Here is a 230,686-nt window from a genome sequence, read left to right on the forward strand (position 1 = left end):
TACTCATCGAGTGCTGTGCCTCCAACGTCATTGGTGGACGCGTCGAGCCTGCAGAGAGCTTCGATGTACCTCAGCCCGGGCTCGACGGGATCCTGAACCGACTTGACTCAGACTCTAAACCTATGTGAAACCGGGAACTAATCAGATGCGGGATTCGTACGCGTACCAAACTCTTTGTAAGGTTTGCCTTTCCAATCTCGCCGAGACGGTTTCGGCGTGGTTTCTGCATCCATTCAGTCGGCGTGATTGGATAACGAACCATGGGTGACATCGACTGGAAGTTGTTGCGGCACAACGCGCAAGTGGTCATGCGGCAAGCTTATGCACCGTACTCGGGCTATGCAGTGGGTGCAGCTGCCCTGGTAGACGATGGTCGGATCGTCTCAGGATGCAATGTGGAAAATGTCTCATACGGTTTGAGCCTGTGTGCCGAATGTGGACTCGTCGGTAACTTGGCCGCCACCGGGGGCGGGCGGCTGATTGCCTTCACGTGCTGCGACGCGAAGGGCTCGATTCTGATGCCATGCGGCAGGTGCAGACAGCTTCTTCTCGAGCACGGCGGGGGTGAGATGCTTGTCGACACGAGCAGTGGGTTCAAGCCGCTGAGCGAGCTGTTGCCTGATGCTTTCGGGCCGGAACAAGCAGAGGGGCTCCGCCATGTTTGACGCAGTTTCCATCATCGGCGCCAAGCGTGACGGCCGCGAGCTGTCGGGAACCGAGATCGACTGGATAGTTCAGGCGTTCACACAGGGGATCGTCGGTGACGAGCAGATGTCGGCGCTCGCGATGGCGATCTACTTCCGCGGAATGTCGCGAGCAGAGACCGGTCGATGGACCGAGGCGATGATCGAATCCGGCGGGAGGATGGACTTTTCGGACTTGCCGCTGCCCACCGTCGACAAGCATTCGACCGGTGGAGTGGGGGACAAGATCACCCTTCCGCTTGCACCCCTCGTCGCTGCCTGTGGTCTTGCAGTCCCGCAGTTGTCGGGCCGCGGACTCGGCCACACCGGTGGAACTCTCGACAAGCTCGAGGCCATTCCAGGTTGGCGAGCCGAGCTCACGGCGACGGAGATGGTCGACATTCTCTCGGATCCGAAAATCGGCGCGGTGATCTGCGCTGCCGGAGCGAATCTGGCCCCCGCGGACAAGAAGCTCTACGCGCTGCGCGACGTGACCGGAACGGTGGAATCCATTCCGCTGATCGCAAGTTCGATCATGAGCAAGAAGATTGCCGAGGGAACCGGCGCCCTGGTGCTCGACGTCAAGGTCGGTTCCGGAGCGTTCATGAAGGACCTCGGCGACGCGCGAGAGTTGGCACGCACGATGGTCGAGCTTGGCAACGACGCCGGCGTGCGTACAAGCGCTCTCATCACCGGGATGGACACCCCGCTCGGATTGACGGCGGGCAACGCCCTCGAGGTACGTGAATCCGTCGAGGTGCTGGCAGGCGGCGGGCCGTCGGACGTCGTCGAGCTGACCCTGGTCCTGGCTCGGGAGATGCTGTCAGCGGCCGGGATCGACGGTATCGACCCCGCCGACAAACTGGCCGACGGCACGGCAATGGACCGGTGGCGCGCGATGATCGCCGCACAAGGTGGGGACCCACACGCGACGCTGCCGGTGGCCCGGCACAGCGACGTCGTCACCGCGGACCGAGACGGCGTACTGACCCGACTCGACGCCATGGCGGTGGGCATCGCGGCCTGGAAACTGGGAGCCGGACGCGAACGGCAGGGCGAAGCCGTTCAGGCCGGTGCCGGCATCGAGATGCATGCAAAGCCTGGCGACGTGGTCCGTGCCGGGCAGAAGCTGATGACATTGCACACCGACACTCCCGAGAGATTTGATGCAGCGCGACGAAGCCTCGGCGGTGGATGGTCGATCGGGACCGATTCCGACACCGTTTCGCGACCGTTGCTCATCGAGCGAATTGTGGGTGATTCGCGTTAGCGTTGGCGAATGAACGCACCGGAGTTGACCACGATCCGCAGCGCACCCAAAGTTCTTCTCCACGATCATCTCGACGGAGGACTCCGACCCGAGACCGTTCTCGAACTGGCCGAGCAATGTGGCTACGACGAGCTGCCGGCGAATACGGCATCCGAACTGGCGCAATGGTTCCGAACTGCCGCTGACAGTGGATCGCTCGAGCTCTACCTCGAAACGTTCGCGCACACAGTCGCCGTGATGCAGACCCCCGAAGGGCTCGCACGGGTGGCACGTGAGTGTGCCGAGGATCTGGCCGACGACAACGTCGTCTATGCCGAGATCCGTTTTGCGCCCGAGCAGCACCTGGAACAAGGCCTGAGTTTGGACGAGGTCGTCGAGCACGTTCTCGAAGGTTTCCGGGCCGGCGAATCCGCTGCCAGGGTCGCGGGACGGGAGATCCGCATCGGCTGTCTTCTCACGGCGATGAGGCATGCCGCGCGGTCGCGGGAGATCGCCGAACTCGCTGTGCGATTCCGGGACCGCGGGGTTGTCGGTTTCGACATCGCCGGCGCCGAGGCCGGAAACCCACCGAGCCGGCACCTCGACGCGTTCGAGTACATGCGTGACGCGAACGCCCACTTCACGATTCACGCGGGTGAGGCTTTCGGGTTGCCGTCGATCCACGAAGCCATCGCCTTCTGCGGAGCGGATCGGTTGGGCCACGGCGTGCGGATCGTTGACGACATCGACGTAGGCGTGCCAGGTGGGGCAGAGTTGGGTCGGCTCGCGAACTACGTCCGTGACATGCGCATTCCCCTGGAACTGTGCCCGAGTTCGAACGTGCAGACCGGAGCCGTAGCCGCCCTGGCGGACCATCCGTTCGGACTCTTGGCGGACTTGCGCTTCCGAGTGACCGTCAACACCGACAACAGGCTGATGAGCGACACCACCATGAGCCGGGAAATGGCCGCGTTGGTCGAGACCTTCGGTTACGGATGGACCGATCTCGAACGCTTCACCATCAACGCGATGAAGTCGGCCTTCATCCCGTTCGACGAGCGCCTCGCGTTGATCGACGACGTCATCAAGCCGGGCTACGCCGTGCTCATCGGCTAGATGACGTGCGCCCGACTACTCAGATCGAAGCCGGGCCTCGAACTCGCGTTCGAGTTCGCGCCAGGCCTCGGATTCCTTGGTGAACGGCGCACTCGGAGCCATCCGCGACGGATCGGGGTTGAGGAGGTACGAGACGTACCAACCCAGCTCGTTCGACGCGGACAGAGCCTCCTCGGTGGAGTCGTCGTCGGCGAAATCTGCTGCATCGGTGAACAATTCGACTGCGAGTTCCAGCTGCTCGGCATCTACGACGTCCGGGCCCTGGGCGAGGTCGTCGGCGATACCGGGCAGAACGTAGACGTTCTCGTCCGTGACCTCGATTTCGAGTGAACCGTCGACGGCCGCATTCTGAATTTCGCCGTACGTACTGACCTGCGAGAGATCGTGTTCGTGGTTGTCGGCGAGGTAGCGAGCGAGTGCGCGCTCGCTACGGAAGACGGTGATCAGTCCGTCCTTGCCGAGGAAGATCGCCTGATCTCCCATGTAGCAGCGCAGAGTGTAGAACGTCTCGGCCGAGGTGATGATGCGGATCGGGTCGACACCGACCTCGCCCCAGAAGGTCTCGACTTCGTCTTCGTCCTCTTCGAGGTCGTCTTCGTCGAATTCCTCGTCCTCGCCCTCCTCGGCGACATCGTCGGCGTCGACGGTGTTCTCGGCGGCAGCGAGCAGTTCAGCTTCGGCGACCGCGACGGCGGCTGCATCGACCTTCGGGGAGGTGACCACCTTGTCGATGGCGTCGAGAACGGCGTCCCAGTCCTTGACGATCGCAGCGCCGACCTGGTCCCACAGCTCCAGGCCTTCGCGGCCTTCGAAGGTGCCGGCGCCGGTGGCAAGCGCGCCGAGTACCGGATGGCCGCTGAAGAAGCGGATGACCGCGTCGAGTTCGCACACCTCACCGATGTTGCGAGCCATGTTCAGGGTGTCTTCGAGTTCCGAGACCACCAGTGCCTCAGGGTCACCTGCGGCCAGTTCCGGCACGCCGACGAAGTCGAACGTGAAGTTCTCTTCCGGTTCCAACTCGGCTGCCGACAGTCCGGAGACGACGGCCCACGCCGGATGCTCGACCAGGTCGTTGTCGGAGTCCGTTCGGATGAAGGCCGCGAGTTCCGCGACGGAGGAGAACCCGTAGAGGTCTTCCTCATGGCCGAGAAACGCTTCCCACTCGTCGTCGCCCTCGCGCCAGCGAGGTGCCCACAAAGTGACGAGGTCTCCGTCGGTGAGTCCGATTTCGATAGGGACGATGTCTCCAGCCATGGGCGGAAGCCTATCCACCGCAGCGCGAAAGGCATAGCGGGGGTTCGTCACGTTTGTTTCAGGGCTACTCGGAGCTCACTGACCAGTCGCTCGCGTTCGTCGTTGGACTGTTGAACTGCCTGGTGAATCGTGGCCACCGTCAATGCGGCCACCGTCTGAGAATTCATCGCGGTGATTGCGTCGGTGATCCGTAGGTCGACCAGAGCGCCCAGCCCGTCGACAGTCGCCGTGACTATCCCACCCTCGCTCGAGACGACTACCCGAAGAGCGCCGACCCCGTCGACGGCGTCCTGCAAGAGTCCCGTCCGGTGTTTCGCCAGCTCCATGATTCGATCAATCTCGCTCATATCGAACGCATCCAGCTCGACGGAAGGTTCTGGCCCTCGGCGGCGTCGACATCGGCCAGTTCGTCTCGGGTCGGGAGACCGAGCCGATCGAGGATCGCTGCCGGGACTCCGGTCTCCTCGAGCTCCACACGATGGCGGGCGCCGGCTTCGATTGCTGCATGTGAGCACAGCGTGAGTATCTGCTGTGCCAACCGCTGCCCGCCGTACCGCAGTTCGTCCTGGCTGATCCTCAGGTCCACGGGCACGGCGTGCTCCGTGGCGCGGACCGCGATGGTTCCGTTGCGGTTGACGGCTACGGCTGTGATGATCGGCGGTGATTCGCGCTTGTTCTCGGGCATGATTCCCTGTCATTCCGTCGGACGGTAGAAGCCGTGAAAGCCCATGCCGCTGTTCGTGGTTCGGATGGCGCTGATCTCGACAGGATCGCCGGCTTCGACCATCTGACCGTTGCCGATCACCATGGCGACGTGTCCGTCCCAGACCGCGAGGTCGCCCGGCATCAGATTGTTCTGATCGACCTGGTTCCCGATTCCCTGTTCCTGAGCCAACCTCGGAATATCGACTCCGGCCTGGCCGTACGCCCATTGCGTCAGACCACTGCAGTCCAGACCGACTCCGGGTGTCGTGCCTCCCCAGGCGTACGGGACACCCTGTTGAGTGAGCGCGTTGCGTACGGCAGCAGCGGCCTCGGCGTTCGGTGCGGTGGCAATCGAGCCGTCGGGAAGTTCGACCTCAACGCCACCGACGGAACCGGAACCACTTGCGGAACCGGAACCACTTGCGGAACCGGAACCACTTGCGGAACCGGAACCACCCGCCGACTCGGAGACCCCAGGTGCGGGATCGGGTATCGGGACGGACGGGACGAGTGCGGACATCTTGTCGGTCGACCCGGCCAGCTCACCGCGTACCCGCTCGATAACCGATACCGCGCGTCCGAGGTGCTCCAACGCGGCCGACAACAACATCAATTGGCCCGTCGGTGTCATCAGCGTCGGCCCGGCCTTGATCGCGAGTGTCAGAAACGACTGGAGAATCTCACCGAGTTCGGTCATTCCCGCGTACACGGACGTTGTCGCTTCGTCCACGACGCCGGCGATGTCGTTTCCGCGATCGGCGAGGTTTCGCGTCGACGTCTGCGTCTGCTCGGTTTTGGTCACCGCAGCAGTGAGAGCAGTCGACGAACTCTGAGAGGACGCCAGTTCGCTCAGTGCCGCGCTTCCCAGTTGGTAGGCGATCTCGAGGGCGTCCGTGGCGATTCGGATGCCGACGTCGGGTCCACTTGCGCTGGGGACACCAGTCCCGACAGTGTCGACCAGGTCGATGATCGGTCGTGCGAGTGCGTCGACGTCGATCATGAGCGTGCGGCTTCAGCGAGAGTCCTTCGTACCGATTCCTCGGAGTCGAGATAGACGGCGTGAGCGTCGCGGGTGGCTGACTGGACGCTGGAGATCACAGCGGACAGTCGATCGATGTCGTCGATGTGCGCTTGCTGTGCTCGGCTCGCGACATCGACGAAGTCGCCGCCGATCAGCCCCAGCACAGTGGACAGAGCCAAGTGATCGCCACCCGCCGCGTCCTGTCGAGCTTGCGCGACGTTGTCGGCAACAGTGCCCAACCGCGTGGCGAACTCCGCGATGCTTTCAGTGTCCAGATCCAGATTTGTCAACTTGTCTTCCCCCCGTTGCGCTTACTCCCTCTTGGACGCCGCGCGGGGTGCTCCGGTTCCCGAGGAACTATTCTGATGGTCATGCAAACGCACGTAGTCGACCATCCGCTCGCGGCGGCCCTCTTGACGACAATGCGTGATGCACGCAGTGAGAACGCGACTTTTCGTTCCGCACTTCGCAGGCTCACGCACATGCTGGTCTACGAGGCCATGCGTGACGCGGAGGTCGAGGAATTTCCGGTCGACACCCCGGTAGCAGCGACGACGGGCATCCGGCTCGCGAAGCCGCCGTTGTTGGTACCGGTGCTGCGGGCCGGTCTGGGCATGGTCGAACAGGCGAGTGCGCTGATTCCGTCGGCCGGCGTCGGCTTTGTCGGAATGGCACGTGACGAAGAGACTCATCAGCCGGTTCCGTACCTCGAATCCCTGCCGGCGGATCTGTCCGGGATCCCGGTGTTCGTGCTCGATCCGATGCTCGCCACCGGTGGTTCGATGGTGCACACCATCGACTTGCTGGTTGCGCGTGGCGCGACGGATGTCACGGCAGTGTGCGTCGTGGCCGCTCCGGCCGGCGTCGACGCGCTGGCAGCGTCCGGCCACCCGGTTCGTCTGGTCATCGCGAGCATCGACGACGGACTCGACGAGAACGCTTTCATCGTCCCCGGTCTCGGTGACGCCGGCGATCGGCAGTTCGGACCCCGCTAGAGCGAAAGGGCGAAGGTTCGGAGTTCGGCCAGCCGGGCCTTCGCCTGCTCTACTGCGTTCGCGAGGTCGGCGCGGTTCGCCACCGGGACGACAACTTCGAGATAGCACTTGAGCTTGGGCTCGGTTCCGGACGGTCGAACAACCACGCGGATCGACGGCCCGTCGAATATCACTGCGTCGGTGCGCATACCACCGCGAACCAGGGACAAGTCCTCGGTCGTGACCGGCTCGCCCGCGAGTTGGCTTGGCGGATCGGCGCGTAGCCGTTTCATCATTTCCGCGATGTCACTCGAGTCCTCGACGCGGCGGGATACTTGGTCCCCGCAATGCAGTCCGAATTCGACGGCATAGTCGCCTAGAACGTCCAACAGGGTTCTGTTGCTGCCCGCGAGGGTGGCAGCCAAGTCAGCCACCAGAACGGCAGCTGAGATTCCGTCCTTGTCCCGCACCACATCCGGATCGACGCAGTGCCCGATCGCTTCCTCGTAGGCGTAGACGAGTCCGTCGCCGGCGCGCGTGAGCCACTTGAATCCGGTGAGTGTCTGCGCAAACCTGGCTCCGCGGGCTTTCGCCAACTTCGAGAGCAGGGTCGAGGAGACGATCGTCGTCGCCACCAACGAATCTTCGGGCGCCGTGCTCAGTACGTGGTCGGCCAGGAGCACCCCGGTTTCGTCGCCGCGCAACATGCGCCACTGATCACCGTCGCGAACTCCGACGGCGCAGCGGTCGGCATCCGGGTCGAGTGCGATCGCCAGATCCGCGTCGACACTTCGGGCAAGGGCGAGCAGGCGGTCTGCGGCGCCGGGCTCTTCGGGATTGGGGAACTCGACGGTCGGAAACGTGGGGTCGGGATCGAACTGCTCCGCCACGACGTGCAGGTCCTCGAATCCTGCTGCTCGCAGAGCCGCGGTCGCAGTCTCACCCCCGACGCCGTGCATTGCCGTGAGCGCAATCCGGATCGAGCGGGCGTCGCCGTGCGGGAGGGTCGCGATGCGGGCGATGTACTCCTCGACCAGAGAATCGTCGGCCGGAATCACCGATGCTCGCGCGACGTCGGCGGCACTACCGATGCGAGCGATCTCGCTCTCGATTTCACGATCGGCGGGGGAGACGAGTTGCGCTCCGCCCGAGAGATACACCTTGTAACCGTTGTCGGCGGCAGGATTGTGGGAGGCGGTGATCTGGATACCTGCCGCTGCCCCGAGCCTGCGCACCGCGAACGCCACCAGCGGTGTCGGCAGTGGGCGGGGGAGCAGGGTCACCTCGAACCCGGCCGCTGCCATGACCTCGGCGGCGGCCAGAGCAAATGCCTCTGAACCGAGCCGGGCGTCGCGGCCGACCACAACGCGGGACCCGCCCTGGCAGCGAGCTGTCAGCCAGGCCGCCAGACCGGCCGTGGTCCGGATGACGACCGCGAGGTTCATGCCGTTGGGTCCGCCGCGTACCGGCCCGCGAAGCCCAGCAGTGCCGAACGTCAGTGGTGCGGAAAAGCGTTCGGTCAGTTCATGTTCCGAAAGGGCTGCTAATTCTGCGCGGGTAACTGGGTCCGGATCGGCGTCGATCCACTCGGTGACGTTCAGTGGTGTCACAGCTGCTCGACCAGTTGACGCAGCAGCACTCCCATCCGGGCCGCCGAGGCTTTGCCTGCCGCCAGCACTTCCTGATGGTCGAGCGGGGCTCCCGTGATTCCGGCGGCCAGATTGGTGACCATGGAGATGCCGAGAACGCGAGCGCCGAGCGCGCGAGCCGCGATGGTCTCGTGAACCGTCGACATGCCGACCAGATCGGCGCCGAGTGTACGAAGCATTCGAATCTCGGCCGGAGTCTCGTAATGCGGACCGGGAAGCCCGGCGTAAACACCCTCGGCAAGGTCCGGGTCGATCGAGCGAGCCAGCGCACGCAGTTCCGGCGAGTAGGCGTCGACCAGGTCGACGAACTCTGCGCCGACGAGGGGAGAGCGGGCCGTCAGGTTCAGGTGGTCACTGATCAGCACCGGTTGACCGACTGTGTAGTTTTCAGCAATACCGCCGGCCGCATTGGTGAGGATGACCGTTTGGGCACCGGCAGCAATGGCTGTCCGGACCGGGTGGACGACGGTACCGAGATCGTGGCCCTCGTATGCGTGCGCGCGCCCGAGCAGCAGCAGGACTTCGGTGTTTCCGACGCGCACCGAACGAATGGTGCCCGCATGGCCGAGAGCGGACGGTGGGGCGAAGCCAGGAAGATCCGCCATCGAGACTTCGGCTGTCACGTCCGCACCGGCGTCGCCGAACACGTCTGCGGCATCGGTCCACCCCGACCCGAGCACGATGGCGACTGACGGTGACGAAGAGCCAGTCATGGCGGACAGAGCAGCGGCGGCGGCCTCGGCGATCGTTCCCATGTGAGCAACCCTACTGAGGAGTCGGGTCGGTTCGCCGGGTGAGTTGGCGGGCGTTACTCTCCCATCCATGCCTTATCTCGAACGCGACGGCGACGTATTCATCCTGTACCTCGGCAACGAGGGCGAAACGGACAACGAGAACCGCTTCGGCCCTGAGTGGATCGACGCTGTTCACAGCAAGTTGGACGAGGTCGAAGCGCACGAGGGGCCCGCAGCCCTGGTGACGACGGCGACGGGCAAGTTCTACACGAACGGCCTGGACACGACGTGGATCTTCGGCAATCTCGACGGTCTCCCCGGCTACCTGGACAAGGTCCACACCATCTACAGCCGTTTGCTGACCTTCCCGATGGCCACGGTCGCGGCCGTGCAGGGGCACGCGTTCGGCGCCGGCGCCATGCTCGCGTCCTCGCACGATTTCCAGATCATGCGCGCGGACCGCGGCTTCTACTGCCTGCCCGAGGTGGGACTGAACATGCCGTTCACTGTCGGGATGTCTGCACTGCTGAACAGTCGTCTGCCCAAGCAGACGGCAGTCGATGCCATGACGACGGGGCGTCGCTTCGGCGGCGCCGACGCACTCGCTGCGGGCATCGTGCAGGAAACGGTCGACGGCGACGGAGTGCTCGCCGCTGCTGTGGCCAAGGCGTCGGCACTGACGTCGACTCACGGCAAGAACTTGGCGGGAATCAAGGCAGGCATCCACCGCGATGCTCTTGCAGACCTCGCTCAGGTGACTGACAAGAGCAACTTCTCCTTCGGGTGAGACAATGATCGCGTGAACCAGAATGTCGACAGCGCAGTCAGGTCCGTAGAGGCCGATCTGATTGCGCTGTCGCATTCGATTCACAGCGACCCGGAACTCGCCTTCGAGGAGTTCCGCAGCGCTGCCAAAGTGTCGGACCTGCTGGCGCAGCACGGTTTCGCGGTCACTCACGGGATCGTCGATCTGCCGACGGCTTTCGATGCCACCTACGGCAGCGGAGAGTTGGTCATCGCGATCTGCGCCGAGTACGACGCGCTGCCCGAGATCGGCCATGCCTGTGGGCACAACATCATTGCCGCCGCCGCGGTCGGGGCCGGCATCGCGTTGGCTACCGTGGCCGACGAACTGGGGATCACAGTCCGAGTGATCGGTACTCCCGCGGAGGAAACCGGTGGCGGCAAAGTTCTGATGCTCGAGCGTGGTGCATTCGACGGCGTCGGCGCGGCCATGATGGTTCATCCAGGGCCGATCGACATCATCGGTGCGACCTCGCTGGCCTTGGCGGACATCGCCGTGAGTTATCACGGTCGCGAGGCGCATGCGTCTGCTGCGCCGGAGTTCGGTCGTAACGCCGCCGACGCAGCGACTCTCGCTCAGGTGGCGGTCGGACTGTTGCGTCAGCACCTGCAGCCAGGTCAGCAGATTCACGGAATCGTCAGTGACGGCGGCACGGCTCCCAACATCGTTCCGGCTCGGTCCGAATTGCTCTACTACCTGCGTGCCGAAACGGCCGCGTCGTTGGCCAATCTGTCCGAGCGTGCCGACGCGTGCTTCGCCTCGGGTGCACTCGGCACCGGGTGCACCCACGAAATCCGCACGGTATCGCCTACTTACACCGAGTTGACCCCCGATCCGTGGCTGGCGGCGGCGTACCGTGAACAGATCGTCGATCTCGGGCGGGTGCCACTGGCAGCGGAATGGGAGCGCTCCCGTCCACTGGGTAGTACGGATATGGGTAATGTGACCAATGTGATTCCGGGAATTCACCCGGTCATAGGCTTGGATTCATCGGGGGCAGTGACACATCAGCCGGAGTTCGCGGCTGCGTGTATCACCACCTCCGCAGATCGAGCGGTAGTCGACGGTGCAATTGCGTTGGCCCGCACTGCTGTCCGGGTAGCGTCCGATCCAGAACAACGCGCCCGTCTGTTGGAAGGGGTAGATCGCCGGTGAACGCGGCAATCGACACGTGGATTCACGCGCACACCGACGACCTCGTCGCGTGGCGTCGACACATCCATGCCAACCCGGAGTTGGCTCGCCGCGAATACGCGACCACCGAATTCGTCGCCACCCGCCTCACTGCCGCTGGATTGTCGCCGAAGATCCTTCCCGGTGGCACCGGTCTCACGTGCGATATCGGACCGGAGGGTCCACGAATCGCACTGCGCGCCGACATGGACGCTTTGCCGATGCAGGAAGCGACCGGGGCGACGTACTCGTCCACGGTCCCCGGTGTGTCCCATGCATGCGGGCACGACGCCCACACCACCATCTTGCTCGGCGCCGGACTGGCTCTGGCCACGCTGCCCGAACTTCCCGTCGGGGTTCGGCTGATATTCCAGCCCGCCGAGGAAGTCATGCCTGGCGGAGCACTCGACGTCATCGCCGCGGGCGCGCTCGACGGTGTGTCCAGAATCTTTGCTCTGCACTGCGATCCGCGACTCGAGGCAGGCCAGGTGGGAATGCGCCTGGGTGCGATCACCTCTGCTGCCGACACGATCGAGGTCGTCCTCGACTCTCCGGGTGGGCACACGTCGCGGCCGCATTTGACCACGGATCTGATCTACGCGCTCGGCACCGTCGTGACCGGGCTGCCGGGAATGCTCAGCCGTCGTATCGATCCGCGTACCGGAACCGTCATGGTGTGGGGCGCGGTCAGCGCAGGTCAGGCGCCCAACGCGATTCCGCAGACCGGCATGATGACGGGCACGGTACGTACCGGCGATCACGACACCTGGGAGTTGCTCGAACCGCTCGTGGAAGAAATCGTCCACGGACTGCTCGCACCCACCGGAGTTCGCTACCAACTCAACTATCGTCGCGGAGTGCCTCCGGTCGTCAACGACGAGGTGTCCACTCGGATGTTCGAGGACGCCATCGCGACCGTCGGACAAGATGCTTTGGCGGACACCCCGCAATCCGGTGGTGGCGAAGACTTTTCGTGGTACCTCGAAACCGTGCCGGGTGCCATGGCGCGGCTCGGCGTGTGGTCGGGTGAGGGCGATCAGCTCGACATCCACCAACCCACTTTCGATCTCGACGAGCGAGCACTCGGCGTCGGTGTGAAGGTTCTGACGAGCCTGGTTCTGGGATAGTTCCGGTTCCCGTCGGGGGTACCGTTTTTCGTGTCGTTCGAGTGAAGGTACGGGCATGTCCATAGGTGTGGGAGTGCGAATCGGCACATTGGTGTCGACGGCTGTCGTTGCGTCGAACGATCCGGGTTCGGCCGATCCGGTGGTATTGGTTCGGGACACGATCCTCAATCAACGCAAGGACGGAACGACGGTGCTCGGTGGCACCGAGCAACTGGGTGCCGGCCGTGAGTTCGCCGAGAGCTGGTCGGGCTTTGTCGGTCGCGTCGGGGACCCGAGTGGCGTCGCGGGAACTGCCGATACTCGTTACCGCGCCGAGGATTTGGTGGCGACCTCGATTCGCTGTCTGTTGCAGGAATGCGAGCCGCTGCCCGATCGTGGTGGTCGAAGCGGGGGAGCGCCCGACATCGTCGCGACCTACCCGTCACGCTGGGACTCGTCGACAGCGGCCCTCATGCAGGATTCGCTGGTCTACGCGGGCCTCGAACGGGTCACACTCGTCTCGGATGCCGAGGCCGTGTCGGCGTGGTTCGAGTCGGAAATCGCGGCACTCGCCGGCACGCTCATCGGCATCTATCACGTGGACGACACCGGGGCAGCGGTCACCCTCGTGCGTTCTGGTGTCGCGGCCGGCCGTGCATTCGGCTTTGCCGGCGACGGGAGTTCGCCGAGTTCACGCCTCGCGACGGCTCTGGGTGCGTTCGGTTGGATGCCGGAGAACCTGGACGCCGTAGTCGTCACCGGTGACGGCGAACCGGCGACAGACAAAGCGGCCATGATGTCCATAGCGGCCGGGATTGCCGAAAAGCTCGGTGTCAGATGTGAACTCGGTCCCGGACCTGAGCAGTCGGCTGCGCTGGGAGCCGCAATTCTGGCTGCCGGATTCACCTCGACGTCGCACACTATCGTGCCGATCGGATTGCCGCCTTCACACGACGTGACCGAGGTATTCGACACCCTGGGACGCGAGAAGGTGGCGGCAGAAACCGCTGCCGGGGTGGCGACCGCCGAGCCGGAAACTGCAGTTGTCGCAGGCGAATCGGAGTCGCGCGGTTCCAAGCGTGTGCTCATCGGCGTGACGGTTGTGGTGGTGCTCGCAGCACTGGCAGTGCTCGCGTATTTCCTGCTGCTTTGAGCAGGACAGCTATCTAATCGGTAACACCGTTACCCGGACCGACATTGCGGCTGTTTCTCGTCCGCAACTCTCGTACGTACTCGGCCGGCGCTCCGGCAATCTCGGCAGCGTCGGCCATCACACCGATGTAGCGGGCCGACGGCAGCCCGCCTTCGTACGCATCCATGACGTAGAGCCACGCAAGTACCGCGTCGCCGGCGGTGTCGACCCGCACGCGGATCTTGCGGTGCAGACCCAGTTCGGCACCTTCCCAGCGGTCCAGACTCACTTCGTCCTCTTCCGGGACGTCGTAGAGCACCACGAAAACACTGGAATCGGGATCTTCGACCACGGTGGCGAGAGCACCCTCCCAGCCGAGGTCCTCGCCGCTGAAGGTCAGGCGCCAGCCTCGCAGCCACCCTGTCCCGGACATGGGGGAGTGTGGGCAGCGCAACAACATCTGCTCGGGATGCATGTTGGAACCGTAGGCGGCATAAATCGACACGGGCGCAAGCCTAAACCGTGGTCCGAGGGTGTGGCGAAGCGGACCACCGGACGCAAGTAATCTGGTACAAGCACTGCGCGACACGTGGTGCTCGAATAGCGTGACACTGGTCGACGGGAGACCCCTGCCGGCCACGCGAGGACTTGGAGGACACATGACCCGGATCGTGATCATCGGTGGCGGACCCGCCGGCTACGAGGCGGCACTGGTAGCCGCGCAGCACGGGGCCACGGTCACCCTGGTCGATTCGGACGGCGTCGGCGGTGCGTGTGTGCTGTTCGACTGTGTCCCGTCGAAGACGTTCATCGCGTCCACCGGAATCCGCACCGACATGCGTCGTGCATCCGACCTCGGCATCACTCTGGATCCGGAGCAGGCTTCGGTGTCACTGCCGAAGATCCACTCCCGAGTCAAGAGTCTCGCGTTGTCCCAGTCCTCGGACATTCGCGCACGGTTGCAGACGGTAGGCGTCGAGGTTCTCTCCGGCACCGCCGAACTGACCGATCCACTCCTCGGCATGGCAGCACACCAGGTTCGCGCGACGCTCGGAAGCGGCGAGCAGAAGACCATCGACGCAGACGTCGTGTTGATCGCCACCGGCGCCAGCCCCCGCATCATCCCGGGAGCCGAGCCCGACGGTGAGCGAATCATGACGTGGCGCCAGCTCTACGACTTGGACGAGCTTCCCGAGCACCTGGTCGTGGTCGGTTCCGGTGTCACCGGTGCCGAGTTCGTCTCCGCGTACACCGAGATGGGCGTCAAGGTCACGCTCGTGTCCAGTCGCGACCGTGTTCTGCCCGGCGAGGATGCCGATGCGGCGCTCGTGCTCGAGGACGCCCTCGCCGAGCGCGGTGTCACCCTCGTCAAGCATGCCCGCGCGGACGCCGTCGAGCGCACCGAGAAGGGCATCGTCGTCAAGCTCTCCGACGGCCGCACGGTCGAAGGAAGCCACGCTCTGATGACCGTCGGTTCCGTCCCCAACACCAACGGTCTCGGCCTGGAGCGGGTCGGCATCGAGTTGGACAAGGGTGGATACCTGCGTGTCGACCGGGTCTCGCGCACCACGGTTTCCGGTATCTACGCTGCCGGTGACTGCACCGGACTGCTCCCGCTCGCGTCGGTGGCTGCGATGCAGGGACGTATCGCGATGTACCACGCACTGGGTGAAGGCGTCAGCCCGATCAAGTTGAAGACCGTCGCGTCGGCCGTCTTCACACGCCCCGAAATTGCAACGGTGGGTGTTTCGCAGGCAGCGATCGACAACGGAGAGGTGCCTGCGCGCACCGTCATGTTGCCGCTCAACACCAACCCGCGCGCCAAGATGTCCGGTTTGCGTCGCGGATTCGTGAAGATTTTCTGCCGCCCGGCTACCGGCGTGGTCATCGGCGGTGTTGTGGTCGCACCCACTGCTTCGGAATTGATCCTGCCGATCGCGATCGCCGTACAGAACAACCTGACGGTCAACGACCTGGCGCAGACGTTCTCGGTGTACCCGTCGCTGACCGGATCGATCACCGAGGCTGCTCGTCAGCTCATGCGTCACGACGACCTGGACTGACAACCGACCAGAGTCTTCTTACAATGTGGGAACTCTGTTTCACATACTGAAGTATTGGTGGGATAGTCGAGATACCGACCGAATCAAGGGTCGGTATCTCGGCGCTCTCCCGCCCCGTTGACCCAGGACGGCTCAGGGTGTTTTTCCTCTGACCTTCATTCTGCGTGCCTGGGAGCTTCATATGACACACGCCGCGCTGTCCGCTCGCATGGACGGACTCCGTAGTTCTGCAATTCGCGATCTGCTCACCCTGACTGCCCGGCCCGACGTCATCAGCTTGGCCGGCGGACTGCCCGATCCCGATTTCATTCCGCGGGAGCGAATCTCGAAGGCAGCCCACGACGCACTCGGTGACCCATCGTGCGTTCAGTACGGCGAGACCTCCGGCCTGCTGCGCCTCCGTGAGGTGATCGCCGAGCGCGAATCATCCAAGATCGGGCGGACGCTCGACGTGTCCGAAGTCGTGATCACCCACGGTTCTCAGCAAGGTTTGAGCTTGCTCGCGCAGGTCCTCCTCGACGCCGGTGACGTCGTGGTCGTGGAGGAACCGGCATATACCGGTGCGCTGCAGGTCTTTCGAACGGCGCAGGCCCGTCTCGTTCCCGTCCAGCTCGACGAGGACGGAATGGACACCGACGCGCTCGAAGCGAAACTCGACGCCGGTCTTCGGCCCAAAGTTGTTCACACCGTGAGCAATTTCCACAACCCGCGCGGCGCGGTGCTTTCGGCGCAGCGGCGAGCGCACATGGCGGCACTGGCGGACCGATACGGGTTCTGGGTTCTCGAGGACGACCCGTACGGCGAACTGTACTTCGGCGAGAAACCGCCCGCACCGCTGGCGGCGTTGTCGGACAGGGTGATTCGGCTGTCCAGTGCGTCCAAGGTGCTGGCACCGGCGCTGCGCGTCGGCTGGCTGCACGGCGACCGAAAGGTCTGCGAGGCGGTCGAACTGATCAAGCAAGGCGCTGACCTGTGCGGGTCTTCGCTCACCCAGCAGATCGCCGCAGACCTCTTCTCCGACGTCGAATGGTTCGACGCGCATCTCGACGTGCTTCGAGCGGGGTACGGCGCGAGGGCGAAGGCGTTGGTCACGGCCGCCGAGACGGAATTGAGTGGGCGTGCACGCTTTTCCGAGGTCCGCGGCGGGATGTTCTGTTGGATGGATTTCCTCGACGACGTCGACACCACCGAACTCCTGGGTGCCGCGCTCGCGCATGGCGTGGCATTTGTCCCAGGTTCGGCCTTCGCGGTCGAAGCGGACCTTGGTCGAAGCGCTCGACTGTGTTTCGCGACGTATCCCGAAGCCGTGCTGGTCGACGCCGTCGGCAGGCTCCAGGACAGTGTCACCGCAGGTACAGCCTGACTTTGTCGATAGTGTTGCGGAGCAGATCGATCTCCGTACCGGACGGCGGGGTGGTGACGGTGACGTGGTCGGCGACGGCCAGATCCCATCCCGTCGCCTCTCGCACCTGATCGACCGAGATGCCTTCGTGGACACTGGTCAGCTCCAACTCGCCGCCGGGGCCCTGGTGTGTCAGGACACCGAGGTTGGTGAACACCTTTGTCACCCCTGCACCTGCCGGCATGATGCCCTTTCCGCTGGCGTGGGCGCGGGCGGGGCTGGGTGAGGTGCAGAAGTCGAGCTCGGCCGGAAAGGAACTGAGGTCGTGGCGACGCATCACGACGAAGATCTCGGCGGCGTTCGCGATGATCTCGACGGCCCCGCCTGCGCCGGGCAGTCTGACCGTCGGGTTCTTCCAGTCACCGATGAAACTTGTGTTCAGGCTTCCCGTTCGATCGATTTGAGCGGCCCCGAGAAATCCGACGTCGACGTTGCCACCTTGCAGGACATAACCGAAGAGCGCGGCCATACTGAGCACGGATTCGGCCCCGGAGACCACGACGGAGTCGGCGATACCTTCGGCCATCGCCGCCGGATGCGCGCCGCACACTCCGGATTCGTAGATCAGTTCTGCGTCCGGATTCGACGTGTGGCGCGCGAGATCGACTGCGAGCGTGGGGAGCCCGACTCCGGCGAAAACCCGGCGCTTACCCGCCAACTCGCGTGCCGCGACGGCGACGATCGTTTCGGTGGAGGTGGTGTTACCGCTGACAATCGTGGTGGTCACAGTCTGCTCCCGTAGTCGACAGGTGTGGAGAGTTTTGATCCGACCTCGAGATCCGACCAGTAGTCAGCTCCGAGCTTGGCGAGATACTCGCCGTGACTGTCGAGTGCGTACACCCATTCGTCGAGCCAATTTCTCAGCAACGAAGGGTCTTTGGAAATCTCGGTCCAGCGTCGGTAGAAGCCGCAATCGCGGTCGTAGTATCCCTGCGCGTACGACGGGTGCGCGCCGCGCGGGCAGACGACAACCGCGTCGACGGCGTGCGAGGGAATCAGAGTTCGGCTCGGATCTGACCTGATGACCTCGTCGTCGACAAGCTCTTCCACAACGACGATCGCCTTCTTCGCGGCGTACACGGCCTCTTGCTGCACCCCGGCGATGCCCCAGATCTGCGCGTTCCCGGACGTGTCCGCTCGCTGTGCGCCGATGATCGTCACATCCGGATTCAACGGCGGCACAACGTAGACGCTCCCGCCTCCGTACGGATCCTCGACGAGTCTCAGTTGTGGGTTGAGTGCGGGTAGATCACTACCGGCGTACGACCGCAGCGGGAAGAAGGGAAGCCTGGCCGCTCCCGCCTGATACCGGCACACCATGCCGTAATGACTGTATTCCTCGACTTCGAGGGGGAGCGGGTCCTGGTTCTCGATGCGTCTGCGTAACTCGTACAGAGAACCTGCGGAGCCGCTGGCGAAGAACGAGGCAACCAGCTTTCGGACGCAGCCGGCGGCGACGAGTTGATCGGAAACGATGTCCGGCGTCATCCGGCAGAGCGTGAGGTCCTTTCTGCCCTGCCGGATGATCTCGTGTGCCGCGGCAAAAGGAATGAGATGTGAAAATCCCTCCAGCGCAACGGTCATCCCGTCTTCGACGTATCGGCCGACGGCCTCTTTCATCGAGAGGGTCTTGTCCACGTGTGTACCTCTTCTTGTTCTTTCGCGCACTCGGTCGGTTTCGGAACTTGACATGTTCGGCCGGTGTGGCGCAACAATGTCGGGTGGAAATTCATCAGATCAACGCATTTCTCGCGGTGGCTGAGGAGCTACATTTCGGCCGTGCGGCGCAGCGGCTTCGGATTGCGCAACCGCCGCTGAGTCGAACGATCAGGCAATTCGAGAAACAGCTCGGTTCGCCGTTGTTCGATCGGAGCACTCGAACTGTGCGGCTCACTGCTGCCGGTGAAGCGCTGCTGCTTCCGGCGCGCGAGATTCTGGACGCGTGCCGGATGGCCGAGATCGCGGTGTCTGCGGCAGGCAAGGGAACGACAGGTCGCGTTCGCCTGGGTTTCGCGGGGACTTCTTCGCATCTGCTCGTCGGGCGGTGGGCGAAATTGGTGAGAAAGACCAATCCCGGTATCGAATTCGTGCTCGACAGTTCTGCTTTCGCGAACGAGGCGTTGTTGATGCTGCTCGATCGACGACTCGACATCGGGATGGTGCGGTGGACCGTACCGCCGCTCGGGATCACGTCGAGATTGATCGCCGAGGAGAACTTTCTGGTGGCCATGTCCAAAGACCACCCGTTGGCGTCGAGGGACTCGGTTCGGTTGATCGAATTGGAGTCCGAGAATTGGGTGACGCTTCCGGCGGAGCCAGGTTCGATTCTGCGGGAGTCTCTGCTCACTGCCTCGAAGACCGCAGGGTTCCTGGCTCGCATCGTGCAGACGGCACCGGATTCGATGTCGTTGATCGCGCTGGTGTCCGCGGAAATCGGATGCTCGTTGACCATTTCCTCGGTGGCCCAGAGCATCGTGAATCCTGATGTTGTCTTTGTTCCGGTCATGGACCCACCTCCTCCTCTTCAACTGCGTATCGCCTGGCGAGAGGGAGACGACAGACCTGCACTTCTCGAAGTGTTGAAATTGTCCGAGCAGGCGCTGCCGTCCCTGGCCTAGACGGTTGCCCGACCGGTAGGAATCTCACCCGCTTCGGACTTCGGCGAGTTCGCAATATCGACAAGAGTGTTTTCGAGTTCGAGTTCGTCGTAGTCCGCTTGTTCGGCCGTCGAGAGTTCGCCCGCGTTGTAGCCGGTACGTCGGAGCAGGAGCAGGGTGCAGATCAGCGAGACAAGGGCGTACAGCCCGGATACGATCGCGACCCCGACGATATTGCCTGACGTGTTGAGCATCCACTGCGCCAGTACGGGAGTTCCGCCGCCGACGACAAGGGAACACAATTGGTACGCCGTCGACAGACCGGTATAACGGATGTTGGCGGGGAAGGCCCGAGCGAGAACGCCGGCGATGGCGCCGTAGAACATCGAGTGCGGGATCGTGGCCAGACACATCGCGACGACTGCGATGGTGAAGTTCCCGGTTCGGATCGCGAAGAACATGGCGGGCATGAGGACGAACTCCGGTATCACCATCAGGCACATGGCTTTTCGCATGTCGATCTTGGAGACCAGGACGGCACCGAAAGGTTGGACGATGAACTGCACGACGAGCGCGATCGCGATGGCGGCCAGGAAGGTTCCTCGATCGTATCCGAGTTCTTTTGTAGCCCAGGACAATGCGAAGGTGTTCTTGAAATAGGTGACCTGGGCGAGGGGAAGTGCGCCGGCGCCGAGGAGAACCAGTACCCAATGCTTGCGCAAGACTTCGGCGAGCGGAAGCTTGACGACCTTCTTGCGTGCGAGAACGGCCTTCATCTCGTCCGACTCTTCGAGTTTGAGGCGAATGATCATCCCGAGAATGACCAGCACCGCCGAGATGATGAACGGGATGCGCCATCCGTACAGGAGGAACGACGGCGTCGGCATCGAGGACAGAAGGAAGAACGCGATGGTGGCCAACAGATTTCCGGCGGGTGAGCCCTGTTGGGCGAACGCGGAGTAGAGGATGCTCTTGCCCTTCGGTGCATTCTCGCTGGCAATGAGCACTGCGCCGCCCCACTCGCCACCGACCGCGACTCCTTGGATGACGCGAAGGGTGACCAGACCGATCGGCGCCCAGATCCCGACCTGTGCGTAGGTGGGGAGGAGTCCGATGCCGACCGTGGCGACACCCATCATCATCAAGGTGATGACGAGAGTGTTCTTGCGTCCGATCCGGTCGCCGAGGTGTCCGAAGATGATCCCGCCGATCGGCCTGGCGAGGAAGCCTGCCCAGAGCGTGATGAAGGCGAGGAGAGTTCCGACTCCGTTCGGGAGAGTGTCGGAGAAGAAGATGTCGCCGAATACCAGGGCAGCGGCAGTGCCGTAGATGTAGAAGTCGTACCACTCGATAGTGGTTCCGATGAACGAAGCGATACCGGCTCTTCGCGCCTTGGCGTTGATCTCCTCGGAACTGCGAGTGGGTGAACTCATGCGTGGCGACCTTTCTCTGCAACATTCGCGGCGCCGAAACGTGGCGTGCCTGAATGAGATTCGCAGAGTGGTGTAGGTCACGTCCAATACCAACTTGGTCGCCTATTGATACCTCAGGAGTATCAATAGGCGACCATGATCAGCTCTTCCGGTATGGAAGGATCGGGGTGATTACTCGGACCAGTTGTACGTCCGCTCGACGGCCTTGTTCCACTCCGCGTACAGCCGTGACCTTTCGGACTCGTCCATCGCCGGTTCCCACGTCTTGCCGACGGCCCAGTTGTTGCGGATGTCTTCGGTGTCGGCCCAATAACCGATGGCGAGGCCCGCTGCGTATGCAGCACCGAGAGCTGTCGTTTCGTTGACCACCGGGCGGATGACGGGAACTCCGAGGATGTCCGACTGGAACTGCATCAGGGTTTCGTTGACCACCATGCCGCCGTCGACCTTCAGTGCGGACAGTTCGACTCCCGAATCCGCTCGCATGGCGTCGATGACCTCGCGGGTCTGGTATGCCGTCGCCTCGAGCGCTGCGCGGGCCAGGTGTCCCTTGTTGACGAAGCGCGTCAGACCGACGATGACACCCCGGGTATCCGGTCGCCACCGAGGTGCGAACAGCCCGGAGAACGCGGGCACGAAGTAGGCGCCGCCGTTGTCGTCGACACTTGCGGCGAGCGGCTCGATGTCCTTGGCGTTCTGAATGATTCCGAGATTGTCTCGAAGCCACTGGACCAAGGAACCCGTCACGGCGACGGAACCTTCGAGTGCGTACACGGCAGGGGCTTCGCCGAGTTTGTAGCAGACGGTCGTCAGTAGTCCGTGCTTGCTGTGCACCGGCTTCGTGCCAGTATTGAGAAGCATGAAATTGCCGGTGCCGTAGGTGTTCTTGGCTTCACCCTCGGAGAGGCAGGCCTGGCCGAATGTGGCTGCCTGCTGGTCACCGAGGATTCCGGCGACCGGCACACCGGCGAGATTGCCGCGTGGACGTCCTGTGCCGTAGACCTCTGAGGAACTACGGATTTCCGGGAGCATCGACATCGGGATTCCGAAGTCCGCACAGATCGATTCGTCCCACTGGAGGGTCTCGAGATCCATCAGCATCGTGCGTGACGCATTGGTGACATCTGTCACGTGGACGCCCTCGGTCAGGTTCCACACGATCCACGTGTCGACAGTGCCGAAGCACAATTCGCCGGCCTCCGCTTTTGCTTTCGCACCGTCGACGTTGTCGAGAATCCAGCGGATCTTCGGCCCGGCGAAGTAGGTCGAGAGTGGTAGTCCGGTCTTGTCTCGATACTTGTCCGGACCCTCGTCGCCGCCCAGTTCGACACACAGCTGATCCGTGCGCGTGTCCTGCCACACGATCGCGTTGTAGATCGGCTTACCCGTCGAACGTTCCCAAACGACGGTCGTCTCACGCTGATTCGTGATTCCGACGGCAGCGATGTCGGCCCGCGTGAGATCGACCTTCGCGAGAGCGCCGGCCACCACCTCCCGAGTGTTGATCCACAGCGCCACCGGATCGTGCTCGACCCAACCTGCTCGCGGGAAAATCTGCTCGTGTTCTTTCTGCGCAACGCTCACCACGGCGCCGTCGTGATCGAAGATCATGCAGCGGCTCGACGTCGTGCCCTGGTCGATGGCGGCGATGTATTGATTCACTGTGCTCCTAGGTTCGGGCGTGTTCGCAGTAATCCGTGCGCTGTCGCAGTATGTGGATCAAGCTACTAGCCTGTAAACGGATTCGTCGTCGACTTACAGGAGACCGGGTTGAGTAAGCAGCAAGGTGCGCAGTTTCTCGGCCCGCAGCAGCGCGAAGCTGCTTGGGAACAACTTCAGACCGAGCAATTCGACGTCGTCGTGGTGGGCGGTGGTGTCGTCGGTGTCGGAGCGGCCCTCGATGCGGCCACCCGCGGGCTGAAGGTTGCGTTGGTCGAGGCCCGTGACTACGCATCCGGTACGTCCAGTCGCTCGTCGAAGATGTTCCACGGCGGTCTCCGCTATCTCGAGCAACTAGAATTCGGCCTCGTTCGTGAGGCGTTGCGTGAGCGCGAACTCTCGCTGACCACGCTCGCTCCGCACCTGGTCAAGCCGCTGAAGTTTCTGTTCCCCTTGGCTCACCGAGTGTGGGAACGCCCGTACATGGCCGCGGGAATCTTCCTCTACGACCGGATGGGCGGCGCCAAATCGGTCCCCTCCCAGAAGCACTTGACGCGGGCGGGCGCACTGCGCATGTCGCCGAGCCTCAAGCGCAGTTCACTGACCGGTGGCATCCAGTACTACGACACCGTCGTCGACGACGCTCGGCACACCATGACCGTTGCACGGACCGCCGCCCACTACGGCGCGGTTGTCCGAACGTCGACGCAGGTCGTGGGATTTCTGCGTGAAGCGGACCGGGTCTCGGGAGTTCGTGTTCGCGACTGCGAAGACGGCCGTACCGCGGAGGTCAAGGGTCACGTCGTCATCAATGCAACCGGTGTCTGGACGGACGAAATCCAGGCCCTCTCACGTCAGCGCGGACGGTTCCGGGTGCGAGCGTCGAAGGGCGTACACATCGTCGTCCCGCGCGATCGCATCGTCAGTGAAGCCGCCATCATCCTGCGTACCGAGAAATCGGTGCTGTTCGTCATTCCGTGGGGCAGTCACTGGATCATCGGCACCACGGACACCGACTGGAACTTGGATCTCGCTCACCCAGCGGCAACCAAAGCAGATATCGACTACATCCTCGGCCACGTGAACTCCGTTCTGGTCACGCCGCTGACGCACGCCGACATCGACGGTGTCTACGCTGGCCTGCGTCCGCTGCTTGCCGGTGAGAGCGACGAGACGTCGAAGCTCTCGCGCGAGCACGCCGTTGCCCGTGTGGCTCCAGGCCTGGTCGCCATCGCCGGTGGAAAGTACACGACGTATCGGGTCATGGCGGAAGACGCCGTCGATGTCGCAGCAGAAGACATTCCGGCGCGAGTGGCGTCGTCGATCACGGAGAAGGTGCCGCTCGTCGGCGCCGACGGATACTTCGCGTTGATCAATCAGACTGTGCAACTGGGCGAGCAGTACGGCTTGCATCCGTATCGCGTCAAGCACTTGCTCGACCGCTACGGTTCACTCATCACGGAGGTCCTCGAACTCGGCCGACAGACGCGGGAGTTGTTGCAGCCCATCACAGATGCCCCCGATTACCTTCAGGTCGAGGCTGTGTACGCCGCCGCGGCCGAGGGTGCATTGCACCTCGACGACATCCTGGCTCGCCGCATGCGCATCGCAATCGAGTACCCGCATCGTGGTGTCAACTGTGCGCAACAGGTTGCCGGATTGGTTGCCCCGATTCTCGGTTGGGATGCCGCCACCGTCGAGCGCGAGGTCGACACGTACCGAGCGCGCGTCGAAGCGGAGATCGAGTCGCAGACCCAGCCGGACGACGAGTCGGCCGACGCCTTGCGCGCCGCAGCGCCGGAGTCTCGGGCCGAGATCCTCGAACCCGTCGTCGTGGTGCCGGATCGGGTCTGAGTCGCCCGTCGTTTGTTCTCGGTCTGTCGCGGGTAGGCGGATGTCGAATCACCACCCGTGTCAGCACAGACCGGTCGAGCGTCGCCCAGGAGGATCCCAATGTTCGGTAGTCGGTCGAGATCTGCTGAGGAACACATAGCCACTGCTTATCTGGTCACTCACCTGTGCGGAGCGATGGTAGGGCTGCAACTCTCGCGGTCACTCTCGGACTCGTACGGCGCGTGGGCCGACGGTGAGCTGGACTCGTTGCCGGGTGAGCTCGAGTACGAGATCGAGCAGCTGCTGCAACTGATCGAGGACACCCAGGGCATATCTCTGCCGCGGTACTCCAAGATCGACGCGACGGTCAATCGGATCAGGCGCCTCGTCCATGTCGACGCCATCTGGCGCAACCGTCTCGTGAAGCTGGCAACTCTCGAGATCATGCGGACGGCTCTGTGCGGCAAGAGTGCGATGTGGGAGGTCCTGAGAGACATTCCGGCCGGGGAGACGGAGGAGCAGTACCGCGAGCTCAACGACCTGGTGGCCAAGCAGATCACCACCGTCACGGCTCTGCATCACCGCGCGGCTACGGAAGCTTTTCAGGGGACGGACGGGCGGGAATCGGCGAGCGGCGGCGACCCCATCCGCTCGAGTAAGTAAGGTTTGTACCGTTCGGTGAAGAATTCGATGAACGGTAGACCCCGAGGTGTATGGAGATGGCTGAGCGCGACCAAGCACTGACAGAACCCACGGCAGTGTTCGCGGCGTTGGCGGAGATCCTCTACTCCGCCGCAGACAGCGCCGAGGTGTACTCCGCGATCTGTTCGGCGGCTGTCGAGTTGATTCCCGGTTGCGATCACGCAAGCCTGATGCTGCGACGGGGAAACACCAACGTCACGGTAGCGGCAAGCGACGAGATCGCCGAGCATGCAGACGATCTCGAACGTGCGACTGGTGAGGGGCCGTGCATCGACGCCCTCGACACGGAGGCGCCGCAGCTCGAGTCAGATCTTCGCACTCCGAATCAGTGGCCCGAGTTCGCTCGGAAAGTAGTGGCAGAGACACCCATTCGTGGCTCGATGGGGTTCCGACTGATGGTCGATCGTCAGAAGTTCGGTGCCCTCAACCTCTTCTCCGACACTCCGGGAGCATTCACGGAAACTGTTGCCGACCACGCGATCATGTTGGCATCGTTTGCATCCGTGGCCGTCACCGCACTGAACCGAGGAGAGGATGCCGACTCGCTGCGGCGAGGCCTGGCGAGCAGTCGCGAAATCGGTCAGGCCGTCGGTCTGCTGATGGCATTGCATCGGGTGTCCGACGACGAGGCCTTCGACATTCTGGTGCGAACCTCGCAGAACATGAACGTCAAGATCGCCGAGTTGGCGCGCAAGGTCATCGTCCAGCATCGTTCGACTCTGGACTGAGCGCTTCGTTCGCCCCGGGAGAGCCGAGGAGTTGAGATCGCTTGCGATCCACCGTCTCTCGAAGAGCTGTCACCACCGCTGCGACTTCCGGGCGGCGCAAGGATTCAGAACGAGCCACCAACCAGTACGAAAGTCTGACTTCGATGTGAGCGGGCAGCACGCGAATCAGATCGTCGTGCTGCTCAGCCATGAAGCAGGGGAGCAGGCCGATGCCGGCACCCGCGCGCGTTGCCTCGATGTGGACGAACACGTTGGTGGACGTGACGGCCTCGCGCATGGAAACCGTGAGCTTGCGGGCCAGATCGAGTTCGTCGACCTGCAGCATCGAGTCGATGAAATACACGAGCGAGTGTTCGGCCAGATCTTCGGCACTTTCGGGAACTGCATTCTGACGTAGATACTCTCGGGAGGCGTACAAACCCAGCGCGTAGTCGGCCAGATGGACGGCCTCGGCGCGGTGAACTTGAGGTTTGCCGACAACAACCTCGATGTCGAGCCCCGAGCGTATCTGCGACGCCTTTCTGGTCGCGACGACTATCTCCACGCTCACGCGAGGATGGCGTCTGCGAACCGCTGCGCCGGCGGGGGCCGCGATGTATGCGCTGAAGCCGTCGGTGGCCGAGACCCGCACGACGCCGTCGAGTTGCTGCTGACCGGTGGAGTCGAGTGCCAGTTCGTTCACCGCGGCCTCGATGCGCTCGGCCGCGCTGAGGGCTTGTCTGCCCAGGTCGGTCAACTCCCAGCCGCCGGACGAGCGGACCAGTACACGGCCGCCGAGGTTCTTCTCGAGCGAGGCGATGCGGCGCGAAATGGTGGTGTGGTTGAGGCCCAGGTCGTCGGCGGCGGTGTTGAAGCGGCCGGTGCGACCGACCGCGAGAAGCACCAGTAGGTCGTCCGGGCTCAGTCCGAGTGTCATATCTGCATTTTTGCACCTGTATGGTGCGAGATTTGTCATTGTCGTGCCAAGAATCTGCACCGATACTCATCGAGTCACAAAAAATGTGCGAGCGGTCACATTCCTGATCGTGAAGAGCAGGCGAATCGCGAACTGAAGACGAGGGAGTCCACGATGAGCGTCGACAACATGCCGAAACCCGAGAGCCAAGCCCCACCATCGGGGCTGAAGAAGGTGGTCGGCGCCTCGATGGCGGGCACCGTGGTCGAGTGGTACGAGTTCTTTCTGTACGGCACGGCGGCCACGCTGGTCTTCAGCAAAGTCTTCTTTCCTGGCGGCGGCAACGAGCTGGATGCGATCATCGCGGCTTTCATCACCTACGCCGTCGGATTCGCCGCCCGGCCACTCGGCGGAATCGTCTTCGGATATTTCGGAGACAAGTTCGGCCGGAAGCAGTTGTTGCAGTTCAGTTTGCTGCTGGTCGGTGCCGCGACCTTCCTGATGGGCTGCCTACCGACCTACGGTCAGATCGGCTACTGGGCGCCGGCACTGCTGGTCACGCTGCGCTTCATCCAAGGATTTGCTGTCGGCGGCGAATGGGGTGGGGCGGTACTCCTTGTCGCCGAACACAGCCCGAATCGATCTCGCGGGTTCTGGTCGTCCTGGCCTCAGGCCGGCGTGCCGATGGGCAACCTGGTGGCCACTGTCGTGCTGTTGATCCTGACGTCGACGCTCTCGGACGAATCCTTCATGAGTTGGGGCTGGCGCGTTGCCTTCTGGCTCTCCGCGGTGATCGTTCTGGTCGGGTGCTACGTTCGGACCAAGGTCACCGACGCTCCCATTTTCATTGCGGCGCAGAAGGAAGCAGAACTGGTCAAGGCAACCTCGTACAGCGTTTTCGAGGTGGTCAAGCGTTACCCGCGCGGAGTGTTGACCGCGATGGGCCTGCGTTTCGCCGAAAACGTCATGTACTACCTCGTGGTGACCTTCTCGATCACCTACCTCAAGGTCGTCGTTCATGCGGACACGGCGCACATCCTCTGGTGGATGCTGATGGCACATGCCGTGCACTTCGCAGTGATTCCGTTGGTAGGCAAACTGTCCGACACGATCGGTCGACGCCCGGTGTACATGATCGGCGCCGTCACCGCTGGAACATGGGGATTCTTCGCCTTTCCGATGATGAACAGCGGGCACAATGCAGTCATCTTGTCGGCAATCATCATCGGGCTTGTGTTCCACGCGTTCATGTACGCCGGCCAACCCGCGATCATGGCCGAGATGTTCCCGACCCGGATGCGCTATTCCGGTGTCTCCCTGGGATATCAGGTCACGTCGATCGTGGCAGGTTCACTGGCTCCGATCATCGCGACCGGACTGCTGAGCAAGTTCGACTCCTCGGTTCCTATCGCGATCTATCTCCTGTTGGCATCCCTGGTCACCATCGTCGCAGTCGTTTTCGCGCGGGAGACCAAGGGAATCTCGCTCGAGTCCGTCGATGCTGCCGACGCACGAGTGCTCGCCGACGAGCGGGCCGGTGTTTCCGCATGACGCTCTCCGGCAAAACGGCACTGGTCACCGGTGGTGCCAGCGGTATCGGCGAGGCGTGTGCTCGACTCCTTGCCGCCCGCGGCGCCCACGTCACCGTCGCTGATCTCGACGACGTCGCCGCGAAGGCGCTGGCCGACGAGATCGACGGCACTGCGTGGGCCGTCGATCTCCTCGACACCGACCAACTCGTGGATCTGGCACTCGAGACGGACGTACTTGTCAACAACGCCGGCATTCAACGGGTCAGTCCCATCGAGGATTTCGACGTCGAGGACTTCCGGAAGATTCAACGCCTCATGGTCGAAGCGCCGTTCCTCCTGGTCAGAGCGGCCCTGCCGTACATGTACCGCAAAGGATTCGGGCGCATCGTCAACATTTCCTCGGTCCACGGGCTCCGCGCTTCGGCATTCAAGAGTGCGTACGTCACGGCAAAGCACGGACTCGAAGGCCTGTCGAAAGTTGTTGCGCTCGAGGGTGCCCCACACGGTGTCACCAGTAACTGTGTCAATCCGGGCTACGTCCTGACACCACTCGTGCGATCCCAGATCTCCGACCAGGCAAAGGTTCACGGAATCAGTGAATCCGAGGTTGTCGAGAAGGTGATGCTCACTGAGAGCGCGATCAAACGGATGGTCGAGCCCGCGGAAGTGGCATCGCTGGTGGGGTGGCTGGCATCGACCGAGGCGTCGATGGTGACGGGGGCTTCGTACACCATCGACGGCGGGTGGAGCGCCAGCTAGATCACTGGGGCTGCTGTGTTGTTCAAGCTGCCGGGTTCAGGCTTCGGGAATCTCGATTCCGAACTTCTCGCGGGTGATGACCTCGGGTTCGGGACCGCCGCGAACTCCGGTGTCGAGTGCGTCGATTGCGGAGAGTTCTTCGGCGGTGAGTTCGAAGTCGAACACGTCGAAGTTCTCCGCGATCCGCGAGGGAGTCACCGACTTGGGGATCACCTGGCGGCCCTGCTGGAGGTGCCAGCGCAGCATCACCTGTGCAGGCGACTTGCCGTGAGCGGTCGCGATGGCGCCGATGGTGGCGTCCTCGAGGGTCGAGCCGTGGGAGCCGTCGCGGTAGAACGTGATTCCGCCGATCGGTGACCATGCCTGAGACAGAATCCCGTGATCGGCGTCGGCCTCGAGCAAAGTCGACTGCCTGAAGTACGGATGAACCTCGATCTGGTTGACCGCCGGCACCACGGACGTTGCGTCCAGGAGTCGGGTGAGGTGATCCGGCATGAAGTTACTGACTCCGATGGCGCGGACCTTGCCGTCGGCCAGAAGCGTTTCCAATGCCCTGTACGCGTCGATCGTGCGCTCGAACTCGCTCGGCAACGCCTGATGGAGGATCAGGAGGTCGAGTTGTTCGACACCGAGTTTGCCTGCGCTCTTGTCGAAGGCATGCAGAGTCTCGTCGTATCCGTAGTCGGTGATCCAGACCTTCGACTCGACGAAGATGTCCGCGCGATCGAGTCCGGATCGCCGGATCGCCTCACCGACGCCCTTCTCGTTGCCGTAGGCCGCGGCAGTGTCGATATGGCGATAACCCGTCGACAGCGCAGACTCGACGGCGGCGAGTGTTTCGTCCGGCGGCGTCTGGTACACGCCGAAGCCAAGCGCGGGGATGTCGACGCCGTTGTTCAGTTTCAGGCTCGGGATGCTCATGTCGTCCACGGTAGCGGCGGCCGGGGGTTCGGCGGGAGTGACTGCTCAGCCGGGTAACGGCAGTACCTCCCTCGACCGGCAGTACTTCAGCTCGGTTGGCAGGTGCCGCCGATGGGTAAAGCCTGCGCTCGTTCGCCTACCCAGCGGCCGATGTCGCTGAGCATCGCAGTACCGTCGGCGAAAGTGCCCGAGTCCGGCTTGGCTGCGATGGCGACAGCGAGTTGTCCGGTGCCGCTGCTGATGATCCCGAATTGGCGGACCAGATAGCCGCCGTCGTCGTCCGGCCCCCACCCACCTTTGAATCGAGCGGCTGGGATCACTCCCAGGCCCCACTGTTGGTCGGGGCTGATGCTGCCCATGAGCCCGAAGACTTCGGTGGCGTCGCTCCGGCATGGCAGGGTGGCGGCGAATTGCGCTTGGACGGCAAGTGGCCATTGTGTTTGACCGAACGAGCTGAATTCTGGTCGTAGCGTGCGTGATTCCACGGTGGTGGACATATCGCCGGAGGCCACGAGGACTGACTCGACCTTCGCTGCGGCAGTGGTCGGATCGCCGAGGCCTCGCCACAGTTCTTCGGCTGATTCGTTGTCGGAGGTGGTGATCGCCTGCTTGACCGTTGTGAGTTCTGTGTTGTCGGGTTCGTGGAGGGCTGCGATGGACAGTGGGACTTTGATGGTGGACCAGGCGACTCCGTTCTGCCACTCGCCGGCAACGAGTGACTGACCTCCGCCGACGGGCACGAGTGCGATACCCACGGCGCCGCCGAGGGTGTTGCCCAGGGCCTCGAATCCGGCGAGCGGGCCGACACCGTTGCCCGGGGCGGCAGGAGTCTCTGTCGGCTCCGGTGGAACGACGACGATTTCGGTGATCGTCTCGACCTTCTCCGACGACTCGTCTCGCGTCGGAATCGTGCAGCCCGCGAGGGCTGCTGCAGAAGCAGTGGCGAGTGCAACCGCCAGGAGTCGTCGGCGCGTCCCGCTACGAGCCTCGACGCACTGCTCAATAGACATAGACCACCGCGTTGTTTCCGCCGGTACACGTGACGACTTTGTTGCCGGCGCAGTTCATCGAGTACCGAGTTCCCGTGACCGGACTGACCGCGCTGATGGAGACCGGGCCGCCGCGTCGACCCTGGCTCACGTACTGGTAGCGCACTTCTTCGGCGAACTCACAAGACGTCACGCTGGTGCCGACGGCGGACGTCGTGAATTCGTTGTTCGAGAACACCGATCCACAACGCGCTGCGCTGGCAGGGACCGACTCGTTGGGCGCGGGTGTGACGACGCCGTTCTGCGGCGCGGCCGCAGGTGAGGTGATCACCACGGTTTCCGTGCGTGCGGTGTTCTCGTCGGAATTGTCGTTCAAGACGAGAGGGAGAACCCATACGTAGACCACGACGGCGACGAGTGCGACTGTGACAACTCCCAGTAGGACCCACAGCCATGCATACGATTTCGGCGGGCGGGGAGGCATCGGCGAATATCCAGTGCCTTGACCGTATGGGGGCCGGGGCGGGGTGTAAGCAGGCTGATGTCCCGAGTACGGAGCCTGACCGGGTGTGATGCCCGGCGGCGGAGGAGGGGGCGGAGGGAGAGGTGTCGTGTGGTTGGGGTCGTTGTTCCAGGGATACGGCGACTGTGGTGTTGTCATTGCGGGTTGCTCCTCTGCCTACTTGATAGAAGTGGGCCGAGTTAGTCGTCGATCACCGCACATCGAAATTACCGATTGTTAGGTTTCTGCGAATTGCCCGTCTTAGTTATATACGACCGGTCTGACTTCTTTTGCACTTGTGGCTCGTCAATGAGTGAGCACTATCTTCAAGCCGACTATGAGGGTGGCGACGGCAGCGAGGCCGAAGGCTGCCAGATGTGTGTTCGTACTGACTTTCTCGCCGTGCAGTCGGCTGATCACGTAACTGGTGGAACCGATCCGCAGGATCAAGACGATTTCCGCGATCAACTGCGCCGTCCGTGGCTCCAGGAAGTTGAACCACGCCGTCGCGAGAATGACGACAGGAACAACCGCAGAGGTGAGGATCGGGACGGAATCGCGAAGAGAGTCGATTCTCTCCGCGGTCGTCAGTCGGCGATCGTTGCGAATGCTCTCGCCGACTCCCTCGGCAAATGTGTGGGCGATGTATGTCGACAATGCCGTGCCGACCACAATCGCGGCGCCGAGCGATTCCTGAGATTTCGTCACCGGTATGAGTGCGGCGAGGACAAGAATGTTGCCGTAGATGTACGCGGTGGTCCTCGCCGCCACACGTTCTTGTCCCAGCGGCGCACCGTGAGACGTGATCGGACGGTTCAGCAGGGTTCGCAGGTCCCACTCCATGTTCAGAGCATGGCAGATCAGACCCTGGGGCTGTAGTGCATCGGGTTATCTCGCTGCTCGAGCGGGGGCAGGTTGCGCGCCGGTGTGTGGACCAGTGGTGCATCGGCGGGGATTCGGCCGTCAGCTCGATCCCATCCCGCGCGAGCACGTGGCTGATACCGGTATCGCCACGGCACCAGACGGAAGACGGCGTTGACGGTGCGGCCGACAGCGTTGTGAATTTTCTGATCGCGACTGGTCCACGAGTAGCCGAGTAGGTCTCGAACCGGTTGGTCGTACATTCCGACCGTCAGCCACACGAATCCGCGGGCGAGGGGGATTCGGGCGAGCCGCCACAACGGATCGGGTAGCCACGTCATGTACGGGGGCTTGCCGAGCCCCGACAGGTCGAGGACGTCGCGGGTCGCCTTGTTGTCTTCGAGTACGTTGCGGCACATGTGGTCCCAGTACTCCTGAAATGCTTCCCAGGTCTCGGGAACAGGGCGCATGCTCATCCCGTACAGGCGGTACCACTGAATGTGCTCGGTGAAGAGCTGACGTTTTTGGGCCTCGGTCAAGCCACCGGAGAAGTTCTCGGCAGTGACGATGGTGCCCATGAAGAATGTTGCGTGCGCCCAGTAGAAAGTGTCGGGATCAAGTGCGTGATACCGACGCCCCAACTTGTCGACGCCCTTGATTCGTGTGTGATAGCCGCGGACTTCTTCGGCTGTCTGCTGCGCGCGATCGCCGTCGAAGACCACGCCTGCAATGGGATACAGCGAGCGGTACAGCCGTTCCCACCGCTCGTCGAAGAATTGTGAATGCTCCTCGACTCCGGCGCCGAGGCCGGGGTGCATGTTCTGCATCGAACCGGCCCAGACGCCTTGCAGCATCCCGCGCCAGTCGCCGAAATACTTCCACGTCAGGGAATCCGGACCGAGGGGAACCGGGGTGCTGCTGTCGTCAAGTTGACTACGCATGTTGTCAGATTAGGATCGACAACAGCGGTAGTCAAGGATCGAATACCGGGTGCATTGAAGATCAAGTGTCGGCGAAGTGGGGAAGTTGTGAGCATCGAAGAACGCAGGGCCACTCGAAAGGCGACGTTGTTCGACGTCGGAGTGACACTGCTCGGTGCGGTCGACGGTCCGGCCGTCAACGTGCGTGCGGTCTGCAAGGCCGCCGGTTTGACCGAGCGGTACTTCTACGAAAGCTTCACCGATCGCGATCAGTACGTTGTCGCGGTCCACACGTTTGTCGCCGAGCGCGCGCAGTCGGCGCTTGCGTCGGCAGTGGAGTCGGAGACGACATCCGAGGCCGTCGCCACCGCTGCGGTCGACGCTTTCGTCAAGCTCATGGTCGACGATCCGGCGATGGGGAGAGTGCTCCTGATCGCCCCGCTCTCGGAACCCGTCCTGAGCGGCCGCGGTATCGAATCGATGCCGGCGTTCGTCGACCTGGTGTACGACCAGTTGTCCGAGATCGCTGATCCCGTGGACAAGCAACTGGTGGCAGTCGGACTGGTCGGGGCGTTGTTCACACTGTTCATCGGTTATCTGGACGGCACGATCGTCGTGGACCGTGATCGATTTGTCCGCCACTGCGTCAGGCTGCTGATCAACGCTAACCAGGCGTGAAGGGCTGGCAGGCCGGGCAGAAGAAGATATTTCGCTCGGTGAGCTGATCCGGTCCGAGGGTGTCTTCTCTGATGCGAGTCCCGCAACGGCGGCATGGTTTTCCGCGTCTGCCGTACACCCATGTCTGCCTACCGGGGCGGGTGTCGCCGGTGGTGACCCGGATGCGACGTGACTTGTTGACGTTGATGGTGCGAAAAGACAGATCCACTATCGCGTCGAGATTCCCCGCGAGATGTGTCGGCGTTTTCGGGTGAATACCTCGTAGGAAGCAGATCTCGTTTCGGTACACGTTGCCCAGTCCGGCCATCACCCGCTGATCCAGGAGCGCGATTCCGATCGGTACGGAGTCGGCGGCCCGTAGATTTCGGGCGGCCACGGAACTGTCCCAATCGGTCCCGAGCAGATCCGGTCCGAGATGTCCGACGGCCTCCTGTTCCTGCCCGAGTTCGAGGATCTCGGTGATTCCCAGTGAAAAGCCAACTGCTACAGAGTCTTCGGTGGCCAAGATGATGCGCGCTTGATGGGCGGGTCGGCGCCAGCGCTCGCCGGGGCGATAAATCTGCCACTGACCTTCCATCTTCAGATGCGTGTGAATGGACGCTTCGCCCACTCGGATCAGGAGATGTTTTCCGCGGCTGGCGACGGAATCCACGCGGTGGCCCGAGAGATCAACCGTGGCGTAACGAGGAACGCGGACGTCGCAGGTGGTGAGTACCTTCTCGGCCAGGGCAGCGCGCAGTTCATTGGCGGCCCGCCACACGGTATCGCCCTCAGGCATGGTCGCCGCACCCACACTTCAGGATCTCAACTTCCACGATCTCAATCATCATGACCCCAATCCTCATGACCGCAACCGGAATCCGCGAGGGGTGGCCGCGAAGCCGGCTTCGACCAGGACCGGAGCAAAATCGTTGCCGTGGATGGTCTCTCCGTCGACCTTCTCCACTACCAACTTGTCGATGGCGCGAGACGTCACCTTCTGAGCAAGTGACAGTGCTGCCAGGCGCAACGTTCCGCCGTCGTCGGTGAATGTCAGGATCGTGCGACCGCCGCGCTCGACGAACAGAACCAACTCACCCTCCACCAGAACTACCAATGCGCCGGCTTTCCGCCCGGGTCGGTGTCCTGGTGACTCTTCGCCCCCCGACGCCGGCCACGGCAGCGCCGCGCCGTACGGGTTTGCCGGATCGCACGCCGCGAGAGTGACTGCAGCCGAGGAGGTGTGGCGCCCCTCGATGGAATCACCGAACGTCCGCAAGCGGTCCACCACGGGAGGCGTCGAGAATTGAGCGCCGCCCAGGGTGTCCACGAAGTATCCGCGTCGAGCGCGCCCGTTGTCCTCGAACGTGCTCAGTACCTTGTAGATCAACGCGAAACCGCCCGGCACGTTCTCGCTCATCACCGAACCGCGGGTGACGACGCCGTATCGTTCGAGCAGCAGATCAGCCGTGGCGTGCGCCCGGATAGTGGGGTCAGGTTCGATACCTGGCAGCTGGAACCACCGACCGGAGGCGGTTGCCGGTCCCGTGCGCGCGGGCGTGGAAGCGCGGGCCATTCCGCGGTACGGACGGGCCCGCGGAACACGGCGAGGTGATCGGTGACTGGTTGTTGTTCTGGTGGTGTCGGAGAGAAGTGCGCGCAGCGGCGCAACGGTGTCGTTACCGATGTGTCCGAGCCACACCAACTCCCACAGTGCCGTTGTCACCGCACTGTCGACCGTGTCCGCAGCCGACTCCGTAGTTCGCAACGCGTCGACCAACTGGCGGAAGAAGTAGGCACCGCCGCCGGACAGCAGGTCGAGGATGCGCTTCTGCAATTCCGAGACGTCGGTGTCGGCGGGCGAATTGAGCGTGATCGGTGCCAGGTCGGCGGGGTGCAGCACTACCCACCCGTCTTTGCCCGAGATAGCTCCCGATCCGGACCACAGGACTTCACCCGTCGACGTGAGTTCGTCCAACATCGCGGGAGAGTAGTCGGCAACTCGGCTCGGCAGGATCAACGATTCGAGAGCGGACGCCGGAATCGGAACGCCGGCAAGTTGATCGACCACCGTTGCAACACCGTCGATTCCTCGCAGCGTGCCGCCCACGTGCTGCCAACTGGGAAGGAATCGCCCGAGCGTCGCGGTGCTGACCGGCTCGACCTCCTGCCGTGCCGCGGCGAGCGAGCGACGCCGCAAGCGACGCAGGACCTCGGCGTCGCACCATTCGCTCCCGGTTGCAGACGGGCGGAATTCACCTTCCAGCACCCGCTTTTCGAGCGCGAGCCGACCGAGAACGTCACGCGCGACTGATACTCCGAGACCGAAGCGTGCAGCCGCGTCGGCGAGAGTGAAGGGACCGTGGGTGCGGGCGTACCGGCTCAGGAGGTCGTCGAGTGGTTGATCGACCGGCTCGATGAACGCGGCCGGAACGCCGATGGGTAGGGGAACGCCGAGTCCATCGCGAAGCCGCGCTGCATCTTCGACGACGGTCCACCAGCTCTCGCCCGCATACGAGACGTGGAGGGCGCGTTTGTCCGTAACCAACTTCTCGAGCCATGAGACCGGGTCCTCGAGACAGCGTTCGGTGACTTCTTCGGTGGTCAGCGGGCCGAGCATGCGGAGGAGGTCGGCAACACCCTCGAGGTCTTTGGCCTTTCGGTCAGGGACGAGCCGTTGCAGTTCACGTTCGGCCTGCTCGATCACTCCGGCGTCGAGGAGCTCGCGTAGTTCGACGCGGCCGAGGAGTTCGGCCAACAGCGTGGAGTCCAAGGACAAAGCGGCGGCGCGTCGCTCGGCGAGGGGGCTGTCGCCCTCGTACATGAACGCACCCACGTAGTTGAACAGGAGCGCACTGGCGAACGGAGACGGAGAGGCCGTCTCCACCTCGACGATTCGAATCTGCCTTTTCTCGATCTTGCCGAACAATTCCTTCAGTGCAGGCAGGTCGTAAACGTCCTGCAAGCACTCGCGTACGGTCTCGAGCAGGATCGGGAAGGTCGGGAACTTGCGGGCGACGTCCAGCAGTTGCGCCGACCGCTGACGCTGCTGCCACAGTGGTGCACGTTTTCCGGGATTGCGGCGGGGGAGAAGCAGTGCGCGGGCGGCACATTCGCGAAATCGGGAAGCGAAGAGCGCGGAGCCGCCCACCTCTTGGGTGACCAGATCTTCGATGTCCTCGACGTCGAAGGTGAACAGTTCGGCGCCGGGAGGTTCGTTCTCGGTGTCGGGGAGTCGGATGATGATGCCGTCGTCGGAGGCCGTCGGGCTGGAATCGACGCCGTATCGTTCCTGCAGGCGCGCCCCGATGGCGAGGGCCCACGGTGCGTGAACCCGTTGGCCGTACGGGGAATGCAGCACCAGACGCCAGTCACCGAGTTCGTCGCGGAAGCGTTCGACCACCAGGGTTCGATCCGACGGCACCTGCCCGGTGGCATTCTTCTGCTCACCGACGAGTTGGATCAGGTTGGTAGTCGCGTTGTGATCGAGCCCGCCCACGCGGCAACGCTCGACGACGTCGGCTTCGTTGCCGAGAGCCGTTTCGCGGACGAACTGCCCCAACGCCTGTCCGAGTTCGGCGGGGCGACCGAGTCCGTCGCCGTGCCAGAAGGGCAAACGACCCGGCATGCCGTAGGCGGGGCTGACCAGAACCCGATCGAAGGTGATCTCCTCGATCCGCCAACTGGTGGCGCCGAGCGCAAAGACGTCGCCGACCCGGGATTCGTAGACCATTTCCTCGTCGAGTTCGCCGACGCGGGACGCTTTCTCGCCAACCATGTAGACGGTGAAGAGGCCGCGGTCGGGGATTGCGCCGCCGGAAGTGACGGCCAAACGCTGCGAACCCGGGCGGCCCGTGAGCGTGTTGGACTCACGATCCCAGACAAGGCGAGGACGTAACTCGGCGAACTCGTCCGAGGGGTACCGCCCCGCCAGCAAGTCCAGAGTCGATTCGTACGCCGAACGGGGAAGCGTTGCAAAGGAACCGCTTCGGCGCACCGTCTCGAACCAGTCGTCGACGTCGATCGGTTCGAGAGCGGTGGCCGCAACAGTTTGCTGAGCGAGGATGTCGAGGGGATTGGCCGGAACGGCCATCGCTTCGATCTTGCCTTCGACCATGCGCTCGACGGTCACCGCGCAATGAATCAGGTCGGTGCGATGCTTGGGGAAGACGACGCCTCGCGATATCTCGCCGACCTGGTGGCCGGCGCGGCCGACACGTTGCAGGCCGCTGGCAACAGAAGGCGGTGCCTCCACCTGGATGACCAAGTCGACGGCGCCCATGTCGATTCCGAGTTCGAGGCTGCTGGTGGCGACGACGCATCGCAATCGACCCGATTTGAGGTCGTCTTCGATGAGGGCTCGCTGGTCTTTGCTGACCGATCCGTGGTGGGCGCGAGCAAGGAGGGGTTCGGCGCCGTAGTTGACCTCGGTGGGAGCCCCGATCTGCGCGGGCGGGCGAGATGTTTTCTCGACGGCCAGACCGATGCGTTCTGCATGAATCTCGTTGAGCCTGGCTGTCAATCGTTCGGCGAGGCGGCGAGAGTTGGCGAACACGATGGACGATCGGTGGTCGAGAACGAGGTCGACGATCTGTTCCTCGACGTGGGGCCAGATCGAACCGGCTTGCGGGGTGGGAGATTCGGAACCGTCGTCCGGCGTCGCGATCCCCAGTTCGGTCATGTCCTCGACGGGAACACGGACCGTGAGGTCGAAGGTCTTGGCGGCAGGCGGTGCCACGATCCGGATGGGTGCCGAACCGGCGAGGAACCGCCCGATCTCCTCGTGCGGACGGACAGTGGCCGACAATCCGATGCGTTGCGCCGGACGCTCGAGCAAGCCGTCCAGGCGTTCCAGTGAGAGCGCGAGGTGAGAGCCGCGCTTGGTGCCCGCCACCGCGTGAACCTCGTCGACGATCACGGTGTCGACACCGACCAGTGTTTCCCGGGCAGCGGAGGTGAGCATCAGGAACAACGACTCAGGCGTGGTGATCAGGATGTCCGGGGGTCGTTTGATCAACGAGCGCCGATCGGCCTGGGACGTATCACCGGAACGGACACCGACGGTGATCTCGGGCGGAGTGAGGCCTAGACGCTTCGCCGTCTGCGTGATGCCGACCAGCGGCGCGCGAAGGTTCCGCTCGACGTCCACACCCAGCGCTTTGAGCGGCGAAATGTAGAGGACTTTGGTGGCGCGTTCGCCTTCGTCCTTGGCGGCGAGTTGATCGAGCGCCCACAGGAACGCCGACAATGTCTTGCCGGAGCCGGTGGGCGCGACGACAAGTGTGTGAGAGCCACTCGCGATGGATTCCCAGGCGCCGAGCTGCGCAGCAGTCGGAGCGCTGAAAGCGCCGCCGAACCACTCGCGTGTGGCGGGCGAGAACCTACCGAGGACGTTGGTCACGACCACCATATTGCCCCTTCCCACCGACAGCGTGTTCGTGCCTGCAGCCGAAGCGCAGAGCATACTATTTGCCCTGTTATAGCGATTCTCTTGTTATCGAGAAGGCGAGTGCCTGATGGAAGCAGTCAAGATTGTCCTCGAGCTGGCGGTAGTGCTCGGGGCGATTGTCATGGGTACCAGATCGAGCGGTGTCGCTCTCGGTCTGTGGGGCGGCGCAGGTGTTGCCGTCCTCGTGTTCGTCTTCGGAGAGGACGTCGGCAGTCCGCCGGTCGACGCTCTCCTCATCGTCCTGTCCGTCGTCCTCGCGTCGTCGATGATGCAGGCGGCCGGTGGTATCGACTGGATGGTCACCATCGCGGCCAAGTTGATCGAATCTCGCCCGAAACAGATCACGCTGATCGCGCCGTTGGTGTCATTCCTGTTCTCGGTCGGTGCCGGCACGTCCAACATCCTCTACCCACTGCTCCCCGTCATCTACGACGTCTCGTACAAGAACGGTGTGCGGCCGTCACGACCGCTGTCGCTGTCAGTTGTCTCGACCGGTGTGGCGCTGGCGTGTAGTCCGGTGTCCGCGGCAATGGCGGCAATGGTCACGCTGACCGACGTGCCGCCCTACGATTTCGAACTCATCGACATCATCAAGATCACCTTCCCGGCTGCTGTTGTCGGCATCGTCCTTTCCTCCATCGCGGTCAACCGACTCGGCAAAGATCTCGCCGACGACCCGGAGATACAGGCGAAGATGAAGTCGGGCGAATTGGCCGGACCTGGTGCAGCCTCCAAGACCGAACTCGTCTCGACGAAGACCGGACGAAACGCGGCACTGATCTTCCTCGCCGGCGTCCTGGCTATCGTGATCTTCGGCCTGTTCAAGGGGATTCGTCCCGAAGCTGCCGACGGTACTCCGATGGGGATGACACCGATCATCGAAATGCTGATGTTCGTCGTGGGTACGTTGATCCTGCTGGTGTGCCGCCCGAATGTCGCCGACGTGCCGTCGTCGACGGTGTTCCGTGCCGGTATGGTCTCGGCCATCGCGCTGTTCGGTCTGGCATGGCTGACGGACACGTTCATCAGCGCCCATTCCGAGCTGATCACGAGCACCGTCGGCGACTGGGTCAACGCCGCGCCGTGGATCTTCGCGCTCGGTGTCTTCCTGGTCTGTGTACTGACGACCAGTCAGTCGACCGCTACGAGGACCATCGTGCCGATCGGTCTCGCTGCCGGGATTGCACCCGGTCTGGTGAGCGGAATGTGGGCCGGAGCGTTTGCCGGCGTCTACCTGTTGCCGACAAACGGTTCGCAGATCGCGGCTGCGAACTTCGACCTCTCGGGCAGCACGAAGCTCGGTTCCAAGCTCGTCGACCACTCGTTCTTCCTGCCGACCATCATCTTGGCCGTCACGACGATTGCGGCCGGCGCGTTGTTCGGAGTGGTGCTCGGTTGAGTATTGCGACTGAGTCAGCCCTGAGTGACAGCGCTGAGTCAGCTGTTGCGGTAGTGGTCCCAGCTCGCCTTGCACGCGTGGGCGAGCTGGTCCACCCGTTCGGCGTCGGGTGTAGGCCAGTCGACGCCGGGTTCCATGATGTAGGCGGCCAGTTCGTCTCCCAGTAGGAATTCTCGTTTGAATTCGGCCTGAACCGCGCTCAACGTGATCCCGGCTTCGGCGGCGCGGGCGCTCAATTCGGCGAATCTGGCTCCGGCTCGAATGATTTCGAAACTGCCGAGGTACGGCTGATTGAGAGCGACGGCATCCGGATCGTCGACCTGAAATCCCTTGCGATGTGAGATCGCAAGTGTGCGAATGAGCTCCGGATCCATCGTCACGGGATTGTCGCCGCGTCGATTGCCGTCGTGGTCGCCACGATTGGAGAGCGCGACGACGTCGGGGAGCCGATCTGCTTCCGGCCGTTCGACATTGACGGCGCCGTCCTGCCGGGTGGTGTGGTTCATCGTGTCGTGGAACGACAAGGTCGTGAACGATCGACCGAGTTCGAAGCTCTTCGCCACCATGGCTTCGATCAGTGCGTCGCGAGTTCTCTCGTAGACGCCCAAACCGTGTTCAGCTGTCTCGGTGAAGGTCTCGGCGAGGTCCTTCCAGCCCGCGTCGTCGGTCGGCTCGAGCAGCAGGGGGTAGAACGAGAAGGTGACAGGGCGAACTGCGTCGACGCCGGTGAGGTCTGCTTTGTTGCCTGCACCGGCCTTGTGGACGCGGGCGAATGCTTCGCGCAGTGACGCTTCCAGGTTTTCGGGCTTCGCACGGTTGGGATCGCGAATCATGCGAGGGTGCGGATTCTCCACGTATACGATGCGCGAATCGATTTCGGCCCAACGGCGCACGATGGGACTGGTGGACATGTCGGTGAAGTCGAATTGCAGCCGCTGTGTGAACTCGGGTGCGAGAAAACGTGAGAGTTCTGCTGGAATCGCGGAACCCGAGTGTGGGCAACTGACAAGAAGGTCGGCGTCGGCGATGGCGTCGTCGAGACTGCGGGAGTCACGATCGGCATAGAACGTCAGGTCCTCCGCCGTGAACACGGTTCCGGCCGGGATGAGTACTGGTTCTCCACTGGTCATGAATCCCAGCGTAATCGAGTACAACCTTGCGTACTCAGTATCCGGTGAGTCGTTCCACGAGAGCCGTTTTGATCTCCGGGCGACCAGCCGCGACAAGAGTGAAGGTGGCTTCACGCATGAGCCGCTCGGGGGTGTTGCTGCCGACCAGAGCGCGGCTTCCGGTCGCAGTCACGAGTGCGGCCGACGCGCGTATCGCAAGTTCCGACGCTCGGGCGCGGGCGGCCGACATGTCGCCGCCGTCGCGCAGTGCTGCATCGAGATCGGCGCGCGCCCGGGTGGCTTGTTCCTCGAACGCGTCGGTGTCGACTCCCAGATCCGCGAGTTCGGTGACAGCACGGCGGGTGATGCCCATGGCCATCGCGCCGTTGAGCCACAAGCCGGGGAGCTGGGTGCTCTGGAATTGTTCGTCGCTGACGACAGCACAGACGTCGGTATCGGGAATTTCGAAAGCGTCGAACACGATTCGGACGGTGTTGCTCCCGCGCGCCGCGATCAGTGGAAGCTCCTCGATCGTCAGACCCGGGGCCTCGCCTACCGGTACGACGGAATGAACGATGGAATTGTCGAACTCGTCGCGCGCCGACACCAAGAGAACATCGACGATGCCCCAACCGGTGACGAAGGGTGCGATCCCGTCGAGGACGTAGCCGTCGTTCACCCGCTTCGCCCACAGGAGCGGTGGGCGGGGGATGGCGCCGGCATAGGCAACCCCACCGCGAATCGTGCCGGAAACCAGACCGTCCCAGTATTGCTCGCGCAGAGGTGCATTGGGACTCGCCGCCAGGGCTCCGACGACGCCGTGATGCTGCATCCAGGTGAACGTCGTCGCGAGGCAACCGCCGCACAAGGTTTCGAGGACCTCGACCAGTTCTTCGCTGCCGGGGCCGCCGTCACCGAGGGCGGCGATGCCGTAGAAGCCGTCAGCGGCGAGCGCGTCGAAATGGCTGCTGGGGATTTCTCCGTCGGCGTCGACGCTGTCGGCGACGGGAAACAGAACGGTATCGGCGATCTCACGCGCAAGTTCCGGCCACTTGGTCACGCTGTCAGGGTAAGCCGTGAGCGGGGGTTGTGGTGTGGAACCGAAACCGAGCATCTAGAACGAGGGCGGCGAACTCACGATGAGGAATCTCGCCACCGCGTCGGTGCGATTGAACCACCGGTGCGGGATGGTCGAGGTGTAGAGGAGGGTGTCGCCTACGTGAAGAACGTGATGCTCGTCCAGTCCCACCTCGACCTCGACAGATCCTTCGAGAACATGAATGAACTCTTCGCCGGCGTGCTCGGTGTGCTCACCTGCCTCGGAATGAGGTGCTGCCGTGATCTCGTTGGGTTCCATGGTCCGTGAGCCGGTGGAGCAGAATCGAATCACCGAATCGTGTGCCAGTTCGAAGGTTCGCCCCTCGCCGGCGCGGACGAGGCTGGACGGAGTTCGCTCACCCTGTGCCAAGAGTGCGTGCGCCGTGGTGCCGAGCGATTGCGCGAGGCGATGAAGGTTCATGACACTGGGTACTGCGTGGCCGTTTTCGGTCTGGCTCAGGAAGGGCTGCGACAAGCCCGACTTCACGGCAACCTCGCGCAACGTCAGTCCGGCTTCTTTTCGCGCCGTCCGCACGGCAGCCCCGATTGCGGTCGCTATCGCCTTCTGGTCGTCGTCCATGTGCCGAAGATAGCAGTGCTCTGGTGAAAGTTTTGATTACACAGACGAAACAAATTCGACCAAGGTAAGAAATTATCGACGTGCTGAATAGTCCCGTACACGAAACACTTCCAGCTTCGGACGGAGATCGGCGCATGGCCATCCATCCTGTCGACCAGCGGCTCCCATTTGCCCGCCAGTCTGCTTTTGCTCTTCAGCACGTCCTCATCATGTACACCGGCTGCATCACGGTTCCGCTGGTTTTCGGTGCCGCCGTAGGGCTGGACCGCAGCACAGTCGCGATGCTGATCAGCGCGGACTTGCTCGTTGCAGGCATCATCACGATCATTCAGAGCCTGGGCGTCGGGAAGGTCGCCGGTGTCCGGCTGCCGATCGTCTGCGGGGCGACCTTCGCCGGGCTGACGCCGATGATTCTGATCGCCAAGGAGTACGGCCTGCAGGCGGTGTACGGGTCCATGCTGGTCGGTGGCGTAGTCGGCATTGCCTTGGCCGTGCCGTTCGCCAAGATCGTCCGATACTTCCCACCCCTGGTTACCGGCGTCGTCCTCACAGTCATCGGCATCTCGTTGATCGGTGTCGCAGGAGGACTGATCGTCGGAAACGACCCCACCTCCCCGTCGTTCGCCGACCCGAAGAATCTGGCGCTGGCTGCCGCAGTCGTTGTGGTCGCGGTGGCCTTCATCTGCCTCGGCCGCGGGATGTGGACGCAGCTCGGTGTACTGATGGCGCTGGTGATCGGCACCGTGATCGCCATCCCGATGGGCCTGATCGATCTGAGTGGCGTCGGCGGCTCGGCCTGGGTGGGCTTCCCGATGCCGTTCCACTTCGGCGCTCCGGAGTTTCCCGTCACCGCCGTGGTGGCGATGAGTATCGTCATGGCAGTCGTCTTCGCAGAATCGACGGCGAGCATGCTGGCGGTCAGCGAGATCACCGGAAAGCCTTTGAAGAAAGCAGATCTCGCACGAGGGCTGGTGGCCGACGGGATGTCGGGAGTTCTGGGCGGAATCTTCAATGCCTTTGTCGACACCGTTTTCTCGCAGAATGTCGGCGCCGTTGCCACGACCCGGGTGTACAGCCGGTACGTGACCGCTACCAGCGGTGCCATTCTGATCGTCCTCGGCCTCATCCCGCGAATGGGTGAAGTGGTTGCAGCCCTGCCTGATCCGGTGGTCGGCGGCGTCGGAATCATCTTGTTCTCCACTGTCGCCGTGGTCGGAATCAACACGCTGCGCAAGGTCGATCTCAGCGACCCGATCAACACCACGATCGCCGCTGTATCGGTGGGGATCGGTATTCTTCCGGAATTTGCGGAAGGGATGTTCGAGCGATTCCCCTCCTCGGCTCAGATCCTCCTCGGTAGCGGCATCACCTTGGCTGCGGCCTCGGCCTTTTCGCTCAATCTGCTGTTCAATCACACCCGACTCGGTGAACTCGCGAGGCGATCGCGAGAGAGCCTCCATGCCACTGCAAAATCTGAACCCGCCACCAGCTCTGCAGGAGACGCCAGTGTCACAGTCCCAGTCTGATCCCTTCGAAGTGCCCGTCGTCGACATCTCGCCTTACGTGCTCGGTGGTGCCGACCAGGACAAGGCGCGAGTGGCTGCCGAAGTCGACCATGCTTGTCGGACTGTAGGTTTCATGCAGATTCGGGGCCACGGTGTTCCGGCCGCTGTTTCTTCCGGCCTCGCCGAAGCGATGGACGACTTCTTCGGGCTGCCGATGGAGACGAAGTCGGGCTACCGAATCGAGGGCGCGAATCGTGGGTACAGCCCGCCCAAGAGTGAGTCGCTGAGCCTGAGCCTCGGCGTCGAATCCGCGACCAGAATGAACGACTTTTTCGAGGCCTTCAACGTCGGAACCGAAGCCCGATCATTCACCGAACTCGAACTGTCGGAGGACGATTACGGAATCAACCTGTGGCCCGCAGTGTCTGGTTTCACGGAGCGGGTGGAGAATTACTACGCCCATGGCGAGCGGGTGGCACGCACACTGACCACCATTTTCGAAGACGCGCTCGGGCTGACCCCAGGATTCTTCGAGTCGATCACCGACCACTCCATCGACGTACTGCGGATGAACAACTACGCGTTACCCGAAGGGACGGTGACGTTGGACGGTGAGTTGAAGGGGATGGGCGAACATACCGATTTCGGGCTGGTCACCGTGCTGTGGGCGGATCAGGTCGAAGGTTTGCAAGTACTCGGGAGCGACCGACGCTGGCACGATGTCTGGCCGCACGACGGCGCGCTACTGGTCAACCTCGGGGATCTCACCGCGCGACTGACCAACGACAGGTGGATGTCCACGCTGCACCGAGTTGCGCCTCCGGTGGTGAACGGCACCATCAAGCGCCGGCGATCGGCGGCCTTCTTCCATGACGGAAACGTCGACGCGGTGATTGCGACCTTGCCGAGTTTTCAGGACGACTCCGGCTTGGAGTACGAACCCATTACCGTTCGCGATCACATCAAGGCCAAATTGGCCGGGTCGAGGCAGGGGAAGTCCAACGCCGCCGCAGGTCGTGAGGCGGCTCGGGTACTTTCGGCTGCGGAGCTCGAGGTCAAGCAGTGAGTGCACGGAACATCGTCCTGATCCACGGAGCATGGGCCGGCGGTTGGGTCTGGGATCGTGTGTGTGGCCCACTGAAATCGGCCGGCTTCAATCCTGTTGTGGTGGAGCTTCCCGGCTCGGGAAGTTGGAACTCAGACGACGTGATCGATCTCGATGTCGTTGCCGAACATGTTGTGGCAGTTGTCGAGTCCTTGGACGGGCAGTGCGCCCTCGTTGGTCACTCCGGCGGTGGCATCGTGGCCTCACAGGTGGCTGAGTTGCTGCCTTCGCGGGTAACGGGTCTTGTGTACGTCGCAGGGATGATGCTTCCATCGCAGACGGACTTCGGGATGCTCTGCATCGAACTCGGTCTGGAAAGTCCGGTCGGGATCTCACGTTGGTTGGTCCCCGCCGACGACGGGGATGCGACGGTGATACCGCCCGAAGCCGGCGCCGCTGTGTTCTTCCACGAAGCGCCGGTGGCTGATGCGATCTTCGCCGCGCGCATGCTCGTTCCACAACTGGAGTCAGCCCGCCTGATGGCACCGGTCTGGACGGAAGAGCGATTCGGAACCGTGCCGAGGTTGTATGTCGAATGCACGCTGGATCGAACCGTGCCGATCGAGGCTCAACGCGCCATGCAGAGACTTGTCCCCGGTGCCCAGGTGGTCAGCCTGGGCACCGACCATGCACCGCAGTTGTCGGCGCTCCCGGAGTTGATCGACGCGATCACCGATTTCGCCCGGCAGGTGTTCAGCCGAACTCGACCCCTTGAGCCAGCGGAAGCTGGTCCGAGTAATTGACGGTATTGGTGGCTCGGCGCATGTATGCCTTCCACGAATCCGAACCCGATTCGCGTCCGCCGCCAGTCTCCTTCTCCCCGCCGAATGCGCCGCCGATCTCCGCACCGGACGTTCCGATGTTCACGTTCGCGATGCCGCAATCGGAGCCGTCGGCGGCGAGGAAGCGCTCTGCTTCTCGCTGGTCGAGTGTGAAGATCGAGGACGAAAGTCCTTGAGGTACGCCGTTGTGCAGCGCAATGGCGTCGTCGAAGTCGGTGTAGGTCAAGACGTAGAGGATGGGTGCAAAAGTCTCCGCCCGCACCACCTCGGTCTGTGCGGGCATACGAACGAGGGCAGGTGTCACGTAGAACCCGGAATCGCCGACGCGGTCCCCGCCACACACCACAGTTCCGCCGTCCGCGCGTGCGGCCGAGAGCGATTTCTGCATCGTCTCGAACGCGGCTTCGTTGATCAGCGGCCCGACCAGAACACCGGAATCGAAGGGACTACCGACCTGGAGTTGCGCGTACGCGGACGCAACGCGGTCGACGACGTTGTCGGCGATCGACTCGTGAACGATGAGCCGGCGCAGTGAGGTGCAGCGCTGCCCGGCAGTTCCAGCGGCGGAGAAGACAATTCCGCGCACGGCAAGCTCGAGATCCGCCGACGGCGTGACGACTGCGGCGTTGTTTCCACCCAGTTCCAGGAGACTTCGTCCGAAGCGCTCGGCGACCCGCGGAGCCACGGCGCGGCCCATCCTCACGGAACCGGTGGCGCTGACCAAGGCCACGAGTGGGTTGTCCACGAGAGCCTCACCGACGTCACGTCCGCCGACGACCAACTGGTGAACGTCGATCGGTGCTTGACAATCCGCGAGCGCGCGTCGCAGGAGCGCGTCACATGCCAGCGCGGTCAACGGAGTGGTTTCCGAAGGCTTCCAGACGACGGCGTCGCCGCACACGAGAGCAATGGCGGTATTCCACGACCACACCGCGACGGGAAAGTTGAACGCGGAGATGACTCCGACAACGCCGAGAGGGTGCCACGTTTCCGTCAACCGGTGTCCGGGACGCTCGGACGGCATGGTGCGTCCGTAGAGCTGCCGGGAGAGACCGACGGCGAACTCGCAGATGTCGATCATCTCCTGTACCTCGCCGAGAGCCTCCGAGGTGACCTTCCCGGCCTCCAACGTCACGATTTCCGCGAGGTCATCCTTGTGTTCGGTCAGTAGGCTGCCCAGCCGGCGCACGACCGCGCCGCGCGCCGGAGCGGGGACGGTGCGCCAGGTGAGGAACGCGCGATGCGCCGCGTCGACGGCGTCGTCGACCTCTCGGCCGGAGTGCTGCCGAACGGTACGCAGTTGCGTACCGGTGATGGGGGTTCGTGCGCTCAGGTCGCCGGCGGGCCACTCGACACCGCACGCGGCAAGGGCGCTTTCGGCGCGATCGGCGAGGCTCGAAGAATCAGGCAGGTTCACTGGGGAGTCCTCTGTTGTTGTGGGCGGGAGGCAGCACGGCACGTGACGCCTCTTGTTGTGCGCGGTACAGCTCGAACGGATCTTCGATGGTGCGGTCGATGGCGCCCTCCAATCGATCCTGCCCGTATTCGGCGCCGGGCGCATCGGAAACGAATCCGGTCACGGAATCGAGATTGGATGCGAAGATCCCGGCCGCGGAGGCAGGTAGGAAGTCCTCGTAGACGATCGGGTCGCGGACGACAACAGTTCCTTCGTTTCGGTACGTGAAGTACGCCAACCCCGCGGCATCGAGTTCGCTTTCGGAGTGCGGAAATTCGCTGTCCCAGTCGGCGTCCTCGGGCGTGGCGATCAGTCGGTCGTAGATCGCTCGCCCGCTGCGGGTCAACGCGATTCCGCGTGCCTCCACCTCGCCGAATCTGACGCGGACGGGCTCAGTGGTGACCGATCCGTCGTGCTGACGGAAGAGTCTGTCTTCGGCCAATGCACGAAACGACGTCTGCCGCAGAAGTAGTGGTGGTCCGCTCCATCTCGGCGGGCCTTGGATGCGGTCGATCATGGTGATACCGCGCTCGGTCATGCGGCGGTACAACTCGTCGATGTCGAGCACTCGCGGGGTGAGGTGATTGACGTGGGTCGAGCCCTGCCCCGCAATGTCTGCAGCGACAGGCGAGATTGCGGCGAGTTCGCGGTACCAGCCCGCGTCGATGGGATCGGTGCCGAGCCGAAACGCCGAGGTCGCTGCATCGACGAACTGTGTCGCCTCGGGCTCCGTCAGGCCGCCCTCGCGACTCGATTGACGTGCCCACTGCAGAAGTTCGGGAGAGAACAGGGTCCGGCGACGCAGAAACCCGGTGATCCGACGCTCGAGGTCGGTGTCGAAGAACCTGGAATCGGAACTGGTCAGCACCGAGGTGAAAACGCGGAACGGGTTCCGGGCGAGTTCGGCGGGATCGGTGGGGCGAAATGCCGTCGAGACAACGGGAATGGGGGAGTCGGTGAGCCGGAGGTCGTAATAGCCGACCGGAAGCATACCGAATCCGCCGAAGACGGTGGCTACGTCACGTAGTTCGTCGAGAGTCCCCAGTCTGATGGCGCCGTGACGCTCGGCGCTGACTCTCGCCAGGCTGCCCAGGCGCTCCGCAGAATCCGGATGTTCGGCGGCAAAATCACGGTTCACCTGCATCGTTACATCTACCAAGGTGTTGTAAGCGGGGACCTCGTCGCCATACATCTTGGCGAGGGCCGCTGCGAACCGTGCACGTAGCTCCCAGGTTTCAACCATACGAATGTCCGATTGCGTTAGCCTGCGCAGGTGCGAGAAACAGAAACCAGTGACGTTGCCGGTGTTCCGGTCGACGAAACCGATCGACTTTTGATGCGTGAATTGGTCTTGGACGGCCGTGCCACTCTCGCGAGTCTTGCTGAGAAGGCTGGACTCTCGATCTCCGCAGTCCAGTCGCGAGTGCGTCGTTTGGAATCTCGCAAGGTGATCCGTGGGTACTCCGCGAAGATCGATCCGGAGGCACTCGGTCACAATCTGTCCGCATTTGTCGCCATCACTCCTCTCGATCCCTCGCAGCCCGACGATGCGCCTGCCCGCTTGCGTCATCTGCCGGCGGTCGTCTCGTGTCACTCGGTAGCCGGGAGCGAAAGCTACGTCCTCCTGGTCCGGGTGGCGTCACCTCGGGCGTTGGAGCGATTGCTGCAGGAGATTCGTACGGCAGCCAACGTCAACACACGAAGCACCATCATCCTACAAACTTTTTACGACGAATGACGCTTGTTCAATAACTTTTACGGTCCTCTATCGACACTCCCGGAAAATTGACATAGCCTTCGCGTATGAGTACTGCGATGCGAGACTTCGGTGACAGTGCGCTCTTTCCGGTCTACGACGTGTTGAAGGCCAGCATCCTCGTCGACGGATTCGATCTGATTCTCGACGTCGAAGGGTCGCGGGGTTCCTATCTCCGTGACCTGCGAGACGGAACCGAGTATCTGGACATGTTCGGTTTCTTCGGCTCTTCGGCCCTGGGTATGAATCACCCTGCGATCACAGGCGACGAGGAGTTTCAACAGGAGTTGGCTGTCGTGGCCTCCAACAAGCCGAGTAACTCCGACATCTACACCGAACCCATGGCGCGCTTCGTTGCGGCTTTCGCTCGGGTACTGGGGGATTCGGCACTCCCACACTTGTTCTTCGTCGACGGCGGAGCCCTGGCGGTGGAAAATGCACTCAAGGTTGCCTTCGACTGGAAGAGTCGGTGGAACGAAAGCCGTGGGTTGTCAGCAGATCTGGGGACAAAGGTCCTGCACCTGACCGAGGCTTTTCACGGCCGCAGTGGCTACACGATGTCGCTCACCAACACCGAACCGGGCAAGGTCGCGCGATTCCCCAAGTTCGACTGGCCACGTATCGACTCGCCGTACCTGGCAGACGGCCGCGATGTCGAAGCTGCGGAGAGGCAAGCTCTCGATCAAGCGCGCCGAGCTTTTGCCGACAACCCCGACGACATTGCCTGTTTCATCGCCGAGCCGATCCAGGGCGAGGGCGGCGACCATCACCTCAGGCCGGAATTTCTGCAGGCGATGCAGGAGTTGTGCCACGAAAACGACGCCCTCTTCATTCTCGACGAAGTACAGACCGGTTGCGGAATCACCGGAACTGCCTGGGCCTACCAACAATTGGGTCTGAGTCCGGATGTGGTGGCGTTCGGCAAGAAAACGCAGGTGTGCGGAATCATGGCCGGCGGGCGCGTGGATGAAGTGCATGACAACGTGTTTCACGTCAGTTCTCGGATCAATTCGACGTGGGGTGGCAACCTCACCGACATGGTTCGTGCCCGGCGGATACTCGAAGTCGTCGAGCAGGACCGACTGATCGACCGCGTGCGATTCACGGGTGCGCATCTCCTTGCCCGGTTGACCGAAGTCTGCGGGCGGTACGCGGCGGCAACCGAGCCGCGCGGTCGTGGTCTGATGTGCGCGATCACTCTGGAAGACAGTGACCTTCGCGATCGCGTTGTCCAGCGACTGCGAGAAGACGAGCATGTGATGATACTGCCCACCGGGAAGAGAGGAATCAGATTCCGTCCCGCGCTGACGGTGACCACCGGTGAGTTGGACGACGCGGTCGACGCGGTCGAGCGAGTGCTCGAGCGCGAAGTCTAGGCTCTGGCCTGGAGTTCGCTCCACACTCGATCCGGTGTCATCGGTGTGGAGTACATACGCACTCCACACGCGTTGGCTATCGCGTTTGCCAACGCCGGTGCTACCGGATTGAAGGGGGCCTCACTCATCGATTTTGCGCCGAAAGGCCCGAGTTTGTCGTACGTGTCGGCAAACAGTACTTCGGTGATCGGCAAATCTCCGATCTGTGGAACGTGGTAATTGCGTAGCTGAGGATTGATCACTCGGCCTTCTTCGATGACGATTTCCTCCGACAGTGCAGCGCCGAGGGCCTGTCCCACACCGCCTTCCACCTGCCCTCGCAGTTGTGCCGGGTTCATGACGGTGCCGGCATCGGCGGCCTGAACCGACTGCAGGATCTTCACCCGGCCGGTATCCGTGTCGACGGCAACGCGAAAACCGTGAACGTTGAACGAGACCGAGCGCGGTGTTCCGTCGTGGCGACCGTCAGCGGCGAGCGGGCCACCTTCGAGTAGCGTCGCGAAATCGAGGCAACCGTGGGACGTTTCGACCCCGTCCGGCGAAAGATCGTCGATCTGCGCGCCGCGGCCACTCAATCGCACCGCACGGGTCAGTATCCGCTCGCGAAGGCGCTCGCAGGCGATCAGGAGCGCCTTGCCGGCGACCACCGTTCCCGTCGACCCGAATGCTCCGGTGTCGTATCCGCCGGCATCGGTGTCGGATTGAACAATCGTGATGCGATCGACTGTCGTCCGCAATTCGGTGGCCGCGATCTGTTGGTGAATCGTAGTGGTTCCGTTGCCGAACTCAGCAGTGCCGATGTTCACGACGTACCGACCGTCGGCCTCGAGCGCGACGGTGGTGTCGGAGAAGTGACCACGCGGCGGGATCGTCGCGATCATGGCAATTGCCATGCCTCGACCGATCTGCCAACGCGACCCTGCCGGTGCAGCCTCTCCGCGTCCGCTCGACAGTGCACTGTCGACGAGGTCGATGCACTGGTCCAGTCCGTAGCTGCCGAATTCGAGATCACCGTCCTCGACGTGCCAGTCGACAAAATCGTCTCCGGGAACGACGACGTTTCGCCGCCGAAACTCGAAGGGGTCCATGCCGAGTCGATCAGCGAGCTGATCCATGGCCGACTCGACGGCGAAGATGATCTGGCCGAGCCCGTAACCACGGAAGGCGCCGGACGGAACGTTGTTCGTGTAGACCGCTTCGGCGTCGACGCGTTTGGTTGCAGCGCGATAGACCGCCATGGATTCGGCGCACCCATGGAACATGACTCCGATCGAATGGTTCCCGTACGCCCCCGCGTCGGAAAGGACGTCGATAGCGAGCGCAGTGAGAGTTCCGTCGGCGTCGGCGCCCGCACGCACCGATACTCGCATCGGATGCCGTGACGGTGTGATGGTGAACTGATCGCTTCGGCTGAACTCGTAGGCTACGGGCTTGCCGGTCTTCAAGACGGCCAGTGCGACCAGATCCTCGGTGAGTAATTCCTGCTTCCCGCCGAAACCCCCGCCTACCCGTTTTGCGAACACCCGGATTCGGCTGCGATCGAGATCGAAGATGTGGGCCAATTCGTCCCGAACCAGAAACGGCACCTGTGTGCTGCTTCTGATGACGAGACGGCCCTCCTCGTCGAGCCACCCCACTGCGCCGTGAGTTTCCAAGGCCACGTGCTGGACTCGCGCAGTTTTCCACGTACCTTCGACGACTGCAGTCGCATCCGCGAGCGCACGGTCCAGATCGCCGACGCCATCGTGAAGCGCGGCAACCACGTTGCGGGGGGCCTCGGCGATCCGCGAGCTCTCGTCCTTGTCGCCGTGCAGGAGTGGAGCGCCGGGGGAACGCGCCAGATCTGGTTCGAATACCGCGTCGCGTACCTCGTAGTCGACTTCGATCAGCGAGAGTGCACGTTCCGCCTGCGTCGGGGTTTCGGCGATGACCGCGGCTACGCGCTGGCCGCGGAAACGGAGGGTGCTGTCGAACACGCGCGTGTCGTCCGGATCGTCGTTGCGGTCCTCGTGCCGGGCGGTCGAGAACAGCACGTCCGGACTGTCATGAAAAGTGAGGACCGCGGCGACGCCCGGCGCCGCTTCGGCTGCTGCCGTGTCTATCCGCGTTATGTGTGCGTGTGCGTGCGGACTGCCGAGTACTGCGACGTGAAGCAGGTCGACCGGCTTCTCACCCGGGGAGAAGTCCATGGTGTACTGCTCGGTTCCCGTGACGATGCGTGCGGACGCCGGGGCTGCGATCGAACGCCCCTGAGCCCCGCCTATTTTGGCGGTCTCCGTATTGGATGTACCGGCGAGAGCGTCACGAATGGACCGATAACCGGTGCAGCGGCACAGGTTACCTTTCATCGAGCACGCGAGATCGGATTTTTGCTCGACCGACAACGCTGATGCGGTGACTACCATTCCCGCTGTACAGAAACCGCATTGGAATCCGCCCGCGTCCACGAATGCCTGTTGAATGGGGTGAAGTTTCTCCGGTGTTCCGAGACCGGAGGCGGTGACGACGTCGCGGCCGTCGATGCGATGGGCGGGAAATATGCACGAATGGGTGGGGTGTCCGTCGACCAGCACCGAGCAGGCGCCGCAGTCCCCGGCATCGCACCCCTTCTTGACGGAGTTCGCTCCGTGCTCGCGGAGGAAAGTTCGCAGGCACTGTCCTGGGCGGGGCTGGTCGTCGCGCGGAACTCCGTCCACCGAGTACCTCATTCCAGTTCACCTCGGATTTCTTCGGCAAGAAGCTCGGTCATCGCCTTCCGCCACGGCGCAGTTCCATGGACATCGGTGAAGTAGGCGTCTTCCGGAATCCTGCTGCGCAACGCATCCGCAAGTGCTGTGGCGTCGGGGAGTTCGTCGAATTTCAGAGCGTACGGACGGCGGGTCGCGGCGGTGATCGCCAGCGTGAAACCGTCGGCGCCGCAGCGTCCGGCCACGGCTACGGCCGATCGCCCGAGTGACGTCTGAGCCAGCTTTCGCATCGCGGTACGTGCAGTCAATGCATGCACGGGAATCCGGACACTGCGGATGATCTCACCGGACCTGAGTACGTTTCGAGAATCGTCGATGACGAAATCGACTACGGGGAACGAGTATTCGGTACCGTCCGGACGCCAGATCGTCAGTTCGGCGTCGAGAGCGGTGCACAGAGTCGTCATCGCTCCGGCCGGGAAGGAGAGCGCGATGTTGCCGCCGACTGTCGCGTATCGCAACACCTTCCACGATGCGAGCAGTGCGTCAGCGCAGTGTTGGAACAGCGCTGCGGCGCGCCAGGATGCGGGAAGTTCGGCGCGGCACAGTTCCTCGATGGTGCAGGTGGCCGCGATCTCGAGACCGAGATCGCCGACCGCCACAGCTTCCCAGTCGAAGCCCGCAAGGTCGACAAGGGTGGTCAGGTGCGGCTGCGGTTCCGAGTACAGCCAGGTGCCGCCACCGATGAACCCGATGCCGGGTGACGCACAGGGGAGTTCGGCGCGGGTCCGCGGCACCAGAACTTCGTCGACGCTGTGCAGGTCCATCGCGACCTCAAGCCTTTCCGAGTAGATCGCGGTGTGCGCGTGCGACATCCGAGGCCACGACGTCCTCGTCGACGGTGGTGACTCGTCCGTCGGCAACTACGATTCGCCCGTTGACGAGCAGTAACTTCAGCGGGGGAGTCGAGCCGAGTACGAGCGCCGCCACTGGATCGGTGATGCCGGTATGCGCGACGGTGTCGAGTTTCCACACCGCCAGGTCGGCAAGTTTTCCGACCTCGATCGATCCGATCTCGCTCTCTCGGCCCAGAACTCGTGCGCCGCCGATGGTTCCCAATTCCAAGGCTTTTCGCACCGTCATCGTCTGCGGTCCGCCCTTGGAGCGAGCAAACAGAAGTGCATGACGAGACTCCTCGATCAGGCTGCAAGCTTCATTGCTCGCCGCGCCGTCCACGCCGAGCCCCACGGTGACCCCGCCGTTCACCAGATCGGCGGCACGGGCGATACCGGCTCCCAGGCGTGCATTGGAGGTCGGGCAGTGCGCCGCCGCAGTTCCGGTTCGCGCCATCGTCTCGATACCGGCGTCGTCGAGATGGACTGCGTGGGCGTACCAGACGTCCGGGCCCACCCAGCCGACTCGTTCCATGTATTCGACCGGCGTGCAACCGAAATGCTCGTGGCAGAATCTCTCCTCGTCCAGTGTCTCGGCCAGATGCGTGTGCATACGCACGCCGTTTTCGCGGGCCAGCGTCGCGGACTCGCGGAGCAATGCCTCCGTCACCGAGAAGGGTGAGCAGGGAGCTACCGCGATCTGCAGCATCGATCCGGGATTCGGGTCGTGCCAACGGTCGATCACCGACTGCGTGCCGGTCAGGATGTCATCGAGTTTTTCCACGACGTGATCCGGTGGCAGGCCGCCGGAACTCTGGCCGAGATCCATCGACCCACGACACGGGTGGAATCGAAGGCCGACCTGCGCAGCCGCGGTGATCTCGGCCTCGAAAACGTCGCCGGCGTCGCGGGGAACGACGTAGTGGTGGTCGGTGGTGGTCGTACATCCGGTTTTCGCCAACCACGTGAGGCCGCCGGTGGCCGCCACGTGGACGGCGTCGGCGTCGATACCTGCCCAGACGGGGTACAGGGTGGTCAGCCACTCGAAAAGCGTCGAGTCCGCGGCCAGGCCTCGGGTGATCCATTGGTAGAGATGATGATGTGTGTTGACCAGACCCGGCGTGATCAGGCAACCACTCCCGTCGATCACTTGCGCACCCGGGTATTCGGGTGGCGTTCCGGCGCCGACGTCGACGATCTTGTTGCCCGAGATCACCACATAGCCGTCGGAGTACTCGGAGCGGTCGCCGTCCATCGTGACCACATGAGCGCCCGCCACGACGAGTGTTGCCCCGAGAGCTGATTCGGTCACGACAACCAACCGGCGTAGGTGGTCCACGACGGTCCCGCGTCTGGTGCGTCGGATCGGCTGACCGCAGCTTGGATCAGGCCGTACGGACGATCCGCAGCGTGGAACACCTCGTTGTCGTTCTCCACTCCGAAGCGGCCGAGTGCATATTCGAAATGATGCTTGTTGGGTGCGGACAGTCGAACCTCCGCGATGATCGGGAATTCCTCGAGGATTGCCTTGCCGATGTGGAAGAGCGTCTGCTGCAGGGCAAGTGAATGTACCTGTGCGAACTGCTTGACGATCTGTGCCTTGATGCCCGCGTAGACCGATTCCCAGTCGACGTCGGTGGTGACGAATCGCCACTGGGCGACCAACGTCGTCGCCATGACGCGGTCGTCGGTCGGCTCGAGAACGGTGTACGGATCTTCGAGAAAACCCGAGAACTCACTACCGGTCGATTTGAGGATCACCAGGTCCTTCAGGCCGCCGATCACCCATGTCCCGGTATCGGAGATGGTGATCGACGCCGTCCGAACTTCCTGACCCTTCCGAATCCAGGTGTAGTCGTGCTCGCTGCCGTCGACAATCGCACGCTCCCAGGCGTATTCCTCGATCTCGATCCGCGCGCCACTGACCGGTTCGATGTCGTCGACGAAATGACGGGCGAGTTCGAGTCCGTACGTCTCGATCGAGATCAGACCCTTTTCCTTGGCGTAAGAGTAGGCCGTTTGTTTCTGCGTGTCGGTCGGCAGAACCTTCGATTGATCACCGGTGAGGTACGCGTCGGCGAAATCTCCACGCAGGCAGGTGGAGACGTTGATGTCGTGAATTTCGTGACGGGGGGTGTCTCGATAGATTCGGACTACTCGATTTTCCGCTTTGCCGTACTGGTGACCCGATAGTTCGATCGATCCGCTCAACCGTTCGGTGTTCGTACTGCCGGTTGTGATGTTGCCGGTCGTGATGTTTTCGGTAGTCACGTGTTCAGCTCCCGCGATAGGTGGAATAAGCAAAGGGCGACAGCAACAGTGGGACGTGATAGCCCCGTGCCGTGTCGTCCACCCGGAAGGTCACTGTCACTTCCGGGTAGAAGTTTTCTTGTCCGTTGGTCTCGAAATACGTTCCGGTGTCGAAAGTCAGGGTGTAGTGACCGGCGGTCAGGCCACCGGGAGCAAGTTCGGGGATGCGGCCGTCGGAGTCGGTCTCCGCAGTGGTGACGGAGGCGCCGTCTCGATCACGAAGTTCGACGCGAATCCCCGCCGCGGGGTTGCCCGTCGTCGCGTCGAGAACGTGCGTGCTGAGGGTCTTGCTCATGCTGTGCCTCCGGCGAGTGCATCGATCAGACGGGCGAGTCTGATCCGATTGATGGCGGCCAATTCGGTTCGAAGCACGGAACGCTCGGTCGCCGGGTCGTTTCGGAGACGACCTCGAAGGATGTCGAGGAGCTCCGTTCCAGATTTCCCCGACGCGCAGACCAGGTAAACATGGCCGAATGTCTCTTCGTACTCGGCGTTCTTCCGTCGAAGTTCCGCGAGTACGTCTTCTGTCGCCGACGAGACTCCCGACTGTTCACGGGTAGAGGCCGCGCTCTCGCTTCGCTCACCGATTCGTGGGTGGCCGGAGAGAGCGTCGTCGATCTCGGACTCGGGAAGCTCGGCCAGCACCGCATCTGCTTTGTCGAACAGAGCTTCCAGATCGGCGAACGGGCGAGACGAGGCGATTTCCTGTGCCCACACGGCGGAATGGCAACACTCGAGCAGCGCCGCGACTGCCTGGTGGTCACCGAGCGCATCGAAGGCTCCGAGACCACTGGAACTCGTTGTAGGCATGTCCACAGGATTACTTGAGCATGTTACGGATCTGTAGCGCAGCAATTACGGGAGATGATGTGTCTCGATCTTATTTCTCCGGCTGCTCTTCCCCGATCACGGTTTCTCGGCGACCGATACATTCTCAGGTATGACCGATACTCCGAAGCTGTCTTCCGTCGTACCGTCCCTGGCGAACCTCCGAGACATCGGTGGCCCCGAATCGAGCTTCGGTGGCACCGTCCGCACCGGGAGCGTGTTTCGTTCCACCGATCTGGCATCGCTCAGTGCGGACGGCGTACAGACCCTCGCCGATCTGGGCATCGTCACGATCTACGATCTGCGCACCGAATCCGAACGCGAGACGGCACCGGATCTGACGCCGGACGGTATCCGAGAAATCGGCCTGGACGTATTGGCGGACAAGCAGTATCGCGCCATTCCGGCTCAGATGCAGCAGATGATCGCCGACCCGGCGTTTGCTGCCGAAGCGTTGGGCAGCGGCCAGGCGCTCGAGTACTTTCAGGGAAGTTACCGCGATTTCGTGACCTTGCCGAGTGCGGTCGCGTCGTACCGGCAACTGTTCGTCGACTTGGCGCAGCCGCCCAGCTCGCCGGCACTCATTCACTGCACCACGGGCAAGGATCGCACGGGTTGGGCAGCGGCCGCGTTACTGCTGTTCCTGGGTGCCTCCGAGGACGCGGTCTTCGCGGACTACCTCGAAACCAACAAGATTCTGTTGCCGATGTTCGCGCCGCTCCTCGAACGATTCGAGGCGAAGGGTATCGACCCGACCCTGCTCGAAGGTGTTCTCGGTGTCAGGCGCGAGTACCTGGAGGCGTCGATGGCAGAGCTCGAGCAGGCCCACGGATCGATCGAGGCGTACTTCACCGACGGCTTGAAGATCGACGCGTCGACCCAGGACCAATTGCGGAGCAACCTGCTCAGCTGATCAGGACCTGCTCGGCTCGTCTCGGCGGGAAGTTCGTCGCCTCGTCACGAGGCTGACGATACCGATCCCGATGGCGATGCCGAGCAGGTCGGCGCTGCCGTCCCAGATCGAACCGGAACGCGAAATGGGCAGCGCTGCTTGAAGAACCTCGGACGTCGCGGCAAAGATCACCAACCACACAGCCGTGAGCCACACCGGGATCCGCGCGTGCAACGAGGTGATCGCCAATACCGCGAACATCAGCGTGTGAGTGATCTTGTCGGTGTTCTCCGGGCTCGAGGGCACGGTGGAACCCGGGGAGAAGAGCATGATCAGGGCAATGACCACGGCGATCGCCAACGGCCAGTATCGGTTGTTCTTCAATTCGTCTGCCCCTCGACGACGACGAGTCCGAGTGCACCTTCGGCGAACCTGGTGACGGCGTCGGCGGCCGTCGTGAGCGCCTCGGTGTGCCCGTCGCGGGCCCAGCCGGTGAGCAGGGCGGTGGAGTCGAGAGGTGTCAGAACGACCTCGGCGAGAAGCTCACCGGTGTTGGGTTGGCACACTGCCCAGGAGTAGACGCTGTTTTCGTGCCACTGAGCGCTTCGCTGACTCACGTAATCGGGGTCGGTGATACCACCATCGGCAAGGGCGGGGCGGTCGTCCACACGCTCGTCTGCGCGCAGTGCGCGTAGATACCAGCCGCCTGCGTTGATCTCGATCGGCTCCATCAGTCGGAGTCCCGCTCGCGGCGGCGCTTGGCTTTGCGTTCCCGGTCGGTACCGAACAGCAGTGCACCGGCCAGGGGAATCGCGAGGAACCACAACCAGGTACCGGTGACGAAGAACAGGATCACCGCGAGAATCGGGACGACGGCCATGACGCGACCGGACCAGTCGGGGTTGAAGCCTCGCTCCGCCGGCGCGTCGGGAGGCGTCACCATCGACAGGGGAGCGGTGCCGGGGGCTTGGTAGTTACCCGGAAGATCGGCGAACACCGGAACGAGTTCACTGCGAGTTGTTGCGGCACTGACGATTCCGCTTCTCTCGTCGAACTCGGTGACGGTGAGGCGGCCTGCGGCGAAGTGCTCGCTCAGGAGATCGAGTGCCTGCTCGCGTTCTGCAGTGCCGATGCGAATGTCGGGGACGTCAGCCATCGTTACAGCCTACTCAAACGACTGTGCGCCTTTCCGGTAGTGGGGACTACCGGAAAGGCGCACGGGGCCGGAGGCCCTACTTCAGTTCTGCGAGAACCGTTCCCTGCGTGATTGCTGCACCCGGCTCGACGGACAGTCCGGTGACGACACCGGCCTTGTGCGCGTTGACGGGGTTTTCCATCTTCATGGCTTCGAGAACGGCGATCAGATCGCCTTCTGCGACTTCCTGGCCTTCGGTCACTGCAACCTTGACGACGGTGCCCTGCATCGGAGCCGTGACAGCGTCACCCGATGCTGCACCTCCGCCGGCGCCGCCGCGCTTGCGCGCCTTCGGCTTCTTGCGGATCGCACCGGAGGCAGCGCCGCCGCCGTTGCCGAGCGAGAACTGGCCCGGGAGGGAAACCTCGACGCGACGTCCACCGACCTCGACGACGACGTTCTGACGCGGCAGAGCCTCGTCCTCGTCGTCTACGGGAGCACCGGCGCCTGCGTACGGCTCGATGGGGTTGACCCAGTCGGTTTCGATCCACTTGGTGTAGATGTCGAACTTCTCGCCGTCACCGATGAACGCCGGGTTCTCGACGATGTGGCGGTGGAACGGGAGAACGGTCGCGAGGCCGTCGATCTCGAACTCGGCCAGAGCGCGCGATGCCCGCTGGAGGGCTTCTTCGCGGGTGGCGCCGGTGACGATGAGCTTGGCGAGCATGGAGTCGAATTGTCCGCCGATGACGTCGCCGGCAACGACACCGGAATCGACGCGAACGCCGGGGCCCGTGGGCTCACGGTAGACGGAGACCGGGCCGGGGGCAGGCATGAAGCCGCGGCCGGCGTCTTCGCCGTTGATGCGGAACTCGAAGGAGTGTCCACGCGGGGTGGGATCTTCCTTGATGGAGAGTTCTTCGCCGTTGGCGATGAGGAACTGCTGACGCACGAGGTCGATGCCCGCGGTCTCTTCCGTGACGGGGTGCTCGACCTGCAGGCGGGTGTTGACCTCGAGGAAGGAGATGGTGTCGCCCTGAACCAGGTACTCGACCGTTCCGGCGCCGTAGTAGCCGGCTTCCTTGCAGATGGCCTTGGCGGATGCGTGGATGCGTGCGCGCTGGTCGTCCGTCAGGAAGGGAGCGGGAGCCTCTTCGACGAGCTTCTGGAAGCGACGCTGCAGCGAGCAGTCGCGGGTACCGGCGACGACGACGTTGCCGTGCTGGTCGGCGATGACCTGAGCCTCGACGTGGCGGGCCTTGTCCAGGTACTGCTCGACGAAGCACTCGCCGCGACCGAAGGCTGCGATGGCCTCACGGGTGGCCGACTCGAACAGCTCGGGGATTTCCTCGATGGTCTGGGCGACCTTCATGCCGCGTCCACCGCCACCGAAGGCAGCCTTGATCGCAACCGGGACGCCGTATTCCTTGGCGAATGCGACGACCTCGTCGGCGCCCTTGACGGGATCCTTGGTGCCTGCTGCCATCGGCGCCTTCGCGCGTTCTGCGATATGGCGTGCCGTGACCTTGTCGCCGAGGTCGCGGATGGACTGCGGTGACGGACCGATCCAGATGAGGTTCGCGTCGATGACGGCCTGGGCGAAGTCGGCGTTCTCGGAGAGGAAACCGTAGCCGGGGTGGATGGCGTCGGCGCCGGACTTCTTGGCTGCGTCGAGGATCTTGTCGAACACGAGGTAGGACTCGGCGGACGTCTGTCCACCGAGGGCAAATGCCTCGTCTGCGAGCTTCACGAACTGCGCGTCTGCATCGGGCTCGGCGTAAACGGCAACGCTGCCGTAGCCGGCATCCTTGGCCGCCCGGATGACCCGTACCGCGATTTCACCGCGGTTCGCGACAAGCACCTTCGTAATGTGCGCGCTGGCATGACTGGGCACTGAGCCTCCTGTGGTTCGCATAGTCTGTCTCCGCGGTGTATTCCTCTGGGATTTCACCATCGGGGGATTGGCATCACTTCGGAGTGTATGCATCGCTTCGGCGCTGGTTGTAACCGGATCGCTAAAGCCCACTCCGGCTTAGGAAACGGTTTCGAAAACTACCGATGAGTAGCTGTCGGAGGTGGCGGCGTCCGGTTCGGTGACGATTTCTTCGATGGTCCGGCGCAGTGCGGCCACGTAGGCGTGAACCGCGGCGTTCGCCGTCTCGTTGCCTGGGTACCTGACCGCGAGGTTGAGTCCCTGGGGTGTGCGGTTGATCCAGATGTAGACGTCGTGCGTATATGCCTTGCTTCGAAGTGCTCTGGCGTTCCATTCGGGCCACTGTGCGGCTTCGGGCACGAAGCGAACGTCCATGTAGGACACGACGAATCGCGGTCGGATCGGGGTTTCGAGGTGCTCACCGATCCGATCGAACGGGACAGCTGCGGCAGGCTTGACCGAAGCGATGGATTCGGCGGCGCGTGTCGCGAGGTCGCCGAACGAACAGTCCGATCCAACGGCGAACTCGACCGGGCACAGTCCGACGAACCAGCCGAGCGCACCCGCCCACTCCTGAGCGCTGCGGGTGTGAACCGGCGTCACGACCTCGAATCGATCGGATCCGGCGACTTCGCGACCTACAGCGGCAAGTCCGCCGAGAAGTCCGGCGAAGTACCCCACGCCGGTGGCTGCACACGTCGAACTGAAGGCCTTGGACTGGTCGGCGTCGAGCAGCCAGGTCGACAGGCCGTTCTGAGAATCGGTTCCACGGTCACCGATCGGTAGCGGGAACTGGGGTAGACCGTCCGTGCCGAGAGCCTTTCGCCAGATCTCGACCGCAGCCTTCTCGGCTTCCATGTCGGCCATGTGCTCGCGTTCGACGGCACCGAAATCGACGTAGCTGCCCACCGGAAACAGATTTGCAGCACTACCGGTCGAGGCCTCGCGGTACAGAGCTGCGATCTCGTGAGCGACCAGCACGATCGAGAACCCGTCGATGATCGAGTGGTCCGCCGCGAAGAACACGGTGAACGGACCGTCGCCACCGCGGGGCGTCAACGTCGCGAAGACGTACGACGGCCAACTGTGCGGGGACGCGTAATCGTCGAACAGGCGGTGAAGGTGGTCGAAGTTGTCCTGGCTGGACGCGTCGTAGCCGTGGCTGACGACCCCGATGTCGATTCCGCCGAGCGGGACCGTGTGCCGGGTGATCTCGCCGCTCGAGGGCTCGAGGACGGTATGCGAGCGCAGAACTTCGTGACGGTCGATCCACCGGCCGAGAGCGACTCGGAACGCATCGACGTCGAGCGGGCCGGAAATCTCGAAAGCTGTTCCCAGCCAAGACTTGTCGCCTGCGCCTGCAGCGGAACGGTTGAGATGTGCCTCGTGAATGTAGGAGACGGGCCGCGGATCCGGAACCCAGGGCCCGGTTGCGCACGGCAACCATTCGACGAGTGCGCCGGCCGGAATCGCATAGTCGGCCAGTTCGGTGAACTCCATGTTTTCAGCCCCGCAAGTGCCGCTTGATGCGCGCGAGCATGGCCGACATTCCGCGCAGACGGAGCGGGCTCACGGCTTCTGCGAGACCGAGCGCCGAATAGAAGTCGTCGGGTACACCGAGGATCTCGTCGGCGCTGTGGCCGTCGAGCCCCTGCGCGAGGATCGATGCGAAACCACGCGTCGTGGGAGCCTCGGGGGGAGCGCTGAAGTACAGACGGACGTTGTCGCGATCCGAATCGTCGACCGAGAGGAAGAGCGGCGACTGACATTCGGGGACCGGCTCCATCGCGCTCTGCTCGAGCTCCGCCGGCAACGGCGGCAGCTCTCGGCTGAACTCGAGAAGAAGGGTGAGCTTGTCCGAGGCGCCGACGGCCGCGAAGTCGTCGACGATCTCGGCCAGAGCCGAAGGAAGAGCGCTCATGACGCCGATACAGAGGACGGAACGGCGCCGGGCTCTTCGCCCTGGACGATCGGGACGCGCACGGCATTGCCCCACTCGGTCCATGAACCGTCGTAGTTACGAACGTTCGGGTAGCCGAGAAGATGAGTCAACACGAACCAGGTGTGACTGGAACGCTCACCGATGCGGCAGTACGCGACGATGTTGTCGTCGGCCGACAGGTCGCCGTAGATCTCGCCGAGTTCGGTACGGGTGCGGAAGCGGCTGTCCGGTGCCGCTGCCTTCGCCCACGGGATGCTGAGCGCGCTGGGAATGTGTCCACCACGCAACGCACCCTCTTCGGGGTAGTCGGGCATGTGGGTGCGCTCGCCGGTGTACTCCTGCGGAGATCGCACGTCGATGAGCGGCCCGTCGCCCAAGTGCGCGAGAACGTCGTCCTTGAATGCGCGAATGGGAGCGTCGTTGCGCTCGACGACCGGGTAATCCGTTGACGTGATGTCGGGAACGTCGAAAGCGGTGTCGCGGTTCTCGGCGATCCACGCATCGCGGCCACCGTCGAGAAGACGGACGTCCTCGTGGCCGAAAAGAGTGAAGACCCACAGTGCGTAGGCCGCCCACCAGTTGCTCTTGTCGCCGTAGATGACCACGGTGTCGTCGCGGCCGATGCCCTTGCGGTTCATCAACTCTGCGAACTTCGCACCGTCGATGTAGTCGCGGGTGACCGGATCGTTGAGGTCGAGATGCCAGTCGATCTTCACGGCTCCGGGGATGTGGCCGACGTCGTACAACAACACGTCTTCGTCGGATTCGACAACCTTGAGGCCCGGCGCACCGAGATTCGCCGAGAGCCATTCCGTCGAGACCAACCGGTCGGGATGCGCGAACTCGGCAAACGCGGTTGAGGGATCGGGGGCAACGGGCACGGGCGTACTCCTGAAGACGAATCGTTCGGTTCGAACACGGACTTGATCGATTCTATGCGCTGTGCGCAAGGTGAGACGCCCGGAAGCAGGTTCTGCCTGCTCGTGCCCGTTGCCGACCCTAAATCCTCGGTGTTCCTGCTCCGACGCTCGAATCTCTCAATTGTTCGGTGACACTTCCGATCGGCGTCACGCCCCGGGCGCAGACTTCTCTCAGAATCCGGTCGAGTTCGGTGAGGAAATTCACCATGGTGTCGTTTGCCGTCTCGGTGTCGGGAAAGCGTGAACGCAGCGAGAGACCACGGTTCGTTCGCGAAATCCAGAACTGGGCGTCGTCGGCGACCGTCACATTGCTGATGTGATGGGCGTTGAGGAGATCATGATCGTCTGTGCCGGGTAGTTTGCGGTAATCGATGTACGACACCATGAAGACGTCGGTGCGCGTGCGTCGAATCTTGTCGCCCAAAGCATCTCGAACCTGGGCCATGGTGACGCCCTCGAGCGTCAACGCAACTCGGAACGACGCGTGCGTATGTGCAAGGGATGCACCGAAATCCGCGTCGGGAGTGATCTGGACCGTGATCGGCGCGCTGGTGGTGAGCCAGCCGATCGCGTCGGCCCACCGCGGATCTTTGCGAATGTGAAGCGGAAATTGCAGCGGAAGCGTCGACTGGCCGGTGTACGAGTGGACGGAAAGTCCCATCGCAGTGAGGATTCCGGTGAACACGCTACCGCCGGCGGATAGGCAGATCTCGTCGAACGTCGCAGTCAATTCCTCGTCGAGCAGCACGCGCACATCGGCGCCCTGCGGCGCGGGCTTTCCGCCCTCGACGCCGAGATCCAAGGGGAAACTCGGTGATGTGCCACCGCAGATCTCGTAGAACCTTGCCCACTCTCGGATTCGAGGGTCGTTGTCGACGGGAAGCAGAGCGTCTGCCTCCAGTTCGCAGTACCGCACGAAACTTCCCGGGTCACCCAGTCGGCTCATCACTGCGTCGACGGCCTCGTGGTCGGTCAGGTCGGGTAGGGCGATCAGTCCCTCGTAGATCTGTCGCAGTTCCCCGAGAGCGATGACCAACGAGTAGCCGTCGACGAGTGTGTGATCGAACGCGCTCAGGACCGTGTAATGCTCTTCGCGTTCGACCGTGGCAAACGTGTATGCAGGGAAGGTCAGTGGATCGCATACCGTCGTGAATCGCTTCTTGAGATGCGCTCGGAGGTCTTCGGTCGAATCGAATTTCAGAGGTTCCGAAGTCTCGATGTGTGTGCCGTCTGGATCGAGTCCCATTCGGGTGGTGGTGAACTCGCCCACCTCGAATCCTGTGTGCAGAGTGTCATGGCGACTGATGAACAGGCGCAGCGCGAGATCGAGTGCAGGCCGATTCAGTTCTCCGGGAAGGTCGAATGCGGCTGCCATCCACACACTCCGGCCCATGCCGTGTGTTCGCGCAGTCTCGAGGTGAAAATGCTGGTTGTACGACGGTGGTACTTCCGACTCGGTGACGGCGCCGTCCGCGGGCTGGAGCGACCATTCGGTGACGATTCCGGGGTCGAGTCCGTATCGATCGATCGAGGTGACATGCATCAGGCCACTCCCTCTGGTGCCACGAACGAGTAGTCGCCTTGAGCTGCAACAGTTTTGATGATCTTCGAGACATGCTCGGCGAAGCGGGTGGCCGATTCGTGGGCAATGGGGGTGTCGGGGTGAGACACGGCGATCCAGGTTCCGGTGTGCATCCGGTTGATCCACATCGACGCGATCTGAGTCTCTTTGCCGCCGACTATTCCCGTTGCCTTCGTCTCGGCGTAACTGTATGGATCCGGCATGCGTCGGCCGTCGATGTACGAGACGATCGGCGGCGGGGTGAGCGTCTTCGACAGTCCGCCGGGTGCGGAATCCGACTCGGCCAAGCTCGACAGAACCAGATCGATGACCTGCTGCACAGAGACATCGAGGAGTGCCTTGCCGTCGTGGTACCCCTGCTGCCCGAGCTTTGCCAACTCGGTGAAGCGTCGCTTGTCGTCGACGTCGATGCCGACCGGGATCAGGTTGATGTACCAGCCCTGCGCAAACGAGTCGGCCTCGGTTCGTGTGCTGACCGGCGAGAGGGCGATGTACTTGTCGCGTCCGGCGAGTTCGAATTCCGCAATCGCGAGCGCGGTGAACATTCCGCCGATGAAGTTGGCGCCGTTGGCTTTACAAACCGCACCGAACTTCTCGCACTCGATGTCGTCAGCCAGGTCGAAGCGTGAACCGATAGCCGGTTTGGGCGCGTCTTCGGCCCCGAGAGGGAGCGGAAATCCGGGGAACGAGCCGCCGCTACGCATGAGGTAACCGAGCCACTGGTGCACTTCGGGTGACTGCATCGTCAGCTCGGTCGTCCGTGCGCGCTCGACGCGACCGAACTGCGCGTAACTTCCCGCGGGGCCCAGTTCGGGATGTGACCCGGTCGTTTCCGCTGCGTAGAGCTGACGCAATTCCGCGTACATCAACACCATCGAGTTCATGTCCGAATGGGCGTGGTCGACTGCATGGAACAGGGTGAAGCTCGGATCGGCTTCGAGGTCGGCATGGTGGTGCTCGACGGCACCGAACACGAAGGCCGGCCACTGCAGCGCGCTGGTTTCGGTGGCGAACTTGGTCGCGACGAGCGCGCGGATCGCCTCGGATTCGGAGACGTCGTCGCCCACGCGGTACTCGAGTTCGATGCTTTCGACCGGCACCACGTGTCGACGGACCTCGAACGAGGTGTCCGCAGCGTCGGTGGTTGCTTCGTCGAACGAGAACCAGCTGTGCAGCGTGTCGTGGCGACGGATGTAGCGCTGAAGGGCTCGCGTCATGGCGTCGCGGTCCAGTGTTCCTGCAAAATCGAAGGCGATACCGATCCACGGAGACTGCGGATCGCCCTTCTCTGCGGTGACGCGGGCGCGTCGCAGGTGGCGATCCTGCATCGTGGTCGGGGGTAGTTCTCGGTCGATCTCGGCTTCGGCGGCTCGTTGAGCGGAAGCATGCGTGACGCCCCATTCGATTACCCGCCCAGGAAGCGGGTGCCAATGGGTGATCAAGTTCAGATCCATCGAGTAGAACTCCTGCGTGTGTCGTCGAGAAGCCTGCTCTGAAAATGGGCAGACGACGAACTATCCCATCTGGGGGACTGAATTGTCCGAAATACTACAATCTAAACAAGAACAGGTTCTAGAAGCGTTGTGTTCGATTAGGATCATTCGGTGCTTCCGGACCCTTTAGGTGACGCTGTCGGCGCCGACCACAAGGGCGGGCGGCGAGCTGGTTCTCTGACGCCCTGGCTCGGGTTGGCGACGAGTCTGGCGGCGGCATTCATGCAATTGCTCGACGCGACCATCGTCAACGTCGCGCTTCCGAGTATCGCCGTCGATCTTCAAGCAGGCGTATCGGCGCAGTTGCTCATGGTCAGCGTGTACATCCTGGCTTTCGCGTGTTCGTTGATCACTGCAGCGCGGCTGGGGGACCTGTTCGGCCGTAGAGTTGTTTTTCTGACCGCCTTGTCCGTATTCGTGGTTGCCTCGTTGCTGTGCGGGCTCGCGCAGAGCGCGACGATGTTGATCGTCTTCCGGGGTCTGCAAGGATTGGCGGCCGGTTCGATGTCCGCCCAGACGTTCGCCATCATCTCGGGTCTGTTTCCGAAGGCCAGGCATCCGCGAGTCTTCGGGATCTACGGTGCGACCATCGGGCTCGCAACGGTCAGCGGGCCTCTGATCGGCGGGCTGCTGATCGAGTGGAATCTGTTCGACTGGGGCTGGCGCCTGATCTTCTTCGTCAACATCCCGATCGGCATCGCCGCCTTGATTCTCGGATATTTCCATCTCGTCGATGCTCGCGCTGAGCATGTGCGCTCACTGGACCTCATCGGCGCCGCACTGTCATCACTGGCGCTGTTCCTGCTGATCCTTCCCCTGGCCGAGGGAAGGGCGCGCGGATGGCCCACAGGTCTTGTCGTAATGCTCGCGATGTCGGCGCCGGTGGCAGTGGCGTTTGTGCTCTACGAATCGCGTTTGGCGAAACGAGGCGGCGATCCGGTCCTTCGTCTCGAGCTTTTCCGCGACCGAGCCTTCACAATCGGCGCGGTTCTTGCGTTCGTTTTCTTCGGAACCCTGACTTCCTTGATCTTCACCATCAGTCTCACCCTTCAGTTCGGCTTCGGGTTCTCCGCATTGCGAGCGGGCGTCATGACGCTGCCGTGGGCCGTCGGAATGGGCGTGGCGGCGGTTCTCTCATCGGCGGTGTACCGGATGCTCGGAAACCGTGTTCTGATCCTGGGGATGGTCGTCTTTGCCGGCTCGCTGATCGCGCTGTCGATCATCCTCGAACGCGAAGGAACCGATCCACGCTGGCTCGCGCTCGCCGGTCCGCTGCTTCTCGGTGGCGCAGGTCTCGGACTGTTCGTGGCACCACTGCAAACCGCGATCCTTGCGACGGTCGAACCCGCGCACGCGGGTTCGGTGTCGGGACTGCTTCCTACCGTTCAGCAGGTTGGCAGCTCCATCGGACTGGCCTTGATCGGAGTGGTGTTCTTCTCGCTCGTCGCGGGGCAAGCTCCGCAAGCAGTGCAGGGAGAGCGGCCCGAGTACGTTGCGAACCTTGAAGCTGCCGGCGTTGGTCCCGGCCTGATCGACATCGCCGAAAAGGCCTTTGTCGATTGCGCAACAAGCCAATTGGCATCCGGAACACCGATGGAGGTGGCGCCGGAATGTCGCCGGGACGGCTCCGCCGGTGCCGGGGGTCAATCCGTTCAGGTGGCAGTTGATGCCGCGTACGCATCGACTCGCGCGGCGGCCGGCGAAGCATTTCTCGAAGCGCAGCGCCGTGTGCTCGCGATCATCGCAGCAATTGCGCTCGGTATCGGATTGGCGTCGACTGCTCTGCCGCGGGTCAATTCGCCGGTCTGAAAATTGCCCTTGACTCGAACGGGTGTTCGAGTACCCTGTGTGCAGGGGATCGGGGGATTCAATGAGTGTCTTGTTGTCGGACGTGGTGTCTGGTTCTGCGGTGGGGTTACGCGGACGTCTGTGGCAGTTGTCTGCTGCTGAGTTACGTGCGGCTGCGGTGTCGGCGAGCGCGGAGATTCTGCGTCTCGAGGCTGTGCGTGTGGCGGTGGTCGACGAACTCTCGTTGCGCCCGGATGATCAGGTGATCGCCAGCCGCGGGGTGGGTGCGTGGTTGGCGGCCAACACGATGCTGCAGGTTCGGGACGGGAAGAAGATCGCCGCGTTGGGTGCGGCTTTGCGGCCGTTTCCGGCGGTGGCGGCTCGGTTCGATTGCGGGGATTGCTCCTTCGAGCATGCCGTGTTGATCGTGGCGTTCTGTGAATCACCACCGAAAGGCATGCCGGAGGAGGCGCTACCTCGCTGTATCGATTTGTTGTTGGCTGCTGCGTCGGGTGTGGAGGCCACGACCACGAAGGTGCGGAACGTGATCGCGACCTTGGAGCGAGTGTTCGAATCCGATGAAATTCCGCCCGCCGAGGATGTCGACCTCAACGAGCTCCGGATCGCGTCGACATTGAACGGTCGAGTGGTGGTGCGCGGCGATTTCGACGCCCTCACCGGCGAGATGTTGCTGTCGGCGTTGTCGAATCTGACGATGCCCACCCCGGCACCGGACGGCACTCCCGATGCCAGGTCGGCGGCGAAACGCACCGCGGACGGGTTCACCGAACTGATCCGGCGTTATCTGGACTGCGCGAAAACCGGTACCGATGGTGGTCAGCGTCCACACGTGAACGTGCACATCAATGCTCATGATCTCGCTGAGCATCGAGACTGCGCCGCCACACCAACTGATGGTGGTGGAGTGGCCGTGTCTGATCTTGATGTCGGGCACATGCCCTGGCTCGGGCCACTCTCGGTGTCGCAGACCAGGCTTCTCGGGTGTGATTGTTTCCTCTCGACCGTCCTGCTCGACGATCACGGCGCGCCGTTGGATGCGAAACCCGGGAAACGGTTGGTGACCGCGGAGCAGCGAGTGGCGTTGATCGCCCGAGACAAAGGCTGCGCCTTCCCGGGCTGCACATGCGTGCCCGCCTGGACTGATGCGCACCATATCCGGCACTGGGCCAACGGTGGCCCGACGGTGATGAACAACCTGGTCCTGCTGTGCCGTTCACACCACCGACTGATGCACCGAAAATCAGGGTTCGTCGGGAAGTGGGAGATTCGGATCGGTGTCGACAACAAGCCGTGGTTCATTCCGCCGCCCTCGATCGACCCGCAGCAGCACCCGCGGCCGGCCAACACCACCTTCAAAACCTGAAGGGTCAAACCTTTTCGGTGACAACAAAAACGACCAGCTTCGCATCGGCATGGACCCGATGCGGGGCTGGTCAGTGGTGCTTAGAGAAAACGTGCTTGGAGAAAACGCGTCAGAAGATGCTCTGCGTGCGCCAGAGATCCGAGACGGAAACCCCGACACGCTCGAGAAGTGTTCGTACCAAAGGTAATCCGATACCGATGACACTCGAGGGATCACCCTCGATCCTCTCCACGAACCAGCCGCCGAGACTGTCGAGCGTGAATGCTCCGGCGACTTGGAGCGGCTCGCCCGTTGCCAGGTATGCCTCGAGATCTTCGGTGGACGGTTGCGCGAAATGAACCACTGTTGCGCTGTGATCCGAGGCCATGCGGACGATGCGGCCGTCGGCGACGCGTAGGACACAGTGCCCGGTCAAGAGAGTGGCGCTGCGTCCGGCCATTGCGGCCCATCGCTTTCGGGCGATATCGACGCTGCCCGGCTTGCCTTGAAGTTGCCCGTCGATCAGGAGCATCGAATCGCACCCGACAACGACTACGTCGGTGAGATTGTCGGCGGCAAGACCGGGAACGATCTCGGCGGCCTTGGCCTCCGCCAGTACCGTCACGACTTTTTCGGGGGCGGCGTCGGGTCCGAGGTTGTCGGCGATCTTGTCCTCGTCGACGCCGGAGACACGCACAAGCGGCGAAACCCCGGCCGCCCGCAGAACTGCGAGGCGAGCCGGGGACGCTGAAGCTAGAACCAGTTGAGTCACGTCAGCAGAGTGATCGTCAGCTGCGACGGATCGCGGGGTTCAGGTACGCGTACGGCGAGAACGGCGCACGCGTGCGGTGGAACTGAGTCGGATCGCCCCAGGTCTCCGCGGGAACGTTCGACTCGGGAGCTTGACCGCTGCCGGCAGCCGCAGCAAGCACGCTGACCAGTGCCGCGATCTCGACGTCGGTGGGCGAACCCTTGACGATCTTGATGACCGACGCGTCGGAGGTCGACGTCTCGGTCAGCTCCGTGAGCGAAGCATCCGTCGCGGTTCCCTCGACGACCGCACCGTTGGTCGGTGCAGTCTCCGCCAGTGCGACATCTTCGCTGAGAATGTCCTCGGTGGTTGCGGTCATAGGGGAATGTTCCCATGCTTCTTGGGCGGAAGGGAAACGGCCTTGCGCTCTAGCAGTCGCAATGCGGAAACGATTTGTCCGCGGGTGTGCGACGGAGGAATGACAGCGTCGACGTATCCGCGCTCAGCGGCGACGTACGGGTTGACGAGTGTGTCCTCGTACTCGTTCTGCAGCTTGAGGCGCAGTGCATCGACGTCTTCGCCGTTCTTCGCGGCTTCGAGAAGCTGCTTGCGGTAGACGAATCCGACAGCTCCGGATGCACCCATGACGGCGATCTGAGCGGTCGGCCATGCCAGGTTCACGTCGGCGCCCATGTGCTTGGAGCCCATGACGTCGTACGCTCCGCCGTAAGCCTTGCGGGTGATGACCGTGATCTTGCCGACCGTTGCCTCGCCGTACGCGTAGAGGAGCTTCGCGCCGCGACGGATGATGCCGTTGTATTCCTGCTCGGTTCCGGGGAGGAAACCGGGAACGTCGACGAGGGTGATGATCGGGACGTTGAACGCGTCGCAGGTACGCACGAAGCGAGCGGCCTTCTCCGAGGCGTCGATGTCGAGGCAGCCCGCGAACTGGGTGGGCTGGTTGGCGACGATGCCGACCGAGCGTCCGTCGACGCGACCGAAACCGACGATGATGTTCATCGCGCGCTCAGCCTGGACCTCGAGGAACTCGTCGTCGTCGAGGATGCGACGAATGACCTCGTGCATGTCGTACGGCTGGTTGGCCGAGTCCGGGATGAGGGTGTCGAGTTCGATGTCCTCGGCGGTCAGGCTGTCTTCGATCGAACCGACGATGGGGTCGGTGATCTCGCCGCGGGGAGCTGCTGCCTGGTTGTTGGACGGCAGGTAGCTGAGCAGGTCCTTGACGTAGTCGAGTGCGTCCTGCTCGCCGGAAGCGACGTAGTGGGCGACGCCGGACTTGACCATGTGGGTGCGAGCGCCGCCGAGGTCTTCCATCGTGACGTCTTCACCGGTGACCGTCTTGATGACGTCGGGGCCGGTGACGAACATCTGGGAGGTCTCGTCGACCATCACGACGAAGTCGGTCAGTGCGGGGGAGTACACGTGGCCGCCGGCGGCGGGTCCCATGATCAGTGAGATCTGGGGGATGACACCCGAGGCCTGGACGTTGCGGTGGAAGATCTCGCCGTAGAGGCCGAGCGAGACGACGCCTTCCTGAATGCGCGCGCCTGCACCTTCGTTGATGCCGACGAGGGGCCGTCCGGTGCGGATCGCGAGGTCCATGACCTTGACGATCTTCTCACCGTAGATTTCGCCGAGCGATCCGCCGAAAACGGTGGCGTCCTGTGAGAAGACACAGACGTCGCGGCCGTCGATGGTGCCGTAACCGGTGACGACGCCGTCGCCGACCGGGCGGTTGTCAGCGAGACCGAAGTTCACGCTTCGGTGCCGTGCCAGTGCGTCGAGTTCGACGAAGGAGCCCTCGTCGAGGAGGGCGGTGATGCGCTCGCGGGCGGTCAGCTTGCCTTTGGCGTGCACCTTGTCGATGGCGGCTTCGCCGCTCGGTGCCTGCGCCTGGGCTTGGCGATTCCGCAGGTCCGCGAGCTTTCCCGCGGTCGTGTGGATATCGGGTGCGGCCGCCGCCTCCGGCGCGTTCGGCTCTTGGACAGTGGTCATGGACGTGAGCTTAACGAGAGTGCGTGGGGGGCTTCGAAGGCAGGTCCGATTGTCGCTGTCTTGCAGGCTCAAGCTACTGACCAGTACATTCTCGCCGTCGTCATAGGCTGGGGCTATGTGGACCGACTTGAACCGACCGCCCCTCGACGGCAATGCCCTACGACGCGCACTCGTGCGCAGTGACAACGACGACGCGCGCGTTTTCTGGAACCGCCTCGACGTTGTCGAGGAGACCGGTTCGACGAACGCGGATCTCCTTGCGCGAGCGGCAGATCCGGATGCCGACCGTCACGTTCTGATCGCCGAATATCAGGCGAGTGCCCGTGGCCGTCATTCGCGCACGTGGGTGAGTCCGCCGCAAGCGCAGATCTCGATGTCGGTTCTGCTGTCGATGCCCGGAATGAATCTCGCGGACATGGGTTGGCTCCCGCTACTGTCGGGAATCGCGGTCGTCGACGCGCTGCGCAACGTGGCCGAAGTGCCCGCAGAACTCAAGTGGCCGAACGACGTTCTCATCGGTGACAAGAAGGTCGCCGGCATTCTGGCCGAGGTGGCGAGGACGGCGCCCGATCCCGCGGTGGTGGTGGGGATCGGGCTGAACGTGAGCCTCGGCGTCGAGGAGTTGCCCGTCCCGACCGCTACGTCACTGCTGATCGAAGAAGCATCGACTGTCGACCGCGACACTCTCGTTCGCGCAATCGCCCGTGAATTGGCGACGCAATTCCGTGCTTGGGAATCGTCGAAATGGGATACATCTGTGTTGGCTGCCGAATACCGGCAGCGCTGCGGGACGCTGGGCAAACGAGTCCGCGCGGTCTTGCCGGGCGACAAGGAGGTGTTCGGTATCGCGACCGACGTCGACACTTCCGGACGCGTCGTCATCGAAATCGAGGGAACAGATGGGGAGACCTTTGCGGTCGCAGCGGGTGATATCACGCACCTTCGCGCCGCCCCGGTCACCGAATCGTGAACGTTGCCGGATTTTCTGGCACCAAAGTGCTAATTTTTGGCCCGGACCGGTTTTGAACCAACCGTCCGTCCTTCATTTCACTCAACTGCGGGATTTACCGAGCTGCCTAGGGGCGTCATGACCACACCGATCGTTGTTCCGACCGAAGCCGAGACGGCCGAGAGCGCTCGCCGCGTACTCACCGGCGTGACGGTGCTGCTCGGTGTCCTCACATTGGGACTGGGTATCGCGGTACTCGCGTGGCCGGATGCCACGCTGTTCGTGGTCGCGGTTGTCATTGCGATCCAGTTGTTCGGATTCGGAATCGTTCAGATCATCCGTTCGTTTGCGGACGTGGCGGCTTCGGGTGGAACTCGCACGCTCGTCGCGATCTCCGGCGCGTTGGCAGTGCTCCTCGGATTCCTGGTTCTCCGTAGCCCTTTGCAGACGGTGGTTCTGATCGCGTTGGTGATCGGTGCCTGGTGGGTATTCCGTGGCGTTCTCGATCTGGTCGACGCGGCGTCCGGGCACACCGTCGATCGCGGTCTGTCGATCGTGCTCGGAGTCATCAGCATCGTCGCGGGTGCAATCGTCCTTCTGCAGCCCGAACTCTCGCTCGACGTCTTCCGCATCGTGGTCGGAGTGTGGATGGTGCTGTACGGCATCATCATCGTCGTGACCCCGTTGGTGCTGCGAAAGATCGCGCAGCCCTGAGCGTTGCCCTGAAGACGGGTGTGCCTGAAAGTCGGTGTGCCTGAAAGTCGGTGCGGGGTGGCAGACTTCCCGTCATGGGATATCCCGAAGACGCCCTCGCTCAGGACGAGGAACTGATACTGCATCGCCATCCTCATTGGAAGATGTTGGTGCTTCCGGCGCTGACGTTCGTACTTGCGACGGCCGTCGCCGGGTTCTTGTTGGGCCTCGCACAGACGAGATTGGACGGCACGGCTCGCACCGTGTCGTCCATTGCCGTCGGAATCATCTGGCTCGGTGTCGTGGCCTGGCGGTCGGTTGCGCCCTTCACGGTTTGGAAGTTCACGCATTTCATCGTCACCGATCGGCGAGTGCTCATCCGCCACGGAGTGCTCACGCACACGGGTATCGACATTCCCATGGGACGGATCAGCAATGTTCAGTTCCGTCACGGCCTGATCGATCGAATGCTCAAGACCGGAACTCTGGTCATCGCATCTGCCAGTGACGATCCGCTCGAGTTCGACGACATTCCTGACGTCGAGCACGTTCACGCCCTGCTGTATCACCAGGTTTTCGATTCCATGCAGCAGCCACCATCGCAGGCACCGCAGTGGCCGTCAGGTGAAAACGACGACCCGAATGATCGAAATGGCTGGTAATCAACGTGCAAAGGCGTGTTGTCCGTAGTCTGTTCGTGTGACTGCCGTATTGCTAGCCGAAGACGACGAGGCCATTGCTGCACCCCTTTCCCGCGCCTTGGGGCGTGAAGGGTATTCGGTGACGGTCGAACCGACCGGACCCGCTGCGTTGCAGCAGGCGCTCGAAGGTGATTTCGACCTGTTGATTCTCGATCTCGGCCTTCCGGGCATGGACGGCCTCGAGGTCTGCCGACAGATTCGTGCGCATCGCACCTCGCTCGCCGTGCTGATGTTGACCGCCAGGACCGACGAAGTCGACTTCGTGGTCGGGTTGGACGCGGGCGCCGACGACTACGTCAGCAAGCCGTTTCGTCTCGCCGAGTTGATGGCACGTGTGCGAGCACTCCTGCGTCGCCACGGTGGCCGCGAGGACACGATCGTCGAGGTCGGTGGCATCAGGCTCGAGCCCGCGGCACGACGCGTACTCGTCAACGGCTCCGAAATCGCCTTGGCCAACAAGGAATACGAGCTTCTGCGGGTCCTCCTCGAGCACGCCGGGGAAGTGGTCTCGCGCGATACGATCCTTCGTGAGGTGTGGGGCGACGTCGAGCTTCGTGGATCGAAGACGCTCGACATGCACATGTCGTGGCTGCGCCGCAAGATCGGCGACGAGGGCCCCGCCGTGGAACGCAGGATTGCCACCGTCCGCGGTGTCGGTTTCCGAATCAACACCGACTAACTTCTCGAGAATCAGGAACTGCCGGCATGCGGCGTCGCATATTGCAGTCGATTCTCGCTGTCGTGATCATGACGGCGTTGCTGCTGGGGGTTCCGCTGATCTACACGGCGTGGCTCTGGGTGGAGGACGTGACGCGAAGTGATCTCCGGGTGCGCCTCGACCGGATGGCCGCTGAGGTCATCGCGCAAGAGGGGACGAACGGACTCGTCGAAGGTGCGTTGAACACAGATTCGCTCAAGGTTCTCACCCCGAACGACGGGCGCCTCGTCGTCGTGTATCCGACCGTCGTCGACGGCGCTGCACGCGTCGACGTCGGTGAGGCGACGGTCAAGAACGCACTCGTCGAATCGCTCGCGATGGGAACGTCCGGCTCGTTGCGCCTCGAGGTGCCGTCGGAGAACCTGCGCACCCAGCAGAAACAGGCGGTGATGGCTGTCGGCGTGCTCGTGCTTCTGTCCATCACGGCAGGCACCGTGGTTGCTGTGGTCACTGCGCGTCGGCTTGCCGATCCGCTGCAGGATGTGGCCGACCGGGCGGCGCGCCTCGCCGAAGGCGACTTCCGGCCGGATCCTCGTCGGCACGACATCCCCGAACTCGACCGCGTGTCCGACGTCCTCGATGCGGCAACCGTGGAGATTTCGGTGCGGCTGCAACGAGAGCGCGCGCTGGTTGCGGACGTCTCGCATCAACTGCGCAGTCGACTGACTGCAGTGCGGCTGCGCCTGGACGAGTTGTCCGTTCACGAAGATCCTGACGTCGTGAACGAGGCCGAGGAAGCCATGGCGCAAGTGGACAGGCTCACCGACGGAATCGACGACCTGATTCGCTCGTCGCGCACCAGTGGGTCATCGGCGAGTCTGGTGTCGGTAGTCGGCGAGCTGGAACAGGTGACTCGCGACTGGCAGGCTCAGTTCGACGGAGAGGGACGCAGGCTGCGCCTACGCGGCGATCGCACGGTGATGGCTGCGACCACAGGTTCGCGTCTGCGTGAAGCTGTTTCCGTTCTGGTCGACAATTCGTTCGAACACGGTGAAGGCACGTGCACGGTGTCGGTGCGATTGATCGACGGTACGGGTCGCAGTTCGTCTCGCCGTGACTCGATGGTGTGCGTCGAGGTCACCGACGAAGGCTCCGGTGTGGAGAACGATCTGGCGCCGCACATCTTCGACAGAGGATTTTCGGGGGCGGGGTCCACCGGCGTCGGGTTGGCGCTCGCACGTGCACTGATCGAAGCCGACGGGGGCCGCCTGGAACTGCAGAGGCGTAAGCCTGCCTTGTTCGCCGTCTTCCTGCCGGTGGCCAACACGGCGCCGACCGCGGACGTCGTTCCGCACCGCGAACCGCGCTGACCGAAAGGTCGGCGCAGACGGAAAACTCAGGAGTGCCCGAGCTCCTCTTCGGCATCAGGAATTACCGGGTCAGGCGCCGTGGTTTCGGATAACGCTGTGGTTTCGGACAATCCTGTGGTGTCGGACAGCTCGAGCGGTTCCGGATTCTCGTCGGGAAACACGAACTTGCGGAAGGCCCAGAATCGGAACGCCATCTGCAGCAGGTTGCCGATGACATATGCACTGATGAAGTCGGCGATGTTCTCCGTCGCCAGGCTGACTTCGGGTACGCGCAGGTTGAAGACGTAACTGGAGATGTACAGCGGGATGAAGCTGATGACGACACCGATGGCGCTGATGATGAAGAACAGCGCAGCTTCGTGCGCTGGTTCACGGCCACCACGGTTCTTGAACGACCACTCGCGGTTGAGAATGTACGACGCGATCACCGCGACGACGCCGGCGATGATCTTGGCCGTGATCGGCTTGGATTCGAGGATCGACAGCTTGAGTGTGTAGAAGATGCCCGAGTCGATGAGGAAGGTCGTTCCGCCGACGATCGCGAATTTGATCAGCTCGCTGTGACGCAGAGCGATGTCACGAAACGGTTGGGGTATGCGGGCAATGACCCCGTCGACAAATGGCACAACAGATGAGTTTACGAAACGAAACCGCGTTACCACCAATTTGCCGCGGATTCATCAGCAGAATCACAGATTGGGAACGCTGAATGAACGGGCGAACGCGGCACATGACAACATAGAGAGCCGTGACCGGCAACAACGATCCCGCGCAGATCCCCGCCCGCCCGACCACCCCTCGACCGGCAAAAGCATCCATGCCCGTCGTCACCATGATCGGTGGCGGACAGTTGGCCAGGATGACTCACCAGGCGGCGGTGGCCCTGGGCCAGACGCTCCGAGTGCTCTCCGGGACTTCGGACGAGCCGGCAGCTCAGGTCAGCCCCGACGTCGTGCTCGGCAGCCACACCGACCTCGACGCTCTTCGACGCGCAGCGGTCGGTTCCAACGCGTTGACGTTCGACCACGAGCACGTGCCCACGGAGCATCTCGAGGTTCTTGTTGCCGAAGGCGTGAACGTTCAGCCGCCGCCGCAGGCTCTGATCTTCGCTCAGGACAAACTTCTGATGCGTCGCAAACTTGCCGAACTGGGCGCGCCCGTACCTGCGTACGCCGAAGTGACGTGGGCAGAAGACGTCGTGCGTTTCGGTGCCCAACACGGTTGGCCGCTTGTCATCAAGGCAACACGCGGAGGCTACGACGGCCGCGGCGTCTGGATCACCGACGATCAGGACGAAGCAGAAGCCATCGTCACCGAGCAGCTGAACAAGGGTGTTCCGCTGATCGTCGAGGAAATGGTCTCGATGCGTCGGGAGCTGTCCGCCATGGTGGCGCGGTCGCCGTTCGGACAGGGCGCTACGTGGCCGGTCGTGGAAACGGTTCAGCGCAACGGCCAGTGTGCCGTCGTGATCGCACCTGCCCCCGAGCTTTCGAGTGCCGTTGCCGAGGAAGCTGAACAGTTGGCGCTGCGCATCGCGTCGGAGCTCGGTGTGGTCGGCTCCATGGCCGTCGAACTGTTCGAGACGACCGACGGCACTCTCGTGGTCAACGAGTTGGCGATGCGCCCGCACAACTCCGGTCACTGGACGATGGACGGCGCCCGCACCTCTCAGTTCGAGCAGCACCTGCGCGCGGTTCTCGACTACCCGCTCGGAGATACGTCGCCGATCGCGCCGGTCACCGTGATGGCCAACGTTCTCGGTGCGCCGGAAGCTCCCGAGATGACGATGGACGAGCGCGTCCATCACCTGTTCGCGCGGATGCCTGACGCGAAGATCCACCTGTACGGCAAGGGTGAGCGCAAGGATCGCAAGATCGGTCACGTCAACATCGTGGGCGGCGCCGGATCCATCGACGATCCGAATTACGTTGCCGCAGTTCGGGAACGCGCCGAGCGCGCAGCACATTGGCTTTCGTATGCAGTTTGGACCGACGGATGGGATGTACACGGTGAGTGAGAGCGCGCAGGTCGGCCTGATCATGGGCAGCGATTCGGATTGGCCGACCATGGAAGCTGCCGCCGAAGCTTTGGCCGAGTTCGGTATCCGCTTCGAGGTCGGTGTCGTCTCGGCGCACCGCACGCCTCAGCGGATGCTCGACTACGCCAGGGAAGCCGCGGGCCGCGGAATCAAGGTCGTCATCGCCGGTGCCGGTGGCGCCGCGCACCTTCCGGGCATGGTTGCCTCGGCCACGCCGTTGCCGGTCATCGGTGTTCCGGTGCCGCTCAAGTACCTCGACGGTATGGATTCGCTGCTTTCGATCGTCCAGATGCCGGCCGGCGTCCCGGTGGCGACAGTGTCGATCGGTGGCGCTCGCAACGCCGGTCTGCTGGCTGCTCGGATTCTCGGTGCTTCGGATCCCGCACTGCAGCGGCGGATGGTGGCGTTCCAGGAGAGCCTCGAGTCGATGGTGCTCGACAAGGACAAGGCGCTCCGCGAAAAACTGCTGGGCTGATCTTCTCGTGTGTGCACGACGCGGGCTGCCGCTGATCCGAGCGAGTCGGGGCAGCGCGCAGTCCGCGTTCGTCACCCGCGTCGCCCTGCTGTACGCCAGGATTCTCGGCGCGGACATCCGCTTCGACGACGAGTCCGGAATCTTTGTCGCCTCCGGACTGCGCTGCGGGTTCGCCAGAGGCGGAACAACTCTCGGTGGTGTATATCTCACCCGGCGGAACACGACTCGATCCGTCCTTCGTCACGAGGCCGTTCATGCAGACCAATGGGCCAGGTACGGAATCATATTCGGGTTGTTGTACCTGCGTGAGGAACTGCGTCATCGCGGGCCGCGCAACCGCTTCGAAATCGAGGCCGGTCTCGAAGACGGCGGTTACCGCACCTGAGTGAAAGCTCGTCAGTAAAAGCTACTCTTGGCGGCATGGCTCGTTTTCCGACTAGTGAACGCTTCGTCCGCTGGAGCGCGGAACATGCTCGCGGTGTGGACATCTGCATTGCGACGGTTGCCGCACTGTTCAGCGTTGTCGTGGCGGTCGAGGCGAGTCCGCTGGCGGTGTTCATCTCGCTGGGTATGACCGTTCCGTTGGCGTGGCGACGCTCGCGCCCCGAACTCTCCGGCATGGTGATCGCAGGATTCGCGGTTCTACACGTGATCTTCATCGGCAACACACTGCTCGCATCGGCCGTTGTCGTACCCATCTCCCTGTACGCGCTGGCCGCCTATGGTGCTCGGTGGAGTTCACTCACCGGGCTGGTGCTCGCGTTGCTCGGCTCGATTGCCGGGACTGTTCGATACTTCGGCTACGACGGAATCCCGGTGTCCTCGCAGGTCATGCAGTCCGTGGCCGTCATGATCTTCATGCTCGCGGTCTGGGCGTTCGGTGATTTGCGTCGAGTTCGCACCAAACAATTGGAAGGTCTGACCGAGCGCGCACGGTTGCTCGAACTCGAGCGTGCGCAGGAAGCGGAAATCGCGACGATCAGCGAACGCTCGAGGATTGCGCGCGAGATGCACGACATCGTCGCGCATTCGTTGACCGTTGTCATCGCTCAGGCCGACGGTGGACGCTACAGCGCGGCCAAGGATCCTCAGGCTGCAATTCAGGCACTCGAAACAATTGCCTCCACCGGCCGCCAAGCGTTGACCGACATGCGATCGCTGCTGTCCGTCCTGCGTGAGGACACGCCCCGTGATTTCTCGGTGATCCCGGGCGCCGGCGACATCGACAGTCTCTTCCACGAGTTACGCAGCAGCGGACTCGACATCGCCGTCAGTGTGACCGGGGAACCACGCGAACTCTCTGCGGGTGCGGGGTTGACGGCGTATCGCATCGTGCAGGAATCGCTGACGAACGTTCTCAAACATGCGGGGCCTGGAGCACAGGCGAGCGTCGAGATGACATGGGCTGAAACCGAACTCGTTCTCGGTATCACCGACGACGGACGAGGCGGCAGCGCCGCGCTGGTCGAATCGTCACCAGGCGGACAGGGACTGATCGGAATGGCCGAGCGAGCCAAGCTGCACGGAGGCAAAGTGACCGCCGGACCGAAATCAGGCGGCGGATACAGCGTCCGGGCCGTCTTGCCGTACGAACGAACGTCTGGGTAGGTCTTGAAACGTCCGAAGGTCTTAAGGTGAGTGGCATGGACGAACACGTGGCTCCGATCGCAGTGGCACTGATCGACGATCAGCAGCTGGTCCGCGCAGGTTTTCGAATGGTCATCGACTCACAGCCGGATCTGTCGGTGGTTGTCGAGGCTTCGGACGGTCAGCAGGCGCTGACCGAGTTGGCCGCCCGTCATGTCGACGTCGTTCTGATGGATGTCCAGATGCCGAAGATGGACGGCATCGAGGCGACTCGTCGGCTCCTGGCCGACCCCGATGCGCCGAAGGTCGTGGTGCTCACCACCTTCGACAACGACGAGTACGTGATGTCGGCTATCCGGGCGGGCGCCAGTGGTTTCCTGCTCAAGGACGTGCCACCGGAGCAGTTGCTCGACGCCATCCGCACCGTGCACCGCGGGGACGCGGTGATCGAAGCCCGGGCCACTCGGCGACTGCTTCAGCACGTCGGGCCACTCCTGGAAGGCTCGGCGCCCGAAGCGCAGTTGCCCGAAGAGTTGACGCCGCGCGAGGTCGAGGTGCTCGAAGCCATGGCGTACGGGCTGTCGAATTCGGAGATCGCTGCGAAATTCCACGTCTCCGAGACGACAGTGAAAACCCATGTCGGACGGGTTCTTTCAAAGACTCATTCTCGTGATCGTGTACAGGCAGTCGTCTTCGCCTTCCAGATCGGACTTGTCCGGCGCGCAGATCTCCTCGGCACCGAGGGCTGACACGCCGCCCTGTCCAGTCCTACCCCGGGATGACACCGGGCTCTCCAAGATCGCCCCGCACTCCGACGCGGAGACCACTTGCGCTGCAATAACGTCGATTCCGTCATAGCGAGAAGCTTTACGGAGGGCAAAAAATGCATGCGCACACCACGACGGAACCAGCCGCAGTGCCGGCGATCACTGCCCGCGGTGTCACCAAGGTGTACGGCACCGGTGAGACCACGGTTCACGCGCTCGGCGGAGTCGACGTGGACTTCGGTCGCGAGCGGTTCACCGCGATCATGGGCCCGTCCGGCTCCGGAAAGTCGACGCTCATGCACTGCCTGGCCGGACTCGACACGGTCTCGGGTGGGCAGGTTTTCCTGGGCGACACCGAAGTCACGAAACTCGGCGACACGGAGCTCACCGAACTGCGACGCGAGCGGATCGGATTCGTCTTCCAAGCGTTCAACCTGCTACCGGTGCTCACTGCTCGGGAGAACATGCTGCTGCCGATGAAGCTGGCAGGTAGTGAACCCTCGCCCGAGTGGATGGACGAGGTGATCGGAAAGCTGGGCCTGTCGCAGCGCCTCGACCACCTGCCGCACGAGTTGTCCGGCGGTCAGCAGCAACGTGTAGCTGTCGCCCGTGCATTACTGCCCCAGCCCGACGTGATCTTTGCCGACGAGCCTACCGGCAACCTGGATTCCCGTTCCGGGACAGAGGTTCTGGGACTCTTGCGCACCAGTGTCCGGGAGACCGGTCAGACGGTCGTGATGGTGACACACGATCCGGTGGCGGCGTCGTACGCGGATCGAGTCGTGTTGATCGCGGACGGGCGTATAGCCGGAGAGATCGACCATCCCACCGTCGACTCGGTGATCGGTGCCATGCGAGCTCTCGGTGCCGACGACCTGGCCGATGTTCCTGCAGTTTCGGGTGCACTGCGATGAGAGGTCTGGCTTTTGCGCAGGCGCGGGCACATGCCGGGCGCTATGTGGCGTCGATACTCGCGGTGGTGATCGCCGTCGGATACATCGTCGCGACTTTGACCTTGAGCTCGACGGTCGACGCGAGTGTGAGCAAATCACTTGCGACGCAATACGAAACCACAGATGTCGTCGCGTCCGGTCCAGGCGTGACAGAAGCACTGCTGAGCGCGGTGCCGGGCGTCTCGGCGGTGGCCGACGACGTGTCGACCTATGTTCGTGTCGACTCCGAGGCAAAGGGCGCGTCCTACGGGGATGCGCTCTCGATTGCCGACAATCCCGAATTGCGTTGGGAGAAGGTGTCGGAGGGATCGATTCCGGCTGGTCTGGGGCAGGTGTTGGTGAGCGCGGACTCCGGGATACCGATCGGTGCCCGAATCACAGTCACGGCACGGGATTCGACGGTCGGTGCCGCCGCACCCACCGCGGAGGTAGTCGGACTGGTCGACCTCTCCGGTTCGGCGCAACGACTGGGCGGGATCAAGATATTCACCACCGCCGAGCAGGTGAGCGCGTGGGCCGGTGACAGTGCCGAACGTGAGTTCCGTGTCGCCGGTGACGGTTCACGCTCTCAGCAAGAACTCGTGGATTCGATCTCGAGCGCGTTGCCCGCGGACTCCACCGTGCTGACCGGCGAAGAAGCCACAGACAACGCCGCAGCCGAATACATGGGCGGCACCAAGATCCTCAGCACGGTGTTGCTCGCCTTCGGCGCCATCGCCGTTGTTGTTGCCGCGCTGGTGATCGCCAATACATTTGCCGTGCTGCTCGCGGCGCGCACTCAGGAACTTGCGTTGCTGCGATGCGTCGGCGCCACGGCCAAACAGGTTCGCCGGAGCATTCGCAGTGAAGCCGCGGCGGTCGGCGTGATCGCCTCGGTGATCGGCGTCGGACTCGGTGTCGGACTTGCCTGGGCAATCGGTCGCGTAGCAACGGCCGCAGATGTGCCGGTTCCTCTTTCGTCACTGAGCGTCACCCCGGTGACCGTGCTCGTCGGTCTTGCCGTCGGCATCGTGATGACGATGCTCGCTGCATCTGCGCCCGGGAGGGCGGCAACGAGGCTCTCCCCGCTGGCAGCACTGCAGCCGATGGAGTCCAAGCCCGAGAGCGTTCAGGTATCGGTGGTGCGCCGGGTTCTCGGCGTCGTGATCCTGCTCGCGGGCATCGCGATGACCGTCCTGGGAGTGACGAATCAGCAGGTGCCGGCCGCAACCGCCGGTGGACTGTTCTCGTTCCTGGGGATCGCGGCACTGTCCGGTCGAATCGTGCCTGCACTGATCAATGCGGCCGGCGGAGTGTTGGCGAGACTGATCGGTCCGGTGGGAAGCCTGGCAGCAGGCAACGCCGGTCGGAACCCACGCCGCACCTCGGCGACGGCCACCGCATTGTTGATCGGTGTTGCCTTGACGAGCACGCTCGTCGTGGGAATCGCGACGGTCAAGGAAGCCGCACCCGCGGCGATGGACAGTCAATTCCCCGTCGACGTCATGGTGAGCAGTTCAGGTTCGGCACCGCTTCCCGCAGGGTTGGGCACAGACATCGCCGCGGTCAACGGTGTCGGCGCGGTGAGCGGTCTGGACAAGGCCGAACTGACGATCGACGGGCGCGGTTCGTTGGCCGGATTCGGCGTCGACGCTGCGCGGGTGAAAGATGTTCTGCGTACCGAGATCTCGGTACCCGCGGCCGGTCAGTTGGTGCTCTCGCCCGCTGACCTGACCGAATACAAGCTCTCGGCGGGCGATACGGCGACGGTGCGTGGGGATCGCGGCGTCGTGAACGTCAGCGTGGTCGAGGGCGTGAAAGGTCAACCAGCACTACTGGATCGAGGCGATCTCGGTGCAGCGGCCACCGCGCCGACCACCGATTCGTACTGGGTAAGGCTGGGGACGGATACTGACGAACAGGCTTTGGCCGCCACCGACCGCATCACGGAACTGGCACGCCAGGAAGCGCCGGGCAGCGATGTTCAGGGCATGACCGAGATGCGTTCAGCTCTCGATTCGATCCTCGACACCATGCTCATGGTGGTTGCCGGATTGCTGTCGGTAGCGGTGTTGATCGCTTTGATCGGCGTCGGAAACACCATGGCACTGTCCGTTCTCGAACGGCGCCGCGAATCCGGACTGCTTCGCGCACTCGGACTGACCAAGAAGGGAATTCGAGCCATGTTGATCTGGGAAGCGCTGCTCGTGGCAGGAGTCGCATCGGTGATCGGAGTGCTGTTCGGGATGGTGTTCGGTGTAGCCGGTACCGCATCGGTTTTCGGGATCGAGGACGTCGCCCTCAGCGCAGTGCCGTGGGTGCAGTTGGTAGCCATCGTGTTGATCGGCGGAATCTGCGGTGTGATCGCGTCACTGCTCCCCGCTAGGCGGGCGGGGCTGGTGTCACCGGTGACAGCTCTCGCGAGCTAGCGTTCAGAACTGTTTCGTGACCTTCTCGGTGCCCACTCGGCGCGCGGTAGCTTCCGCGTCCGGGTGGGCGACCTGCACGAGTGAGGCACCCGCGGCGAGAACTGCCAGAAGCCCGTCGATCAATTCGTCTGCCGTGTCCCACGTGCGACTGGAGAGGACACGATCCGTCGACACCAATTCGACGTTCTTCGCCGATGCCCGTGCCGCGTCGATCGTGTCCGCTACGGACCGGCCTTCCAGCGCCGAACCGGCTCCGGCGCTACGGAACTGGTCGCCGTGCACACGGATGGAGGTTGCGTAGTCGGCGACGCCGAGCGGAAGATCGCTCAAACCTTTGCCGAACGCGTCGAGTGAGAGTGCGGCTACCTCCGGTACGTCCGCAACATCGTCCAGTCGGTCCGCAGTGACAAAAGCCAGTTCGGCGTCGGCGTCGGGGGAGAGGACCACCTCACCGCCTGCCCACCACACACCCAGCAAGACGGCGACGCTCTGCCAGTGCGCGGGAAGCAGCACGGCAACTTTGCCGCCGGGCTCGAGAGCGAACTCGTCGCGGACCATATTCGCTGTCTTTGCCGCCCAGTTGGCCAGAGTGCTCGCAGACAATTCGATGCGCTCGCCGGTGGCGTCGTCGTAGTAGGTCACGCGAGGGCCGGCCGGGTCGGCAGCCAGGATCGGTCCGAGGAGGGCGTCGGTCAGGTTGTCTACAGGCGAAGGCACGTCGTCAGCTTACGCAGCCGTTCAGTTCACACCGCTTTCAGTTCACACAGTTTTTCAGTTCACACAGCGCGGGCCGTTGGAGGCCGCGTCGATCGGCGGACCGGGAGGGGCGGGAGTGGGGCTGGTCTCGGTGGTGCTCGACGATTCAGTCGTGCTTGTCGCTCCTTCGGACGGGGATACCGCGTCCGCGGACTGCGGGCCGCTGTAGTCCTCGGCAATGACAACCCGAACCTTGCCCGAGGACAATGACGAATCCGCCTTGACCGTCAGACCGCCGAGTGCCTCGGCCACCGCGAGTGCTGCGTCGTCGTCCGCGGACTTTGCGAACACCGTCGATTCGGTGACGTCCGAGCCGGTGTTGTTGCCGACCTGACCCTGCTTGTACCCGAGGGCACTCAACGCTTCGGAAACCCCGCTGGCCAACCCTGCGATGTCACTGGCGTTTGCGACGTCGACCGTGATCGAGGAGGCATTCACCGTGGTCGGTGCTTCGGAGGTCTCCGAGTCCTCGCTGTCGGCGCCGACCAATCCCGCGATGTACTTCTTGACGGCCTTGGGATCGACCTTGACGATGGACTCGCCGTAATCGGTCATGCCGTTGATGTCGAGAACGGGAATGGTCTCGAATTGCACCTTGCCGCCGGCCAGATTCTGCAACTGCTTGGCGAACTCGATGATGTCCCAGTCGTCGTCGATCACGACGGAACGCTGGACAGCCGAGGTCAGCTGACTGAGCTTGCCGGGGTCACTGAGGGTTTTTGCGCTGAGTACCTTGCTGACGAGAGAAGCCATGAACACCTGCTGGCGAACGATCCGGTCCAGGTCGCCGCGAGGAAGATCGTGTCGTTGTCGCACGAAGCTCAGCGCGTCGGCGCCGTCGAGTGTCTGTTTCCCGGCCGCGAAATTGGCTCCGGACATCGGTTCGTCGACCGGCGCGTTGAGGCACACGTCGACTCCGCCCACTGCGTTGGTCAGCAGGACGAATCCGAGTAGTCCGACTTCGGCGTAGTGATCGACGGTGATGCCGGTCAGATTCGCCACCGCTCCGATGAGCGCGGTCCGGCCGGCTTCCGTCGACTTCTTGTCTGCATCGCTGTCGGACGACCCGTTGTTGACCAACTTCAGTCGCTCGGTTTCCTTGGTGGCACCGAACGCGGCGTTGATCTTCGACATACCGATACCCGGGACGTTGACGTACGCGTCGCGGGGAATCGAGATCGCGGTCGCGGAACTCCCGTCGTTGGGGACGCGGATCAAGATGATGGTGTCGGTATTGGACGCAACTTCCTCACCTGCGCGCAACGAGTCGAGCTCGCTTTGTGAGAGCGGGTTGCCGTGCGCGTCCGTTCGACTGTCCGTTCCCACCATCAGAATGTCGATTGCTCCGTCCTTGCCGCCACCGAGGCCGAGTCCGCTGGCAGTGGCAAGGCTGTTTCTCAACGAGTCCACACCCCGCCATGCGAACCCGGTGACCAGCAGTACGAGCACGGACAGCACCGCGACCGCTATGCGAGCCGGGCTCGTCTTGGTCCGAATCGGCGCAGGTCGTGGACGCGCGCGGCGCTGCGGTTGCTGGTGGGACACTCCTTCAGGTTACTGGTCCGATGCTCGGCCGCGGGTACCTCGACGCGGCGTGCCAGACTGAACCGTGTGACGAATATCCTGCTCACCGGCGCCCGAGGGCAGCTCGGGACCCGTGTCGAAACCCTCGCTACCTCGGCGGGTCTTCCCGTCACGGCCGTCGGATCCGACGAGCTGGACATCACCGACAGCCGCGCGGTTGACAACTTCGTCTCGCCTGATTCGGTGCTGATCAACTGCGCTGCGTACACGGCCGTCGATGCTGCCGAGACCGACCAGGAGGCGGCGAGGGCGGTCAACGAGATCGGACCGCGGAATCTCGCGCAAGCCTGTGCGCGGGTGGGTTCGCGGTTGATCCACGTTTCGACCGACTACGTCTTTCCGGGCGATGCAAGCTCGCCATACGACGTCGATGCACCGACCGGTCCCGCGACGGTCTACGGCCGAACCAAACTGGACGGCGAGATCGCTGTTCGAGAGTCGGGGGCTGACGCGGCCGTTGTCCGCACCGCGTGGGTGTATTCCGGTGTCGGCACGGATTTTGTCGCCACGATGAGAAGGCTCGAAGCCGAACGCGAATTCGTGAACGTCGTGGACGACCAGATCGGGTCACCCACGTACAGCGTCGATCTGGCCGGCGGCATCGTCGAACTCGCGCTGCTGGACTTCACGGGTGCGTCGACATTCCACGTGACGAACGGCGGGCAAGCAAGTTGGTACGAGTTGGCGCGAGCTGTTTTCGAGGAGATCGGAGCAGACCCTGCTCGGGTGCGCCCGTGCAGTAGTGCGGAGTTCGTACGCCCTGCCCCGCGCCCGGCATATTCGGTCTTGTCCGAGCGCGCGTGGGTTACCGCGGGAATGACGCCGCTGCGTCCGTGGCGAGAGGCTCTGCACGCCGCTCTGGCGTGAGCATTGTTCGGGACAGTGGCCGCGGACGGCTAGGCTGACCGGCGTGAGTCCCAAGCTGGCCGTGGTAACGGTGACCTACTCGCCAGGCGAGCATCTCGAGAATTTCTTGAGCACGCTCGCTGTGGCGACGACAGAAAAACCCCAGGTCATCATGGCCGACAATGGGTCGACCGATGGTGCCCCCGAGGCCGCCGATGCCAAGTACGAGCATGTCCGTCTGCTTCGAACCGGCGGAAACATCGGGTACGGGGGAGCGATAAATCGGGCCGTAGCGGAGATCGATTCGTCGATCGAATTCGTCGTGATTTCCAACCCGGACGTCCAATGGGCACCCGGTTCACTCGACGAATTGGTGGCTGCGGCAAATCGGTGGCCAAGGGCCGGTGCACTGGGGCCGAAGGTCCTCGAACCGGACGGCAGTGTCTATCCGTCGGCGCGAACGGTGCCCGACATCACCTCGGGCGTCGGGCACGCGTTGCTCGGTACCGTATGGCCGAAGAACCCGTGGACTGCTCGTTACCGTCAGGAGAACGAGGCCGTCACCGAGCGTGCAGTGGGGTGGCTTTCCGGGTCGTGCCTGCTGGTGCGACGCGACGCCTTCGACACCATCTCCGGTTTCGACTCTCGTTACTTCATGTACATGGAGGACGTGGACTTCGGTGACCGCCTCGGAAAAGCCGGGTGGCTCAACGTATTCGTCCCCTCGGCCGTCGTCACCCATGCCAAAGGCCATGCGGCAGGACGTCATCCGGAACTGATGTTGCCTGCCCATCATCGCAGTGCGTACCAGTTCCAGGCTGATCGCCATCCGCACTGGTGGCAGGCTCCGCTACGACTTGCCTTGCGCGGTGGCCTCGCGGTGCGATCCAAGATCGCCGTAGCTTCTGCAGTTCGCGAGCGCGCTCGCACCGACAACTCGACCGACAACCCATCAGTTTCGAACCACGGGGGAAAATGATGTCCGATCCGAATCCGACCGACGCCGTAATCCTGGTAGGCGGCAAAGGCACTCGGCTGCGTCCGCTGACGCTGTCGGCACCCAAGCCGATGCTTCCGACCGCCGGCCTGCCGTTCCTGACGCACCTGCTCGCCCGCATCGAGGCAGCCGGAATCAAGCACGTCGTGCTCGGAACGTCCTTCAAGGCAGAGGTATTCGAGGACTACTTCGGCGACGGCTCCAAGATGGGCCTCGAGATCGACTACGTCTTCGAGACCGAACCGCTGGGCACCGGTGGCGGAATCCGCAACGTTCTGCCGAAGTTGCGCGGTGACAACGTCATGGTGTTCAACGGCGACGTGCTCGGTGGCACCGATCTGAACGGCATTCTCGAGACCCACGAGAAGACGGACGCCGACGTGACCCTGCATCTGGTTCGTGTGGGAGACCCGCGAGCATTCGGTTGTGTTCCGACCGACGAGGACGGACGAGTCTCGGCATTCCTGGAGAAGACCCAGGATCCGCCGACGGATCAGATCAACGCCGGCTGCTACGTCTTCAAGCGCGAAATCATCGAACAGATCCCCGAAGGACGACCGGTGTCGGTCGAGCGCGAGGTGTTCCCGAATCTGCTGGCCGAGGGCAAGCGGGTGTTCGGCCACGTCGACTCGTCGTACTGGCGTGACATGGGAACCCCCGAGGACTTCGTTCGCGGTTCCGCCGACCTGGTGCGAGGTATCGCACCTTCGCCGGCTCTCGAAGGTCCGCGCGGCGAGTCGCTGGTTCACCCCGGAGCCGGAATCGCGCCGGGCGCTGTCCTGATCGGCGGCACGGTTGTCGGTCGGGGCGCAGAAGTCGGCGCAGGCGCTCGCCTCGACGGTGCAATTCTCTTCGACGGCGCCGTTGTGGAAGCCGGCGCGGTGGTCGAACGATCGATCCTCGGATTCGGCGTCCGTATCGGACCCCGAGCGCTGGTCCGCGACGCTGTCATCGGCGACGGCGCGGACATCGGTGCGCGGTGCGAATTGTTGCGCGGCGCACGCGTGTGGCCGGGGGTGACGCTGCCGGACGGTGGCGTGCGCTTCAGCACAGATGTGTGATCGTTAGCTGACCTACTGGAATACTGGCGGGTATGACTTCTCTTCCGAGCCGTTACGTTGCCCTCGGTGACTCGTTCACCGAGGGCGTCGGCGACGCCGACGAACGATTCCCCAACGGTCTGCGCGGGTGGGCAGACCGAGTGGCCGAGCAGCTGGCGGTGAACAATCCCGACTTCCGCTACGCCAACCTGGCGATTCGTGGTCGCCTACTCGGACCGATCATCGACGAGCAGTTGGAACCCGCTCTGGCGTTGAAGCCCGATCTGGTGACCATCTACGCCGGCGGAAACGACATGATGCGTCCGAAGCTCGACATCGATGCGATGGTCGCTCGCTACGATTCGGCAATCGGTCAGCTCACTGCATCCGGCGCTCGGGTTCTGATGTTCACCGCGTACGACACCGGATGGTCCGCCTTCTTCGGCAAGCTCCGCGGACGTCTGGCGATCTACAACGAGCTTGTTCGCGAGGTGGCCGACCGCCACGACGCGACCCTCGTCGACTTCTGGCGATTCTCCGAATATCAGGACCTTCGGATGTGGGACTGGGATCGCCTCCACATGTCGCCCTCCGGGCACGAGAACATGGCGACGCGTGTGCTCGACGTGCTCGGCGTCGAACACGGATTGACCCCGCCCGATCTCGGGCCTGCGCCGGTTCTCACGAAAGCCGAAACTCGTCGCGAGGATCGTCAATGGGCGCGAGAGTTCTTGGTGCCGTGGGTAGCTCGGCGCGTGAAGGGAACATCTTCGGGCGACGGCGTGAGCGCCAAGCAGCCCCAGCTTTCTCCGATTCAGTCCTGATTCTTGCGCTGACGGGCGAGCGCGACCAGGTGGTCGATGGTCTCGCGTTCCGCTGTAGGTGGGAGCGCGTCCACCGGCCACCATCTGAGGTCGGTGGACTCTGCGCTGCGGACGATATGTGAATTGTCCGGCGCCACAACAAGAAACCGTAGATCGAGATGGCGAGTCGGTACTCCGAGTGAGCACGTGATCGGATGCGTGTGGGCGGAGAGTAGGTCCGCGTCTATCCGAACGTCGTGAATTCCGGACTCCTCGCGAGCTTCCCGCAATGCCGCATCTACCACCGTCTCGTCGTCGGGCTCGCAGTGGCCGCCGAGCTGAATCCACCTGCCCACCTTGGGATGCAGGGTCAGCAAGACGTGGCAGCCACTCTCGTCGAGAACGAGAGACGACGCGGTGATGTGTCCCGGTGCGTGGCGACGAAGGCAGCCGTCCGGAGCCGAATCGAGGAACGCGAGCATCGTGTGCCGCAATGATTCGTCCGCTTCGGAGGACGTCTCCCAGCCCTCCAGGACGCCCTTGGCGGAGGCGTGCAGCGATTCGGCTGACATGGACCTACAGCTCCACCAACGCGTCCCCGGGGGCGGAGACAGAGCGCGGAGTCAGTGGTTCGAGGGGGTGCCCGATTGCGATGGCACCGAGTGGCTGCCAATCCGCCGGGAGATCGAGTTGTTCGCGTACGAGATCGGCGGCGAAGATCGTCGATCCGATCCAGCAGCTTCCCACGCCGCGCGTAGCCAACGAGACCAGCAGTCCCTGCACTGCCGCGCCGGCGGCGACCGTGAACATCGTCGACTCCGCCGCGGTTCGTCCGGCATCCGGATAACTGTGTGCGCCATCGGGCACGCAGAAGGGAATGACGACCTCGGGGGCGTCGAACAGGATGTTTCCGCGGGCAACCCGGGCCTCGACGGATTCGTCACTGCGACCGTCGGCGCGAAGATCGGCGACCCACTTCTCGCGCATCTGCTCGAGAAGAGCCGTGCGGACCGACTCCGTGCGTAGCCACACGAATCGAACCGGTCTCGTGTGGTGCGGTGCGGGAGCGGTGAGTGCCTCGGCGATCGAGCTGCGAATGATCTCCGCGTCGACGGGATCACTTGCGAACTGTCGAACCGATCGACGCAACAGCAGCGCCTGGCCACGGCCCATCGCCGTAGCTTCCTCGGTGCCCAGCCAGAACAGATCGTCCGGGCCGCGGCGAATCAGATCCTGGCCACTCGAACCGTCGTCCTCGAACCGAAGCCCACGAACGACGGCGACGGGAACGCCGCCCAGCTTGCCCTTGACCAAGTCGCCCGCAGCGGCGATTTCGTCCGCGATCGCGATCTCGGTGACGATCAGATCGTTGCCCTGACTGTCCTGTGCTCCGAGGTAGCCGTGCAGGACCGGAATGCCGGAGGAACCGATTGCGGCGTCGGTCTGCCCGTTGCGCCACGCACGACCCATCGTGTCGGTGACGACGACGGCGACGGACTTGCCCGTGCTCTCGAGAATTCGGGCGCGCAGACCCGCAGCGCTCGCATCCGGATCCACGGGGAGTAGCGCCAATTCGGCACCGTCGACGTTGGAGCCGTCGATGCCCGATGCGGCCTGCACGATTCCGAGTTTGTTCTCGGTGATCAGAGTGCGGCCCTTGCGTGCCACGACGCGGACGGCTTCCTGATCCACCAGGAGGCGTCGTGCCGCGTCGCGCTCTTCCGGATCGGTCGGTGAGGAAACGATGCGACCCTCGACTTTGGAGAACACCTTGCTCGTGACCACAACGACGTCGCCGCTCTCGAGCCACGGCGTCGCGTCGACGACAGCGGTGGCCAAGTCGTCTCCGGGCCGGAACTCGGGAAGCCCGAGCACGGGAATGACTTCGATTGCGGCGCCGGGGGAGTGATCACCGGGAGAGTGATTTCTGTCGCGGCTTGCTTCGGTTCCGGGCTCGGTCACAGTTCGACTCCGGCGATCTCGAAAGCCGTGCGAACCATTTTCGCGGTCTCTTCGGGGGACGTCATCAAAAGTGGGATGCTTCGCACGTCCACCCCGTCGATGTCGGCCGTGTCACCTTCGTCGACGAGCCAGCCGTCGAGAATACCGTTGATCGAACGAGCTCCGTAGTGGCGACCGATCGCCTCCGAAGTCGTCTCGACCCCGATCACCTCGAGGCACTCGTCAGCCATGCCGCGCAACGGTTTTCCGCCGATGACGGGGGAGAGGCCGACAACCTTGGCCGCGGTTGTTCGCAGGGCACCGCGAATGCCGGGCACCGCGAGGATCGCGCCGACGCTCACGACGGGATTGGACGGTGCGATCAGCACGATGTCGGCACCGTCGATCGCCTCGACCACCCCTGGCGCGGGCTTGGCCTGCTCGGCGCCGACGTGAGCGAAGCTGTGCGTTTCCACCTGTGCCCGATGGCGTACCCACCACTCCTGGAAATGAATCGCCTTCTGCTCACCGTCTTCCGGATCGGTGATCACGACGTGTGTTTCGCTGCGGTCGTCGCTCACGGGAAGCAGTGCGACACCGGGGTTCCAGCGATTGCACAACGCTTCGGTGATCGCGGACAACGGATATCCCGTGCGGAGCATCTGGCTGCGAATCAAATGCGTTGCGATATCGCGATCTCCGAGGCCGAACCAGTCCGGCTTCGCGCCGTACGCGGCGAGTTCTTCTTTCGCATTCCAGGTTTCGCCGGCGTGCCCCCACCCGCGTTCGGTGTCGATGCCGCCGCCGAGTGTGTACATACAAGTGTCCAGATCGGGGCAGATGCGCAGACCGTGCATCCACACGTCGTCCCCGACGTTGACGACGGCCGTGATGCGATGTGGGCCTTCGTATTTCTCGAGGGATTCACCACCGGCGATTCCGAGCGCGTTTTGAACACCTTGAAGGAAACGGGCCCCGCCGACGCCGCCAACCAATACAGTCACGTTCACGACAACAGAGCCTAGGCGGTCGGCGCGTCGTCGTGTCTGGCGGGCAGAAGGTCCCGTCAATTGAGGGCCGGAATACTAATGGATTCATCTCGTTTAGCTTGACCGCGACACGCTGGACGTGTGTAATCTCAAATGTGTCATTCCAACCGCTACTTGTGAGTTCACTTGCAGCGGGGCCGGTTTCGAACACAGTTTCGAACGGTCGACGGGGTGGGGTTGAAGATGGAGTGAAAATTCTGCGCTATTACAGGTGAGGAGGCGGAACGATGCCCAATGAAAATGTCGAGATCAGTTCTCTCGCAATGACAGTAAGCGACGAACCGCAGACCGATTCCCGAGCAGGCGCAGCAGAAGGTGCCTGCAGCAGTGAGTTCGACGGTATGAGTACTCGGCCAGTGCTGAGTCTCGTCACCGGCTTCGAAGAATTGTTCGACACCATCGAGGATCAGTGGCAGGAGCGTGCTCTCTGCGCGCAGACCGATCCCGAAGCGTTCTTTCCTGAAAAGGGAGGATCGACGAGGGAAGCAAAACGGATCTGCCTCGGTTGTGAAGTTCGTGACGAGTGCCTCGAGTACGCGCTCGCGAACGACGAACGGTTCGGAATCTGGGGAGGGTTGTCCGAGCGCGAGCGTCGGCGACTCAAGCGGGGGATCATCTGATCTGCTGCTGAATCGGTTCTGTCAGCGTCGGGGCTGACGGGCGGTCTTCGAAAGTCTGACCTGCAACGGGGAATTGCAGGTCAAGCAACGACTGTTTTGTTCTTCGTGTGGATTTACTTCTTCGTGTGACATCAGTTTTTTCGTCTGACAGTGCGTCAGTCCTCGTCGGGCAGTATCAGTCCTCGTCGGGCAGCGTGGGGTCGATGACCTGTGGGTCGACGCCCAGATACGTGCCGACTTGATGGACCAACACGTCGTGCACCAGATCCGTGAGTTCTTCCGGATCCTTCGCTCGCTGCTCCAATGGGCGGCGAAACAGCACAATTCTTGCGCGAGTCGTATTTCCGTGACGGTCGATTCCGGCCGGAATCAGTCGTGACAGTGGAACCGGGCCGTCTGCGATGACCTCCGGCGGCCATGTGACGGACTCCGGATCGTGCGCGTGAATCTTCGGAACTTCGTCCACTGCGATGTCGAGTTTCGTCAGCCGGTCGTGCCATGCGAGGTCGACGGGAGAGAAGGCGTCGAGCACCAGGAGATCGAACTTCTCCGCGCGGGTACGCCTGGCGGGCACCTCCGGGGGAAGTAGCGGTCCGCGCAGGCCACGGCCGTGTCGCTCGATGGAACGAGTGGTGACCGAGCGTCGGCGGCGGGCTTGTGGCATGGCGCCAGATTACGACAGGAGAAACTGCTCGGTGTGTCCGAGTAGGTTCCGGACGTGGGGAGGGCTAGGCTCCGTACCTGTGAGATCTCTGCGTCGCTGCTGCCGCCCCGGGTGCAAGAACCCCGCCGTCGCGACGCTTACGTATGTCTACTCGGACTCCACTGCGGTTGTCGGGCCGCTGGCAACCGTCGCCGAGCCCCATTCATGGGATTTGTGTGACACTCACGGCTCTCGAATCACCGCCCCCAAGGGGTGGGAACTCGTCCGCCACGAAGGCGGATTCGCGTCGAGTACTCCCGACGAAGACGATCTGACCGCTTTGGCTGAAGCTGTACGTGAGGCCGGTCTCGGAGATCGCAGCAAGTCCAACGTCGATGCAGATGAGGACATACGTCCCGCAGCTCCGAGTACTGCCCGTACAGGGCGTCGTGGACACCTACGCGTTCTGCCCGACCCGTCCAACTGACGCGAGATTCGTCGCCGTAGACGCTAGGCTCGACCGAGTACTTCCACACCCGAGTACTGCGAATCTCCGGACGCCATGCGCCCGGACGTTCCCGTCTGTGAGGGTGCATGCACAAGGAGAGTTTTCAGTGGGGCGAACAGCCGAGTCGGTTGCTGCAATCATCAAGGCGTACGACGTACGCGGTGTGGTCGGTGAGCAGATCGACGAAGATTTTGTCCGCGACGTCGGTGCGTCGTTCGCCCGCCTGGTCCGCGACGAGGCCGGCGCCGCCACGACGGTTGTGATCGGCTACGACATGCGCGCATCGTCGCCCACACTGTCTTCGGCTTTCGGTGACGGCGTGCTTGCTCAAGGGCTCGACGTCGTCTACATCGGATTGGCGTCGACCGACGAGCTCTACTTTGCATCCGGTTTGCTGAACTGCCCGGGCGCGATGTTCACGGCGAGCCACAATCCCGCCAAGTACAACGGCATCAAGATGTGTCGGGCCGGCGCCAAGCCGGTCGGTCAGGACACCGGCCTCGCAGTCATCTCCGCCGAGGTCGTCTCGGGTGTTCCCGCGTACGACGGACCGGCAGGCACCGCCAGCACCAAGGACGTCCTCGAGGAATACGCGAGCTACCTCCGCGGATTGGTCGACCTGGCTGCGTTGCGCCCGCTGAAGGTCGCAGTCGATGCAGGCAACGGTATGGGCGGCCATACCGCGCCGGCCGTATTCGGGCCGATGCCCCTCGACGTCCTGCCGCTCTACTTCGAGCTCGACGGCACGTTCCCCAACCACGAAGCCAATCCGCTCGATCCGGCCAACCTCGTCGACCTGCAGGCCTACGTGCGCGAAACCGGAGCGGACATCGGCTTGGCGTTCGACGGTGACGCGGACCGTTGCTTCGTCGTAGACGAGAAGGGCGACCCGGTCTCGCCGTCCGCGGTGACGGCACTTGTCGCCAAGCGCGAACTCGCGAAGGAACCGGGCGCGTCGATCATCCACAACCTGATCACGTCACGGGCAGTGCCCGAACTGGTCGAAGAACTCGGCGGCGTCGCTATTCGTACCCGAGTCGGCCACTCGTTCATCAAGCAGGAGATGGCCGAGACCGGTGCGGTGTTCGGCGGCGAGCACTCCGCTCACTACTACTTCCGCGACTTCTGGGGCGCCGACTCCGGCATGCTCGCGGCGCTGCACGTACTCGCCGCACTGGGCGAGCAGGATCGTCCGCTCTCCGAGTTGATGGCGGAGTACACCCGCTACGCGGCCTCGGGCGAGATCAACTCCACCGTGGCCGACGCGGCAGATCGTACGGCCGCTGTACTGGCGGCATTTGCCGACCGCACCGAGTCGGTGGATCGCCTCGACGGTGTCACGGTCAGTCTCGAGGGAAATGCCTGGTTCAACTTGCGCGCGTCCAACACCGAACCACTGCTGCGACTCAACGTCGAAGCACCCACGTCCGCCGATGTCGACGCATTGGTGAACGAAATTCTGGCGATCGTCCGGGCTTGAATCCGAGTCTGATCGGTTTGTCGGTGAGCCGAAGCCCTGGGATAGTTGGGGGACTATCTCAGGAACGACGGCCTCGGGAACGAGGGCTTTGCCACCACGGACCGCGTGGAGCTGGAATGCTGGATGGTGCGGGAACTGCTAACGGAGAAGGGGGTGCGGTGAGATGACAGCGCCGATGCCGCTTCTCGACCTCGACGACAGCGAGGGTTTGTCAGCTGCCGATTCGGAAGGGCTACTGCGGTCTGTAGCCATGGGCGGCGCACAGATTCGGGCCACCGCGTCGGCCGTCGGTGAGGGTGTGATCTCCCGATTGGCCGGTCTGCGTCCGCGCAGCGTCGTACTGATCGCCGGCGCGGGTGGCGCCCGGCACGGAGCCAGGATCGCGCTTGCTCTCGTCGGAGATTCGGTCGGTTGCCCGCTCCTCGTTCTCGACCGGACGCCGTCGTGGGCCGGGCCGTTGGACGTGATCGTCGTCGCCGGTGACGATGCCGGTGATCCACGCCTCGTCGAATCCGTTGACAGTGCCGTACGCCGCGGCGCCGAGGTTGTTGTCGCCGTTCCCGACGAGGGGCCCATGCGAGCCGTGGCGGCCGGGCGCACCATGCCCTTGCCGCCGCGGCTCTACGCCTCGCCCCGGCACACGATGACGCGGTTCCTCGCCGTCTTCCTCGCGGTTGCCGCCGAAATCGAGGGCAAGGGATCGATCGAGGACCGTTCGGCGGTGCTCGGTCGAATCGCCGACGCAGTTGATGCGGAGGCGCTGCGGGACGGACCGGCCAACGAGGTATTCCACAACCCGGCCAAGTCGTTGGCCACCAGGATGAGCGGCCGGCGAGTCGTTCTGTGTGGAAGTGGTTCCGTGACAACAGCACTCGCAGAGTTCTCGAGCGTTGCGCTGATGAGCTCCGGCCTGAACGCCGCTGCCGCCGAGATGTCCGAGGTGATTCGTTCGGCGCGTGCACTGTTCGCGCCGGACGCAGCTTCACGTGATTCGGTGTTCCACGACCCCTTCTTTCACGATCCGCAACTCGACGGCGCGCTGCCGACCCCGCCGGCGCGGGCGTTCGTCTTCGCGACCGAATCCACGCGCGGGGAGGCGAGGCGCCGGATGGACGCACTGGCTGACGCCGACCTGGTGGTTGCGGCAGACGAAGACCAGACCAACGTGGTCATATCGGAGATGGAGCAGGTATTCGTGTTGGCGTCTCGAGTAGACATGGCCGCGGCGTACGTGCAGTTGACAGGCGGTGCGAAGTAAGTGCGTGAACTCGAAGGTGCACTTCGTTCTTACGCGTGGGGCTCGCGAACGGCAATTGCCGAACTACGCGGTCTTTCGACTCCGTCGAATCATCCCGAAGCGGAATTGTGGTTGGGCGCGCACCCGGGTGACCCGGCGCGCGTGATCACCGAATCCGGAAGCGAGTCGTTGCTCGAGGTCCTGCACCGCGAACCCGAACGCGAACTCGGCCGTGAGAACCTCGAGGCATTCGGTGAGCGACTCCCATTCCTGCTCAAGCTGCTTGCGGCGGAAGAACCGCTGTCGCTTCAAGCGCACCCCAGCGCCGTTCAAGCCGACGAGGGATTTCGTCGTGAGAACGCACTCGGCGTTCCCATGGAATCGCCGATTCGCAACTACAAGGACGGCAGCCACAAGCCCGAACTCGTTGTCGCGCTGAGCAGATTCGAAGCGCTTGCCGGATTCCGCGAGCCGACGCGGACTGTCAAACTGCTGCGCGCTCTGGCCGTCGACGAGTTGGAGCCGTACATCGGTCTGCTCGAAGGCCAACCCGATTCCGACGGACTGCGGGCGTTGTTCACGACATGGATCACGCTGCCGTCCACGGTGCTCGGGACCTTGCTCCCTGCCGTACTTGCCGGGTGCATCACCTACGTCGCGCACCACGACGCCGAATTCGTGACCGAGATCCGCACCGCGCTGGAATTGAGCGAGGCGTACCCCGGCGACGCCGGTGTTCTGGCGGCACTGCTGCTCAACCGCGTCACCCTCGAGCCCGGCCAAGGACTGTTTCTCGCTGCGGGAAATCTCCACGCGTATCTTCATGGACTCGCGGTCGAGATCATGGCCAACTCCGACAACGTGCTGCGCGGCGGACTGACGCCCAAACACGTCGACGTGCCCGAACTGTTGAGGGTTCTGGACTTCGTCGGGGCCGATATCGAAGTGCTCGATCCGGCCCCGTCATCTGGATCAGGTCAGTCAGGATCAGGTAGTTACGAGTACGTCACGCCGGCGCCCGAATTTCGTTTGACGCGTCTGGAGTTCGACGCGAATTCCACGGACATCGTCGTCGACGCTTCAGGCCCGCGGATTCTGATCTGCACCGACGGCGCGGTCACTGCGACGTGCGGCGCCGACACTCTCGACCTCGATCGAGGCCGAGCGGCGTGGATCGCTGCCGACGAGCCTGCGATACACCTGAGCACACGGACCCCGACTGCGCAGGTTTTCAGTGCCGTAGTCGGAAACTAGGAGACATTGTGTCGGCTCATGGTGGCAAGAAGGCAATTCTGGCGGCCCTCGGAGCCAATGCCGGAATTGCCGTAGCCAAGTTCGCCGGATTCTTGATCACCGGATCGTCGTCGATGCTCGCCGAATCGGTGCACTCGGTGGCCGACACGTCCAATCAGGGTTTGCTGCTCCTGGGGCAGAAGAAGGCAGAACGTGACGCGGATCAACTGCACCCGTTCGGCTACGGGCGCAACCGATACTTCTATTCGTTCGTCGTTGCACTGGTGCTCTTCACCCTCGGTTCGCTGTTCGCGATTTACGAGGGTATTCACAAGATTCAACATCCGGAAGAACTCAATTCGGCTTTCGTGGCAATCGCTATTCTTGTCATAGCGATTTGTCTGGAGGGCTACAGCTTCCGGACCGCAGCGAAGGAATCACGACCGCTCAAGGGAAATGCGTCGTGGTGGAACTTCATCCGAACCTCTCGTAGCCCGGAACTCCCGGTTGTGCTGCTCGAGGACACCGGCGCATTGATCGGTCTCGTCCTTGCACTCGGCGGCGTCGGCCTCACGATGGTGACCGAAAATCCGGTCTTCGACGGCATCGGAACTCTGTGCATCGGTGTCCTGCTCGGCATCATCGCGGTCATTCTGATCATCGAAATGCAGTCGCTGCTGATCGGTGAGGGCGCAACGGCGGTGGAGACCGAACTGATCCTCAACGCCCTGGTCGACGGAACTCGTATCGAACGCGTCATTCATTGCAAGACGCAGTACCTCGGTCCCGAGGAGATCCTTGTTGCTGCCAAGGTTGCGGTGCCGATCGGATCGACGATCTCGGACGTGGCGACGGCGATCGACGAGGCCGAGTCTCGCGTGCGCGCTGCAGTGCCTGCGGCGCGGGTGATCTACCTCGAGCCGGACCTGGATCGTCTCAGCGCAGGAGATCGCCCCGAAACAGATCTACAGGCTCCCGACAAACCCTGAACAAAGCTGCGCCTGCGGGCTTAGGCTGATGCCATCTCTCTACTTGCCCATGGTGGGACCTGCTGGTCCCCAGCAAGGAGGCGGCAATGGCTGTCAAGGACGAGCAGGCCGGATCTGGACGGTCGAAGCTGTTTCGAACCAAATCGATCGAGCAGTCCATCAAGGACACCGACGAGCCGGAAACCAAACTCCGGAAAGAACTGAACTCGTGGGATCTCACGGTGTTCGGTGTCGCAGTCGTCATCGGTGCGGGCATCTTCACACTCACGGCTCGGACGGCGGGAAATGTCGCCGGGCCGTCGGTCTCGCTCGCGTTCGTCATTGCCGCCATCGCCTGCGGACTGGCAGCGCTGTGTTACGCCGAATTCGCGTCGACGGTCCCGGTTGCCGGTAGCGCGTACACGTTCTCGTACGCGACGTTCGGCGAATTCGTCGCCTGGATCATCGGCTGGGATCTCATCCTCGAATTCGCCTTGGCGTCTTCGGTGGTCGCCAAAGGCTGGTCGCTGTACCTCGGCGAAGTGATGGGCTCACGCAGCCCGATCGTCGAGTTGGGGCCGATATCCTTCGACTGGGGTGCGGTGCTGGTGATCGCTGTCATCACGATCCTGCTCGCGACCGGCACAAAACTCTCGTCGAGGGTGTCACTGGTGATCACGGCGATCAAGGTCGCGGTGGTGTTGCTGGTGATCGTCGTCGGCCTCTTCTACATCGACACCGACAACTACTCGCCGTACATTCCGCCGTCGGAGCCGGGCTCGACGGGAGAGGGCATCCACCAGTCGTTGTTCTCGTACGTGACCGGGGCCGGTGGCAGCACGTTCGGGTGGTACGGATTGCTCGCGGCAGCCAGTCTGGTGTTCTTCGCGTTCATCGGCTTCGACGTCGTCGCCACGACGGCGGAGGAGGCGAAGGAGCCGCAGAAGGCGCTGCCACGCGGCATCCTGGGTTCGCTCCTGATCGTCACGGTTCTGTACGTGGCGGTGACACTGGTGCTGACGGGGATGGTGAAATACACCGAACTCGAGGGCGATACCTCCAACCTGGCAACGGCATTCGCCTTCCACGACATCACGTGGGCGAAAAACGTCATCTCGTTCGGTGCGTTGGCCGGTCTCACGACAGTGGTGATGGTGCTGATGCTCGGGCAGACCAGGGTGCTCTTCGCGATGGCACGCGACGGTCTGATGCCACGACGCCTGGCGCCGACCGGCAAGCACGGAACCCCTGTGCGGATCACGATCTTGGTCGGCGTCGTGGTCGCGGTGCTCGCCGGCGTTTTTCCGATCGGCACCCTCGAGGAAATGGTCAACATCGGCACACTGTTCGCTTTTGTTCTCGTCTCGATCGGGGTTCTCGTGCTCCGTCGGACGCGTCCCGACCTACCTCGCGGATTCAGGGTGCCGCTGGTCCCGCTGGTCCCGATTCTGGCAGTCCTCGCGTGTCTGTGGCTGATGTTCAACCTGTCGGTGGAGACCTGGATGAGGTTCGTGGTCTGGATGGCCCTCGGCGTTGTCATCTATTTCGCCTACAGCAGGCAGCATTCGATGATCGGGAAGCGTGAACGCGGCGAAATCGAGTAGATGTACAAAGTTTATGATTTGTCTATCACTTGTACAAAATCAGTAGTACTGTCTACCTCATAGTGAACTGACTCACAGTTTTCGGGTCGGTCCGAATCGAGGAGGTAGACCGTGTCGACGCACGTGGACTCGCAATCCGGCCAGACGCTCCCGCCCGAGCAGTGGCGTGACAAGAAGAGATATCTCTGGCTGCTCGGCCTCGTGCCGCCGACGGCGGTCTTCATCGCCGTCGGATTGGTCGCGTTGTTCAACAGTCTCGGATGGAATGCGGTCTCGCCGGTGTGGTGGTGGATCGGGCCGCTGCTCGTCTACATCCTGCTCCCGATCCTCGACGTCTTCTTCGGCCCGGACGGCGAGAATCCGCCGGACGAAGTGATGGAGCGCCTCGAGAACGACAAGTACTACCGGTATTGCACCTACATCTACATACCGTTCCAGTTGGTCAGCCTGGTCCTGGCCTGCTACATCTGGTCGGCGACCGATCTGTCCTGGCTCGGAATCGACGGGGGACTTGGGCTGATCTCCAAGATCGGTCTGGCGATCAGTATCGGTTGTGTCGCAGGAATCGGGATCAACACCGCACACGAGCTCGGTCACAAGAAGGACGATCTCGAACGCTGGTTGTCGAAGATCACTCTGGCGCAGTCGTTTTACGGCCACTTCTACATCGAGCACAATCGTGGACACCACGTGCGCGTCGCCACGCCCGAGGATCCGGCGTCGTCTCGCTTCGGTGAGAGCTTCTGGACCTTCCTGCCGCGCAGTGTGTGGGGATCTCTGCGCTCGTCGTGGTCCCTGGAAAAGGCCAGACTCGATCGACTGGGTAAGAAGCCGTGGACAATTCGCAACGACGTCCTGCATTCGTGGTTGATGTCCGTCGTACTGTTCGGTGTCCTCGTCGCCGTCTTCGGCCTCTCGGTACTGCCGTTCCTGGTGCTGCAGGCCGTGTTCGGATTCTGTCTGCTCGAAACCGTCAACTACCTCGAACATTACGGACTGAAGCGTCGTCGTCTGGACAGCGGGCGGTACGAGCGTGCAGCACCGGAGCACAGTTGGAACAGTGATCACATCTGCACCAACATCTTCCTGTATCACCTCCAGCGTCACAGCGATCATCACGCGAACCCGACGCGTCGTTATCAGACGCTTCGAAGCATGGACGGTGCGCCCAACCTGCCCAGTGGGTACGCGAGCATGATCATCCTCGCCTACGTTCCACCGCTGTGGCGAAAAGTGATGGATCCCAAAGTCCTTGCGCACTACGGCGGCGACATCACCCGCGTCAACGTTCAGCCGTCCAAGCGTGATCGCCTCCTTGCTCGGTACGGAGCAGCGTGATGAGCAGCTATCGATGCCCGGTGTGTGAATACGTCTACGACGAATCGAAGGGTGCACCACGAGAAGGGTTTCCGGCGGGCACGCCGTGGGATGCCGTGCCGGACGACTGGTGCTGTCCGGACTGCGGCGTGAGGGAAAAGCTGGACTTCGAGCCGATGCCGGCAACGGCGGGGAGTGAATCATGAACGACTACAAGCTGTATCAGTGCGCGCAATGCGGCTTCGAGTACGACGAGGCAGTCGGCTGGCCGGAGGACGGTATCGAACCGGGCACTCGCTGGGACGACATTCCCGAAGACTGGAGTTGCCCGGACTGCGGGGCGGCGAAGAGCGACTTCTTCATGGTTGAGGTCGAACGACGGTGAGATGCGTCGGCGTCGAACGGACCTAGGTGCGGCGGTAGTGTCGTCACCATGACTTCGACGCCCACTCGTCTGCCGCAGAAAGAAGCGTCGCGCCTGCTGCTGCGTACGTCGGTGCTCGATTCGATGCGTGAGTTGTTGACCGAGCGCGACTGGTCCGAGGTGACGCTGACGGTTCTGGCCAAGCATGCCGGTGTGAGTCGTCAGACGCTCTACAACGAGTTCGGCTCGAGGCAAGGGCTTGCCGAGGCGTACGCGCTTCGCCTTGCTGACGGCTTCGTCGACGCGGTGGACGAGGCCATGGTGGCGAACGACGGACGTGCAGTCGAGGCATTGACGGCGGGTTTCGGATCGTTTTTCGCCTCCAGTGCAACCGACCCGTTGGTGATCTCTCTGCTCACCGGTGAGGCCAAGCCGGACCTGCTTCGCCTGATCACCACCGACAGTGCGGTCATCATCGAGCGCGCGTCGTCGCGGCTTGCGGAGAGTTTCCAGCGAGGGTGGATTCAGGCGTCACCCGCCGACGCCGGAATTCTGGCCAGGGCGATTGCGCGTCTCGGGCTGAGCTACATTTCGATGCCGCCGGAGTCCGAGGCTTCGGTGGCGGAGGATCTGGGCATACTGCTCGGGCCGTTCATCGACGTGGCGCGCGAGGGCCGCGCAGTAGAGGGGCGGGCGGGAGAGGGCGTCTAACCGATAGCCTGGTACACCGATAGGCTTGTGCAGAGTATGCACGTCAACCAGGAGAGGCAGATGACGACCTCAGTTTCAACAACGCCCGTGGCCGAGAGCCGTAACGGCATCGACTTCAAAGTTGCAGATCTTTCGCTCGCGGAGTTCGGTCGCAAGGAAATCCGTCTGGCAGAGCACGAGATGCCCGGCCTCATGGCGCTTCGTCGCGAATACGCAGAGGTGTTGCCGCTCAAGGGCGCTCGCGTTTCCGGCTCGCTGCACATGACCATTCAGACCGCGGTGCTGATCGAGACGCTGACCGCGCTCGGCGCCGAGGTCCGCTGGGCTTCATGCAACATCTTCTCCACGCAGGATCACGCTGCCGCCGCCATCGTCGTCGGTCCGCACGGCACCCCGGAAGAGCCCAAGGGCGTTCCGGTTTTCGCCTGGAAGGGTGAAACCCTCGAAGAGTACTGGTGGGCAGCCGAGCAGATGCTGACCTGGCCGGGTGAGCCTGCCAACATGATTCTCGACGATGGCGGCGACGCCACCATGCTGGTGCTCAAGGGCGCACAGTTCGAGAAGGCCGGCGTCGTCCCGCCGACGGACGACGACCAGGATTCCGACGAGTACAAGGTCTTCCTTGCACTTCTGCGTCAGTCCCTCGAGTCCGACAAGGGCAAGTGGACGGCAATCGCCGAGTCCGTCCAGGGCGTCACCGAGGAGACCACCACGGGCGTTCTGCGCCTGTACCAGGTTGCCGCTGCCGGTGAACTCACGTTCCCCGCTATCAACGTCAACGACTCGGTCACCAAGAGCAAGTTCGACAACAAGTACGGCACGCGCCACTCGCTGCTCGACGGCATCAACCGCGGCACCGACGTTCTGATCGGCGGCAAGGCTGCGCTGGTCTGCGGTTACGGAGACGTCGGCAAGGGTTGTGCCGAGGCACTTCGCGGCCAGGGCGCTCGCGTCGCGGTCACCGAGGTCGACCCCATCAACGCCCTGCAGGCGCTCATGGACGGCTTCGAGGTCAAGACAGTCGAGCAGGCCATCGGCTGGGCCGACATCGTGATCACGTCCACCGGTAACAAGGACATCATCACGTTCGAGCACATGAAGGCCATGAAGCATCAGGCCATCCTGGGCAACATCGGTCACTTCGACAACGAGATCGACATGGCCGGCCTCGAGAAGTCCGGCGACGTCACGCGGATCAACATCAAGCCGCAGGTCGACGAGTTCACGTTCGCCGACGGCCACTCGATCATCGTGCTGTCCGAAGGCCGCCTGCTCAACCTCGGCAACGCGACGGGCCACCCGTCGTTCGTGATGAGCAACAGCTTCTCCAACCAGGTCATCGCGCAGATCGAACTGTGGACGAAGCCGGACGAGTACGACAACGAGGTCTACCGCCTCCCGAAGCACCTCGACGAGAAGGTCGCCAAGATCCACGTCGAGGCACTCGGTGGCACGCTGACCAAGCTCACGAAGGATCAGGCAGAGTACATCGGCGTCGACGTCGAAGGCCCGTACAAGCCCGAGCACTACCGCTACTGACCCGGTGATTCGTCACTGAGGATGTAGTGTCCGCCGTCCCCCGGTCTGCGCAAGCAGGCCGGGGGATAGGCTTGTCCGCCGTGGGAACACTGGTGGCATTGGAAGGCCTCGACGGCGCTGGAAAGCGAACGTTGATCGGCAAAGTGGAGAGCGAACTCCGCCGCGGCGGCACGTCGATCGCGACTCTGGATTTTCCGCGGTACGGGAAGTCGATCCACGCGGATCTTGCTGCCGAGGCACTCAAAGGATCGCACGGAGACCTGGCTGAATCCGTGAACGCGATGGCAGTCCTGTTCGCCCTGGACCGCGCGGGTGCGGCGGATCGGATCTCGGACCTGTTGTCCGCCAACGACATTGTTCTCCTCGACCGCTACGTGGCGTCCAACGCCGCCTACAACGCGGCGCGCGCGCATCAGGGCGTGGACGGCGAGATGGTCGCCTGGGTCCGTGAATTGGAGTTGGGTCGACTCGCTCTTCCCGCTCCCGATCTGCAGTTGTACCTCGACGTACCGGTAGCTCTGGCCGAGCAGCGTGCCCGCTCGCGTGAGGCCGAGGACGCGTCGCGTCAGCTCGACGCCTACGAGCGCGACGGCGGCCTGCAGGCCAGAACCGGTGAGCTCTACAAGCAGTTGGCAGCGACGGACTGGGTCTCGCCCTGGTGGATCGTGGGGCCGGAGACGGACCCGGGCGAACTGGCGCGCAGGCTCGCGGATTTCGCGTGATCGGTCACCCTTGCGGCCGGGATTCGAACTTTCCGGCACAGTAGAGGGAAAGACGCGGCACGCCGCACGGCCTCGTAACGGTCTGATTCATCGCTCCGAGATGCAACGATAGGGATATGAAACCAAGGATTCTGGTTGTCGACGACGACACGGCACTCGCCGAGATGCTCACGATCGTGCTGCGTGGTGAGGGTTTCGATCCCTACGTGGTAGGCGACGGAACCCTGGCGCTCGCGGCAGTGCGTGAGACCCGGCCCGACCTCGTCCTGCTCGATCTCATGCTTCCCGGAATGAACGGGATCGACGTATGCCGAGTTCTGCGTGCGGATTCCGGCGTGCCCATCGTGATGTTGACGGCCAAGACCGACACCGTCGACGTCGTGCTCGGCCTCGAATCCGGTGCGGACGACTACATCATGAAGCCGTTCAAGCCGAAGGAGCTGGTGGCGCGGGTGCGTGCTCGCCTGCGCCGCACGGAAGAGGAGCCGGCCGAGCTGCTGAGCATCGCCGACATCGTGATCGACGTTCCGGCACACAAGGTCAGCCGCGGCAGCGAGCAGATCTCGCTCACACCACTCGAATTCGACCTGCTGGTCGCATTGGCGCGCAAGCCGCGCCAGGTGTTCACCCGTGAAGTCCTCCTCGAGCAGGTGTGGGGATACCGCCACGCCGCCGACACCCGCCTGGTGAACGTGCACGTTCAGCGTTTGCGCGCCAAGGTCGAAACTGATCCCGAGAATCCCGAAGTGGTTCTGACGGTCAGGGGGGTCGGCTACAAGGCCGGACCGCCGTGAGCGGAGTTTCCAGGTGGCGTCGTCGTCTCAACCGACGGCTGACGCCATTTCTGCGGTGGTGTCACTCGATGAGCAACACCCTCGCGCACACGTGGCGACGCTCGCTCCAATTGCGAGTGGTCGTCTCGACTTTGACGTTGTCCTTGATCGTCATCGTCATTCTCGGTGTCGTGCTGACCAGCCAGATCACCGATCGGCTGTTGGAAACGAAGATCACCGCGGCGACCGAGGAAATGGACCGAGCCCGCGGCATCGTCGAAGACCAACTCGCGGGCGTCGACGATTCGACGGCGCTCAACGTTCAATTGGAAAGCGCTGCATCCGGACTGACCAGCCGTCGAAACCAGACCTCGGGCCAGGCCTCCGGGTCGGCCGGCACCTTCGACCCGGTGCTCATCGTGCCAGGGGACGGGCCGCGCCAGCCGACGAGTTCGGGACCGGTCGATCAGATCCCCGACAACCTTCGCGAGTTCGTCAAACGCGGCCAGATCAGCTACCAATTCGCGACGGTGTCCAACCCGAACGGTTACTCCGGTCCAGCGCTGATCATCGGTAGCCCCACCGCGTCGTCGATATCGGGACTCGAGCTGTACCTGATCTTCCCGCTCGCCAGCGAAGACCGGAGTCTGTCGCTTGTTCGAAGCACCCTGCTGATCGGTGGAGCCGTGTTGCTGGTGCTCCTGGCTGCGATTTCGCTGTTGGTTGCCAGGCAGGTCGTGCTTCCCATCCGATCGGCCTCACGAATCGCGGTGCGTTTCGCAGACGGCCGACTCAAGGAACGAATGCCGGTCCGCGGCGAGGACGACATGGCGCGCCTGGCCATGTCCTTCAACGAGATGGCCGAGAGTCTGTCCAAACAGATCACCCAGCTGGAGGAGTTCGGCAGTCTCCAGAAACGCTTCACCTCCGATGTCAGCCATGAACTCCGCACACCTCTGACCACGGTCCGGATGGCAGCCGACCTGATCTACGACGGCAGCGAGAACCTCGACCCGATGCTGCGTCGGTCGTCGGAACTGCTTGTCGCCGAACTGGACAGGTTCGAAGGGCTACTGGCGGACCTCCTCGAGATCTCCCGTCACGACGCCGGTGTCGCGGAACTTGCGTCCGAACAACTCGACGTCCGTATGTGTGCGCGAGCGGCCGTTTCCACGGTTCGCCATCTCGCCCGCGAATCCGGCACCGAACTGATCGTGGACATGCCCGACGAGCCGGTCATGGCAGATGTCGATCCGCGCCGCGTCGAACGCATCCTGCGAAATCTCCTTGCCAACGCCATCGACCACGGTGAGGGGAAGCCGATTCTGCTTCGCCTTCGCGCCGACGACAATGCCCTCGCCTTCATCGTCCGCGACAGTGGCGTCGGGTTGCGTCCGGGCGAGGAGAAGTTGGTCTTCAACCGGTTCTGGCGATCGGACCCGTCCCGTGTGCGCCGCAGTGGTGGCACCGGACTCGGCCTCGCGATCAGTGTCGAAGACGCGAATCTGCACGACGGCAAGCTCGAGGCCTGGGGCGAACCGGGAGTCGGAGCCTGCTTCCGGCTGACGCTCTCGCGCACCCGTGGCAAGAAAGTCGTGTCGAGTCCGCTGCCACTCAAGCCGACGACCACCAAATTCGTCCGCACGCCGAGCGAAGCCGACATCGTCGCCGATACCGTCGGCGAGGTCACATCGTCCTTGCCGACTCCGCGCGAAACTGACTCACGGAACGAGTCCAACGGTGGGGATCGATCATGATCGGAACCCGCCGTCGTCTGGGACTTCTCGCAACAACCCTGAGCGTTCTGTTGCTGACCGGTGCATGCGCGAGTTTGCCGGAGTCCTCGTCGCCACAAGCAATCGGAACTCTGGCGACAGCCGTGCCCGGAACCTCCGTCGAATCACCGGCATCGGGGCGAGAGCCGGACCTGCTGGTACGTGACTTCGTCAAGGCGAGTACCGATCCGTCCAACCGGCACGCCGCAGCCCGTCAGTACCTCACCAAGGACGCTTCGGCGCGTTGGGACGACGCGGCAAGTGCTGTCATCGTCGACAAGGTCGATGTGCTCTCGGTTTCTCGAACCAGCACCGAAGCCGTCTACACGATTCGTGTGAACAAGGTCGGTCGCCTCGACCCGGGAGGACTGTACGTTCCCGAAGAGGGCAGCTTCGAAGCGAGGATGACCCTGGCGTTGACCGACGGCGAATGGCGGATCAGTGATCTGCCTCCCGGCGTGATCATGGAGCGTCCGCAGTTCCTCGGCGCTTACCAGCGGAAGTCGTTGTTCTTCCTCGACCCCACCAGCCAGACGGTCGTCCCCGATCTTCGCTGGATCTCCGGCGGGCAGGACCAGGTGGCGGCTCAGCTGATCGGTCTGATGATCGACGGACCGAAGGCAGCGCTGGCGCCGGCTGTGCGAAACGAACTGGGCAATGGCGTGTCGGTGATCGGTCCGATCACCAAGGCCGACGGTAAGCCGGGACAGGTCGGAGTCGGTCTCGGTGGTGTGCGCATCAACTTCCGCCTTGACAACCCGATGGATGCTGCTACTCGCGGTTTGTTTGCAGCACAGGTCATTTGGACGCTCGCCAACGCCGATGTGGCAGGGCCGTACGTTCTGGAGATCGACGGCGAACCGCTGGACGCGGCTCATGCCGACGGCTGGACCACCGCCGACGTCGCATCCACCAACCCACTGGCCACCACGAGTGCAACCGTCGGACTGCATGCACTGCGCAACGGTTCACTGGTGAGTGTCACCGAGCAAGAGGCGACTCCGGTGCCCGGTTTCGCGGGCAATGCGGGCAACCTCACGGCGGCTGCTCTCTCACGGGACGGCAAGTTGGTGGCAGCCGTCGCGGACACCGCTCGGCCGGATCCCGGCACAAGATTCGACTTGTCGCTCGGGACATACGGCGAAGGGTCCGTTCCGGTACTCGAAGGCAGCGCCATCACCAGGCCTTCGTGGGAGCTGGACAACAACGCGGTCTGGACGGCTGTGAACGGCAATACCGTCGTTCGGGTCGTCCGTGAACCAGGCACCGGCCGGGTGTCGGTCACCAACGTCGACGTCGGGGCCCTGACGTCGGTCGGTTCGACGATCTCGGAACTGCGTCTGTCGCGGGACGGCGTGCGAGCGGCGATGATCATCGACGGCAAGGTCTACCTGGCTGTGGTCGTGCGCACCGCCAGCGGGGTCTATGCCCTGACGAGTCCACGCGCAGTGGCCTCCGGCTTGGGCAGTACCGCGCTCTCACTCGACTGGAGCAACAGCGACACCATCGTGATCGCGCGCAGTGGAGCCGACATACCGGTCGTCCAGGTCGCGATCGACGGCTCACGAATGGACGCGCTGCCGAGTGGAAACCTGACCGCTCCCGTTACCTCCGTGGATGCGTCGCCGACCACCGAGTACGTCGCCGACGCGCGTGCGGTGTTCCAACTGAACAACAACGACCCCGCCGGGGATCGCCGCTGGCGTGAGGTGACCGTGCTGACCGGACAGAAGGCGATTCCGGTACTGCCTGGCTGACGCCTCTGCGCTCTGGTGAATGTCTGCGCTCTGATGCATGTCGGTGCTCAGGTTCATGATTCGGCCATGGGGGACAAGAAATTCGGTGCCGGTCTGCTCGACCTGCTGTTGCCACGCGAGTGTGGTGGGTGTGGCCGCTCGGGGACTCTGTGGTGCGGTGAGTGCGCGGAACTGCTGCGCGATCATCCGCTTCAACTGAGTCCGCGCGTGGAACCGGGCGTGCCCGTCTGGGCACTCGGCCGCTACGACGGCCCCAGGCGGCGCAGTGTGATCGAGATGAAGGAACGGGGTCGTCGGGACCTCGCGATGCCTCTGGGGATCGCTGTGGCCGATGCGTTGGCCACTCTGGAACGGTGGGGCGAGCTCGGCAGCGGGGGTCGTCCGCCGATCGTGCTGGTGCCGGCTCCCACGCGCGCCCGAGCGGCGCGATCTCGCGGGGGTGATCCGGTTCGCCGGATAGCCGAAAGTGTGCGCGGAAAGCGGGAAATTGGTTCTGTCGCGGGTCGTCCGGTACGTGTCTGTCCGATTCTCCGGATGACGCGAGGTGTACGTGACTCGGTGGGACTGTCCGCGGCCGACCGGGTGACCAACGTGAACGGTCATGTGTCTCTCGACACCACTGCGATCTCTTCGATTGCCGGGGACAGTGACATCGTCCTGCTCGACGACGTCCTCACCACGGGAGCGACTGCGGCAGAGTCGGTTCGGGCCCTCTCGCTCAGTGGGATTCGGACAACTCTCGTGCTTGTCCTTGCAGGGGCTTAGATGAATTTCGTTGGAACAGTGGCACTCGCGCGCGTTACGTACTAGCGTCGGCGGCACACCCGAAAATACTGGTAGGAGGTGGTACTTCGATACTGGTGCCGGGCGGATCCCCTCTCGGTACTTGCAGAATTTGCCGCCGCCCACCGTGGGGCGGGGCCGTAATTGGGAGGTACGAGTGACGACCCCTTCGCAAGCCTCGTTTTTCATCGAGGACGCCACCATCGAGCGTTCCGAGAATGCCGCAGCTCCGAGATCCGACGTCGTAGTCAAGGGACGAAATGTCGAGATCCCCGATCACTTCCGAATCTACGTTTCGGAAAAGCTGGCGCGACTCGAACACTTCGACCCCTCCATATTCCACTTCGACGTGGAACTCCAACATGAACGCAACCGACGACAGGCCAAGAGTTGCCAGCGCGTCGAGATCACCGCTCGAGGTAAAGGCCCGGTGGCCCGAGCCGAAGCGTCCGCAGACAGCTTCTACGCCGCCTTCGAATCGGTGATCGACAAGCTCGAGAGTCGCCTCCGTCGAACCAAGGACCGCAAGAAGGTCCATTACGGCGACAAGCGACCGGTGTCCGTCGCGGAGGCAACCGCCTCCCTCGTCGACGCAGACTCACTCGGAGTCACACCGGACATTTCGCTGAACGGTCAAGAGCCGGACGAGTACGACGGCCCGGGACGCGTGGTCCGCACGAAGGATCACCCGGCCGAGCCGATGACCATCGACGACGCTCTCTACGAGATGGAACTGGTCGGACACGACTTCTTTCTCTTCCATGACAAGGAGTCGGACAAGCCGTCCGTCGTCTACCGTCGTCACGCTTTCGACTACGGATTGATCCGCCTGACATGACCCAATCGGTGGTGGGTTTGCTCGCTCGCCGCCGGTAGCGCCTACCATGGAATCCGGCCGGAGTTTTCGGACCCCGGCCGGATTTTCAGTGTGTGACCCCCTGTCGCCGAAGATTGAGGACGAAGAAGACTGTGCCGTCGCTGTCGCTATCGAAGCTGCTCCGTGTTGGTGAAGGTCGCATGGTCAAGCGGCTCAAGCACATCGCCGAGCATGTGGAATCTCTGTCGCCCGATGTCGAAGGCCTGACAGACGAGCAACTCAAAGCCAAGACCACCGAGTTCCGTGAGCGCTATGCCGCCGGGGAAACTCTCGACGAGTTGCTGCCCGAGGCTTTCTCCGTGGCCCGTGAGACGTCGTGGCGCGTGATCAATCAGAAGCACTTCCACGTGCAGATCATGGGTGGCGCGGCCCTGCACTTCGGCAACGTCGCCGAGATGAAGACCGGTGAGGGCAAGACTCTGACGTCGGTTCTTCCGGCTTATCTCAACGCGATCGCGGGTGACGGCGTCCACGTGGTCACCACCAACGACTACCTTGCCAAGCGCGACTCCGAGTGGATGGGCCGCGTTCACCGCGCCCTCGGCCTCGAGACCAGTGTGATTCTCTCGGGCATGACGCCGGCCGAGCGCCGCGTCGCCTACGCAGCCGACATCACCTACGGCACCAACAACGAGTTCGGCTTCGACTACCTGCGCGACAACATGACGCATTCGTTGGACGACCTGGTCCAGCGTGGCCATGCGTTTGCCATCGTGGACGAGGTCGACTCGATCCTCATCGACGAAGCCCGAACCCCCCTCATCATCTCGGGCCCGGCCGACGGCTCCAGCAAGTGGTACAGCGAGTTCGCGCGCATCGCGCCGCTGCTCAAGAAGGACGTTCACTACGAGGTCGACATCCGCAAGCGCACCATCGGTGTGCACGAGGCGGGCGTCGAACTGGTCGAGGACCAGCTCGGTATCGACAACCTGTACGAAGCCGCGAATTCGCCGCTGGTGAGCTACTTGAACAACGCGATCAAGGCCAAGGAGCTCTACACCAAGGACAAGGACTACATCGTCCGCGACGGTGAGGTCATCATCGTCGACGAGTTCACCGGCCGCGTACTGGTCGGCCGCCGCTACAACGAGGGCATGCACCAGGCGATCGAGGCCAAGGAGAAGGTGGAGATCAAGGCGGAGAACCAGACCCTTGCCACCATCACCCTGCAGAACTACTTCCGTCTGTACGACAAGTTGTCGGGCATGACGGGTACCGCCGAGACGGAAGCTGCCGAGCTTCACCAGACTTACACGCTCGGTGTGATCCCGATCCCGACCAACCGTCCGATGGTCCGAGTCGACAACGGCGACCTCATCTACAAGACCGAGGAAGCCAAGTTCGACGCGGTGGTTGACGACGTCGTCGAGCGCCACGAGAACGGCCAGCCCGTCCTGATCGGTACCACCAGCGTCGAGCGCTCGGAGTACCTGTCCAAGCAGTTCACCAAGCGCGGCGTTGCCCACAACGTCCTCAACGCCAAGTTCCACGAGAAGGAAGCGACCATCATCGCCGAGGCCGGTCGCTCCGGCGCGGTCACCGTCGCGACCAACATGGCCGGCCGCGGTACCGACGTCGTGCTCGGTGGTAACCCGGACATCATCGCGGACATCGCGCTGCGCAAGAAGGGCCTCGACCCGGTCACGACGCCGGACGAGTACGAGGCGGCTTGGGACGCAGTCCTGGACGAGGTCAAGGCTGAGGTCAAGGCAGACGCCGAGAAGGTCCGCGATGCCGGCGGCCTGTACGTCCTGGGCACCGAGCGTCACGAATCGCGCCGAATCGACAACCAGTTGCGTGGTCGTTCCGGACGTCAGGGTGATCCCGGCGAATCGCGGTTCTACCTCTCGCTCGGTGACGAGCTCATGCGCCGTTTCAACGGTTCGGCACTCGAGTCGATCATGACGCGCCTGAACCTGCCCGACGACGTCCCGATCGAAGCCAAAATGGTCTCGAAGGCCATCAAGAGCGCTCAGACCCAGGTGGAGCAGCAGAACTTCGAAATTCGCAAGAATGTCCTCAAGTACGACGAGGTCATGAACCAGCAGCGAACGGTCATCTACAAGGAGCGCCGCCAGATCCTCGAGGGTGAGGACATGGAAGGCCAGGTCGAGCAGATGATCACTGACGTGGTCACCGCCTACGTCGACGGTGCCACCGCCGAGGGATACGTCGAGGACTGGGATCTCGAGCAGCTGTGGACGGCGCTGAAGACGCTGTACCCGGTCGGCATCGATCACAAGACGTTGGCAGGGGAGGACGGCGCAGGCATCAACAGTGACCTGAGCCGTGACGACCTGCGAACCGCTTTGCTCGAAGACGCCCACGCGGCGTACAAGAAGCGCGAAGCCGAGATCGATGCGATCGCCGGCGAAAACGGTATGCGTGAACTCGAGCGTCGTGTCTTCCTCTCGGTCCTGGACCGTAAGTGGCGTGAGCATCTCTACGAGATGGATTACCTCAAGGAGGGAATCGGTCTGCGTGCGATGGCCCAGCGCGATCCGCTGGTCGAGTACCAGCGCGAGGGTTACGACATGTTCATCGGCATGCTCGACGGATTGAAGGAAGAGTCCGTCGGATTCCTCTTCAACCTGCAGGTCGAGGCAGCTCCGGCGCAGCCCGCAAGTGGAATTTCCGTCACCGCGGGCTCTGCCGCCGCGGCGTCCGCCACGGCGCCCAAGCCGCTCCCCACGCAGGAGGCTGCGGCCAGGACAGCCGGAACTGCCGCCCCGACGGCGTTGCGCGCCAAGGGACTTGACGACGAAGGTCCGTCGCGTCTGACGTACACCGGCCCGGACGAGGACGGCAAGGCAAAGGCAACACGTGACTCGGCTGCCGACACCGGCGACGGTGCCGCCTCTCGTCGCGAACGTCGTGAAGCCGCACGGACGCAGTCGAAGAGCAATCGAGCTCCGAAGTCCAAGCGCAAGCGCTGAGGTATTAGCGCAGTCAGTACTCGGCAGGCTGGACGGTCACACCACGTGTAGTGCGGTGACCGTCCAGCCTGTTTCGTCTGTGTGGTCGATCCGGCCTGCGACGGCAAAAGTCTGCGTGCCTCGTGTGTACGTCGCACAGACTTCGGCGGTACTCTCCGACACTGCTTGAACGTGGGTGCGGTGAACGGCCGCGCCGCCCAGCTTCCGGGCCGAGAAATCCGAAGTGTAAAGTCTCGCAACAACTTCCAGGACGGACGGCGTCAACACGCCCTTGAGTTGCCGTGGATTTCGTCGTCGGTCGACGGTTTCGAGAACCAGACGTAGTGATCGGTTCCAGAAGATGTCGGCACCTACCAGCCGCGGTTCCGGAGCGTGAGTGAACCCGGTACTGGGCGACGTTCCGTTGTGTGGCGTCTTTCGCGGGCGACGCAGCATCCGGTCTGTTCGGCACTGCGTTCGGTCTGGCCGGCACTGTGGCCGCGACAGCACGACGGTATGCGGGTGAGGCTCGAATTGCGGCGCCGGCTCGAGAACGATCTTGCAGTCCTGCTCCATGACATCCCCCCGGATGATCCTGCGTCCGAGACAGCTGTCTCGGACTTCGCTCCCCCGAGCGATGGTGAGAAGCATGACACGAATCGCTCGAGATGTCGCCGTGATCACCATCGCGACTTAGGGTGATGGCGTGCGGGGACTTCTGTTGGATGTCGGTGGCGTGCTGTTCGGTCCGGGATCGGATCTCGACGGCTTGAGCGCGGTCGTGCGCGCGGTGAAGGCCCGCGGAATCGTGACGGGAATCGTCAGCAACGATCCCGGCGGCGCCAGTGCTCAGTGGTTGCGGGATCTCGGCGACGGGGTCTTGGTCGACGACGTGATCTTGTCCGGTGATGTCGAGATGGCAAAGCCCGACGCCGAGATCTATCTGTTGGCAGCGAGTCGTTTGGGCGTCGAGCCGGAGGATTTCGTTTTCGTGGATGATCTCGAAATCAACGTCCGGGCGGCTGTGGCCGTCGGGATGGTCGGGGTCCATCACGTCGGCTCGGAATCGACCATCGAGGAGTTGTCGATTCTGTTCGATCTCGGCGAAGGAGGGGACACGAAGCCATGGTGAACAGACTGACGACTCAGGATGCCGCTTTCTACTTCCTCGAAGCCGGGACGACGCCGATGCATGTCGGCTCGTTGGGGATCTTCAGGCAACTGCGAAACGGGATCGATCACGAGGAGTTGCTTCGACTTGTCGAAGAGCGGCTCGGATCGGTTCCGCGGTACCGACAGAGAGTTCGCGAGGTGGCGTTCGGTCTGGCCCGCCCCGTCTGGGTGGACGACTCGGATTTCGACATCACCTATCACGTACGCCGATCTGCTCTGCCCAAACCAGGTTCCGACGAACAGCTGATGGATCTGATCGCGCGGCTGACGTCGAGACCACTCGACAGCACGAGGCCGTTGTGGGAGATGTACCTGGTCGAGGGGCTGACCAGAAACAGATTTGCCATCTTCACGAAGTCTCATTCGTCGTTGGTGGACGGCGAGGCGGCTCCAGAGATCAGTCAGGTGATCTTCGATCCGGAGAAGAATCGAGCGCCAGGCCCCGAAGAATTGTGGATGCCCGCCAGGCCGCCGAGCGATACCAGCTTGTTGGTCAGTGCACTGGCGGATCTCGTAACGAGCCCGGGGGAGGGGATCGCACGGGCACGTGCAGCGTTCAACGACGTGACCACATCCGTCACCGAGGCTGTGAGTGCACTCGGGAAACTCGCGGAAGTGGTTCGAACGGCGACGCAGGTAGCCCCGTCGAGCCCGCTCAACGCCACCATTTCGCGCAATCGACGCCTTGCGGTGGCCAAGACGTCTCTGGAGGACTATCGACGTATTCGCGCGCGGTACGGGTGCGAGATCAACGACGTGATTCTGACCGTCATCGCAGGTGCGATGCGGAACTGGTTGCTCTCGCGCGGTGAACCGGTGACCGAGGCGACCATCGTGCGAGCGATGGTGCCCATGTCGGTCTACACCGACGGCCCGGAGAGTCCTGACGTCGACGATCCGCAAGCGCCCGGACATGTTTCCTCGTTCCTCATCGACCTGCCTGTCGGTGAACCCAACGCGGTGGTTCGACTCTCGCACGTGGCCCATGCGACGGAGGCATTCGCGCGTCAGGGTCGGCGGGTCACCGCGCAGACGATGGTGCGAATGTCCGGGTTTGCGCCGGCGACGCTGCATGCGATGAGCTCCCGCGCGGCCAGTAGTCTGTCGCAGCGAATGTTCAACTTGATGATCACCAATGCGCCAGGGCCGCAATTTCCGCTTTACCTCGGTGGTGCTCGGATGCTCGAGATGTATCCCGTGTCGCCACTGCTCAAGAATCAGACACTCAGCATCGCCCTGACGTCGTACGACGGAAATGTCTACTACGGTTTGAATGCCGACCGTGACGCGATGTCGGACGTCGACGTCGTTCGTTCGCTGATCTTCGAGTCACTCGAGGAATTGACGGATGCGAGTCGGTGACGAACGAGCATGAAGGTGGTCTCATGAGGGTGTACGTACCGGCGACGGTCGAGATTTTGCAGCAGTTGGTCGCAGATCAGGAGTTCGACCCTATGAGCCGGACGGCTTTTGCGGTCACCCCGACTCTGCGTGAGTCGTACGCGGCGGGGGACGACGACGAGTTGGCCGAGGTCGCCATGGGTGAGGCTGCGCGTGCGTCGCTGCGACTGATCGCCGGAACCGAGGGTGACGTCACCTTCCGGCGTGCTGTCGTCGCCGCCGACGTCGACGATGCCGATGTGAAGTTACGGCCCGATCTCGACGATTCGGTAGTCCGATTGGCGGGTCCTGTCACGATGGCTCAGGTTGCATCTGTGCATGTCGACCTCGAACAGGCAGAATCGGACATCGAGCGCGCTGCTGGCATAGTCGACGCGGCGGATCTCGGTGACGCCGATGCCGAGTTCACGCTCGGTGACGCGGAGGACCACGAGTTGGCGTGGTACGCCGCGCAAGAGTTGCCGTTCTTGCTCGACCTGCTGTGAATGTGCTTACCGTGAAGTAACCTACGGTACCGTAACCTGATAACCTACGGTACCGTAGGCAGTGGGTTCGGAAGGTGAGAGGTGGAGGTCTGATGGGTCTGAAGGACTGGATCGAGGCACCGGCAGCGTCGGTAGTTCCGGCAGCGCGGTCGAAGCTCAATCTGCTTCGCGGTGCGGCGGCTCGGCTGACCACACCATTGCTTCCCGACGACTATCTGCACCTCGCGAATCCGTTGTGGTCTGCCCGCGAGCTGCGCGGCCAGATCGTCGAAGTCCGGCCCGAGACCACGGACTCGGCGACCATCGTCATCAAGCCGGGTTGGGGATTCGACTTCAACTACCAGCCGGGGCAGTACATCGGCATCGGTCTGCATATCGACGGCCGTTGGCATTGGCGGTCGTACTCACTTACCTCGCCTCCCAACTGGGAGAACAAGCGCATTTCCATCGCGGTCAAGGCCATGCCCGAGGGCTTTCTCTCGAGCCACCTCGTCAGCGGGGCCGTGCCGTCGGGAACCATCGTTCGACTGGCCACGCCTTCGGGCAACTTCGCGTTGCCGGATCCGCCGCCGGAGAAGATCCTGTTCATCACCGCCGGCAGTGGCATCACTCCGGTCATGGGCATGTTGCGGACGATGAACCGGCGCGGTCAATTGCCCGACGTCATGCACATCCACTCGGCTCCGACGGAATCCGACGTGATGTTCGCCGACGAACTCACAGCACTGCACGCCGAGCACGAGGACTTCGTGAGCCACGTGCAACTCACGCGACGTGACGGAAAGTTCAAACTCAGTTCTCTCGACACGGTCTGCCCCGACTGGCGCGAGCGCCACACCTGGGCGTGCGGACCCCTCCCGTTGCTCGACGAGCTCGAAGACGTCTGGAAGGCGGAACGCATCGAGGATCGACTCCACATGGAGCGGTTCGCCGTATCGCGCATCGATGCTTCGGCCGACGGTGGCACGGTCACGTTCGAGAAGTCGGGTAAGACGATCACCGTCGACGGTGCGACGACGCTTCTGGAGGCGGGCGAGCAGTCCGGTGCCTTGATGCCGTTCGGTTGCCGCATGGGCATCTGCCAGACGTGTGTCGTACCTCTCGTTGCCGGCCACGCGATCGATCTACGCTCGGGGAAACAGCACGCGGAGGGCGAGCGCATCCAGACGTGCATCTCCGCCGCCGCCGGCGACTGTACGCTGGACGCATAGCTTCTAGGCACACGGAGGACCACGGTGGCCATCACCGATATCAAAGAGTTTTCGCACCTCACCGAGGCCGATGTCGAAGCTCTCGGACGTGAACTCGATCAGATTCGACTCGACATCGAAGACTCTCGTGGGATCCGGGACGCCCGCTACATTCGTCGCGTCATTCGCGTCCAGCGGGCGTTGGAGCTCGGCGGGCGTATCGCATTGTTCGGCAGTCGGTACCGACCGGCATGGTTGGTCGGCACGACCCTGCTGAGCCTGTCGAAGATCATCGAGAACATGGAGCTCGGGCATAACGTCATGCACGGGCAATGGGACTGGATGAACGATCCCGAGATTCACTCCGTCTCGTGGGAGTGGGATCAGACCGGTCCTTCCGAGCATTGGAAGCGCGCCCACAACTACCAGCACCACACGTACACCAATGTCGTCGGTATGGACGAGGATCTCGGTTTCGGGATTCTGCGTATGACTCGTGACGAGCCGTGGAAGCCGATCAACCTCTTCCAGCCGATCGCCAACGTGATCTTGGCGGCCACGTTCGAGTGGGGCATCGCGCTGCACGACCTCACGGCGGCAGCCGAGTTGGAGGGCGCGGAAAAGGGGCAGCTGAACTCGCAGGCGAACAAAGACTTCGCGCGCAAGATCTTTCGTCAGGTGGGCAAGGACTTCATCTTGTTCCCGGCGCTGACGGGGCCGGCGTGGAAGTCGACCATGTCGGCCAATGCGACCGCGAACCTCGTGCGCAACCTGTGGGCGTACGTCGTCATCTTCTGTGGCCACTTCCCGGACGGTGCCGAGAAGTTCACGGTTGCCGAATTCGAGCAGGAGACTCGTCACGAGTGGTACCTGCGCCAGATGCTCGGTAGTGCGAACTTCAATTCCGGCAAGCTCATGGGACTCATGAGCGGCAATCTGAGCTACCAGATCGAGCACCACGTGTTTCCCGATCTGCCGAGCAACCGCTATCCCGAAATCGCTGTGAAGATGCGTGCATTGTGCGAGAAGTTCGATCTCCCGTACACCACCGGTTCGCTCTTCAAGCAGTATCTTCTGGCTCTGCGCACCATCCACAAGTTGGCTTTGCCGGACAAGTGGCTGACCGCAACCTCGGACAATGCTCCGGAAACGTCTTCGGAACTGCGGTTCCGCGACTCGGGATTCCGGGACGCAGCCATGGCGATGGTGGAGGACCTTCGTACCGATCCGATCACCGGTAAGCGTCTCGGTTTGTTGACCGCACTCAAGTCGCAGGCCCGTTCCCGCATGCCGAAGCGCCGGAAGTGATATAGGTTACATCGGGAAAAACCTAACCTACGGTGCCGTAAGTTACGCTACAGTAGGTGCAGTTGATCTGAACGATTCGAATCGAGAATCGTTCTGCACTTACTACTTTGCGCCTAACTCACTGCTAGGAGGCTTTCCATGGCGATTGCAGATGTCAAGGAATACGCACATCTCACGGACGCCGACATCGAGGCGCTCGGCCGCGAACTCGACGCGATTCGTCGCGACATCGAGGAGTCGCGCGGCGAGAAGGATGCGCGATACGTGCGCAACGTCATTCGTCTGCAGCGTTCGCTCGAAATCGGCGGCCGCGCAGTGCTTTTCGCCAGCCGTCGTCGTCCGGCGTGGCTCGCCGGAGTTGGCCTGCTGACGCTCTCGAAGATCATCGAGAACATGGAACTCGGGCACAACGTGATGCACGGGCAGTGGGACTGGATGAACGACCCGGAGATCCACTCCACCTCGTGGGAGTGGGACGTCACCGGCCCGTCTGCGCACTGGAAGCAGACCCACAACTACCTGCATCACAAGTACACCAACGTCCTCGGAATGGACGACGACGTCGGATACGGACTCCTCCGCGTCACCCGCGATCAGCGCTGGAAGCCCTTCAACGCCGGCAACCTGGTCTACAACACGCTGCTCGCGCTGTTCTTCGAGTACGGCATCGCCGCACAGCACCTCGAGCTCGGCAAGGTGGCCAAGGGCCGCGCCGACAAGGAAGAGACGCAGCGCAAGCTCCGTGAGGTCGGCGAGAAGATCGGCAAGCAGGTCCTGCGCGACTACGTCATCTACCCGGCCATCACCGGCCCGGCGTGGAAGAGCACGTTGTCGGCCAACTTCACCGCCAACACTCTGCGGAACGTGTGGACCAACGCGGTCATCTTCTGCGGCCACTTCCCGGACGGTGCCGAGAAGTTCACCAAGGAAGACATCGACAAGGAAACGCAGGCTCAGTGGTACCTGCGTCAGATGCTCGGCAGCGCCAACATCGAGGGCAGCGCGCTCATGGACTTCATGACGGGCAACCTGAGCTACCAGATCGAGCACCACCTGTTCCCCGATCTGCCCAGCAACCGCTACAAGGACATCGCGGTCACGGTGCGTCAGCTCGCGGACAAGTACGACTTGCCGTACACGACGGGCCCGCTTGCCGTGCAGTACGCCAAGTCCTGGCGCACCATCGCCAAGCTGTCGCTGCCCAACAAGTACCTCAAGGACACCGTCGACAATGCGCCCGAGACGGCGTCGGAGCGGATGTTCGACGGCGAACTGACCTCGACTGTCGATCCCGTGACCGGGCGTCGCAGTGGCCTCAAGAGCGCCATCGCACGTAAGCGCAAGAGCGGAAAGCTGCGCAGCCTCCTCGGCCTGCGCTGATCGTCGACTGCGCTGACCGTAGACAGCAAGCGGCCCGACACCATTCGATGGTGTCGGGCCGCTTTGCTGTTCTCGCCCGGAACGTCGCTCGGGGGCGCTCAGTACTGATCGTTGGACTTGATCGCTTCCAGCAGTTGTCGCACAGCGACGACGCGTCGAGCTGATTTGCCCTCCAGTAGGTCGAGCTTGCATTCGGGATCTGCCGGCGGTCCGAGGTGCGTGCATCCGCGCGGGCAATCCTCGATCGCCGCAGCGAGATCCGAGAACGCCGCCACCACGTTCTCGGGCGAGATGTGCGCCAGACCGAACGAACGGATGCCCGGGGTGTCGATCACCCAGCCGCCACCGGCGAGCGGGAGTGCCACCGATTGCGTCGACGTGTGCCGGCCCTTGCCGACGCCGGATACGATGCCGACCGCTCGATTGGCATCGGGGACAAGGCGATTGACCAATGTCGACTTTCCGACGCCGGAATGTCCGATCAGGGCGGTCAACTTGTGCTCGAGGATCTGCGTCAGTTCGTCCAGGGGATCGTCGCGACCGGCGACGACCACTTGGATGTCGAGGTCGGCGAACGTGCTCGCGAATTCCTCCGGCGGTTCGAGGTCGCTCTTGGTCAGGCAGACGATCGGCGTCAGGCCACCCACGTAGGCGGCGACCAGTGCGCGCTCGACGAAGCCGGTGCGCGGTGGGGGATCGGCGAGTGCCACGACGATGAGAAGCTGCTCCGCGTTCGCGACGACGATGCGTTCGAAGGGATCGGTGTCGTCGGCGGTCCGTCGCAGAACCGTCGAACGCTCGGAGACCCGGACAATGCGCGCCAGGGTGTCGGTTTTGCCCGACAGATCGCCGACTATGTCCACCTGATCGCCGACGACGATGGGGGTTCGGCCAAGTTCGCGGGCGCGCATCGTGACGATCAGCCGGTCGGGATCGCCGCCGAGGACGCAACCCCAACGGCCACGATCCTTCGACACCACCATCCCCGATTCGGCCGAGAGATGTTCGGGCCGAGTCTTCGTACGGGGGCGGGATCCGCGCCCGGGGCGTACCCGGACGTCGGACTCGTCGTACTGCCGCGGACTCAGAAGCTTGCCTTCGGTGTCGCCGGCGAACTCTCGAGCATGTCGATCCACATGTTCTCGAAGCCCGGCAGTGTCTTGGCTGTGGTTCCGACATCGTCGACCTCGACACCGTCGACGACCAGGCCGATGATGGCGCCGGCTGTTGCCATGCGGTGGTCGGCATACGAGAGCCATTGTCCGCCATGGAGTTCCGCGGGAACGATCGTCAGGCCGTCATCGGTTTCGGTGACGGAGCCGCCGAGTTTGTTGATCTCGTCGGCGAGGGCGGCGAGACGGTCTGTCTCGTGCCCGCGCAGGTGCGCGATTCCTCGTAGATGCGAGGTGCCCTCGGCGAGAGCGGCCAGGGCCGCCACGGTGGGGGTCAGCTCTCCCACGTCGTGGAGGTCGATGTCGATGCCGCGCAGTTTCTCCGGGCCGCGGACGGTCAGGACACCATCGGCGAGAGTGACGTCGGCTCCCATCGAGGCGAGGATCCCGCGGATCGCGTCGCCGGGTTGCGTCGTCGACGACGGCCACAACGGCACGCTGACGGTTCCGCCGGTCACTGCGGCAGCGGCCAGGAACGGTGTGGCGTTGGAGAGATCGGGTTCGATCGCCCAGTCCACGGCGCGCACCGGCCCCGGTGCCACACGCCAGGTGTCCGCGTCACCGCCCGTGGCTGGCGTCGTCACGGAAACTCCGGCCTCGCGGAGCATCTCGACGGTCATGTCGATGTGTGGCATGGACGGGACGGGCTTGCCGTCGTGGTGAACGGTGACACCCTCTTCGAACGCAGCAGCCGAGAGCAGGAGACCGGAGACGAACTGCGACGAACCGGATGCGTCGATGGTGACCGTCCCGCCGCGTAGGGATCCGGTTCCGGTGACGGTGAACGGGAGTGCGTCACCCTCGATCCGAGCGCCGAGACCGCGCAGTGCTTCCAAGATGGTGCCGAGCGGTCGTGTGCGTGCTTGCTCGTCGCCGTCGAAGTGGACGATGCCGTCGGCCATCGCGGCGAGTGGCGGCAGGAAGCGCATCACGGTGCCGGCCAGGCCGCAGTCGACCTCGCCGCCGCGCAGGGGTCCAGGGGTGACGCGAAGCGTGGTCGCATCACCGGCTTCCTCGACGCCGATGCCGAGGTCACGCAGAGCTGCGATCATCAGGTCGGCGTCACGGCTGCGGAGTGCCCCGGTGATCGTGGACGGGCCATCCGCAAGTGCGGCCAGAATCAGAGCTCGATTGGTGATGGACTTGGATCCGGGCAGCGTCACCACTGCATCGACGGGTGCTTGGGCCCTCGGGGCGCTCCACAGACTCAGACTCACATGGTCCATCTTCTCTCATCGGTGGGGGAATGGTCGAAACCGTGCCACCCTGGGTGTCATGTGCGGAAGGTATGCGACCACAGCGGACCCGGCCACCCTGGCGGTGGAACTCGACGCGCTCGACGAGACCGACCACTCGGCGCCCGTCGAAGCCGATTACAACGTGGCCCCCACGACCGAGGTGTTGACCGTCGTCGAACGCCACGATCGGGAGAACCCCGACAGCGATCCGGCCAAGAGGATTCGGCGGATGCGGTGGGGATTGGTGCCGTCGTGGACCAAGGAACTGGGCAAAGGCCCGGTCCTGTTCAACGCCCGCGCCGACTCGCTGGCGGAGAAGCCGGCGTTTCGGACCGCCTTCAAGTTCAAGCGTTGCCTGGTCCCCATGGACGGGTGGTACGAGTGGCAGACCGAGGCCACCGGCGGGAAAAAGGCAGCGAAGATTCCTTACTACATGCACCCCGACGACGGATCACGGCTGTTCATGGCGGGCGTGTGGTCTGCTTGGCGGGACCCGAGGGTCGAGAACGCGAGCCCCGTCCTGAGCTGCTCGATCGTCACGGTCGACTCTCTCGGTCACCTCGAGCAGGTTCACGACCGCATGCCCCTCGCCCTGCCTCGTGACCGCTGGGAGGCGTGGCTCGATCCCGACAACACCGTCGATTCGGCTCTGCTCGAACCGGTACCGGACCTCTTCGAGCGGATCGACGTCGATCGAGTCCGGCCGCTGGTCAACAGTGTCAAGAACAACGGGCACGAGTTGATCGAGCCGGACGTCGACCGTGCCGGCGAGCAGATCAGCCTGCTCTAGCAGTCAGCCGAGAGCCCAGGTGACGGTCACTTCGAACGAGACCTGCTGGGTTCCCGGGGCGAGAACCATGTCGGACATCGAGGCGTCGGGAGCGCGCATGGTCTGACCGCCACTCGTGTCGTGTGCCTCGGTGATGGTCACGACGTTTTCGAGCGACGTCCCGGACAGATCCGCGTACTGCTCGGCACGGTTCTTCGCGTCCTCGAAGGCACGGGTGCGAGCGTCGGCCAGAAGCTGAGAGTCGTCGTCGATGGCGAAGGCGACGTTACCGAGCCGTGCCGCGTTTCCGCCCGCCGCGATGCCGGCGGCCAGGACAGAAGAGGCCTTGTCGAGATCGCGGACGACGATTCGTACCGAGTTGGTCGCCCGGTAGCCGGTCACGTTGCCGCCGACGAACGGTCCGCCGCTGGCGTCGTACTGCGGCTGGACGGACAGATCGCTTGTCTGCACGTCCTCGGGGGCAACCCCGGCGGCGACTATCGCGTCGATCATCTGACGGGCCTTGTCATTCGCCTCCGAGACCGCTCCCGATACATCCGGGGCAACCACCTCGATGCCGATGTCGGCATTGAGGATGTCCGGCGCCCCGCGGACCTGCCCTGATCCGACTACCGTGACTTCCTTGGCGGCATTGTCCGAACTCCCGCAGGCCGTCAGCGAGACGGTGAGGGCTGCCGCTGCAGCGGTCAGTGCAAGAGTTTTCAGGTGTGGTCGCATGGTGAGACCGTAGCGACCGGATACTCAGCCCGCCGTGATTTGCGCCGTGACCGCGCCACTGAGCTGCGCGAGGTCCGTCGGAGCCAGCTCGATTTCGAGCCCGCGTCGGCCGGCGCTGCAGAGAATGCGGTCCCAGTCGAGCGCCGACGCATCGATCACTGTCGGCAGTTTCTTGCGCTGGCCGAGCGGTGAGATACCGCCGAAGACGTAGCCGCTCGAGCGCTCGGCTTCGGCGCGATCGGCCATGACGGCTTTGCTCGCACCGAGGGCAGCGGCTGCAGCCTTGAGGGAGAGCTTGTCCGGGACCGGCAGAACCGCGACGGCGAGCTTGCCGGTGTCGAGTTTGACGACCAAGGTCTTGAAGATCTGTGCGGCCTCGACGCCTGTCGACTCTGCCAGTGCGGTGACCGCCTCGTCGCCGAAAGATTCGGCGCGAGGATCGTGGTCGTAGCTGTGGACGCGGTGCGGTGTCTTCGACTTGTCGAGAAGTACGGTCGCAGGGGTCGCTGTTCCGGCCATGAGGAACACCCTAGGTGGATCGCCGACAGGTGCATCCGACCAGGCCGGGAACAGAGTCGCTGACTCCCGTGTTGGTACCAGTTGATGAAACTTGTCCCGAGAAGCGAAGGAGCGACCGTGCTGGCTGTGTGTGAGCCACCACCGGCCCGTGGGTCGGATCTTCAGTTGGCGGTAACCTTGATCCCTACGGCTAGTGAAGGGATCAGAGTGCTGGAACACGACCGGCCCAAGGACGAACCGTCAGGGGTAACTGAACCTATCGACGGCACTGTGTCCGAAACGCCCGAAACTGCGGATGCGTTGATTGCCCGGTTCGAGCGCGACGCGCTCCCGCTGCTCGACCAGTTGTACGGCGCTGCCCTGCGCATGACGCGGAATCCGGCTGATGCCGAGGATCTCGTGCAGGAGACGTACGTCAAGGCGTACACCGCTTTCCGTTCGTTCCGTGCCGGTACCAACCTGAAAGCCTGGCTGTACCGGATTCTCACGAACACCTACATCAACTCGTACCGAAAGAAGCAGCGCCAACCCGCGCAGTATCCGACGGACGAGATCACCGACTGGCAGTTGGCCGCCACCGCCGAGCACACTTCGACGGGGCTGCGATCGGCCGAGGTGGAGGCGCTCGACGCGTTGCCTGACGACGACATCAAGGCGGCGCTGCAGTCGCTTCCCGAGGAATTCCGTATGGCCGTGTACTACGCCGATGTCGAAGGATTCCCGTACAAGGAGATCGCGGAGATCATGGGCACACCCATCGGAACGGTGATGTCGCGACTGCACCGTGGTCGCAAGCAATTGCGTGGTCTTTTGGCCGATGTCGCAAAAGACCGGGGATTCAATCGGGACGGCGCGGTCGACACAGCCACAGTCGCAGCCACCGAGACGGAAGGTGTCACACGATGAGTGAGCAGGACGAATTCGAAAGGCTCGACTGCTCGGCAGTCATCGCCGACGTCTGGTTGATGCTCGACGGTGAATGCGACGATTCAAGTCGTGCTCGCCTGCAGCGTCATATCGACGATTGTGGATCGTGCCTCGAGGCCTACGGGATCGAAGAGAAGGTCAAGAGCCTGATCAACCGTAAGTGCGGCGGAGACCATGCGCCGGAAAGCCTGCGTCAGAGGCTCACCGTCGAGTTGCGTCGGACCATCGTCATAACGACTACCGAAACCGACAGCTAGCCCGTCAGCGAAGATCTGAGCGGCAGCAGTCGGAAGGCAGTAACGCCGAGGGGCGGGGAAGCAATGCTTCCCCGCCCCTCGGACGTTTTGTTGCGCTACATGTCAGGCGTTTGGACGCTTGCCATGGTTAGCGGCGTTGCCCTTACGGCTGCGCTTCTTACGACCACGCTTACCCATGATTGGTCTCCCTTCTGTTTCTTTCGCGTCATTGTTTCACGCCGATGCCGGTGTGGTTCCATTGGCAGGTCGATCGAGTGATCCGTCGACGTATTTTCGTGGTCAGAGTGCAGTTCCGACAGAAGTGAGGTTCACGATGGCAGAAGACGTGCGCGCCGAGATGGTTTCGACGGTCTACCAGGTCGTCGTGAGCGAGGGAGACGTCGTTGCGGACGGCGACACCCTGGTCATCCTCGAATCCATGAAGATGGAGATTCCCGTCCTGGCCGAGGTTCCGGGAACGGTGACGACGGTGGGCGTCAAGGTCGGCGACGTGATTCAGCAAGGCGATCTGATCGCCGTGATCTCCTAAGCCGGACGATGTCCACTCTCAGCGACCTCCTCGCCGAACACACCGACCTTCCCGGTGCGGCGGTCGACCATCTCCAGCGCGTCGTGGGGGAGTGGCAACTGCTCGCCGACCTCTCCTTTGCCGACGTTCTCTTGTGGGTGGGCACCGAATCGGAGAAGAACCGATCCGAGGGGACGGTCATCTGCGTCGCGCATTGCCGGCCGACAACGGCATCGACGGCTTTTCCGGAGGATGCGGTCGGAACGGTCGTTTCCGAGTCCGAGCACCCGCAGGTTCTTCGCGCTCTCGTGGAGGGCCGCGTCGTGCGCGGGGAAGACGAGACGTGGCGTGAAGGAATGCCGCCGCGTCGGGAAGCCGTTCCGGTGCGTCTGGACGGGCGAGTCATCGCTGTTCTGAGCCGCGACACCAACCTGTCGCACCAGCGAGCGCAGAGTCCGCTCGAACTCGCGTATCTCGATTGCGCCGAAGACCTGTGTCAGATGATCAGCGACGGAACCTTCCCGATCCGAGAATCGCGCTCCGACACGAACTCGAGCCCACGTGCGGGCGACGGCTTCATCCGTCTCGATACCGAAGGCACAGTCGTCTATGCCAGCCCGAACGCGCTCTCGGCCTATCACCGGATGGGTCTGAGTTCGGATCTGGTGGGTCAAGACCTCGCAGCGCTGACCCGTTCGTTGGTCACCGACCCGTTCGAGTCTCAGGAAGCTGCGGGATACATCCGAGATACGTTGGCGGACAAGCCCGGTCGCCGTATGGAGATCGAGGCGCGCGGGGCGACCGTTCTGCTGCGGGCCCTGGTTCTCAAGCCTGGCGGCCGGCATGTCGGTGCTGCGGTCGTCGTCCGCGACGTCACCGAGGTCAAGCGTCGTGATCGCGCTCTCCTGAGCAAGGACGCAACCATCCGCGAGATTCACCATCGAGTGAAGAACAATCTGCAAACCGTCGCGGCGCTTCTGCGTCTACAGGCCAGGCGAACCGGCAACGACGAAGCGCGACAAGCGTTGACAGAGTCGGTGAGACGCGTGACGTCCATCGCCCTCGTTCACGACACCTTGTCGATGTCGGTGGACGAAGAGGTGGATCTCGACGAGGTGATCGACCGGTTGGTTCCCATGCTCTCCGATGTCGCGGGAGTAGGTGTGCCGGTGACGATTCGGCGTGAGGGCAGTTTCGGAGTGTTCTCCGCCGAGCGCGCCACCCCGCTGGTCATGGTGCTGACGGAGTTGGTGCAGAACGCGATCGAGCACGCTTTCGATCCGGGTGTGACCGGCACGGTCACACTCAGTGCCGAGCGTTCTGCACGCTGGTTGGACGTGATCATCCACGACAACGGGCGCGGACTGCCGGAGAACTTCGACCTCGAGAAATCCGATCGGCTCGGACTCCAGATCGTGCGGACTTTGCTGGGCGCCGAACTCGGTGGCTCGCTCGGACTGCACCCGGGAAGCGGAGGCGGTACCGACGCGGTTCTGCGTGTGCCGCTCGGTAGACGTTCTGCGCGTTACTGATTCGAGCCGCGTTAGCGATTCGAGCAGACAAAAAGCCCGGCACCATGTGGTGCCGGGCTGTCGTCTTCGACTGTGCAGAGGGGCTGTTCTCCGCCGCGAGTCGAACGTCTCGGTTCTACCTAGACGGAAGTGCGTGCACGGGTACGTGCGTTACGACGCTTGAGTGCGCGACGCTCGTCTTCGCTCATTCCGCCCCAGACGCCTGCATCCTGGCCGGACTCGAGAGCCCACGACAGGCACTCGGCGGTGACGGGGCAGCGGTTGCAGACAACCTTGGCATCAGCGATCTGAGCGAGGGCCGGTCCACTGTTTCCCACAGGGAAGAACAGTTCGGGATCCTCGTCGCGACAGATTGCGTTGTGGCGCCAGTCCATCTTTTTTCGCTCCTTAATTGGGTGTGTATTCACACCATTTGGTACCAATGAGTTTGTGTGTGCGTCATCAATGTTTCCGCACTGTTACTTGTGAATGCTTTCACGAACTCGCGGTATGTCAATAGGTTTGAACGGGTTCGTGGGCCAACTCACTAATTTGTGACACACCTGACGGCCACCTGGGCGTCACCGGCATTTTACCCGATTTCGACCTTTTGGCACCAGAGTTTTTGCAGGTCAAACGTGTTGCCTGACTCACGTCGTAATCGGTGCGAACACTTCCAGTGCATCCGGGACCGAGGTGAATTCGACCTTTTCACGAAGTCCGATGTAGTCGCCGTCCATCTGCAGTCCGATCGGTCGCGACGATTCGATGGTGATTGTCGGGACGTCGTCGGTGCGTAAGAGGACCTTCGATTTCGGCTCCGCGCCGCGTGCGAGTAGTTGCCGCACAACCCGCAGGGACGGCAGAACTTTGGTGCTCGTCATGGCGAAGATGCCGAGTCCACTGTCGAAGGTCGTTCCCGGATTGGTGTGGACGGGACGCTCTTCCAGATATGTCCACGGGCTCGAGTTCGAGACGAATGCGTAGTGGACTCCGGAGACGGGATCCTGATCGGGAAGGTGGACGGTCAGCGCTGGTTCGGCTCGCTTGGCACGGAAGAACGCCGCGATCGCGGTTCGGACATACCGGGCGGGTGTGGCGGCGTCACCGTTCTTACGGCTGGCGTCGACGGCCTCGCACACATCGGCGTCGAGGCCCATTCCGGCGTTGAACGTGAACCAACGGTTGTCGCAGTGTGCGAGCCCGATTCGGCGCCTGGTCCGTTCGGAGAGGAGGTCGACGAGTTGGTTCGTGGCGTCGATCGGGTCGGCGGCAATACCGAGTGAGCGCGCGAAAACGTTTGCCGAGCCGCCTGGGACGACAGCGATCGTCGGGATCGGACCGACCGGAACCGATTTCATCGACGCGGGATGCGGTGACCCGAGCAGTCCGTTGACCACTTCGTTGACCGTTCCGTCGCCACCGTGGACGATCACCGAGCCGAAGCCGTCTTCGTGGGCTTCGCGCGCCAGTTCGGCAGCATGACCCCGATGTGTGGTGTGCGCCACAGTAAGTCGCACCCGACTCTCGAGGGCGTGTGCCAACAGGTCACGACCGGCAGCGGTGGTGGAGGTGGCATTGGGGTTGACGATCAGCAGTGCGCGCACGGGGCATGAGCCTATCCGGTGTCGTGTTCTAGGCTGGCCTCGTGCCGAATACCGCCAGTCCGAACGCCCTGCCCAAGACAGTCACATGGGCGGGTGCCCTCGTGACGCTTCAAGGGCTGGTTGCCGCCGGGTTCGCGATCGTCGCAGTGATTCGCGGTGCAACCGGCCACGATCAGAGCGTCACCAACGGATACGGATTTGCCGCCTGGGTCGCGATCCTCGGCGGCGCGGTGTTGGCTGCCGGTATCGCTTTGCTGACGGGCCGCCGGTGGGGCCGGGCAATCGCCGTCGTCGCACAGTTGCTGCTCCTGCCGGTCGCCTGGTCGCTCCTGACCGATTCGCATCAGGTGCCGCTCGGAATCGTTCTGGGTGTCGTCGTTCTCGGCGCTCTGGGCTGCCTGTTCTCGGCTCCGACGTCTCGATGGATGGCAGCGGAGTACGGAGCGTACGCAGACGAGGTGTCGCCGGAAGAGGGACGCCCGGACGAGACCGACGAGCCGCGGGACAAGTAGGACGGAACGCCTACGCTGCTTCAGACCTACTCAGCTTCCGCTCTACTCAGCTTCGGCGGCGAGAGCTCCGAGGTGAGTACCGGTCAGGCGATACGTGGTCCACTCCGTCTTCGCGTCGGCGCCGAGTGACTCGTAGAACTTGATCGAGGGGGTGTTCCAGTTGAGCACCGACCAGGACAGCCGGGTGTAGTCGTTGTCGGTGCACTCCTTGGCGAGTGCGGCCAGAAGAGCCTTCCCGTGGCCTGATCCGCGCTGACTGGGCTTGACGTAGAGGTCTTCGAGGTAGATACCGTGGGCGCCGTCCCACGTCGAGAAATTGCGAAACCACAACGCCATGCCGACGACGTCGTCGGCCGAATTCACAGCGACGTGCGCGAAGGCCGTCGCGGCCGGCCCGAACAAAGCCTCGCCGATCTGTTCCGCCTTCACGGTGCACTCGTCGAGGGCCTTCTGGTAGTCGGCCAACTCGTAGATCATGTCTGTGATCGGCTGGACGTCTGCGGGCGTGGCGCGTCGGATCATAGGGAGAATCTTAGGCCTCAAGCCTCGACGAGCGGCGGCACGTTGTGATGGACGAGGTGGGTGGCGCCATGCTCGTAACCGAGAACCGAGTATGCGCCGGGGGACAAGGCGAAACGCTTTCCTTCCGTCACCGGGAGCTCGAGCCAGCGGGCGATGAGTGCGCGTGAGAAGTGGCCGTGCCCGATCAGGATCACGTCGCGTTCGGGTAGTTGCGAACGCACCATCGACAGCACCATGTCGGTGCGGGCGTGGATCTGATCGGCCTGCTCGCCGCCGGGGCACGGGTGCGTCCAGACGGTCCAATCGGGCACCGTTGCGCGGATCTCGGGCGTCGTGAGGCCTTCGTAATCGCCGTAGTCCCATTCGGACAGTGCATCCCAGGTTCGCTCTTCCGGCAGGCCGGCGAGATCGCCCGTCAACTGTGCGCGCAGCCGCGGACTCGTCAGAATCATGGGGTTCCGGAGGTCGAGGGTTCGCAAGCGATTTCCGGTCGCGGTTGCCTGCATCTCGCCGAGCGGAGTCAGCGGAACCTCGGTCCGGCCCGTGTGTTTCCCGGTGCGTGCCCACTCGGTTTCACCGTGTCGCATGAGTACGACGCGAGCACCGAGGGGGATCGACGAGGGGGCGGACTGGGACGTCATGTCGACCATCATTGCAGGCTGCCTCGCGTGTGTAGCTCGCCTCCTGGCGCGAAGTGCGCAAGGATCTACGTGTGACGACGGTTCTCGCAGTGGCGAATCAAAAGGGCGGCGTGGCTAAAACCACCACCGTCGCTTCTCTCGGTGCGGCTTTGTCCGCGCTCGGACAACGAGTTCTGGTGGTGGATCTCGACCCGCAGGGCTGCCTGACGTTCTCGCTCGGACACAACCCGGATCGCCTCGAGCGTTCGGTCAACGAGGTCCTGGCGGGTGATCTCGATGCGGTCGACGCCGTGCTGAAGACGGACGACGGTATGGATCTCCTGCCGGCCACGATCGATCTCGCGGGCGCCGAAGCGCTGCTCCTGATGCGACCCGGTCGAGAGTTCGCGCTCAAGCGGGCGCTGTCTCCGCTCCTGGGCTCTTACGACGTCATCATCATCGACTGCCCACCGTCGTTGGGTGTGCTCACACTCAACGGATTGACTGCGGCGCAGTCGGTTCTGGTTCCACTGCAGTGCGAAACCCTCGCACACCGCGGCGTCGGACAGCTGCTGCGTACGGTTCGTGAAGTCCAAGCCATCACCAACCCGGATCTTGTTCTGCTCGGCGCACTTCCGACTCTGTACGACGCTCGAACCACGCACAGTCGCGACGTGCTCGCCGACGTCAGCGACCGCTACTCCCTGGCCGTTCTGGCGCCTCCGATCCCACGCACCGTCAAGTTCGCCGAGGCGTCCGCGTCGGGTGCGACGGTCCTCGCCGGACGAAAGAACAAGGGCGCGGATGCCTATCGAGAACTCGCCGACAATCTCGTAAAGCATTGGGCTGGAAATGAAGTCGTGACTTTCGCGCCGGAACTGGCGCTCTGAGGAAGGTGAGCTTCTAGCGCAGCGCGAACAAGGTGTCGCCGCGCTGTTCCAGAATCGTCTCGCCCGCACTGGCGAGCACGATCGGTGTCGCCGTCTCACCGCGGTCGACTGCGATCATGCGCTGAACCGCTCCGTCCGACGGACTGACGGCTGCAATGCCGCCCGGAACGGGGATGAGCATCTGACCGGCAACCATGCTTCCGGGCCCGGACGTTCCGTTGACGATCCACGTCGGAGCCAGGTCGCTCAGGCGCAGGTTGACGGTCTGCGAGCCGGTCCACCACGTGATCGAAGCCTTGTCGGCGTGGGTGCGGGCCCCTTCGGTCACCGCTCCCTCGATCGGATAGTCGACGATCGGATTGCCGGTTCCGTCGAAAATGGTGATGCGAGAGACGGTTCCGTTGGCGGCAGGGAGGTAGACGGCCGTCTTCTCGCCGGCCACGGCCAGCAGGCGGGCGCCCTCGGAGTCGAGGAGAATCGAGGATCCGTACTCTTCGGGTTCCTGGGCGTCCTTGGGTGCGGGATTCATCACCGTCAACCTGTTGGAGGCTTCACCGGGGCAGCGCTCGAGTACCGAGACTCGGTTGGCGCTCGATGCAGCGTCGAGCAGCGTGCATCCGGTGCGGGGTTGCTTGTTGGGGTTGACCTTCGCGTCGACCCGGCCGTACTCGAGGGTTCGGACGAGGTCCGAGCGCCACAGTTCCATTCGCTCAGTGCCGCGCGAAATCAGGTAGGTGCCGTCCGCTGAAAGGCTGACCGCGGAATCGGCGTCGCTGTTGCGCTGGTCCTTTCGGGCGCCGGTGTCGGCGACCAGCGACGTGACCTGAGAGCAACCGCGATCGTCCTGATAGACGCTGACGACGCGATCCCACGAACCGATCGCGCCGCACAGCGGAATGTTGCGCGCGTATCGCCACACTTCTTCGCCCGTTGCCGGATCGCGGCCGATCACCTCGGAGCCGTCGGCGGTGACGACGGCATTTCCGACGGTGATCGGTGCCGTCGAGTCGGCACTGGGAGATTCCCACGTCTGCTTCAGGATGTCGGGTAACAACACCGACGTCGACAGAGGTGGGAGTGGAGATTCAGCGGTGACCGAGGTGGTTCCGCGCGCATCACTGCGCAACCACACAACGGTCACCGCCACGATTACGGCCAGCGCGATTGCCAGCGCACCGATCACATCTGAGCGAGTACGCCTTTCGGGAGCCAGCACATCGGCAGCTTACTCTGCGGCGCCTGCCGTCGCGGAAGCCGCGGGGCGACGACGCCGACGGCGACGCGGCTTGGCCGCTCCGTCTTCGTCCGAGTTGTCGGCAGCGGTTGCCGCGGGTGCCGAAGGGGGAGCTGTGGTGGCGCCGGCGGTGGTGGACGTCGCGGCGTCGGTCGAAGCGCCGGCGCGGGTGCGGCGACGGGTCCGGTTGCGGCGGGGAGCGGCCTTCTCTTCGTTGCCGTCCGAGTCGGTCGACTTCGGCGCGTCTGCTTTGTCCGTTGCTGCTTTGTCCGTTGCTGCCTTCTCAGGGGCGGCCTTGGCCTTGCGAACAGTGCCCTTGGCATCGGCCGGAATGGACAACTCTTCGTAGAGGTGCGGCGAGCTGGAGTAGGTCTCGACCGGGTCGGGGATTCCGAGGCTCAGTGCCTTGTCGATGAGCTGCCAGCGAGGGATGTCGTCCCAGTCGACCAGCGTGACGGCGATGCCGGTGCGTCCGGCGCGGCCGGTACGACCGATGCGGTGGACGTAGGTCTTCTCGTCCTCGGGGCACTGGTAGTTGATGACGTGGGTGACGTCGTCGATGTCGATACCGCGGGCAGCGACGTCGGTGGCGACCAGAACGTCGACCTTGCCGTTACGGAAGCCCTTCAGCGCCTTTTCACGGGCGATCTGGCCGAGGTCACCGTGGACGGCACCGACGGAGAAGCCGCGCTCGGCGAGATCGTCGGCGACTTTCTGGGCTGTGCGCTTGGTGCGGGTGAAGATCATCGTCGCGCCGCGGCCTTCGGCCTGCAGAACACGGGCGACCATCTCGGCCTTGTCGAGCGCGTGTGCACGGTAGATGTGCTGGCTGGTGCGATCGTGCACCGCGGAGGATTCGGCCTCTTCGGCGCGGATGTGCGTCGGCTGCGTCAGGAAGGTGCGAGCCAGGGTGATGATCGGGCCGGGCATCGTCGCGGAGAAGAGCATCGTCTGACGCTTGTCGGGGACCATGCCCATGAGGCGTTCGATGTCGGGGAGGAATCCCAGGTCGAGCATTTCGTCGGCCTCGTCGAGGACGAGAACGCCCACCTTGCCCAGGATCAGGTGCGACTGGTTGGCGAGGTCGAGCAGGCGACCCGGGGTGCCGACGACAACGTCGACGCCCTTCTGGAGTGCCGAGATCTGCGCCTCGTACGGACGGCCGCCGTAGATGGGCAGAACCTGGAGACCGCGGTCGCCGACGCGGAGGTACTTGCTGGCGTTCTCGAGGTCGCGGGCGACCTGGATGCACAGCTCGCGGGTGGGAACGATGATCAGAGCGCGGGGCGTGCCGTCGAGAACAGCCGTGCCGTTCTCGGCGGTGACGATGCGATGCAGGAGCGGGACGCCGAAACCGAAGGTCTTGCCCATTCCGGTGCGGGCCTGACCGATGAGGTCGTCACCGGCGAGAGCCAACGGAAGGGTGAGTTCCTGGATGGCGAAGGTGCGCTCGATGCCGATCTCGTTCAGTGCGCGGACGATTTCGTCGCGGACACCGAGTTCGGCGAAGCTCGGGGGTACATGGGTGTCGTCGAGCTGGACGGAAACGGTGTTCTCGGTTGCTTCGTCTTCGTGGTCGACAGTGATCTTGCTCAGGGGACTAGCCTTTCCTCGTGGCGGTACGCACGCACAAGGTAAGGGGCCAGGCCGTAAGTCGGCCGATGTCGATGCCCTCTTTTTCTTCGGTCATGCCTACGCCTCAGCACTGAATTCCACTCGGACGAATTCGAACCGTCCGGAGATCTCGGCGAAGCGGGCGACAACCGTCGATGCAGGTGCGCGCACATTATCGGTGGGGTTCGTGTGAATACAGCCGTCCCGGCTAACCAAATGGCCCGGGGGAACTGGCGAACTCCCAAGACCATTGTAGCTGCACGTTGTCCGTCCCTCGCGATGACATGTCGAAGATCACCGAATCGGACATGCGGTCCTTGCCGGTCGCGTCGGCCGTCGAAGCACTACAGTTCGTAGTCATGGGCGCACACGATCTTGATGCTTCGACGGACGCTGGAACCGGAGGCCGAGTCGCTTCCGATCACCCTGGCGTGATCGATTTGTTTGCCGTTCTCGCGTATGGCGAGATTTCGGCGTTCTACCGTTTGGCGGAGGACGCACAAATGGCACCGGACCTGCGAGGCAAGGTGGCGTTCGCCAGCATGGCCGCCGCCGAGATGGACCACTTCGAGACTCTGGAAACGGCGTTGACGGAACGTGGCCACGAGATCTTCACCGTCATGGACCCGTTCGTTCGAGCTCTCGACAACTACCACGCGTCGACGACACCGTCGACGTGGCTGGAATCGCTCGTGAAGGCGTACGTCGGCGACGGAATCGCTGCCGACTTCTATCGCGAGATCGGGCACTCCCTCCCGGCGGATGTCGCGGAAATCGTCGAGGACGTGCTGTCCCAGACGGGCCACTCGGAGTTCGTGGTGCTCGAGGTGAAGGCAGCAGTGGAGGCCAGTACTCGCGCCAAGGACCGGTTGATGCTGTGGGGACGCCGTCTTCTGGGCGAAGCAATCACGCAGGCACAGTTCGTGCTGGCGCAGCGTGAAGATCTCACCGATCTGGTGATCTCCGCCTCCGGCGACCTCAACGGAGTTGTCGCGTTGTTCGACGGCATGCAGGCAAAGCATGCCGAGCGGATGGCGATTCTCGGACTCGTCTAGGTGCCTGTTCGCTCTGGGCACAGCGTGCAGAGGAGCGTGGGCGGTCGTTGCTGCATTAGCCTTGCGTCGACAACGGATGTAATTCACGAACAGTTCGGAGGTTGACCGTGGAGGTCAAGATCGGTGTAATCGACAGCCCGCGTGAGCTCATCGTCAACAGCGAACAGACCCCTGACGAGGTCGAGACACTGGTCGCGGCTGTCCTCGGTGGCCGCGAGCCGGTTCTGGCTCTCGTCGACGACAAGGGCCGCAAGTTCCTGGTGCAGGCTTCTCGTGTGGCGTACGTGGAGATCGGTCCGTCCGATATCCGCAAGGTCGGATTCGCGCCTACCGTCTGACGCGTAGCTGTAACAGCAGAATGGGCGGGCAGTCGTGAGACTGCCCGCCCATTCTCGTTCGGGTTCCGGTTACTTCGTTTCGGCTTGCAGCGGCACGTGTGAGAGACCGCCCCACGCGAGGGTCACGGTGATTTCCACGGCTTCTTCCTTCGGGATCGGCCGCGCGGCCTCGAGCCAGTACCGCGCAGTGAACTGGCTGGCACCGACAAGACCGACCGCAAGGATGCGCGCGCGGTACGGATCGAGTCCGGAATCCTGACTCACCAGGTCGAACACAGCGTCGACGCAGGCTTCGGTGGCTTGTTCGACGCGTGTCTGGACCTGAGGTTCGCCCATGATGTCGGACTCGAACACCAGGCGGAAGCCCTGGGAGTCGTTGTCGACGAAGTCGAAGAACGCCTGGACCGCGGCGCGGACACGCTGTTTGTTGTCCGTCGTCGATCGCAGGGCCTGGCGTACACCCGAGATGAGGCTGTCGACGTAACTCTGCAGGACTGCGACGTACAGTTCGAGTTTGCCTGGGAAATGTTGGTACAGAACTGGCTTGCTGACACCGGCACATTCGGCGATCTCGTCCATGCCGGCCGAGTGGTACCCGTTCGCAACGAATACCTCACTTGCAGCTGCGAGGAGCTGGAGGCGGCGCGCATCGCGGGGGAGGCGGGTGCTGCGACGTGTTCCGGCAGGCTTGCCAGCCGTTGTACCGCGATCGGAGTCAGTCCGATCCGCGAGTTCTGTCATGTCGCTTCCAATCTGAGCAAAAGTAATTCGGTCGGCGCGCGGATCCGCGAGTCGCGTGTGCGTACCCGCCAGTATCCTCCGTCACACCGGTCGTAGCCGAATGAACGATACCGTGTGTCGCCCGGGCGAGTCGCGCGTGCCTCGGTGAGCGAGACCAGCGGTCTTTCTCGTTACAGGACGGGCTGCCATGACACGCCAGGACCAGCAAGTTTCGGTCAGCCCGGGCGAGCGACTTGCCGTGTGTGAGATTCTGGACGACGTGACTGACCCAGGGGGACCGCGCATGCGTGGACGAACTACGCAGAACCCTGAACGTGAGGAACGTCGAATGCGTAGCGGAACTGGAGCGCCTCGCGACGAACGTCGGCCGGAGGTGCCGGATGATCGTGCCTACGGCGAACGCGACTATCGCGGCATTTCCTCCCATCAGCCTTTGCGCGCCCAATGGGATCCGACCAAACGAGAAGTGGGCCGAACCCCGCGTAATCCGCGACCGGACCGGGCAGCGCGAAAGCAGAGCAAGCTCGGGCGCTTCGTCTCGACCTACGGTTGGCGGGCCTACGCGATTCCGGTTCTCGTGGTGCTCACCATTCTTGTGATCGTCGATGCGGTGCGGCCGGACGCCACAGACTCCGCGAGCAAGACGTCGGCCACCGCCGACCTCGCGCACAGCACCGACGGAACCGATGTCATCGGTGCCCCACCGGCCGGAGACGGAACTTTTGCCTCGTCGATACCGTCCGGTGCCCTTCCCGACGGTGGTCCGTTCACCGTCGCGGGGGGTGGAACGTGGCACGTCGTACCAGGTACGACGGGCAAGGTCGGACAGGGAACCGAACGCGAGTTCACGTACACGGTCGAGATCGAGGACGGCGTCGACACGACCGGCTTCGGCGGAGACGAATCGTACGGACGCATGGTCGACCAGACACTGGCCAATCCGAAGAGTTGGACCAACGATCCCAAGGTCGCGTTCCGGCGCGTCGACGCCGGCGAGCCGGACTTCCGGATCTCCTTGACCTCACAGATGACGATCCGCGAAGGCTGTGGATACGAAATCGAACTCGAAGGATCCTGCTACAACCCGAGCATGGACCGAGTCCTGCTCAACGAACCGCGATGGGTGCGAGGCGCCATTTCGTTCCAGGGCGACATCGGCTCGTATCGGCAGTATCAGATCAATCACGAGGTCGGCCATGCCATCGGATACGCCGCTCATCAGCCGTGCGAGACCGAAGGCGGACTCGCACCGATCATGATGCAGCAGACCTTCGGAACCGCGAACAACGACATCGCTAGGCTTGATCCCGAGGGCGTCGTTCCGATGAACGGACTCACGTGCCGCTTCAATCCGTGGCCGTACCCCCGAGCGTGACCGGATCGAGAATCCCTGATCTCGTCTTGAACTAGGAGTGTTTCGCGGTGTCTGCAACACCCGTCGTATTGCCACCACTGGTGGAGCCGGCAGCCGAGTTGAGCCGGGAGGAAGTTGCCCGATACAGCCGGCACCTGATCATCCCGAACGTAGGCATGACCGGTCAGAAGCGGCTCAAGAATGCACGAGTCCTGTTCATCGGCGCCGGTGGATTGGGTTCACCGGCACTGCTCTACCTCGCGGCCGCAGGAGTGGGCACCATCGGGATCGTCGAGTTCGACGAGGTCGACATGTCGAACCTGCAGCGTCAGGTGATTCACGGACGCTCCGACGTCGGACGCCCGAAGGCGCTCAGCGCGAAGGAGTCGATTCTCGAAATCAACGAGCACGTCGACGTCCGGTTGCACGAGTTCCGCCTGGACAACTCCAACGCGGTCGAACTGTTCTCCGAGTACGACCTGATCCTGGACGGTACGGACAACTTCGCGACGCGGTACCTCGTCAACGATGCTGCCGTCATCGCGGGAAAGCCGTACGTGTGGGGCTCGATCTACCGCTTCGAAGGGCAGGTCTCGGTCTTCTGGGAAGACGCCCCGGACGGCGCGGGACTGAACTATCGCGATCTTTACCCGGAGGCGCCGCCGCCAGGCATGGTCCCCTCGTGCGCCGAGGGTGGTGTGCTCGGAGTCCTGCCTGCGACCGTCGGTTCGATCATGGCGACCGAGGCGGTCAAGCTCATCACGGGGATCGGCGAACCGCTTCTCGGACGCCTGATGATCTACGACGCACTTGCGATGACGTTCCGGACGATCCGCCTTCAGCGTGATCCGACCCGCGTGCCGGTCACCGCCTTGATCGACTACGACGCGTTCTGCGGTGTCGTGTCCGAAGAGGCGAGTGCCGCTGCTGTCGGTTCGACGATCACGGCGCCCGAACTGGAGGCCATGATCGGCGAGGGACGGTCGATCGAGCTGGTCGACGTACGAGAACCGGTTGAATGGGACATCATGCATCTGCCGGGGGCCGTGCTGATCCCGAAGGACCGCCTCCTGTCCGGTGAAGCTCTGGCGACGTTGCCGCAGAACAAGCAGATAGTGCTGTACTGCAAAACCGGCATTCGTTCCGCCGAGGCACTCGCATTTCTCAAGAACGCCGGTTTCTCCGACGCGGTCCACGTTCAAGGCGGCGCGATCGCCTGGGCGAACCAGGTGGATGCGAGTCTGCCGGTCTACTAGGCGCGCCTCGCGGGAGGCGGCGCCGCGCACCGGTAGCGTTGGGGTGTGAGCACAGGCCAACCTCCCCAGCACGTGTGCTCCACCTTCGGCCTCCGTGAAGTCGATCCCATCCCACTCGGTGCGGATTGGGACGGCGGGTGGCTGTGTGGAGACGTTGTCCTTTCAGCAGTCGCGGATCATGCCCGCGCAGCGTGGTCGGCGAAGGTGCGAGAGAACCTCGAAGTCGACGGCGTTCGGCTGGCTCGACCGGTGCGTTCGACCGACGGTCGTTACGTCGTCTCGGGCTGGCGTGCCGACACCTTCATCGTCGGATCGCCGGAACCACGTCACGACGAAGTGGTCTCGATGTCCTGCCGACTGCATGCGGCGACGGCCTCGCTCGAGCGCCCGCGCTTCCTTGCGCAACCGCCCGTGCCGCCGTGGGCCGAGGTCGACGTATTCGTCGCCGCTGATCGCGCGGCATGGGAAACGGTTCCGCTGAGGATCGCGAAGGGCGTCGAGCAACTCGAGACGCCCACTCCTGACGGTCGCAAGAGTCTGGAACTGATCGCCGGGCTCGCTACTTTGCGTAAGCCGGTGCAGAGCCCGGACCAGCTCGTGCACGGCGATCTGTTCGGGACAGTGCTGTTCTCGGGCAGTATGGCGCCCGGAATCACCGACATCACGCCGTATTGGCGGCCGGCTGCGTGGGCCGCCGCCGTCGCTGTGGTCGACGCGATCTCGTGGGGCGGTGCCGACGAGGCACTGGTCGGCCGGTGGGAAGATCTCCCCGAGTGGCCGCAGATGCTTCTACGTGCGGTGATGTTCCGCTTGGCGGTTCATGTTCTGCATCCTCGCTCGACGGCGGACGCGTTCCCGGGGTTGGCCCGTACGTCCGACATCGTGCGCTTGCTGCTCTAGATCGGGGCGCCGGTACCGAAGTCCGAGACCAGGCCCTCGAACAGCTCGCGTGCGGCGTTCGAGGCGGCCACGGTGTTCCCGTCGACGACAGCGTTGACGAGGTTCGCGTGCTGCGAGTGGAATCCTTCGCCGGTTGCATCGATGTGCTGTTGGATCGTGGTCTCGATGACCGGGAGCAGGGAGTCGTAGAACTCCAGGTAGACCTCGTTGTGGCTGGCCGCGACGATTGCTCGGTGCAGGGCGACGTCCGCGGTGGTGGCAGCGTCGACGTCCTGACCCTCCCATGACGCGGTGCGAAGCTCCAGTAGCCGCGTCAGTTCGGCGATGTCGTCTTCGGTTCGCCGTGCGGCGGCGAGGGTGGCTGCAGTGATGTCGAGTGCGCGCCGAAGTTCGAGTACATCCCGCTGGTGGGCACCGGCAAAGTAGTTGCCGAGAGTGCCACCGAGGTCGGAGACAGCAACGACGTAGGTGCCCGATCCCTGACGACGTTCCAGCATTCCGGCGTGTACGAGCGCCTGGACCGCCTCGCGCACGGTATTGCGACCGGTCCCGGTCAGCTCCGACAGTTCCGGTTCGGTGGGGATTTTGGAACCGATCGGCCAGGTTCCGCTCCGGATCTCGTTGCGGAGTTGTTCGGTGACCTGCGAGATGAGACTTGCGCGTCGAACGGGTTGCACGTGGTTGTTTCCTCGGGTCCGGGTAAGTGGTGTGAATGTGACGTTAGATTACCGCGCTTGTGCGAGTTCATCCGGTCATCCTATGATTTGCCGGTGACTGCTCAACTGGAGAGAACCGAAACCCGCTCGTTGATACAAGGCCGTGTGCTCGTCTTCGCTGCGATTGCGATGTCTGCGCTCGTACTTCGACTTGCGGTGACCTCGTTCTCGCCTTTGGCGGCCGAGATTCGCGACGAGATCGGCTTCTCCGCCTCGATCGTCGGTGTCTTCGGCATGGTTCCGACCGCAATGTTCGCCATCTTCGGTCTCATCACTCCCGCCATCGCGAAACGTATCGGGCTCGAGCGGACGGCCCTCGTCGCGATGCTCATGGCCGGCGTCGGAATGCTGTTGCGCGCCATGATGTCTCAGACATGGTCGTTGCTGGCCCTCTCGGCTCTGGCACTGGCAGGCATGGGAATCGGCAATGTCGTGATCCCGCCGTTGGTCAAGCGGTACTTCTCGGATCGCCTCGCCACCATGAGTTCGGTCTACATCGTGGCCGTGCAGATCGGCACCATCGTTCCGGCGTTCGTCGCAGTCCCCGTTGCCGACACCTTCGGGTGGCGGTTCTCGATCGGCTGGTGGTCCGCCTTCGGCTTCGCCGCAGCAGTGCCGTGGTTGATCACCCTCGCTCGCTCGCGCAAGGCTCGCGCGAACGAAGCCGGGTCCGTCGAGAATTCATCGGATTCGGTTGCGGCAGTGGCAGAACAGCCACGCGGTCAGGTCTGGCGTTCTCCCGTGGCCTGGGGGATGGCCGGCATGTTCGGCATGACCTCACTGATCACGTATTCGATGTTCACGTGGATTCCCTCGATCCTTCGTGACGCCGGAGCCAGTGACGCCTTCGGCGGAACGATGGTCGGAATGTTCTCGGTGATCGGGCTCGTCGCAGCTTTCGGTGCACCGACGCTGTGCGCCCGCATGGCCAATCCCTTCCCTGTCGTGATCGCGTGTGCCGTCTGCTACCTGGTCGGCATGGGCGGGCTGTACTTTGCCCCGATGGCGGCGCCGGTCGTGTGGGTTGTCGTCCTGGGCCTCGGTCCGAGCACGTTCCCGATGTCGCTCACGCTGATCAACCTGCGTACTCGTTCGCACATCGGTTCCTCGGCACTGTCCGGCTTCACTCAGGGCATCGGCTACTCCGTTGCCTGCCTCGGTCCGCTCCTGTTCGGCGTTTTCCACGACGTGTCCGGTGGATACGCTGCGCCGTTCGGCCTGCTCGTCGTCGCTGTGATCGTGGTGCTCCTGGGCGCCTACCAGGCATGCAAGCCTCGGATGCTCGAGGATTCCTGGCACGCACCTGCGAAAAACTAGCTCACACCCGGTCTTGTTACCGGGTGAGGATCAATTGACTTCGCGGTCATCGCACGCAGCACCGGCGCAATAACCGTTTTCTACCTTTGGGTCTCCAACATATTCAGGAGGCCCTGGTGAGTCATTACATCGAGCATTGGGATGCAGAGGACGTCGACGCCTGGGAATCCGGCGGCAAGGACATCGCGAAGCGGAACCTGATCTGGTCAGTGGTAGCCGAACACGTCGGCTTCTCGATCTGGTCGATCTGGTCCGTGATGGTGTTGTTCATGCCGACGGATATCTACGGCATCGACGCGGCCGGAAAGTTCTTCCTCGTCGCAGTGCCCACACTTGTCGGGTCGGTCCTCCGCATTCCCTACACGGTTGCCACCGCACGGTTCGGCGGTCGTAACTGGACCGTCATGAGTGCGCTGTTCCTCTTCGTACCAACACTTCTCACGCTCTACCTGATGATGAACCCGGGTGCGTCGTACACCACGTTCATGTTGGTAGCGGCCACTGCAGGTATCGGCGGCGGCAACTTCGCGTCGTCGATGACCAACATCAATGCCTTCTACCCGCAACGCCTCAAGGGGTGGGCGCTCGGTCTCAATGCCGGCGGCGGCAACATCGGTGTGCCGATGATTCAGCTGATCGGTCTGCTGGTGATCGCCACCGTCGGTAACCGCGCTCCGTGGATCGTCTGCGCCGTCTATCTCGTGTTCATTGCGGCCGCCGCCGTCGGTGCCGCGCTGTTCATGGACAACCTGGGCAACCAGAAGTCGGACCTGCGCTCCATGGCCAAGGCACTCAGGTTCTCCGAGTCGTGGGTGATCAGCTTCCTGTACATCGGTACGTTCGGTTCCTTCATCGGATTCAGCTTCGCCTTCGGTCAGGTTCTGCAGATCAACTTCCTCGCCGGCGGTGCCACTCCGGCCGCGGCGGCGCTGCATGCAGCACAGATCGCCTTCATCGGACCACTCCTCGGTTCGATCGCCCGGCCGCTCGGTGGCAAACTGGCCGACCGCATCGGCGGCGGCAAGATCACCATGTGGACGTTTGTCGCCATGGCATTCGCGGCATCGATACTCGTGACGGCCGGAACGATGGACGACAACACCGCTGGCGTCGCCAGCGCCGGGATCATGGTGACATTCGTTCTCGGCTTCATCGCCCTGTTCCTGCTCTCGGGCATCGGAAACGGATCCGTCTACAAGATGATCCCGGCGATCTTCGAGGCGAAGGCTCAGAGCTTCGATCACATGGATCGAAGCGAGAAGGCAACGTGGTCGCGCAGTATCTCCGGCGCTCTCATCGGATTTGCCGGTGCGGTAGGCGGTTTGGGCGGCGTCGGCATCAACCTGGTGCTGCGCGCGTCGTACAGCAGCCCCGCGAAGTCGGCGACCATGGCCTTCTGGGTGTTCCTGGCCTTCTACATCGCCTGCATCGCAGTCACCTGGTTCGTCTTCCTGCGCAAGCCGTCGACGCTGACCACAGACGTCGACGAGGCGAAGGTCGCAGTCACGGCGTGAGCGGTCCGCAGAATCTCAGAACTATCTCGTACCTCAGGAAGTAGGCGTCATGAGCAAGTCGGTTGTTGTCATCGGACACGGAATGGTCGGACACCGATTCGTCGAGGCACTGCGTTCGCGCGACGAAGCGAACAACTGGTCGGTGACCGTACTCTGCGACGAGCAGTACGCGGCGTACGACCGAGTCGGGCTGTCCTCGTACGTCGGAGCGTGGGACCCCAAGGAACTGGCACTGGCCGGCAACGATTACGTCGGCGACAGCCTGGTCGACCTCCGTGTGGGGGAGGGCGCGCTCGCGATCGACAAAGATGCACGCACGGTCACGACGACAACCGGCGAGACGATCTCCTACGACGCTCTGGTGATGGCGACCGGTTCGTATCCGTTCGTGCCCCCCGTACCGGGGCACGACGGCGACGGATGTTTTGTCTACCGCACCCTCGACGACCTCGACGGTATCCGGGCCGCCGCCGAGAAGGCTGGTCCTGGCGCTGTCGGCGTCGTGGTGGGCGGAGGTTTGCTTGGACTCGAGGCCGCAAATGCTCTCTCGCTCATGGGGATGACGGCACACGTCGTCGAGCACAATGCGCGATTGATGCCGATGCAGGTCGACGAGGGTGGCGGCGCACTGCTCGCTCGCCTCGTCACCGAACTCGGGCTCACTGTCCACACCGGTGTCGGGACGGCGGGAATTTCGCAGGCCGACAACGGAATCGTGGTCGAACTCTCCGACGGCTCCACCATCGACGCCGCGCTGCTCGTCTTCTCCGCCGGAGTACGTCCGCGTGATCAGCTGGCCCGCGACGCCGGGATCGCAGTGGGGGAGCGCGGTGGCATCCTGACCGACCTCGGCTGCGTGACTTCGGACGAGAACGTCTACGCAGTCGGCGAATGTGCTGCGGTGGAAGGCCGTTGCTACGGTCTGGTCGCTCCCGGTTACACGACGGCCGAGATCGTGGCCGATCGTCTGCTCGGCGGCGCCGCGGATTTCCCGGGCGCGGACATGTCCACCAAGCTCAAGCTCATGGGCGTCGACGTCGCCAGTTTCGGTGACGCGATGGCGACCTCACCGGGCGCCCTCGAAGTCGTCCTCAGCGACGCGTCCAAGGGGACGTACGCAAAGCTCGTGGTCTCCGACGACGCGAAGATCCTGCTCGGCGGCATTCTTGTCGGTGACGCATCGGCCTACGCGTCGCTGCGCCCGCTGGTCGGTCGCGAACTACCCGGTGACCCGGCGACATTGATCTCGCCTGCGGGGGAGAAGCCGGGTGCAGGCTCGCTGCCCGACGACGCCGAGGTGTGCTCGTGCAACGCCGTGACGAAGGGAGCCATCTGCGGTGCAATCGCAGCCGGCGCATGCGACATCGCTTCGGTGAAGGCGTGCACCAGCGCCGGAACCACTTGTGGCGGTTGCCTTCCCACCGTGAAGCAGCTGCTGGCCGATTCCGGCGTCGTGATGTCGAAGGCACTGTGCGAACATTTCGCGCAGTCGCGGGCCGAGTTGTTCCAGATCGTCCAGTCGACGCAGACCAGAACTTTCTCGGCGCTGATCGCCAAGTACGGCAAGGGCGCCGGTTGCGACATCTGCAAGCCCGTAGTCGCTTCGATTCTGGCCTCGACGGACTCCGATCACATCCTGCACCGCCAGCAGGCGTCGTTGCAGGACACCAACGATCACTTCCTCGCGAACATCCAGAAGAACGGTACGTACTCCGTGGTACCTCGGATGCCGGGCGGCGAGGTCACGGGTGAGCAACTCATCGTCATCGGAGAAGTCGCGCGAGACTTCGGCTTGTACACGAAGGTGACCGGCGGTCAGCGCATCGACTTGTTCGGTGCCCGCGTCGAACAGTTGCCCGCGATCTGGAAGCGCCTCGTCGACGCCGGGATGGAATCGGGTCAGGCGTACGGCAAGTCCCTCCGGACGGTCAAGAGTTGCGTCGGTTCGAGTTGGTGCCGCTACGGTGTCCAGGATTCGGTGGGTATGGCCGTCGACCTCGAGAATCGCTACCGCGGTCTGCGTTCGCCGCACAAGATCAAGTTCGGCGTCTCGGGTTGCGCCCGTGAATGTGCCGAAGCGCGAGGCAAGGACGTCGGCGTCATCGCGACGGAGAACGGTTGGAATCTGTATGTGGGCGGTAACGGCGGACAGTCGCCCAAACACGCTCAGTTGCTTGCCGGAGGCCTCGACGACGCGACCTTGGTCAAGTACATCGACCGCTACCTCATGTTCTACATCCGTACTGCCGATCGCCTCCAGCGCACGGCGCCGTGGGTCGAATCACTCGAAGGCGGACTTGATCACCTCAAGGCCGTGATTTGTGAAGACAGCCTGGGTATCGGCGAAGAACTCGAGGCACTGATGGCCAAGCACGTCGAGGGTTACCAGGACGAATGGGCCGGTGTGCTGGGTGATCCGGAGAAATTGTCGAGGTTCGTCTCGTTCGTCAACGCACCGGAAGAAGCCGACCCGACGGTTGTGTTCGACGAGACCGGAGTGCGCAAGGTTCCGGTCCTGATGGGCATGCCGAGCATCCCCACGCGCCGGTAATAGTCGCGTAACCCGTGGGAAACACGGGATCCGTAGAAACGTAGACAAGAACCCGCGCGACGTTGTCGCCGGATCGACAGGAGGACTTCGATGAGTGTCATCGATGCGCAGATCGCCAAGCTGGATTCGGATCGACTCGAATGGACGTCGGCCTGCCCGCTGAGCCATCTGATCCCTGGGCGCGGAGTTGCCGTGCTTCTTCGCGGCGGCGAGCAGGTGGCACTGTTCCTACTCGAGGACGGCACACTCCGGGCTGTCAGCAACTTCGATCCGTACGGCCGCGCCGCGGTGATGTCTCGCGGACTCGTCGGCGACCGGGACGGTGAACCGATCGTGGTCTCGCCACTGCTCAAGCAGGCGTTCTCGCTGGTCGACGGCCGGGCGCTGGACGACTTGTCGGTTGCGCTGCCGGTGTACGGCGTTCGCGTGTGGGCTGGAGTCGTTCAGGTACACAGCTTGCAGATGCAGGGCGTTCGCTCGACTGTCTCCGATGCAGTCTCGTGAGTGACGACATGCCGTTGGCTGGATTCACGGTAGGTATCACTGCTTCGCGCCGCGCCGAGGAGTTCGCGACCTTGCTGACTCGTCGGGGAGCGGATGTCGTTCACGCTCCGGCGATTCGAATCATTCCGTTGGCCGACGACCGTGAGCTCGAAAGGGTGACACAGCAGATCATCTCGGATCCTCCCGAGGTGGTTGTCGCCACCACCGGGATCGGATTCCGGGGTTGGCTGGAAGCCGCCGACGGATGGGGCGAAGCCGAAAGTCTCGGTTCTGCGCTCGGTTCGGCTCGTCTACTCGCGCGAGGACCGAAGGCCAAGGGAGCAATCCGCGCGGCCGACCTTCGTGAGGAATGGTCACCGGCATCCGAGTCTTCCGCCGAGGTGCTCGAACATCTTCTGGCAGAAGGTGTCTCGGGAAAGCGGATCGCTGTACAACTGCATGGTGCGACCACCGAGTGGGAGCCGATTCCCGACTTCTGTCAGGTGTTGCGCGAGGCCGGCGCCGAGGTCATCGCGGTGCCCGTCTATCGATGGGAACCGCCGGAGGATCCGACGCTGCTCGACCGGATGATCGACGCCATAGCGTCAGCCGGAATCGACGCCGTCAGTTTCACCAGTGCACCGGCCGTAGCCTCGATGTTGATGCGCGCCGACAAGACCGGGGATCTCGGAGACATTCTCGACGCGATGCGGGGTCCGGTGGCGGCCATGTGCGTCGGCCCGGTCACCTCGGCGCCGCTCGAAGCCTTGAATGTACCGACCACAGCCCCGGCGCGGGCACGTCTGGGCGCGCTCGCGAGACACATCGTCGACGAACTCCCGCAGCGAGCCAACAAGATTCAAGCCGGCGAACACGAAATCAGCATTCGCGGCGGTTGCGTAGTCGTGGACGGTGAAGTGAAGCAATTGCCGCCGGCTGCGATGTCGTTGATCCGCACTCTCGGTGCGAGTCCCGGTCGAGTCGTCTCCCGCGACGAACTTCTGGCTTCTCTTCCCGGCGGCGGCGGCGACACCCACGCCGTCGAGACCGCCGTCGCCCGATTGCGCGCGTGCCTCGGTGCGCCCAAAGCCGTTCAGACGGTGGTCAAGCGGGGCTATCGACTTGCCCTCGACCCCGGCGACTACGTACAGAATCCCGGTGACTATGCAACGCGATGACGATGTACTCGTACTGGTAGCTCACGGCACGCGTAGTGCACGTGGCGTGGAAATGGTTGCCGCCCTGGCCGAAGCCGTCGGCACGCGCGTCGGACGCACGCGCGTTGCCTTTGTCGATGTGCTCGGTCCGTCAGCTTCGGAAGTCCTCCGGGACACTCCGGGGCGAGCGATTCTCGTACCGGCGTTCCTGGCGTCCGGCTACCACGTTCACACCGATGTTCGACGCGAAGTGACGCTCAGTGAGCACTCGGCTGTGAGTGTGACGCCCGCACTCGGACCCGATCCGGCGCTTGCGCGCGTGCTGCTCCGACGCTTGACCGAGGCGGGGTGGAATCCGGGTGACGCGATAGTGCTTGCTGCCGCCGGGTCCTCCGATGCGCGGGCGCTGCGAGACGTCGAGCGTGCTGCGCTGATGCTTGCCGAAGCGGCGGGGACTCGTGTCGACATCGGGTACATCGCGACCGGGGAGCCGAAGGTAGCCGATGTTGTTGCAGCAGCACGCGTTCGCGGCGCGAAGCGAGTTTTTGTCGCCTCGTACCTCCTCGCGCACGGGCTGTTCCACGAAAGGTTGCACGCTGCAGGAGCCGATGGTGTGACCGAACCGCTCGGCGTCGATCCGGGAGTGGTGGACCTTGTCGTGAATCGGTATGAGAGTGCGCGAAGGGAACTAGTATCGCTGCATGACGTCTCACTCCGTAACGCCGACGTATGCCGACCTGGTCGCAGCAGTTCGTGAATCCGACGTCAAGGCACAGGCTCTCATCGGTGCACTGACCGAAGAGCAGGCGCGGGAGCCCTCCGGGCTCCCCGGGTGGAGTCGGGGACACGTCGTGACGCACATGTCGCGCAACGCCGACGCGCTGGGCAGATTTGTTGCCGGCGTGCAGGGCGGCGAATCGGGGGAGATGTATCCAGGGGGGCCGGATGCGCGCAATGCTGCAATCGAAGAGGGCGCAGATCGCCCGGCTGAATTGTTGGCCCTCGACTACCGCTTCTCGGGAACGAGGCTGGTCGACGCGTTGTGCGAGATCCCGACAGATCGACTGGACACACCGGTGCCGTGGCGCAAACCTGTGACGGCATTCGATCTACCGATCCTGCGCTGGAACGAGATCGAAATTCACCTGATGGACCTCGACATCGGTTACACCTGCCACGACTGGCCTGCCGAGTTCGTGGAATTCACTCTCGCCAGTCAGTTGGGCGCACTCGAGACGGCGGTCCCGGGTGTACGAGTGCCGTCGCTGTCCGACGCGGAGACCTTGGCCTGGTTGGTCGGGAGGCCGACGAGGGTGGGGCTGCCGACTCTCCCTGCCTGGCCGTTCTGAGATGCAGCCGTTCTGAGATGCAGCCGTTCTGAGATGCAGCCGTTCTGAGAGTTAGAACAGGGTGGGGGCGCTCACGTCGTTGCGTGCTTGGGCCAATCGCGCACTCCACCTTTTCACCAACCACATCTCGACGATCTCGGGTTGGGTGCCGGCGGCATAGGCCCAGCTGTCGAGAAGTTCGCAGTACCGGCGGTAGCGACGCGTCGTGAAGCCGGTGACGGAAGGATCCTCGAGCCAGCCCTCGTGGATGAGCGTCGAGACTCCGTACTGGTCGATCATCTGAGCGCGTCGGCCTTCGTCCTGTACGCCCACTGCCCACATGAAAGCGGCCATCAGCGATACCCCGACACCGGGGGTGAGTGGCCACCCGGACCAGGTGTCGCGCCGGACGACGGGCATCGACTTGTTTTTCGAGCAGTGATCGAGAATGGCTGTGATCTGGGTCAGCGGATCCTCGTCCTCGCGGTGATGGGGATTGAAGACGTTGGGGAACCGCCGTGTGAACCGTCGGCTCTCGTGCGAGCCCTGCCAGGCCGCGCAGAGAAACAGTAGTCCGAGGCCGTCGTGCTGGGCGACAACGAGATCGCTCGACGGGCGAAGGTCGTTGCGTTGAACGATGGCTCGGCCTTCGGTGATCACTTTGCCGTCGAGATCACGCCCGCGCAGGCTGATGGTGTGGCCGGCGTCCTTCAGGTGGGCGTTCCACCAATCCAGGTCGACGGTGGCTTCGTCGTCGAGGACGTGCAGTGGAAAGGTGCGGGAGCGGCACCACTCGACCAATGCGTCCGGCGGTTCGAATCCTTCGTCGACACGATTCATGGCGCGATGATCCCACGAGTCGCCGACAGTAATTCGTGCGACGCGCAGTCCACCGGGATGGAACCGGACACTCGCGGTACGCTCCGCTCATGAAATTCGCGTCCTCGCAGGTGCGGTCGGCGCTGTGGACGGTAGCCATCGCTTTGGCGGCCACGAGTCTGAGCGGATGTATCGGTGCCGTCGATCGGATGGATTTCGACAATCAGATGCGCGAACGTGGCGGTGGGATGACGTCGGAGTTGGTGCGAGGCGGGTTCGACAGCCTCGCACATAGATACGGCGTCGACGCGGTATCGGTGACCAGCATCGACATCAGCCCGATCGAGACGCTCGGAGTCACCGTTCGAGACCCCGGGAAGCCGACCCAGCTCGACAGATTCTCTTTCGACGGAGTCATTCTCGGCGAGCCGAGCCCCGTGCAAGTCAGTGTCACCGACGATCTCGATGCACGATCGTTCACGCTGGATCAAGTGCCGACATTGACGAACCTCGAGAAGTTGGTCGACGACGCGCTGGAGAACAGCGGTGTCGACGACGGCGAAGTCACCGGGATCTCGGTCAGTCGCACCGAGGCGATTCGCGCATCCGTGATGGTGGAATCTCCACGCTCGCGGGCGCTGGTGGTCTTCGAGCCTGACGGAACTCCCTTCCTGGTGCACCCGCTGTGAGCCGCCGTATCGCTCCGTTGCTGATCTCCGTAGTGGTGATCGTGGTCGTGGGAATCTTTGCTGCACTACTGTCTTCGGTGATCTGGCCAGGACAGGTCGCTCATTTGGCGCCGATTTTCTGTGAAGCTCCCACATCGAGCGCGATGGTCGTCTCGGATACCTTTTCCGACGGCGACGGTACGTCCACCAATTTCACGCTGTATTGCGTCGGACCGCGCGGTCAGACCGTTGATGCCGGGTGGCTGCTGCCGTTCTTGGTGCTGTGGGGCGTGTATTCGCTGGTGCTTGCGATAGTGGTCGGCGTGGTCGGGGTCAACCGGCGTAGGCGCCCAAACGACTGACCCGATCAGCGTGGGAGGACAACCACTTCGGCGACGGCATCGTCTTCCGCGTGTGGCGGAACGAGTGCAAACGCGGAGCGCCCGATCAACCCCGCCAGGTGTGCGGTACGTACAGACGGTTCGGCGCGCCAGCGACCGTCGGCGGATTGTGTGACCGGCAGTAGGCGTACCGCATCGGAAGTCACCGCAGCGGCGTTCTCGATGATGCCGAGCAGTCGCGGTGGTGTGTCGCTTCCCGTCAAGGCGGCCACGACGGTGGGCAGCATCGTCAACAGGGTGGTCACTGCGGCGTACGGGTTGCCGGGGAGGCCGAGAACCACCCGACCACTGGGCAGGACAGCCGTTATCTGAGATCCGCCCGGGCGCGAGGCGACTCGCCCGACAATCGTGCGAGCGCCGAGTCGATCGAGCGCACTGCGCATTTCGTCGGCAGCGCCGCCGCCCGTGGCACCAATGACAACAAGCAGGTCCTGTTCAGTCGCATCCGCCAGTACACGCTCGAAACTGTCGGCCGTGTCCCTCAGGTGCGAATCCGCCACGCACCGTACGCCGTTGCTTTCCAGTAGGTAGGGGAGAATCCCACCGACGGAGTCGCGGGTCTGACCTTCACGCAGTGGACCGGTCCGCCGGATCTCGTCGCCGGTGACTGTCACGCGTGCCCGTACCGGACCACGGACGAGGGCGTCGAACACTTCACCGCTGGCAGCTGCGGAGACCACCGCCGGAGTCACCGCGGTACCAGTCGGGGCGATCGTGAATCCGGTGGTCCAATCTTCCCCTCGTGGTCGAGCGTCGTTGCGGTGCGGCGCATCCGGCAGTCTCCGTACCATCCGAGATGGCTCGTCGACGGACAGATACTCGTCACGAATCACCGAGGTGGCGCCGAGGGGCAGGTGTGCTCCCGTGGCAATGCGAATCGCTTCGCCTTCACCGAGTTCGAGTTGCCCGTCGGCGCCCGCGATACGGATCTCGGTGCGGATTCGCCAGGGACCCTCGCCGGAGACGGCGTACCCGTCCATCGCCGAGACATCGGATCGAGGAAGATCACCCAGGGCGACGAGAGGCTGCGCGAGCGTTGCTCCGAGACTGTCGGCGAGGGCGGCCCGGTGTGGTGACAATGCTGTCAGTGAGTTCCTGACGGCGGCGCGTGCTTGCTCGATTGTCAGGCGCGGATGGTTTCGCGCGCGGTCGATGTCCGCCGGTGTGTCGCAGTCAGTGGTGCCAGTGACACGCAGCGTCGAGAACGGTTCGGTGACAATCGCTTTCATAGGTTGATTCTCCAACCCCGAACTCTCCCGCAATGTGGACAGGCGTTGCCGGAGCTCGCGAAATGTCCACGCGGAGAGCAGGAATTGGGTTCGGTTGTTCTCGTCCACGGCACACGTCACCGGACTGTCCGTCGACGTGGCAGCTATCAAAGCGTCGACTGATACGGCCTCGATGTGCGGCAGATCGGACGCCAGGACCACCACCACGGCGTCGTCGGGTAACCGGGTCGCAGACAATCCGGCCCAGATCGCCTCGACAGGGCCGGCTCCGGCCGGAGTTTCCTGAGTTTGAGTGATGCCAGGATCAAGTTCAGGGCGATGTGGACCGACCACGACGACGGCGTCCAGATGCGCCGTCGCTGAAAGCGCGATGTCGAGGAGCCTGCGGCCGTGAACGAGCAGGCCGGGTTTGTCGACACCACCCATTCGGGTCCCGCGACCACCCGCCAGAATGAGGGCGGCGGTCGGCGGCGTGACGGTCATACCTCCATGCTGCCCCATCGCCCGCGTCACGACGACCGGTGACACGTGAATCAGAAGTGATACCGAGCTTTCTTCAGGTCGATCCGACCGTCCTTGATCGGCACGCCTTCGAGTTCGAGCTTGGCGATCTGACGATGAGCCAGGTGCGCCGACGGTTTGCCGGAGGCGCCGAGAACCCGATGCCACGGCAGGTCGGCAGAGTCCGTTCGCATGATCCAACCGACCGTGCGAGCACTGGAAAGTCCTGCAGCATCAGCGATATCGCCGTACGTCGCCACGAAACCGGCCGGAATCGACGCGATGAGGCGCCGTACCTCTTCGATCTGCTCTTCGGTGGTGGCTGCCATGTCGGTTCCTTCAGAGCATGCTGCGAACGAGGGCGGCGACTTCGTCGGCCCGCACGTGCGGGACCATGTGGTCACAGTCGAATTCGACACCGGTCAGATTTTCACCGAGGTGCTCGGTGAGCGCTGCCCGGAACTCGTCGGTGACGTACGGCGGTTGGACCTTCATCGCCTGAACCAGCACGGTTGGCATCGACGACGGAGGCAGCACGATCGGGCGAGCGAGTTCGCCCCACCCGGTCACGATCGCGGGTGTGGACAGGCGCCAGTTGACGCGTCCGTTGCCCAGTTCGATCAGGTGTTCAGCCATCTCGACGTCGAGGTCCTGGGTGGGAACCTCACCCCACGAGCCGTGAATCTTCTCGGAGTAGGCCTCTGCCGCATCGGTGTAATCCGGTGAGCCGATTGTGAGTTCGGCCACTTCCTGCATGAAAGTCGGATCCAACCCGATCGCCGGGTCGAGCAGGACGAGCCCACGAATGCGTTCCGGTGCGGTGGCCGCGAGGTGCAGCGCCAGCATTCCGCCGAAAGAATGCGCGACGATCACCACCGGTCCGGTGGCATGTTCGTCGAGCGTCTCCAGCAGGCTCGCCACGTGGGATTCGATGTTCCACGGAGGAGCCCAGGTGGAACGCCCGTGACCGCGTAGATCCGGCGAGATCCAGCGCGCTTCGGGCAGTTGGTTCTCGGCCATCGACTGCCAACGTCGGCCGTGACCGGTCAGACCGTGCAGCGAAAGGATCTCCGGTGCCCCGACGGGTCCGTAGAGATACGTATGGAGTGCAGACACGAGGTCAATCATGCCGGAAGCAGGCGATGTGTGAGTTGTCGGTGCGCTCTGGTGGAATGCCTGGGTGAGTGAGACGGCAACACGCAGCAAGGTCACCATCCCGCGGGCGCGGTTGGTGCACCGAACTGCGCCGTCTCCGATACCCCGAACATGGGACGAAGGGACGGCCCGGCTGTTCGCGCCGCCGTCCGAGGATCCTTTCCAACTCGGGTTCGGCCCTGTTTCATTCGGCTCGGGGGCCGCCTGGAGTCCCTGGCAGGTACTCGGCAGCCCCGGAACCGGCAAGACGTCCCTTCTCGTGGATCTGGCAGTGCAGAAGATCTCCGGTGGCGAAGATCCTGAATCGGTCCTGGTGCTCACCCAGTCGCGCCGGGCAGCGACGCAGGTCCGCGAGCAGATCACGGCCGGGTTGCTCGGGTACGAACAAGAACGCGGACCGCAGGCAACTCGTGAGCCGTTGGTCCGCACCGTTCACTCGTACGCCTTTGCCGTACTCCGGCTTCAAGCCGCAGCGCACGGCAACGCGCCGCCACGCCTGATCACCGGCGCCGAGCAGGACTCGGTGCTCCGAGAGATGTTGCGCGGCGACATAGAAGACGGTGCGCTCCGGTGGCCGGAGCGCCTGCGACCCGCATTGGGTTTGAACGGCTTTGCCGTCGAACTTCGAGATCTGATGTTGCGAGCGAACGAGCGCGGACTCGGCCCCGAAGATCTGGTCAAGCTCGGCAAGAAGCGTGGACGTCCGGAGTGGGTGGCGGCCGGGCGGTTCGCCGAGGCCTACGAGCAAGGCGTGCTGCTGCGCGGCAGTGTCGGTGTCGAGGCTCCGGAGGCGACGGCGCCGGCGCTCGACGCGGCCGAGTTGATCGGTGCGGCATTGACCGCGTTCGCCACCGATCCCGAATTGCTTCGCTCCGAGCGCGCTCGGATCCGGCACCTACTCGTCGACGACGCACAACATCTGGATCCGCAGGCGGCGCAACTGGTTCGGCTGATCGGAACCGCAACTGCGGGCACGGTCATCGCCGGTGATCCCGATCAGTCGGTCTTCGGGTTCCGCGGTGCGGATTCGGCGTTCCTACTCGGACTCGCCGAGCGCGGAGACGAGCGCCAGATCGTCCTGCCCACCACGTTTCGCAACAACGCCGACGTCGCGTCGATCGCGGCGAAGATCGCTGCGCGGCTGCCCGGCAACCTCGCTCATCGCATCGCGGTTCCATCCGATCTCACCGATGAGGACCCGGGGCGGGCGTCGGTGCGGGTTCTCGGTACGACGGCCAAAGAAGCGGCAGTCGTCGCAGATACCTTGCGCCGGGCGCATCTGCTGGACGGGATTGCTTGGTCCGACATGGCCGTCATCGTTCGGTCGGTCCCGCGCACTCTCGCCCCTCTCCGGCGAGCCCTGCTCGCGGCCGGGGTACCCGTCACGACCGCTGCCACCGAATTGCCGCTGGCCAGGCAACACGGAGTGTCCGGCCTGCTGCTGGTCCTTCGGGCGCTCGGCGGCGATCAGTTCACCGGCGACGACGCGCTTGCCCTGATGGCCGGTCCCATCGGCGGCGCCGAGCCGGTCACCCTGCGCCGGTTGCGTCGTGGCCTGCGCCGGGTCGAGTTGGCATCGGGAAGTGATCGGGACTCCTCGGAGTTGTTGCGGCTCATTCTGATCGACGAGGATCGTGCGCAGTCCAAGCGCCTCATGGGCAAGTTGACAGACGTCGAAGCTGCGGCACTCAATCGCGTGCTGTCGGTCCTTCGCAAGGCCCGAGTGCCTCTCGAGCGAGGTCTCGGGGTCGAAGAAGTTCTGTGGGCAGCATGGCAGGCGACGGGGCTGGAACGACGCTGGGCGGCTGCGTCGGCGCGCGGCGGACCTATCGGCTCACAGGCCGATCGAGACCTCGACGCAGTCGTCGCACTTTTCGACGCGGCCGCCAACTACGTCGACCGGTTGCCGCGTTCGCAACTCGCCGGTTTCGTCGACTACTTGACCAGCCAGGAGATACCGACCGACTCGCGGAGCCGGTCGGTCATCACTCCCGACGCCGTCACCGTGGTCAGCGCTCACGCCGCGGCGGGTCGCGAATGGGCGGTCGTGGCGGTGGCGGGTGTGCAGGAGGGGCTCTGGCCGAGTTTGCGGGCACGCGGATCGCTACTGCGTACCGAAGCGCTGATCGACCTGGTCAACGGAGTCTCCGACGGCAGTGACTCGGCTGCCGAACGACTCTCGCGAACCGCACCGCTTCTGGCCGAAGAACGCAGGTTGTTCCTGGTTGCCTGTAGCCGTGCTCGTCGCCGTCTGCTGATCACCGCAGTCGAATCGGCTTCGGGGGACACCGACTTGGTGCCTTCGCGGTTCGTGGACGAATTGATCCGTGGTGACGCGTACTCGGACGATCCGTCCTCCGATCTCGACGTCGTTGCACCCGAGACCGGGGATACCCGGGTTCTGTCGCTGCCTGCACTGGTCGCACAGCTTCGCAGCGTCGTGTGTGATCCCGACATCGCGCATTTCGACCCCGAGAAGCATTCCCGGGCCGCTCGCCAGTTGGCACGTCTGGCTGCTGCCGGGGTACGGGGCGCGCACCCGGATCAGTGGTACGGCACAGCCGAGCCGAGTACCGCTGCTCCCATGTGGCAGCCCGAGGACGGACCGGTTTCACTATCGCCGTCCACCATCGAGCTTCTCGAAACATGCCCTCTCCGATGGGTGTTCGAGCGTCATGGCGGCAGCGACGGAGACAACACTCATGCGATCGCCGGTACGCTGGTCCATACCTTGGTGCAGGCATTGGCCGGCCGGATTCCACCGGATCAGGTCGAGAAGGCACTCGAAAATGCCTGGGAATCCATCGATCTGGGATCGCAGTGGTACTCGCGCCGCGAACTCAATCGAACTCGGGAGATGCTGGCGACGTTCACCGCCTGGATGAACGCAACTCGCGGTGAACTGACCGAAGTCGGCGTCGAGGTCGCGGTCGAGGGGGTCCTCGAACCACGTGAGGAGGGAGCGCCTGCGGTCAAGCTTCGTGGCCGGATCGACCGGCTCGAGCGCGACACCGAAGGCCGTCCGGTGGTTGTCGACGTCAAGACTGCGCGAAACCCTGTCAGCAACGAGGCCGCGCAATCTCACGCGCAGTTGGCGGCGTACCAGGTCGCAGCGGCCGAAGGTGCGATTGCCGGCGAACCGGCCACACAACCCGGCGGTGCACGCCTGGTATTCGTGGCCAAGTCCAACAAGAAAGACGGTGCGGCGCAGCGAGTTCAGCCGCCGCTGACGGCCGAAGCCGTCGAGATGTGGCGAGACGTCATCCACAACGCAGCGGCAGCGACCCAAGGGCCGCAGTATCTGGCCAGGGTCAACGACGGATGTAGACATTGCCCGGTGCGCTCGAGTTGCCCGGCACACGACGAGGGACGACAGGTGAGTAACTAAGTGGCTGCCGCGACGCAGAAGGCACGCCGACCGAAGATCGATCCTGTCGACCTGGCGGTCGCGCTCGGTCAACACCCGCCGACGCCGGAACAGGCGGCTGTCATCGCCGCACCGCTCGGTCCGACATTGGTCGTCGCCGGTGCCGGTGCCGGTAAGACCGAGACGATGGCTGCTCGCGTCGTGTGGCTGGTGGCCAACGGCTTCGTCGATCCCGAGGCCGTTCTCGGATTGACCTTCACGCGCAAAGCGGCACAACAGCTCACGTCGCGAATCCGCAAGCGCTTGGCGCGACTGGCGGGTTCGGACGTTCTGCGGGCACTCGACCCGACCGGCGGAGTGCGTTCCCGGATTCTGGCCGGGGAACCCGAAGTCAGTACCTACCATGCTTACGCGGGACGGTTGCTGTCCGAGCACGGACTGCTGTTGCCGATCGAACCCTCGGCGACGCTGTTGTCCGAGACCGAACTGTGGCAGGTTGCGCACCGCGTCGTGAGCGGCTGGGACAGTGATCTGGACACCGACAAGAATCCGGGGTCCATCACCGAAACCGTTCTGGCCCTTGCCGGTCAGTTGGCGGAGCACCTGGTCGACCCCGAGCAGTTGCTCGAGGCTCACACCGAGTTGGACAAGCTGATTCACACTCTGCCCGCCGGTCCGAAACAGCGGGGTGGGCCGAGCAAAGAGCTGTTGAATTACCTTGATGTGCAACACAAACGCATCGAGCTACTGCCCCTCGTTGCCCGGCTGGGTGAGACGCTGCGGCGTGAAGGCGCATTGGATTTCGGCAGCCAGATGTCGCTGTCGGCCCGTGTCGCCTCCGAACATCCCGAGGTCGGGCAAACCGAGCGTGAGCGCTTTCGGGTAGTTCTTCTCGACGAGTACCAGGACACCGGTCACGCTCAGCGAGTGTTGTTGTCCTCGTTGTTCGGCGGGGGAGCCGACGGCCGGTTGGCGCTGACAGCCGTCGGCGATCCGATGCAGTCGATCTACGGTTGGCGAGGCGCGTCGGCGGCCAACCTGCCACGGTTTGCAACCGACTTCCCGCTTGCCAACGGAAAGCCGGCTCCGACGCTCGAACTGCTCACCAGTTGGCGTAACCCGCCGGAGGCTCTCGAACTGGCAAACCTGTCGTCGGCACCGTTGCGCCGACGCGGTGTGGCCGTCAGCACACTTCGTGCGCGGCCGGGAGCCGTCGCCGGAGACGTTCGACTGGCGCTGCTCGGAGACGTCGAACAGGAACGTCAGTGGGTTGCGGAGAAGATCGCCGAAGAATACGAGGCGGCACGTGCCGAAGACCGCCCGACGCCCACGGCAGCGGTGTTGATCCGCCGCAACGCCGATGCTGCCCCGCTGGCCGAGGCTTTGCGGTCCAAAGGTCTGCCAGTCGAAGTGGTCGGACTCGGTGGGCTCCTGCACACACCCGAGGTGGCGGACGTGATCGCCATGCTCCGAGTGGTCGCCGATCCGCTGGCGGGCAGCGCCGCCGTTCGGCTGCTCACCGGAGCGAGATGGCAGATCGGCGCGAAGGACCTCGCCGCACTCTCGCAACGCTCCCGCGAACTTGCCATCTCCGCCGGATACGGAACAGCGGGTGCGGTCACCGACGCCGAGGCGCTCACCTCGGCAGTTCAGGACGCGCTGCCGGGGGAGAACGCCGAGCAAGCAGGATTGGTCGATTCGATCTCCGATCCAGGACCGGCAGAACGTTATTCAGCTCTCGGGTACACACGCATCAACGCGATAGCGGCAGAGTTGGCGTCGTTGCGCGAACGTATCGGCCAGCCGCTCACCGAACTGGTGGCGGAGGTCGAGCGGGTGCTCGGTATCGGAATCGAGGCAGGCGCGCGAACCCGAGTCGGTGTCGTCGGGACCGCGGGCCGCGAGCATCTCGACGCATTTGCCGACGTCGTCGCCAATTACGCGACGCGTCCAACAGCCAATCTGCCCGGGATGCTCGCATTCTTCGCGGCCGCCGAACAGATCGAAAAGGGCCTCACTCCGGGCGAAGTGGAGGTGGCGCCGGATCGCGTGCAGATCTTGACCGTGCACTCGGCGAAGGGGCTCGAATGGGAACTAGTGGCGATCCCGCATGTCAGCGACGGGGTGTTCCCCTCGTCCACCGCGTCCGGATCGTGGCTCGGGGCGCTCGCCGAACTGCCACCGTCGTTGCGTGGTGACCGGGCGGTCGACGCGGATTCGGCCGACGGAGTTCCGGTGCTCGACCTCGAGGAGCTGTACAACCGCAAAGACCTCGAGAACGCGATCACGGCGCACAAGAAGGCCTTGTCCAACCGTCGACTGGACGAGGACCGGCGACTGTTCTACGTCGCGCTGACCAGAACCGAACGGGCGCTGTTCATCTCGGCGCATCACTGGGCGGAGTCCGGTTCGGAACCGAAGGGGCCTTCGGAGTTCCTGGACGAGCTGCATCAGATGGTCACGGCCGAAAACGATGCCGGTGAAGAAGACTCACGCGGTGCGATCGGCGTCGTGGAGGAATGGGCGCCTGCACCGGAACCCGACACCGAGAACCCGTTGGCCTCCACACCCCGTACTGCGCAGTGGCCGCCCGACCCGCTGGGTGCGCGTCGCGGCGCGGTCGAGGCCGGAGCCGCGAGCGTCCTGTCCGCACTTGCATCGCTGCCGCAAGACAGCGAAGAGACGGAAGAACCGGAGGACGATCCGGAGAACTGGGCCTCGGACGTCGACGTGCTCTTGGCCGAGCGCGAAGCCCGGGCAAACGCGCGTGCCGAAGTGATTCTCCCGGCGCAGCTTTCGGTGACTCAGCTCGTCGACCTCAAGGCAGATCCGGATGAACTCGCGGCACGGCTGCGTAGACCACTGCCGTACCCACCGAACCCGCTCGCGCGGCGCGGCACGGCTTTTCACGCCTGGATCGAGCGAAGGTTCGGTGCGACCCGACTGTTGGATCTCGACGAACTACCCGGCGCCGCGGATACCGGCGCGGGTCCCGAGACCGATCTGGTGAAACTTCAGGATGCGTTCCTGCGGTCCCCGTGGGCCAATCGCAGCCCGATCGAAGTGGAAGTTCCTTTCGAAACATCCATTGCCGGAACGGTTTTACGCGGTCGGATCGACGCTGTGTTCGCCGATCCCGACGGCGGATGGACGGTGATCGACTGGAAGACCGGTGCCGAACCGTCGGCCGCCAACGAGGACGCTGTTGTGATGCAGTTGGCCGCGTATCGGGTGGCCTGGGCCGAATTGATGTCAGCCAGAGCCCGTTCGGCGGGGCGCAACGAACAGTTTCCGGCCGACAAGGTCCGGGCGGCGTTTCACTACGTTCGATCGGGTCGCACCATCGCACCCGAGAACCTGCCGGACGGTGAGGCTCTCGCTCGCCTCATCCGAACGGCAGGCGCGCAAGATTAGCTTGCGTTTCGACGAGCCTTGAGTGCTTCGGTCACCAGCGGAACCTGCAGGGGAAGACGTGCGATCGAACCGATCTTCTGCGGTGTGGACGTCTTCGGGCTTCGGCACCAGTCGATCGCCATCTGGATGTTGGCGGGGAACACGGCGACAAAGAGCGCGGCGGCAAGGCCCGCGCCGAGCTTGCGGGTCTTCGGCACGGCCAAGGCAGCGCCGATCGCCAGTTCCGCGACGCCGGACACCTGGGTGTAGGTGCGGGCCTGTCCGGGAAGCTGGCGGGGAACGGTGCTGTCGAAGAAGGAAGGCGCCACGAAATGCATGGTGCCGGCGCCGAGAAGGAGGGCCGACAAACGAAGAGCGGCCGCTTGGCTGGGAGTGGACGTCGAACCGGTGAAAGGCATTTGCCCAGCCTGCCTCACGGTGGACCTTCTTGCCACTACCGGCGCCACGACCCGCGCGCTATTCGGCGCCCGAGTTCCGAAGTCGATCTTCGAGGGTTACGCTGCCTGCCGATGTCCGTGTAGGTATTTCGTAAGTTCGAGTGAGAGAGTCGATGTATGGCCGGTAAGCTCCGGGCGCGTTTGACCAGGTCGGAAGCATTGACCGATCAGCCTGACTTCGCCCTTGTCGGGGTGCTGCGCATTCCCCAGCTACAGACAAGTCCGGCGCGGGCCATCTACAAGCGAGTTCTCATCGCGTTGGGTGCTCTCGGCGCCGCCGTGTTGATCGTGTACATCGATCGCGCGGGATACCGGGACGCACAGGACAACGAGCTGTCGCTGCTCGACTGCATTTACTATGCGACGGTTTCGCTCTCGACCACCGGCTACGGCGATATCACTCCGTTCACGCCGTCGGCGCGCCTGGTCAACGTCCTGTTGATCACGCCACTTCGGATCTTCTTCCTGATCGTGTTGGTCGGAACCACACTTTCAGCTCTGACCGAGAGTTCGCGTCAGGCGTTCAAAATTCAGCGTTGGAGGCAGCACGTGCGTAATCACACCGTCGTCGTCGGATACGGGACCAAGGGGCGGACGGCAATCGAAGCAATGCTCGGTGACGGTGTACCGGCGTCGGAGATCGTGGTCGTGGACACCGATCAGACCGTCCTCGATTCGGCGGCGAGCAAAGGCCTGGTAACGGTATTCGGTTCGGCGACGAAATCGGACGTACTTCGGTTGGCAGGTGCGCAGAATGCGTCGTCGATCATCGTGGCAACCAACCGTGACGACACCGCAGTGCTCGTGACGCTGACAGCCCGCGAAATCGCGCCGAAAGCCAAGATCGCCGCAGCCATCCGTGAAGCCGACAACGCGCATCTTCTGCGTCAGTCCGGCGCAGACTCCGTCGTCGTGTCCTCGGAGACGGCGGGTCGACTCCTCGGCATCGCGACCACGACGCCGACCGTCGTGGAGATGATCGAAGACCTGCTGACTCCGGAGGCCGGATTCGCGATTGCCGAGCGTGCCGTCGAGCGCGACGAGGTCGGCGGCTCTCCGCGTCATCTCTCCGACATCGTGCTCGGGGTCGTTCGTGACGGCCGTCTGGTTCGCGTCGGTTCACCCGAGGTGGACGCCGTCGAAGAGAACGATCGACTGCTCTACATTCGCCGCGTCACGAACTGAGTGTTACCGAGCTTCGTGCGCGCAGTAATGTCGTGAGCGTGAACGACTTCCAGCTGACCGAAACACCTCTGCTCTCACGCTCGAGCGTCGGCCGCGCCGAGGAATTGCGGTCGGACGCCGCTGCACTGACGACGGGTTGGGCGGACGCACTGCTCCTCCGTGTGAATTCACGGGGTCAGGTCAAGGTGTCGCCGGAAGGTCAATTGGTCTTCGCCGAGGCAACCGAGTTGGGGCCCGAACCGGTGCGCGGCGCGGTCTTCCTGGGAATTCGGGAGAATCGCCACGTCTGGGCGGTGCGGGTGTCGCTGCTGGCGGGCACTTTGTCTGAATTGCGGATGCTCGGCGGAACACTCGACGACGCGGACGCCGGTTTGTTGACCGGTGCCGTCGCGATTCTCAACTGGCACGACAGTGCCGGATTCAGCGCTATCGACGGCGCACCGAGTGAACCCACGATGTCCGGCTGGTCACGCATTTCCACGTCCACCGGCCACGAGGAGTTTCCCCGAACGGATCCGGCGGTCATCTGCCTGGTGCACGACGGCGGCGATCGAGTTCTACTCGCGCGTCAGCCGACCTGGCCGCAGCGCCGTTTCTCGATTCTCGCGGGATTCGTCGAGGCCGGGGAGTCACTCGAAACGTGTGTTGTCCGCGAGATCAAGGAAGAAGTCGGTATCGACGTGCACAGCGTTCGATACCTCGGGAGCCAGCCTTGGCCGTTCCCTCGCTCGGTGATGTTGGGCTTCGCCGCAATCGGCGACCCCGCCGCTCCGCTGCTGTTCGCGGACGGCGAGATCGCCGAGGGCACCTGGTTCACGAAGGACGAGGTGCGCGCCGCTCTCGAACTCGGCGACTGGGGTTCGGAAGCGGACGCGCCACTGCTGCTGCCCGGGTCGATCTCCATCGCTCGCGGAATGCTCGAGAGCTGGGTCAAGTAGCAGCCGGAGAAGGTTTACAGACCCAGAGCCTGCTTGACCTGGTTGAGCGACGGGTTGGTCGCAACGCTGCCGTCGCCGTACTTCACGGTCGGAACGACGTGATTGCCACCGTTGACGCTGCCGACGAAATCGGCTGCTGCCGGATCGTTCTCGATGTCGATCTCGGTGTACTCGATCCCCGACGCGTTGAGCTGCGTCTTGAGGCGACGGCAGTAGCCGCACCACGTGGTCGAGTAGATGGTCAGGGCAGGCGCATTTTCGGTAGAAGTCACGGCCGATATAACACCACGACCGAGAGCGTTGTTCCGTATCGGCCCGTGTTCTCTTGCCCACATACCGTCGGGCGCGGCGAATGGAGTGTCGGAACGTCCTGCCATGATGGTCCCCATGCCTGCGGACACCGGACTGGATCCAGAACAATCGGCCGCCGTGCTCGCGCCACGCGGCCCGGTATGTGTCCTCGCGGGCGCTGGAACAGGCAAAACCCGCACCATCACGCGCCGGATCGCTCATCTGGTTGCCGACGGTCACGTGTCGGCCGGTCAGGTGCTTGCCGTGACGTTCACCGCTCGTGCGGCCGGGGAAATGCGTGGACGTCTTCGTGAGCTGGGCGTCGGCGGGAGTGGGCCGCAGGTGCAGGCTCGAACTTTTCACGCTGCTGCTCTCCGTCAACTGAAGTACTTCTGGCCGCAGGTTGTCGGCGACACGCCGTGGCGTCTGCTGGACCGAAAGTTCGCCGTTGTCAGCAGTGCCGCAGCCCGGGTGGGATTGTCCACCAGCACGGAAAGCGTCCGCGACCTCGCCAGTGAAATCGAGTGGTCGAAGGCGTCGCTGATCGCGCCGGAGGATTACCCACGCGCGATCGCCAAGATTCGCCGTGAGGCACCGGTCGATGCCACCAAGGTGGCCCAGGTGTATGCCGCATACGAAGAGCTGAAAGCACGCGGCCAGGACGGCATGCTGCTTGATTTCGACGATCTCCTACTGCACACGGCGGCAGCTCTCGAAGAGCATTCGACAGTCGCCGACGAGTTCCGCGAGCGGTATCGCTGCTTCGTCGTGGACGAGTATCAGGACGTCACCCCACTGCAGCAGCGTGTGCTCGACGCCTGGCTGGGCGACCGAGACGATCTGACCGTGGTGGGCGATGCGAATCAGACCATCTACTCCTTCACCGGAGCCACCCCCAACTATCTGTTGGACTTCTCCCGGAAATTCCCCGAAGCGACCGTCGTTCGGCTCGAACGGGATTACCGCTCCACCCCTGAGGTCGTGTCGTTGGCGAACCGCGTGATCGGTGCCGCGCGCGGGCGGATCGCCGGGACGCGTCTGCAGCTGATCGGGCAGCGCGCGCCGGGGCCTGAGCCGGAGTTCATGGAGTTCGACGACGAGCCGGCCGAGGCGCTCGGCGTTGCGCGGGCGATCAAACGGCTGATCGCGGCAGGCACTCCTGCGGCCGAGATCGCTGTTCTGTACCGGATCAATGCTCAGTCGGAGGCGCACGAGCAGGCCCTGACGAAGCTGGGCATTCCGTTCCAGGTGCGCGGTGGAGAGGGCTTCTTCACTCGCACCGAGGTACGTCAGGCGGTGGCAGCGCTGCGTCAGGCAGCTGGACGCGACGACCTCCCCGAAGGTGCAGACAACGGCGAAGCGCTGGTCTCACTCGTCCGCGCTGTGCTCGCGCCACTCGGCCTGACCAACGAAGAGCCTTCGGGTACTCAGGCACGCGAGCGCTGGGCGTCGCTCTCGGCTCTCGTGGCGCTCACCGAAGAACAACTTGTCCACGAACCTGAACTGACGCTCACCGGGCTTTTACAGGAGCTCACGGCCCGAGCCGAGGCGCGGCACCCACCGACCGTGCAAGGTGTGACGCTGGCCTCCCTCCACGCGGCCAAGGGGCTCGAATGGGATGCGGTGTTCCTGGTCGGCCTCAACGACGGCACCCTGCCGATCCAACACGTTCTCGGCGACGCCAATTCGGGCGCCGACGATGTCGCGGTGGAGGAGGAGCGTCGGCTTCTCTACGTGGGGGTTACTCGCGCTCGCGAGCATCTGCAGCTGTCGTGGGCATTGGCCCGCAATGAGGGTGGACGCAAGTCCCGTCGCCGGTCGAGATTTCTCAACGGACTAATCCCGGAGGACTCGCCGGCCTCGCGCGTCGCCGCGCCGTCGTCGGGAAACAAGAAGCGTCCGCGCTGCCGCGTATGCGGCAAACCGTTGATCGGGACGTCGGCGACCATGCTCGGGCGCTGCGAAAAATGCCCGTCCAATGTCGACCTGGAATTGCTCGAGCACCTCAAGGCCTGGCGTCTGGACAAGTCCAGAGAACTCAAAGTTCCGGCCTATGTCGTCTTCAGTGACAACACACTGATGGCTATTGCCGAACAACGACCACAAGATAATCGTGGACTGGTTTCGATCCCTGGAATCGGGCCGAAGAAACTCGACAACTTCGGGGAAGACGTACTAGCTGTCATTCGCGGTGAACTGCGAGCGGCAACACTCGATATCTGACAACACATCCGAATCGACAACGGTGAGTTACATAACCGCAGGTCAAAAATAGGTTGTGCAGATTCGGCAGATTCTCTACTCTGGTTTTCAGTGTTACGGGGCAACCTGTGCGCAGAAACTATCCGGACCGACACGAAATGGAGGTGGCAAAAAAATGACGAACTTGATCTCTTACGAAGCGTGCGCAAGCGCAAAGTTCGCTGTTGCCGCCCCCATGCTGCCGCGTGCAGCGGGATGGGCGCAGCATGCGCTCCGCCTGCGCCCTCAAGCAGCAGCAAAGAAAGCAGCTGTCGAGTCCGTGTTCTTAAGCCATCGAGGTATTTCTCGGTAGGACACATCCGTTCACTTACGGCCACGGACCCGCAGCCCCTGCGGACCGTGGCCTTTGTGTTGGATAGCCCTCTTCATCTGGTTTCCGACTCGGCTCAGGTTCGCACCCATCGAACCCATATCGTGCGACACAGTTTCGCATCCGAGCACTAGGAGACCGAGTTGTCTGCCCAGACAATCCGCGTGGAATCCGAAAACTCCACCACTGCAGTAACTTCCACCGACGTCACTTCGGCTGCAGTCACGTTCATCGAGGTCGCGTCCACCCGCCGCGACCTGCCGTGCCGGGCATCCAACCCCGATCTCTGGTTCGCCGAAGCTCCGGCCGAACTCGAGCAGGCCAAGGCACTGTGCGCGCAGTGCCCCATCCGTTCCCGTTGTCTCAGTGCGGCTCTCGACCGCGCCGAGCCATGGGGGGTGTGGGGCGGCGAGATCCTCGATCAGGGGGCCGTCATAGCGCGCAAGAGACCGAGAGGGCGCCCACGCAAGCAACTTGTGTGCGCGTGAGAGCCCTATTCGGCGGAGCCGGTGTCTTAGTCGGCGGAGCCGGTGTCATCCAGAACCGGCTCCGCGAACCCTGGCAACCAACGAGTCAGGATTTCCATGTACGGGGCATATGCGTCCAACTGGGCGCATATGCCGACCGAACCGAGAAGAACACGGAAGATCATCAAATACTCGGCCGGAAGGTTGAGTGCACGGGCCGTTCGGAACTGCGCACTGTTGAAGTCAGTGGCGGTTCCGGCGGCCTTTTGCAGCCATGCCCGAGTGAAGTGAAATGACTCGGTCTGGATCGGGTCGGTGAAGGGTCGCAGGTAATCCGCGATCTCCTTGTCGGTCACCGTGCGTCCGGGGATCACGAAACCGTTGGCGCGCAACAACTCCGTCAACTCGTCGAATTGTTCCTCGACAGCCAAGCGCACCATCGTGCCGAGAACCCGTGGCAGTCCGTTCGGGAACGGCGCAGCAGCACCGAAGTCGATGACGCCGAGTCGGCCGTCCTCGAGAAGCATGAAATTGCCGGGGTGCGGGTCACAGTGGAGCAATCCGACACGGGCCGGAGACGCGAAGTGGAATTCGGCGAGTAGTGCACCGGCCGCATTGCGCTGCTCCGGCGTTCCACTCTCGATGATTCTGGTCAACGGGGTTGCCGTCATCCATTCGGTCACGACCACTTTCGGCGCGCTCGCCACGACGTGCGGGATCACGAATTGGGGATCTCCGTCGAACTCTTTGGCAAAAGCTCGCTGATTGTTCGCCTCGATCCGATAGTCGAGTTCTTCCTCCGTGCGCGCGGTGAACTCCTCGATCACGGGCCGTACGTCGACACCGGGCATGACCGAACCGAAGAGACCGGCAAATCTGCCCAGGGTCTTGAGATCGGCGCGTAGAGCTTCGTCGGCGCCGGGGTACTGAACTTTCACGGCTACGTCGCGGCCGTCCGCCCAGACGGCTCGGTGAACCTGCCCGATGCTTGCCGACGCGGTCGGTTCATCGTCGAACGACTGGAATCGGTCGCGCCACTTGGTTCCGAGTTGCTGGTCGAGCATCTTGTGTACTTGCTTGGTCGGCAGCGGCGGGGCGGCGGCCTGGAGCTTGTTCAGCGACTCGCGGTATGGCTCGGCGAATTCCTCCGGAATTGCCGCCTCCATGACGCTGAGCGCTTGGCCCAGCTTCATCGCGCCGCCCTTGAGTTCGCCCAGCACCGCGAACAGTTGCTCGGCCGCCTTCGCGCTCAACTGCGCGTCGATCTCGCCTTTGTCGCCGCCGACGAGCTTGCGTCCGAAGCCCATGGCGGCGCGACCGGCCATCCCCAGGGGGATGCTCGCGAGTTTGGCAGTACGGGCAGAACTCTTGCGTGGGATCTCGGACACCACACCATCATGTCTGACTGGGGCGTCCTTTGCCCGAAACAGGTGCCAGGTATTGGCAACTGCAGGATATTTGCCGAGGCCAGTGCCTGGTTGTGATCCGATACGGACGCAGCGCGATCTCGAGCGTCGACGACAGACTGGCCACATGCGTCGCCGCTGTCTCCGATAATGCGGAGTCGATCTCGGCCAGGGCCAGCGCGACACTTGCATGGATCATCGCCGATTCCGCGTGGCCTGCGCTGCCGAGTAGCTGCGCGGACAGATGAAGCCAATGAGGGTCGAGTTCGGATCGGAGGATGTCGGCGCACCGCAGGCAACTCGACTGACCAGGCAGGACAAGAGGACCGACCACACCGTTGCCGTCGCGGATGCGGATGGAAAGGTGGGGGAGTCCACAGCGAACGAGATCGCTGACCAGACGAGGATCAGTTACGACGTCGTCGGCCAGAACCACCAGTTGTTCGTTCCACGTGCGCACGACGTCGGTGTTGCGATACCCGCGCGAGCGACGCGTGCTGACCCCGCCGGCGACCAGTGCGCGCTCGATGGCGTCAGAGAGCGGACCGACACCGTGAATCCGTACCGTCGCGGTGCTTCTGCGGGCAGTGTGGACGAAACCGGAATCGGCGAGTTGCTCGAGCAACTCCTCCGTCACCGACGTGGGAATCCCGCGCCTCGACGCTTCCCAGAGGATGTTTGCGCGGGATCTCGAGCCGTCCATTTTGCGCAGGATCGACTTCACCGCGCGATCGTCGACCCCGACAGGCAGAGTCAGCAACCCGGCATGTCCGGGGGTCCATCCCAGCTGCAGTCGACCGTCCGGGCGCGACAGAACAGCGATCCGCGGGTCCCATCGAGGTCCCGCGGATCGCTGTGAAGTGCTGTCTTGTCTGGTGTCGTCGTGTGTGTGACCGGTCATCATTCGATGCTGGCACGACGGGCCCTCGGCGAGTCCCCGTCAGCGGCAGTTATCCACAGGCGGTCATCGCGGCTGATCTGCGAAAATCGGTCGAGAAGGGATTACTTCTCTTCGTCGTCCTCGCGGGTCTTGTCCATCGCTTCCTCGGCCGCACGCTCTTTTGCCACGACGGCTTCGAGCTGGGCTATCGGGTCGTCGAAATTACCGGCTTCGCCGGCGCCGAGGACACGGGCGACAAATCCGTCCGGTGCGTCGAGATCGCTCGAATCGGGCATCAGGTCGGGATGCGACCAGACGCCGTCGCGAACGTCCATACCGGCTTCCGCAGTGAGCTTCTGCCACAAACCGGCCGCTTCACGGACCTTGCGAGGACGAAGTTCGAGTCCGACCAGCGTCGCAAAGGTCTGTTCGGCGGGGCCGCCGGTAGCGCGGCGACGCCGCAACGTCTCACTCATCGCGGCAACACCAGGCAGTCGCTCGCCGAGTGCGGCGGTGACGACCGTCTCCACCCAACCCTCGACCAGCGCAAGCAGAGTCTCGAGACGTTCGAGAGCGGCTTTCTGCTCCGGTGTGTTCTGCGGCTCGAACGTGCCCTGCTGCATCAGCGCTTCGAGCTTGCTCGGATCGGTGAGAGCGGATGGATCGAGGTCCTTGGCGAATTCTTCCATCGCCGAGAAGTCCATGGTGATTCCGCGGGCGTATTCCTCCACTGTCGCGAGAACACGCTGGCGCAGCCACGGAACGTGACTGTAAAGGCGCTGATGAGCGGCTTCCCGCGCGGCGAGGAAGACCAGAACTTCCTGATGCGGCTGTTCGAGACCCTCACTGAAAGCCTGAACCGCAGCCGGGAGAAGGGCCGCGGTGCCTTCGGGGCCGAGGGGCAGGCCGATGTCAGTGGAGGAGAGCACCTCGGTGGACAGTTGGCCGAGTGCCTGGCCCAATTGCGAGCCGAACGCGAGTCCGCCCATCTGGCCGAGCATGCCCAGCATCGGGCCAGCCATCTGCTGTGCTTCGGCCGGAAGACCCTGGACCCACATGCCCGCTACCTTCTCGGCCACCGGATCACAGAGTCGCTTCCACGTGTCGATCGTGTTGTCGAGCCAGTCGTTCGGAGTCCACGCAAGAGTGCGGCTCGCTCCGGCAGGGAGCGTTGTCGCGGCGTCCAGCCACATCTCGGCCAGGTGCGCGGCGTCGGCGATCGCCTTGACGTTGCCCTCGGTGATCGGTGTGACCGATCCGATCTGTTGGCGTGCCAGCTTCTTGGCGATGTCGTAGTTGACCGGGCCGGACGTACCGCCCTGGCCCATCGACGAGCCCATTCCGCTCAGCATCTGCCCGAACTGGGTGAGCATCTGGCCGAGCTGAGCCGGATCGAATCCCTCACCGCCCGCGCCGAACCCGAACGGCATGTCACCACCCCCGAACGGATTGCCACCCGCCGCGTTCTTGTCGCGATCGGGATCGTCGTCGGAGTTGGAGAAGCCGAACGGCATATTGCTCATACCTCAACGGTACAAGGCTCGAGCGGTCGGAGTCGCCCTCCGAGTCACGCTGACGGCGAACACGCACGGCGCTCAGGCGGTGCGATCGGTGCTCCGGAGCCTTCGCGCTTTACTCTGGATCAGGTGAATCGACGGATAGTGACGCTCTTGGCCGCACTCGCACCCATCGTCGTGTTGGGAGTCGTCGGAACAATGGTCACTGTTCCTTATGTCGCACTCGGTCCGGGCCCCACCTTCAACACGCTCGGCGACGTCGACGGTAAGCCCGTCGTGGACATCCAGGGGACCGAGGTCGATCCCACCGACGGCAACCTCAACATGACAACGGTGTCGGTTCGCGACGGCCTCAACATCTTCGAAGCGTTCGGACTGTGGGCGAGTGGCAGCAACGGACTCGTCCCTCGCTCGGAGATCTATCCGCCCGAGAAGTCGAAGGAAGAGATTCAGCAGGCCAACACGGCCGACTTCCAGCAATCCGAGGACAGTGCCGAGTTGGCGGCACTGCACTTTCTCGGCAAGCCGGTGTCACTGACTGTTTCGAAGGTGACTCCGGACGGTCCCGCTGCGGGTGCCCTGCAAGAAGGCGACGTCCTGGTCAAGATCGGCGACACTCCGGTAACCACCATCACCGGCGTTCAGGACACGGTCGGTGCGATCGCGCCCGGCACCGCGATCGACGTCACCGTCCTACGTGAGGGTGTGGAGACCGTTGTGCCGGTCACCGTCGGGGCGCGGCCCAACAAGCCCGAATCGGGTTACCTCGGCGTCACACCCAGCGAGGTCCCGGACGTTCCCTTCACCGTGCAGTTCAATCTCGCCGACATCGGCGGTCCTTCTGCCGGACTGATGTTCACACTGGCCTTGGTCGACAAGCTGACTCCGGGGGAGCTCAACGGCGGAAAGTTCGTAGCCGGAACGGGCACCATCGACTCCGACGGCGAGGTCGGTCCGATCGGCGGCATCAGGTACAAGTTGATCGCCGCGTCCGAAGCCGGTGCTGAGACCTTCCTCGTGCCGGCCCAGAACTGTGACGAGGCGAAACAGAATGCGCCGGACGGGCTTCGACTCGTCAAGGTCGACAACCTGCCCGGCGCAGTGGACTCACTCGAGAGCCTCAACACGGGTGGCGACGCACCCCGCTGCTGAAGGCTGCCTGGCCGCCGACGACTCTGTCAGTCTTCTTCGACCTCGTCGAGCGTCGCGTACAGGGCGTGCACGAGGTGAGGTGCAAGACCGTCGTAGGTGAGCAGTTCCAAGTCACCGTACGGATCCGCATCCTCGTCGGGACGCATCTGTAGGAGCGACAGCGAGGGACCGTCACGGAGCACGCCGACGAACAGTCGAGCCTCGCGTCGATCGGGATGCGCGTCGGCCGTCAGTCGAGCGACTTCGTCCGCCGCGTGCTGATCGGTCAACACCGGCGCCGTGGCGTGGTCGAGATCCGATTCCGCCTCGGGCGGCAGGACGACGATCTCCTGAACCAGGATGCAACCCTGCACGGACTCGGGCCAATGCGTCGTTGCCAGGAACTCGTCGAGTGCCCGTGAACCGCCGATGATGTCCTCGGGAAGCGATTCCTGTTCGATCGGTGTGTATTCGGCGCCCTCGGCGAGTTGGTCGAGCAGTCCGGGTTCGGCCGCGGCGAGCATTTCGGTGGGTACCAACGCGTACAGCTTCGGAGGCTGATCCCAGCCTTCGGCGTCGATGTGGTCGACAACTTCATGAACGCACCGGGCGAGGGCACTCGGTGATCTGCTCATATTCTCTTCACTCACGCGTTCATCCTCCCACCTTCTGTCCGGCTCCCCGCTCTCCGTGTTGTCAACCCGTGACCGTTGTTACGTAGAGTGGTCGGAAACGGCCAAGTCCACTCGGGCGTGGCCGCAGTGATCGATGCAATCGGTTGCGACGCCACGGCGTCGCCAAATCTTGGAGCGTGGCACGTGGGCATGCGGCCCCCCGCAGGTTTACCCTCTCTGTCCAGACGCAGTCGAATCTTGTTGGTGGTGGCTGTCGTAGTGGCGGCCTTGCTGCTCGTGGGGCCGCGACTGATCGGCATGTACACGGACTGGTTGTGGTTCGGCGAAGTCGGCTTCCGCGGTGTCTTCACCAAGGTTCTGTTGACGCGATTCGTGCTCTTCCTGGTCGTCGGAATTGTCGTCGGCGCCATCGTGTGGCTCGCGATGCTTCTCGCGTACCGCGCACGCCCGGTGTTCGTCCCGGTCTCCGGACCCAATGATCCGATCGCGCGCTACCGCACCACCGTCATGTCGCGTCTTCGTCTTTTCGGCGTGATCATTCCGGTAGCGATCGGCATCCTGTCCGGTCTCATCGCACAGGCCAACTGGGTCACTATCCAGTTGTTCCTCAACGGCCAGGCTTTCGGGATCACCGATCCGCAGTTCAACTTGGACGTCGGCTTCTACACGTTCGATCTGCCGTTCTACCGTTTCGTTCTGAATTGGTTGTTCGTCTCGATTCTGCTTGCCTTCGTGGCAAACCTGGTCACCCACTACGTTTTCGGTGGGATCAAGTTGGCCGGACGAGCGGGGACGTTCACCACGGCCGCTCGTATTCAGCTGGCTGTCATCGCCGGCACCTTTGTGCTTCTCAAGGCGGTGGCGTACTGGTTTGATCGGTACTCGTTGATGTCGAGTAGTCGTAAGGAACCGACGTTCACCGGCCCGGGCTTCACCGACATCAATGCGGTTCTGCCTGCGAAGCTCATTCTGTTGTCCATTGCGGTCATCTGCGCCTTGGCGTTCTTCGCCTCGATCTTCACGCGGGATCTTCGGATACCGGCCATGGCAGTCGCTCTACTGGTTCTTTCGTCGGTCCTCGTCGGTGCCGTCTACCCGATGATCGTCGAGCAGTTCTCCGTCAAGCCCAATGCGGCGCAGAAGGAGAGCACGTACATCGAACGAAACATCGAAGCGACCCGTCAGGCGTACGGGATCACGGAAGAAAACGTCGACTACGTCGACTATCCGGGAATTGGCACCAAGCAGCCCCAGGACGTTCCGGCAGACCGGACCACGATCGCGAACACACGCCTGTTGGATCCGACCATTCTGTCGCCGACGTTCACCGCTCAGCGTCAGCTCAAGAACTTCTACGGGTTCCCGCAGACGCTCAACGTCGATCGTTACGAACAAGACGGCCAGTTGCGCGACTTCGTTGTCGCCGCGCGTGAGCTGTCGCCGAACAACCTTTCCGGCAACCAGACGGACTGGATCAACAAGCACACGGTCTACACGCACGGCAACGGTTTCGTCGCCGCCCAGGCCAACGAAGTCACGGCCGTGCAGGGCGACAGTCAGAACAACACCGGTGGCTACCCGATCTACTCGGTGAGCGACCTGACGACCACGCCCGAGAACGAGAATCTCAAGGTGGACAATCCTCGTTCGTACTACGGCGAGGTGATCAGTCAGTCGGACGCCGATTACTCGATCGTCGGTTCTGTCGACGGCGAGGGACCTCGTGAGTACGACACCGACACCTCGAAGTACACCTACACAGGTTCGGGTGGCGTTTCGATCGGCAACTGGTTCAACCGTCTTGCATTCGCGGCGAAGTACACCGAGCGCAACATCCTGTTCTCGAGTGCAATCGGCTCGAACTCCAAGATCATCTTCAAGCGTGATCCGAAGGAAAGAGTCGAGGAGGTCGCGCCTTGGCTGACGACCGACGGCGCTGCTTACCCCGCAGTGGTCGACGGCAAGATGCAGTGGATCATCGACGGCTACACCACCGCCCAGGACTACCCGTACGCGCAGCGCAGTTCGCTCGACGGGTTGGTCGAGGACAGTATCGACCAGACGACCGGGCGCCTCATTCCGCGCCAGGAGTTCTCCTACATCCGTAACTCAGTGAAGGCCACGGTCGACGCCTACGACGGCACGGTCACGCTGTACCAGGTCGACGAGCAGGATCCGGTTCTGAAGGCATGGATGGGAGTCTTCCCGAACACGGTGAAGCCGAAGAGCGAAATCTCGGACGACCTGCAGGCGCACTTCCGGTACCCGGAGGACATGTTCAAGGTCCAGCGAGAGATGCTGGCGAAGTACCACGTCGACGATCCGAGTGAGTTCTTCACCAACAATGCGTTCTGGTCGGTTCCGAGCGATCCGACGATCGACACGTCGGCCAACCAGCCGCCGTACTACGTGCTGGTGGGCGACAAGGACACCGCGAAGGCGGATTTCCGTCTGACCAGTCCGATGGTCGGGTTCAGTCGTGAGTTGCTGTCGGCCTACATCTCGGTGGCGAACGACAAGGAGAACTACGGCAAGTTCACGGTGCTGCAGTTGCCGACAGATACGCAGACTCAGGGTCCGCAGCAGGCCCAGTCTGCGATGACGTCGGATTCGCGTGTTGCTTCGGAAGTGTCACTGCTCAAGCAGTCGAACAAGATTCAGTACGGAAACCTGCTGACTCTGCCGATTGCCGAGGGCGGAATCCTCTACGTCGAGCCCTTGTACTCGCAGCGAAACTCGCAGAACGCGTTCCCTCAGTTGGCGCGTGTGCTGGTGAGCTTCAGCGACACCAACGGCATTCGGATCGGTTATGCACCGACCGTCTCCGAGGCGATCAGTCAGATTTGGCCGGGCGCAGGTTCGGCAGCGACGGTCACCCAGCCGGCACCCGATCCTGATACCGGAGCGCAACCGGAAACGCCGACAACTCCGACGGCACCGGCCCCGCCGGCTTCTTCGGATGACGTCACGAAGGCGTTGGCCGAGGTCAATTCGGCAATGGCGGCATTGAAGTCGGCGCAACAGAGCGGTGACTTCACCAGCTACGGTGCTGCGCTCGACCGCTTGCAGAAGGCTGTTGACGCGTACCAGGCGCTGCCGAGGTAAGCGGCGTCAGTTCGTGAGTCATAGAAGGCCCGCCATCCGATCGGATGGCGGGCCTTCTTGTGTTCTCAGGTGAAGCTGCACGAGCTGAATCAGCGCAGTGCTGCAACGATCGGTGCGTTGGCATCGGAGAGCTGCTGGAACTGTGCGGCGAAGCCGTACTGGCCGGCGAGGTCACGAGCGGTGTCGTAAGCCTGCTGTGCGGCGGGCTTGAGCTCGGCCGGGATCTCGATGGCGGGAGCAACTGCGGGTGCCTCGGCGACGGGAGCCGGTGCTGCGGCGGGAGCTTCTTCGACTGCAGGCTCATTCGCGACGGTCAGACGCTGGCCGCAGACGGGCCATGCGCCGGGGCCCTGGCTCTGCAGGGTGTTCTCGGCGACGCGGATCTGCTCTTCCTTGGAAGCGTTGGCGGGCGAGCCGGTGCCACCGTTGGCGGTCCAGGTGCTCTGCGAGAACTGCAGGCCGCCGTAGTAGCCGTTTCCGGTGTTGATGTTCCAGTCGCCACCGCTCTCGCACTGTGCGACGCCGTCCCAGTTGTGGGTGGCTGCGGAAGCGGTGCCGGTGCTCATGGTGAGGGGCACTGCGACAAGTGCGCCGGCTACTGCCAATGTGCCGAATGCACGCTTGCTGATGCTGGTGTACGTCATGTCGGGGTAAATCCTCTCCGCGCTTGCTGACATCGGCGGGCCTGCGGGTCGGCGATGATGCTGACTTTCCCGGGCGCTTGTCTCTCCGTGTCTCTGCCCCTCGAAGGTTTCGGGGGTTCCGATCCCGCGGGGCAGAGTGGAGCAGCGGCGGGTCGGCGTTCGCCCGGTTGATTCGGGCCGGGACCGACCGTACGGGAGCGTCGAACGAGGGTCGATTCGCAATTTTCCGGACTGTCTGGTCTGCTCTCGACCCAAAATTTTAGCGTTTGTGCTGGTAGAGCCTTTCCGATGCCGTTTCGACGTACGTTCGTTACATGCTTGTTATGTGTTGATGCTCACGGGCATTTTGTGAACCCAGTCACCCGATTCTTCGACTTTCAGGCGTGTATTTCGCTCCAGCGCAGGCGATTTGCGTTCCGTTCACCTGCTCGTGTAACTTTGTCCATGCATCGCGGGGTGGAGCAGCTCGGTAGCTCGCTGGGCTCATAACCCAGAGGTCGCAGGTTCAAATCCTGTCCCCGCTACTAGAAAAGGACCGCCGCACTGGATTCCAGTGCGGCGGTCCTTTTTTGTGCGCAGCCGTCGTAGGGTGGCGACGTGCGACTCTCGAAGATTCTCTTGGCGATGGCGGTGACTACTTCGCTGGTGACCACCGCTCTGGCGTTCTCGGCAGGAAGCGCTGCCGCCGGTGGGCGGATCACCGATGCGAAGCGCGTGGTCTTCATCGTTCCGGGGCAGCAGCTCTACAACTCGGGAGAAACGCACCAGGCGACCTACCGCGCCCTCGACAAGGCACTGAGCGCTGCGGGCTACGAGACACACTTCGTCGACGCACCCGGCAAGATGATTGCGGCCGACGCCGAGCTGATTGCCGATTCGATTCGCTCCTACGCTGCCGGCGCTGACTCCGTCGGGGTGATCGCGCACAGTGCGGGTGGACTGAGCTCCCGGTACTACGCGAAGTTCCTCGGTGGCTCCGAAGTAGTGGATTCATTCGTCGCCATCGGTGCGCCACAGTACGGTAGCCCCGGTGGCTGCGTACAAGGCCCTGCCGACGGTTACGACACCTGCATGTTCTCCGAAGTTCTCACCAAGCTCAATGCCGGTGAGGACACTCCTGGATCTGCCTACTATTCGGTGGTGCAGAGTTCGGGCGAGTGGGCGGACGGTCGGTTGGACGGGGGCCAGTGCCGGGTGTACGTCGATGGCGTTCCCGGGGCCGGAACCGGAGGAGACCACCTCACCGAGCTCGAGCATCCAGAGGTCATCTCGGGAGCGATCAGCGCTTTGGGGCGCGACTGTGTCGGTACGTTCGTGGACGAGAACGACGGCGACATCACCTGGCCTGACACGCTGTTTCCGTCATTTCGGTAAAGCTTCAGGTCCGGGTTGTTCGGACGAGTAGCCCGGCTACGTGTGCGCTCGCGGCAGTCCTCGCCCCCAAGGCGTCACCCGATTCGATGGCCGCGACTATACGTGCGTGCTCGGTGACGGCGATCCGCCGATTGAGCTCGAGGCTCCACATGTCCGAACGGTAGAGATGTGACTGGCCGTCCAGACGATGCAGGGCTTCGCTGAGCGGGTGATTGCATGCAGTCTCACGAATCAAGGTGTGGAACTCGAGGTCGAGCTTCGAATCCCGACGCTGATCCGGCGGGCTCTCGAGAAGTTCGCGTTGCACCTGCACCATCTTGTTCAGCTGTGACACGGTTTCGTGCGTGGCATTGGCCGTCGCGTTGAACGCCGCGAGACCGTCGAGTACCTCACGCACCTCGAAGACCGCGCGCAGAGACTCCGCGTCCAGCGAATCGACTTTTGCACCCGCATTCCGTGTGTGGACGGCGATGCCCTCGTAGATCAACTGCTGCACGGCCTCGCGGACCGGCGTTCGACTGACATTGAGCTTGCTCGCCAGCGCGGGAACACTCAGTGGTGTCCCCGGCGCCAGCTCGCCCGAAAAGATCAGTTCGCGAAGCGTCTCGTGCACGGACTCGGTGAGTAAAGCTCGTTCGGTGGTGGTCATCTTGTCCTCACTTCGATCCTGCACGATGTCGACGGTACCCGGGAGCGCTATCCAGCGGCGCGCACCCGGTCAGCGCTGCGACTGTCGACCTCGGGCGCCGTCGCGCCTTTCAGTCCGGCCACTTTGGCCGCGATGTTCTCAGCGATCGTGATCGGCGGGTATCCCACTTCGCCCGGTGTGAGAGTCCCTGGCAGTGCTTCGATGACGGCGTCGTAGTTCCCGTCGAAAAAGAATGCGGCAGAGCGACGTCGGATGATCTGACCATCGACGATAGGTGGGTCGACTCGGTGCACTGTCGAGCGCCATCGGTCGTTCGTCCAGCGTGCCATCGCGTCGCCGAGGTTGATCAAGAGTGCGCCGTCGGCAGGTTGGACGTCGTGCCATACGCCGTCGGCACTCAGAACTTGAAGGCCAGGAACTTGATCTGCCCACAGGATGGTCAAGATTCCGAAGTCGGTGTGAGCGCCCATTCCCGTCATGTCGCCGGAGATGCGGATCTCGCCCTCGGGCAGTGCGTAGTTGTTCATCTTCATCGCGTCGATCGAATGGTCGAGCATCGAATCGAAGTACCCGGGCTGCAATCCGAGAGCGTCGGTAAAGGCGCACATCAGGATTCGTGCCAAGCCCTGGGCATGACGGAAATACTCTTCGATTGCCGGTCGGAATCTTGGCGCGGCCACGGGCCAGGTGTTGGCGGCGTAGCTGGACTCGGGTAGGTCGACGCCCGGATAGTCGCTCACCTCTGTGCCCACGACTATTGCTTCGTAGAAATCGTTCATCTGGTTCGCAGCGGCGACGCCCAGGCTCATGCTGAGTGATTCCGATTTCGGTGGTGAGTAGCCGCGGTTCTCGGACGAGGGACGGCGATAGTTGTTCTTCACCGTCAGTGGGAGAGCAAAGAACTCGTCGAGAGCGTCGGCCAGTCCTTCGGTCGCCGATCGTGGAATGCTGTGTCCGACAATCTGTATGAATCCGACCTCCCGGCACGCGCGATCGAGTTGAGCTGCCACTTCCGCACAGGCAGTGCTGTTGGTGGCGTTTGCAACCGCTGCCTCGCCGCGGAGGTACGGGCTGATATCGATCGTAGGGATTTCGAAGACAGGAGTTTCGTGGGTCATTTAAAGTCCTTGCGGCCGGACGTGTGCCACTTACCGACGAGCACACGTGAGAGGAATCCAAAGGCAGAGAAGACGAGGACACCGAACACCGACGCGATCACGATCGCGGCGATCAGATCCTCGGACTGAAGGCGGCTTCGGTAGACGTCGAGCAGCGTTCCGATCCCGGGTTGTCCTTTGGCGAAGAACATGTCGCCGATGATGGCACCGACGACAACAAGGCCGGAGGCGGTGCGGATGCCGGTTAGAATAGCCGGCATTGCCGCTCGCAGTTCGAGTTTCACCAATCGATCCCAACGGGACGCGCGGCCGAGGGTGAACAGTTCGTGCAGTCCGCGATCGACCGATTGCAATCCGAAGTGTGTGTTGGTGATGATCGGGAAGGCTGCGATGAGAACACACACCAGGGTACGCGCGGTCATACCGTAGCCGAACCAGAGCCCGATGAGGGGGACGATGGCGAGGATGGGAATGACCTGCAGCACAACGGCATAGGGATAGACGATCCGCTCGATCCACTTGGCCTGGCTCATCAGCACGCCGGTTCCGACGCCGACTGCCACCGCGACCACGAAGCCGACCAGTGCTACCTGTGCCGTCACTGCGAGGGCTTCGAGCATGGGAGAGAGGTGTTTCCAGTCGAGTAGCGACTTTGTCAGTACTTGACTCGGCGGCGGAAGGAGGAATCGACGTTCCGGGGAGAGAACGAGGTAGCTGACGATCGACCACGCTGCGACCGCGCCGGCAAGTGAGAGCAGCGGATAGAGCAGGAAGGTGCCGAGCGCTCTCATTCGCGAGGGCCGTCCGGGCTGTGACTGTGCTCGCGCGGCGGTCGCAGAATCAGTGCGAACGGCGGAATTGCGTGCGGTGGTGCCCTGTTGCACTGCAAGGACTTCGGTCATCGTGAGCTCCCATGGAGACTGGCCGAGATCTCGGCGACGTGTTCGGTGTATCGGGCGTCGTAGCGCAGTTCCGGGCTACGCGGGTAGGGGAAATCGATGTCCACGACCGAATGGATTCGTCCGGGCCGGGCGGTCATGACGACCACCTTGTTTGCGAGGTACACGGCCTCGGATACCGAGTGCGTGATGAACATCGAGGTGAACCCCTTGTCGGTGTAGAGCCTTTGCAGCTCTACCTGCATCTCCAGTCGTGTCATCTCGTCGAGAGCACCGAAAGGTTCGTCGAGCAGCATCACAGCAGGTGCGAGGGTGAGCGCACGTGCCAACGAGACGCGCATCTTCATTCCGCCCGACAACGCGTTGGGCAGTTGTTTCGCGAAGTCCGCCAGGCCCACTGCGCGAATTGCCTCGTCGGCGCGCAATTTTCGGGCTGCTTTGTCGCCGCCACCGAGTTCGGCGGACAATTCGACGTTGGCCTGCACGGTTCGCCAGGGGAGGAGAGTCGGCTCCTGGAAGATGAAGCCAACTGATTCGGTGTCGAGGGCAACCGCGCCGCTGGTCGGTCGCTCGAGGCCGGCCGCCATGCGCAACAAAGTCGACTTGCCGCAGCCGGAGGGTCCGACCACGGCGACGAAGTCTCCTCGCTCCACGTTCAGATCGATGCCGTCCAGCGCGACAGTGCCGGTATCGAACTTCTTGACGACATCGGAAAAGACCATCTGCATCGGTGCGGTGAGCTTGCGAGCGTCGGCATCCTGCATCGTGTTCGCGAGTTCCATCTGAGCCTCCGGTTCAATAATGCATGCAAAAGTTCTTCAAGATGTGTGAACCATCGTGAATTGCATGTATGTCGCCTAGATTGCTGAATGTAAATGTGAGGTGACATTGCAGGTGAAGCGAGAATCTTGGCGCGCGTTACCTGATGGAAACAACTAGTCGATTGCATGTAATCCATGTGCTGCAGAGTGTGCACATCGGATCACCCTTCCTGGTTCGCCCACATCCCAATTGTTTTCACGAAGGAGACGCTGTGTATTCAAATCGCAAGGTGCATTCCAATCGCAGAAGTGTGGGAGCGGTCGGCGCGGCACTGGCCATGTGTGCAGCCATCGGATTGACTGCGTGCAGCTCCAGTGAGGCTGAGACGGCCAAGGCTGAATCTCTCGAACCAGCTGCCGAGGCTCAGAACCTAGCGGGTCTCTGTCCGGAAAACGTTGTGGTTCAACTCCAATGGCAGCCGCAGTCGGATATGGGAGCGCTCTTCGAGATGCTTGGTCCCGGCTATTCGGTCGACACCGACGACAAGTCCGTCAGCGGGACTCTTGTCGCCGGAGGGAAGGACACCGGAGTCGACTTGACCTTGCGGGCCGGGGGACCGGCAATCGGGTTCCAATCCGTCAGCTCCCAGATGTACGTCGACGATTCGATCACTCTCGGCTTGGTGCACGGCGATCAGGTGATCGCGGCAGCGGCAAGTCAGCCCGTTGTGGCCGTCACGCCATTGCTCAAGTACAGCCCGGCAATCCTCATGTGGGACAAAGAGTCTCATCCGGAATGGGCGAGTGTTGCCGATATCGGCAAGTCCGACGCGAGTGTCGTCGTTTCCAAGGAGCAACTGTTTCCGCAGTGGCTCGTGGCGAAAGGCCTACTGAAGCAGTCTCAGCTCGACACGAGCTACGACGGAGCTCCCTCGCGATTTGTCGGTGACCCGACCATCGCTCAGCAAGGATTCGCGAATTCGGAACCGTACACGTACGAGAAGGAGACGCCGGCGTGGGACAAGCCGGTTTCCTATGACCTGCTGAAAGATTCGGGTTTCGACATCTACGCGTCCAATGTTTCCGTTCGTGCCGACAAGGTCGAGACACTCTCCCCGTGTTTGAGCAAGCTGGTTCCGATCATTCAGCAGGCCACCGCGGACTACATCACTGCGCCGGATACGGCGAATGCTGCCATTGTCGACGTCGTTTCGCAGGACGTGTCGTTCTCTCCCTACACCGAGGGTGAAGCAGCGTTCAGTGCCCAACTCTTGAAAGAGAAGGGCCTGATCGCGAACGAGGCGGACGGATCCGTCGGCACGTTCGACATGACGCGAGTCGCTCACACCGTCGAAGAACTGAAGCCCATCCTGAACGCCGGGGGTGCGGCGATACCGCAGTCATTGACTGCAGAAGAGATCTACACCGACAAGTTCACCGATCGGTCCATCGGAATCCGCTGAAGGAGCTGACAGCAAATGACGTACGACATGACAGAACTCAACCGCGAGACCCGCATGGGTGGCCTGGGCACGGAGACCACCGACCGCGAGGTCCGAAGAATCGATCTCTCGGATTTCGAGAACCGGCGCAGCGAGATCGCCGAGGAGTTGTGGTCGGCAGCGACCGACATCGGATTCTTCCAAATCGTCAATCACGGGATCGATCTGGACCAGGTCCGCGAGGCTTTCGCGGCGGCCGAGCGATTCTTTGCACTGCCCACCGAGGTCAAAGCGCAGTATCCGCTCAAGAAGGGTTTCAACTCCGGCTGGGAGAGCATGACGCAGGTGCGTCCGTCCATCGGAACACCTGATCAGAAAGAGTCCTATCAGGTGACCCGCCCGCATATGGGTGATCTGTGGCCCACTGCAGACGAATTGGGCGGATTCCGCGAAACGATCCTGGACTTCGAAGCCAAGTGCTGGGGCATTGCGATGGACCTGTTGTCGTGCTTCGCCGAGAAGCTGGGATTCGAACGAGACTTCTTCACCAGAGCACATGACCCGTCGGTGGACACCTACCAGAGCACGCTGCGACTACTCCACTACTTCCCCCTTGCCGCCGACGCAGATGTCGAAGGGATGTGGCGTGCCGGAGCACACACCGATTTCGATTGCCTGACATTGCTTTTCCAGCGTGACGGTCAGGGCGGCTTGCAACTGTGCCCGGGCAAGGAGATGGACACCCAGGAATGGACGTCGGTGGTGCCGGCTGAGGAAGCAATCACCTGCAACATCGGCGACATGCTGATGAGATGGAGTGATGACGTCCTGCCGTCGAATTTTCATCGAGTCAAGAGTCCCGGAGTCACCGACTATCGGGGAGCCCGCTACAGCCTCGCGTTCTTCGCTCAGGCGAACCGCGACGTGACCATCGAGGGGCCGGCGGGCAAGTACCCGCCGATCACTGCCGAGGACTACATCGACCAGCGAGTACGCGCGAACTTCGCGCGTTGATCCGTATCCGTTCCGTCACACACTTTCAGGAGAACTGGCGATGACTACCGCGCCCAAGAACATGACCGACGCGATCATCCGGGACGTGACGTTGTACAGCGGCGGGCAATGGCTGACCGGCCACGACGTCGTCGTCTCGAATGGGGTGGTCGAATCGATCGAGAAGTCGACCGGCACCGCCACACCTGGAAGTGTGGACGGATCGGGGGCGTATCTGATCCCTGGCTTCGTCAACACCCATACGCACCTTCAGCAGTCACTGATGCGTGGGATCGCCGAAGGGACACCGCTTCTCGAATGGCTGCTCGCGGTCGCAGAAGAGTCGGTTCAGATCACGCCGGAGCGCGCATACACGGCCACTGTCGCAGCCTCGCTGGAGGCATTGCGCAGCGGTACGACCACCCTGGTCGAACACATGTGGCCGCATCCGTCCAGCGAGGTTCACGACGCTGTGATCCGGGCGTTGCACGACACCGGGATTCGTGCCGTACTGGGACGCGGAACCGCAGACCGGGCGGACAAGACGAGGAAGTGGGGCTTCGATCCGCGGCTCTTGCAACCACTCGGAGACGTTCTCGCACATACGGATCAGATGATGCGGGACGTCGCCGGTTCCCGCATTGACGTGGCAGTCGCGGTACCGAACCCGCGTTCGCTGACGCCGGAGGGGATGTCGGAAGTGCGTGAGTTCGCGCAGGCTCGCGACCTGACGGTCTCGATTCACCTGCTCGAGACGCAGACCGACAACACGATGTGTACCGAACACGCGGGCATGAACGCGGTCGACTACCTGGATTCCCATGGGTTCTTGTGGGACCGGGTGCTGGCGGTCCACTGCGTCGAACTCGACGACCGTGGTCAGAAGGTGCTGGCGGAGCGCGGCGTCGGAGTGTCGTACAACCCCGTCAGCAACATGCGGCTCGGTAGCGGAATCGCGCCCGTCCCGAGTTTCCTCGACGCGGGGATCGCGGTGGGGTTGGGTGTGGACGGCGCAGCCAGCAACGATACTCAGGACATGCTCGAGACGCTGCGCACCGGCGCCTATGTGCAGCGAGCCGCGCGCGGCCGTGCCGACCTGCTCGGCTTCGAAGCCATGATCGACATCGCATCCGGCGGTGCAAACGCAGCACTCGGTCTGCCGGCCAGGTCCGGCGGGATCTCCGTGGGCGATCCCGCCGACCTCACCATGATTCGGTTCGAACGCGACTTCGGTTGCCTCCCGGTGCGAGATCCGGGTGCGTCCATTCTCACGACGGGCAGTCGTCAGATAGTGGACACGGTGTTGGTTGCGGGCGAGGTCGTGCTCCGCGACGGGCACTCGACTCGCGTCGACGAGGCGGAATTGATCCGCACGCTCAGCGCTTTGTGACTGTGCTCAGTCTTCGCTGATCTCCATCTCGATCAGGACGCGGCGCAACAGCTTTCCGGTGGCGTTGCGGGGAAGTTCGTCGATGAAGACGATCTCGCGGGGAACCTTGTAGCGCGCGAGATTCGACCGGACGTGATCCTTCAGCTCGTCGGAGTTCTGGTCGGCGCCGTGGGCGACGACGACAAAAGCTCGCAGGCGGTGCCCGAAGTCGGCGTCCTCGACTCCGATGACTGCCGCTTCCAAGACGTCCTCTCGATCGGCGAGCAGGTTCTCGACTTCGAGCGGGTAGACGTTCTCGCCACCGGAGACGATCATGTCGTCGTCGCGGCCGTCGACGAAGAGGAGGCCGTTGGCGTCGAAGTGTCCGACGTCGCCGGTCGAGAGAAGTCCGTCGATACGTTCCTTGTCGCGCCCGTCGGTGTATCCCTCGAAGCTCAGCCCGCTGGCGACGAATATCCTGCCGATCGTGTGTGGGGTGGTGATCTTCTTGTTGTTCTCGTCGAACAGTTCGACGTGACAGGTCACCGGAGCGCGGCCCGCGGTTCCCGGCGCAATGGTCAGATCCTCGGGAGTCGCGACCGTGGCCACTGCGACCTCGGTGGATCCGTACAGGTTGTAGAGGACGTACCCGAACGAGGCCGTGACTCGCTTGCACAGGTCGGGTGAGAGTGACGAACCTGCCGAGAAGATGATCTTCAGGTTCGACGTGTCGTACTTGGACAGCACGTCGGGACCGAGGTCGATGATGCGAGTGAGCATCGTCGGGACCACGACCAGGCTGTCGCACTTGTACTGGGCGACAAGCTTGATCGTGTTCTCCGGATCGAACTTTCGATGCATGACGACGGTCTGGCCGAGCGCCAACGCGAGAGCGAACTGCGAGACACCGGTTCCGTGGAAGGCGGGGGCCGCCATCATCATGGTCTGTCCGCGGCGCAACGGCACGCGGTCGAGGAACTGCGCCGACGCGAGAGGGGAGGTGTGGCCACGCGGCGCACCCTTGGGAGTTCCTGTGGTGCCGCTGGTGAGGAGGACGAAGCCACCGTTCTTCTCGGGTGCCGGCACCGACGACGTGGTGCGTCCGGCGATGGCCTCGTCGAGAGTGGCTGCCGTGGAACCGTCAGCGGCCGTGCCCTCTGGCCAGGAACGATAGACGACGACGTCGTCCGGCAAGGCATCGGCGATGTCCGCGAACTCGTCGTCGTAGACGAAGGCGACCACCTTCTCCCGCGCGGCGACGTCCACGAGTTGGGGCCGAGCGAAGCCCGTGTTCATGAGAACGAGCTTCGTTCCATTCTTCGCTGCCGCCAGCATGGTCAGGACCAAGCCTCGATGGTTACGGCACATCGCACCCATGACGGAGTCGGAGGTGATGCCGTCGGCCTGCCACGCCCGGACCAACGCGTTGCTCTGACGCTCGAGCTCGGCATAGGTGATGGGGCCGCGCTCGTCGATGATCGCCACCGCGTCGTAGCCGTTCTCGGCGTGTGCATGGACCGGCCCGGCGAAGGGTCCGTACTTGTCCACGGCTGCAATGGATTTGAGTCCGCGATCGAGGCGAGGGAACGGGACGAGTCCGGCTCGGAACATGACCCCCGCCGCGCCGATGGTGTCAGTGACCTTGGTGACCAATCCGGGCATACGTGAACCTCTTCCGAGCGTCGTTGTAGGACTGATTACACACTAATGCGCAATCAGGTTTCGGTGGTGAAGTTTCACGATGGCGACCGAGCACTCCGCCCCGCCACCTCGAAAGGTGGCGGGGCGGAGTGTTTCGGGATCTGGTCCGTGCGACCGTCACTTCAGTTCGGCGGACGACTTTCCGAGCAGGCGGCGTGCGACGATCAGCTGCTGGATCTGCTGGGTGCCCTCGAAGATGTCGAGAATCTTCGAGTCGCGGCCCCACTTCTCGAGCAACGGGCGCTGCGAGTAGCCGTAAGTGCCGGCCAACTCGACTGCCTTGAGCGTCACGTCGGTGCCGGTGCGGCCGGCCTTCGCCTTGGACATGGACGCTTCGAGCGAGTTCGGCTTCTTGTTGTCGGCCATCCACGCCGCGCGCAGAGACAGCAGGTACGCGGCCTCCCAGTCGGCTTCCAAACGGATGAACTCGGCTGCAGCTGCATGCTGGTTGTAGACCGGTGTGTCGTAGGAGATCTCGACACCGGCTTCGGTCAGGATGCCGCGCAGTTCTTCGAGAGCTGCGCGTCCGACGCCGACTGCCATGGCTGCAACGAGGGGCCGGGTGTTGTCGAACGTCTGCATGACGCCGGCAAAGCCCTGCTCCACGTTGACCTCCGGGCTGCCGAGGATGTTGTCCGCGGGAATGCGGCAATCCTGGAGCAGGAGTACTGCGGTGTCGGAGGCCTTGATGCCCAGCTTGTGCTCGAGGCGGGCAACGCTCAGGCCCGGTGCGTCACGCGGAACGACGAACGACTTGATGGCCGCTCGGCCCTTCGACTTGTCGACCGACGCCCACACGACGATGTGCGTCGAACGCTCACCGGCGGTGACGAAGATCTTCTCGCCGTTGAGAACCCACTCGTCGCCGTCGAGAACGGCGGTGGTGGTCACTGCGGCGGAGTCGGAACCGAAACTCGGTTCGGTGATGGCCATCGAGGCCCACACCTTACCGAAACGTTCGAGCTGTTCGTCGGTTGACACTGCGGCGATCGCGGCGTTGCCGAGCCCCTGGTAGGGGATCGAGAGCATGAGTCCGACGTCGCCCCAAGACGTTTCGAGCGAGTTGAGGAGCGCAGACATGTTGCCGCCGTTGGCGTTGCCGCCCTTGGCGCTCGCGTCGGACCGTCCGCCGCTGGCACCGCCGATGTCTCCACCGGAATCGGAGAGGCCTTCGACCATGGCGGCCATGGTGTCGAGCTCGACGGGATACTCGTGCTCAGCGAGATCGTACTTACGTGAAATGGGTCGGAAGATCTGCGCCGCGACCTGATGTGCCTGGTTCGCTGATGCTTTGAGCTTCTTGGGAAGTTCGAGGTTGATCATCGTGGTTCTCCTGGAAGTTCAGCGGCGTCAGATGAGGACGATGCCCTCGGCAACGCCGATGGCACGGAGGTCGCGGTACCAGCGCTCGACCGGGTGTTCCTTGGTGAACCCGTGTCCACCGAGGAGTTGCACACCGTCGAGGCCGATCTGCATGCCCTTCTCGGAAGCCAGCTTCCGGGCCAGAGCGGATTCGCGAGCGAAGGACAAGCCCTGCTCGGCGCGTGAAGCGCCCCGAAGCGTGACCAGGCGCAGTCCGTCGAGTTCGATGCCGATGTTGGCGACCATGAAGGCAACCGCCTGGCGGTGGCTGATCGGCTCGCCGAACGCTTCGCGCTCGTTGACGTACGGAATCACGTAGTCGAGAACTGCCTGGCTGGTGCCGACGGCCATGGACGCCCAACCGAGTCGAGCCAGGCGAATCGCGTCGGCGTATTCGGCCTTACGCTGCTCGGCGTCACCGTCGCCGAGCAGTGCGGACTCCGACACAGCGACATCGGTGAGGATCAGGCGACCCAGGCCTGCGGCGCGCAGACCCATGCTGGGATCTGCTTCGACGACGAGTCCCTTGGTGTCGGATTCGACGATGAAGAAGGAGGGCTTGCCGTCGAGTTCTGCGGCGATGACGAAGAGTTCGGACGTAGCCGCGGCGGGCACCAAGCTCTTGACGCCGTTGAGCTTGTAGCCGCTGGGGGAGCGAACTGCCTTGGTCTGCAGGGCAAACGGATCGAACAGTGCGCGTGGTTCGTTGACCACCACTGCTGCGCCGGGGACCTGCTCGCCGGTGAAGGCCGGAAGGTAGGTCTTCTGCTGCGCGTCGGTGCCCCACTGCGTCAGTGCGACCGCAACGCCGCTGGGTGCGAGGATCGGAAGTGCAAGCCCCATGTCTCCGTGCGCAAGTGCCTCGGCAACAAGAGAATTGGTGACCGCGCCGCGATCGGCAGCTGCTCCGTCGAGTTCTTCGGGAACGTTGATCAGCGTGATGCCGAGCTCGGCTGCGCGCTTGGAGAGATCGGCTGGTGCCTGCGCTGCGCCGTCGGCGTCGTGCGCTGCGGGACGCAGGATCTCGGCCGCGAACTCGCGCACGGTCTCGACGATCATCTTCTGGTCGTCGTCGGGGGTCAGATCGAAGTAGTCGGCGTTCTTGCTCGGGTTGTCGGGCAGGCGCTTGGGTGCGCCGTTGCCCGAGACCTTCTGGAATCCTCGAGTGGCGGCACCCAGGGTTTTGAAGCCCGTCTTGGTGCCCTCGTAGGTCACGCGATCGATGGTCTGACGCAGATTGAACTTCTCGGCCAGTTCCGAACCGGTGATCTTGGTAAGCACACGCATGGCTGCGCCCATGGCGTCGCGTTTGATCGGGTTCAGGCCGACGGCGGACGTGTCGCGGGGCGCACCCTTGGCGCCGCCGCGCTGCGCGCCCGATTCGCTGCGCTGAGCGCTCTTGTCGGGGGCAACACTGTCTTGCTTGGTCATGATCACCAGCTGTTTCTCGGTGTTGGGGCGTTGGACGATCCTTATCTTACTCATCAGTAAGGTCTGTTGTCGAGAAACCGCGAAATGATGCGCGTCATAGGCTCGAGGGGTGAACCGGACAGAGGTGCCAGATCGGATACAGCGGTACGTGCGCTACACGCCGTTGGTGGTGGTCCCGTGCCTGTTGATCGCCAGCACGTATCCGGGGGAGTATCGAGTTCCCCTCACCTACTGGATTCTGTCGATGCTGTCGGCGCTCGCCTTCGCCGTCGGCCGTCGATGGCCGGTCTTCGCGTCCCTGGTCATCTCGGCGCTCGCCGTTCCGATGTTCGTCGCCGACGCCTGGGGGCTGTCCGAGCTTGTTCCGTATCTCGGGGCGGTCGCCGTCGTCGACGTCACGATGCGGGCCGAGCGTAGAGAAATGGTTGCCGTATCGGCAGCAGGATGGTGCGGTTCGGTGCTCGCGGGTATCTGGTTCGAATCTCACGAAGCGTTCTGGTCTGTCACGACGGCTGTGAAAGTGCTTGCGTACGTGGGGTTGCCACTGCTGCTCGGGCTGTATCTACGCTCGCAGCGTGAATTGGCCGCGAACAATCTTGCGCAGACCCGCGCTGCGGAGCGCAGTGCGCTCGCCCGCGAACTGCACGACCTGGTTGCGCACCACATGGCATCGATCGTCCTGAGAATCGGCGTGGCTCAACATGTCTTGGCGCCCCAGGACGAGGCCGTGCGTGAGGTCCTCGCGGATGTGCGTGGGACTGCGTCCGATGCGCTGGCCGATATCCGTCGCCTCCTGGTCGCACTTCGTGATCCTTCGCTCGGTGAGGTCGCTCTGGTCGAGCCGGATGCCGTCGAGGCGGAAATCGAGGCGGCGATAGATCGTGTGCGTGCGGCGGGTTTCGAGGTGCAGGCGGTCTTCGATGCCCAGGAGAATGTCGAGACAGGCGCAGCCGATCTCGACGCGATCGGGAGGCTGACGTTGTTGCGGGTGATTCAGGAATCACTGACCAACGTCATGAAGCATGGCGACAAGAAGGGGCTGGTATCGGTCTCGGTCGGTCGCGAAGACAACCGGGTGCATGTCAGGGTTGTCAACGACGTCGAGGGATCGCCTCGGAGTGCAGGTCATGGCCTGGTGGGAATGCAGGAGCGTGCGGAGTTGGTCGGCGGCGAGATGACCGCGGGCACCAACAGTGACGGGAAATGGGAAGTGCACGTGAGTATTCCACTCGTTGTCTCGGGCGATGTCTCGTGATCAGCGTGCTGATCGTCGACGACCAGCGACTTGTGCGCGCCGGTTTGCGGATGCTGTGCGCGGCAGCCGAGGACATGACCGTGGCCGGTGAGGCGTCGAACGGCGTCGAGGCGGTAGCGCTCGCTGCAGAATTGGATCCCGACGTGATTCTGATGGACTTGAGAATGCCCGGGCTGGACGGGATCGGCGCCACGCAGCAGATCGTCAAGGCCGGTCGTCGAGCGCGCATCCTCGTGCTGACCACCTTCGACGACGACGATCATCTGTATCCCGCACTCGCCGCGGGGGCTTCGGGATTCTTCGTCAAGGACACCGAACCCGCCGAGTTGCTCGGTGCCATTCGGCGGATCGCCGAGGGCGAGATGGTGTTCACTCCGGAACTTCTCCGCCGCGTTGTGGATCGAGCGGTGATCGGTGGTATCGCAGACACTGCTGCGACGGAGAAGGTTCCGTTGACCGATCGCGAATCGCAGGTCCTCGCGCTGGTGGCAGAAGGGAAGAGCAATCAGGAGATCGCGGACACGCTGCATCTCGGTGTGACCACGGTGAAGACGCACGTGGCGAACCTGATGTCGAAGACCGGTTGCGACAATCGGGTTCGCCTCGCCGTGTACCACTTGCAGAACCTTCAGTGACCGGAGTGCGAACCAGACGAAGGCATCGGCATGTCCATCTGCATCGGAGCCGCCTTCTGTCCCGGTTCGAGCACGAGGAATTGGCCCATCATCCCTTGGTCCTCGTGCATCAGCAGGTGGCAGTGGAACATGTACGGGAAAGTGGGATCGGTGTACTCGGACCACTGCAGTGCGACGCGAACCCTGCTGCCCGGCGGTGTGTAGACGGTGTCCTTGAGTCCGCGCAAGTGCGGCGGGGGAGTGCGACCGTCGACGTCGAGGATCTGGAACTGTACGTCGTGGAGATGGAAATTGTGTGGCCAGTTGTCCTTGTTGGTGATCGTCCACACCTCGGTCGCGCCGACTTCGGCCTCGAAGTCGATGCGGTTCATGTCCATTCGTTGCCCGTTGATCATGTACCACTGCAGATCGAAGGTTCGGGAAACGCTTGCCTTCGACGGATCCAGACGCGGCAGTACGGCCAACTGCGCCGGGAGAGTCGACCGTGACGCGCGGCTGGCAACGCCCCGCAGTTCGAGGATGTCGAAGCGGTCGTTCATGCCGAAGTTCTCGGCGTCGGAGGAACTCACGCCACCGCCGTCCTCGATCGGGAACGACACCAGTGTGGTCGTCGCACCGGGGTCGACGCGAACCACGATCTCGGCTCGTTCGCCGGGGCTGAGCTGAATCCGCTTGATCGCAATAGGTGATTCGAGCAGTCCGCCGTCGGTGGCAATCAGATCGAACGTGCGGTCGTCGGGGAACCCCAGGTTGTAGAGACGGCCGGAAGAGCCGTTCAGAATGCGTAACCGGACGACCCCGGTGGTGACGTCGAGGTAGGCGTCGGAGATGCCGTTGGTGACGATCGTGTCGCCGAGCAGGCCTATGTCGGTCGGATCCGATTCGTCGAAGCTGCCGTCGGCGAGGAATCGACGATCCTGGATGATCAGCGGAACATCGTCGACACCATAGGTTTTGGGGATGTCCAACGCCCGCGTGTCTGCGTCGTCGATCAGGAACAGTCCGGCGAGACCGCGCTGCACGTGCCGTTCGGTGGATCCGTGCGGGTGTGGGTGATACCAGAGCGTCGACGCCGACTGGCCGATCGTCCACGCCGGTTCCCAGCGTCCGCCGGCTTCGATGGTCTGGTGCGGGCCGCCGTCGTATCGGGCGGGCAGATGCATGCCGTGCCAATGGACGGTCGTGGGCTCTGCCAGTGTGTTGTCGATCGTGAATGCGACAGATTCTCCGCATTCGGCGCGGACGGTCGGCCCCAGAATGGATCCGTTGAAACCCCAAGTGTCGGTGAGTTTTCCCGCGACGATCTCGGTGGTCCCGGCACCGGCACGAAGTGTGAAGTGGCGAACACCGGCGTCGTCGACGGTGGATTCGGCAAGCGGCGGAATCGGTAGCGGACGCGAAGTTCCGGCCACCGCCAACGTGGCGCTCTTCGCTGCCGGGTCGGCGCCGCAGCCCACCGCGAGCCCGAGGGGCGCTGCGGCCAGACCGAACAGAATCGTGCGCCTGGAAATCCGGTTCATCGTTCTCCTGGAAGTAGTGCGTGATCAACTACTTCCAGTCAACGGGCCGAGATGTCGTGCCGAATCCTGCCGACGGGCCTGTCGGAACTCCTCCCTCGGACCCTTGCGGCGGGTGGGATGTTCTGGTACTCGGGTGTTACCGCAGGCGGGCCAGAACGTCTTCGTGCAGCAGTCCGTTGGTGGCGACCGCGCTGCCGCCGTGCGGACCTGCGCCGCCGTCCAGATCGGTGAACGCGCCGCCGGCCTCACGGACCAATACGTCGAGCGCTGCCAGATCCCACAGGGAAACCTCGGGTTCGGCAGCAATGTCGACGGCGCCTTCGGCCACGAGGCAGTAGGAGAAGAAGTCCCCGTAACCGCGCACGCGCCAGACGTGGTCGGTGAGTTCGACGAACTGATCGCGAATTCCGCGGTCCTTCCACCCCGAGAGGCTCGAGAAGCTCAGGCTCGCTGACTCGCTGCGATCGACGGCGGATACCTGGATCGCCCGCGCATCACTGTCCCCGAAGGAAGTATGTGCACCCAAACCTGTTGCAGCCCACCATCGCCGATTCAGTGCAGGTGCGCTCACGACGCCGATGACCGGGACGCCGTCCTCGAGCAAGCTGATCAGCGTGGCCCACACCGGTACGTTGCGGACGAAGTTCTTGGTCCCGTCGATGGGGTCGACCACCCACTGTCTGCCCTCGAAGACTGCGTCGCCGCCGAATTCCTCGCCGAGTACGGAATCCGCAGGACGATGCTCACCGAGCGTCGCGCGCACTGCTCGCTCGACAGCCAGATCGGCGTCGGAGACGGGGGTGAGGTCCGGCTTGTCGTCCACTCGAAGGTCGAGGGCGCCGAAGCGGGCGCGAGTGATCGCGTCAGCCTCGTCGGCGATACGGAGGGCGAGTGCGAGGTCGGATGCGCGATCGGTCACGGGTACACAACCTACCGGCTCAATCGGGGAGGACCTCGTTCAGCTTTCCGGTTGCGACGTCGAAGACGAATCCGCGTAGGGAGGTCGTCGCGGTGACGAACGGACTGTTCTCGATGCGCTTCAACGACTGACGGACGTCCTCGTCGATGTCGGGAAACGATTCGGCAGCCCAATTTGGTTTGATGCCGATCTCGTCCTGGATGGATCGCTTGAAGTCGTCGTCGGTGAACGTCAGCATTCCGCAGTCGGTGTGGTGGATGAGGATGATCTCGGTAGTTCCCAGCAGACGCTGGCTGATGGCCAGGGATCGGATCTCGTCGTCGGTGACGACTCCACCCGCATTGCGGATGACGTGCGATTCGCCTTCCTTGATTCCCAGCACCCGATAGACGTCGATGCGGGCGTCCATGCAGGCGAGTACGGCGACGTGTTTGCTGGGTGGGAGGGGGAGCGGTCCGGTGAACTGCTCGGCGTAGGCGGCGTTGTTCTGCAGGTATTCGTCGGTGACAGTCATCGTTCCAGTAGGTTCCCTCGGAGCGAGGTTGGCAAGGCTTCCAGTCCCGGTGATCCCAATACGTGACGGGCGGCAGGGCCGAGGTCGGCACCCGGTAGCCTTGAGAACCGTGCATCCCGACGTAATTGCAGACCTGAACGCCCTCGACACCACCCTTCGCACCTGCGAATCGGTTGTGGACGTCGAGGAGCTGCGCCGACGCATCGACGAGCTCGAGCACCAGGCAGCCGACCCGGGTCTGTGGAACGACCAGGAACACGCCCAGCAGGTCACGAGCCAGCTCTCCCACGCGCAGGCCGAGCTGCGCCGGATCGTGGCACTACGCGAGCGACTCGACGAGATGCCGATCCTCTACGAACTGGCAGAAGACGAAGGCCCCGACGCGGTGGCCGACGCCGACGCCGAGCGCGCGAGCCTGCGAGACGACATCGCGGCGATGGAAGTCAAGACCATGCTCTCGGGCGAGTACGACGAGCGCGACGCGCTCATCAACATCCGCTCCGGTGCCGGCGGTATCGACGCTGCAGACTGGGCCGAGATGCTCATGCGTATGTACATCCGCTGGGCGGAGAAGCACGACTACGGCGTCGAGGTCTACGACACGTCGTACGCCGAAGAAGCCGGACTCAAGAGCGCGACGTTCGCGATCAAAGGCCCGTACACGTACGGCACGTTGTCCGTCGAGATGGGCACTCACCGGCTCGTTCGCATCAGCCCCTTCGACAACCAGGGTCGTCGTCAGACGTCGTTCGCCGAGGTCGAGGTACTGCCGGTCGTCGAGACGACCGACCACATCGAGATCAACGAGAACGACATCCGCGTCGACGTCTACCGCTCGTCCGGTCCCGGCGGCCAGTCGGTCAACACGACGGACTCCGCCGTTCGACTCACGCACATCCCGACGGGAATCGTCGTCACCTGTCAGAACGAGAAGTCGCAGCTCCAGAACAAGGTGTCGGCGATGCGCGTCCTGCAGGCAAAGCTGCTCGCGGTCAAGCGTCAGGAAGAGCGCGCCGAGATGGATGCGCTCAAGGGCGACAGCGGCAGCTCGTGGGGCAACCAGATGCGCTCCTATGTTCTGCATCCGTACCAGATGGTCAAGGACCTGCGTACCGAGTACGAGGTCAACAACCCGTCGGCAGTGCTCGACGGCGACATCGACGGGTTCCTCGAGGCCGGCATCCGCTGGCGCATGAGCGAGAACCAGTCCGCATAGCGTTCGGATACCGAAAGGCACGATGACTTTACTTCGACCTGGGCAGAACCTGCTCGATTGGCTTCAAACCACCGGTTTGTCCGTCCTCATGACCGTGCTCGGGGCGATGATTCTCGCCCGGTTGGTCAGTTGGGGAGGCAACAAGGTCACCGACCAGATCGACTCCAACTATCAGTTGGGCGATGCGCTGGTTCGTTCCGAGGCCACCAAGCATCGTCACTCGGTCGCGCAGGTCATCACCTGGGTGGTCATCACGTTCATCTACGTGATCGCGACGCTGAAGGTTCTCGACCAACTGAACCTGCCGATCGGCAGTCTCGTCGCGCCGGCGACCGTTCTCGGTGCGGCGCTCGGTTTCGGTGCACAGCGCGTCGTGCAGGACATTCTTGCCGGTTTCTTCATCATCACCGAACGCCAGTACGGCTTCGGTGACACCGTCCGGCTTGCGATCACCGGCTCCTCCGACGACGCCGAAGGTGTCATCGAGGACGTGACCCTGCGCGTGACGCGGATGCGGAACTCCGACGGCGAGGTCATCACCGTTCCCAACGGCCAGATCGTGAAAGCGACCAACCTGTCCAAGGATTGGGCACGCGCCGTCATCGACGTTCCGGTTCCGGCGACCGCCGATCTCACCCGGGTCAACGAGGTGCTTCGCCAGGTCGGAGTCGACGCGATGGCCGACCGCGGACTCAAGAAACTGCTGCTCGACGAGCCCACGGTCATGGGCGTCGAAAGCCTGGAGGTCGATCAGGTCAACGTGCGGATGGTCGCGCGCACACTCCCTGGCAAACAGTTCCAGGTCGGACGCGCTCTTCGCGTCCGCGTCGCCGCAGCACTGCGACGTCAGGGGATCACGGTGTCACCGGATCTACACACCGTACGGACCGAGGAGGCGAGCGAATGACCGATCAGGAACCGCGCCGCGGACTCGACCGACTGTTTCACCTGGACTGGCTCCCGTCCCGGATTTTCGGCGGCCGGATGCGAACCTCTACCTTCATTCTCATCGTGGCGTGGATATTGACGTATCTGTTGCATACGTATCTCAATCCTGAGGACCCGACCGCAGTGACACCACCGCCCAGCGTGGACACGTCGCAGACCGAGCCTTACGTCGCGCCCTCGGTCAAACCGTCGACGACGACCCCCGTGCCGTCCTCGACCGAGCCGACGACTACGTCCGAGACCCAGTCTCCGGAATCGAGCACGGGCAGCTCAGGTTCTCCGACGCCGACTTCGGGTCCCGCGCCTGCGCCGGGCAACGCCGAACAGTCCGCGACCACGGTGCCGACCACTCCGGTGACGACGACCGTTCCCCAACCTGGCGCGGCGATGCAGGCACCGACGTCTGTGCCGCAGTCACCCGCGACCACCGGTACCGGATAAGGACGAGGGTGCTCGCGCGTGGCGCCAAGGTCACCGTTAGATAACGGCTAGACTGGCTAGTTGTGATCAGCATGAAGAATGTGTCGAAGTCCTACAAGGCCTCCACCAGGCCGGCGCTCGACAAGGTCAGTGTGGAGGTAGAGAAGGGGGAGTTCGTCTTCCTCATCGGCCCCTCCGGCTCCGGCAAGTCGACGTTCATGCGGTTACTGCTCAAGATGGAGTCGCCCACGTCCGGCGACATCGAGGTCGCGGATTTCCACGTCAACAAGTTGGCGGCCCGCCGCGTGCCGAAGCTTCGCCAGAGCATGGGCTGCGTGTTCCAGGACTTCCGCTTGCTTCAGCAGAAGACGGTCTCCGAGAACGTGGCCTTTGCGTTGGAAGTCATCGGCAAGCCCCGCAACGTCATCGCGCGCACTGTGCCCGAGGTTCTCGACATGGTCGGTCTGGCCGGCAAAGCCGATCGACTGCCCACCGAACTTTCCGGCGGTGAGCAGCAGCGCGTCGCCATCGCCCGCGCATTCGTGAACCGCCCTCTCGTGCTGCTCGCCGACGAGCCCACCGGCAACCTGGACCCCGAAACGAGCCAGGACATCATGCTGCTGCTCGAGCGGATCAACCGCACCGGCACCACCGTCGTGATGGCGACCCACGATCACCACATCGTCGACTCCATGCGTCGACGCGTCATCGAACTCGATCTCGGCAAGGTGACCAGAGACGAAGCGCGGGGTGTGTACGGCGTCGGCAGGTAGCGCCGACTACGACCACACGTCCCGTACGCCCACCGGTTGTCGTGAAACAACCGGCCTCTCGAGAAGGAATCGGATTCCCCGATGCGCGCCAGCTTTATTTTCAGCGAAGTCCTGACCGGCCTACGCCGCAACATCACGATGACCATCGCCATGATCTTGACGACGGCGATCTCCCTCGGACTCTTCGGCGGCGGTCTGCTGGTCGTGCAGATGGCAGGCAAGACCCAGCAGATCTTCCTCGAACGCGTCGAGGTGCAGATCTTCCTGACCGACGACATCTCTTCGGCCGATCCCGGTTGCGAGCAGGAGATCTGCAGTTCGTTGCGCAAGGAACTCGAGCAGACTCCGTCCGTCGTCGCGGTTCAGTACCTCAACCGCGAAGACGCCGTGAAGGACGCCACCGAGCGCGTGTTCAAGGACCAGCCCGAACTGGCAGCCCTGGTGAGCCCGGACAGCTTCCCGGCGTCGTTCAAGGTCAAGCTCAGTGACCCGGAGCGGTTCGGCGTCATCAACGACACCTTCGGTTCGAGGCCCGGCGTCGAGAGTGTGCTCAATCAGCGCGAGTTGGTGGACCGACTGTTCAGCGTGCTCGGTGGAGTGCGCAACGCAGCGTTCGCGATCGCGATCGTCCAGGCGATAGCGGCCATCCTGCTCATCGCCAACATGGTCCAGATCGCCGCGTTCACGCGTCGTACCGAGGTCAACATCATGCGGTTGGTCGGCGCGACGCGTTGGTACACCCAGCTTCCGTTCCTCCTCGAAGCCGTCGTGGCGGCCTTGATCGGTGCGGTGCTCGCCATTGCCGGACTGTTCACGGCGAAGAACGTCTTCATCGACGGGGTCCTGTCCGACGTCTACGAAGCGAACATCGTGGCGCGGATATCCAACAGTGACGTGCTGTTCGTCTCGCCGATCCTCGTACTTGCCGGTGTCGGAATGGCCGCGGTGACGGCGTACGTGACGCTGCGTCTGTACGTCCGCGAATAATCGGTTTGCACGAGCTTCTATGCTGGAACAGCAAGAACCATTCGACAGCAAGACAGCGGACTGAGAGGCCCGGACAGTGAAGGAAAAGGGCCGCAAGGTCATTGCGACCAATCGCAAAGCACGCCACAACTACACGATCATCGACACCTACGAGGCCGGCATCGCTCTCGTCGGGACCGAGGTCAAGAGTCTGCGTGAAGGCAAGGCGTCGCTCGTCGACGCGTTCGCCACGGTGGACAACGGCGAAGTGTGGTTGCGCTCGTTGCACATTCCGGAGTACACGCAAGGCACGTGGAACAACCATTCGCCACGGCGTACCCGAAAGCTCCTGCTGCACAAGCGTGAGATCGAGCACCTCGTCGGCAAGACCCGCGAGGGAAACCAGACGCTGGTCCCGCTGTCGATGTACTTCAACGACGGCAAGGTCAAGGTCGAACTCGCACTGGCAAAGGGTAAGCAGGACTACGACAAGCGCCAGGACATGGCCAAGCGCACCGCCGAGCGCGAGGTGACCCGCGAGCTCGGTCGTCGTATCAAGGGCATGCGCTGACCTCCATCCTGCTTGCCCTCGTGGCGGCAGTTGCCTACGGAGTCAGCGACTTCGTCGGGGGAGTTGCGTCACGACGAGTTGCCGCACTGCGTGTGGTGATCGTCTCGTATCCACTCTCGCTCGTCATCGTTCTGATCGCAGCACCTTTCGTATCCGGGACGCTGACGCCGAACGGTCTGATCTGGGGTGCGATCGCGGGCGTCACGAGTGGTCTGGCGGTCTGGTGGTTCTATCTCGCGCTGGCAACCGGCCCCATGTCGGTGGTCTCGCCGCTGACAGCTGTTCTGGTGGCGGGTATTCCGGTGCTCGTCGGCTTCGCTTTCGGTGAGCGGCCGGGGTTGATCGCGTACCTGGGTATTGCCGTCGCGCTGGTCGCCGTCGTCCTGGTCAGCCGCGAGTCACCTGACGACGCGGCGGGTGAGGTTGCCGGCGGAATCACCCTCCGCTTCACCAGACAAGTGGCTCTTCTGACCGTCGGAAGCGGTGGCGCATTTGCACTCTCGTTCATCGCACTTCACCAGATCGGCGAGGGCAGCGGGCTGTGGGCGTTGGCCGTATCTCGAGGTGCCGCGACCGTCGTGGTGTGGTTGGTCGCGCTGGCGGCCGGTCACTTCGTTCTCCCACGACGCGAGCCACTCAAGCTCGCGGTGTACGTCAGCGTCCTCGACGTCGTCGCGAACGGGACGATGATCTACGCCTTCCAAGGCGGAATGCTCTCACTGGTCAGCGTGATCGGTTCGCTGTATCCGGCTGCGACGGTTCTGCTCGCCATGGTGATGCTGGGCGAGCGGGTAAGCCGCGTGCAACAAGCGGGAATGCTGTTGGCGCTGGCGGCAGTCGGCATGATTGCCGTCGCTGGGGCGTAGTTCCTTTTCAGCGGCTTTGACCCGTACACCCATCGTAGGAACGCGCTGTTTCATTCCTCGACGAGTACCTGGGCTACTTGCACGCCGGATACCCCGATCCGACACCATCCTGTCAAAAGAGTCCCGCGTGGTTTGAACTGGTCTCCGATTGGCGGAGTGGCCAAATTGGAAACGCGGCGGCGGTGCGAGTTTGGTATCGCACCAAACTCAGGGCCTCGGAATAGCTCATGACGGCTCGACAATGCCCGCGGGCGAACCAAATTCAGTACTCCGCAGGAACATCCGAGTGGCCGCGGAAAGGTGGGCCACGGTTTCCTCCGGATCTCCGATATCAGCGGTGAACACCTCGACTCCCAACACGACGTCGGGAGCCACGACCCCCAACGCCCGCACAATCTCCGCGATCGGCGCCGTTCCCTCGCCAGGAGCCAGGCGGCCGGTCATCGGTACATAGGGATCGTGGCGGCCAGGCTGGACACGATCGCTGATCTGCACTTCGAATACCTGACCATGGGTAACCTCTGCAAGCTGGGTCGGCGTACCACCCGAGCGCAGAAAGTGCCAAGTATCGAACAGGATTCCAACGCCGGGGTGGTCGGCTCGCCGGACGATGTCCAACGCCGCACCGAGATCCGGTATTCCTGTGCCGGGGATGAACTCCAGACTGACACGAACTCCGACCTCGGCTGCGCGGTCGGCGACTTGTCGCACCGCCGACGCCAGCGCGTTTCTCTTCACTGTCGGATCACCCAAGAAATGGGCGACGTTGAGAGTGCGAGCGTGAAGCGCCTCAGCGGCTTCGAGACACTCGTCGAGATCTACCATGAGCTTGCGCCAGTGTGGAGGTACCTCATCCAGTCGAGCAGAGCCGGGTAGATAGGTCATGAGCGCATCGATCACGCCAACAGTCACACCTAGATCGTCCAGGCGCTCCCGCACTCGGGAGTCGGCACTCTTCACAATCGAATATTGCGAGGGATGAACAGTGATCTCTGGAAAGCCGCCCCTACGGGCCAACTCGGCGAGCTGTATCAAATCAGCGTGTGGGATGCATCCCCAGCAGAGGGCAGTGCCCTCGATTGGCTGCACAGCCTGGTAGGTCATCGATGGCCACTTCTCTTCGTCACTCACACACACTCGGAGGTGATGTGCTGGTCCTGACGTTGCGACTGCCGGCGGAACGAATACGGTCGACGCGGCTTACAGGTTGGAAGTCCAACATTGGACTGCGAAAGCGAGCTACCAGTGCGCGGGCCGCTTGTTTTCTATCTGGCTGCTCAGTAGTCAAATCAGCAAAAGGAGTTGAACCGCAGACTTTCAGGGGCGCGAAGGCAGCGCCGCAAGAACGTCGTCGTCGAGCTTCCACTCCGCGGCGGCAACATTTGATCGCACTTGTTCGGGGTTCATCGCACCGATGATCACAGAGGGAACGCTCTCCTGCGCGCACAGCCACGCTATGGCGAGTTCGAGTATCGAGTGTCCGTACGCTTGTGCGAACGCTGACAGTTTCTCCACGTACTCGAAGTTCTCTTCCGTCGCCAGTGTGGCGAAGTACGGCGCACTGGCTAGTCGGCTGCCGGTCGGAAACGGCCGTCGCATCGTGTACTTACCGGTGAGCATTCCGGAAGCAAGCGGAAAGAAAGGGATGATTGACATTCCGACCTCGTGTGCGGCGGGAACAATGTCTGCCTCGATCGCGCGGTTGAGCAAATTCCATTCGACCTGGTTCGCCAATAAATGCGATGCGCCAGTACCGGTGGCGATGCCCTCGGCCTGCCTCATCTGATCCGCGGAGTAGTTCGAGCAAGCTACGTGGCGGGCTTTCCCTTTGGCTACCAGCCCATTCAACGCCTCGATGGCCTCCTCCAGTGGAGCATCGGGGTCAGGGACATGCTGGTAGTACAAGTCGATTCGGTCGGTGCTGAGTCGCCGCAAGCTTGCCTCACAGCTATCCTCGATGCTTCGTGCGAGTACTCCGGGCTTGTAATCGACCTCACGCGGGCGTGGAATCGCTTTGGTGGCGATTACCACCTGGTCTCGTTGACCTGCGAGCGCCTTGCCGAGGATTTCCTCCGAGCGTCCGTTTCCGTACATCGTCGCTGTGTCAAAGTGGGTGACGCCCTCATCGAGGGCGGTACGGACGACCTCCGTACTCCCCTCAGGGTCCAGTCGGGTACCAAAGTTGTTACACCCTAAGCCAATACGCGAGACTTGAAGATCGCGCGCGAGTTGTCGTAATTCCATGTCATTCCCCTTGTTTTCGCCACATACGTGAATTCGTCGCCCCGCGAACTCGACGAATGATTGGACGCAAGATCAATTACCCTGCAAGAGCTCTGAGCGGTCGGCAGGCCCTGTGGGACGAACGAACATCTACATTCCATACATCGACAAGGTGGGTCCGCCGAACCACTTCATCGGAGCGATTCAAATCGTGCACGAGCCCGGACCGCAGTAGGAAGTGGTTTTTCCACTCATCGGGATTCCTCTTCTCGGTCATGATGATTCATCGGGCTAGCTATCTCGCGCGGAGACAGGCGGCGCGGTACAACAGGTGGAATTGGTTTGGCCGGATTCTCAGTCATCTCTCAACGATGTGCACCCGCTCCACCGAGTCACCCGCTTGTAGATGTCCTCGCTTCTCGGAGAATTTTCCTCAGCCGCGTCTGTCGGCCGGCGCTGCGCGTAGGTGAACCCGCTCGCCTTGTTTTCCGAAGAGGCTGATCGCCTCGGCCGGCCGGCCGTCGGCAGCACTGATGCGGTGCGGGATGTGCGTGTCGAACTCGGCGGCCTCGCCTGCCCCCATGATGAAATCCCGGTCGCCGAGTTGGAGTCGGATGCGCCCGGACAGAACGTAGACCCACTCGTAGCCCTCGTGGGATCCCGGCTCGCGATCGTCGTCGGTGGGGGAGATGATCATCTTGTAGGCCTGGAGGTTGCCGGGTTGACTGGTCAGCGGAATGACCGTCATGCATCCGACCGTTCGAGGTTCTTCTCGAACGCGGGGGTCCTTGATCTTGCTGTTCACCAGGTCGTCCAACGGGACGCCGTGTGCCTTGGCAATCGGCAGCAGCAACTCCAAGTTGGCTCGGCGAGTACCGGATTCGAGTCTCGACAGTGTGCTGACGCTGATGTCGGTGGTCTCCGACAGGTCGGCCAGGGTCATCTCGGACTGCTGGCGCAACGCACGTAGGCGAGGGCCGATGCCGGCTAGAACGGCTTCGAACGATGTTTCGGTCATGCACTCATTTTGTCAAAGTGGCAACAGTGTTTGTCAAGACTGCGTTCTCTTGTCATTCTGGATTCATGACGCAGAACTCATTCGACGTAGCAGTAATCGGAGCCGGTGCGGCAGGCCTCAACGCCGCACTCATTCTCGGTCAGGCACGCAGGTCCGTGATCGTCTTCGACAACGGATCGCCACGGAACGCGGCCGCCGACCACATGAACGGATTCCTCTCCCGTGACGGCATGAACCCGGCAGAATTGTTGACCATCGGCCGAGGTGAGGTCCGCAAATTCGGCGGCGAGTTCCACGACGGCACCGTTGTCTCCGTGACACGGGACGGCGAGAAATTCTCGGTAGAACTGGCTGACGGCAGCAAGATTCAGGTGCGCAAGGTGCTTGTTTCGACGGGTCTGACGGACCGCCTACCGGTAGAACTCGAAGTCTTCGGCGAGCGTTGGGGACGCGATGTGTTGCACTGCCCGTACTGCCACGGGTATGGCGTGCGTGATCAGCCGCTCGGCGTGATCGCCAGGAGCGCGGAATTTGCGATGCACCAGGCGCTCATGGTTCGCCAGTGGTCCGATGACGTGGTTCTCTTCCTTCATCGCATCACCGAACTGAGTTCCGAAGATCGGGAAAAGCTTGCGGCTCGCGGTATTTCGATCGTCGAGGGTGAGGTTGCCGGTCCCGTCGTCGAGGATGATCGGTTGGTGGGCGTGCGGTTGGCCGACGGCAGTGTGGTCGCGCGTTCGGCGGTCTTTGTCGGTGGCGCCCTCACGATGGACCCCAACGATGCGATCTTGCGCGCATTCGGTGCGCAGCGCGCCGAGACGATGATGGGCGATTTCGTCACAGTCGACATGATGGGGGCCACAAGCGTGCCCGGCGTGTTCGCTGCGGGCAATGTCGTGGACCCGGGTGCCCAGGTCATCATGGCCGCAGCCGCCGGGGCGAAGGCCGGAGCGGGGATCAACATGATGTTGACCAACGACGACCTCGAGGTTGCACTCGCGCTTCGCAGTTGAATTGTGCGTAGCGTGGGGTGATGGACGCAGTGAGAGTGTTGATCACGGGTGCGACCGGATACATCGGCGGACGTCTTGCCCCTCGCCTGGTCGAAGAGGGTCATCGAGTTCGAGTGGTGGTGCGCAGCCCGGAGAAACTACGCGATGTTCCCTGGCACGATTCGGTGGAGATCAAGCGCGGGGATCTGACCGACAGTGCCACCCTCTCAGGTGTTTTCGACGATATCGACGTGGTCTACTACCTCGTTCACGCCATGGGTGGGGGAGGGTCGTTCTCGGATATCGACAAGCGAAGCGCGGAGAACGTCGCCGCCGCTGCCCGCGATGCGGGGGTGCGACGGATCGTCTACCTGGGCGGGCTTCATCCCTCCGACCGAGAGTTGTCGACTCACTTGCAGTCCCGGCTCGAAGTCGGTCGGATCCTGCTCGACTCCGAGGTTCCGGCGGTTGTGTTCCAAGCTGGAGTGGTGATCGGATCGGGTTCGGCGTCCTTCGAAATGGTGCGCCACTTGACCAATCGGCTTCCGGTGATGACCACACCCAAGTGGGTGCACAACAACATTCAGCCGATCGCGGTGCGTGACGTACTCCACTATTTGATTGCAGCCGCGGCGACGACGCCGGAGGTCAACCGCGCCTTCGACATCGGTGGGCCGGATGTCATGCAGTACGGCGAAATGATGAACACCTACGCCGACGTCGCTGGATTGGTACGCCGACGCATCCTCGTCCTGCCCGTCCTCACCCCGCGTCTGGCAGGTCACTGGGTGGGATTGGTCACGCCGATCCCACGAGGTTTGGCGATGCCCCTGATCGAATCCCTGCAGAACGACGCGGTGATGCACAATCACGACATCGACAGCTTCATCCCGCCTCCCGCCGAGGGCCTCACGCCGTATCGAGAAGCGGTGCGACTGGCACTTCGAAAGATCGACACCGGTGAGGTGGAGACGGCGTGGTCCGGTGCAACGATTGCGGGCGCTCCATCCGATCCTCTTCCATCCGACCCGGATTGGGCCGGCGAAGCGGTCTACGTCGATCATCGCGAACGTGACTGCGCGGCGGATCCGAAAACCCTCTGGTCGGTGGTCGAGTCGATCGGCGGCGAGAACGGTTGGTATTCATTCCCTTTGGCGTGGGCCATTCGGGGGTGGATGGACCGCGCGGTCGGTGGTGTCGGACTGCGCCGGGGCAGGCGGGATCCACGCCGGCTCAACACGGGCGAAGCCCTGGACTTTTGGAGGGTCGAAGAAATCGATCGAGGCAAGTTGCTCCGATTGCGCGCCGAGATGAAGGTCCCGGGCGGAGCATGGTTGGAGTTGCGAGTATCAGAAGGCCCAGCCGGTGCCGACGGACGGCCGGTGGGTTCCCACCTCGATCAACGCGCGGTCTTCTTCCCTCGCGGGCTCGCGGGTTGGGCGTACTGGTATTCGATCCTGCCTTTCCACGGAGTCGTCTTCCAGGGGATGATCACCAACATCACCGGTGCCGCCGAGCGTGAGATGGCTGCAGTGCAGGAAACGGCTGGGGTGCAGGAATCAGCTGGGGCGAAGGACACGGAAAGTGCCGCCGATTAATTGGTATGACTTCCGAACTTCGGCGCGTTATAGTGAATAGCCCCACGAAAGACGCGGGGCACACACGGGGCTGAACGGTTTCGACTGCGTGTGTTGAGTTAGGGGAAGCGTGTCGGTGCAGGCAAGAGACCACCGTAAGCGTCGCTGCAAACCTATAAGCGCCGATTCCAATCAGCGCGACTACGCTCTCGCTGCCTAAGTAGCGAAGCGTGTCTGTCAGCCCGGGGTTGCCCTCGACCCGGTTCCTGGCATCAGCTAGAGGGCTTTACTGTTCGGCTCGGTCACGGAGTCGGATGGGACATCAAACAGTGACTGGGATCGTCATCCTGGCTTGTTCGCGAGACTGGGAGATCCAAGTAGAGACTTAGCGAACTGCACACGGAGAAGCCCTAGCGATTCAACGTAGGACCCGGGTTCAATTCCCGGCAGCTCCACAACAGGTCGGGCCGGAGAGCACACGCTCTCCGGCCCGACCTTTTTACTGCCTTTTTGCTGCTGTCTTGCTGCCGCACTCTGCCGTGTGGCCCGGGCCTTCTTGCGATCAGGAGCCGAAGAATCCCAGGTCGACCGAGCCGACGAAGCCGGGAGCTTCCTTGGCCAGCGGCTTGCCGTCCAGATCGGCAGGCAATGCAACGCCCAGGCTCTGGAGGATTGTCGGGGTGATGTCGGCGATCGTGTACGAGTCTGTGTTCTTACCGGCCGCGTATCCCGAGCCGCGTGCTATGACGAATGTCGTTGCTTCCGCGGGTGTCTGACCGCCGTGCCCACCGGCGGGCTTGTGCCCGTGATCCGCAGTGACCAGTACAGTCCACTTCTCGCCGGTCTTTGCTGCGCGCTGATCGACGGCATCGACAATCTTGCCCACCTGAGCATCGACCGAGGCGATGGACTCTTCGTACGCAGCGCCGTTGGTGCCGCCGCTATGTCCCGCGCCGTCCACCTGATCGAGTTGGGTGAAGATCAGGTCAGGTCCCTTGTCTGTGATGTCGCGGGCGACGGCGTCTGCCGTCGCAGCGTCGGTGGCCGCTCCGGAACCTGCATCGGCCGTGGTGACGACAACGTCGGCTTTCGGTGTCCCACTGGAGGCGATGTTGTCGATGCCGCCCCAGGTGGAGATCGATTCGGTGAGGAGGGAGGGCTTTGCTGTTTCCAGTCGGGTGAAGACGCTCGGGTAGAGGTCGAAGCGGGCGCCCGCGTACGTGTTGTCCTTGACTCCGTGCTTGGTATCCCAGACTCCGGTCAGGATGGTCGACCACGACGGTCCGGAGATGGTGGTGTGGCCGAGGATGGAAGATTCTCCGCTGGTTCCTTCGGCGATCAGCTTCTGGAGACGGGGAGCGTCGGCGGTCTTGATGTGGCTGAGCATAGTGCCGTCGAGGCCGATGACAACTGTCTTCTCGGCGGCCGACGGATTGAGGTCGGACGATCCGGGAATTGCTGCAGCAGTTGCAGTTCCGGCAGCAACAGCGCCGGCGAGGAGGAGTGTGATAGCGGCTGAGGTGCGTGCGATTTTCTTGGTCACGCTAAGCATCTTGCGATAGGACTAGACCAATTGCACTACCTGTATGTGAGGGTTGTCCTGTTGTTCACGGCAGATTCAGATTGGACTAGACCAATGTTTCCTCAGGCGGCCCAACCGTCGAGGATGACGCTGACCGCGTGATCGAGGTGAAGGGGCTCGCCGTCCCATCTTGGGATGATCGCGTCGTCGGGTATGTCTCCGCGCAGTAGGCCATCAGCGAATCCCTCGGTCGGTGGTGCTGGGTCGATGACGTCACCATTGGCGTAAAGAAACTCGAACTTCTGCTCGCCGAGAGCAGTGATCGTGAACTGGCCGTCATGCAGCGCGCGGTGGCAGGTGCCGCACAGCATGATCAGATTGTCCAAGTCCGTATTTCCGCCGCGTCCCCAGAATTTCACGTGATGTGCGTGTAAGAAGCGAGTCCGCCCGCAACCCGGTGTGCGGCAACATCCGTCGCGGTAATTCAATGCCAGCATTTGTTTGGCGCTGACGACGCGGGTCCTTCGGCCCAGATTCAAAACGCATCCCTCCTTTGTCGTTCCCAGGCGAAGTTTCGCGTTGCAGAGCACTTCCTCGGCGGCACTTTGGGGGAGCGCGGGTCCACTCGGTACACGGACGGTGTTCGCTTCGTGGAAGAACACAACTTCGTTCGCGGCGGCCTTGGGCGTGCGGTCTGTGACTGCGGCGGTGGCGAGCTCGGCCATCGCGACAAGTCCTGGTCCGATATTTCCGGCCGGGTTCTTTGTAGCCTTCTCGTCGACAGGGCGGATGGCAGCGGTTCGGGTGCGTTCACGTTCCGCCGCCGCCAATGCTGCGAGGATTCGGGCGCCGTCCTGCGCGGGCAGGCGTCCTTTGATGACAAACTCGCCCGTATCCGAGTCCCAATGCCAGCGGACCTGAAGATGTTCGGGCGCTTTGCTTTTGCCGGATTCATTGTCGGTTGCATTACGCAGACCTGCGGCGAGACGATCGATCTGGGCTGCGGGCGCCTCGCATCCGAACCGAACCATCTGCTTTTCGTTTGACGGCGTGGTGACCCGGGTGAGTGCGCGAACCTTCGAGTAGGACAGCCGGCCTTGCTCGAAGGCCTTCCGCATCTCGGGCAAAGGTCGGAGCGCTTTGGCGACGCGAACATATTCCCTGCCGGTGTGCAGGCTCATTCCACATTTCCACGACAGCCAGTGGGCGCATGAATGCAGTCCAGGGCCGGACCAGCCGCGGTCTTCGTCGAACTTCGACAGGAGGGTGAGGAATCGAGCCGTGGCCGCCGCGATCTGGCCGGCGAGAGCGCAGATTTCGGAGCCGAGTTGCTCTACGTCGCTTCGGGTGGAATCCGGCGTTTCTTCATTGATCAGTGCCGCGGTATCGGTCAGTTCTGCGGTATCGGTCAGTGCTGCGTTCATCGTTGCCCCCCGGCGCGTGTCCGACAATGTTTCGAATGTACGTTCGATAATAGATGCCAGTACCGACACACATCCGTGGATGAGGACGGAAAGCGTCCCCGCGGGGACGTCTAACCGCTGCCGATCGAGTACTCGGCGTAGGTACCGACATCCTCGAAGCCGACGTTTCGATAGAGCTGTGCGCCGTCGCTGGACGCCTGAAGTACAGCGGTTCGGGCACCTCGCTCGCGGGCGATGTCGAGTGCGGCAAGGGTGACCGCCGAGCCGAATCCGCGTCGGCGCGCCGTTTCGAGTGTGACGACCCCGTACAGTCCGGCGACGTCGGCGGCAAAATGGACCTCGGCTCCGGCGACAGGCTGGGAGTTCGCGTATCCCACGACAAACGAACTCCGCGAGCGCTCATCGAGGATGTCATCGGCGGTGTCTTCGAAGAAACGTATTACTGCGGTTGAGGGCGGCGACCAATTGGCGGCCATCACGGCGGCGTAGTCGGCGAGCTGCGAACGAGTCGTCACTCGCTGAACGCACAGTTCTGAAACAGGCGTTGGGCGTGGGACGACGTCCAAGTCTGCCGTCATCGCTCTTTCTTCCTCGGAGCGCACGCAGCCGAGGGCTGACAAGCGAGCGCCGAGGTCAGAGGGCTTGTCGCGCGGACCTGTCCACCAGGAGAACGGACGACCGGTTGCTCGAAGCCACGCGAGTACGTCGAGTAGTCGTCGGTCTTCTTCCGGGCCTTCAGCAGCAGGTACAGCGAAGCGTGCACCAGCGATGATGTTGAAAGTGTCGTCGGTGAGGCCGCTGTCTGCGACGACAACATCTGCAGAGACCGTGACCGATCCCGTCGGCAAGTGTTCATGCAGGTGGCAGGCATGGGATACCAAGTTGGCGTCCATGGCGTCGAGGACATCGCCGACGAGTGCTTCACGATTCACAAAAGAAATTCTACGAACCCCATCCAAATGGTTTTCGGCTCCGAATGCCGTGTATGACGCCCAACCGACGGCAACAGCAGGACGGTGACCAGCACCTGGTGGTGCTAGTGCTGCCTGGAGGAAAGGTATCGAGCCATCGCCCGGCTCGCGCCTGGCATCTGTCCAACCTTCGGATGTGCCCGTTCACCGCTCAGCTTCGCCTCTCCGGTGTCAAAGCGGTGCAGGCTCGCTATCGAGTTCGAGGTTGGAACGGTGCCGAGCGCAGTCCGGTCGCCGACGCCAGCGCCGCACTCGACGCGATAACGAAACGTAATTCACAAGCTCAGGTGATCCTGCTGGGGCACTCGATGGGCGGACGGGTCGCCGCCGAACTATGTGGCGATCCGGCGGTGGTCGGTGTGGTCGCGCTGGCGCCGTGGTGGCCCGATGGAACGTCGGTGAATCTGCGTTCGGACACACCACTGTCAGTCCTTCACGGCACGGCTGACTCCTGGACCGATCCGGAGGTGTCGCGGCGAAAGGTCGACGAACTGCAGGCGTCGGGTAAGAGCGCTGAATGGATCGGCATCGACGGCGCAGGCCACTTCATGCTCCGTCGGGCGGCGACTTGGCATCGCCTCGTCGCGGATGCAATCGCAGGAATGAGTCGCGGGGTAGCCGCAACAAGGATGGGAGAACGACGATGAGTTCCGACAAGCGGAAGGTGGCCGTCGTCGGTAGTGGTGTCGCAGGTCTGACAGCGGCGTGGGTGCTCAGTAAGGACAGTGACGTCACCCTCTACGAAGCGGATTCACGGCTCGGCGGGCACGCGGACACCCATTCGGTCACCGACCCGGAAGGGCGAAGCCTCGCCATCGACACGGGGTTCATCGTCCACAACGATCGCACCTATCCGACATTGTTGCGATTGTTCGCAGAACTAGATGTGCCTACGCAGGAATCCGATATGAGCATGTCGGTCAGGTGTGGGGGGTGCGGGCTCGAGTACTCGGGAGGCCAAGGGTTGCGCGGCGTTCTCCCGACGCCGGGGCTGCTGGTGAACGGCAGTTTTCTGTCGATGTTGATGGAGGTCAAGCGCTTCCATCGCCGTGCCCGAGCCCTGCTCGACAACACGGATCCGTCGGCACCCGACCAGACACTGGGGGTGTTTCTGCGCAGCGGCCGGTTCTCCGACTACTTCACCGCTCACTTCATGACTCCGCTCGTGTCGGCAGTCTGGTCGTGTGATCCCGGCTCCGCGCTGAAGTATCCCGCGCGGTACCTGTTCTCGTTCCTCGATCACCACGGAATGCTGAGCGTCACTGGATCGCCGACCTGGCGAACAGTCACCGGTGGATCGGGCGAATACGTTCGTCTCGTCGCCAAAAGTATCGGGGATATCCGCCTCAACACGCCGGTGCGCGCAATCCACCGGTTCGATGATCGCGTCGACATTCGTGACGGCGACGACCAGATCCAGACCTTCGACGCAGCCGTGGTCGCAACGCATCCGCAGCAAGCGCTGAAGATTTTGGCGGATCCGACGCCTGTCGAATCCCAGGTCCTCGGCGCAATGCCGTACTCCGTCAACCACACCCAGCTTCACACCGACGAGAATGTGCTGCCCGGCAACACCAATGCGCGCGCGTCGTGGAACTACTACATCCCTGAATGCAACGCGAAGCCGGATCACGTTCTGGTCAGCTACGACATGACGAGGTTGCAGCGGCTCCCGGAGACCGGCCGGCGCTACCTGGTGACCTTGGGGGGAGGCGAAATGGTGTCCCCGGACTCGGTGATCGATCAGATGACCTACGAGCATCCGCAGTACACACCCACCTCCGTCGCCGCTCAAGCGCGGCTTCCCGAGTTGGACTCGGACGTGCTCGCGTTTGCCGGTGCGTACCACGGATGGGGCTTCCACGAGGACGGTGCACTCTCTGGCCTGCGCGCCGCCGAACGCGTCGGAGGTCGGTGGCCGTGACCGCACCCATCACGCCGTCCATCGTTCATACGAGCATTCGGCACGTTCGAACGGAGCCGTTGCACAACGAGTTCGAGTACCGAAGCTACAGTTGGCTCGTCGACGTCGACGATTTGCCCGAGCTTCCGAAGGCTTTGCGGCCCTTGGCGAAGTTCGACGCCGGGGATCACCTCGGCGACCCCACTCGATCGATTCGTGCCAACGTCGAGACTTTTCTGGCAACCAACGGATTGGAGTTCGCCGGCGGTCGCATCCTCATGCTTGCGAACGCGCGTGTGTTCGGCCATGTGTTCAACCCGCTGAGTGTGTTCTGGTGTCTGAACGACGACGGCAGTCAGCGGTGCGTCGTTGCCGAGGTTCACAACACCTACGGCGAGCGGCACTGCTACCTGCTCGAAACCGACGGTCGTGGCGCGGTTCGCACGTCCAAAGAGTTCTACGTATCTCCGTTCAACGATCTGGACGGCGAGTACCGGATGCGACTTCCGCTACCCGACACCGCGCTCGCGCTCTCGATAGTTCTGGCCCGTGACGGCAAGGCGCCCTTCGTGGCCACGGTGTCCGGTCGTTGTGTGCCGGCGACGACGCGCGAGATCGTGCGCAGTGCGCTCGCCATCCCGCTGGCTCCGCTCCGAGTCGCCGCGCAGATCAGATTTCAAGGAATCCGGCTGTGGGCCAGGCGCTTACCCATCGTTCCCCGACCGCAACATCACCCGCAGGAGGCAGTGCAATGACCACAACCACTCTCGGCACCGAACCTTCCGCTCACACGATCGAAACCGAGCGGTGGCCGGGCGTCGCCACCGTGCCGAGCGGGCTCAAAGTGCGGGTTGCATCACCGGTTGCCCGCGCCCTGTTCCACAAGGCGGTCGCACGTTTGCCGCTGCGTGTCCAGATGCCCAACGGTGAGTTCTCCGGTGGCGGTAGCCCCGATTCGCCGTTGATGGTCATTCACCGCCCAGACGACTTCGCTGCTCGTGTGGGGGACAGTGGTTTGATCGGATTCGGCGAGTCTTACATGGCGGGCGATTGGGAAGCATCCGACCTCACTGCGGTCCTGGAAGTCTTCGCCTCCCGCGTGGCGACGCTCATTCCCGACTTCCTGCAGCGGCTACGAGGCCTCTACATTCCGAAGCAGCCTCGCAGTGAACGGAATTCGACGCAGAACACGCGCTCGAACATCTCCCGGCACTACGACCTCTCGAACGAGATGTTCGAACTGTTCCTCGACGACACCATGACGTATTCCAGTGCACTCTTCGAGGATCTGTCGGTAGGGGCGACCCCATCGTGGGACGTGCTCGCAGCGGCGCAGCATCGGAAGATCGATCGACTGCTGGATGGCGCAGGTGTCGGACCCGGTTCGCGAGTGCTCGAAATCGGCACAGGCTGGGGAGAATTGGCGATCCGAGCTGCCCAACGGGGAGCGACGGTGCGCTCGGTGACACTTTCGGTCGAACAGCAGGAATTGGCAGCGAAGCGGATAAGCGCTGCGGGACTGGCAGATCGCGTTCAGGTCGACCTTCTCGACTATCGGCAGGTACAGGGGGAGTACGACGCCGTTGTGTCGGTCGAGATGATCGAGGCCGTCGGCCACCAGTACTGGGGAAGCTACTTCCAGACGATCGACGCCCTGCTGGCGCCGGGTGGGCGCGCGGCGATCCAAGCCATCACGATGCCGCACGATCGAATGCTCGCGACCCGCAACACCTACACCTGGGTGCACAAGTACATCTTCCCCGGCGGATTTCTCCCGTCGGTGCGGGCGATCGAGGACGTCACCGAGCGCATGACAACCCTGCGGGTGCGTGAGCGGATGTCGATGGGCGATCACTACGCGCAGACGTTGCGACTGTGGGACGAGCGATTCAGCGCTCGCACCGACGAGGCGTCCGCGCTCGGGTTCGACGCAGTGTTCGCGCGCATGTGGCATTTCTATCTCTGCTACTCCGAGGCGGGGTTTCGGTCGGGGTATCTCGACGTCCAGCAAATTGTTCTCGATCGGAGGAACCAGCGATGACTGCCACAATGGATCGAACGACACAAGGTACCGGCGTTGCGGGTCGTCTCTCGGACATCCTCAGTCCACTTGTCGGCGGCGAACTTCCGGTGCGGTTGACTGCATGGGACGGCAGCACGGCAGGTCCGGAAGATGCTCCGAAAGTGACGCTCTACAGCCCGAACGTTTTGCGACGCTTGCTCTGGAATCCCGGCGAGTTGGGGGCTGCGCAGGCATATGTTCTCGGTGAACTCGACGTCGAGGGCGATCTAGGCGATGCACTCACACACGTGTGGAAGGTGTCTGCCGAGCGGGGGCTCGGGTCGATTACCCCGACACCCTCGCTTGTCCTGGCCGTGGTCAAGGCTGCGCGATCCTTCGGTGCTTTCGGGAGACCTTTGGCTCCGCCGGCGTCGCAGGCTCAGGTGAAGGGGCGCCTGCACAGCCTCGCCCGCGACCGCGAGGCGATCGGGCACCACTACGATTTGTCGAACGATTTCTACCAATTGATCCTCGATGAGAACATGGCGTACTCCTCGGGCTATTGGACTTCCGATGCACCGGACTACACGCTCGAAGACTCACAGACAGACAAGCTGGACCTGGTGTGCCGCAAGGTCGGTCTCGATCGAGCGCGAGGCTTGCGGTTTCTCGATGTCGGCTGTGGTTGGGGCTCGTTGAGCCTGCATGCAGCGCGGGAGTACGGTGCCAGGGTTGTCGGAATCACGATCTCGGCGGAGCAGAAGGCTTTTGTCGACGCGAAGGTCCGCGCGCTCGGTTTGGAAGACTGGGTCGAGATTCGCCTCCAAGATTATCGAGAGATTCCAGACGGTCCCTTCGATGCGGTCGCTTCCATCGAGATGGGTGAGCATGTCGGTGAGGACAACTATCCGACCTACGTGAAAGCGCTCCACGACAATGTTATTGCCGGTGGCCGTGTGCTGATTCAGCAGATGTCCCGCACTGGCCCGCACCCCGGGGGAGGTCCGTTCATCGAGTCGTTCATCGCGCCGGACATGTACATGCGGCCCGTCGGTCGCACTGTTGCGATGATCGAGGAAGGTGGACTCGAAGTGCGGGACGTCCACGCCCTGCGTGAGCACTACGTGCGGACCGTCGACGCGTGGATCGAGACCTTCGAATCGAACTGGGATCGCGTCGTGGAACTCGTAGGTGTCGAAGTCGCTCGGGTGTGGCGTCTCTACCTCGTCGGCGGAGGAATGGCATTTCGGGACGGCAGGATGGGCGTCGATCAGATTCTGTCGGTCCGGCCGCACGGTGATGGTCGATCGGGTATGGAACCGGTACGGCCGCAGTGGGTGTCGCGGCGATGAACGGATTCGACTGGGGCGCGTTCGGAGTGGTCACACTTACGAGTCTGCTGGCGATCGCCGTCGGAATGGCGGTGACAGCCACGATCGGTGTACGGATCGGGCGCCACAACGTTGTCGACGTGTCGTGGGGCGCCGGCTTCGTTCTGATCGCGCTCGTGTCCGCGATAGTGGGAACCGGCGACCTCTGGCGCCGGTTGCTGATGCTTGCGCTCGTGGCGATCTGGGGTCTGCGGTTGGCGACGCACATGGCGATTCGATCGCGTGGCAAAGGTGAAGACCCGCGGTACGAAGAAATGCTCGGACGAGCGACGGGTAATCGAACGCTGTATGCGATCCGCAAGATCTATCTCACGCAGGGGATTTCGTTGTGGTTCGTCTCCCTGCCGATCCAGGTCGCAGCAGTGTCGAACGGCAGCTTCGGACTTCTTGTCGTACTCGGAATCGCGCTGTGGATTGTCGGCGTCACGTTCGAGACGGTCGGCGACCGACAGATGGAGGAGTTCAAATCCGATCCGGGCAGCCGTGGCCACATCATGGATCAAGGTTTGTGGGCATGGACGCGGCATCCCAACTATTTCGGCGACGCGTGTGTCTGGTGGGGGATCTTCCTCGTCTCGGCGTCCGTGTGGCCGGGGGTGTTGACCGTCCTCTCACCGATCGCCATGACGTACGTCCTGGTCTTCGCCACCGGAGCGCGGTTGCTCGAGCGACACATGGAACAGCGTCCGGGCTATCGCGAGTACCAGCAGCGGACAAGTTACTTCATTCCTCGCCCGCCGAAAGCCCGCTCCGGGACGTAGGCTCTTTCGGGTGAGGCCAGAGCATGGGTGATCTGAAACTGCCGGCTGCGGTATGCGCGGTTGCCGTCGGCGGAGGGTTGGGCGCGCTCAGCCGCTACGGTCTGGGGGAGCTCTTTCCCCACATCTGGACGACGCTGGTCATCAACGTCGTCGGCTCGTTCGTTCTCGGTGTTCTCGCGGCCCTGCTCGTGCACAACAAGGTTGGGTACCTCTTTCTCGGCACAGGCTTCTGCGGCGGCTTCACCACCTTCTCGTCCTTCGCGGTTCACGCCGTGACGGAGAGTCCGTGGCGATCGATTCTCTATGTTCTCGGGACGTTGATTCCCGCGATCCTCGCTGCAGCACTGGGCAAAGGGCTCGGTGAACGCTGGATCCGCGCGCGGGACGGAGCGTCGGCATGACAGTTCTCCTGGTGGCGCTCGGCGGCGGCGCTGGTGCGAGTGGCCGGTACCTGTTGGCGCGGTATGTGCCCGCGTACAAGGGATTTCCGGCTGCGACGTTCGCCGCGAACGTGATCGGCTGCTTCCTCCTTGGATTGTTCACCGGGGCAGCTCTTTCCACCGAGATGGCCGCACTTCTGGCGACCGGCTTCTGCGGCGGCTTGTCCACCTATTCGACCTTCGCGACCGAGAACGTCGGGATGATCGAGAGGCGCCAGACGGCGCTTTCTCTGATCTACATCGTCCTCAGTCTGATCGTGGGACTGTCCGCTGCGTGGTTGGGAATCCAGATCACGGATTGACGGATCCGGCGCCGAGCGTGCACGCCACGCGGCCAGGGTAGACAATTGTCCACAGTCGCGTCGACACAGTGGTCGACCACCGGGCCGAGGGGGATTCGTGGCGCACGAACGAGCAGGACAAGTGGCTCTGCCAGAGGATCTGATCAATGTTCCTCATCTGGTCACCGCGTATTACACGCGCACTCCGGATCCCGAGAACCCGATGCAGCAGGTACTTTTCGGCACTTCAGGACTTCGCGGTTCCAGTCTCGACTCGGCGTTCAACGAAGCTCATATCCTGGCGACAACCCAGGCGATCGTCGAGTACCGCGCTTCGCAGGGAATCGACGGCCCGCTGTTCATCGGCCGGGACACACATGCGCTCTCGGAGCCTGCCTGGCTGTCGGCCTTGGAGGTCCTGGTCGCCAACGACGTCGTCGTCCTCGTCGATTCACGCGACGCCTACACTCCTACCCCAGCTGTCAGTCACGCGATCTTGCGATACAACTCGACGGGTCCGGAGGCCAAGGCCGACGGCATCGTCGTGACACCGTCACACAATCCGCCGTGTGACGGTGGCTTCAAATACAACCCGCCGCACGGCGGGCCCGCGGACACGGATGCGACGTCGGTTATCGCCGATCGAGCGAACGAGCTTCTGCGCAAGGGGCTTTCCGGGGTACGGCGTGTGACGGCGGCACAAGCGCTGGACCGCGTCGAACGCTACGACTTCCTCCGCTACTACGTCGAAGACCTCCCCAGTGTCCTCGACCTCGACGCGATCCGCGATGCCGGAATCAGGATCGGTGCAGACCCCCTCGGCGGGGCAAGCGTCGACTACTGGGGCGCGATCGCCGAAACTCATCGACTGGACCTCGAAGTGGTGAATCCACTCGTCGATCCGACCTGGCGGTTCATGACGCTCGACACTGACGGCAAGATCCGCATGGACTGCTCGTCGCCCGACGCGATGGCGTCGCTGATCGGGATTCGGGATCGCTACGACATCGCGACCGGAAACGATGCGGACTCCGACCGCCACGGCATCGTCACTCCCGACGGCGGTTTGATGAACCCGAATCACTATCTGGCCGTTGCCATCGAGTACCTGTTCGCGAACCGGCCAGGTTGGGGCGCAGATACCAAGGTCGGCAAGACCCTCGTGAGTTCCTCGATGATCGACCGTGTCGTGAGCAGCCTGGGCCGCGATTTGCTCGAGGTTCCGGTCGGGTTCAAGTGGTTCGTTCCCGGATTGCTCGACGGGTCTGTGGGATTCGGCGGCGAGGAAAGCGCCGGCGCGTCCTTCCTCCGACACGACGGTTCCGTCTGGACGACGGACAAGGACGGCATCATCCTTGCGTTGCTCGCGTCGGAAATCACCGCGGTGACGGGAAAGTCTCCGTCAGCGCACTACGCCGCGTTGGCCGAGAAGTTCGGGAGCCCGGCGTACGCACGTATCGATGCGCCCGCGACACGCGCACAGAAGGCAGTCTTGGCAAAACTGTCTCCCGACCAGGTGAGTGCAACCGAGCTGGCGGGTGAACCGATCACCGCGACACTGACTGCCGCGCCCGGAAACGGCGCGGCGATCGGTGGTCTCAAGGTGACGACGGAGAACGCGTGGTTTGCAGCGAGGCCGTCCGGCACGGAGGACGTGTACAAGATCTATGCCGAGTCGATGAAGGGCGCCGATCATCTGGCTCAGGTTCAGGCAGCGGCCAAGGACTTGGTGTCCGGCGTCTTGAAGGCGAACTAGCCCGCGGACCGCTCATGTCGCCCGGCTAGAATTCCGGGCGACATGAAAACTCGTGCAGCCAAGCTGCCACAGGAAATTTGGGTACTGGTAGCCGCCAGCTTCGTCATCGCCCTCGGATTCGGGTTGGTCGCCCCGGCACTACCTCAGTTCGCGCGCAGCTTCGACGTATCGGTCACCGCCGCCACGATCGTGATCTCGTCTTTCGCTTTCATGCGATTGGTGTTCGCGCCGATGAGCGGCACTTTGGTACAGAAACTCGGTGAGCGGCCGGTCTACATCGTCGGCCTTCTCATCGTCGCGGTCTCGACCGGTGCGTGCGCTTTCGCGGGGGAGTACTGGCAACTTCTGCTGTTCCGGTCGTTGGGTGGCATCGGGTCGACCATGTTCACCGTGTCGGCTCTCGGGCTGATCATTCGCATGTCACCGTCGGACAGTCGCGGCCGCGTGTCGGGTCTGTACGCGACAAGCTTTCTCATGGGATCGATCGGCGGCCCGCTGGTCGGCGGAGCGCTGTTGCAGTTCGGTCTGCGGATGCCGTTCATCATCTACGCAATTGCGTTGGTGATCGCCGCGCTCGTTGTCTTCGTGAGCCTGCGTGGATCTCATTTGGCGTCACCGGACAAGGCTGTCGATGTGAAGTCGATGACTCTCACAGAAGGCCTCCAGTCTCCGGTGTACCGGGCAGCGCTCGGATCGAATCTCGCCTTCGGCGGCGTGATCTTCGGAGTTCGCGTTGCCATGGTTCCCCTGTTCGTCGTCGAGTTCCTCGGCCGAGACCCCTCGATTGCGGCCTACGCCCTGACGATCTTCGCCGTCGGCAATGCGTTGGTGTTGATCGTCTCCGGACGACTCTCCGACCGCTTCGGACGCAAGCCCTTTGTCGTGAGCGGTCTGCTCATCTGTGGTCTGGGAACCATCGCAATGGGATTCACCGACAACCTCGTGGTGTTCTTCGCCATCGCCGCAGTGACTGGTGTCGGCTCCGGGCTCATGAGTCCGGCCCAGCAGGCCGCGGTTGCCGATGTTGTCGGATCGACGGCCCGAGGCGGACCCGTTCTGGCGGTATTCCAGATGATGTCCGACATCGGTGGGGTAGTGGCGCCGATTTGTGCCGGGCTGATCGCCCAACATGTTTCGTACTCGGCGGCCTTCGCAGTGATGGGAGCCGTAGTAGTCGTGTCGGCGACGGGGTGGTTGTTCGTTCCGTCGCGAACGAAGCCCGTCGAATCCGTCGTCGAAGATCTGACTGATGTGACGGTGCTAACGGATACTCCTGCGCGGACAAACCTGGACTGACCGGGCATTCTGTACTCTCGATCGGGTGGCAATTCGCATCGTGAGTCTTGTGGCCCGATTGGGTTTGGCGGCCGTCTGGCTGATTTCCGGGGGACTCAAGTTCTTTGATCCCGTTCAGACGAAGATCGCGGTGCGCGCCTATCAACTATTGCCCGAGTCACTGGTGGGTCCGGTGGCGACGGCTCTTCCCCTGGTCGAAATAGTCCTGGGCCTGCTGATCCTCGTCGGGTTGGCGGTGCGAGCATCCGCTGCAGTCTCGGTGGTCATCCTCACGGTTCTCATTGCGGTGATCATTTCGGTGTGGGCCAGGGGATTGTCCATCGACTGCGGATGTTTCGGCGGCGGAGGTGCAGCCGACGTCGGCGCTTGGGACTATTCGAAGGAGATTCTCCGCGACCTGGGCTTCTTGGCACTTGCCGTCTGGCTGCTCGTGTTCCCGCGTTCGCCACTCGCATTGGGGCCCGGATCACGCGCGGCGTTCTCAGTGGATACTCAGTCTTCAGTGGCAAGGTAAGCAATCGGTAAATCGTTTCGACGCACGAAGGACTGCATCAGCGTGAGCACCAAGAGCAGCAAGAACAAATACTCGCCGGAACCGGTCTCGAGCCGCTCCACCTACATCATCGGTGGCCTCGCGGTGCTCGTGATCGCGGCCCTCGTCATCGGCGGTGTCTTGTGGACGAACAGCAAGAACAAGCCCCAGAACGACGGCTACGGCTCCGTGCAGAGTTCCGAAGTTGCCGTCACGGTGCAGGACAACGGAGTGGTGCTGCTCGGCAAGCCCTCCGCCGCGACAACCATTGATCTCTTCGAGGATCCGCTGTGCCCGGCCTGTGCTGCTCTCGAACACCTCAGTGGCCAGGCTCTCGCGGCCGCCGTCGACAACGGTGACGTCGCCGTGCGGTACCACATGCTGAACTTCCTCAACCGGGCGTCGGGCAGCGGTGACTACTCCACACGGGCCGGCGCCGCTCTGCTCTGCGTCGCTCAGGGTGGTGACGCGATTGCGTACTCCGCATTCCACAACAAGCTTTTCGCGACCGACACGCAGCCGGCCGAGGGCGGCAGCAGCGACCACACCAACGACGACCTCGCCCAGATCGCTCGTGATGCGGGCGCATCCGAGGACGTGGCAACCTGCATCTCTTCCGGTACCAACGTCGAAGCCGCCGCGGCCAATGCCGCAGCCGCCAGCCAGGCGCTCAAGGATGTCGGGTCGAACGGGACGCCCACGGTTGTGGCGAACGGCAAGATCGTTGACACAGGCAGCAGCGACTGGGTTTCCAAGCTCTCCTCTTGAGCTGGAGCGGCCGCTTCGACAAGGAGCGGCCGCTTCGCTCTGAACAGGCGATTTGTTGCCCACGAGTCAAGTGGTGTAACTTTCTTCCAGCAAGCGGAAAGCAGAACAGCCGCTGCGAGTTCGACTGTTAGAGTGAACTGAATACGGGGCTATGGCGCAGCTGGTAGCGCACCACACTGGCAGTGTGGGGGTCAGGGGTTCGAGTCCCCTTAGCTCCACCCGAACAAATGCTCTGCACCAATCGGTGCAGAGCATTTGTTGTTTTCGAGCCAGTGTTGTGTTGTCGACCCTGTGTTTTTCGAGTCTCTATTGCATGCAGCACAGTTCTGCCTAGATGTGTCGACCGCCATAACGCCAGGGCGTCAATGTTCAATAACGTCCGCGATGAGGCCTGATCATCCCGTGCATTCTCAGCATGGGGACCGTTGGCGGAACGGAGAACCATGAGTGCACACGTGGTGATAATCGGGGCAGGATATGCGGGCGCCATGGCAGCGAAGCGTCTGCTGAGAACTCGTCCGGACATCACGGTCACCGTCGTGAATCCGCGCCCACACTTCGTGCAAAGAATCAGGCTCCATCAGATGATCGCGGGCGGCTACGACGCGACGGTCTCGTTCGACAGGGCGCTACCGCGTGCGGCACACCGAGTCTTCGGAGAGGTGACGACGATCGAGGCGGGGCTCGGCAGGCTTACCCTCGACGACGGCAGTGTGCTCGACTACGACTATCTGGTCTACGCAGTCGGAAGTGGGCAGTTACCCAGCACTATCGGCGGGGCGGCGGAGCACGGGTTCAGCGTCTCCGAATTCGAGGACGCGGTTCGCCTCGAATCCAGAATGGCGACACTCGACGGGAAGGCTACGGTCTGCGTTGTCGGCGGCGGTCTCACCGGAATCGAGACTGCCGCAGAATTGGCTGAGCAGCGAAGCAGCCGAATCACTTTGGTGACCGGAGGAATCGTGGCCCCGGATCTGTCAGAGCGTGCGCGATCTGCAATTCTCAGAACATTGACCGATCTTGGGGTCGACATCGTCACCGAATCCCGGGTGACGCGGATCGACGGTTCGTCCTGCGAGCTTGCGGGAGGCGCACGGGTGGAGGCAGATTGCACGATTCTCGCGACAGAATTCGGGGTCCCCGATCTGGCGCGCCGAAGTGGCCTTCCCGTCGACGGTCTCGGTCGTCTGAAGGTCGACGACCGACTCGAATGCTCGTCCCACCCCAACATCGTCGGTGCGGGTGATGCGGTCGCAGTCGGTGATCTTTTACTGAGGATGAGTTGTCAGGCCGCGATTCCCTTGGGAGTCCATGCGGCCGAGACGATCCTGCATCGACTCGAAGGTTCCGCGCCGCGCCCGGTGGCTCCGAAGTTCGCAGGCCGGTGCATCAGTCTCGGGAGGCGGCGAGGTGTGTTCCAGCGGACCACTCGTGTCGACAACGCAACGGGCATGTTCGTCGCAGGCAGGGCGGGTGCGTTCGTCAAGGAACGAGTGTGTTCGTCGACGACCGACTGGGCCCTCACTCCGCGCCGCTCTTTCTTCTACAGCTGGACATGAGGAGCGCTGGTCACGCTCGATCACAGACTCGATCGATGATCGCCGCAGTCTTGCGGACGTACGGTTGGCGGACGACGTCTTCGTGGCACGCGTCGACGTCGTCGAAATCCAGTGAGCCCGTTGCAATGAGTGACCAGATCTCGCGTCCACGGTTGTTGGTGGCCCCACGGATCACGGTGACGGGCGCGGCGCATGCTCGTATCCGATGCTTCCGGAGCGCCTGGCCTCCTATGTGGAGGAACACGGTCCACTGGGTGGCCGGCGGGTACTGCAGAATGCCGGCGAACAGCGTGCGGATCCACATGGCCGCGACGGTGCGTCTGGTCGGCTTCCAGCGGGCATTGGTGGATGGTTGTGGTGCAAGGTCGACGATCGACGGATCCAAAGTGATGCCCGCTCGACCAGCCAGTCGTGCGGCAGCTTCGGTGGAGATTCTGGTGTCGAGAACGGTGACGTGTTCGACAGTGTCACCTGACTCGGACAGCTGTGCCGCCATTTCCAGCGCCACGTAGCCGCCGTACGAGTATCCGGCGAGGAGGTATGGCCCGGTGGGCTGAATCTTCTTGATTTCGAAAATGAAACGGCGGGCGCTTGCTTTCACCGACCGGTCGGGTAGTCCGCGAGATTCGAAGCCGTGTGGCTGAAGTGCGTAAACCGGCCGATCGGTGTGAAGCGCTTTCGACAAGGTGGACAGCGTCGTCGATGGGCACCCCGCTCCGTTCATGATGAACAGCGGTCGCCCGGAGCCTTCGAGCTTCAGTGGCACCATCGTGTTGTGACAGACGCGATCATCGGGATCGATTCTGCGCCGATCCACCAGCGCTGCAAGGTCTTTGACGGTACTGGCGGCCGCGAACTCCGCCGCCGTGATCCGGATCCGGAACATGTCGTGAATCTTAGCCACCACTTCGGTTGAAGCAAGCGAATCGCCGCCGAGTTCGAAGAAGTCGTCCTCACGGTCGATGGAGTCGATACCGAGAATCGACTCCCAGATCGAGGACAACCACAATTCGGCGGGCCCGGCGAGAGTCGGTGGAGTGGACCGCACCTCGACGGAGGGCAGCGCTGTTCGATCGACCTTTCCTCTTTCGTTGCGGGGCAACGCCGGCATCAGAACAAAATGTCGGGGGAGCATCCAGGCCGGCAGATATGTTGCCAATTCGCGCCGCATCTCGGCGCCCGACCGTGCCATCACGGTTTTGGTCAGGACCACGTAGGCGACGATCTCCGGTCGATCGTTCTCGAGGACGACGGCCACGAAAACATCGGCGACGCCGGGAATTCGACGAATATGCGCCTCGACTTCCATCGGTTCCACCAGGTAGCCCCGAATCTTGACGGCGTCGTCGACGCGTCCCCGAAGTTGCAGTTCTCCGCGTTCGTCGATGCGGCCCCGGTCACCGGTCCGGTAGATGCTCACTCCGTCGCCCAGGCGCGTGAATCGTGTTGCAGTTCGATCCGGGTCGCCGTGGTATCCGTCGGCAAGATCACTGGAGACAACCTGAATCTCTCCGATCTCTCCGTCGGGGAGAGGCACGCCGTTCACATCGACGATCTGTACGTCCTTGCCGTCGCGAGCACGTCCGGCCGGTACCACTCCGACGGGTAGTTCGGAATGTGGTGGGAACGCGTTGTACGCGACGACACCGGTCTCGGTGGTGGCCAGCCAGTTGACGTACGTGACGCGAGCGAAGCCGTGACTGCGATGGCGCGCGTAGTCCTCGCCGTGAACTGCTTCTCCGTACGTTACGACGACGCGTAGGGAACCGATCGAATCATCATTTGCTGCATCGCAATCGAGATCCGACCACGCCCGCAGAAAGGACGGCGCACAGTGCGTGGTCGTGATCGAATTCTCGATCAGCCAGTCGTCGATTCCCGAGACGCCGTCGATACGTGGATCCCAGCAGAAGACCGTGACTCCGTTCATCAGGCCCATGATCAGGGCCGTGATTCCGGCTCCGAAACTGACGGGCAACAGGTTCCCGATGTGATCGTCGGGTCGCAGGTCGATTGCTGCGGCGAGTTCGTCGGCCTTGTTCAGGCACATGGAGTGGCTCAACACGACTCCCTTGGGTGCCCCGCTGGTGCCTGACGTGAACGCGATCATGGCAGGGTCGGAACTCGATGGTTCCAACGCGCTGTCGAATCTGAAGCCTGTCGCAGCAGACTCGTCGAGTATCGACTGCAGCGCGACGGCGCCCGAGGTGCTCATGATGTGCGCTCGGCGGGCCTCGGGGAGTTGTGGGTCGATCATGACCAAGGGCCGACCGGAAATCAGAGTGGCGAGGATGGCGGGCACCGACTCGGCCGTTGGTTCGAGATCGACCGCAACCGGGCGTGCCCCGTGTGACCCACGTAGGCGAAGTTCGCGGACCAATGCGTCGGTCCGGAGTTCGAGTTCGGCGAAAGTGATCCGGTCGCGCGGAGTCACGACGGCAACGGCGTCGTGCTGCATAGAGGTGACTCGGCGCCACCTCGACTCGATCGTCTCGTCGATGACTGCATAGCGAGTGCGTTCTAGACCTAAGTCGACAACCTTCATCACAGTAGCTCCGTCCGACTTTCAGCTATCTTTTAGCAAAGACTACATAAGGTTTGTGAAGTAGGTCCATAACAAACCAAAAGTAGTTTTACATACCGCCCCATCCTCCAGTCCGTCAGCTCCGAATGCCTTGAGGAACCAATGCCGATCGAGCGTTGTACAGACGAGGAGCAGTGACATGAAGTGGTCGGGGCGAAGTGCGATTGCGATTGCGGGAGTGTGCGCCGCAGCGACGATGTTTTCGGGAACCGCGCAGGCGAGCCCACTCTGGGAACCCTTGCAGCCGGTGGCGAACCTGGACGTCGCGCGCTACGTAGGGGAATGGAACCAGGTGGCGGCGATTCCTCAGCCCTTCAGCCTCGCGTGCGCGAAGGACACCCGGGCGAGTTACGGGATCGTCGATTCGTCGAACGTGAGCGTGAAGAACACGTGTACGACGTGGACCGGTCAAGCCAACGAGATCGTCGGGAATGCCCGAGTTACCGATCCAGCAACGGGTGCCCAGTTGCACGTGAGCTTCCCCGGGGTGCCCTCACAGGAAAGCTTGGACGGCCCACCCAACTACATCGTCACCTACATTGCCGACGACTATTCGTGGGCACTGGTGGGCGATCCGCTCAGGCTTTCCGGGTTCGTGCTCTCACGGTCGGCCGTCGTCGACGCGGCAGGCTGGAGTGAGATCCGCCGGGTCGCCGAATCCCGTGGATACAACGCATGCACGATCCTGACGTCACCGACCACCGAGGGCACGTCGGACATCCGTCCGCTCTGCACGGTGTGAGTCTGCTGTCAGCGTGAACCTTCCGGAGCCACACTCCACTACGATCACTGATCGGTACGTGTGGTTTCGGAAGGTTGTGTGGTGGCGAAGAAGCAGATTCCCGTAATAGTCGTCGCAGGCTTTCTCGGTTCGGGCAAGACGACGCTGCTCAACCATCTTCTGCGTAACAACGACGGTGTACGCATCGGCGTGATCGTCAACGACTTCGGCTCCGTCAACATCGACTCGATGATGGTCGCCGGTCAGGTCGATTCGATGGTCTCTCTCAGCAACGGCTGTTTGTGCTGCGCTGTCGACGTCTCGGACATGGACGAGATGCTGAACAAGTTGGCGCACCGGCAGTCCGGGATCGACGTGATCGTCATCGAGGCCAGCGGGCTTGCCGAGCCGCGGAACATGATTCGACTCGTCCTCGGAAGTGAGAACCCGTCTGTCGTCTACGGCGGCCTGGTGGTCCTGGTCGACGGAGCCAATTTCTCCACCGTTCGCCGCGAACATCCCGAGCTCGATCAACATGTCCGCCTGGCAGACCTGGTGGTAGTCAACAAGATC

218 protein-coding genes, 2 tRNA genes and 1 other RNA gene (1 of these 221 only partly in view) are annotated in these 230,686 nt (G+C 63.1%); 129 read left to right on the forward strand and 92 right to left on the reverse strand.

The features are described from left to right. Window positions 1-260: 260 nt before the first annotated feature. Genes KTR60_RS10320 through KTR60_RS10330 form a run of 3 tightly spaced genes read left to right on the forward strand, consistent with a single transcriptional unit; the run spans window position 261 to window position 3,048 of the window. Complete coding sequence (locus KTR60_RS10320) at window positions 261-665, forward strand: cytidine deaminase (protein WP_042449639.1); 405 nt, start codon at window positions 261-263, stop codon at window positions 663-665. After that, the gene (locus KTR60_RS10325; RefSeq protein WP_003940738.1) at window positions 658-1,953 is read left to right on the forward strand and encodes a thymidine phosphorylase; all 1,296 of its coding nucleotides are present in this window, start codon (window positions 658-660) and stop codon (window positions 1,951-1,953) included. Before KTR60_RS10320 ends, KTR60_RS10325 begins: the two co-directional genes overlap by 8 nt. A gap of 9 nt (window positions 1,954-1,962) precedes the next feature. Beyond that, entirely contained in the window at window positions 1,963-3,048 is a 1,086-nt protein-coding gene (locus KTR60_RS10330; protein ID WP_007727325.1) for an adenosine deaminase, read from the forward strand. Window positions 3,049-3,063: 15 nt separating this feature from the next. Here KTR60_RS10330 and KTR60_RS10335 read toward each other — a convergent pair whose 3' ends face one another. Genes KTR60_RS10335 through KTR60_RS10355 form a run of 5 tightly spaced genes read right to left on the reverse strand, consistent with a single transcriptional unit; the run spans window position 3,064 to window position 6,318 of the window. Continuing rightward, complete coding sequence (locus KTR60_RS10335) at window positions 3,064-4,302, reverse strand: hypothetical protein (RefSeq protein WP_003940713.1); 1,239 nt, start codon at window positions 4,300-4,302, stop codon at window positions 3,064-3,066. Between the two features lie 47 nt (window positions 4,303-4,349). Continuing rightward, the gene (locus tag KTR60_RS10340; protein WP_007727324.1) at window positions 4,350-4,649 is read right to left on the reverse strand and encodes a YbaB/EbfC family nucleoid-associated protein; all 300 of its coding nucleotides are present in this window, start codon (window positions 4,647-4,649) and stop codon (window positions 4,350-4,352) included. Beyond that, window positions 4,646-4,987 (reverse strand): hypothetical protein, encoded by a 342-nt coding sequence (locus KTR60_RS10345; protein ID WP_050654874.1) that lies wholly within the window; start codon window positions 4,985-4,987, stop codon window positions 4,646-4,648. Before KTR60_RS10345 ends, KTR60_RS10340 begins: the two co-directional genes overlap by 4 nt. 9 nt (window positions 4,988-4,996) lie before the next feature. Then, window positions 4,997-6,007, reverse strand: a complete 1,011-nt coding sequence (locus KTR60_RS10350) for a C40 family peptidase (RefSeq protein WP_214925638.1) — start codon at window positions 6,005-6,007, stop codon at window positions 4,997-4,999. Beyond that, on the reverse strand, window positions 6,004-6,318 hold the full coding sequence (locus tag KTR60_RS10355) for a type VII secretion target (protein WP_007727320.1): 315 nt from the start codon (window positions 6,316-6,318) through the stop codon (window positions 6,004-6,006). Before KTR60_RS10355 ends, KTR60_RS10350 begins: the two co-directional genes overlap by 4 nt. A gap of 81 nt (window positions 6,319-6,399) precedes the next feature. Here KTR60_RS10355 and upp point away from each other — a divergent pair, with 81 nt between their 5' ends. Next, window positions 6,400-7,023: a uracil phosphoribosyltransferase gene (upp, locus tag KTR60_RS10360; protein WP_007727319.1), complete on the forward strand. Its 624-nt coding sequence runs from the start codon at window positions 6,400-6,402 to the stop codon at window positions 7,021-7,023. Here upp and KTR60_RS10365 read toward each other — a convergent pair. Next, a complete protein-coding gene (locus tag KTR60_RS10365) occupies window positions 7,020-8,612 on the reverse strand; it encodes a phospho-sugar mutase (RefSeq protein ID WP_228402123.1) in 1,593 nt (530 codons plus the stop codon). The two genes, upp and KTR60_RS10365, sit on opposite strands and share 4 nt — an antisense overlap. Continuing rightward, window positions 8,609-9,406 carry a purine-nucleoside phosphorylase gene (locus KTR60_RS10370; protein WP_030535061.1) on the reverse strand — a complete coding sequence of 266 codons (798 nt, stop codon included), beginning with the start codon at window positions 9,404-9,406 and terminating at the stop codon, window positions 8,609-8,611. The genes KTR60_RS10365 and KTR60_RS10370 overlap by 4 nt, the downstream gene beginning before the upstream one ends. A 67-nt stretch (window positions 9,407-9,473) precedes the next feature. On the opposite strand from KTR60_RS10370, the gene KTR60_RS10375 reads away from it, so the two are divergent. Genes KTR60_RS10375 through KTR60_RS10390 form a run of 4 tightly spaced genes read left to right on the forward strand, consistent with a single transcriptional unit; the run spans window position 9,474 to window position 13,622 of the window. Beyond that, on the forward strand, window positions 9,474-10,172 hold the full coding sequence (locus KTR60_RS10375) for an enoyl-CoA hydratase-related protein (RefSeq protein WP_003940710.1): 699 nt from the start codon (window positions 9,474-9,476) through the stop codon (window positions 10,170-10,172). A gap of 12 nt (window positions 10,173-10,184) precedes the next feature. Then, window positions 10,185-11,345 (forward strand): M20 family metallopeptidase, encoded by a 1,161-nt coding sequence (locus tag KTR60_RS10380; RefSeq protein WP_003940688.1) that lies wholly within the window; start codon window positions 10,185-10,187, stop codon window positions 11,343-11,345. Then, entirely contained in the window at window positions 11,342-12,490 is a 1,149-nt protein-coding gene (locus KTR60_RS10385; RefSeq protein ID WP_003940741.1) for a M20 family metallopeptidase, read from the forward strand. Before KTR60_RS10380 ends, KTR60_RS10385 begins: the two co-directional genes overlap by 4 nt. 55 nt (window positions 12,491-12,545) lie before the next feature. Further along, window positions 12,546-13,622, forward strand: a complete 1,077-nt coding sequence (locus tag KTR60_RS10390; RefSeq protein ID WP_030535059.1) for a hypothetical protein — start codon at window positions 12,546-12,548, stop codon at window positions 13,620-13,622. Between the two features lie 13 nt (window positions 13,623-13,635). Here the strand turns inward: KTR60_RS10390 and KTR60_RS10395 are convergent, their stop codons facing one another. After that, on the reverse strand, window positions 13,636-14,106 hold the full coding sequence (locus KTR60_RS10395; RefSeq protein WP_003940753.1) for a gamma-glutamylcyclotransferase: 471 nt from the start codon (window positions 14,104-14,106) through the stop codon (window positions 13,636-13,638). Between the two features lie 154 nt (window positions 14,107-14,260). On the opposite strand from KTR60_RS10395, the gene KTR60_RS10400 reads away from it, so the two are divergent. Both KTR60_RS10400 and KTR60_RS10405 read left to right on the forward strand, forming a co-directional pair. Further along, window positions 14,261-15,664 carry an NAD(P)H-quinone dehydrogenase gene (locus KTR60_RS10400; protein ID WP_003940987.1) on the forward strand — a complete coding sequence of 468 codons (1,404 nt, stop codon included), beginning with the start codon at window positions 14,261-14,263 and terminating at the stop codon, window positions 15,662-15,664. A 181-nt stretch (window positions 15,665-15,845) separates the two neighbouring features. Beyond that, window positions 15,846-17,027, forward strand: coding sequence for a PLP-dependent aminotransferase family protein (locus tag KTR60_RS10405; protein WP_228402124.1), 1,182 nt, complete (start codon window positions 15,846-15,848; stop codon window positions 17,025-17,027). Here the strand turns inward: KTR60_RS10405 and KTR60_RS10410 are convergent. After that, a complete protein-coding gene (locus KTR60_RS10410; protein WP_228402125.1) occupies window positions 17,008-17,793 on the reverse strand; it encodes a CoA-transferase subunit beta in 786 nt (261 codons plus the stop codon). The two genes, KTR60_RS10405 and KTR60_RS10410, sit on opposite strands and share 20 nt — an antisense overlap. After that, window positions 17,790-18,704 (reverse strand): CoA transferase subunit A, encoded by a 915-nt coding sequence (locus tag KTR60_RS10415; protein WP_228402126.1) that lies wholly within the window; start codon window positions 18,702-18,704, stop codon window positions 17,790-17,792. The genes KTR60_RS10410 and KTR60_RS10415 overlap by 4 nt, the downstream gene beginning before the upstream one ends. A gap of 83 nt (window positions 18,705-18,787) precedes the next feature. Between KTR60_RS10415 and KTR60_RS10420 the strand changes: the two genes are divergently transcribed. Next, window positions 18,788-19,684 carry a LysR substrate-binding domain-containing protein gene (locus KTR60_RS10420; protein WP_228402127.1) on the forward strand — a complete coding sequence of 299 codons (897 nt, stop codon included), beginning with the start codon at window positions 18,788-18,790 and terminating at the stop codon, window positions 19,682-19,684. Here KTR60_RS10420 and KTR60_RS10425 read toward each other — a convergent pair. Continuing rightward, on the reverse strand, window positions 19,681-21,096 hold the full coding sequence (locus KTR60_RS10425) for an MFS transporter (RefSeq protein WP_042449618.1): 1,416 nt from the start codon (window positions 21,094-21,096) through the stop codon (window positions 19,681-19,683). The two genes, KTR60_RS10420 and KTR60_RS10425, sit on opposite strands and share 4 nt — an antisense overlap. Window positions 21,097-21,267: 171 nt before the next feature. Further along, a complete protein-coding gene (gene glpK, locus KTR60_RS10430) occupies window positions 21,268-22,758 on the reverse strand; it encodes a glycerol kinase GlpK (protein ID WP_228402128.1) in 1,491 nt (496 codons plus the stop codon). A gap of 108 nt (window positions 22,759-22,866) precedes the next feature. Here glpK and KTR60_RS10435 point away from each other — a divergent pair, with 108 nt between their 5' ends. From KTR60_RS10435 to KTR60_RS10445, 3 genes are all read left to right on the forward strand, one after another. Continuing rightward, complete coding sequence (locus KTR60_RS10435) at window positions 22,867-24,609, forward strand: glycerol-3-phosphate dehydrogenase/oxidase (protein WP_228402129.1); 1,743 nt, start codon at window positions 22,867-22,869, stop codon at window positions 24,607-24,609. A 174-nt stretch (window positions 24,610-24,783) separates the two neighbouring features. Next, window positions 24,784-25,251, forward strand: coding sequence for a hypothetical protein (locus KTR60_RS10440; protein WP_228402130.1), 468 nt, complete (start codon window positions 24,784-24,786; stop codon window positions 25,249-25,251). Window positions 25,252-25,301: 50 nt separating this feature from the next. Beyond that, window positions 25,302-26,018 (forward strand): GAF and ANTAR domain-containing protein, encoded by a 717-nt coding sequence (locus KTR60_RS10445; protein ID WP_003940742.1) that lies wholly within the window; start codon window positions 25,302-25,304, stop codon window positions 26,016-26,018. Here the strand turns inward: KTR60_RS10445 and KTR60_RS10450 are convergent. Then, the gene (locus KTR60_RS10450) at window positions 25,987-26,934 is read right to left on the reverse strand and encodes a LysR family transcriptional regulator (RefSeq protein ID WP_065455144.1); all 948 of its coding nucleotides are present in this window, start codon (window positions 26,932-26,934) and stop codon (window positions 25,987-25,989) included. The genes KTR60_RS10445 and KTR60_RS10450 overlap by 32 nt on opposite strands. A 153-nt stretch (window positions 26,935-27,087) precedes the next feature. Here KTR60_RS10450 and KTR60_RS10455 point away from each other — a divergent pair, with 153 nt between their 5' ends. Further along, on the forward strand, window positions 27,088-28,464 hold the full coding sequence (locus KTR60_RS10455) for an MFS transporter (protein WP_228402131.1): 1,377 nt from the start codon (window positions 27,088-27,090) through the stop codon (window positions 28,462-28,464). After that, complete coding sequence (locus tag KTR60_RS10460; protein ID WP_054188164.1) at window positions 28,461-29,204, forward strand: 3-hydroxybutyrate dehydrogenase; 744 nt, start codon at window positions 28,461-28,463, stop codon at window positions 29,202-29,204. Before KTR60_RS10455 ends, KTR60_RS10460 begins: the two co-directional genes overlap by 4 nt. Window positions 29,205-29,240: 36 nt before the next feature. On the opposite strand, the gene KTR60_RS10465 is transcribed toward KTR60_RS10460, so the two are convergent. From KTR60_RS10465 to KTR60_RS10485, 5 genes are all read right to left on the reverse strand, one after another. After that, a complete protein-coding gene (locus KTR60_RS10465; RefSeq protein WP_058226546.1) occupies window positions 29,241-30,125 on the reverse strand; it encodes an aldo/keto reductase in 885 nt (294 codons plus the stop codon). Window positions 30,126-30,211: 86 nt separating this feature from the next. After that, window positions 30,212-31,135, reverse strand: coding sequence for a hypothetical protein (locus KTR60_RS10470; protein WP_030535049.1), 924 nt, complete (start codon window positions 31,133-31,135; stop codon window positions 30,212-30,214). Further along, on the reverse strand, window positions 31,125-31,598 hold the full coding sequence (locus KTR60_RS10475; protein ID WP_007727281.1) for a hypothetical protein: 474 nt from the start codon (window positions 31,596-31,598) through the stop codon (window positions 31,125-31,127). Before KTR60_RS10475 ends, KTR60_RS10470 begins: the two co-directional genes overlap by 11 nt. A 324-nt stretch (window positions 31,599-31,922) precedes the next feature. Continuing rightward, on the reverse strand, window positions 31,923-32,459 hold the full coding sequence (locus tag KTR60_RS10480) for a hypothetical protein (protein WP_003940745.1): 537 nt from the start codon (window positions 32,457-32,459) through the stop codon (window positions 31,923-31,925). Between the two features lie 17 nt (window positions 32,460-32,476). Continuing rightward, window positions 32,477-33,418 (reverse strand): oxygenase MpaB family protein, encoded by a 942-nt coding sequence (locus KTR60_RS10485; RefSeq protein WP_042449607.1) that lies wholly within the window; start codon window positions 33,416-33,418, stop codon window positions 32,477-32,479. An 87-nt stretch (window positions 33,419-33,505) separates the two neighbouring features. Here KTR60_RS10485 and KTR60_RS10490 point away from each other — a divergent pair, with 87 nt between their 5' ends. Next, entirely contained in the window at window positions 33,506-34,075 is a 570-nt protein-coding gene (locus KTR60_RS10490; protein ID WP_007727263.1) for a TetR/AcrR family transcriptional regulator, read from the forward strand. Here the strand turns inward: KTR60_RS10490 and KTR60_RS10495 are convergent. Both KTR60_RS10495 and KTR60_RS10500 read right to left on the reverse strand, forming a co-directional pair. Next, window positions 34,062-34,853, reverse strand: a complete 792-nt coding sequence (locus KTR60_RS10495; protein ID WP_030535047.1) for a DNA-formamidopyrimidine glycosylase family protein — start codon at window positions 34,851-34,853, stop codon at window positions 34,062-34,064. The two genes, KTR60_RS10490 and KTR60_RS10495, sit on opposite strands and share 14 nt — an antisense overlap. Window positions 34,854-34,916: 63 nt before the next feature. Then, entirely contained in the window at window positions 34,917-39,464 is a 4,548-nt protein-coding gene (locus KTR60_RS10500) for an ATP-dependent helicase (protein ID WP_042449813.1), read from the reverse strand. A gap of 106 nt (window positions 39,465-39,570) precedes the next feature. Between KTR60_RS10500 and KTR60_RS10505 the strand changes: the two genes are divergently transcribed. Then, window positions 39,571-40,902, forward strand: coding sequence for an anaerobic C4-dicarboxylate transporter family protein (locus KTR60_RS10505; RefSeq protein ID WP_007727257.1), 1,332 nt, complete (start codon window positions 39,571-39,573; stop codon window positions 40,900-40,902). Window positions 40,903-40,940: 38 nt separating this feature from the next. Here the strand turns inward: KTR60_RS10505 and KTR60_RS10510 are convergent, their stop codons facing one another. From KTR60_RS10510 to KTR60_RS10520, 3 genes are read right to left on the reverse strand one after another with little or no spacing between them, the layout of a single operon-like run. Beyond that, window positions 40,941-42,032 carry an N-formylglutamate amidohydrolase gene (locus KTR60_RS10510; RefSeq protein WP_007727250.1) on the reverse strand — a complete coding sequence of 364 codons (1,092 nt, stop codon included), beginning with the start codon at window positions 42,030-42,032 and terminating at the stop codon, window positions 40,941-40,943. A gap of 34 nt (window positions 42,033-42,066) precedes the next feature. After that, the gene (locus tag KTR60_RS10515; protein WP_039972812.1) at window positions 42,067-43,071 is read right to left on the reverse strand and encodes an acyl-CoA dehydrogenase family protein; all 1,005 of its coding nucleotides are present in this window, start codon (window positions 43,069-43,071) and stop codon (window positions 42,067-42,069) included. Window positions 43,072-43,125: 54 nt separating this feature from the next. Beyond that, on the reverse strand, window positions 43,126-43,689 hold the full coding sequence (locus KTR60_RS10520) for a helix-turn-helix domain-containing protein (protein ID WP_007727247.1): 564 nt from the start codon (window positions 43,687-43,689) through the stop codon (window positions 43,126-43,128). Window positions 43,690-43,823: 134 nt separating this feature from the next. Between KTR60_RS10520 and KTR60_RS10525 the strand changes: the two genes are divergently transcribed. The 3 genes from KTR60_RS10525 to KTR60_RS10535 are packed head-to-tail and all read left to right on the forward strand — an operon-like array spanning window position 43,824 to window position 47,042. Next, window positions 43,824-45,215: a uracil-xanthine permease family protein gene (locus tag KTR60_RS10525; RefSeq protein WP_007727244.1), complete on the forward strand. Its 1,392-nt coding sequence runs from the start codon at window positions 43,824-43,826 to the stop codon at window positions 45,213-45,215. After that, window positions 45,196-46,260 carry an isopenicillin N synthase family dioxygenase gene (locus tag KTR60_RS10530; protein ID WP_042449601.1) on the forward strand — a complete coding sequence of 355 codons (1,065 nt, stop codon included), beginning with the start codon at window positions 45,196-45,198 and terminating at the stop codon, window positions 46,258-46,260. The genes KTR60_RS10525 and KTR60_RS10530 overlap by 20 nt, the downstream gene beginning before the upstream one ends. Beyond that, on the forward strand, window positions 46,257-47,042 hold the full coding sequence (locus KTR60_RS10535) for an alpha/beta fold hydrolase (protein ID WP_064074931.1): 786 nt from the start codon (window positions 46,257-46,259) through the stop codon (window positions 47,040-47,042). The genes KTR60_RS10530 and KTR60_RS10535 overlap by 4 nt, the downstream gene beginning before the upstream one ends. On the opposite strand, the gene KTR60_RS10540 is transcribed toward KTR60_RS10535, so the two are convergent. Both KTR60_RS10540 and KTR60_RS10545 read right to left on the reverse strand, forming a co-directional pair. Continuing rightward, complete coding sequence (locus tag KTR60_RS10540; protein ID WP_042922141.1) at window positions 46,993-48,498, reverse strand: aldehyde dehydrogenase family protein; 1,506 nt, start codon at window positions 48,496-48,498, stop codon at window positions 46,993-46,995. The genes KTR60_RS10535 and KTR60_RS10540 overlap by 50 nt on opposite strands. Continuing rightward, window positions 48,485-49,780 (reverse strand): VOC family protein, encoded by a 1,296-nt coding sequence (locus KTR60_RS10545; RefSeq protein WP_228402132.1) that lies wholly within the window; start codon window positions 49,778-49,780, stop codon window positions 48,485-48,487. Before KTR60_RS10545 ends, KTR60_RS10540 begins: the two co-directional genes overlap by 14 nt. Window positions 49,781-49,810: 30 nt before the next feature. On the opposite strand from KTR60_RS10545, the gene KTR60_RS10550 reads away from it, so the two are divergent. Both KTR60_RS10550 and lat read left to right on the forward strand, forming a co-directional pair. Further along, window positions 49,811-50,275, forward strand: a complete 465-nt coding sequence (locus KTR60_RS10550) for an Lrp/AsnC family transcriptional regulator (RefSeq protein ID WP_003940830.1) — start codon at window positions 49,811-49,813, stop codon at window positions 50,273-50,275. 65 nt (window positions 50,276-50,340) lie between these two features. Next, entirely contained in the window at window positions 50,341-51,669 is a 1,329-nt protein-coding gene (gene lat / locus KTR60_RS10555) for an L-lysine 6-transaminase (RefSeq protein WP_116056926.1), read from the forward strand. Here lat and KTR60_RS10560 read toward each other — a convergent pair. From KTR60_RS10560 to uraD, 6 genes are all read right to left on the reverse strand, one after another. Further along, complete coding sequence (locus KTR60_RS10560; RefSeq protein ID WP_228402133.1) at window positions 51,666-54,377, reverse strand: molybdopterin-dependent oxidoreductase; 2,712 nt, start codon at window positions 54,375-54,377, stop codon at window positions 51,666-51,668. The two genes, lat and KTR60_RS10560, sit on opposite strands and share 4 nt — an antisense overlap. Beyond that, complete coding sequence (locus KTR60_RS10565) at window positions 54,374-55,183, reverse strand: FAD binding domain-containing protein (protein WP_003941021.1); 810 nt, start codon at window positions 55,181-55,183, stop codon at window positions 54,374-54,376. The genes KTR60_RS10560 and KTR60_RS10565 overlap by 4 nt, the downstream gene beginning before the upstream one ends. Window positions 55,184-55,190: 7 nt before the next feature. Then, a complete protein-coding gene (locus KTR60_RS10570; RefSeq protein WP_267133034.1) occupies window positions 55,191-56,504 on the reverse strand; it encodes an 8-oxoguanine deaminase in 1,314 nt (437 codons plus the stop codon). A gap of 53 nt (window positions 56,505-56,557) precedes the next feature. Further along, window positions 56,558-57,460 (reverse strand): factor-independent urate hydroxylase, encoded by a 903-nt coding sequence (pucL, locus tag KTR60_RS10575; RefSeq protein ID WP_037129153.1) that lies wholly within the window; start codon window positions 57,458-57,460, stop codon window positions 56,558-56,560. A 64-nt stretch (window positions 57,461-57,524) separates the two neighbouring features. Further along, entirely contained in the window at window positions 57,525-57,854 is a 330-nt protein-coding gene (gene uraH / locus KTR60_RS10580; protein WP_007727227.1) for a hydroxyisourate hydrolase, read from the reverse strand. Further along, window positions 57,851-58,369 carry a 2-oxo-4-hydroxy-4-carboxy-5-ureidoimidazoline decarboxylase gene (gene uraD / locus KTR60_RS10585; protein ID WP_064689005.1) on the reverse strand — a complete coding sequence of 173 codons (519 nt, stop codon included), beginning with the start codon at window positions 58,367-58,369 and terminating at the stop codon, window positions 57,851-57,853. Before uraD ends, uraH begins: the two co-directional genes overlap by 4 nt. Window positions 58,370-58,499: 130 nt before the next feature. Between uraD and KTR60_RS10590 the strand changes: the two genes are divergently transcribed. Next, complete coding sequence (locus tag KTR60_RS10590; RefSeq protein WP_214926911.1) at window positions 58,500-59,300, forward strand: tyrosine-protein phosphatase; 801 nt, start codon at window positions 58,500-58,502, stop codon at window positions 59,298-59,300. Here the strand turns inward: KTR60_RS10590 and KTR60_RS10595 are convergent, their stop codons facing one another. The 9 genes from KTR60_RS10595 to KTR60_RS10635 all read right to left on the reverse strand — a co-directional run bounded on the left by KTR60_RS10595 (window position 59,301) and on the right by KTR60_RS10635 (window position 68,245). Then, the gene (locus KTR60_RS10595) at window positions 59,301-59,663 is read right to left on the reverse strand and encodes a VanZ family protein (protein WP_054782298.1); all 363 of its coding nucleotides are present in this window, start codon (window positions 59,661-59,663) and stop codon (window positions 59,301-59,303) included. Continuing rightward, window positions 59,660-60,010, reverse strand: coding sequence for a hypothetical protein (locus tag KTR60_RS10600; RefSeq protein ID WP_003940792.1), 351 nt, complete (start codon window positions 60,008-60,010; stop codon window positions 59,660-59,662). Before KTR60_RS10600 ends, KTR60_RS10595 begins: the two co-directional genes overlap by 4 nt. Then, on the reverse strand, window positions 60,010-60,435 hold the full coding sequence (locus tag KTR60_RS10605) for a DUF1707 SHOCT-like domain-containing protein (protein WP_003940708.1): 426 nt from the start codon (window positions 60,433-60,435) through the stop codon (window positions 60,010-60,012). The genes KTR60_RS10600 and KTR60_RS10605 overlap by 1 nt, the downstream gene beginning before the upstream one ends. Window positions 60,436-60,511: 76 nt before the next feature. Continuing rightward, window positions 60,512-62,308 carry an acetyl/propionyl/methylcrotonyl-CoA carboxylase subunit alpha gene (locus KTR60_RS10610; protein ID WP_030535031.1) on the reverse strand — a complete coding sequence of 599 codons (1,797 nt, stop codon included), beginning with the start codon at window positions 62,306-62,308 and terminating at the stop codon, window positions 60,512-60,514. A 138-nt stretch (window positions 62,309-62,446) separates the two neighbouring features. Then, complete coding sequence (locus KTR60_RS10615) at window positions 62,447-63,847, reverse strand: condensation domain-containing protein (protein ID WP_228402135.1); 1,401 nt, start codon at window positions 63,845-63,847, stop codon at window positions 62,447-62,449. Between the two features lie 4 nt (window positions 63,848-63,851). Next, window positions 63,852-64,268 carry a SufE family protein gene (locus KTR60_RS10620; protein ID WP_003940804.1) on the reverse strand — a complete coding sequence of 139 codons (417 nt, stop codon included), beginning with the start codon at window positions 64,266-64,268 and terminating at the stop codon, window positions 63,852-63,854. Beyond that, the gene (locus KTR60_RS10625) at window positions 64,265-65,170 is read right to left on the reverse strand and encodes a sulfurtransferase (protein WP_003940962.1); all 906 of its coding nucleotides are present in this window, start codon (window positions 65,168-65,170) and stop codon (window positions 64,265-64,267) included. Before KTR60_RS10625 ends, KTR60_RS10620 begins: the two co-directional genes overlap by 4 nt. A gap of 118 nt (window positions 65,171-65,288) precedes the next feature. After that, complete coding sequence (locus KTR60_RS10630) at window positions 65,289-66,752, reverse strand: condensation domain-containing protein (RefSeq protein ID WP_050654892.1); 1,464 nt, start codon at window positions 66,750-66,752, stop codon at window positions 65,289-65,291. Then, window positions 66,752-68,245 (reverse strand): condensation domain-containing protein, encoded by a 1,494-nt coding sequence (locus tag KTR60_RS10635; protein WP_064112572.1) that lies wholly within the window; start codon window positions 68,243-68,245, stop codon window positions 66,752-66,754. The genes KTR60_RS10630 and KTR60_RS10635 overlap by 1 nt, the downstream gene beginning before the upstream one ends. Window positions 68,246-68,395: 150 nt before the next feature. Between KTR60_RS10635 and KTR60_RS10640 the strand changes: the two genes are divergently transcribed. Together KTR60_RS10640 and KTR60_RS10645 are read left to right on the forward strand one after the other, a co-directional pair. Then, a complete protein-coding gene (locus tag KTR60_RS10640) occupies window positions 68,396-70,093 on the forward strand; it encodes an MFS transporter (RefSeq protein ID WP_042922151.1) in 1,698 nt (565 codons plus the stop codon). 61 nt (window positions 70,094-70,154) lie between these two features. Then, window positions 70,155-71,456, forward strand: a complete 1,302-nt coding sequence (locus KTR60_RS10645; protein ID WP_228402136.1) for an HNH endonuclease signature motif containing protein — start codon at window positions 70,155-70,157, stop codon at window positions 71,454-71,456. 109 nt (window positions 71,457-71,565) lie between these two features. On the opposite strand, the gene KTR60_RS10650 is transcribed toward KTR60_RS10645, so the two are convergent. Genes KTR60_RS10650 through KTR60_RS10660 form a run of 3 tightly spaced genes read right to left on the reverse strand, consistent with a single transcriptional unit; the run spans window position 71,566 to window position 74,202 of the window. Further along, complete coding sequence (locus tag KTR60_RS10650) at window positions 71,566-72,207, reverse strand: Maf family protein (protein WP_007731146.1); 642 nt, start codon at window positions 72,205-72,207, stop codon at window positions 71,566-71,568. 16 nt (window positions 72,208-72,223) lie between these two features. Continuing rightward, entirely contained in the window at window positions 72,224-72,565 is a 342-nt protein-coding gene (locus tag KTR60_RS10655) for an acyl-CoA carboxylase subunit epsilon (protein WP_007731147.1), read from the reverse strand. Next, window positions 72,562-74,202: an acyl-CoA carboxylase subunit beta gene (locus KTR60_RS10660; protein ID WP_003940853.1), complete on the reverse strand. Its 1,641-nt coding sequence runs from the start codon at window positions 74,200-74,202 to the stop codon at window positions 72,562-72,564. The genes KTR60_RS10655 and KTR60_RS10660 overlap by 4 nt, the downstream gene beginning before the upstream one ends. Before the next feature lie 115 nt (window positions 74,203-74,317). Here KTR60_RS10660 and KTR60_RS10665 point away from each other — a divergent pair, with 115 nt between their 5' ends. From KTR60_RS10665 to KTR60_RS10685, 5 genes are all read left to right on the forward strand, one after another. Then, window positions 74,318-75,172: a biotin--[acetyl-CoA-carboxylase] ligase gene (locus KTR60_RS10665; RefSeq protein WP_003940755.1), complete on the forward strand. Its 855-nt coding sequence runs from the start codon at window positions 74,318-74,320 to the stop codon at window positions 75,170-75,172. A 117-nt stretch (window positions 75,173-75,289) separates the two neighbouring features. Beyond that, window positions 75,290-75,865 (forward strand): HdeD family acid-resistance protein, encoded by a 576-nt coding sequence (locus KTR60_RS10670; protein WP_046378328.1) that lies wholly within the window; start codon window positions 75,290-75,292, stop codon window positions 75,863-75,865. Window positions 75,866-75,939: 74 nt separating this feature from the next. Next, window positions 75,940-76,506: a PH domain-containing protein gene (locus KTR60_RS10675; protein WP_003941034.1), complete on the forward strand. Its 567-nt coding sequence runs from the start codon at window positions 75,940-75,942 to the stop codon at window positions 76,504-76,506. Window positions 76,507-76,543: 37 nt separating this feature from the next. Further along, a complete protein-coding gene (locus tag KTR60_RS10680) occupies window positions 76,544-77,224 on the forward strand; it encodes a response regulator transcription factor (RefSeq protein ID WP_003940916.1) in 681 nt (226 codons plus the stop codon). 26 nt (window positions 77,225-77,250) lie between these two features. Next, window positions 77,251-78,573 carry a sensor histidine kinase gene (locus KTR60_RS10685; protein WP_007731154.1) on the forward strand — a complete coding sequence of 441 codons (1,323 nt, stop codon included), beginning with the start codon at window positions 77,251-77,253 and terminating at the stop codon, window positions 78,571-78,573. 26 nt (window positions 78,574-78,599) lie between these two features. Here KTR60_RS10685 and KTR60_RS10690 read toward each other — a convergent pair whose 3' ends face one another. Continuing rightward, on the reverse strand, window positions 78,600-79,199 hold the full coding sequence (locus tag KTR60_RS10690) for a GtrA family protein (RefSeq protein ID WP_007731156.1): 600 nt from the start codon (window positions 79,197-79,199) through the stop codon (window positions 78,600-78,602). Between the two features lie 191 nt (window positions 79,200-79,390). On the opposite strand from KTR60_RS10690, the gene KTR60_RS10695 reads away from it, so the two are divergent. The 7 genes from KTR60_RS10695 (at window position 79,391) to KTR60_RS10725 (ending at window position 86,801) form a co-directional block, all read left to right on the forward strand. Then, complete coding sequence (locus KTR60_RS10695) at window positions 79,391-80,590, forward strand: 5-(carboxyamino)imidazole ribonucleotide synthase (RefSeq protein ID WP_202426942.1); 1,200 nt, start codon at window positions 79,391-79,393, stop codon at window positions 80,588-80,590. Then, a complete protein-coding gene (gene purE / locus KTR60_RS10700) occupies window positions 80,574-81,086 on the forward strand; it encodes a 5-(carboxyamino)imidazole ribonucleotide mutase (RefSeq protein WP_042450122.1) in 513 nt (170 codons plus the stop codon). Before KTR60_RS10695 ends, purE begins: the two co-directional genes overlap by 17 nt. A gap of 7 nt (window positions 81,087-81,093) precedes the next feature. Next, the gene (locus KTR60_RS10705; RefSeq protein WP_054187635.1) at window positions 81,094-81,471 is read left to right on the forward strand and encodes a hypothetical protein; all 378 of its coding nucleotides are present in this window, start codon (window positions 81,094-81,096) and stop codon (window positions 81,469-81,471) included. A gap of 35 nt (window positions 81,472-81,506) precedes the next feature. Continuing rightward, complete coding sequence (locus KTR60_RS10710) at window positions 81,507-82,694, forward strand: sensor histidine kinase (RefSeq protein ID WP_030535022.1); 1,188 nt, start codon at window positions 81,507-81,509, stop codon at window positions 82,692-82,694. Between the two features lie 35 nt (window positions 82,695-82,729). Continuing rightward, entirely contained in the window at window positions 82,730-83,422 is a 693-nt protein-coding gene (locus KTR60_RS10715; RefSeq protein ID WP_003940960.1) for a response regulator, read from the forward strand. A gap of 134 nt (window positions 83,423-83,556) precedes the next feature. Beyond that, entirely contained in the window at window positions 83,557-84,354 is a 798-nt protein-coding gene (locus KTR60_RS10720; protein WP_042450120.1) for an ABC transporter ATP-binding protein, read from the forward strand. Next, window positions 84,351-86,801, forward strand: a complete 2,451-nt coding sequence (locus KTR60_RS10725; protein ID WP_039973206.1) for an ABC transporter permease — start codon at window positions 84,351-84,353, stop codon at window positions 86,799-86,801. Before KTR60_RS10720 ends, KTR60_RS10725 begins: the two co-directional genes overlap by 4 nt. A 3-nt stretch (window positions 86,802-86,804) precedes the next feature. Here KTR60_RS10725 and KTR60_RS10730 read toward each other — a convergent pair whose 3' ends face one another. Continuing rightward, window positions 86,805-87,518: a TIGR03089 family protein gene (locus KTR60_RS10730; RefSeq protein ID WP_003940786.1), complete on the reverse strand. Its 714-nt coding sequence runs from the start codon at window positions 87,516-87,518 to the stop codon at window positions 86,805-86,807. Between the two features lie 54 nt (window positions 87,519-87,572). Then, complete coding sequence (locus KTR60_RS10735; protein ID WP_054187643.1) at window positions 87,573-89,054, reverse strand: LCP family protein; 1,482 nt, start codon at window positions 89,052-89,054, stop codon at window positions 87,573-87,575. A 114-nt stretch (window positions 89,055-89,168) separates the two neighbouring features. Here KTR60_RS10735 and rfbD point away from each other — a divergent pair, with 114 nt between their 5' ends. The 4 genes from rfbD to KTR60_RS10755 are packed head-to-tail and all read left to right on the forward strand — an operon-like array spanning window position 89,169 to window position 92,848. Further along, the gene (gene rfbD / locus KTR60_RS10740) at window positions 89,169-90,008 is read left to right on the forward strand and encodes a dTDP-4-dehydrorhamnose reductase (RefSeq protein WP_054187633.1); all 840 of its coding nucleotides are present in this window, start codon (window positions 89,169-89,171) and stop codon (window positions 90,006-90,008) included. Window positions 90,009-90,051: 43 nt separating this feature from the next. Next, entirely contained in the window at window positions 90,052-90,966 is a 915-nt protein-coding gene (locus KTR60_RS10745) for a glycosyltransferase family 2 protein (RefSeq protein WP_003940999.1), read from the forward strand. Continuing rightward, window positions 90,963-92,045, forward strand: coding sequence for a sugar phosphate nucleotidyltransferase (locus tag KTR60_RS10750; protein ID WP_037125580.1), 1,083 nt, complete (start codon window positions 90,963-90,965; stop codon window positions 92,043-92,045). The genes KTR60_RS10745 and KTR60_RS10750 overlap by 4 nt, the downstream gene beginning before the upstream one ends. A gap of 32 nt (window positions 92,046-92,077) precedes the next feature. Continuing rightward, on the forward strand, window positions 92,078-92,848 hold the full coding sequence (locus KTR60_RS10755; protein WP_003940765.1) for an SGNH/GDSL hydrolase family protein: 771 nt from the start codon (window positions 92,078-92,080) through the stop codon (window positions 92,846-92,848). Here KTR60_RS10755 and KTR60_RS10760 read toward each other — a convergent pair. Genes KTR60_RS10760 through cofD form a run of 3 tightly spaced genes read right to left on the reverse strand, consistent with a single transcriptional unit; the run spans window position 92,839 to window position 95,778 of the window. Continuing rightward, window positions 92,839-93,399: an NUDIX hydrolase gene (locus KTR60_RS10760; protein WP_003940680.1), complete on the reverse strand. Its 561-nt coding sequence runs from the start codon at window positions 93,397-93,399 to the stop codon at window positions 92,839-92,841. The two genes, KTR60_RS10755 and KTR60_RS10760, sit on opposite strands and share 10 nt — an antisense overlap. Before the next feature lie 4 nt (window positions 93,400-93,403). Further along, entirely contained in the window at window positions 93,404-94,789 is a 1,386-nt protein-coding gene (locus tag KTR60_RS10765; protein ID WP_161120851.1) for a coenzyme F420-0:L-glutamate ligase, read from the reverse strand. After that, on the reverse strand, window positions 94,786-95,778 hold the full coding sequence (gene cofD, locus KTR60_RS10770) for a 2-phospho-L-lactate transferase (protein WP_003940958.1): 993 nt from the start codon (window positions 95,776-95,778) through the stop codon (window positions 94,786-94,788). The genes KTR60_RS10765 and cofD overlap by 4 nt, the downstream gene beginning before the upstream one ends. Before the next feature lie 380 nt (window positions 95,779-96,158). Here cofD and KTR60_RS10775 point away from each other — a divergent pair, with 380 nt between their 5' ends. Next, window positions 96,159-96,437, forward strand: a complete 279-nt coding sequence (locus KTR60_RS10775) for a WhiB family transcriptional regulator (RefSeq protein WP_020907098.1) — start codon at window positions 96,159-96,161, stop codon at window positions 96,435-96,437. Window positions 96,438-96,612: 175 nt separating this feature from the next. On the opposite strand, the gene KTR60_RS10780 is transcribed toward KTR60_RS10775, so the two are convergent. Beyond that, complete coding sequence (locus KTR60_RS10780) at window positions 96,613-97,101, reverse strand: metallopeptidase family protein (RefSeq protein WP_003940797.1); 489 nt, start codon at window positions 97,099-97,101, stop codon at window positions 96,613-96,615. 79 nt (window positions 97,102-97,180) lie between these two features. Between KTR60_RS10780 and KTR60_RS10785 the strand changes: the two genes are divergently transcribed. The 18 genes from KTR60_RS10785 (at window position 97,181) to secA (ending at window position 117,664) form a co-directional block, all read left to right on the forward strand. Beyond that, a complete protein-coding gene (locus KTR60_RS10785; protein WP_007731177.1) occupies window positions 97,181-97,567 on the forward strand; it encodes a DUF3499 domain-containing protein in 387 nt (128 codons plus the stop codon). Window positions 97,568-97,694: 127 nt separating this feature from the next. Beyond that, on the forward strand, window positions 97,695-99,068 hold the full coding sequence (locus KTR60_RS10790; RefSeq protein ID WP_003941022.1) for a phosphomannomutase/phosphoglucomutase: 1,374 nt from the start codon (window positions 97,695-97,697) through the stop codon (window positions 99,066-99,068). A gap of 163 nt (window positions 99,069-99,231) precedes the next feature. Then, window positions 99,232-100,326 carry a hypothetical protein gene (locus KTR60_RS10795; RefSeq protein ID WP_030535017.1) on the forward strand — a complete coding sequence of 365 codons (1,095 nt, stop codon included), beginning with the start codon at window positions 99,232-99,234 and terminating at the stop codon, window positions 100,324-100,326. Further along, complete coding sequence (gene manA, locus KTR60_RS10800) at window positions 100,327-101,559, forward strand: mannose-6-phosphate isomerase, class I (RefSeq protein WP_042450116.1); 1,233 nt, start codon at window positions 100,327-100,329, stop codon at window positions 101,557-101,559. Window positions 101,560-101,567: 8 nt separating this feature from the next. After that, window positions 101,568-102,527: a cation diffusion facilitator family transporter gene (locus tag KTR60_RS10805; RefSeq protein WP_228402137.1), complete on the forward strand. Its 960-nt coding sequence runs from the start codon at window positions 101,568-101,570 to the stop codon at window positions 102,525-102,527. Window positions 102,528-102,613: 86 nt separating this feature from the next. After that, entirely contained in the window at window positions 102,614-104,110 is a 1,497-nt protein-coding gene (locus KTR60_RS10810) for an amino acid permease (protein ID WP_007731185.1), read from the forward strand. 111 nt (window positions 104,111-104,221) lie between these two features. Next, window positions 104,222-105,448 (forward strand): alkane 1-monooxygenase, encoded by a 1,227-nt coding sequence (locus tag KTR60_RS10815; RefSeq protein ID WP_228402138.1) that lies wholly within the window; start codon window positions 104,222-104,224, stop codon window positions 105,446-105,448. Continuing rightward, entirely contained in the window at window positions 105,448-105,633 is a 186-nt protein-coding gene (locus KTR60_RS10820; protein ID WP_003940827.1) for a rubredoxin, read from the forward strand. Before KTR60_RS10815 ends, KTR60_RS10820 begins: the two co-directional genes overlap by 1 nt. Next, a complete protein-coding gene (locus KTR60_RS10825) occupies window positions 105,630-105,812 on the forward strand; it encodes a rubredoxin (protein ID WP_003940894.1) in 183 nt (60 codons plus the stop codon). The genes KTR60_RS10820 and KTR60_RS10825 overlap by 4 nt, the downstream gene beginning before the upstream one ends. Window positions 105,813-105,860: 48 nt before the next feature. Next, complete coding sequence (locus KTR60_RS10830; RefSeq protein ID WP_003941024.1) at window positions 105,861-106,502, forward strand: TetR family transcriptional regulator; 642 nt, start codon at window positions 105,861-105,863, stop codon at window positions 106,500-106,502. Between the two features lie 60 nt (window positions 106,503-106,562). After that, window positions 106,563-108,041: an adenosylhomocysteinase gene (ahcY, locus tag KTR60_RS10835; protein ID WP_003940766.1), complete on the forward strand. Its 1,479-nt coding sequence runs from the start codon at window positions 106,563-106,565 to the stop codon at window positions 108,039-108,041. An 80-nt stretch (window positions 108,042-108,121) separates the two neighbouring features. Continuing rightward, window positions 108,122-108,763 carry a dTMP kinase gene (locus KTR60_RS10840; RefSeq protein WP_007731190.1) on the forward strand — a complete coding sequence of 214 codons (642 nt, stop codon included), beginning with the start codon at window positions 108,122-108,124 and terminating at the stop codon, window positions 108,761-108,763. A gap of 116 nt (window positions 108,764-108,879) precedes the next feature. Continuing rightward, window positions 108,880-109,557 carry an MtrAB system response regulator MtrA gene (gene mtrA / locus KTR60_RS10845; protein WP_003941013.1) on the forward strand — a complete coding sequence of 226 codons (678 nt, stop codon included), beginning with the start codon at window positions 108,880-108,882 and terminating at the stop codon, window positions 109,555-109,557. Next, window positions 109,554-111,293: an MtrAB system histidine kinase MtrB gene (mtrB, locus tag KTR60_RS10850; RefSeq protein ID WP_042450112.1), complete on the forward strand. Its 1,740-nt coding sequence runs from the start codon at window positions 109,554-109,556 to the stop codon at window positions 111,291-111,293. Before mtrA ends, mtrB begins: the two co-directional genes overlap by 4 nt. Continuing rightward, the gene (lpqB, locus tag KTR60_RS10855) at window positions 111,290-113,068 is read left to right on the forward strand and encodes an MtrAB system accessory lipoprotein LpqB (protein ID WP_042450111.1); all 1,779 of its coding nucleotides are present in this window, start codon (window positions 111,290-111,292) and stop codon (window positions 113,066-113,068) included. Before mtrB ends, lpqB begins: the two co-directional genes overlap by 4 nt. A 33-nt stretch (window positions 113,069-113,101) precedes the next feature. Continuing rightward, the gene (locus KTR60_RS10860; RefSeq protein ID WP_228402139.1) at window positions 113,102-113,833 is read left to right on the forward strand and encodes a ComF family protein; all 732 of its coding nucleotides are present in this window, start codon (window positions 113,102-113,104) and stop codon (window positions 113,831-113,833) included. A 175-nt stretch (window positions 113,834-114,008) separates the two neighbouring features. Beyond that, window positions 114,009-114,689 (forward strand): ribosome hibernation-promoting factor, HPF/YfiA family, encoded by a 681-nt coding sequence (hpf, locus tag KTR60_RS10865; RefSeq protein ID WP_003940893.1) that lies wholly within the window; start codon window positions 114,009-114,011, stop codon window positions 114,687-114,689. A gap of 131 nt (window positions 114,690-114,820) precedes the next feature. Next, a complete protein-coding gene (gene secA / locus KTR60_RS10870) occupies window positions 114,821-117,664 on the forward strand; it encodes a preprotein translocase subunit SecA (protein ID WP_050654900.1) in 2,844 nt (947 codons plus the stop codon). Between the two features lie 36 nt (window positions 117,665-117,700). Here the strand turns inward: secA and KTR60_RS10875 are convergent, their stop codons facing one another. Beyond that, window positions 117,701-118,219: an Rv3235 family protein gene (locus tag KTR60_RS10875; protein ID WP_228402140.1), complete on the reverse strand. Its 519-nt coding sequence runs from the start codon at window positions 118,217-118,219 to the stop codon at window positions 117,701-117,703. A 130-nt stretch (window positions 118,220-118,349) separates the two neighbouring features. Between KTR60_RS10875 and KTR60_RS10880 the strand changes: the two genes are divergently transcribed. The 6 genes from KTR60_RS10880 to KTR60_RS10905 all read left to right on the forward strand — a co-directional run bounded on the left by KTR60_RS10880 (window position 118,350) and on the right by KTR60_RS10905 (window position 124,580). After that, on the forward strand, window positions 118,350-118,775 hold the full coding sequence (locus KTR60_RS10880; RefSeq protein WP_003940859.1) for an HAD-IA family hydrolase: 426 nt from the start codon (window positions 118,350-118,352) through the stop codon (window positions 118,773-118,775). Further along, complete coding sequence (locus KTR60_RS10885) at window positions 118,769-120,178, forward strand: WS/DGAT/MGAT family O-acyltransferase (RefSeq protein WP_007731194.1); 1,410 nt, start codon at window positions 118,769-118,771, stop codon at window positions 120,176-120,178. Before KTR60_RS10880 ends, KTR60_RS10885 begins: the two co-directional genes overlap by 7 nt. A gap of 23 nt (window positions 120,179-120,201) precedes the next feature. Beyond that, window positions 120,202-120,702, forward strand: a complete 501-nt coding sequence (locus KTR60_RS10890) for a DUF6912 family protein (protein WP_030535010.1) — start codon at window positions 120,202-120,204, stop codon at window positions 120,700-120,702. Window positions 120,703-120,794: 92 nt separating this feature from the next. Beyond that, window positions 120,795-121,913: a ferredoxin reductase gene (locus KTR60_RS10895; protein WP_007731196.1), complete on the forward strand. Its 1,119-nt coding sequence runs from the start codon at window positions 120,795-120,797 to the stop codon at window positions 121,911-121,913. Between the two features lie 24 nt (window positions 121,914-121,937). After that, window positions 121,938-123,200 (forward strand): fatty acid desaturase family protein, encoded by a 1,263-nt coding sequence (locus KTR60_RS10900; RefSeq protein ID WP_003940901.1) that lies wholly within the window; start codon window positions 121,938-121,940, stop codon window positions 123,198-123,200. A gap of 138 nt (window positions 123,201-123,338) precedes the next feature. Next, entirely contained in the window at window positions 123,339-124,580 is a 1,242-nt protein-coding gene (locus KTR60_RS10905; RefSeq protein ID WP_003940700.1) for a fatty acid desaturase family protein, read from the forward strand. Window positions 124,581-124,678: 98 nt separating this feature from the next. Here KTR60_RS10905 and rsgA read toward each other — a convergent pair whose 3' ends face one another. Both rsgA and aroA read right to left on the reverse strand, forming a co-directional pair. After that, window positions 124,679-125,716 carry a ribosome small subunit-dependent GTPase A gene (rsgA, locus tag KTR60_RS10910; RefSeq protein WP_007731200.1) on the reverse strand — a complete coding sequence of 346 codons (1,038 nt, stop codon included), beginning with the start codon at window positions 125,714-125,716 and terminating at the stop codon, window positions 124,679-124,681. Beyond that, window positions 125,665-126,978 (reverse strand): 3-phosphoshikimate 1-carboxyvinyltransferase, encoded by a 1,314-nt coding sequence (aroA, locus tag KTR60_RS10915; protein ID WP_007731201.1) that lies wholly within the window; start codon window positions 126,976-126,978, stop codon window positions 125,665-125,667. Before aroA ends, rsgA begins: the two co-directional genes overlap by 52 nt. A gap of 49 nt (window positions 126,979-127,027) precedes the next feature. Here aroA and KTR60_RS10920 point away from each other — a divergent pair, with 49 nt between their 5' ends. Further along, window positions 127,028-127,780: an SOS response-associated peptidase gene (locus KTR60_RS10920; protein WP_007731203.1), complete on the forward strand. Its 753-nt coding sequence runs from the start codon at window positions 127,028-127,030 to the stop codon at window positions 127,778-127,780. 3 nt (window positions 127,781-127,783) lie between these two features. Here KTR60_RS10920 and KTR60_RS10925 read toward each other — a convergent pair whose 3' ends face one another. Then, window positions 127,784-128,497 carry an SIMPL domain-containing protein gene (locus tag KTR60_RS10925; RefSeq protein WP_007731204.1) on the reverse strand — a complete coding sequence of 238 codons (714 nt, stop codon included), beginning with the start codon at window positions 128,495-128,497 and terminating at the stop codon, window positions 127,784-127,786. Between the two features lie 24 nt (window positions 128,498-128,521). Continuing rightward, the gene (ybaK, locus tag KTR60_RS10930) at window positions 128,522-129,016 is read right to left on the reverse strand and encodes a Cys-tRNA(Pro) deacylase (RefSeq protein WP_007731205.1); all 495 of its coding nucleotides are present in this window, start codon (window positions 129,014-129,016) and stop codon (window positions 128,522-128,524) included. A 207-nt stretch (window positions 129,017-129,223) separates the two neighbouring features. Between ybaK and KTR60_RS10935 the strand changes: the two genes are divergently transcribed. Both KTR60_RS10935 and rsrA read left to right on the forward strand, forming a co-directional pair. Beyond that, window positions 129,224-129,922 (forward strand): sigma-70 family RNA polymerase sigma factor, encoded by a 699-nt coding sequence (locus KTR60_RS10935; RefSeq protein ID WP_416309269.1) that lies wholly within the window; start codon window positions 129,224-129,226, stop codon window positions 129,920-129,922. Then, window positions 129,919-130,200, forward strand: coding sequence for a mycothiol system anti-sigma-R factor (rsrA, locus tag KTR60_RS10940; protein ID WP_003940722.1), 282 nt, complete (start codon window positions 129,919-129,921; stop codon window positions 130,198-130,200). The genes KTR60_RS10935 and rsrA overlap by 4 nt, the downstream gene beginning before the upstream one ends. A 102-nt stretch (window positions 130,201-130,302) precedes the next feature. Here the strand turns inward: rsrA and KTR60_RS29315 are convergent, their stop codons facing one another. Beyond that, window positions 130,303-130,377: a 50S ribosomal protein bL37 gene (locus tag KTR60_RS29315; protein ID WP_022597109.1), complete on the reverse strand. Its 75-nt coding sequence runs from the start codon at window positions 130,375-130,377 to the stop codon at window positions 130,303-130,305. Window positions 130,378-130,513: 136 nt separating this feature from the next. On the opposite strand from KTR60_RS29315, the gene KTR60_RS10945 reads away from it, so the two are divergent. Together KTR60_RS10945 and KTR60_RS10950 are read left to right on the forward strand one after the other, a co-directional pair. Beyond that, the gene (locus KTR60_RS10945) at window positions 130,514-130,729 is read left to right on the forward strand and encodes a biotin/lipoyl-binding carrier protein (protein WP_007731208.1); all 216 of its coding nucleotides are present in this window, start codon (window positions 130,514-130,516) and stop codon (window positions 130,727-130,729) included. An 8-nt stretch (window positions 130,730-130,737) separates the two neighbouring features. Next, window positions 130,738-132,240 carry a sensor histidine kinase gene (locus tag KTR60_RS10950; RefSeq protein ID WP_003940890.1) on the forward strand — a complete coding sequence of 501 codons (1,503 nt, stop codon included), beginning with the start codon at window positions 130,738-130,740 and terminating at the stop codon, window positions 132,238-132,240. 119 nt (window positions 132,241-132,359) lie between these two features. On the opposite strand, the gene KTR60_RS10955 is transcribed toward KTR60_RS10950, so the two are convergent. Next, entirely contained in the window at window positions 132,360-132,614 is a 255-nt protein-coding gene (locus KTR60_RS10955; RefSeq protein WP_003940950.1) for a WhiB family transcriptional regulator, read from the reverse strand. 255 nt (window positions 132,615-132,869) lie between these two features. Next, window positions 132,870-133,826 (reverse strand): diacylglycerol/lipid kinase family protein, encoded by a 957-nt coding sequence (locus KTR60_RS10960; RefSeq protein WP_007731209.1) that lies wholly within the window; start codon window positions 133,824-133,826, stop codon window positions 132,870-132,872. A gap of 41 nt (window positions 133,827-133,867) precedes the next feature. On the opposite strand from KTR60_RS10960, the gene KTR60_RS10965 reads away from it, so the two are divergent. Then, on the forward strand, window positions 133,868-134,338 hold the full coding sequence (locus KTR60_RS10965; protein WP_007731217.1) for a hypothetical protein: 471 nt from the start codon (window positions 133,868-133,870) through the stop codon (window positions 134,336-134,338). A gap of 42 nt (window positions 134,339-134,380) precedes the next feature. Here the strand turns inward: KTR60_RS10965 and KTR60_RS10970 are convergent, their stop codons facing one another. Both KTR60_RS10970 and KTR60_RS10975 read right to left on the reverse strand, forming a co-directional pair. Further along, window positions 134,381-134,860 carry a GNAT family N-acetyltransferase gene (locus tag KTR60_RS10970; protein WP_003940724.1) on the reverse strand — a complete coding sequence of 160 codons (480 nt, stop codon included), beginning with the start codon at window positions 134,858-134,860 and terminating at the stop codon, window positions 134,381-134,383. Window positions 134,861-134,877: 17 nt separating this feature from the next. Then, entirely contained in the window at window positions 134,878-135,501 is a 624-nt protein-coding gene (locus tag KTR60_RS10975; RefSeq protein WP_080552758.1) for an acid phosphatase, read from the reverse strand. Between the two features lie 71 nt (window positions 135,502-135,572). On the opposite strand from KTR60_RS10975, the gene KTR60_RS10980 reads away from it, so the two are divergent. Then, entirely contained in the window at window positions 135,573-136,370 is a 798-nt protein-coding gene (locus KTR60_RS10980; protein WP_003940948.1) for a ParA family protein, read from the forward strand. Between the two features lie 13 nt (window positions 136,371-136,383). Here KTR60_RS10980 and KTR60_RS10985 read toward each other — a convergent pair whose 3' ends face one another. Together KTR60_RS10985 and KTR60_RS10990 are read right to left on the reverse strand one after the other, a co-directional pair. Further along, window positions 136,384-137,586, reverse strand: a complete 1,203-nt coding sequence (locus KTR60_RS10985; protein WP_039973208.1) for a PQQ-binding-like beta-propeller repeat protein — start codon at window positions 137,584-137,586, stop codon at window positions 136,384-136,386. A 9-nt stretch (window positions 137,587-137,595) separates the two neighbouring features. Then, window positions 137,596-139,200: a DEAD/DEAH box helicase gene (locus KTR60_RS10990; protein WP_039973209.1), complete on the reverse strand. Its 1,605-nt coding sequence runs from the start codon at window positions 139,198-139,200 to the stop codon at window positions 137,596-137,598. Window positions 139,201-139,577: 377 nt separating this feature from the next. Here KTR60_RS10990 and KTR60_RS10995 point away from each other — a divergent pair, with 377 nt between their 5' ends. Together KTR60_RS10995 and KTR60_RS11000 are read left to right on the forward strand one after the other, a co-directional pair. Beyond that, window positions 139,578-140,273, forward strand: coding sequence for a ferritin-like fold-containing protein (locus tag KTR60_RS10995; RefSeq protein ID WP_039973220.1), 696 nt, complete (start codon window positions 139,578-139,580; stop codon window positions 140,271-140,273). Between the two features lie 107 nt (window positions 140,274-140,380). Beyond that, entirely contained in the window at window positions 140,381-140,611 is a 231-nt protein-coding gene (locus KTR60_RS11000) for a DUF3107 domain-containing protein (RefSeq protein WP_003942312.1), read from the forward strand. Between the two features lie 69 nt (window positions 140,612-140,680). On the opposite strand, the gene KTR60_RS11005 is transcribed toward KTR60_RS11000, so the two are convergent. Then, entirely contained in the window at window positions 140,681-141,352 is a 672-nt protein-coding gene (locus KTR60_RS11005; protein WP_003942309.1) for a TetR/AcrR family transcriptional regulator, read from the reverse strand. Window positions 141,353-141,680: 328 nt separating this feature from the next. Here KTR60_RS11005 and KTR60_RS11010 point away from each other — a divergent pair, with 328 nt between their 5' ends. Genes KTR60_RS11010 through KTR60_RS11020 form a run of 3 tightly spaced genes read left to right on the forward strand, consistent with a single transcriptional unit; the run spans window position 141,681 to window position 144,862 of the window. Next, the gene (locus KTR60_RS11010; RefSeq protein ID WP_007731223.1) at window positions 141,681-142,727 is read left to right on the forward strand and encodes a DUF3152 domain-containing protein; all 1,047 of its coding nucleotides are present in this window, start codon (window positions 141,681-141,683) and stop codon (window positions 142,725-142,727) included. Between the two features lie 47 nt (window positions 142,728-142,774). Continuing rightward, a complete protein-coding gene (gene moeZ / locus KTR60_RS11015) occupies window positions 142,775-143,962 on the forward strand; it encodes an adenylyltransferase/sulfurtransferase MoeZ (RefSeq protein WP_007731225.1) in 1,188 nt (395 codons plus the stop codon). A gap of 45 nt (window positions 143,963-144,007) precedes the next feature. Next, the gene (locus tag KTR60_RS11020; RefSeq protein ID WP_007731227.1) at window positions 144,008-144,862 is read left to right on the forward strand and encodes a TIGR02569 family protein; all 855 of its coding nucleotides are present in this window, start codon (window positions 144,008-144,010) and stop codon (window positions 144,860-144,862) included. On the opposite strand, the gene KTR60_RS11025 is transcribed toward KTR60_RS11020, so the two are convergent. After that, window positions 144,859-145,539, reverse strand: a complete 681-nt coding sequence (locus tag KTR60_RS11025; protein WP_003942319.1) for a FadR/GntR family transcriptional regulator — start codon at window positions 145,537-145,539, stop codon at window positions 144,859-144,861. The genes KTR60_RS11020 and KTR60_RS11025 overlap by 4 nt on opposite strands. 93 nt (window positions 145,540-145,632) lie before the next feature. Here KTR60_RS11025 and KTR60_RS11030 point away from each other — a divergent pair, with 93 nt between their 5' ends. From KTR60_RS11030 to KTR60_RS11060, 7 genes are all read left to right on the forward strand, one after another. After that, the gene (locus tag KTR60_RS11030) at window positions 145,633-146,895 is read left to right on the forward strand and encodes an MFS transporter (protein ID WP_007731230.1); all 1,263 of its coding nucleotides are present in this window, start codon (window positions 145,633-145,635) and stop codon (window positions 146,893-146,895) included. 113 nt (window positions 146,896-147,008) lie between these two features. Further along, a complete protein-coding gene (locus KTR60_RS11035) occupies window positions 147,009-148,409 on the forward strand; it encodes an MFS transporter (RefSeq protein ID WP_085998905.1) in 1,401 nt (466 codons plus the stop codon). Between the two features lie 49 nt (window positions 148,410-148,458). Next, entirely contained in the window at window positions 148,459-150,960 is a 2,502-nt protein-coding gene (nirB, locus tag KTR60_RS11040; protein WP_003942314.1) for a nitrite reductase large subunit NirB, read from the forward strand. 90 nt (window positions 150,961-151,050) lie between these two features. Next, window positions 151,051-151,464: a nitrite reductase small subunit NirD gene (nirD, locus tag KTR60_RS11045; RefSeq protein ID WP_007731236.1), complete on the forward strand. Its 414-nt coding sequence runs from the start codon at window positions 151,051-151,053 to the stop codon at window positions 151,462-151,464. After that, complete coding sequence (locus tag KTR60_RS11050; RefSeq protein WP_007731238.1) at window positions 151,461-152,621, forward strand: uroporphyrinogen-III synthase; 1,161 nt, start codon at window positions 151,461-151,463, stop codon at window positions 152,619-152,621. The genes nirD and KTR60_RS11050 overlap by 4 nt, the downstream gene beginning before the upstream one ends. Next, window positions 152,608-153,357 carry a sirohydrochlorin chelatase gene (locus tag KTR60_RS11055; protein WP_228402271.1) on the forward strand — a complete coding sequence of 250 codons (750 nt, stop codon included), beginning with the start codon at window positions 152,608-152,610 and terminating at the stop codon, window positions 153,355-153,357. Before KTR60_RS11050 ends, KTR60_RS11055 begins: the two co-directional genes overlap by 14 nt. Beyond that, window positions 153,302-153,949, forward strand: coding sequence for a maleylpyruvate isomerase family mycothiol-dependent enzyme (locus tag KTR60_RS11060; RefSeq protein WP_007731241.1), 648 nt, complete (start codon window positions 153,302-153,304; stop codon window positions 153,947-153,949). The genes KTR60_RS11055 and KTR60_RS11060 overlap by 56 nt, the downstream gene beginning before the upstream one ends. Before the next feature lie 51 nt (window positions 153,950-154,000). Here KTR60_RS11060 and KTR60_RS11065 read toward each other — a convergent pair whose 3' ends face one another. Beyond that, complete coding sequence (locus KTR60_RS11065) at window positions 154,001-154,768, reverse strand: hypothetical protein (protein ID WP_003942311.1); 768 nt, start codon at window positions 154,766-154,768, stop codon at window positions 154,001-154,003. 89 nt (window positions 154,769-154,857) lie between these two features. Between KTR60_RS11065 and KTR60_RS11070 the strand changes: the two genes are divergently transcribed. Both KTR60_RS11070 and KTR60_RS11075 read left to right on the forward strand, forming a co-directional pair. Next, window positions 154,858-155,436 carry a hypothetical protein gene (locus KTR60_RS11070; RefSeq protein ID WP_007731242.1) on the forward strand — a complete coding sequence of 193 codons (579 nt, stop codon included), beginning with the start codon at window positions 154,858-154,860 and terminating at the stop codon, window positions 155,434-155,436. Further along, window positions 155,433-155,777 (forward strand): hypothetical protein, encoded by a 345-nt coding sequence (locus tag KTR60_RS11075; protein ID WP_007731243.1) that lies wholly within the window; start codon window positions 155,433-155,435, stop codon window positions 155,775-155,777. Before KTR60_RS11070 ends, KTR60_RS11075 begins: the two co-directional genes overlap by 4 nt. 5 nt (window positions 155,778-155,782) lie before the next feature. Here KTR60_RS11075 and KTR60_RS11080 read toward each other — a convergent pair whose 3' ends face one another. From KTR60_RS11080 to KTR60_RS11090, 3 genes are read right to left on the reverse strand one after another with little or no spacing between them, the layout of a single operon-like run. Continuing rightward, window positions 155,783-157,528, reverse strand: coding sequence for an NTP transferase domain-containing protein (locus tag KTR60_RS11080; RefSeq protein WP_007731244.1), 1,746 nt, complete (start codon window positions 157,526-157,528; stop codon window positions 155,783-155,785). A 50-nt stretch (window positions 157,529-157,578) separates the two neighbouring features. Beyond that, window positions 157,579-157,875, reverse strand: coding sequence for an MGMT family protein (locus KTR60_RS11085; RefSeq protein ID WP_003942322.1), 297 nt, complete (start codon window positions 157,873-157,875; stop codon window positions 157,579-157,581). A 10-nt stretch (window positions 157,876-157,885) separates the two neighbouring features. Continuing rightward, window positions 157,886-158,674: an alpha/beta hydrolase gene (locus KTR60_RS11090; RefSeq protein ID WP_007731246.1), complete on the reverse strand. Its 789-nt coding sequence runs from the start codon at window positions 158,672-158,674 to the stop codon at window positions 157,886-157,888. A gap of 52 nt (window positions 158,675-158,726) precedes the next feature. Here KTR60_RS11090 and KTR60_RS11095 point away from each other — a divergent pair, with 52 nt between their 5' ends. After that, a complete protein-coding gene (locus tag KTR60_RS11095; RefSeq protein WP_228402141.1) occupies window positions 158,727-162,089 on the forward strand; it encodes an ATP-dependent helicase in 3,363 nt (1,120 codons plus the stop codon). Continuing rightward, window positions 162,090-165,482 (forward strand): ATP-dependent helicase, encoded by a 3,393-nt coding sequence (locus KTR60_RS11100; protein WP_209448569.1) that lies wholly within the window; start codon window positions 162,090-162,092, stop codon window positions 165,480-165,482. On the opposite strand, the gene KTR60_RS11105 is transcribed toward KTR60_RS11100, so the two are convergent. Next, window positions 165,479-165,880 (reverse strand): hypothetical protein, encoded by a 402-nt coding sequence (locus tag KTR60_RS11105; protein WP_003942341.1) that lies wholly within the window; start codon window positions 165,878-165,880, stop codon window positions 165,479-165,481. The two genes, KTR60_RS11100 and KTR60_RS11105, sit on opposite strands and share 4 nt — an antisense overlap. A 156-nt stretch (window positions 165,881-166,036) precedes the next feature. On the opposite strand from KTR60_RS11105, the gene KTR60_RS11110 reads away from it, so the two are divergent. Both KTR60_RS11110 and nudC read left to right on the forward strand, forming a co-directional pair. Continuing rightward, the gene (locus tag KTR60_RS11110) at window positions 166,037-167,104 is read left to right on the forward strand and encodes a potassium channel family protein (protein WP_003942296.1); all 1,068 of its coding nucleotides are present in this window, start codon (window positions 166,037-166,039) and stop codon (window positions 167,102-167,104) included. A gap of 38 nt (window positions 167,105-167,142) precedes the next feature. Continuing rightward, window positions 167,143-168,042: an NAD(+) diphosphatase gene (gene nudC, locus KTR60_RS11115; RefSeq protein ID WP_007731249.1), complete on the forward strand. Its 900-nt coding sequence runs from the start codon at window positions 167,143-167,145 to the stop codon at window positions 168,040-168,042. Between the two features lie 14 nt (window positions 168,043-168,056). On the opposite strand, the gene KTR60_RS11120 is transcribed toward nudC, so the two are convergent. Continuing rightward, entirely contained in the window at window positions 168,057-168,314 is a 258-nt protein-coding gene (locus KTR60_RS11120; RefSeq protein ID WP_003942350.1) for a mycoredoxin, read from the reverse strand. A 103-nt stretch (window positions 168,315-168,417) separates the two neighbouring features. Here KTR60_RS11120 and KTR60_RS11125 point away from each other — a divergent pair, with 103 nt between their 5' ends. Then, window positions 168,418-170,556: an ATP-dependent DNA helicase UvrD2 gene (locus KTR60_RS11125; RefSeq protein WP_003942300.1), complete on the forward strand. Its 2,139-nt coding sequence runs from the start codon at window positions 168,418-168,420 to the stop codon at window positions 170,554-170,556. A gap of 513 nt (window positions 170,557-171,069) precedes the next feature. Then, entirely contained in the window at window positions 171,070-171,393 is a 324-nt protein-coding gene (locus KTR60_RS11130) for a WhiB family transcriptional regulator (protein WP_003942321.1), read from the forward strand. Between the two features lie 26 nt (window positions 171,394-171,419). On the opposite strand, the gene KTR60_RS11135 is transcribed toward KTR60_RS11130, so the two are convergent. The 3 genes from KTR60_RS11135 to KTR60_RS11145 form a co-directional block, all read right to left on the reverse strand. Beyond that, window positions 171,420-172,763, reverse strand: coding sequence for an ABC1 kinase family protein (locus KTR60_RS11135; protein ID WP_228402142.1), 1,344 nt, complete (start codon window positions 172,761-172,763; stop codon window positions 171,420-171,422). Window positions 172,764-172,767: 4 nt separating this feature from the next. After that, window positions 172,768-173,682 (reverse strand): hypothetical protein, encoded by a 915-nt coding sequence (locus tag KTR60_RS11140; RefSeq protein ID WP_323374411.1) that lies wholly within the window; start codon window positions 173,680-173,682, stop codon window positions 172,768-172,770. 98 nt (window positions 173,683-173,780) lie between these two features. Continuing rightward, complete coding sequence (locus KTR60_RS11145; RefSeq protein WP_003942352.1) at window positions 173,781-175,181, reverse strand: zinc-dependent metalloprotease; 1,401 nt, start codon at window positions 175,179-175,181, stop codon at window positions 173,781-173,783. Between the two features lie 123 nt (window positions 175,182-175,304). Here KTR60_RS11145 and KTR60_RS11150 point away from each other — a divergent pair, with 123 nt between their 5' ends. Next, complete coding sequence (locus tag KTR60_RS11150; protein ID WP_228402144.1) at window positions 175,305-176,327, forward strand: PDZ domain-containing protein; 1,023 nt, start codon at window positions 175,305-175,307, stop codon at window positions 176,325-176,327. Window positions 176,328-176,353: 26 nt separating this feature from the next. On the opposite strand, the gene KTR60_RS11155 is transcribed toward KTR60_RS11150, so the two are convergent. Further along, window positions 176,354-176,956: a PPA1309 family protein gene (locus KTR60_RS11155; RefSeq protein ID WP_003942343.1), complete on the reverse strand. Its 603-nt coding sequence runs from the start codon at window positions 176,954-176,956 to the stop codon at window positions 176,354-176,356. 174 nt (window positions 176,957-177,130) lie between these two features. Between KTR60_RS11155 and KTR60_RS11160 the strand changes: the two genes are divergently transcribed. Next, entirely contained in the window at window positions 177,131-180,046 is a 2,916-nt protein-coding gene (locus KTR60_RS11160; RefSeq protein WP_228402272.1) for a UPF0182 family protein, read from the forward strand. Window positions 180,047-180,135: 89 nt separating this feature from the next. Here KTR60_RS11160 and KTR60_RS11165 read toward each other — a convergent pair whose 3' ends face one another. Beyond that, the gene (locus tag KTR60_RS11165) at window positions 180,136-180,690 is read right to left on the reverse strand and encodes a transglycosylase family protein (RefSeq protein ID WP_228402145.1); all 555 of its coding nucleotides are present in this window, start codon (window positions 180,688-180,690) and stop codon (window positions 180,136-180,138) included. A gap of 450 nt (window positions 180,691-181,140) precedes the next feature. Here KTR60_RS11165 and KTR60_RS11170 point away from each other — a divergent pair. After that, a tRNA-Met gene (locus KTR60_RS11170) sits at window positions 181,141-181,214 on the forward strand. 73 nt (window positions 181,215-181,287) lie between these two features. Then, window positions 181,288-182,064 (forward strand): esterase/lipase family protein, encoded by a 777-nt coding sequence (locus KTR60_RS11175; protein WP_003942360.1) that lies wholly within the window; start codon window positions 181,288-181,290, stop codon window positions 182,062-182,064. Between the two features lie 4 nt (window positions 182,065-182,068). On the opposite strand, the gene KTR60_RS11180 is transcribed toward KTR60_RS11175, so the two are convergent. Genes KTR60_RS11180 through KTR60_RS11195 form a run of 4 tightly spaced genes read right to left on the reverse strand, consistent with a single transcriptional unit; the run spans window position 182,069 to window position 185,512 of the window. Continuing rightward, window positions 182,069-182,713, reverse strand: coding sequence for a GntR family transcriptional regulator (locus KTR60_RS11180; protein ID WP_007731273.1), 645 nt, complete (start codon window positions 182,711-182,713; stop codon window positions 182,069-182,071). A gap of 47 nt (window positions 182,714-182,760) precedes the next feature. After that, complete coding sequence (locus tag KTR60_RS11185) at window positions 182,761-183,831, reverse strand: isopenicillin N synthase family dioxygenase (protein WP_228402146.1); 1,071 nt, start codon at window positions 183,829-183,831, stop codon at window positions 182,761-182,763. Further along, the gene (locus KTR60_RS11190) at window positions 183,828-184,733 is read right to left on the reverse strand and encodes an ABC transporter permease (protein ID WP_007731277.1); all 906 of its coding nucleotides are present in this window, start codon (window positions 184,731-184,733) and stop codon (window positions 183,828-183,830) included. The genes KTR60_RS11185 and KTR60_RS11190 overlap by 4 nt, the downstream gene beginning before the upstream one ends. Then, window positions 184,730-185,512, reverse strand: a complete 783-nt coding sequence (locus tag KTR60_RS11195; protein ID WP_003942349.1) for an ABC transporter ATP-binding protein — start codon at window positions 185,510-185,512, stop codon at window positions 184,730-184,732. The genes KTR60_RS11190 and KTR60_RS11195 overlap by 4 nt, the downstream gene beginning before the upstream one ends. Before the next feature lie 251 nt (window positions 185,513-185,763). Between KTR60_RS11195 and KTR60_RS11200 the strand changes: the two genes are divergently transcribed. From KTR60_RS11200 to KTR60_RS11210, 3 genes are read left to right on the forward strand one after another with little or no spacing between them, the layout of a single operon-like run. Next, window positions 185,764-186,954, forward strand: coding sequence for a nitrate ABC transporter substrate-binding protein (locus KTR60_RS11200; RefSeq protein ID WP_080961241.1), 1,191 nt, complete (start codon window positions 185,764-185,766; stop codon window positions 186,952-186,954). Window positions 186,955-186,969: 15 nt separating this feature from the next. Further along, window positions 186,970-187,947: an isopenicillin N synthase family dioxygenase gene (locus KTR60_RS11205; RefSeq protein ID WP_003942293.1), complete on the forward strand. Its 978-nt coding sequence runs from the start codon at window positions 186,970-186,972 to the stop codon at window positions 187,945-187,947. Window positions 187,948-187,987: 40 nt separating this feature from the next. Next, the gene (locus tag KTR60_RS11210) at window positions 187,988-189,316 is read left to right on the forward strand and encodes an amidohydrolase family protein (RefSeq protein ID WP_228402147.1); all 1,329 of its coding nucleotides are present in this window, start codon (window positions 187,988-187,990) and stop codon (window positions 189,314-189,316) included. Window positions 189,317-189,322: 6 nt separating this feature from the next. Here KTR60_RS11210 and KTR60_RS11215 read toward each other — a convergent pair whose 3' ends face one another. The 3 genes from KTR60_RS11215 to KTR60_RS11225 all read right to left on the reverse strand — a co-directional run bounded on the left by KTR60_RS11215 (window position 189,323) and on the right by KTR60_RS11225 (window position 193,795). After that, entirely contained in the window at window positions 189,323-190,957 is a 1,635-nt protein-coding gene (locus KTR60_RS11215) for an acyl-CoA synthetase (protein ID WP_003942348.1), read from the reverse strand. 156 nt (window positions 190,958-191,113) lie between these two features. Beyond that, entirely contained in the window at window positions 191,114-192,319 is a 1,206-nt protein-coding gene (locus tag KTR60_RS11220) for an acyl-CoA dehydrogenase family protein (protein ID WP_003942363.1), read from the reverse strand. A gap of 27 nt (window positions 192,320-192,346) precedes the next feature. Beyond that, a complete protein-coding gene (locus KTR60_RS11225) occupies window positions 192,347-193,795 on the reverse strand; it encodes an acyl-CoA dehydrogenase family protein (RefSeq protein ID WP_003942317.1) in 1,449 nt (482 codons plus the stop codon). 103 nt (window positions 193,796-193,898) lie between these two features. Between KTR60_RS11225 and KTR60_RS11230 the strand changes: the two genes are divergently transcribed. Both KTR60_RS11230 and KTR60_RS11235 read left to right on the forward strand, forming a co-directional pair. Then, window positions 193,899-195,044, forward strand: a complete 1,146-nt coding sequence (locus tag KTR60_RS11230) for a sensor histidine kinase (protein WP_228402148.1) — start codon at window positions 193,899-193,901, stop codon at window positions 195,042-195,044. Beyond that, window positions 195,041-195,679 carry a response regulator gene (locus KTR60_RS11235; RefSeq protein ID WP_228402149.1) on the forward strand — a complete coding sequence of 213 codons (639 nt, stop codon included), beginning with the start codon at window positions 195,041-195,043 and terminating at the stop codon, window positions 195,677-195,679. Before KTR60_RS11230 ends, KTR60_RS11235 begins: the two co-directional genes overlap by 4 nt. Here KTR60_RS11235 and KTR60_RS11240 read toward each other — a convergent pair. From KTR60_RS11240 to KTR60_RS11250, 3 genes are all read right to left on the reverse strand, one after another. Beyond that, a complete protein-coding gene (locus KTR60_RS11240) occupies window positions 195,673-197,199 on the reverse strand; it encodes a multicopper oxidase family protein (protein WP_228402150.1) in 1,527 nt (508 codons plus the stop codon). The genes KTR60_RS11235 and KTR60_RS11240 overlap by 7 nt on opposite strands. 136 nt (window positions 197,200-197,335) lie before the next feature. Beyond that, window positions 197,336-198,118, reverse strand: coding sequence for a histidinol-phosphatase (gene hisN / locus KTR60_RS11245; RefSeq protein WP_007731284.1), 783 nt, complete (start codon window positions 198,116-198,118; stop codon window positions 197,336-197,338). Between the two features lie 19 nt (window positions 198,119-198,137). Then, on the reverse strand, window positions 198,138-198,632 hold the full coding sequence (locus tag KTR60_RS11250; protein ID WP_007731285.1) for a beta-class carbonic anhydrase: 495 nt from the start codon (window positions 198,630-198,632) through the stop codon (window positions 198,138-198,140). 109 nt (window positions 198,633-198,741) lie between these two features. Between KTR60_RS11250 and prfB the strand changes: the two genes are divergently transcribed. The 7 genes from prfB (at window position 198,742) to KTR60_RS11285 (ending at window position 204,392) form a co-directional block, all read left to right on the forward strand. Beyond that, on the forward strand, window positions 198,742-199,848 hold the full coding sequence (prfB, locus tag KTR60_RS11255; protein ID WP_003942364.1) for a peptide chain release factor 2: 1,107 nt from the start codon (window positions 198,742-198,744) through the stop codon (window positions 199,846-199,848). Window positions 199,849-199,870: 22 nt separating this feature from the next. Then, entirely contained in the window at window positions 199,871-200,755 is an 885-nt protein-coding gene (locus KTR60_RS11260) for a mechanosensitive ion channel family protein (protein ID WP_003942304.1), read from the forward strand. Further along, window positions 200,752-201,237, forward strand: coding sequence for a hypothetical protein (locus KTR60_RS11265; protein WP_209921014.1), 486 nt, complete (start codon window positions 200,752-200,754; stop codon window positions 201,235-201,237). The genes KTR60_RS11260 and KTR60_RS11265 overlap by 4 nt, the downstream gene beginning before the upstream one ends. A 71-nt stretch (window positions 201,238-201,308) precedes the next feature. Then, window positions 201,309-201,989, forward strand: a complete 681-nt coding sequence (ftsE, locus tag KTR60_RS11270) for a cell division ATP-binding protein FtsE (RefSeq protein WP_020969258.1) — start codon at window positions 201,309-201,311, stop codon at window positions 201,987-201,989. Window positions 201,990-202,070: 81 nt separating this feature from the next. Beyond that, complete coding sequence (gene ftsX, locus KTR60_RS11275; RefSeq protein WP_003942367.1) at window positions 202,071-202,976, forward strand: permease-like cell division protein FtsX; 906 nt, start codon at window positions 202,071-202,073, stop codon at window positions 202,974-202,976. A gap of 76 nt (window positions 202,977-203,052) precedes the next feature. Continuing rightward, on the forward strand, window positions 203,053-203,526 hold the full coding sequence (gene smpB, locus KTR60_RS11280; RefSeq protein WP_003942330.1) for an SsrA-binding protein SmpB: 474 nt from the start codon (window positions 203,053-203,055) through the stop codon (window positions 203,524-203,526). 20 nt (window positions 203,527-203,546) lie between these two features. Further along, window positions 203,547-204,392: a DMT family transporter gene (locus tag KTR60_RS11285; protein ID WP_231783263.1), complete on the forward strand. Its 846-nt coding sequence runs from the start codon at window positions 203,547-203,549 to the stop codon at window positions 204,390-204,392. Window positions 204,393-204,617: 225 nt separating this feature from the next. On the opposite strand, the gene KTR60_RS11290 is transcribed toward KTR60_RS11285, so the two are convergent. The 3 genes from KTR60_RS11290 to KTR60_RS11300 form a co-directional block, all read right to left on the reverse strand. Then, window positions 204,618-205,304: a sugar phosphate isomerase/epimerase family protein gene (locus KTR60_RS11290; RefSeq protein WP_219466804.1), complete on the reverse strand. Its 687-nt coding sequence runs from the start codon at window positions 205,302-205,304 to the stop codon at window positions 204,618-204,620. A gap of 405 nt (window positions 205,305-205,709) precedes the next feature. After that, a complete protein-coding gene (locus KTR60_RS11295; RefSeq protein ID WP_039973210.1) occupies window positions 205,710-206,636 on the reverse strand; it encodes an aldo/keto reductase in 927 nt (308 codons plus the stop codon). 412 nt (window positions 206,637-207,048) lie between these two features. Further along, window positions 207,049-207,633 carry a helix-turn-helix domain-containing protein gene (locus KTR60_RS11300; RefSeq protein ID WP_030534979.1) on the reverse strand — a complete coding sequence of 195 codons (585 nt, stop codon included), beginning with the start codon at window positions 207,631-207,633 and terminating at the stop codon, window positions 207,049-207,051. 65 nt (window positions 207,634-207,698) lie between these two features. On the opposite strand from KTR60_RS11300, the gene KTR60_RS11305 reads away from it, so the two are divergent. The 3 genes from KTR60_RS11305 (at window position 207,699) to ssrA (ending at window position 210,660) form a co-directional block, all read left to right on the forward strand. Continuing rightward, entirely contained in the window at window positions 207,699-208,646 is a 948-nt protein-coding gene (locus KTR60_RS11305; protein WP_050655138.1) for an NAD(P)/FAD-dependent oxidoreductase, read from the forward strand. A 20-nt stretch (window positions 208,647-208,666) separates the two neighbouring features. Continuing rightward, window positions 208,667-210,223: an SDR family oxidoreductase gene (locus KTR60_RS11310; protein ID WP_228402151.1), complete on the forward strand. Its 1,557-nt coding sequence runs from the start codon at window positions 208,667-208,669 to the stop codon at window positions 210,221-210,223. Window positions 210,224-210,289: 66 nt separating this feature from the next. Next, window positions 210,290-210,660: a transfer-messenger RNA gene (ssrA, locus tag KTR60_RS11315) on the forward strand. A gap of 104 nt (window positions 210,661-210,764) precedes the next feature. Here the strand turns inward: ssrA and KTR60_RS11320 are convergent. The 3 genes from KTR60_RS11320 to KTR60_RS11330 all read right to left on the reverse strand — a co-directional run bounded on the left by KTR60_RS11320 (window position 210,765) and on the right by KTR60_RS11330 (window position 214,080). Then, entirely contained in the window at window positions 210,765-211,754 is a 990-nt protein-coding gene (locus KTR60_RS11320) for an alkaline phosphatase family protein (RefSeq protein ID WP_042450074.1), read from the reverse strand. 92 nt (window positions 211,755-211,846) lie between these two features. After that, window positions 211,847-213,148: an HNH endonuclease signature motif containing protein gene (locus KTR60_RS11325; protein WP_047271647.1), complete on the reverse strand. Its 1,302-nt coding sequence runs from the start codon at window positions 213,146-213,148 to the stop codon at window positions 211,847-211,849. 110 nt (window positions 213,149-213,258) lie between these two features. Continuing rightward, window positions 213,259-214,080 (reverse strand): GNAT family N-acetyltransferase, encoded by an 822-nt coding sequence (locus KTR60_RS11330; RefSeq protein ID WP_080961234.1) that lies wholly within the window; start codon window positions 214,078-214,080, stop codon window positions 213,259-213,261. A 53-nt stretch (window positions 214,081-214,133) separates the two neighbouring features. Here KTR60_RS11330 and KTR60_RS11335 point away from each other — a divergent pair, with 53 nt between their 5' ends. The 14 genes from KTR60_RS11335 to KTR60_RS11400 all read left to right on the forward strand — a co-directional run bounded on the left by KTR60_RS11335 (window position 214,134) and on the right by KTR60_RS11400 (window position 226,808). Then, entirely contained in the window at window positions 214,134-214,766 is a 633-nt protein-coding gene (locus KTR60_RS11335) for a dienelactone hydrolase family protein (RefSeq protein WP_047271645.1), read from the forward strand. Beyond that, window positions 214,763-216,043: an NAD(P)/FAD-dependent oxidoreductase gene (locus tag KTR60_RS11340; RefSeq protein WP_042924499.1), complete on the forward strand. Its 1,281-nt coding sequence runs from the start codon at window positions 214,763-214,765 to the stop codon at window positions 216,041-216,043. Before KTR60_RS11335 ends, KTR60_RS11340 begins: the two co-directional genes overlap by 4 nt. Next, window positions 216,034-216,777, forward strand: a complete 744-nt coding sequence (locus KTR60_RS11345) for a DUF1365 domain-containing protein (protein WP_228402152.1) — start codon at window positions 216,034-216,036, stop codon at window positions 216,775-216,777. The genes KTR60_RS11340 and KTR60_RS11345 overlap by 10 nt, the downstream gene beginning before the upstream one ends. Further along, a complete protein-coding gene (locus KTR60_RS11350; RefSeq protein ID WP_003942339.1) occupies window positions 216,774-218,063 on the forward strand; it encodes an SAM-dependent methyltransferase in 1,290 nt (429 codons plus the stop codon). Before KTR60_RS11345 ends, KTR60_RS11350 begins: the two co-directional genes overlap by 4 nt. Next, window positions 218,060-219,376, forward strand: coding sequence for an SAM-dependent methyltransferase (locus KTR60_RS11355; RefSeq protein WP_054187609.1), 1,317 nt, complete (start codon window positions 218,060-218,062; stop codon window positions 219,374-219,376). The genes KTR60_RS11350 and KTR60_RS11355 overlap by 4 nt, the downstream gene beginning before the upstream one ends. Continuing rightward, window positions 219,373-220,176, forward strand: a complete 804-nt coding sequence (locus tag KTR60_RS11360) for a DUF1295 domain-containing protein (RefSeq protein ID WP_228402153.1) — start codon at window positions 219,373-219,375, stop codon at window positions 220,174-220,176. The genes KTR60_RS11355 and KTR60_RS11360 overlap by 4 nt, the downstream gene beginning before the upstream one ends. A 23-nt stretch (window positions 220,177-220,199) precedes the next feature. Continuing rightward, the gene (locus KTR60_RS11365; protein ID WP_007731302.1) at window positions 220,200-220,577 is read left to right on the forward strand and encodes a fluoride efflux transporter FluC; all 378 of its coding nucleotides are present in this window, start codon (window positions 220,200-220,202) and stop codon (window positions 220,575-220,577) included. Next, window positions 220,574-220,918 carry a fluoride efflux transporter CrcB gene (gene crcB, locus KTR60_RS11370; protein WP_003942344.1) on the forward strand — a complete coding sequence of 115 codons (345 nt, stop codon included), beginning with the start codon at window positions 220,574-220,576 and terminating at the stop codon, window positions 220,916-220,918. The genes KTR60_RS11365 and crcB overlap by 4 nt, the downstream gene beginning before the upstream one ends. Window positions 220,919-221,015: 97 nt before the next feature. Next, window positions 221,016-222,653: a phosphoglucomutase (alpha-D-glucose-1,6-bisphosphate-dependent) gene (gene pgm / locus KTR60_RS11375; protein WP_228402154.1), complete on the forward strand. Its 1,638-nt coding sequence runs from the start codon at window positions 221,016-221,018 to the stop codon at window positions 222,651-222,653. A 42-nt stretch (window positions 222,654-222,695) separates the two neighbouring features. After that, the gene (locus KTR60_RS11380; RefSeq protein ID WP_003942326.1) at window positions 222,696-223,949 is read left to right on the forward strand and encodes an MFS transporter; all 1,254 of its coding nucleotides are present in this window, start codon (window positions 222,696-222,698) and stop codon (window positions 223,947-223,949) included. A gap of 25 nt (window positions 223,950-223,974) precedes the next feature. Continuing rightward, window positions 223,975-224,463 carry a MauE/DoxX family redox-associated membrane protein gene (locus KTR60_RS11385; protein ID WP_003942318.1) on the forward strand — a complete coding sequence of 163 codons (489 nt, stop codon included), beginning with the start codon at window positions 223,975-223,977 and terminating at the stop codon, window positions 224,461-224,463. A gap of 42 nt (window positions 224,464-224,505) precedes the next feature. After that, window positions 224,506-225,249 carry a thioredoxin domain-containing protein gene (locus KTR60_RS11390; protein WP_007731305.1) on the forward strand — a complete coding sequence of 248 codons (744 nt, stop codon included), beginning with the start codon at window positions 224,506-224,508 and terminating at the stop codon, window positions 225,247-225,249. 145 nt (window positions 225,250-225,394) lie between these two features. After that, window positions 225,395-225,467, forward strand: a tRNA-Ala gene (locus KTR60_RS11395). A 225-nt stretch (window positions 225,468-225,692) separates the two neighbouring features. Continuing rightward, a complete protein-coding gene (locus KTR60_RS11400) occupies window positions 225,693-226,808 on the forward strand; it encodes an NAD(P)/FAD-dependent oxidoreductase (RefSeq protein WP_228402155.1) in 1,116 nt (371 codons plus the stop codon). 10 nt (window positions 226,809-226,818) lie between these two features. On the opposite strand, the gene KTR60_RS11405 is transcribed toward KTR60_RS11400, so the two are convergent. Continuing rightward, the gene (locus KTR60_RS11405) at window positions 226,819-229,353 is read right to left on the reverse strand and encodes an alpha/beta fold hydrolase (RefSeq protein WP_228402156.1); all 2,535 of its coding nucleotides are present in this window, start codon (window positions 229,351-229,353) and stop codon (window positions 226,819-226,821) included. Between the two features lie 178 nt (window positions 229,354-229,531). Here KTR60_RS11405 and KTR60_RS11410 point away from each other — a divergent pair, with 178 nt between their 5' ends. After that, on the forward strand, window positions 229,532-230,134 hold the full coding sequence (locus KTR60_RS11410) for a lipocalin family protein (RefSeq protein WP_162114282.1): 603 nt from the start codon (window positions 229,532-229,534) through the stop codon (window positions 230,132-230,134). An 81-nt stretch (window positions 230,135-230,215) separates the two neighbouring features. Next, a protein-coding gene (locus KTR60_RS11415; protein ID WP_058038591.1) for a CobW family GTP-binding protein crosses the window boundary here: on the forward strand, window positions 230,216-230,686 show its 5' end (the start). 582 nt of this gene lie beyond the right edge of the window; 471 of the gene's 1,053 nt are visible here — the first part of the coding sequence; it begins with the start codon at window positions 230,216-230,218; the stop codon falls past the right edge of the window.

The organism is Rhodococcus sp. C1 (assembly GCF_020809065.1).
Lineage (GTDB): Bacteria > Actinomycetota > Actinomycetes > Mycobacteriales > Mycobacteriaceae > Rhodococcus_F > Rhodococcus_F qingshengii.

Excerpts from the sequence above, each read along its gene's own strand:
- KTR60_RS10440 (WP_228402130.1), top strand. The coding sequence starts at position 24,784 with ATGGTAGGGCTGCAACTCTCGCGGTCACTCTCGGACTCGTACGGCGCG.
- KTR60_RS11005 (WP_003942309.1), bottom strand. The coding sequence starts at position 141,352 with ATGACAGAACTCGCGGATCGGACTGACTCCGATCGCGGTACAACGGCT.
- KTR60_RS10560 (WP_228402133.1), bottom strand. The coding sequence starts at position 54,377 with ATGAGGTACTCGGTGGACGGAGTTCCGCGCGACGACCAGCCCCGCCCA.
- KTR60_RS11090 (WP_007731246.1), bottom strand. The coding sequence starts at position 158,674 with ATGATTGACCTCGTGTCTGCACTCCATACGTATCTCTACGGACCCGTC.
- KTR60_RS10565 (WP_003941021.1), bottom strand. The coding sequence starts at position 55,183 with ATGGACCTGCACAGCGTCGACGAAGTTCTGGTGCCGCGGACCCGCGCC.
- KTR60_RS11260 (WP_003942304.1), top strand. The coding sequence starts at position 199,871 with ATGACTTTACTTCGACCTGGGCAGAACCTGCTCGATTGGCTTCAAACC.
- KTR60_RS10675 (WP_003941034.1), top strand. The coding sequence starts at position 75,940 with ATGGGATATCCCGAAGACGCCCTCGCTCAGGACGAGGAACTGATACTG.
- KTR60_RS10325 (WP_003940738.1), top strand. The coding sequence starts at position 658 with ATGTTTGACGCAGTTTCCATCATCGGCGCCAAGCGTGACGGCCGCGAG.
- KTR60_RS10955 (WP_003940950.1), bottom strand. The coding sequence starts at position 132,614 with ATGGACTGGCGCCACAACGCAATCTGTCGCGACGAGGATCCCGAACTG.
- KTR60_RS11335 (WP_047271645.1), top strand. The coding sequence starts at position 214,134 with ATGACGCCCAACCGACGGCAACAGCAGGACGGTGACCAGCACCTGGTG.
- KTR60_RS10510 (WP_007727250.1), bottom strand. The coding sequence starts at position 42,032 with ATGACCAGTGGAGAACCAGTACTCATCCCGGCCGGAACCGTGTTCACG.
- KTR60_RS11125 (WP_003942300.1), top strand. The coding sequence starts at position 168,418 with ATGATGGTCCCCATGCCTGCGGACACCGGACTGGATCCAGAACAATCG.
- ftsE (WP_020969258.1), top strand. The coding sequence starts at position 201,309 with ATGAAGAATGTGTCGAAGTCCTACAAGGCCTCCACCAGGCCGGCGCTC.
- KTR60_RS10760 (WP_003940680.1), bottom strand. The coding sequence starts at position 93,399 with ATGTCAGCCGAATCGCTGCACGCCTCCGCCAAGGGCGTCCTGGAGGGC.
- KTR60_RS11145 (WP_003942352.1), bottom strand. The coding sequence starts at position 175,181 with ATGAGCAATATGCCGTTCGGCTTCTCCAACTCCGACGACGATCCCGAT.
- lpqB (WP_042450111.1), top strand. The coding sequence starts at position 111,290 with ATGATCGGAACCCGCCGTCGTCTGGGACTTCTCGCAACAACCCTGAGC.
- nirD (WP_007731236.1), top strand. The coding sequence starts at position 151,051 with ATGAGTGTCATCGATGCGCAGATCGCCAAGCTGGATTCGGATCGACTC.
- KTR60_RS11210 (WP_228402147.1), top strand. The coding sequence starts at position 187,988 with ATGACTACCGCGCCCAAGAACATGACCGACGCGATCATCCGGGACGTG.
- KTR60_RS10885 (WP_007731194.1), top strand. The coding sequence starts at position 118,769 with ATGGTGAACAGACTGACGACTCAGGATGCCGCTTTCTACTTCCTCGAA.
- mtrA (WP_003941013.1), top strand. The coding sequence starts at position 108,880 with ATGAAACCAAGGATTCTGGTTGTCGACGACGACACGGCACTCGCCGAG.
- KTR60_RS10890 (WP_030535010.1), top strand. The coding sequence starts at position 120,202 with ATGAGGGTGTACGTACCGGCGACGGTCGAGATTTTGCAGCAGTTGGTC.
- KTR60_RS10455 (WP_228402131.1), top strand. The coding sequence starts at position 27,088 with ATGAGCGTCGACAACATGCCGAAACCCGAGAGCCAAGCCCCACCATCG.
- KTR60_RS11185 (WP_228402146.1), bottom strand. The coding sequence starts at position 183,831 with ATGACCCACGAAACTCCTGTCTTCGAAATCCCTACGATCGATATCAGC.
- KTR60_RS10545 (WP_228402132.1), bottom strand. The coding sequence starts at position 49,780 with ATGGTTGAAACCTGGGAGCTACGTGCACGGTTCGCAGCGGCCCTCGCC.
- KTR60_RS10570 (WP_267133034.1), bottom strand. The coding sequence starts at position 56,504 with ATGGACGGCGACCGCTCCGAGTACTCCGACGGCTATGTGGTGATCTCG.
- KTR60_RS11105 (WP_003942341.1), bottom strand. The coding sequence starts at position 165,880 with ATGCCTTTCACCGGTTCGACGTCCACTCCCAGCCAAGCGGCCGCTCTT.
- KTR60_RS11180 (WP_007731273.1), bottom strand. The coding sequence starts at position 182,713 with ATGACCACCACCGAACGAGCTTTACTCACCGAGTCCGTGCACGAGACG.
- KTR60_RS11295 (WP_039973210.1), bottom strand. The coding sequence starts at position 206,636 with ATGGAATTACGACAACTCGCGCGCGATCTTCAAGTCTCGCGTATTGGC.
- KTR60_RS10370 (WP_030535061.1), bottom strand. The coding sequence starts at position 9,406 with ATGGGAACGATCGCCGAGGCCGCCGCCGCTGCTCTGTCCGCCATGACT.
- KTR60_RS10925 (WP_007731204.1), bottom strand. The coding sequence starts at position 128,497 with ATGCGACCACACCTGAAAACTCTTGCACTGACCGCTGCAGCGGCAGCC.
- KTR60_RS10495 (WP_030535047.1), bottom strand. The coding sequence starts at position 34,853 with ATGCCTGAGGGCGATACCGTGTGGCGGGCCGCCAATGAACTGCGCGCT.
- KTR60_RS10750 (WP_037125580.1), top strand. The coding sequence starts at position 90,963 with ATGATGTCCGATCCGAATCCGACCGACGCCGTAATCCTGGTAGGCGGC.
- KTR60_RS10825 (WP_003940894.1), top strand. The coding sequence starts at position 105,630 with ATGAACGACTACAAGCTGTATCAGTGCGCGCAATGCGGCTTCGAGTAC.
- KTR60_RS11165 (WP_228402145.1), bottom strand. The coding sequence starts at position 180,690 with ATGACGTACACCAGCATCAGCAAGCGTGCATTCGGCACATTGGCAGTA.
- KTR60_RS10710 (WP_030535022.1), top strand. The coding sequence starts at position 81,507 with ATGGCTCGTTTTCCGACTAGTGAACGCTTCGTCCGCTGGAGCGCGGAA.
- ahcY (WP_003940766.1), top strand. The coding sequence starts at position 106,563 with ATGACGACCTCAGTTTCAACAACGCCCGTGGCCGAGAGCCGTAACGGC.
- KTR60_RS10485 (WP_042449607.1), bottom strand. The coding sequence starts at position 33,418 with ATGCGTAGTCAACTTGACGACAGCAGCACCCCGGTTCCCCTCGGTCCG.
- KTR60_RS11220 (WP_003942363.1), bottom strand. The coding sequence starts at position 192,319 with ATGATCAACCTCGAACTTCCCAAGAAGCTCAAAGCATCAGCGAACCAG.
- ybaK (WP_007731205.1), bottom strand. The coding sequence starts at position 129,016 with ATGGCCGGAACAGCGACCCCTGCGACCGTACTTCTCGACAAGTCGAAG.
- KTR60_RS10390 (WP_030535059.1), top strand. The coding sequence starts at position 12,546 with ATGTCCATAGGTGTGGGAGTGCGAATCGGCACATTGGTGTCGACGGCT.
- KTR60_RS10600 (WP_003940792.1), bottom strand. The coding sequence starts at position 60,010 with ATGGAGCCGATCGAGATCAACGCAGGCGGCTGGTATCTACGCGCACTG.
- KTR60_RS10635 (WP_064112572.1), bottom strand. The coding sequence starts at position 68,245 with ATGGATCTGAACTTGATCACCCATTGGCACCCGCTTCCTGGGCGGGTA.
- KTR60_RS10340 (WP_007727324.1), bottom strand. The coding sequence starts at position 4,649 with ATGAGCGAGATTGATCGAATCATGGAGCTGGCGAAACACCGGACGGGA.
- KTR60_RS10630 (WP_050654892.1), bottom strand. The coding sequence starts at position 66,752 with ATGCATGTCACCTCGATCGATCGATACGGACTCGACCCCGGAATCGTC.
- KTR60_RS11365 (WP_007731302.1), top strand. The coding sequence starts at position 220,200 with ATGGGTGATCTGAAACTGCCGGCTGCGGTATGCGCGGTTGCCGTCGGC.
- KTR60_RS11140 (WP_323374411.1), bottom strand. The coding sequence starts at position 173,682 with ATGATGACCGGTCACACACACGACGACACCAGACAAGACAGCACTTCA.
- KTR60_RS10400 (WP_003940987.1), top strand. The coding sequence starts at position 14,261 with ATGACCCGGATCGTGATCATCGGTGGCGGACCCGCCGGCTACGAGGCG.
- KTR60_RS10615 (WP_228402135.1), bottom strand. The coding sequence starts at position 63,847 with ATGGAGTTCACCGAACTGGCCGACTATGCGATTCCGGCCGGCGCACTC.
- KTR60_RS10425 (WP_042449618.1), bottom strand. The coding sequence starts at position 21,096 with ATGAGTTCACCCACTCGCAGTTCCGAGGAGATCAACGCCAAGGCGCGA.
- KTR60_RS10970 (WP_003940724.1), bottom strand. The coding sequence starts at position 134,860 with ATGATCCGACGCGCCACGCCCGCAGACGTCCAGCCGATCACAGACATG.
- KTR60_RS10695 (WP_202426942.1), top strand. The coding sequence starts at position 79,391 with ATGCCCGTCGTCACCATGATCGGTGGCGGACAGTTGGCCAGGATGACT.
- KTR60_RS11325 (WP_047271647.1), bottom strand. The coding sequence starts at position 213,148 with ATGAACGCAGCACTGACCGATACCGCAGAACTGACCGATACCGCGGCA.
- KTR60_RS10905 (WP_003940700.1), top strand. The coding sequence starts at position 123,339 with ATGGCGATTGCAGATGTCAAGGAATACGCACATCTCACGGACGCCGAC.
- KTR60_RS10500 (WP_042449813.1), bottom strand. The coding sequence starts at position 39,464 with ATGGTGGTCGTGACCAACGTCCTCGGTAGGTTCTCGCCCGCCACACGC.
- KTR60_RS10335 (WP_003940713.1), bottom strand. The coding sequence starts at position 4,302 with ATGGCTGGAGACATCGTCCCTATCGAAATCGGACTCACCGACGGAGAC.
- KTR60_RS10590 (WP_214926911.1), top strand. The coding sequence starts at position 58,500 with ATGACCGATACTCCGAAGCTGTCTTCCGTCGTACCGTCCCTGGCGAAC.
- KTR60_RS11400 (WP_228402155.1), top strand. The coding sequence starts at position 225,693 with ATGAGTGCACACGTGGTGATAATCGGGGCAGGATATGCGGGCGCCATG.
- KTR60_RS10720 (WP_042450120.1), top strand. The coding sequence starts at position 83,557 with ATGCATGCGCACACCACGACGGAACCAGCCGCAGTGCCGGCGATCACT.
- KTR60_RS10445 (WP_003940742.1), top strand. The coding sequence starts at position 25,302 with ATGGAGATGGCTGAGCGCGACCAAGCACTGACAGAACCCACGGCAGTG.
- KTR60_RS10525 (WP_007727244.1), top strand. The coding sequence starts at position 43,824 with ATGGCCATCCATCCTGTCGACCAGCGGCTCCCATTTGCCCGCCAGTCT.
- KTR60_RS11070 (WP_007731242.1), top strand. The coding sequence starts at position 154,858 with ATGAAATTCGCGTCCTCGCAGGTGCGGTCGGCGCTGTGGACGGTAGCC.
- KTR60_RS11205 (WP_003942293.1), top strand. The coding sequence starts at position 186,970 with ATGACGTACGACATGACAGAACTCAACCGCGAGACCCGCATGGGTGGC.
- KTR60_RS10505 (WP_007727257.1), top strand. The coding sequence starts at position 39,571 with ATGGAAGCAGTCAAGATTGTCCTCGAGCTGGCGGTAGTGCTCGGGGCG.
- KTR60_RS11240 (WP_228402150.1), bottom strand. The coding sequence starts at position 197,199 with ATGAACCGGATTTCCAGGCGCACGATTCTGTTCGGTCTGGCCGCAGCG.
- KTR60_RS10470 (WP_030535049.1), bottom strand. The coding sequence starts at position 31,135 with ATGTCTATTGAGCAGTGCGTCGAGGCTCGTAGCGGGACGCGCCGACGA.
- KTR60_RS10810 (WP_007731185.1), top strand. The coding sequence starts at position 102,614 with ATGGCTGTCAAGGACGAGCAGGCCGGATCTGGACGGTCGAAGCTGTTT.
- KTR60_RS10655 (WP_007731147.1), bottom strand. The coding sequence starts at position 72,565 with ATGACCGCAACCACCGAGGACATTCTCAGCGAAGATGTCGCACTGGCG.
- KTR60_RS10820 (WP_003940827.1), top strand. The coding sequence starts at position 105,448 with ATGAGCAGCTATCGATGCCCGGTGTGTGAATACGTCTACGACGAATCG.
- KTR60_RS10660 (WP_003940853.1), bottom strand. The coding sequence starts at position 74,202 with ATGACCACTGTCCAAGAGCCGAACGCGCCGGAGGCGGCGGCCGCACCC.
- KTR60_RS11215 (WP_003942348.1), bottom strand. The coding sequence starts at position 190,957 with ATGCCCGGATTGGTCACCAAGGTCACTGACACCATCGGCGCGGCGGGG.
- KTR60_RS11060 (WP_007731241.1), top strand. The coding sequence starts at position 153,302 with ATGACGTCTCACTCCGTAACGCCGACGTATGCCGACCTGGTCGCAGCA.
- KTR60_RS11300 (WP_030534979.1), bottom strand. The coding sequence starts at position 207,633 with ATGACCGAAACATCGTTCGAAGCCGTTCTAGCCGGCATCGGCCCTCGC.
- KTR60_RS10950 (WP_003940890.1), top strand. The coding sequence starts at position 130,738 with ATGTCCACTCTCAGCGACCTCCTCGCCGAACACACCGACCTTCCCGGT.
- KTR60_RS11305 (WP_050655138.1), top strand. The coding sequence starts at position 207,699 with ATGACGCAGAACTCATTCGACGTAGCAGTAATCGGAGCCGGTGCGGCA.
- KTR60_RS10725 (WP_039973206.1), top strand. The coding sequence starts at position 84,351 with ATGAGAGGTCTGGCTTTTGCGCAGGCGCGGGCACATGCCGGGCGCTAT.
- KTR60_RS11080 (WP_007731244.1), bottom strand. The coding sequence starts at position 157,528 with ATGACCGTCACGCCGCCGACCGCCGCCCTCATTCTGGCGGGTGGTCGC.
- KTR60_RS10605 (WP_003940708.1), bottom strand. The coding sequence starts at position 60,435 with ATGGCTGACGTCCCCGACATTCGCATCGGCACTGCAGAACGCGAGCAG.
- KTR60_RS11195 (WP_003942349.1), bottom strand. The coding sequence starts at position 185,512 with ATGGAACTCGCGAACACGATGCAGGATGCCGACGCTCGCAAGCTCACC.
- KTR60_RS10775 (WP_020907098.1), top strand. The coding sequence starts at position 96,159 with ATGAGTACTCGGCCAGTGCTGAGTCTCGTCACCGGCTTCGAAGAATTG.
- KTR60_RS11320 (WP_042450074.1), bottom strand. The coding sequence starts at position 211,754 with ATGCTTAGCGTGACCAAGAAAATCGCACGCACCTCAGCCGCTATCACA.
- KTR60_RS10830 (WP_003941024.1), top strand. The coding sequence starts at position 105,861 with ATGACTTCGACGCCCACTCGTCTGCCGCAGAAAGAAGCGTCGCGCCTG.
- KTR60_RS10875 (WP_228402140.1), bottom strand. The coding sequence starts at position 118,219 with ATGGAGCAGGACTGCAAGATCGTTCTCGAGCCGGCGCCGCAATTCGAG.
- KTR60_RS10620 (WP_003940804.1), bottom strand. The coding sequence starts at position 64,268 with ATGAGCGCTCTTCCTTCGGCTCTGGCCGAGATCGTCGACGACTTCGCG.
- aroA (WP_007731201.1), bottom strand. The coding sequence starts at position 126,978 with ATGGACCATGTGAGTCTGAGTCTGTGGAGCGCCCCGAGGGCCCAAGCA.
- KTR60_RS11340 (WP_042924499.1), top strand. The coding sequence starts at position 214,763 with ATGAGTTCCGACAAGCGGAAGGTGGCCGTCGTCGGTAGTGGTGTCGCA.
- upp (WP_007727319.1), top strand. The coding sequence starts at position 6,400 with ATGCAAACGCACGTAGTCGACCATCCGCTCGCGGCGGCCCTCTTGACG.
- KTR60_RS10375 (WP_003940710.1), top strand. The coding sequence starts at position 9,474 with ATGCCTTATCTCGAACGCGACGGCGACGTATTCATCCTGTACCTCGGC.
- KTR60_RS11010 (WP_007731223.1), top strand. The coding sequence starts at position 141,681 with ATGCGTAGCGGAACTGGAGCGCCTCGCGACGAACGTCGGCCGGAGGTG.
- KTR60_RS11265 (WP_209921014.1), top strand. The coding sequence starts at position 200,752 with ATGACCGATCAGGAACCGCGCCGCGGACTCGACCGACTGTTTCACCTG.
- KTR60_RS10345 (WP_050654874.1), bottom strand. The coding sequence starts at position 4,987 with ATGCCCGAGAACAAGCGCGAATCACCGCCGATCATCACAGCCGTAGCC.
- KTR60_RS10780 (WP_003940797.1), bottom strand. The coding sequence starts at position 97,101 with ATGCCACAAGCCCGCCGCCGACGCTCGGTCACCACTCGTTCCATCGAG.
- KTR60_RS11055 (WP_228402271.1), top strand. The coding sequence starts at position 152,608 with ATGCAACGCGATGACGATGTACTCGTACTGGTAGCTCACGGCACGCGT.
- KTR60_RS11410 (WP_162114282.1), top strand. The coding sequence starts at position 229,532 with ATGAAGTGGTCGGGGCGAAGTGCGATTGCGATTGCGGGAGTGTGCGCC.
- uraD (WP_064689005.1), bottom strand. The coding sequence starts at position 58,369 with ATGCCTACAACGAGTTCCAGTGGTCTCGGAGCCTTCGATGCGCTCGGT.
- KTR60_RS10450 (WP_065455144.1), bottom strand. The coding sequence starts at position 26,934 with ATGACACTCGGACTGAGCCCGGACGACCTACTGGTGCTTCTCGCGGTC.
- KTR60_RS10520 (WP_007727247.1), bottom strand. The coding sequence starts at position 43,689 with ATGGACGACGACCAGAAGGCGATAGCGACCGCAATCGGGGCTGCCGTG.
- rsrA (WP_003940722.1), top strand. The coding sequence starts at position 129,919 with ATGAGTGAGCAGGACGAATTCGAAAGGCTCGACTGCTCGGCAGTCATC.
- KTR60_RS11355 (WP_054187609.1), top strand. The coding sequence starts at position 218,060 with ATGACTGCCACAATGGATCGAACGACACAAGGTACCGGCGTTGCGGGT.
- KTR60_RS11190 (WP_007731277.1), bottom strand. The coding sequence starts at position 184,733 with ATGACCGAAGTCCTTGCAGTGCAACAGGGCACCACCGCACGCAATTCC.
- KTR60_RS10480 (WP_003940745.1), bottom strand. The coding sequence starts at position 32,459 with ATGGAGTGGGACCTGCGAACCCTGCTGAACCGTCCGATCACGTCTCAC.
- KTR60_RS10665 (WP_003940755.1), top strand. The coding sequence starts at position 74,318 with ATGTGGACCGACTTGAACCGACCGCCCCTCGACGGCAATGCCCTACGA.
- KTR60_RS10475 (WP_007727281.1), bottom strand. The coding sequence starts at position 31,598 with ATGCCTCCCCGCCCGCCGAAATCGTATGCATGGCTGTGGGTCCTACTG.
- KTR60_RS10460 (WP_054188164.1), top strand. The coding sequence starts at position 28,461 with ATGACGCTCTCCGGCAAAACGGCACTGGTCACCGGTGGTGCCAGCGGT.
- KTR60_RS10715 (WP_003940960.1), top strand. The coding sequence starts at position 82,730 with ATGGACGAACACGTGGCTCCGATCGCAGTGGCACTGATCGACGATCAG.
- KTR60_RS10860 (WP_228402139.1), top strand. The coding sequence starts at position 113,102 with ATGCATGTCGGTGCTCAGGTTCATGATTCGGCCATGGGGGACAAGAAA.
- ftsX (WP_003942367.1), top strand. The coding sequence starts at position 202,071 with ATGCGCGCCAGCTTTATTTTCAGCGAAGTCCTGACCGGCCTACGCCGC.
- KTR60_RS10755 (WP_003940765.1), top strand. The coding sequence starts at position 92,078 with ATGACTTCTCTTCCGAGCCGTTACGTTGCCCTCGGTGACTCGTTCACC.
- purE (WP_042450122.1), top strand. The coding sequence starts at position 80,574 with ATGTACACGGTGAGTGAGAGCGCGCAGGTCGGCCTGATCATGGGCAGC.
- KTR60_RS11085 (WP_003942322.1), bottom strand. The coding sequence starts at position 157,875 with ATGGCAGCCACCACCGAAGAGCAGATCGAAGAGGTACGGCGCCTCATC.
- lat (WP_116056926.1), top strand. The coding sequence starts at position 50,341 with ATGAGTACTGCGATGCGAGACTTCGGTGACAGTGCGCTCTTTCCGGTC.
- KTR60_RS10975 (WP_080552758.1), bottom strand. The coding sequence starts at position 135,501 with ATGACGTCCCAGTCCGCCCCCTCGTCGATCCCCCTCGGTGCTCGCGTC.
- KTR60_RS10320 (WP_042449639.1), top strand. The coding sequence starts at position 261 with ATGGGTGACATCGACTGGAAGTTGTTGCGGCACAACGCGCAAGTGGTC.
- KTR60_RS10795 (WP_030535017.1), top strand. The coding sequence starts at position 99,232 with ATGACAGCGCCGATGCCGCTTCTCGACCTCGACGACAGCGAGGGTTTG.
- KTR60_RS10995 (WP_039973220.1), top strand. The coding sequence starts at position 139,578 with ATGGGCGCACACGATCTTGATGCTTCGACGGACGCTGGAACCGGAGGC.
- KTR60_RS10895 (WP_007731196.1), top strand. The coding sequence starts at position 120,795 with ATGGGTCTGAAGGACTGGATCGAGGCACCGGCAGCGTCGGTAGTTCCG.
- uraH (WP_007727227.1), bottom strand. The coding sequence starts at position 57,854 with ATGAGCAAGACCCTCAGCACGCACGTTCTCGACGCGACGACGGGCAAC.
- nirB (WP_003942314.1), top strand. The coding sequence starts at position 148,459 with ATGAGCAAGTCGGTTGTTGTCATCGGACACGGAATGGTCGGACACCGA.
- KTR60_RS10945 (WP_007731208.1), top strand. The coding sequence starts at position 130,514 with ATGGCAGAAGACGTGCGCGCCGAGATGGTTTCGACGGTCTACCAGGTC.
- KTR60_RS10405 (WP_228402124.1), top strand. The coding sequence starts at position 15,846 with ATGACACACGCCGCGCTGTCCGCTCGCATGGACGGACTCCGTAGTTCT.
- KTR60_RS10465 (WP_058226546.1), bottom strand. The coding sequence starts at position 30,125 with ATGAGCATCCCGAGCCTGAAACTGAACAACGGCGTCGACATCCCCGCG.
- KTR60_RS10645 (WP_228402136.1), top strand. The coding sequence starts at position 70,155 with ATGAGTGTCTTGTTGTCGGACGTGGTGTCTGGTTCTGCGGTGGGGTTA.
- KTR60_RS10350 (WP_214925638.1), bottom strand. The coding sequence starts at position 6,007 with ATGATCGACGTCGACGCACTCGCACGACCGATCATCGACCTGGTCGAC.
- KTR60_RS11405 (WP_228402156.1), bottom strand. The coding sequence starts at position 229,353 with ATGAAGGTTGTCGACTTAGGTCTAGAACGCACTCGCTATGCAGTCATC.
- KTR60_RS11250 (WP_007731285.1), bottom strand. The coding sequence starts at position 198,632 with ATGACTGTCACCGACGAATACCTGCAGAACAACGCCGCCTACGCCGAG.
- KTR60_RS10670 (WP_046378328.1), top strand. The coding sequence starts at position 75,290 with ATGACCACACCGATCGTTGTTCCGACCGAAGCCGAGACGGCCGAGAGC.
- KTR60_RS11360 (WP_228402153.1), top strand. The coding sequence starts at position 219,373 with ATGAACGGATTCGACTGGGGCGCGTTCGGAGTGGTCACACTTACGAGT.
- KTR60_RS11380 (WP_003942326.1), top strand. The coding sequence starts at position 222,696 with ATGAAAACTCGTGCAGCCAAGCTGCCACAGGAAATTTGGGTACTGGTA.
- KTR60_RS10685 (WP_007731154.1), top strand. The coding sequence starts at position 77,251 with ATGCGGCGTCGCATATTGCAGTCGATTCTCGCTGTCGTGATCATGACG.
- KTR60_RS11110 (WP_003942296.1), top strand. The coding sequence starts at position 166,037 with ATGGCCGGTAAGCTCCGGGCGCGTTTGACCAGGTCGGAAGCATTGACC.
- KTR60_RS11065 (WP_003942311.1), bottom strand. The coding sequence starts at position 154,768 with ATGAATCGTGTCGACGAAGGATTCGAACCGCCGGACGCATTGGTCGAG.
- KTR60_RS10920 (WP_007731203.1), top strand. The coding sequence starts at position 127,028 with ATGTGCGGAAGGTATGCGACCACAGCGGACCCGGCCACCCTGGCGGTG.
- KTR60_RS11310 (WP_228402151.1), top strand. The coding sequence starts at position 208,667 with ATGGACGCAGTGAGAGTGTTGATCACGGGTGCGACCGGATACATCGGC.
- KTR60_RS10330 (WP_007727325.1), top strand. The coding sequence starts at position 1,963 with ATGAACGCACCGGAGTTGACCACGATCCGCAGCGCACCCAAAGTTCTT.
- KTR60_RS11350 (WP_003942339.1), top strand. The coding sequence starts at position 216,774 with ATGACCACAACCACTCTCGGCACCGAACCTTCCGCTCACACGATCGAA.
- crcB (WP_003942344.1), top strand. The coding sequence starts at position 220,574 with ATGACAGTTCTCCTGGTGGCGCTCGGCGGCGGCGCTGGTGCGAGTGGC.
- KTR60_RS11160 (WP_228402272.1), top strand. The coding sequence starts at position 177,131 with ATGCGGCCCCCCGCAGGTTTACCCTCTCTGTCCAGACGCAGTCGAATC.